This window comes from Microbacterium sp. (assembly GCF_044508325.1).
GTDB lineage: Bacteria > Actinomycetota > Actinomycetes > Actinomycetales > Microbacteriaceae > Microbacterium.
Map to the genome: position 1 here is coordinate 57,106 of NZ_JBIQHX010000003.1, position 203,998 is coordinate 261,103.

At 69.9% G+C, this 203,998-nt stretch carries 199 protein-coding genes, 1 tRNA gene and 2 pseudogenes (1 of these 202 cut by a window edge); 91 read left to right on the forward strand and 111 right to left on the reverse strand.

Going from position 1 to position 203,998, the window contains the following annotated elements:
• From ACIWQI_RS03225 to ACIWQI_RS03250, 6 genes are all read right to left on the reverse strand, one after another.
• Positions 1-1,500: the 5' portion of a xylulokinase gene (locus ACIWQI_RS03225; protein ID WP_396655658.1), read on the reverse strand. The gene continues 114 nt to the left of window position 1, outside the view; 1,500 of the gene's 1,614 nt are visible here — the first part of the coding sequence; its start codon is at positions 1,498-1,500; its stop codon lies beyond the left edge, outside the window.
• Positions 1,497-2,204, reverse strand: coding sequence for an L-ribulose-5-phosphate 4-epimerase (locus ACIWQI_RS03230; protein WP_396655659.1), 708 nt, complete (start codon positions 2,202-2,204; stop codon positions 1,497-1,499). Before ACIWQI_RS03230 ends, ACIWQI_RS03225 begins: the two co-directional genes overlap by 4 nt.
• A complete protein-coding gene (locus tag ACIWQI_RS03235) occupies positions 2,201-3,271 on the reverse strand; it encodes an ABC transporter permease (protein WP_396655660.1) in 1,071 nt (356 codons plus the stop codon). Before ACIWQI_RS03235 ends, ACIWQI_RS03230 begins: the two co-directional genes overlap by 4 nt.
• Complete coding sequence (locus ACIWQI_RS03240) at positions 3,268-4,350, reverse strand: ABC transporter permease (protein ID WP_396655661.1); 1,083 nt, start codon at positions 4,348-4,350, stop codon at positions 3,268-3,270. Before ACIWQI_RS03240 ends, ACIWQI_RS03235 begins: the two co-directional genes overlap by 4 nt.
• Positions 4,347-5,960 carry a sugar ABC transporter ATP-binding protein gene (locus ACIWQI_RS03245; protein ID WP_396655662.1) on the reverse strand — a complete coding sequence of 538 codons (1,614 nt, stop codon included), beginning with the start codon at positions 5,958-5,960 and terminating at the stop codon, positions 4,347-4,349. The genes ACIWQI_RS03240 and ACIWQI_RS03245 overlap by 4 nt, the downstream gene beginning before the upstream one ends.
• Before the next feature lie 99 nt (positions 5,961-6,059).
• Entirely contained in the window at positions 6,060-7,070 is a 1,011-nt protein-coding gene (locus ACIWQI_RS03250; RefSeq protein WP_396655663.1) for a substrate-binding domain-containing protein, read from the reverse strand.
• A gap of 227 nt (positions 7,071-7,297) precedes the next feature.
• Here ACIWQI_RS03250 and ACIWQI_RS03255 point away from each other — a divergent pair, with 227 nt between their 5' ends.
• From ACIWQI_RS03255 to ACIWQI_RS03265, 3 genes are read left to right on the forward strand one after another with little or no spacing between them, the layout of a single operon-like run.
• Positions 7,298-8,341 carry a LacI family DNA-binding transcriptional regulator gene (locus tag ACIWQI_RS03255; protein WP_396655664.1) on the forward strand — a complete coding sequence of 348 codons (1,044 nt, stop codon included), beginning with the start codon at positions 7,298-7,300 and terminating at the stop codon, positions 8,339-8,341.
• 46 nt (positions 8,342-8,387) lie between these two features.
• Entirely contained in the window at positions 8,388-9,368 is a 981-nt protein-coding gene (gene galE, locus ACIWQI_RS03260; RefSeq protein WP_396655665.1) for a UDP-glucose 4-epimerase GalE, read from the forward strand.
• A gap of 4 nt (positions 9,369-9,372) precedes the next feature.
• On the forward strand, positions 9,373-9,999 hold the full coding sequence (locus ACIWQI_RS03265; RefSeq protein WP_396655666.1) for a YdcF family protein: 627 nt from the start codon (positions 9,373-9,375) through the stop codon (positions 9,997-9,999).
• Here the strand turns inward: ACIWQI_RS03265 and ACIWQI_RS03270 are convergent.
• Complete coding sequence (locus ACIWQI_RS03270) at positions 9,971-12,229, reverse strand: glycoside hydrolase family 3 C-terminal domain-containing protein (protein WP_396655667.1); 2,259 nt, start codon at positions 12,227-12,229, stop codon at positions 9,971-9,973. The genes ACIWQI_RS03265 and ACIWQI_RS03270 overlap by 29 nt on opposite strands.
• Positions 12,230-12,286: 57 nt before the next feature.
• Between ACIWQI_RS03270 and ACIWQI_RS03275 the strand changes: the two genes are divergently transcribed.
• A complete protein-coding gene (locus ACIWQI_RS03275; protein ID WP_396655668.1) occupies positions 12,287-12,910 on the forward strand; it encodes a TetR/AcrR family transcriptional regulator in 624 nt (207 codons plus the stop codon).
• 17 nt (positions 12,911-12,927) lie between these two features.
• Positions 12,928-14,409: a carboxylesterase/lipase family protein gene (locus ACIWQI_RS03280; protein ID WP_396655669.1), complete on the forward strand. Its 1,482-nt coding sequence runs from the start codon at positions 12,928-12,930 to the stop codon at positions 14,407-14,409.
• Here the strand turns inward: ACIWQI_RS03280 and ACIWQI_RS03285 are convergent, their stop codons facing one another.
• Genes ACIWQI_RS03285 through ACIWQI_RS03295 form a run of 3 tightly spaced genes read right to left on the reverse strand, consistent with a single transcriptional unit; the run spans position 14,410 to position 17,472 of the window.
• Positions 14,410-15,396: an LLM class F420-dependent oxidoreductase gene (locus ACIWQI_RS03285; RefSeq protein ID WP_396655670.1), complete on the reverse strand. Its 987-nt coding sequence runs from the start codon at positions 15,394-15,396 to the stop codon at positions 14,410-14,412.
• Positions 15,397-15,445: 49 nt separating this feature from the next.
• The gene (locus ACIWQI_RS03290) at positions 15,446-16,417 is read right to left on the reverse strand and encodes a DNA-methyltransferase (protein WP_396655878.1); all 972 of its coding nucleotides are present in this window, start codon (positions 16,415-16,417) and stop codon (positions 15,446-15,448) included.
• On the reverse strand, positions 16,414-17,472 hold the full coding sequence (locus ACIWQI_RS03295; RefSeq protein ID WP_396655671.1) for a biotin/lipoate A/B protein ligase family protein: 1,059 nt from the start codon (positions 17,470-17,472) through the stop codon (positions 16,414-16,416). Before ACIWQI_RS03295 ends, ACIWQI_RS03290 begins: the two co-directional genes overlap by 4 nt.
• Positions 17,473-17,752: 280 nt before the next feature.
• Here ACIWQI_RS03295 and ACIWQI_RS03300 point away from each other — a divergent pair, with 280 nt between their 5' ends.
• On the forward strand, positions 17,753-19,189 hold the full coding sequence (locus ACIWQI_RS03300) for a DEAD/DEAH box helicase (protein WP_396655672.1): 1,437 nt from the start codon (positions 17,753-17,755) through the stop codon (positions 19,187-19,189).
• Between the two features lie 13 nt (positions 19,190-19,202).
• Here ACIWQI_RS03300 and ACIWQI_RS03305 read toward each other — a convergent pair whose 3' ends face one another.
• Positions 19,203-20,063, reverse strand: coding sequence for an alpha/beta hydrolase (locus ACIWQI_RS03305; RefSeq protein ID WP_396655673.1), 861 nt, complete (start codon positions 20,061-20,063; stop codon positions 19,203-19,205).
• Between the two features lie 80 nt (positions 20,064-20,143).
• The gene (locus tag ACIWQI_RS03310; RefSeq protein WP_396655674.1) at positions 20,144-20,881 is read right to left on the reverse strand and encodes an alpha/beta fold hydrolase; all 738 of its coding nucleotides are present in this window, start codon (positions 20,879-20,881) and stop codon (positions 20,144-20,146) included.
• A gap of 194 nt (positions 20,882-21,075) precedes the next feature.
• Between ACIWQI_RS03310 and ACIWQI_RS03315 the strand changes: the two genes are divergently transcribed.
• The 6 genes from ACIWQI_RS03315 (at position 21,076) to ACIWQI_RS03340 (ending at position 25,464) form a co-directional block, all read left to right on the forward strand.
• Positions 21,076-21,831: an SDR family oxidoreductase gene (locus tag ACIWQI_RS03315; protein WP_396655675.1), complete on the forward strand. Its 756-nt coding sequence runs from the start codon at positions 21,076-21,078 to the stop codon at positions 21,829-21,831.
• Between the two features lie 67 nt (positions 21,832-21,898).
• Complete coding sequence (sigJ, locus tag ACIWQI_RS03320; protein WP_396655676.1) at positions 21,899-22,822, forward strand: RNA polymerase sigma factor SigJ; 924 nt, start codon at positions 21,899-21,901, stop codon at positions 22,820-22,822.
• Between the two features lie 53 nt (positions 22,823-22,875).
• Entirely contained in the window at positions 22,876-23,325 is a 450-nt protein-coding gene (locus tag ACIWQI_RS03325; RefSeq protein ID WP_396655677.1) for a MarR family winged helix-turn-helix transcriptional regulator, read from the forward strand.
• 135 nt (positions 23,326-23,460) lie between these two features.
• Positions 23,461-23,844, forward strand: coding sequence for a hypothetical protein (locus ACIWQI_RS03330; RefSeq protein WP_396655678.1), 384 nt, complete (start codon positions 23,461-23,463; stop codon positions 23,842-23,844).
• A gap of 74 nt (positions 23,845-23,918) precedes the next feature.
• On the forward strand, positions 23,919-24,674 hold the full coding sequence (locus ACIWQI_RS03335; protein WP_396655679.1) for an SDR family oxidoreductase: 756 nt from the start codon (positions 23,919-23,921) through the stop codon (positions 24,672-24,674).
• A gap of 16 nt (positions 24,675-24,690) precedes the next feature.
• Complete coding sequence (locus tag ACIWQI_RS03340) at positions 24,691-25,464, forward strand: thioesterase family protein (protein WP_396655680.1); 774 nt, start codon at positions 24,691-24,693, stop codon at positions 25,462-25,464.
• Here the strand turns inward: ACIWQI_RS03340 and ACIWQI_RS03345 are convergent.
• Positions 25,445-25,633: a hypothetical protein gene (locus tag ACIWQI_RS03345; RefSeq protein WP_396655681.1), complete on the reverse strand. Its 189-nt coding sequence runs from the start codon at positions 25,631-25,633 to the stop codon at positions 25,445-25,447. The genes ACIWQI_RS03340 and ACIWQI_RS03345 overlap by 20 nt on opposite strands.
• A gap of 98 nt (positions 25,634-25,731) precedes the next feature.
• Here ACIWQI_RS03345 and ACIWQI_RS03350 point away from each other — a divergent pair, with 98 nt between their 5' ends.
• Positions 25,732-25,974: a hypothetical protein gene (locus tag ACIWQI_RS03350; protein WP_396655682.1), complete on the forward strand. Its 243-nt coding sequence runs from the start codon at positions 25,732-25,734 to the stop codon at positions 25,972-25,974.
• A pseudogene (locus tag ACIWQI_RS03355) lies at positions 25,971-26,396 on the forward strand (ATP-binding cassette domain-containing protein); the annotation flags it as partial. The gene ACIWQI_RS03350 and the pseudogene ACIWQI_RS03355, both read left to right, overlap by 4 nt.
• 29 nt (positions 26,397-26,425) lie before the next feature.
• Here ACIWQI_RS03355 and ACIWQI_RS03360 read toward each other — a convergent pair.
• The 7 genes from ACIWQI_RS03360 to ACIWQI_RS03390 all read right to left on the reverse strand — a co-directional run bounded on the left by ACIWQI_RS03360 (position 26,426) and on the right by ACIWQI_RS03390 (position 32,893).
• Positions 26,426-26,605: a hypothetical protein gene (locus ACIWQI_RS03360; RefSeq protein ID WP_396655881.1), complete on the reverse strand. Its 180-nt coding sequence runs from the start codon at positions 26,603-26,605 to the stop codon at positions 26,426-26,428.
• A gap of 82 nt (positions 26,606-26,687) precedes the next feature.
• On the reverse strand, positions 26,688-28,355 hold the full coding sequence (locus ACIWQI_RS03365) for an alpha-amylase family protein (RefSeq protein ID WP_396655683.1): 1,668 nt from the start codon (positions 28,353-28,355) through the stop codon (positions 26,688-26,690).
• A complete protein-coding gene (locus tag ACIWQI_RS03370; RefSeq protein WP_396655684.1) occupies positions 28,352-29,320 on the reverse strand; it encodes a TIGR03885 family FMN-dependent LLM class oxidoreductase in 969 nt (322 codons plus the stop codon). Before ACIWQI_RS03370 ends, ACIWQI_RS03365 begins: the two co-directional genes overlap by 4 nt.
• Positions 29,321-29,325: 5 nt before the next feature.
• Positions 29,326-29,559: a hypothetical protein gene (locus ACIWQI_RS03375; protein ID WP_396655685.1), complete on the reverse strand. Its 234-nt coding sequence runs from the start codon at positions 29,557-29,559 to the stop codon at positions 29,326-29,328.
• Between the two features lie 93 nt (positions 29,560-29,652).
• A complete protein-coding gene (locus ACIWQI_RS03380) occupies positions 29,653-31,110 on the reverse strand; it encodes an aminotransferase class I/II-fold pyridoxal phosphate-dependent enzyme (RefSeq protein ID WP_396655686.1) in 1,458 nt (485 codons plus the stop codon).
• Complete coding sequence (locus tag ACIWQI_RS03385) at positions 31,107-32,042, reverse strand: nucleoside hydrolase (protein ID WP_396655687.1); 936 nt, start codon at positions 32,040-32,042, stop codon at positions 31,107-31,109. The genes ACIWQI_RS03380 and ACIWQI_RS03385 overlap by 4 nt, the downstream gene beginning before the upstream one ends.
• Positions 32,039-32,893, reverse strand: coding sequence for a PfkB family carbohydrate kinase (locus tag ACIWQI_RS03390; protein ID WP_396655688.1), 855 nt, complete (start codon positions 32,891-32,893; stop codon positions 32,039-32,041). Before ACIWQI_RS03390 ends, ACIWQI_RS03385 begins: the two co-directional genes overlap by 4 nt.
• 65 nt (positions 32,894-32,958) lie before the next feature.
• On the opposite strand from ACIWQI_RS03390, the gene ACIWQI_RS03395 reads away from it, so the two are divergent.
• The gene (locus tag ACIWQI_RS03395; protein WP_396655689.1) at positions 32,959-33,471 is read left to right on the forward strand and encodes a CinA family protein; all 513 of its coding nucleotides are present in this window, start codon (positions 32,959-32,961) and stop codon (positions 33,469-33,471) included.
• Here the strand turns inward: ACIWQI_RS03395 and ACIWQI_RS03400 are convergent.
• The gene (locus tag ACIWQI_RS03400) at positions 33,416-34,393 is read right to left on the reverse strand and encodes a cation transporter (RefSeq protein ID WP_396655690.1); all 978 of its coding nucleotides are present in this window, start codon (positions 34,391-34,393) and stop codon (positions 33,416-33,418) included. The two genes, ACIWQI_RS03395 and ACIWQI_RS03400, sit on opposite strands and share 56 nt — an antisense overlap.
• Entirely contained in the window at positions 34,390-34,863 is a 474-nt protein-coding gene (locus ACIWQI_RS03405; protein WP_396655879.1) for a hypothetical protein, read from the reverse strand. Before ACIWQI_RS03405 ends, ACIWQI_RS03400 begins: the two co-directional genes overlap by 4 nt.
• Positions 34,864-35,148: 285 nt before the next feature.
• Here ACIWQI_RS03405 and ACIWQI_RS03410 point away from each other — a divergent pair, with 285 nt between their 5' ends.
• The 3 genes from ACIWQI_RS03410 to ACIWQI_RS03420 are packed head-to-tail and all read left to right on the forward strand — an operon-like array spanning position 35,149 to position 38,677.
• Positions 35,149-37,059, forward strand: a complete 1,911-nt coding sequence (locus ACIWQI_RS03410; protein ID WP_396655691.1) for an FAD-dependent monooxygenase — start codon at positions 35,149-35,151, stop codon at positions 37,057-37,059.
• On the forward strand, positions 37,056-37,487 hold the full coding sequence (locus tag ACIWQI_RS03415) for a MarR family winged helix-turn-helix transcriptional regulator (RefSeq protein ID WP_396655692.1): 432 nt from the start codon (positions 37,056-37,058) through the stop codon (positions 37,485-37,487). The genes ACIWQI_RS03410 and ACIWQI_RS03415 overlap by 4 nt, the downstream gene beginning before the upstream one ends.
• Complete coding sequence (locus tag ACIWQI_RS03420; protein WP_396655693.1) at positions 37,484-38,677, forward strand: acyl-CoA dehydrogenase family protein; 1,194 nt, start codon at positions 37,484-37,486, stop codon at positions 38,675-38,677. The genes ACIWQI_RS03415 and ACIWQI_RS03420 overlap by 4 nt, the downstream gene beginning before the upstream one ends.
• On the opposite strand, the gene ACIWQI_RS03425 is transcribed toward ACIWQI_RS03420, so the two are convergent.
• Complete coding sequence (locus ACIWQI_RS03425; protein ID WP_396655694.1) at positions 38,667-39,281, reverse strand: TetR/AcrR family transcriptional regulator; 615 nt, start codon at positions 39,279-39,281, stop codon at positions 38,667-38,669. The two genes, ACIWQI_RS03420 and ACIWQI_RS03425, sit on opposite strands and share 11 nt — an antisense overlap.
• Before the next feature lie 78 nt (positions 39,282-39,359).
• Between ACIWQI_RS03425 and ACIWQI_RS03430 the strand changes: the two genes are divergently transcribed.
• The 5 genes from ACIWQI_RS03430 to ACIWQI_RS03450 are packed head-to-tail and all read left to right on the forward strand — an operon-like array spanning position 39,360 to position 43,915.
• Complete coding sequence (locus tag ACIWQI_RS03430; protein ID WP_396655695.1) at positions 39,360-40,505, forward strand: acyl-CoA dehydrogenase family protein; 1,146 nt, start codon at positions 39,360-39,362, stop codon at positions 40,503-40,505.
• Positions 40,502-41,269, forward strand: coding sequence for an enoyl-CoA hydratase/isomerase family protein (locus tag ACIWQI_RS03435; RefSeq protein WP_396655696.1), 768 nt, complete (start codon positions 40,502-40,504; stop codon positions 41,267-41,269). The genes ACIWQI_RS03430 and ACIWQI_RS03435 overlap by 4 nt, the downstream gene beginning before the upstream one ends.
• 30 nt (positions 41,270-41,299) lie before the next feature.
• Positions 41,300-42,061 (forward strand): SDR family NAD(P)-dependent oxidoreductase, encoded by a 762-nt coding sequence (locus ACIWQI_RS03440; protein WP_396655697.1) that lies wholly within the window; start codon positions 41,300-41,302, stop codon positions 42,059-42,061.
• A complete protein-coding gene (locus ACIWQI_RS03445; RefSeq protein ID WP_396655698.1) occupies positions 42,058-42,858 on the forward strand; it encodes an enoyl-CoA hydratase-related protein in 801 nt (266 codons plus the stop codon). The genes ACIWQI_RS03440 and ACIWQI_RS03445 overlap by 4 nt, the downstream gene beginning before the upstream one ends.
• A gap of 52 nt (positions 42,859-42,910) precedes the next feature.
• Entirely contained in the window at positions 42,911-43,915 is a 1,005-nt protein-coding gene (locus ACIWQI_RS03450) for an NAD(P)H-dependent flavin oxidoreductase (protein WP_396655699.1), read from the forward strand.
• Between the two features lie 6 nt (positions 43,916-43,921).
• On the opposite strand, the gene ACIWQI_RS03455 is transcribed toward ACIWQI_RS03450, so the two are convergent.
• The 3 genes from ACIWQI_RS03455 to ACIWQI_RS03465 form a co-directional block, all read right to left on the reverse strand.
• On the reverse strand, positions 43,922-44,677 hold the full coding sequence (locus ACIWQI_RS03455; RefSeq protein ID WP_396655700.1) for a FadR/GntR family transcriptional regulator: 756 nt from the start codon (positions 44,675-44,677) through the stop codon (positions 43,922-43,924).
• Between the two features lie 140 nt (positions 44,678-44,817).
• Complete coding sequence (locus ACIWQI_RS03460; RefSeq protein WP_396655701.1) at positions 44,818-45,786, reverse strand: acyl-CoA dehydrogenase family protein; 969 nt, start codon at positions 45,784-45,786, stop codon at positions 44,818-44,820.
• Positions 45,783-46,940, reverse strand: a complete 1,158-nt coding sequence (locus ACIWQI_RS03465) for an acyl-CoA dehydrogenase family protein (protein ID WP_396655702.1) — start codon at positions 46,938-46,940, stop codon at positions 45,783-45,785. Before ACIWQI_RS03465 ends, ACIWQI_RS03460 begins: the two co-directional genes overlap by 4 nt.
• A gap of 105 nt (positions 46,941-47,045) precedes the next feature.
• On the opposite strand from ACIWQI_RS03465, the gene ACIWQI_RS03470 reads away from it, so the two are divergent.
• On the forward strand, positions 47,046-48,071 hold the full coding sequence (locus ACIWQI_RS03470; protein WP_396655703.1) for an acyl-CoA dehydrogenase family protein: 1,026 nt from the start codon (positions 47,046-47,048) through the stop codon (positions 48,069-48,071).
• Positions 48,068-49,171: an acyl-CoA dehydrogenase family protein gene (locus ACIWQI_RS03475; protein ID WP_396655704.1), complete on the forward strand. Its 1,104-nt coding sequence runs from the start codon at positions 48,068-48,070 to the stop codon at positions 49,169-49,171. The genes ACIWQI_RS03470 and ACIWQI_RS03475 overlap by 4 nt, the downstream gene beginning before the upstream one ends.
• A 20-nt stretch (positions 49,172-49,191) precedes the next feature.
• Here the strand turns inward: ACIWQI_RS03475 and ACIWQI_RS03480 are convergent, their stop codons facing one another.
• On the reverse strand, positions 49,192-50,166 hold the full coding sequence (locus ACIWQI_RS03480) for an NADPH:quinone oxidoreductase family protein (RefSeq protein WP_396655705.1): 975 nt from the start codon (positions 50,164-50,166) through the stop codon (positions 49,192-49,194).
• A 10-nt stretch (positions 50,167-50,176) separates the two neighbouring features.
• Positions 50,177-50,767 carry a TetR/AcrR family transcriptional regulator gene (locus ACIWQI_RS03485; protein WP_396655706.1) on the reverse strand — a complete coding sequence of 197 codons (591 nt, stop codon included), beginning with the start codon at positions 50,765-50,767 and terminating at the stop codon, positions 50,177-50,179.
• A 122-nt stretch (positions 50,768-50,889) separates the two neighbouring features.
• Between ACIWQI_RS03485 and ACIWQI_RS03490 the strand changes: the two genes are divergently transcribed.
• The gene (locus ACIWQI_RS03490; protein ID WP_396655707.1) at positions 50,890-51,666 is read left to right on the forward strand and encodes an SDR family NAD(P)-dependent oxidoreductase; all 777 of its coding nucleotides are present in this window, start codon (positions 50,890-50,892) and stop codon (positions 51,664-51,666) included.
• Here ACIWQI_RS03490 and ACIWQI_RS03495 read toward each other — a convergent pair.
• The 7 genes from ACIWQI_RS03495 to ACIWQI_RS03525 form a co-directional block, all read right to left on the reverse strand.
• Entirely contained in the window at positions 51,641-52,705 is a 1,065-nt protein-coding gene (locus tag ACIWQI_RS03495) for a phosphotransferase family protein (RefSeq protein ID WP_396655708.1), read from the reverse strand. The genes ACIWQI_RS03490 and ACIWQI_RS03495 overlap by 26 nt on opposite strands.
• Positions 52,702-53,730, reverse strand: a complete 1,029-nt coding sequence (locus tag ACIWQI_RS03500; RefSeq protein WP_396655709.1) for a hypothetical protein — start codon at positions 53,728-53,730, stop codon at positions 52,702-52,704. Before ACIWQI_RS03500 ends, ACIWQI_RS03495 begins: the two co-directional genes overlap by 4 nt.
• Positions 53,731-53,817: 87 nt before the next feature.
• Positions 53,818-54,576 (reverse strand): crotonase/enoyl-CoA hydratase family protein, encoded by a 759-nt coding sequence (locus ACIWQI_RS03505; RefSeq protein WP_396655710.1) that lies wholly within the window; start codon positions 54,574-54,576, stop codon positions 53,818-53,820.
• A complete protein-coding gene (locus tag ACIWQI_RS03510; protein ID WP_396655711.1) occupies positions 54,573-55,994 on the reverse strand; it encodes an MFS transporter in 1,422 nt (473 codons plus the stop codon). Before ACIWQI_RS03510 ends, ACIWQI_RS03505 begins: the two co-directional genes overlap by 4 nt.
• 28 nt (positions 55,995-56,022) lie before the next feature.
• Positions 56,023-56,808 carry an SDR family NAD(P)-dependent oxidoreductase gene (locus ACIWQI_RS03515; protein WP_396655712.1) on the reverse strand — a complete coding sequence of 262 codons (786 nt, stop codon included), beginning with the start codon at positions 56,806-56,808 and terminating at the stop codon, positions 56,023-56,025.
• Complete coding sequence (locus ACIWQI_RS03520; protein WP_396655713.1) at positions 56,805-57,911, reverse strand: acyl-CoA dehydrogenase family protein; 1,107 nt, start codon at positions 57,909-57,911, stop codon at positions 56,805-56,807. Before ACIWQI_RS03520 ends, ACIWQI_RS03515 begins: the two co-directional genes overlap by 4 nt.
• Positions 57,908-59,077, reverse strand: coding sequence for an acyl-CoA dehydrogenase family protein (locus ACIWQI_RS03525; RefSeq protein WP_396655714.1), 1,170 nt, complete (start codon positions 59,075-59,077; stop codon positions 57,908-57,910). Before ACIWQI_RS03525 ends, ACIWQI_RS03520 begins: the two co-directional genes overlap by 4 nt.
• A gap of 126 nt (positions 59,078-59,203) precedes the next feature.
• Here ACIWQI_RS03525 and ACIWQI_RS03530 point away from each other — a divergent pair, with 126 nt between their 5' ends.
• Both ACIWQI_RS03530 and ACIWQI_RS03535 read left to right on the forward strand, forming a co-directional pair.
• A complete protein-coding gene (locus ACIWQI_RS03530; protein WP_396655716.1) occupies positions 59,204-60,244 on the forward strand; it encodes a hypothetical protein in 1,041 nt (346 codons plus the stop codon).
• 34 nt (positions 60,245-60,278) lie between these two features.
• The gene (locus ACIWQI_RS03535) at positions 60,279-60,983 is read left to right on the forward strand and encodes a PaaI family thioesterase (protein ID WP_396655717.1); all 705 of its coding nucleotides are present in this window, start codon (positions 60,279-60,281) and stop codon (positions 60,981-60,983) included.
• Between the two features lie 4 nt (positions 60,984-60,987).
• Here ACIWQI_RS03535 and ACIWQI_RS03540 read toward each other — a convergent pair whose 3' ends face one another.
• Genes ACIWQI_RS03540 through ACIWQI_RS03555 form a run of 4 tightly spaced genes read right to left on the reverse strand, consistent with a single transcriptional unit; the run spans position 60,988 to position 66,186 of the window.
• Positions 60,988-61,833 carry an enoyl-CoA hydratase/isomerase family protein gene (locus tag ACIWQI_RS03540; protein ID WP_396655719.1) on the reverse strand — a complete coding sequence of 282 codons (846 nt, stop codon included), beginning with the start codon at positions 61,831-61,833 and terminating at the stop codon, positions 60,988-60,990.
• Positions 61,830-63,425, reverse strand: coding sequence for an AMP-binding protein (locus ACIWQI_RS03545; RefSeq protein WP_396655720.1), 1,596 nt, complete (start codon positions 63,423-63,425; stop codon positions 61,830-61,832). Before ACIWQI_RS03545 ends, ACIWQI_RS03540 begins: the two co-directional genes overlap by 4 nt.
• On the reverse strand, positions 63,422-64,597 hold the full coding sequence (locus ACIWQI_RS03550) for a CaiB/BaiF CoA transferase family protein (RefSeq protein WP_396655721.1): 1,176 nt from the start codon (positions 64,595-64,597) through the stop codon (positions 63,422-63,424). Before ACIWQI_RS03550 ends, ACIWQI_RS03545 begins: the two co-directional genes overlap by 4 nt.
• Positions 64,594-66,186 (reverse strand): AMP-binding protein, encoded by a 1,593-nt coding sequence (locus ACIWQI_RS03555; RefSeq protein WP_396655722.1) that lies wholly within the window; start codon positions 66,184-66,186, stop codon positions 64,594-64,596. Before ACIWQI_RS03555 ends, ACIWQI_RS03550 begins: the two co-directional genes overlap by 4 nt.
• A 101-nt stretch (positions 66,187-66,287) precedes the next feature.
• Here ACIWQI_RS03555 and ACIWQI_RS03560 point away from each other — a divergent pair, with 101 nt between their 5' ends.
• The 5 genes from ACIWQI_RS03560 (at position 66,288) to ACIWQI_RS03580 (ending at position 71,984) form a co-directional block, all read left to right on the forward strand.
• Positions 66,288-67,472, forward strand: a complete 1,185-nt coding sequence (locus tag ACIWQI_RS03560; protein WP_396655723.1) for a thiolase family protein — start codon at positions 66,288-66,290, stop codon at positions 67,470-67,472.
• Positions 67,469-68,227: an SDR family oxidoreductase gene (locus ACIWQI_RS03565; protein WP_396655724.1), complete on the forward strand. Its 759-nt coding sequence runs from the start codon at positions 67,469-67,471 to the stop codon at positions 68,225-68,227. The genes ACIWQI_RS03560 and ACIWQI_RS03565 overlap by 4 nt, the downstream gene beginning before the upstream one ends.
• Positions 68,224-69,150 (forward strand): LLM class F420-dependent oxidoreductase, encoded by a 927-nt coding sequence (locus ACIWQI_RS03570; protein ID WP_396655725.1) that lies wholly within the window; start codon positions 68,224-68,226, stop codon positions 69,148-69,150. Before ACIWQI_RS03565 ends, ACIWQI_RS03570 begins: the two co-directional genes overlap by 4 nt.
• Positions 69,151-69,158: 8 nt before the next feature.
• Positions 69,159-70,292 (forward strand): hypothetical protein, encoded by a 1,134-nt coding sequence (locus ACIWQI_RS03575; protein ID WP_396655726.1) that lies wholly within the window; start codon positions 69,159-69,161, stop codon positions 70,290-70,292.
• 126 nt (positions 70,293-70,418) lie between these two features.
• The gene (locus ACIWQI_RS03580; RefSeq protein ID WP_396655727.1) at positions 70,419-71,984 is read left to right on the forward strand and encodes a long-chain-fatty-acid--CoA ligase; all 1,566 of its coding nucleotides are present in this window, start codon (positions 70,419-70,421) and stop codon (positions 71,982-71,984) included.
• A gap of 11 nt (positions 71,985-71,995) precedes the next feature.
• Here the strand turns inward: ACIWQI_RS03580 and ACIWQI_RS03585 are convergent, their stop codons facing one another.
• Positions 71,996-73,150, reverse strand: a complete 1,155-nt coding sequence (locus tag ACIWQI_RS03585) for an acyl-CoA dehydrogenase family protein (RefSeq protein WP_396655728.1) — start codon at positions 73,148-73,150, stop codon at positions 71,996-71,998.
• A 96-nt stretch (positions 73,151-73,246) separates the two neighbouring features.
• Here ACIWQI_RS03585 and ACIWQI_RS03590 point away from each other — a divergent pair, with 96 nt between their 5' ends.
• Together ACIWQI_RS03590 and ACIWQI_RS03595 are read left to right on the forward strand one after the other, a co-directional pair.
• Complete coding sequence (locus ACIWQI_RS03590; protein WP_396655729.1) at positions 73,247-74,134, forward strand: CoA transferase subunit A; 888 nt, start codon at positions 73,247-73,249, stop codon at positions 74,132-74,134.
• Complete coding sequence (locus ACIWQI_RS03595) at positions 74,131-74,937, forward strand: CoA-transferase subunit beta (protein ID WP_396655730.1); 807 nt, start codon at positions 74,131-74,133, stop codon at positions 74,935-74,937. The genes ACIWQI_RS03590 and ACIWQI_RS03595 overlap by 4 nt, the downstream gene beginning before the upstream one ends.
• Here ACIWQI_RS03595 and ACIWQI_RS03600 read toward each other — a convergent pair.
• Genes ACIWQI_RS03600 through ACIWQI_RS03620 form a run of 5 tightly spaced genes read right to left on the reverse strand, consistent with a single transcriptional unit; the run spans position 74,927 to position 79,798 of the window.
• The gene (locus ACIWQI_RS03600; RefSeq protein WP_396655731.1) at positions 74,927-75,649 is read right to left on the reverse strand and encodes an AMP-binding protein; all 723 of its coding nucleotides are present in this window, start codon (positions 75,647-75,649) and stop codon (positions 74,927-74,929) included. The two genes, ACIWQI_RS03595 and ACIWQI_RS03600, sit on opposite strands and share 11 nt — an antisense overlap.
• Positions 75,650-75,662: 13 nt before the next feature.
• On the reverse strand, positions 75,663-76,421 hold the full coding sequence (locus tag ACIWQI_RS03605) for an enoyl-CoA hydratase/isomerase family protein (protein WP_396655732.1): 759 nt from the start codon (positions 76,419-76,421) through the stop codon (positions 75,663-75,665).
• The gene (locus ACIWQI_RS03610; protein ID WP_396655733.1) at positions 76,418-77,296 is read right to left on the reverse strand and encodes a MaoC/PaaZ C-terminal domain-containing protein; all 879 of its coding nucleotides are present in this window, start codon (positions 77,294-77,296) and stop codon (positions 76,418-76,420) included. The genes ACIWQI_RS03605 and ACIWQI_RS03610 overlap by 4 nt, the downstream gene beginning before the upstream one ends.
• Positions 77,297-77,300: 4 nt before the next feature.
• Positions 77,301-78,911: a class I adenylate-forming enzyme family protein gene (locus ACIWQI_RS03615; RefSeq protein ID WP_396655734.1), complete on the reverse strand. Its 1,611-nt coding sequence runs from the start codon at positions 78,909-78,911 to the stop codon at positions 77,301-77,303.
• 20 nt (positions 78,912-78,931) lie between these two features.
• Positions 78,932-79,798 carry an SDR family NAD(P)-dependent oxidoreductase gene (locus ACIWQI_RS03620; RefSeq protein ID WP_396655736.1) on the reverse strand — a complete coding sequence of 289 codons (867 nt, stop codon included), beginning with the start codon at positions 79,796-79,798 and terminating at the stop codon, positions 78,932-78,934.
• A gap of 90 nt (positions 79,799-79,888) precedes the next feature.
• On the opposite strand from ACIWQI_RS03620, the gene ACIWQI_RS03625 reads away from it, so the two are divergent.
• From ACIWQI_RS03625 to ACIWQI_RS03635, 3 genes are all read left to right on the forward strand, one after another.
• Positions 79,889-81,112: an acetyl-CoA C-acyltransferase gene (locus ACIWQI_RS03625; RefSeq protein WP_396655737.1), complete on the forward strand. Its 1,224-nt coding sequence runs from the start codon at positions 79,889-79,891 to the stop codon at positions 81,110-81,112.
• Between the two features lie 79 nt (positions 81,113-81,191).
• Entirely contained in the window at positions 81,192-82,100 is a 909-nt protein-coding gene (locus ACIWQI_RS03630) for a zinc-binding dehydrogenase (protein ID WP_396655738.1), read from the forward strand.
• Entirely contained in the window at positions 82,100-82,552 is a 453-nt protein-coding gene (locus ACIWQI_RS03635) for a nuclear transport factor 2 family protein (protein WP_396655739.1), read from the forward strand. Before ACIWQI_RS03630 ends, ACIWQI_RS03635 begins: the two co-directional genes overlap by 1 nt.
• Here the strand turns inward: ACIWQI_RS03635 and ACIWQI_RS03640 are convergent.
• On the reverse strand, positions 82,531-84,201 hold the full coding sequence (locus ACIWQI_RS03640; RefSeq protein ID WP_396655740.1) for a class I adenylate-forming enzyme family protein: 1,671 nt from the start codon (positions 84,199-84,201) through the stop codon (positions 82,531-82,533). The genes ACIWQI_RS03635 and ACIWQI_RS03640 overlap by 22 nt on opposite strands.
• Before the next feature lie 128 nt (positions 84,202-84,329).
• On the opposite strand from ACIWQI_RS03640, the gene ACIWQI_RS03645 reads away from it, so the two are divergent.
• Positions 84,330-84,893: a nuclear transport factor 2 family protein gene (locus ACIWQI_RS03645; RefSeq protein WP_396655741.1), complete on the forward strand. Its 564-nt coding sequence runs from the start codon at positions 84,330-84,332 to the stop codon at positions 84,891-84,893.
• Positions 84,890-85,414, forward strand: a complete 525-nt coding sequence (locus ACIWQI_RS03650) for a nuclear transport factor 2 family protein (protein ID WP_396655742.1) — start codon at positions 84,890-84,892, stop codon at positions 85,412-85,414. The genes ACIWQI_RS03645 and ACIWQI_RS03650 overlap by 4 nt, the downstream gene beginning before the upstream one ends.
• A gap of 26 nt (positions 85,415-85,440) precedes the next feature.
• On the opposite strand, the gene ACIWQI_RS03655 is transcribed toward ACIWQI_RS03650, so the two are convergent.
• From ACIWQI_RS03655 to ACIWQI_RS03720, 14 genes are all read right to left on the reverse strand, one after another.
• Complete coding sequence (locus tag ACIWQI_RS03655) at positions 85,441-86,454, reverse strand: MBL fold metallo-hydrolase (RefSeq protein WP_396655743.1); 1,014 nt, start codon at positions 86,452-86,454, stop codon at positions 85,441-85,443.
• A gap of 13 nt (positions 86,455-86,467) precedes the next feature.
• Entirely contained in the window at positions 86,468-88,072 is a 1,605-nt protein-coding gene (locus tag ACIWQI_RS03660; RefSeq protein ID WP_396655744.1) for a class I adenylate-forming enzyme family protein, read from the reverse strand.
• A gap of 76 nt (positions 88,073-88,148) precedes the next feature.
• A complete protein-coding gene (locus ACIWQI_RS03665) occupies positions 88,149-88,352 on the reverse strand; it encodes a ferredoxin (RefSeq protein WP_396655745.1) in 204 nt (67 codons plus the stop codon).
• A gap of 8 nt (positions 88,353-88,360) precedes the next feature.
• Complete coding sequence (locus tag ACIWQI_RS03670; protein ID WP_396655746.1) at positions 88,361-89,668, reverse strand: NADH-ubiquinone oxidoreductase-F iron-sulfur binding region domain-containing protein; 1,308 nt, start codon at positions 89,666-89,668, stop codon at positions 88,361-88,363.
• Between the two features lie 10 nt (positions 89,669-89,678).
• Entirely contained in the window at positions 89,679-90,080 is a 402-nt protein-coding gene (locus tag ACIWQI_RS03675; RefSeq protein ID WP_396655747.1) for a Rieske (2Fe-2S) protein, read from the reverse strand.
• Positions 90,080-91,231: an amidohydrolase family protein gene (locus tag ACIWQI_RS03680; protein ID WP_396655748.1), complete on the reverse strand. Its 1,152-nt coding sequence runs from the start codon at positions 91,229-91,231 to the stop codon at positions 90,080-90,082. Before ACIWQI_RS03680 ends, ACIWQI_RS03675 begins: the two co-directional genes overlap by 1 nt.
• Before the next feature lie 31 nt (positions 91,232-91,262).
• Complete coding sequence (locus ACIWQI_RS03685; RefSeq protein ID WP_396655749.1) at positions 91,263-92,342, reverse strand: amidohydrolase family protein; 1,080 nt, start codon at positions 92,340-92,342, stop codon at positions 91,263-91,265.
• A gap of 88 nt (positions 92,343-92,430) precedes the next feature.
• Positions 92,431-93,342 carry an alpha/beta fold hydrolase gene (locus ACIWQI_RS03690; protein WP_396655750.1) on the reverse strand — a complete coding sequence of 304 codons (912 nt, stop codon included), beginning with the start codon at positions 93,340-93,342 and terminating at the stop codon, positions 92,431-92,433.
• A gap of 2 nt (positions 93,343-93,344) precedes the next feature.
• Positions 93,345-94,388: an ABC transporter ATP-binding protein gene (locus ACIWQI_RS03695; protein ID WP_396655752.1), complete on the reverse strand. Its 1,044-nt coding sequence runs from the start codon at positions 94,386-94,388 to the stop codon at positions 93,345-93,347.
• A 1-nt stretch (position 94,389) separates the two neighbouring features.
• On the reverse strand, positions 94,390-95,526 hold the full coding sequence (locus ACIWQI_RS03700) for an ABC transporter ATP-binding protein (RefSeq protein ID WP_396655754.1): 1,137 nt from the start codon (positions 95,524-95,526) through the stop codon (positions 94,390-94,392).
• A complete protein-coding gene (locus ACIWQI_RS03705; RefSeq protein WP_396655755.1) occupies positions 95,523-96,401 on the reverse strand; it encodes an ABC transporter permease in 879 nt (292 codons plus the stop codon). Before ACIWQI_RS03705 ends, ACIWQI_RS03700 begins: the two co-directional genes overlap by 4 nt.
• Positions 96,398-97,363: an ABC transporter permease gene (locus tag ACIWQI_RS03710; protein ID WP_396655756.1), complete on the reverse strand. Its 966-nt coding sequence runs from the start codon at positions 97,361-97,363 to the stop codon at positions 96,398-96,400. Before ACIWQI_RS03710 ends, ACIWQI_RS03705 begins: the two co-directional genes overlap by 4 nt.
• A 40-nt stretch (positions 97,364-97,403) precedes the next feature.
• Positions 97,404-99,005: an ABC transporter substrate-binding protein gene (locus ACIWQI_RS03715; RefSeq protein ID WP_396655758.1), complete on the reverse strand. Its 1,602-nt coding sequence runs from the start codon at positions 99,003-99,005 to the stop codon at positions 97,404-97,406.
• A gap of 129 nt (positions 99,006-99,134) precedes the next feature.
• Positions 99,135-99,599: a hypothetical protein gene (locus ACIWQI_RS03720; RefSeq protein WP_396655759.1), complete on the reverse strand. Its 465-nt coding sequence runs from the start codon at positions 99,597-99,599 to the stop codon at positions 99,135-99,137.
• Positions 99,600-99,759: 160 nt separating this feature from the next.
• Here ACIWQI_RS03720 and ACIWQI_RS03725 point away from each other — a divergent pair, with 160 nt between their 5' ends.
• Complete coding sequence (locus ACIWQI_RS03725) at positions 99,760-100,116, forward strand: hypothetical protein (protein WP_396655760.1); 357 nt, start codon at positions 99,760-99,762, stop codon at positions 100,114-100,116.
• Here ACIWQI_RS03725 and ACIWQI_RS03730 read toward each other — a convergent pair.
• Entirely contained in the window at positions 100,083-101,354 is a 1,272-nt protein-coding gene (locus ACIWQI_RS03730; RefSeq protein ID WP_396655761.1) for a TetR/AcrR family transcriptional regulator, read from the reverse strand. The two genes, ACIWQI_RS03725 and ACIWQI_RS03730, sit on opposite strands and share 34 nt — an antisense overlap.
• A gap of 110 nt (positions 101,355-101,464) precedes the next feature.
• Here ACIWQI_RS03730 and ACIWQI_RS03735 point away from each other — a divergent pair, with 110 nt between their 5' ends.
• Positions 101,465-102,289, forward strand: coding sequence for an enoyl-CoA hydratase/isomerase family protein (locus ACIWQI_RS03735; RefSeq protein ID WP_396655762.1), 825 nt, complete (start codon positions 101,465-101,467; stop codon positions 102,287-102,289).
• On the opposite strand, the gene ACIWQI_RS03740 is transcribed toward ACIWQI_RS03735, so the two are convergent.
• The 9 genes from ACIWQI_RS03740 to ACIWQI_RS03780 are packed head-to-tail and all read right to left on the reverse strand — an operon-like array spanning position 102,274 to position 112,132.
• On the reverse strand, positions 102,274-103,149 hold the full coding sequence (locus tag ACIWQI_RS03740; RefSeq protein WP_396655763.1) for an enoyl-CoA hydratase-related protein: 876 nt from the start codon (positions 103,147-103,149) through the stop codon (positions 102,274-102,276). The genes ACIWQI_RS03735 and ACIWQI_RS03740 overlap by 16 nt on opposite strands.
• A 16-nt stretch (positions 103,150-103,165) precedes the next feature.
• The gene (locus ACIWQI_RS03745; RefSeq protein WP_396655764.1) at positions 103,166-104,788 is read right to left on the reverse strand and encodes an AMP-binding protein; all 1,623 of its coding nucleotides are present in this window, start codon (positions 104,786-104,788) and stop codon (positions 103,166-103,168) included.
• A 22-nt stretch (positions 104,789-104,810) separates the two neighbouring features.
• Positions 104,811-105,965, reverse strand: coding sequence for an acyl-CoA dehydrogenase family protein (locus ACIWQI_RS03750; RefSeq protein ID WP_396655765.1), 1,155 nt, complete (start codon positions 105,963-105,965; stop codon positions 104,811-104,813).
• Positions 105,965-106,978 (reverse strand): acyl-CoA dehydrogenase family protein, encoded by a 1,014-nt coding sequence (locus ACIWQI_RS03755; protein WP_396655766.1) that lies wholly within the window; start codon positions 106,976-106,978, stop codon positions 105,965-105,967. Before ACIWQI_RS03755 ends, ACIWQI_RS03750 begins: the two co-directional genes overlap by 1 nt.
• An 18-nt stretch (positions 106,979-106,996) precedes the next feature.
• A complete protein-coding gene (locus ACIWQI_RS03760; RefSeq protein ID WP_396655767.1) occupies positions 106,997-107,965 on the reverse strand; it encodes a TIGR03619 family F420-dependent LLM class oxidoreductase in 969 nt (322 codons plus the stop codon).
• 29 nt (positions 107,966-107,994) lie between these two features.
• Entirely contained in the window at positions 107,995-108,672 is a 678-nt protein-coding gene (locus ACIWQI_RS03765) for a PaaI family thioesterase (RefSeq protein ID WP_396655768.1), read from the reverse strand.
• A complete protein-coding gene (locus tag ACIWQI_RS03770; RefSeq protein WP_396655769.1) occupies positions 108,659-109,396 on the reverse strand; it encodes an ABC transporter ATP-binding protein in 738 nt (245 codons plus the stop codon). The genes ACIWQI_RS03765 and ACIWQI_RS03770 overlap by 14 nt, the downstream gene beginning before the upstream one ends.
• Positions 109,393-111,264 (reverse strand): ATP-binding cassette domain-containing protein, encoded by a 1,872-nt coding sequence (locus tag ACIWQI_RS03775; RefSeq protein ID WP_396655770.1) that lies wholly within the window; start codon positions 111,262-111,264, stop codon positions 109,393-109,395. Before ACIWQI_RS03775 ends, ACIWQI_RS03770 begins: the two co-directional genes overlap by 4 nt.
• A 1-nt stretch (position 111,265) precedes the next feature.
• Positions 111,266-112,132, reverse strand: a complete 867-nt coding sequence (locus ACIWQI_RS03780) for a branched-chain amino acid ABC transporter permease (RefSeq protein WP_396655771.1) — start codon at positions 112,130-112,132, stop codon at positions 111,266-111,268.
• 265 nt (positions 112,133-112,397) lie between these two features.
• Here ACIWQI_RS03780 and ACIWQI_RS03785 point away from each other — a divergent pair, with 265 nt between their 5' ends.
• The 3 genes from ACIWQI_RS03785 to ACIWQI_RS03795 all read left to right on the forward strand — a co-directional run bounded on the left by ACIWQI_RS03785 (position 112,398) and on the right by ACIWQI_RS03795 (position 115,395).
• Positions 112,398-113,594 carry an ABC transporter substrate-binding protein gene (locus tag ACIWQI_RS03785; RefSeq protein ID WP_396655772.1) on the forward strand — a complete coding sequence of 399 codons (1,197 nt, stop codon included), beginning with the start codon at positions 112,398-112,400 and terminating at the stop codon, positions 113,592-113,594.
• Positions 113,595-113,639: 45 nt separating this feature from the next.
• Complete coding sequence (locus ACIWQI_RS03790) at positions 113,640-114,842, forward strand: ABC transporter substrate-binding protein (RefSeq protein ID WP_396655773.1); 1,203 nt, start codon at positions 113,640-113,642, stop codon at positions 114,840-114,842.
• Positions 114,843-114,951: 109 nt separating this feature from the next.
• Positions 114,952-115,395, forward strand: coding sequence for a pyridoxamine 5'-phosphate oxidase family protein (locus tag ACIWQI_RS03795; protein WP_396655774.1), 444 nt, complete (start codon positions 114,952-114,954; stop codon positions 115,393-115,395).
• Between the two features lie 60 nt (positions 115,396-115,455).
• On the opposite strand, the gene ACIWQI_RS03800 is transcribed toward ACIWQI_RS03795, so the two are convergent.
• Positions 115,456-116,535: a Rieske 2Fe-2S domain-containing protein gene (locus ACIWQI_RS03800; RefSeq protein ID WP_396655775.1), complete on the reverse strand. Its 1,080-nt coding sequence runs from the start codon at positions 116,533-116,535 to the stop codon at positions 115,456-115,458.
• A gap of 156 nt (positions 116,536-116,691) precedes the next feature.
• Here ACIWQI_RS03800 and ACIWQI_RS03805 point away from each other — a divergent pair, with 156 nt between their 5' ends.
• Together ACIWQI_RS03805 and ACIWQI_RS03810 are read left to right on the forward strand one after the other, a co-directional pair.
• Positions 116,692-117,615, forward strand: a complete 924-nt coding sequence (locus ACIWQI_RS03805; RefSeq protein ID WP_396655776.1) for a hypothetical protein — start codon at positions 116,692-116,694, stop codon at positions 117,613-117,615.
• A gap of 9 nt (positions 117,616-117,624) precedes the next feature.
• Positions 117,625-118,416, forward strand: a complete 792-nt coding sequence (locus ACIWQI_RS03810; RefSeq protein WP_396655777.1) for an enoyl-CoA hydratase/isomerase family protein — start codon at positions 117,625-117,627, stop codon at positions 118,414-118,416.
• A gap of 54 nt (positions 118,417-118,470) precedes the next feature.
• On the opposite strand, the gene ACIWQI_RS03815 is transcribed toward ACIWQI_RS03810, so the two are convergent.
• The 8 genes from ACIWQI_RS03815 to mftR all read right to left on the reverse strand — a co-directional run bounded on the left by ACIWQI_RS03815 (position 118,471) and on the right by mftR (position 124,983).
• Entirely contained in the window at positions 118,471-119,934 is a 1,464-nt protein-coding gene (locus ACIWQI_RS03815) for a glutamate-cysteine ligase family protein (RefSeq protein ID WP_396655778.1), read from the reverse strand.
• Positions 119,935-120,035: 101 nt separating this feature from the next.
• Positions 120,036-120,590, reverse strand: a complete 555-nt coding sequence (locus ACIWQI_RS03820) for a hypothetical protein (RefSeq protein ID WP_396655779.1) — start codon at positions 120,588-120,590, stop codon at positions 120,036-120,038.
• A gap of 132 nt (positions 120,591-120,722) precedes the next feature.
• Complete coding sequence (locus ACIWQI_RS03825) at positions 120,723-120,962, reverse strand: multidrug transporter (RefSeq protein ID WP_396655780.1); 240 nt, start codon at positions 120,960-120,962, stop codon at positions 120,723-120,725.
• Positions 120,963-121,061: 99 nt separating this feature from the next.
• On the reverse strand, positions 121,062-121,520 hold the full coding sequence (locus tag ACIWQI_RS03830; RefSeq protein WP_396655781.1) for a PaaI family thioesterase: 459 nt from the start codon (positions 121,518-121,520) through the stop codon (positions 121,062-121,064).
• A gap of 72 nt (positions 121,521-121,592) precedes the next feature.
• Positions 121,593-122,273: an SDR family NAD(P)-dependent oxidoreductase gene (locus ACIWQI_RS03835; protein WP_396655782.1), complete on the reverse strand. Its 681-nt coding sequence runs from the start codon at positions 122,271-122,273 to the stop codon at positions 121,593-121,595.
• 12 nt (positions 122,274-122,285) lie between these two features.
• Positions 122,286-122,636, reverse strand: coding sequence for a carboxymuconolactone decarboxylase family protein (locus ACIWQI_RS03840; RefSeq protein ID WP_396655783.1), 351 nt, complete (start codon positions 122,634-122,636; stop codon positions 122,286-122,288).
• A gap of 104 nt (positions 122,637-122,740) precedes the next feature.
• Positions 122,741-124,342 carry a GMC family oxidoreductase N-terminal domain-containing protein gene (locus tag ACIWQI_RS03845; protein WP_396655784.1) on the reverse strand — a complete coding sequence of 534 codons (1,602 nt, stop codon included), beginning with the start codon at positions 124,340-124,342 and terminating at the stop codon, positions 122,741-122,743.
• A complete protein-coding gene (mftR, locus tag ACIWQI_RS03850) occupies positions 124,339-124,983 on the reverse strand; it encodes a mycofactocin system transcriptional regulator (protein ID WP_396655785.1) in 645 nt (214 codons plus the stop codon). The genes ACIWQI_RS03845 and mftR overlap by 4 nt, the downstream gene beginning before the upstream one ends.
• Before the next feature lie 98 nt (positions 124,984-125,081).
• Between mftR and mftA the strand changes: the two genes are divergently transcribed.
• The 19 genes from mftA to ACIWQI_RS03945 all read left to right on the forward strand — a co-directional run bounded on the left by mftA (position 125,082) and on the right by ACIWQI_RS03945 (position 142,639).
• Positions 125,082-125,183 carry a mycofactocin precursor MftA gene (gene mftA / locus ACIWQI_RS03855; RefSeq protein ID WP_396655786.1) on the forward strand — a complete coding sequence of 34 codons (102 nt, stop codon included), beginning with the start codon at positions 125,082-125,084 and terminating at the stop codon, positions 125,181-125,183.
• A gap of 23 nt (positions 125,184-125,206) precedes the next feature.
• Positions 125,207-125,473, forward strand: a complete 267-nt coding sequence (gene mftB / locus ACIWQI_RS03860) for a mycofactocin biosynthesis chaperone MftB (protein ID WP_396655787.1) — start codon at positions 125,207-125,209, stop codon at positions 125,471-125,473.
• Positions 125,470-126,774, forward strand: coding sequence for a mycofactocin radical SAM maturase (gene mftC / locus ACIWQI_RS03865; RefSeq protein ID WP_396655788.1), 1,305 nt, complete (start codon positions 125,470-125,472; stop codon positions 126,772-126,774). The genes mftB and mftC overlap by 4 nt, the downstream gene beginning before the upstream one ends.
• 103 nt (positions 126,775-126,877) lie before the next feature.
• Positions 126,878-127,687 (forward strand): mycofactocin-coupled SDR family oxidoreductase, encoded by an 810-nt coding sequence (locus ACIWQI_RS03870; protein WP_396655790.1) that lies wholly within the window; start codon positions 126,878-126,880, stop codon positions 127,685-127,687.
• Between the two features lie 33 nt (positions 127,688-127,720).
• Positions 127,721-128,557, forward strand: a complete 837-nt coding sequence (locus ACIWQI_RS03875) for a mycofactocin-coupled SDR family oxidoreductase (protein WP_396655792.1) — start codon at positions 127,721-127,723, stop codon at positions 128,555-128,557.
• A 32-nt stretch (positions 128,558-128,589) separates the two neighbouring features.
• Positions 128,590-129,420 carry a mycofactocin-coupled SDR family oxidoreductase gene (locus tag ACIWQI_RS03880; RefSeq protein ID WP_396655793.1) on the forward strand — a complete coding sequence of 277 codons (831 nt, stop codon included), beginning with the start codon at positions 128,590-128,592 and terminating at the stop codon, positions 129,418-129,420.
• A 34-nt stretch (positions 129,421-129,454) separates the two neighbouring features.
• Positions 129,455-130,294 (forward strand): mycofactocin-coupled SDR family oxidoreductase, encoded by an 840-nt coding sequence (locus ACIWQI_RS03885; RefSeq protein WP_396655794.1) that lies wholly within the window; start codon positions 129,455-129,457, stop codon positions 130,292-130,294.
• Positions 130,295-130,310: 16 nt separating this feature from the next.
• Positions 130,311-131,249 carry an AAA family ATPase gene (locus ACIWQI_RS03890; RefSeq protein WP_396655795.1) on the forward strand — a complete coding sequence of 313 codons (939 nt, stop codon included), beginning with the start codon at positions 130,311-130,313 and terminating at the stop codon, positions 131,247-131,249.
• A gap of 108 nt (positions 131,250-131,357) precedes the next feature.
• A complete protein-coding gene (locus ACIWQI_RS03895) occupies positions 131,358-132,236 on the forward strand; it encodes a VWA domain-containing protein (protein ID WP_396655796.1) in 879 nt (292 codons plus the stop codon).
• A gap of 41 nt (positions 132,237-132,277) precedes the next feature.
• Positions 132,278-133,639, forward strand: a complete 1,362-nt coding sequence (gene mftD, locus ACIWQI_RS03900) for a pre-mycofactocin synthase MftD (protein ID WP_396655797.1) — start codon at positions 132,278-132,280, stop codon at positions 133,637-133,639.
• A gap of 16 nt (positions 133,640-133,655) precedes the next feature.
• Positions 133,656-134,372, forward strand: a complete 717-nt coding sequence (mftE, locus tag ACIWQI_RS03905; protein WP_396655798.1) for a mycofactocin biosynthesis peptidyl-dipeptidase MftE — start codon at positions 133,656-133,658, stop codon at positions 134,370-134,372.
• Positions 134,369-135,808 (forward strand): mycofactocin biosynthesis glycosyltransferase MftF, encoded by a 1,440-nt coding sequence (gene mftF / locus ACIWQI_RS03910; RefSeq protein ID WP_396655799.1) that lies wholly within the window; start codon positions 134,369-134,371, stop codon positions 135,806-135,808. Before mftE ends, mftF begins: the two co-directional genes overlap by 4 nt.
• A 125-nt stretch (positions 135,809-135,933) precedes the next feature.
• Positions 135,934-136,752, forward strand: coding sequence for an ABC transporter ATP-binding protein (locus tag ACIWQI_RS03915; protein WP_396655800.1), 819 nt, complete (start codon positions 135,934-135,936; stop codon positions 136,750-136,752).
• Entirely contained in the window at positions 136,749-137,558 is an 810-nt protein-coding gene (locus tag ACIWQI_RS03920) for an ABC transporter permease (protein ID WP_396655801.1), read from the forward strand. The genes ACIWQI_RS03915 and ACIWQI_RS03920 overlap by 4 nt, the downstream gene beginning before the upstream one ends.
• Positions 137,555-138,880, forward strand: a complete 1,326-nt coding sequence (locus tag ACIWQI_RS03925; RefSeq protein ID WP_396655802.1) for an amidohydrolase family protein — start codon at positions 137,555-137,557, stop codon at positions 138,878-138,880. The genes ACIWQI_RS03920 and ACIWQI_RS03925 overlap by 4 nt, the downstream gene beginning before the upstream one ends.
• Positions 138,877-140,049: a hypothetical protein gene (locus tag ACIWQI_RS03930; RefSeq protein WP_396655803.1), complete on the forward strand. Its 1,173-nt coding sequence runs from the start codon at positions 138,877-138,879 to the stop codon at positions 140,047-140,049. Before ACIWQI_RS03925 ends, ACIWQI_RS03930 begins: the two co-directional genes overlap by 4 nt.
• A complete protein-coding gene (locus ACIWQI_RS03935) occupies positions 140,046-140,672 on the forward strand; it encodes a peroxidase-related enzyme (protein WP_396655805.1) in 627 nt (208 codons plus the stop codon). The genes ACIWQI_RS03930 and ACIWQI_RS03935 overlap by 4 nt, the downstream gene beginning before the upstream one ends.
• 2 nt (positions 140,673-140,674) lie before the next feature.
• Positions 140,675-141,637, forward strand: a complete 963-nt coding sequence (locus ACIWQI_RS03940) for an LLM class flavin-dependent oxidoreductase (RefSeq protein ID WP_396655806.1) — start codon at positions 140,675-140,677, stop codon at positions 141,635-141,637.
• Positions 141,638-141,664: 27 nt separating this feature from the next.
• Positions 141,665-142,639 carry an LLM class flavin-dependent oxidoreductase gene (locus tag ACIWQI_RS03945; protein WP_396655807.1) on the forward strand — a complete coding sequence of 325 codons (975 nt, stop codon included), beginning with the start codon at positions 141,665-141,667 and terminating at the stop codon, positions 142,637-142,639.
• Positions 142,640-142,668: 29 nt separating this feature from the next.
• Here ACIWQI_RS03945 and ACIWQI_RS03950 read toward each other — a convergent pair whose 3' ends face one another.
• Together ACIWQI_RS03950 and ACIWQI_RS03955 are read right to left on the reverse strand one after the other, a co-directional pair.
• Positions 142,669-143,466, reverse strand: a complete 798-nt coding sequence (locus ACIWQI_RS03950) for an LLM class flavin-dependent oxidoreductase (RefSeq protein WP_396655808.1) — start codon at positions 143,464-143,466, stop codon at positions 142,669-142,671.
• A gap of 222 nt (positions 143,467-143,688) precedes the next feature.
• Positions 143,689-144,228 (reverse strand): type 1 glutamine amidotransferase domain-containing protein, encoded by a 540-nt coding sequence (locus ACIWQI_RS03955; RefSeq protein ID WP_396655809.1) that lies wholly within the window; start codon positions 144,226-144,228, stop codon positions 143,689-143,691.
• A gap of 172 nt (positions 144,229-144,400) precedes the next feature.
• Between ACIWQI_RS03955 and ACIWQI_RS03960 the strand changes: the two genes are divergently transcribed.
• The 3 genes from ACIWQI_RS03960 to ACIWQI_RS03970 all read left to right on the forward strand — a co-directional run bounded on the left by ACIWQI_RS03960 (position 144,401) and on the right by ACIWQI_RS03970 (position 146,923).
• On the forward strand, positions 144,401-144,976 hold the full coding sequence (locus ACIWQI_RS03960; RefSeq protein ID WP_396655810.1) for a TetR/AcrR family transcriptional regulator: 576 nt from the start codon (positions 144,401-144,403) through the stop codon (positions 144,974-144,976).
• Between the two features lie 118 nt (positions 144,977-145,094).
• Positions 145,095-146,237 (forward strand): ABC transporter permease, encoded by a 1,143-nt coding sequence (locus ACIWQI_RS03965; protein ID WP_396655811.1) that lies wholly within the window; start codon positions 145,095-145,097, stop codon positions 146,235-146,237.
• Positions 146,234-146,923, forward strand: coding sequence for an ABC transporter ATP-binding protein (locus ACIWQI_RS03970; RefSeq protein WP_396655812.1), 690 nt, complete (start codon positions 146,234-146,236; stop codon positions 146,921-146,923). Before ACIWQI_RS03965 ends, ACIWQI_RS03970 begins: the two co-directional genes overlap by 4 nt.
• A gap of 93 nt (positions 146,924-147,016) precedes the next feature.
• Here the strand turns inward: ACIWQI_RS03970 and ACIWQI_RS03975 are convergent, their stop codons facing one another.
• Positions 147,017-147,193 (reverse strand): hypothetical protein, encoded by a 177-nt coding sequence (locus ACIWQI_RS03975; RefSeq protein WP_396655813.1) that lies wholly within the window; start codon positions 147,191-147,193, stop codon positions 147,017-147,019.
• Between the two features lie 99 nt (positions 147,194-147,292).
• A complete protein-coding gene (gene nhaA / locus ACIWQI_RS03980) occupies positions 147,293-148,642 on the reverse strand; it encodes a Na+/H+ antiporter NhaA (protein WP_396655814.1) in 1,350 nt (449 codons plus the stop codon).
• 212 nt (positions 148,643-148,854) lie between these two features.
• Between nhaA and ACIWQI_RS03985 the strand changes: the two genes are divergently transcribed.
• Positions 148,855-149,349 carry a hypothetical protein gene (locus tag ACIWQI_RS03985; RefSeq protein ID WP_396655815.1) on the forward strand — a complete coding sequence of 165 codons (495 nt, stop codon included), beginning with the start codon at positions 148,855-148,857 and terminating at the stop codon, positions 149,347-149,349.
• 17 nt (positions 149,350-149,366) lie between these two features.
• Here ACIWQI_RS03985 and ACIWQI_RS03990 read toward each other — a convergent pair whose 3' ends face one another.
• The 9 genes from ACIWQI_RS03990 to ACIWQI_RS04030 are packed head-to-tail and all read right to left on the reverse strand — an operon-like array spanning position 149,367 to position 159,389.
• A complete protein-coding gene (locus tag ACIWQI_RS03990; RefSeq protein WP_396655816.1) occupies positions 149,367-150,374 on the reverse strand; it encodes an alpha/beta hydrolase in 1,008 nt (335 codons plus the stop codon).
• Positions 150,371-151,588 (reverse strand): aminotransferase class I/II-fold pyridoxal phosphate-dependent enzyme, encoded by a 1,218-nt coding sequence (locus ACIWQI_RS03995; protein ID WP_396655817.1) that lies wholly within the window; start codon positions 151,586-151,588, stop codon positions 150,371-150,373. The genes ACIWQI_RS03990 and ACIWQI_RS03995 overlap by 4 nt, the downstream gene beginning before the upstream one ends.
• The gene (locus tag ACIWQI_RS04000) at positions 151,585-152,346 is read right to left on the reverse strand and encodes an SDR family NAD(P)-dependent oxidoreductase (RefSeq protein ID WP_396655818.1); all 762 of its coding nucleotides are present in this window, start codon (positions 152,344-152,346) and stop codon (positions 151,585-151,587) included. Before ACIWQI_RS04000 ends, ACIWQI_RS03995 begins: the two co-directional genes overlap by 4 nt.
• Positions 152,343-153,464 (reverse strand): DUF917 domain-containing protein, encoded by a 1,122-nt coding sequence (locus ACIWQI_RS04005; protein ID WP_396655819.1) that lies wholly within the window; start codon positions 153,462-153,464, stop codon positions 152,343-152,345. Before ACIWQI_RS04005 ends, ACIWQI_RS04000 begins: the two co-directional genes overlap by 4 nt.
• Entirely contained in the window at positions 153,448-155,013 is a 1,566-nt protein-coding gene (locus tag ACIWQI_RS04010; protein WP_396655821.1) for a hydantoinase/oxoprolinase N-terminal domain-containing protein, read from the reverse strand. The genes ACIWQI_RS04005 and ACIWQI_RS04010 overlap by 17 nt, the downstream gene beginning before the upstream one ends.
• Before the next feature lie 31 nt (positions 155,014-155,044).
• The gene (locus ACIWQI_RS04015; RefSeq protein ID WP_396655822.1) at positions 155,045-155,791 is read right to left on the reverse strand and encodes an aspartate/glutamate racemase family protein; all 747 of its coding nucleotides are present in this window, start codon (positions 155,789-155,791) and stop codon (positions 155,045-155,047) included.
• A gap of 44 nt (positions 155,792-155,835) precedes the next feature.
• Positions 155,836-156,843, reverse strand: a complete 1,008-nt coding sequence (locus ACIWQI_RS04020; RefSeq protein WP_396655823.1) for an ABC transporter permease — start codon at positions 156,841-156,843, stop codon at positions 155,836-155,838.
• Positions 156,840-158,351 (reverse strand): sugar ABC transporter ATP-binding protein, encoded by a 1,512-nt coding sequence (locus ACIWQI_RS04025; RefSeq protein ID WP_396655824.1) that lies wholly within the window; start codon positions 158,349-158,351, stop codon positions 156,840-156,842. Before ACIWQI_RS04025 ends, ACIWQI_RS04020 begins: the two co-directional genes overlap by 4 nt.
• A 3-nt stretch (positions 158,352-158,354) precedes the next feature.
• Positions 158,355-159,389, reverse strand: a complete 1,035-nt coding sequence (locus tag ACIWQI_RS04030) for a sugar ABC transporter substrate-binding protein (protein ID WP_396655825.1) — start codon at positions 159,387-159,389, stop codon at positions 158,355-158,357.
• A 201-nt stretch (positions 159,390-159,590) separates the two neighbouring features.
• Between ACIWQI_RS04030 and ACIWQI_RS04035 the strand changes: the two genes are divergently transcribed.
• Both ACIWQI_RS04035 and ACIWQI_RS04040 read left to right on the forward strand, forming a co-directional pair.
• Complete coding sequence (locus ACIWQI_RS04035) at positions 159,591-160,394, forward strand: FadR/GntR family transcriptional regulator (protein WP_396655826.1); 804 nt, start codon at positions 159,591-159,593, stop codon at positions 160,392-160,394.
• Positions 160,395-160,460: 66 nt separating this feature from the next.
• Positions 160,461-161,390, forward strand: coding sequence for a LysR substrate-binding domain-containing protein (locus ACIWQI_RS04040; RefSeq protein WP_396655827.1), 930 nt, complete (start codon positions 160,461-160,463; stop codon positions 161,388-161,390).
• A 27-nt stretch (positions 161,391-161,417) separates the two neighbouring features.
• On the opposite strand, the gene ACIWQI_RS04045 is transcribed toward ACIWQI_RS04040, so the two are convergent.
• Together ACIWQI_RS04045 and ACIWQI_RS04050 are read right to left on the reverse strand one after the other, a co-directional pair.
• A complete protein-coding gene (locus ACIWQI_RS04045; protein ID WP_396655828.1) occupies positions 161,418-162,050 on the reverse strand; it encodes a DUF1989 domain-containing protein in 633 nt (210 codons plus the stop codon).
• Positions 162,047-163,498: an APC family permease gene (locus ACIWQI_RS04050; RefSeq protein ID WP_396655829.1), complete on the reverse strand. Its 1,452-nt coding sequence runs from the start codon at positions 163,496-163,498 to the stop codon at positions 162,047-162,049. Before ACIWQI_RS04050 ends, ACIWQI_RS04045 begins: the two co-directional genes overlap by 4 nt.
• A 916-nt stretch (positions 163,499-164,414) precedes the next feature.
• Between ACIWQI_RS04050 and ACIWQI_RS04055 the strand changes: the two genes are divergently transcribed.
• Positions 164,415-165,629, forward strand: coding sequence for a Fic family protein (locus ACIWQI_RS04055; protein ID WP_396655830.1), 1,215 nt, complete (start codon positions 164,415-164,417; stop codon positions 165,627-165,629).
• A 422-nt stretch (positions 165,630-166,051) separates the two neighbouring features.
• On the opposite strand, the gene ACIWQI_RS04060 is transcribed toward ACIWQI_RS04055, so the two are convergent.
• Entirely contained in the window at positions 166,052-166,360 is a 309-nt protein-coding gene (locus tag ACIWQI_RS04060; protein ID WP_396655831.1) for a helix-turn-helix domain-containing protein, read from the reverse strand.
• Between the two features lie 20 nt (positions 166,361-166,380).
• On the opposite strand from ACIWQI_RS04060, the pseudogene ACIWQI_RS04065 reads away from it, so the two are divergent.
• Both ACIWQI_RS04065 and ACIWQI_RS04070 read left to right on the forward strand, forming a co-directional pair.
• Positions 166,381-166,866 (forward strand): annotated as a pseudogene (locus ACIWQI_RS04065) (transposase); the annotation flags it as partial.
• A 268-nt stretch (positions 166,867-167,134) separates the two neighbouring features.
• Positions 167,135-168,184, forward strand: coding sequence for an IS110 family transposase (locus tag ACIWQI_RS04070; protein ID WP_396655832.1), 1,050 nt, complete (start codon positions 167,135-167,137; stop codon positions 168,182-168,184).
• A gap of 418 nt (positions 168,185-168,602) precedes the next feature.
• Here the strand turns inward: ACIWQI_RS04070 and ACIWQI_RS04075 are convergent.
• A tRNA-Ser gene (locus ACIWQI_RS04075) sits at positions 168,603-168,693 on the reverse strand.
• A 138-nt stretch (positions 168,694-168,831) separates the two neighbouring features.
• On the opposite strand from ACIWQI_RS04075, the gene ACIWQI_RS04080 reads away from it, so the two are divergent.
• Both ACIWQI_RS04080 and radA read left to right on the forward strand, forming a co-directional pair.
• Positions 168,832-169,641, forward strand: coding sequence for a hypothetical protein (locus ACIWQI_RS04080; RefSeq protein ID WP_396655833.1), 810 nt, complete (start codon positions 168,832-168,834; stop codon positions 169,639-169,641).
• Positions 169,642-169,651: 10 nt separating this feature from the next.
• Entirely contained in the window at positions 169,652-171,022 is a 1,371-nt protein-coding gene (radA, locus tag ACIWQI_RS04085; RefSeq protein ID WP_396655834.1) for a DNA repair protein RadA, read from the forward strand.
• Between the two features lie 381 nt (positions 171,023-171,403).
• Here radA and ACIWQI_RS04090 read toward each other — a convergent pair whose 3' ends face one another.
• Positions 171,404-172,780 carry an NADP-dependent succinic semialdehyde dehydrogenase gene (locus ACIWQI_RS04090; RefSeq protein ID WP_396655835.1) on the reverse strand — a complete coding sequence of 459 codons (1,377 nt, stop codon included), beginning with the start codon at positions 172,778-172,780 and terminating at the stop codon, positions 171,404-171,406.
• A gap of 149 nt (positions 172,781-172,929) precedes the next feature.
• On the opposite strand from ACIWQI_RS04090, the gene ACIWQI_RS04095 reads away from it, so the two are divergent.
• Positions 172,930-173,694 carry a cyclase family protein gene (locus ACIWQI_RS04095; protein ID WP_396655836.1) on the forward strand — a complete coding sequence of 255 codons (765 nt, stop codon included), beginning with the start codon at positions 172,930-172,932 and terminating at the stop codon, positions 173,692-173,694.
• Between the two features lie 5 nt (positions 173,695-173,699).
• Here ACIWQI_RS04095 and ACIWQI_RS04100 read toward each other — a convergent pair whose 3' ends face one another.
• The 4 genes from ACIWQI_RS04100 to ACIWQI_RS04115 form a co-directional block, all read right to left on the reverse strand.
• Positions 173,700-175,103 carry a serine/threonine-protein kinase gene (locus ACIWQI_RS04100; protein ID WP_396655837.1) on the reverse strand — a complete coding sequence of 468 codons (1,404 nt, stop codon included), beginning with the start codon at positions 175,101-175,103 and terminating at the stop codon, positions 173,700-173,702.
• Positions 175,104-175,220: 117 nt separating this feature from the next.
• On the reverse strand, positions 175,221-175,928 hold the full coding sequence (locus ACIWQI_RS04105; protein WP_396655838.1) for a hypothetical protein: 708 nt from the start codon (positions 175,926-175,928) through the stop codon (positions 175,221-175,223).
• Between the two features lie 63 nt (positions 175,929-175,991).
• Entirely contained in the window at positions 175,992-176,498 is a 507-nt protein-coding gene (locus ACIWQI_RS04110) for an amino-acid N-acetyltransferase (protein WP_396655839.1), read from the reverse strand.
• 89 nt (positions 176,499-176,587) lie between these two features.
• Positions 176,588-177,526 (reverse strand): LysR family transcriptional regulator, encoded by a 939-nt coding sequence (locus ACIWQI_RS04115; RefSeq protein WP_396655840.1) that lies wholly within the window; start codon positions 177,524-177,526, stop codon positions 176,588-176,590.
• 109 nt (positions 177,527-177,635) lie between these two features.
• Here ACIWQI_RS04115 and ACIWQI_RS04120 point away from each other — a divergent pair, with 109 nt between their 5' ends.
• The 5 genes from ACIWQI_RS04120 to ACIWQI_RS04140 all read left to right on the forward strand — a co-directional run bounded on the left by ACIWQI_RS04120 (position 177,636) and on the right by ACIWQI_RS04140 (position 182,821).
• On the forward strand, positions 177,636-179,306 hold the full coding sequence (locus ACIWQI_RS04120) for a thiamine pyrophosphate-binding protein (protein ID WP_396655841.1): 1,671 nt from the start codon (positions 177,636-177,638) through the stop codon (positions 179,304-179,306).
• Positions 179,307-179,388: 82 nt separating this feature from the next.
• Complete coding sequence (locus ACIWQI_RS04125) at positions 179,389-180,450, forward strand: ABC transporter substrate-binding protein (protein ID WP_396655842.1); 1,062 nt, start codon at positions 179,389-179,391, stop codon at positions 180,448-180,450.
• Positions 180,451-180,456: 6 nt separating this feature from the next.
• A complete protein-coding gene (locus ACIWQI_RS04130) occupies positions 180,457-181,248 on the forward strand; it encodes an ABC transporter ATP-binding protein (RefSeq protein WP_396655843.1) in 792 nt (263 codons plus the stop codon).
• The gene (locus ACIWQI_RS04135; protein ID WP_396655844.1) at positions 181,245-182,027 is read left to right on the forward strand and encodes an ABC transporter permease; all 783 of its coding nucleotides are present in this window, start codon (positions 181,245-181,247) and stop codon (positions 182,025-182,027) included. The genes ACIWQI_RS04130 and ACIWQI_RS04135 overlap by 4 nt, the downstream gene beginning before the upstream one ends.
• Positions 182,024-182,821 carry an ABC transporter permease gene (locus ACIWQI_RS04140; RefSeq protein WP_396655845.1) on the forward strand — a complete coding sequence of 266 codons (798 nt, stop codon included), beginning with the start codon at positions 182,024-182,026 and terminating at the stop codon, positions 182,819-182,821. The genes ACIWQI_RS04135 and ACIWQI_RS04140 overlap by 4 nt, the downstream gene beginning before the upstream one ends.
• 3 nt (positions 182,822-182,824) lie before the next feature.
• On the opposite strand, the gene ACIWQI_RS04145 is transcribed toward ACIWQI_RS04140, so the two are convergent.
• Positions 182,825-185,347 (reverse strand): ATP-dependent Clp protease ATP-binding subunit, encoded by a 2,523-nt coding sequence (locus ACIWQI_RS04145; RefSeq protein ID WP_396655846.1) that lies wholly within the window; start codon positions 185,345-185,347, stop codon positions 182,825-182,827.
• 115 nt (positions 185,348-185,462) lie between these two features.
• Positions 185,463-186,188, reverse strand: a complete 726-nt coding sequence (locus ACIWQI_RS04150) for a hypothetical protein (protein ID WP_396655847.1) — start codon at positions 186,186-186,188, stop codon at positions 185,463-185,465.
• 160 nt (positions 186,189-186,348) lie between these two features.
• Between ACIWQI_RS04150 and ACIWQI_RS04155 the strand changes: the two genes are divergently transcribed.
• The gene (locus tag ACIWQI_RS04155; RefSeq protein ID WP_396655849.1) at positions 186,349-188,157 is read left to right on the forward strand and encodes an ABC transporter ATP-binding protein; all 1,809 of its coding nucleotides are present in this window, start codon (positions 186,349-186,351) and stop codon (positions 188,155-188,157) included.
• Here ACIWQI_RS04155 and ACIWQI_RS04160 read toward each other — a convergent pair whose 3' ends face one another.
• Positions 188,158-188,913: an ATP-grasp fold amidoligase family protein gene (locus tag ACIWQI_RS04160; protein WP_396655850.1), complete on the reverse strand. Its 756-nt coding sequence runs from the start codon at positions 188,911-188,913 to the stop codon at positions 188,158-188,160.
• Between the two features lie 810 nt (positions 188,914-189,723).
• Here ACIWQI_RS04160 and ACIWQI_RS04165 point away from each other — a divergent pair.
• Positions 189,724-190,431 carry a hypothetical protein gene (locus ACIWQI_RS04165; RefSeq protein WP_396655851.1) on the forward strand — a complete coding sequence of 236 codons (708 nt, stop codon included), beginning with the start codon at positions 189,724-189,726 and terminating at the stop codon, positions 190,429-190,431.
• Here the strand turns inward: ACIWQI_RS04165 and ACIWQI_RS04170 are convergent.
• The gene (locus tag ACIWQI_RS04170) at positions 190,376-191,233 is read right to left on the reverse strand and encodes a glycosyltransferase family 4 protein (RefSeq protein ID WP_396655852.1); all 858 of its coding nucleotides are present in this window, start codon (positions 191,231-191,233) and stop codon (positions 190,376-190,378) included. The genes ACIWQI_RS04165 and ACIWQI_RS04170 overlap by 56 nt on opposite strands.
• 270 nt (positions 191,234-191,503) lie before the next feature.
• On the opposite strand from ACIWQI_RS04170, the gene ACIWQI_RS04175 reads away from it, so the two are divergent.
• From ACIWQI_RS04175 to ACIWQI_RS04185, 3 genes are read left to right on the forward strand one after another with little or no spacing between them, the layout of a single operon-like run.
• Positions 191,504-192,496, forward strand: coding sequence for a glycosyltransferase family 2 protein (locus ACIWQI_RS04175; RefSeq protein ID WP_396655853.1), 993 nt, complete (start codon positions 191,504-191,506; stop codon positions 192,494-192,496).
• Positions 192,493-193,434: a glycosyltransferase family 2 protein gene (locus tag ACIWQI_RS04180; protein ID WP_396655854.1), complete on the forward strand. Its 942-nt coding sequence runs from the start codon at positions 192,493-192,495 to the stop codon at positions 193,432-193,434. The genes ACIWQI_RS04175 and ACIWQI_RS04180 overlap by 4 nt, the downstream gene beginning before the upstream one ends.
• A complete protein-coding gene (locus ACIWQI_RS04185; RefSeq protein ID WP_396655855.1) occupies positions 193,431-194,282 on the forward strand; it encodes a hypothetical protein in 852 nt (283 codons plus the stop codon). Before ACIWQI_RS04180 ends, ACIWQI_RS04185 begins: the two co-directional genes overlap by 4 nt.
• 11 nt (positions 194,283-194,293) lie before the next feature.
• On the opposite strand, the gene ACIWQI_RS04190 is transcribed toward ACIWQI_RS04185, so the two are convergent.
• Positions 194,294-195,214, reverse strand: a complete 921-nt coding sequence (locus ACIWQI_RS04190; RefSeq protein WP_396655856.1) for a polysaccharide pyruvyl transferase family protein — start codon at positions 195,212-195,214, stop codon at positions 194,294-194,296.
• Positions 195,215-195,353: 139 nt separating this feature from the next.
• On the opposite strand from ACIWQI_RS04190, the gene ACIWQI_RS04195 reads away from it, so the two are divergent.
• Together ACIWQI_RS04195 and ACIWQI_RS04200 are read left to right on the forward strand one after the other, a co-directional pair.
• Positions 195,354-196,367, forward strand: a complete 1,014-nt coding sequence (locus tag ACIWQI_RS04195; RefSeq protein ID WP_396655857.1) for a glycosyltransferase family 4 protein — start codon at positions 195,354-195,356, stop codon at positions 196,365-196,367.
• Positions 196,368-196,400: 33 nt separating this feature from the next.
• Complete coding sequence (locus tag ACIWQI_RS04200; protein ID WP_396655858.1) at positions 196,401-197,243, forward strand: hypothetical protein; 843 nt, start codon at positions 196,401-196,403, stop codon at positions 197,241-197,243.
• Between the two features lie 13 nt (positions 197,244-197,256).
• Here ACIWQI_RS04200 and ACIWQI_RS04205 read toward each other — a convergent pair whose 3' ends face one another.
• The 4 genes from ACIWQI_RS04205 to ACIWQI_RS04220 all read right to left on the reverse strand — a co-directional run bounded on the left by ACIWQI_RS04205 (position 197,257) and on the right by ACIWQI_RS04220 (position 200,918).
• Positions 197,257-197,970 (reverse strand): glycosyltransferase family 2 protein, encoded by a 714-nt coding sequence (locus tag ACIWQI_RS04205; protein WP_396655859.1) that lies wholly within the window; start codon positions 197,968-197,970, stop codon positions 197,257-197,259.
• A gap of 63 nt (positions 197,971-198,033) precedes the next feature.
• The gene (locus tag ACIWQI_RS04210) at positions 198,034-199,188 is read right to left on the reverse strand and encodes a glycosyltransferase family 4 protein (protein ID WP_396655860.1); all 1,155 of its coding nucleotides are present in this window, start codon (positions 199,186-199,188) and stop codon (positions 198,034-198,036) included.
• An 8-nt stretch (positions 199,189-199,196) separates the two neighbouring features.
• The gene (gene cls, locus ACIWQI_RS04215; RefSeq protein ID WP_396655861.1) at positions 199,197-200,663 is read right to left on the reverse strand and encodes a cardiolipin synthase; all 1,467 of its coding nucleotides are present in this window, start codon (positions 200,661-200,663) and stop codon (positions 199,197-199,199) included.
• A 63-nt stretch (positions 200,664-200,726) separates the two neighbouring features.
• Positions 200,727-200,918, reverse strand: a complete 192-nt coding sequence (locus ACIWQI_RS04220; protein WP_396655862.1) for a hypothetical protein — start codon at positions 200,916-200,918, stop codon at positions 200,727-200,729.
• 122 nt (positions 200,919-201,040) lie between these two features.
• On the opposite strand from ACIWQI_RS04220, the gene ACIWQI_RS04225 reads away from it, so the two are divergent.
• On the forward strand, positions 201,041-202,192 hold the full coding sequence (locus tag ACIWQI_RS04225; protein WP_396655863.1) for a DUF4192 family protein: 1,152 nt from the start codon (positions 201,041-201,043) through the stop codon (positions 202,190-202,192).
• Here ACIWQI_RS04225 and lysS read toward each other — a convergent pair.
• The gene (lysS, locus tag ACIWQI_RS04230) at positions 202,185-203,732 is read right to left on the reverse strand and encodes a lysine--tRNA ligase (protein WP_396655864.1); all 1,548 of its coding nucleotides are present in this window, start codon (positions 203,730-203,732) and stop codon (positions 202,185-202,187) included. The genes ACIWQI_RS04225 and lysS overlap by 8 nt on opposite strands.
• Positions 203,733-203,998 lie beyond the last annotated feature (266 nt).

The window sequence follows — 203,998 nt, forward strand, 5'->3', positions numbered from 1 at the left end:
GTCGGCGATCGTGAGCGGGATGCCGCGCAGCACGGTGCCGGACAGGTACTCGGCGAGCGGCTCGGCCCGTGACTGAAGGGCGACATGCCGATAGGCGGCGAGCACGGCCATGCCCCAGGCCCCGCCCTCGGAGGCGGAGCCGGCGACGGCGACCGGCGCCCCGAGCGCCGCCGCCAGGAAGCGCTGTGCGACGCCGGCGGTGCGGAACATGCCGCCATGGGCATACATCCGGTCCAGCCGCACACCTTCGGCGCGGAGGGTCTGCATCCCGATGCTCAGCGCCCCGAACGCGCCGTACAGCTGCGCCCGCACGAGGCCGGCGAGGGTGAGCCGGCTGTTCGGTGCCCGCACGATGAGCGGGCGCCCCTCGACGAGACCGATCACCGGCTCGCCCGCCAGCAGGTTGTACGCCAGAAGTCCCCCCGCGTCGGGTTCGCCGTCGAGCGCCGCGCGGAAGAGGATGTCGAAGACGGCGTCCTCGTCGAGGGGTGTTCCCGACGCGCGGGCGAACTCGGCGAACACACCGGCCCAGGCGGCGAGCTCGCTCGCGCCGTTGTTGCAGTGCACCATCGCGACCGGATCGCCGGCGGGCGTGGTCACGATGTCGAGTTCTTCGCGCATGCTGCGCAGCGGCCGCTCGAGCACGACCATGGCGAAGATGCTCGTGCCCGCGCTGACGTTCCCGGTGCGCGGGGCCACGGCCCCGGTGGCGACCATGCCGGTGCCCGCGTCGCCTTCCGGCGGGCAGAGCGGGATGCCGGCGCGGAGCGCGCCCGTCGGGTCGAGCAGCGCCGCCCCCTCGGCGGTCAGCGTTCCCGCCGGCGCACCCGCGACGAGCACCTCGGGGAGAAGGGAGCGCAGGCGGGCCGGCCCCGAGCCGGCGAGCGCGTCGTAGCGGGCGACGAGCACCTCGTCGTAGTCGCCGGTCGCGGAGTCGATCGGGAACATCCCCGAGGCATCCCCGATCCCGATCACCCTCCTGCCGGTGAGGCGCCAGTGCACGTAGCCGGCGAGCGTGGTGAGGAACTCCACCTCGGCGACGTGCGGCTCGCCGTCGAGCACGGCCTGGCGCAGGTGCGCGATCGACCAGCGCTGCGGGATGTTGACGTCGAACAGGCGCGAGAGCTCCGCGGCGGCGGCGCCGGTGCTCGTGTTCCGCCAGGTGCGGAAGGGCACGAGCAGCTCGCCCGCCCCATCGAAGGCGAGGTACCCGTGCATCATCGCCGACACGCCCATCGCGGCGAGGGTCGCGGGGCGCACGCCGTGGCGGTCATCGGCATCCCGCACGAGGCGGGCATAGGCGGCCCGCACGCCCTCCCACACCGCGTCGAGACCGTAGGTCCATCGCCCGTCCTGCAGAGCGCTCTCCCAGGCGTGGCTTCCGGTGGCCAGCACGGTCGCCGGGTCGTCCACATCGACCAGGCAGGCCTTGATCCGAGTGGAGCCCAGTTCGATTCCAAGCGCCGCGCGGCCGGCGCGGATCGCGTCTGCGCCGCTCATCGCCGGTCGTCCGTGCTCTGTCCGTAGACGTTCTGATATCGGTCGTAGAGTCGGTCGATCGCGTCCGGGGGGATCGGCGCGGGCTCGCCGCCCTCGCGTGCGATGTGCACGGTGCGGGCGACGTCCTCGAGCATGACGGCGGCCTTGACGGCGTCCCTGGCCGTCGCGCCGATCGTGAACGGGCCGTGGCTGCGCATGAGCACCGCCCGCGAGCGGTGGCCGCGCAGGGTGTCCACGATCCCGCGCCCGATCGAGTCGTCCCCGATGATCGCGAACGGACCCACCGGGACCGGTCCCCCGAACTCGTCGGCCATCGCCGTGATCACGCACGGGATCTCCTCGCCGCGCGCCGCCCACGCGACCGCGTACGTGGAGTGGGTGTGCACGACGCCGCCCACCTCCGGCATGTGGCGGTACACATAGGCGTGCGCCGATGTGTCGCTCGAGGGGGCGCGCTCGCTGCCGGGCGCGCCGGGGATCGCGTTCCCGTCGAGGTCGCACAGGATCATGCTCTCCGGCGTCAGGTCGTCGTACGACACGCCCGACGGCTTGATGACGAACAGGTCGGCGCCCGGCACCCGCGCCGAGACGTTCCCGGCCGTCCAGACCACGAGTCCGTACCGGACCAGCTCGCCGTGGAGCCGGGCGACCTCGCGACGGGTGGCATCGATCGCGGCGTCCCGTGCCGCGGGGGAATCGGTCATGACGCCCCCCGTCTGCGGGTGAGCACCCGCTGCAGCAGCACGAAGACCAGCAGCACGGCGCCCGTGATGATCGTGAGGTACTCGGGGTTGATCGAGCCGTCCTTGGTGATGATGAGCCGCAGCGCGGCGATCACGAACACCCCCACGACCGACCCGAGCACGTAGCCCGCGCCCCCGGTGAGCAGGGTTCCTCCGATCACGACGGCGGCGATGGCATCCAGCTCCCACCCGATGCCCGTCACGTTCTGCGCCTTGCCGCCGACCTCGGCCGTGTAGACGAGGGCGGCGAGGCCGGCGAGCGCGCCCGAGATGATGTAGATCCACACCCGCGTCCTGGCCACCGGGAGCCCCATGAGCTGCGCAGAGGACTCCGAGCCCCCGATCGCGTAGGCGGTGCGACCCATCCGCGTGCGGTGCAGGAAGAAGACGGCCGCGATCATCACGAGGACGGCGATGATCAGACCGGGCGTGATCACGAAGTCGTTGACCTTGGGCCCGTCGAAGATCTTCCAGTCGACGGCCAGCAGCATGATCGGGGAGTCCTCGGGGGCCGTCACCGGGGTCGTCGACAGGATCGAGGCGAGACCCCGCGCGAGGAACATCATGGCCAGCGTCGCGATGAACGGCTGCACGCCGAAGTACTGCACCATGACCCCCGCGATGAGGCCGAACATCGCGCCGGACACGATCATCATCGCCATGGACACCCAGCCGTTGACGCCGATGTTCATGAGCATCACCCCGGCGACCGAGCTGAAGGCCACGACCGCCCCGACCGAGAGGTCGATGCCGGCCGAGACGATCACGACGGTCATCCCGACGGCGAGGATGATCGTCGGGGCGAAGCTCACCAGCAGGCTGGACATCGTGCCGGCGTGGAACACCCTCCCGTAGGCGACCTCGGCGTAGATCAGCATCGCGGTCAGCAGCACGAGGGCTGCCAGCGTCGGCACCAGCGACTGATTCCGCTCCCACAGGCGGGAGAATCCGCGCGAGCGGGCGCTGCGCGCCTCCGGCAGGGCCGGGACGGGAGGCGTGTCCTCGGCGAGGGTGCGGGGACCGGTCATCGCGCCACCGCCTTGACCGCAGCGGAGCCGGAGGCCCGGTCGGGCGTCGGCGAGCCGGGTCCGCCGCGGACGCGCCGGCGGAAGGCAAGGGAGCGGATCCGCTCCGACTGCAGCAGGACCAGCACGATGATGACGATCGCCTTGAAGGCGGGCGTCGCGGCGGCGGGGACGCCGAGGAACAGGACGGTCTTGTTCAGGGTCGCGATCAGCAGCGCCCCGACCGTCGAGCCGAGGATCGAGAACTTCCCGCCGGCGAGGGACGTGCCGCCGATCACCACGGCGAGGATCGCGTCGAGCTCCATGAGGTTGCCGGTGCCCGACACGCTCACGGTCATGACCTCCGAGACCGTGAACAGGCCGCCGCACGAGGCGAGCACCGCCGCGAGGACGTACACGGCGATGAGGATGGGGCGCGGGCGGATGCCTGCCATCCGGCTCGCGCTCGGGTTGATGCCGATCGACTCGATCATGAGTCCCAGCGCCGTGCGTCGCATGACGAGGGCGATGAGCACCACGATCGCGATCGCGAGCACGAAGCTCGTCGGCAGACCGAGGATCTGGCCGTTCGCGAGCTGGCGGAAGGGCTCGTTGGTGGCATTGGTGTTCTGACCGCCCGTGATCACGCGGGCGATCCCGCGCGCGGCGAGCATCATGATGAGCGTCGCGATGAACGGCTGCAGACCGAAGACGGCCACGAGGACGCCGTTGACCGCACCGAGCACCGCCGCCAGCAGCAGCGCCAGACCGATGGCCGCGAACATCGCGCCGACGGAGTCGGGCTGGTTGAGATCGCTGAGGGTCTGCATGGCGACGGCCCCGCCGACGGCCATCATCGAGCCCACCGACAGATCGATGCCCTCGGTGGCGATGACGAACGTCATGCCGAGCGAGATCATGATGATCGGCGCGGACACCCGCAGGATGTCGAGGATGTTCCCGGTCAGCAGTCCGGTGGTCGGGTTGACGGAGACCGCGAGATACGCCGGGTCCTTGACCGTGTTGACGACCAGCAGCAGCAGGATCCCGACCAGCCCCCAGAACCATGGGGCGTGGAGCAGCCGTCCGAACAGGGAGGTCACCGCGGGTCCCCTTCCTCCGTGGAGGCGGCCGGCGGGAGCGCATCGGATGACTGCTCTGCGAGGCTCTCCGCGCGGGCTTCCGCCTTCTGTTCCGAGCCGGCGGCGATGACCGACACGATGCTCTCGGCGGTGACGCCCTCGCCGTTGACGACCTCGCCGACCTTGTGGTGGTCCTTGAGGATGACGATGCGCTCGGACAGGCGCACGACCTCCTCGAGCTCGGACGAGATGAACACCACTCCCATGCCTCCTTCGGCGAGTTCGGCGACCGTCTCCTGGATGTCCGCCTTGGCCCCCACGTCGATGCCGCGGGTCGGCTCGTCCAGCAGCAGCAGGTCGGGGCTCGTCGCCAGCCAGCGGCCCAGCAGCACCTTCTGCTGGTTTCCGCCGGAGAGCATCCGGATCGGCCGATCGGGATCGGCCGGGCGCACGCTGAACCGATCCATGTAGGTGCGGACGAGCCGGTCCACCTCGCGGGCGGGCACGCGGCGCAGCCAGCCGCGGCGCGCCTGGACGGCCAGCATGATGTTCTCCCGCACGCTCAGGTCGCCGATGATCCCGTCGTCGCGGCGGTTCTCGGTCGCGTAGGCGATCCCGTGTGCCAGCCCTGCTCCGGGCGATCCGAGCGAGGCATTCCGTCCGTGCACGCGCACCCGGCCGGAGTCCGGCCGGTCGGCGCCGAAGATCAGCCGCGCGAGCTCGGTCCGGCCGGCGCCGAGCAGGCCCGCGAACCCGACCACCTCCCCGGCGTGGATCTCGACGTCCGCAGGCTCGAGCGCGCCCCTGCGGCCCAGCCCCGACGCGGCGTAGATCGGGCTGGAGGTGCGCTCACGCTGGTCGACCTGGCGGTTCGAGCCGAGCGCGCGCAGCGAGGCGAGATCCTTGCCGATCATCGTGGAGATCAGCTGGGCCCGATCGAGCTGGGCGGTCAGATGCTCCCCGACGAAGCGCCCGTTGCGCAGCACCGTGACGCGATCGCTGATCGCGTAGACCTGGTCGAGGAAGTGCGAGACGAAGAGGATGGCGACGCCCTCGTCGCGCAGGCGCCGGATGACGGTGAAGAGCACCTCGACCTCGTTGGCGTCCAGGCTCGAGGTGGGCTCGTCCAGGATCAGCACCTTCGATTCGGTGACCATCGCGCGGCTGATGGCGACGAGCTGCTGCATCGCGATGGAGATCGACGACAGCGGCGCATGGGGGTCGAGATCGCCCAGGCCCATGCGGGCGAGCGCGTCCCGGGCGAGCGCGTGCGTCCGGCGCCAGTTGATCCCGGCCCATCCGCGCGCCTCGTGGCCGAGCATGACGTTCTCGCCGATCGTGAGATTGGTGCAGAGGTTGACCTCCTGGTACACCGTCGAGATGCCCGCGGCCTGCGCGGAGGCGGTCCCGACGAAATGGCGTGGCGTGCCCTCGACGAGGATCTCGCCCGCATCGAGCTGGTACACCCCGGTGAGGGCCTTGATCAGGGTGGACTTGCCGGCCCCGTTCTCGCCCATGAGGGAGTGCACCTCGCCGGGGAGGAGCCGGAAGCTCACATCGTCGAGCGCCTTGACGCCGGGGAAGGCGATGGAGGCGTGGCGCACCTCGACGATCGGGTCCGGTTCGGTCATCTGATGCAGTCCTTCGCGCAGTCGGTCCAGAGGGTGAGGCGGGTGCCGGGGCGGTCGGCGCTCAGCGTCGGCCGCCCCGGCCGCATGCGGGGGCTGGGCTCAGAAGCCCTTGCCCGCGTCGAGCGCCGCCTGGCCCGCCTCCGGCGAGTCGAACGTCTCGCTGTCGACGATGAGCGGGTTCTCGACGCTTTCGCCGGCGAGGGCCCTGTTCACCGCGTCGACGGCGATGTCTCCGAAGAACGGGTTGTACTGTGCGACGAAGCTCAGCTCGCCGGCCGCGAGGGCCTCGAGAGCTCCCGTGGTGCCGTCGATCGTGGCGATCTTCACGTCGGTGCCCGGGGTGAGCCCGGCGTCGATGACGGCCTGTGCGGCGCCGATGCCCATCTCGTCGTTCTGGGCGAAGATGAACTGGATGTCGTTGTTGTTGGCCTTGAGGACCGTCTCGATCACCGACTTGCCCTCATCCGCGCTCCAGTTGGCGGTCTGCGCGCCGACCTTCGTCCAGCCGGGCTTGCCGTCGACTTCGGAGTCGAAGCCGTCGTTGCGCTCGTTGACGACGGACAGGCCGGGCACGCCCTCGAGCACGAAGTACTTCGCCCCGTCGGGGAACGTCTCGACGGCCCAGGCGCCCACCGATGCGGCGACCTGGAAGTTGTCCGGCGCGATGCGGGTCACGTAGAGGTCCTCGGGGGCGTCGACGCCGCGGTCGAGCAGGACGACGGGGATCTCGGCCTCCTGCGCGAGCTTGAGCGAATCCTCCCAGCCGGCTGCCTCGGTGGCCGTGAGCAGGATCACGTCGACCTCGTCGTTGACGAAGGTGGCGAAGGCATCCAGCTGCGACTTCTGATCCGACGGGCTCGCCGCCGGCGCGTACTTCAGGTCGAAGCCCGCCTCGGTGCTGAACGCGTCCTTGATGGCCTGCTCGTTCGCGTCGCGCCAGCCGCCCTCCGGCCCGACCGCGACGAATCCGACGGTGGTGAGCTCGTCGCCGCCGTCATCGCCGCCGGTCGAGGCCCCGCCGCCGCCCCCGGCGCAGCCGGCCATGCCGATGGCGAGGGTGCCCGCGGCCACGAGGCCGAGCAGCCCGCGTGCGAGCTTGTTGTGCTTCATGTCATCTCCTCCTTGAGACCCCGCATCGGGTGAGCGGGGGCAGTGCCCCCGCGGGACACTCTGTTGTGTGCGTGTCGGCGATGTTAGCGGTCACAAACGGTGTTCGCAAGAAGCAATGTGAGCGGTAACCTAATTGAGTCCTCTTCGCGGAAGGGCCGCCCTGGGCCGGTTTCGCGCCGTGAGAGGCGACGGGGTAACGTTCGAGCAGCCGGGGAGAGGAGGGTCGCATGGCGAAGGATGCCGCGGTCACCCCCCGGCGCGCCGGGAAGCCGAGCATCTACGACGTGGCCGAGCTCGCCGGGGTCTCCCATCAGACCGTCTCGCGCGTGCTCAACGACCACCCCAACATCCGGGAGTCGACGAGGCAGCGGGTGATCGAGGCGATGGCGCAGGTGCGCTACACGCCCAACTCGATCGCCCGCGCACTGGCGACGAGCCGCACCAAGCGCATCGGCGTGATCGTGGACAGCCCCGAGAAGTACGGGCCGGGCAGCACGATGCGCGGCATCGAAGAGGCCGCGCGGGCCGCAGGGTACGCGGTCACCGCCTCGACCGTCGGCGACGACGCCGGCCTTGCCGTCGACGCGGCGGTCGCCCACCTGCGCATCCAGGGCGTGGAGGCGCTGTGCGTCATCGCCCCGCGGTACTCGACCCTCGACGAGCTGCGCCACACGACCGACGACGTGCCGGTGCTGCTGGTCAAGTCCGAGCCCGAGGAGGACGCCCTCACCGTGGCGGTCGACCAGTACGCCGGCGCGGTGCTGGCGGTGGATCACCTCATCTCACTCGGGCACCGCGACATCCTGCACGTGGCCGGCCCGCTGGACTGGGTCGACGCCCGTCAGCGGTCGCGCGCGTGCGCCGACCGGATCGCGATGGAGGGGTTCGAGGTGCATGCCCCGATCATCGGCGACTGGTCGAGCGACTTCGGGTACCGCGTCGGCCGTCATGCCCCCGAGGTCGACCACGTCACCGCGATCTTCGCCGCCAACGACCAGATGGCGCTGGGACTGCTGCACGGCCTGCACGAGCGCGGCCTGCGGGTGCCCGACGACATCAGCGTGATCGGCTTCGACGACCTTCCGGACGCGCGGCACTTCCTGCCGCCGCTGTCGACCGTGCGCCAGGACTTCCACGCGCTCGGCGCGCTCGCGATGACGTCGCTCATCGCCGCGGTGGAGGGCGACCCCGAGGTCGCGAGCCGCATGATCGAGCCCAGGCTCGTCGTGCGCCGCTCGACCGCCCCGCTCGGGCGCTCCGCACGGGCGTGAGATCATCGACCGTGCCCCCACCGCAGAGCACGGCACGAGGAGACGCATGACCTGGCTCGTCACCGGCGGCGCCGGCTACATCGGCGCCCACGTGGTGCGCGCGCTCGCCGCGGCGCAGCTGGAGCCCGTCGTCATCGACGACCTGTCCACCGGGCGCGAGTCCTTCGTGCCCGCCGCCGTCCCGTTCGTGCGGGCGTCCATCCTCGATCGCGAGGCGCTCGAGAGCGCCCTGCGCAGCCACCGGGTCGAGGGCGTGGTCCACGTGGCCGGATTCAAGTACGCCGGCGTCTCGGTGCAGCGCCCGCTCCACGCCTACGCGCAGAACGTCGAGGGGACGCGGGTCCTGCTGGAGGCCATGGAGTCGGCGGATGTCTCGAACATCGTCTTCTCGTCGTCGGCCGCGGTGTACGGCACCCCCGACGTCGCGGTCGTCACCGAGGAGGCGCCCACGCGTCCCGCCTCGCCGTACGGCGAGTCGAAGCTCATCGGCGAGTGGCTGCTGCGCGATCAGGGCATCGCGACGGCGGGCTCCCGGCATCCGCTCCGTCACACGTCGCTGCGGTATTTCAACGTCGTCGGATCGGGGGATCCCGCCGTCTGGGACACGAGCCCGCACAACCTGTTCCCCCTCGTGTTCGAGGCGCTGCTGTCCGGCCGAGCGCCGCGGATAAACGGCGACGACTACGACACCCCCGACGGGACGAACGTGCGCGACTACGTCCACGTCGCCGACATCGCCGCCGCCCACGTCGTGGCCGCGCGGCGGCTGGCCGCCGGCGATCCGATCGAGCCCGCCTACAACCTCGGCTCGGGCGACGGGCTCTCGGTCCGGCAGGTCATGGACGCCATGGCCCGGGTGACCGGCATCGCCTTCGCACCCGAGATCGCGCCGCGCCGCCCCGGCGACCCCGACCGCATCGTCGCGAGCGGGCAGCGGGCGGCCCGCGACCTCGAGTGGCGCATGCGGCACACCGTCGACGAGATGGTGCGCTCGGGCTGGGAGGCGCGACGGAGTGCGTCACCCTGAGTGCATGCGAGGGATGCTGCGCTGGTCGCTCGCCGTCGCCGCAGCCGGCTGCGCACTCCTGCTGTTCGCGGAGTGGCAGACCTGGCGCGGCTCCGGCCAGGACCTCCCCCGCCGCCCCGAGACGGGTTCCGGCGCCGATGTCGTGCTCGTGCTGGGGTTCCCGCCGCGACGAGACGGGATGCCGGGTGCGCTGCAGCGGTGGCGCACGCGCATCGCGATGCGGTCCGCCCCTCCCGGCGCGCTGTTCGTGTTCAGCGGCGCGGCGGTGCACGGCGACGTGCCCGAGGCCGAGGTGATGGCGGCGTACGGCATCGCGCGCGGCATCCCGCCCTCCCGCATCGTGCGCGAGACACGGGCGACGACCACCCGCGAGAACGTCGCGTACTCGCTGCCGTGGCTGCGGGAGGCGGGGACGATCCGCATCGCCTCGAACACGTTCCATGCGCGACGGGCACGGCGCTGTCTGCGCGCCACCGCCCCCGAGCTGTTCGACCGGCTGCGCCCCACGCGCGACTTCGTGCCGTTCGAGCTCGGACCGCTGCGGCTCGCGCTGACGTTCTACGACTGGGTCGCGGCGCGCGTCGCGGAGCGCCGCGACGCGGCTACGACGGTGCGTTCGCCATCGCGATGAGGCCGTCGATCATCTCGGGCGTGACGCCGTCGGCCATCATGGTCACCCGCCCGATCGGCATCGATCCCATCATCTTCTCGACCGGCACGCCCTCGGGCAGGATCGCCTGCAGGTGGTCCTCCATGCCGCCCATCATCTGCGCCATGGCAGCCTTCACGACAGGCCCTGCGACCGGGTGCGCCATGACCTCCGCCAGGGACGAGTCGCGCGTGAGCGGCATGGTGACGTCGTCGCCCTCGATGTCGACCGAGGCGGACGAACGGATGTCTCGGCTCGACGCGGCGACGTCGATCCGGTAGAGCCCGCCCTCGACGATCCAGCGGTCCACGCGCCGATCCCAGTACGCCAGATCCGAGCGACGCACCGTGAGCACGACCTCCCGCGTCTCGCCCGCCGCCAGCGGCACAGCTGCGAACGCCTTCAGCTCGCGCGCCGGGCGCTGCACACCGGAGCCGGGCAGCGCCGTGTACACCTGAACGACCTCGCGCCCGTCGCGCGGGCCGGTGTTGGTCACCGTCACCCGCACCTCGACATCGCCGCCGGGACCGACCATCGCGGTGGCGCCGCCGTACCGGAAGGTCGTGTACGAGAGGCCGTGCCCGAACGGGTAGGCGACCTCGAGGTCGCGGGCGTCGTACCAGCGATACCCGACGAACAGCCCCTCGGCGTAGCGCACATGGCCGAACTCGCCGGGGTAGTCGAGGTGGGCGGGCGTGTCGGCCAGGCGCAGCGGGATCGTCTCGGTGAGCCGGCCCGACGGATCGACGTCGCCGAACAGCACGTCGGCGGTCGCCCCACCCCCGGCCTGCCCCAGCAGCCATCCCTCGACGATCGCGGGCACCCGGTCGGCGAACGGCAGCGCCACCACCGACCCGTTGGACAGGACGACGACCACGTTCGGATTCGCCTCGAGCACCGCGTCGAGCACCGCGAGCTGCTCCTGCGGCAGATCGATGCCCTCGCGGTCGTAGCCCTCCGACTCCAGGCGGGCGGGAAGACCCAGGAACACCACGGCGACATCGGCGGCGGACGCGGCATCCACCGCCTCCTGCCGCAGCCGCGCCGTCTCGTCGGCGGGGACGTCCGCCCCCAGGCCGAATCCGGCCGCGTAGGCGACCTCGCCCGTCGCGAGCGCGCGGATCCCATCGAGCGCGGCGTCCAGGCGGGTGGGGCTGATCATCGACGAGCCGGCGCCCTGGTAGCGCGCCTGTTCGGCGAAGGCGCCGATGACGGCGAGCTTCCCATCCTTCGCGAGGGGCAGGATGCCGCCTTCGTTCTTCAGCAGCACGATCGAGCGACCCGCCGCCTCGCGGGCGAGGGCGTGATGCGCGTCGACGTCGAGCGGGCCGGCGGCCCGCCCCGCACCGGCCTGCACCTTGCGCACGAGATCGATCACCCGGCCGGCGGCGATGTCGAGGCGCTCCTCGTCCAGCTCCCCCGCCCGCACGGCGGCGACCAGCTGTGCGTCGGTGCGCCCCTGCGACGACGGCATCTCGAGGTCGAGCCCGGCGGGCAGTCCCGTGACGCGGTCGTCGACCGCCCCCCAATCCGAGACGACGAGCCCCGCGAACCCCCACTCGCCGCGCAGCACGTCGGTGAGCAGCCACGGATCCTCCGACGCGTAGACGCCGTTGATCCGGTTGTACGCGCACATGACCGTCCAGGGCTGCGCCTCCTCGACGACCCGCTGGAACCCGCGCAGGTAGATCTCGCGCAGGGGGCGCGGGTCGACGTCGGCGCTCACCCGCATCCGATCGTGCTCCTGGTTGTTCGCGGCGAAGTGCTTGAGCGACGCGCCCACGCCCTGCGACTGGATGCCGCGCACGAGCGCGGCGCCCAGCACCCCCGAGACGACGGGGTCTTCGGACCAGTACTCGAAATTGCGGCCGCACAGCGGGGAGCGCTTGATGTTGACGCCGGGTCCGAGCAGCACGCCGACCTGCTCGATCGAGGCCTCGACGCCGAGGGCGCGGCCGACCCGCTCGACCAGCTCGGCATCCCACGACGAGCTGAGCCCCGCCGCCGGCGGGAAGCAGGTCGCCGGGACGCTCTCGCCGATGCCGAGGTGATCGCCTCCGCCACGCTGCTTGCGCAGGCCGTGCGGTCCGTCCGCCACCCTGATCGACGGGATGCCGGCGCGCTCCACCGGGGTGGTGTTCCAGAAGTCCCCGCCGCTGGTCAGCGACGCCTTCTCTTCGAGGGTGAGCCCGCTCACATCGCCGCCCGTCATGAGGGAACCATATGTCGCTGGGTTTTCGGTTCTCAAGGCGCTTGGTTTACTTCTCCTATGGGGCAGAGCGGTTCCGGCAGCCGGGGGTCGTACGCCAAGGGCGTCGCCAAACGCGAGGAGATCCTCACCCGCGCCCTCGAGGTGATCGCCCGCGAGGGGTACCGCCGCGCGTCCGTCAAGGAGCTGGCGGAGTCCGTCGGGCTGAGCCAGGCGGGGCTGCTGCACTACTTCGGGACGAAGGACGAGCTGTTCGTCGACATCCTCCGCAAGCGCGACGAGGTGGATGCCGCGCGCCTGGGGCCGCTCGATGACATCGACGTCGACCGGCTGCGGGACGGGTACGTCGGGATCGTCCGCCACAACGGCCAGGTGCCGGGCCTCGTGGAGCTGTTCACGCGGGCCGCCGGCGAGGCCGCCGACCCGCGGCATCCCGCCCACCGCTACTTCCTGGAGCGCGGCGCGCGCCTGCGTGCGGTCGCGCAGCCCGCGATCGAGCGCGCACAGGCCGAGGGGCGGCTCACCGCCGAGATCGAGCCGGAGTGCCTGGCCCGCATCCTGCAGGCGGTCGCCGACGGCCTGCAGGTGCAGTTCCTCCTCGACCCCTCGGTCGACATGGCGGGCATCATCGACGGACTGTTCGACGCTCTTGCCGCGCGGAACCGCGGGGAGACGGCGCCCTGAGCGGCGGACGGGGGATCATGGCCGACGAACTCATCGAGGTGGACACCCGCGGGGGTCGGGTGCGCGGCCGCCGGCGCGGCATCCCCCGGTCCGACGTGCGCAGCGCGGCGTTCCTGGGGATCCCCTTCGCCCAGCCGCCCGTGGGCGCGCTGCGCTTCGCGGCTCCGGAGCCGGTGCAGCCGTGGGAAGGCGTGCGCGACGCCACCGCCTACGGCCCGACGCCCCAGCGCTGGGTCGATCCGGCGGGGACGCTGATCCCGGAGCCCGCGATCCCGGGCGCGGCGACGCTGAACGTCAGCGTGTTCACGCCGCGGCCCGATGCGGCGGCGAAGCTCCCCGTGATGGTGTGGATCCACGGCGGCGGCTATGTGTCGGGATCGCCGGCGAGCCCCTGGTACGACGGGAGGGCGTTCAATCGCGACGGCGTGGTGACCGTCTCGGTCTCGTATCGGCTCGGCTTCGACGGCTTCGGCTGGATCGACGGCGCGCCGCAGAACCGCGGCGTGCTCGATTGGATCGCCGCGCTGGAATGGGTGCGCGACAACATCGCCGCGTTCGGCGGCGATCCCGGCGACGTCACGATCGCCGGGCAGTCCGCCGGCGGCGGCGCGGTGCTCACCCTGCTGGCGCTGCCCGCGGCACAGGGGCTGTTCCACCGCGCACTGGCGATCTCGGGGGCGCTCGGCGACATCCCGCCGCAGCGCGCGCAGGCCACCTCCCGCCGGCTCGCGGATCTGCTCGGCGTCCCGCCCACCCGCGACGGCTTCGCTTCCGCGCCCGAGAAGGCGATCGGGAAGCACCAGGTCCCCGCCGCACAGCCCCCGGGGCTGACCGGGCTCGAGGCCCTGCGCCAGGCGCTGGCCGACGCCGTGCCGTACGGCCCGGTGATCGACGGCGAGCTGCTGACCCAGGGCACCGTCGCGGCGCTGGCGGCCGGCACGGGCGCCGGCACGCCGCTGCTGCTGGGCTCGACCGACGACGAGTTCGCGATGATCCTCAACGGATCGCGCAAGACGCTGCGGTTCGTGCCGCCGGGGCTCGCGCTGCGGCTGCTGGCACCGGAGCTGCCGGCGCGCCGGGCGTACCGGCGCGCCAACCCCGAGCTGCGCGGGTCCGCCGCGCTGCTGGGCCGCTACGTGAGCGACCAGGTCTTCCGAAGCCTCGTGGTGCGGGTGGCCGAAGCGCGCCGCGACGCGCCGACCTGGGCCTACCGCTTCGCCTGGGTCTCACCCACGCACGACCTGGCGCTGCACTGCCTGGACGTGCCGTTCTGGTTCGACTGCCTCGACGCGCCCGGCGTCCCGGCGATCGCCGGCGGGTCCCCGCCGCAGGCGCTGGCCGACGCCCTGCACGGATCCGCGGCGGCCTGGGTGCGCGAGGGCGACCCCGGCTGGCCGGCGTGGTCGTCACGCCCCGGCACCACCCGGATCTTCGGGGCCGAGGCATCCACCCCCGACGTCTCGCCGGACGGCTACGCGAGCGTGCGCGCCCTGGTGTGATCAGGCCAGCGCGGGGATCACCCGGGACTCGAAGAGCTCGATCCCCGAAAGGTCGTAGGCCATCTCCGGGAAGTAGTGGATCGCGTAGTCGAGGCCGCGCTCGCGCATGTCGGCGAGGCGCTCGACGACCTGCTCGGGCGTTCCGACCAGCGCCGCGCCGCTGCGATACGGTCGCATGACGCCCTCGAGCCGCTCCCCGAGGTGCGGGGCGAGGCGGGCCTCGATCCGGTCGAGGCGGGCCGCGACATCCGCCTCGCTCTCGCCGACGACCGTGTTGAAGTTCGCCGACAGCACGATCTCGTCGAGGTCGCGCCCGACCGCGTCGCAGTGCTCGGCGAGGATGGACCGCTTGCGCGAGAAGTCCTCGGGGGTGGAGATCCAGTTCGCGTAGTCGGCGTACTTCGCGACGAGCCGCAGGGTCTTCTTCTCGCCGCCGCCGGCGATCCACACCGGAATGCCGCCGGACTGCAGCGGCTGCGGCCGGACGATGGCACCGTCGACCTGGAAGTGCCTGCCGTCCAGCGTCGCGCGGCCGGTGCGCCACGCCTGCATCATGATCTGGACCCCCTCGTCGAGCGCGCCCAGCCGGTCGCCGATCGACGGGAACCCGTAGCCGTAGGCGCGCCACTCGTGCTCGTACCAGCCGCCGCCGATGCCCATCTCGACCCGGCCGCCGGAGATGGCGTCCACGGTGGCGGCGACCTTCGCGAGGTAGGCGGGATTGCGATAGCCCATGCACGTGCACATCTGCCCCAGGCGGATGCGGTCGGTCGCCGCGGCGAAGGCCGCCATGAGGGTCCACGCCTCGTGCGTCGCCTCGTCGCTGGGCACCGGCGTCGTGTGGAAATGGTCGTACACCCACAGCGATTCCCACGGCCCGGAGTCGGCGCGCTGGGCCAGCGCGCACATGACGCGCCACTGATCGGCCGGCTGGATGCCGACGAGGTCGAAGCGCCAGCCCTGGGGGATGAAGGTTCCGAATCGCATGATCTTCAGCCTAGGCGGGGCCAGCATGCGCGACCGTCGCCGGGGCCGCCTAGCCTGACGGCGCGACCGCGGCGTGCGGCATCCGCCGGCGCATCACGGAGATCGCCTCCGGATTCACGTCGACGAGCACCGCCTCGCGGCCCAGCGCCGAGGCGACCGCGCCGGTCGTGCCGCTGCCGGCGAAGAAGTCGAGCACCCGGTCGCCCGGGCGCGAGGAGGCCTGCACGATGCGCCGCAGGATGCCCTCGGGCTTCTGCGTCGGATAGCCCGTCTTCTCGCGCCCGGTCGTGGGCACGATCGTGTGCCACCAGACGTCGGTGGGCAGCTTGCCGCGCGCCGCCTTCTCGGGCGGGACCAGCCCGGGCGCCATGTAGGGCTCGCGGTCGACGGTGGCCGAGTCGAAGAAGTATCGCGCCGGGTCTTTCACGTACACGAGGATCGTGTCGTGCTTGGTCGGCCAGCGCTTCTGCGTCTTGCCGCCGTAGTCGTAGGCCCAGATGAGCTCGTTGAGGAACCGGTCGCGCCCGAACAGGGCGTCCAGCATCACCTTGGCGTAGTGCGCCTCGCGGTAGTCCAGGTGCAGGTACAGCGTGCCGTCGTCAGCGAGCAGCCGCCAGGCCTCGGCCAGCCGCGGCTCGAGGAAGCCCCAGTAGTTGTCGAACCGGTCGTCGTATGCGCGCAGGTCGCCGCGCAGGCGCTCGTACTCGCGCCCGTGGAAGCCACGCCGCACGATGAGCTCGCCGCCGCCCGGCGAGGTCGGCTCGCGTTCGGAACTCAGTCCGCGCCGGGCGGGCGGGCTCGCCGGTGCGCGGGATGGCGCGGCCGGGCGCGCACCCGGTCGGTGGGCAGACTGAATTGTGCGCGCGGTCTCGACCGTCCGCGTCTGCGTGCGCCCGGTGTTGAACGGCGGGTCGAGGTAGATGAGGGTGAACGACGCGTCGGCGAACCCGGCGATCACGTCGAGGTTGTCGCCCTCGTGGATCGTGACCGACCCGGGCGACGGGGCGTCCGCGCCCGTCATGGGATGCGGTGCAGCCACGCGTGGGTGGCGAACTTGTCGCGCACGAGCGCCTCTGCCTCGGCATATTCCTCTGGCGTGATATGCCCTTCGGTCGCCCCGTAGAGTCGCGTGAACGTCTCCTTCATGCGGGCGATGATCTCCTCCCGCGAGAGGCCGGTCTGGCTGCGCAGCGGGTCGACGCGCTTGGCAGCCGAGGTCGTGCCCTTGTCGCTGAGCTTCTCGCGGCCGATCCGCAGCACCTCGGTGAGCACCTGGCCGTCCATGTCGTAGCTGAGCGTGGCGTGATGCAGCACGCCGCCTCCCGCGAGCCGCTTCTGTGCGGCGCCGCCGATCTTGCCGTGCGGGGATGCGATGTCGTTGAGCGGCTGATAGGTGGCCTCGATGCCGAGCGAGCGCAGCGCCTGGAGCACCCAGTCATCGAGGAAGGCGTACGAGTCGGCGAACGTCATCCCGGCGACGAGGGATGCCGGCACATACAGCGAATACGTGATGATCTGCCCCGCGGCCATCATCATGGCGCCGCCGCCCGAGATGCGACGGACGATGTCGAACCCGTGCAGGGCGGCGCTCTGCGGATCGACCTCGTTGCGGAGGGACTGGAACGACCCGATCACAACCGCGGACTGATCCCATTCCCACAGCCGCAGCGTCGGGTTGCGCAGCCCTGCACCCACCCGCGTGGTGAGCACCTCGTCGAGGGCGAGGTTCAGGTGCGGCGAGACGGCGGGCTCGTGCACGATCTCCCAGTCGAAGTCGGTGAACCCGGGCGCCGTGACCAGGGCTCGCCGCACGGCCGTGCCGACGGACTCCGGTGTGAAGCCGAGCAGCTGGGCGTCCGGGAAGGCGGAGTCCAGCGCCGTGCGGATCGCGGCGGCGATGCCGGCGGCGTCCGTCTCCACGGGCAGGCCGTTCACCGCGGCGTCGATCGCCTCCAGCGCCTCGTCCGGTTCGAGGAAGAAGTCCCCGGCCAGGTGGAAGTCGGCGATGCGGCCGTCGCGCTCCTCGAGATCGACGACCACGAGCTTGCCGCCGGGGACCTTGTACTCGCCGTGCATGCCCTCAGCCTAGGACGCCCTTCACAGCCGACGGCCCGGATCGCCTGCTATGGTTGCGAGGCGGCATTCGCCGCTGCGTCGTCGATACGCTTCACCGAAAGGCCGGCTCCTGAGCCCGCCGAAGGGCGGTCCCGCCGAAGGCGGTCCCTGAGCCCGTCTCGGTGCGGTCCCTGAGCCCGTCGAAGGGTCGAGCGGCGAACCGATGCGCGATCCCGCGCCGTCGCCACCTTCTCGCACCGCCGCACTCACCTGCGCGCATGCGCTACCCGAAAGCATCCCCATGTCCTCCTTCCTCTCTCTCGGCGTGCCCGAGAAGCTCGCCGCGGTGCTCGCCGCCGACGGCAAGACCGATCCGTTCCCCATCCAGCGCGACACGCTGCCCGACTCGCTCGCCGGTCGAGACGTGCTCGGCCGCGGCCGCACCGGCAGCGGCAAGACGATCGCGTTCGCGCTGCCGATGGTGGCGCGCCTTTCCGGATCCGGCGCGGCGCGCCGCACGCCAGGCCGCCCCCGCGGGCTGGTCCTGGCACCGACGCGCGAACTGGCGACGCAGATCGCGGCAACACTCGCTCCGCTGGCGGATGCCGCGGGCCTGCGCGTCACCACCGTGTTCGGCGGGGTCAGCCAGCGGCCGCAGGAGCAGGCGCTGCGCGCCGGCGTCGACATCGTCGTGGCATGCCCCGGCCGCCTCGAAGACCTCATGAAGCAGAAGATCGTCGATCTCGGCGCGGTCGAGATCAGCGTGCTCGACGAAGCCGACCACATGGCCGACCTCGGCTTCCTGCCCGGAGTGACCCGCATCCTCGCGGCCACCCCGCAGGGCGGCCAGCGCCTGCTGTTCAGCGCGACCCTCGACCGCGGCGTCGACGCACTGGTGCGCAGGTTCCTGCGCGACGAGGTGCGCCACTCCGTCGACGAGTCCAGCGTGCCCCAGGGCGTCATGACGCACCGGGTCTTCGTCGTCCCCGGAGCCGAGGACAAGACCGCGCTCGTGCGCCACCTCGCGTCGGGACGCGGCCGTCGCATCCTCTTCACCCGCACCAAGCACCAGGCCAAGAAGCTCGCGAAGCAGCTGACGGCCGCCGGCATCCCGGCCGTCGACCTGCACGGCAACCTGTCGCAGAACGCCCGCGAGCGCAACCTCGCGGCCTTCGGCGCGGCCCCCGACGCCGGCGGCGTCCGCGTGCTCGTCGCGACGGATGTCGCCGCGCGCGGCGTGCACGTCGACGACGTCGAGCTCGTCGTCCACGTCGACCCGCCCGTCGAGCACAAGGCGTACCTGCATCGCTCGGGGCGCACCGCCCGAGCCGGTGCCGAAGGCGTGGTGGTCACCGTCGCCCTCGACGCGCAGCGCAACGAGGTCAAGGACCTCCTGCGCAAGGCCCGGGTCACCGCGGCGCTCGAGCCCGTGCGCGCGCACGACACCCAGGTCGCGACGCTCGTCGGTGAGCCCGCGCCGCACGTCGCGCCCGCCCCGGCCCCAGCGCCCCAGCAGCGGACGAAGAAGCCGGGCGGCAGCCGGTCAGGCGGACGACGGGATGCCGCGGGCCGACCCAAGGCCCGCAGCGCCCAGCACCAGCCCCAGACGAGCCGGCACCAGCCGGCGCAGCCGCAGGGGGGGGCGACCGCGTCCGGCCGCCCCACCATCGGCGCCACCGTCGCCGACCTCCGCGGCCGCGGCGGGCGACCGCGGGGGCCGCGTCGCGCGCGCGGCTGAGCCACGGGCGGGGTCAGTCGCGCGCCGGAAAGCGCGCGGCGAGCCACGCCAGCAGATCCGCACGCACCTCGGCCTGCGACACGTCGTTGAAGATCTCGTGGCGCACATCCGGGTACACGAGGGTCGTGACATCGGTCAGTCCTGACCGGCTGCGGTAAGCGTCGGCCAGCCGGTGCACGCTGCGCGGCCCGCCCACGGTGTCGTCGCGTCCCACCATGAGCAGGACCGGGATGTCGCGTCCCAGATTGCGACGCGGCCTGCCGTAGAGCTGCGCCGCGTTGAGGGGGCCGAACAGCTTCAGCAGGGGCGTCTCGGTCGTCAGCGGGTCGTCGAGGAACGCACGTCCGACGGACAGGTCGGACGCGAGCCATTCGGTGCCCATGGCATCGGGGCCCTTCCAGGGCGCGTTGAGGTCGCCGGCGTTGAGCGACCCCGGCCACCGCAGCGCCGAGCCGCTGAGCACCAGCGCGTCGTAGGCCTCGGGGTGATCGTTGAGCACGATCTGCGCCAGGAACGAGCCCCACGAGTGGCCCAGCAGGACCAGCGGCAGACCCGGATTCTCGTCGCGGATGAGGGTCGTCAGCTGCCACACCGCATCGACGGCGGCGCGGTGCCCGCCGACCCCGAGCGTCCCGAGCCGGTCGGCTGAGCCGTGGTGGCGCATCCCGGTCCGGCCGTGGCCGCGGTGATCGGCCGCATACACCGTGAACCCGGCGCCGGTCAGAGCGTCGACGACGGTGCCGTACCGGCCCGCGTGCTCGCCGACGCCATGGAGCAGCTGGACCACTGCGCGCGCGGTTCCCGCCCCAGGATGCACGTCGTAGACGATCGTGATGCCGTGCTTGTCGGTGTACTCGCGCTCCGTCGCCGCCATGGCGTGAAGTCTAGGGGTCCGGCGCCCCCGCGCCGGCCGGAGGGCGACGCTCCGGGACCCGGAGCGTCGCCCGGGTCCGTTCAGGCGGCCGTTCGGGTGAGCGACTCGACGTACGCCCTGCCGGCCGCCGCGATCGTGGCGACAACCTCGTCCGGGTGCGAGACGCTGATGGCGTGCGATGCGCCGGCGATCTCACGCACCGTCTGAGCGCCCGCGCGCTCGGCCCCCGCGCGCAGCACCGCGGCCGGGATGTTGAGGTCGAGCTCGCCGAACACGTGCCAGGACGGGGTGTCCTTCCAGGCCGGCCGGGCGGTGGGCAGTCCCTCGGACAGCGCAGCCTCGGTGACCGGACGCTGCGTCGCGCCCATGACGCGGGCCTGCGCCTCGGGAACGTCGGCGGCGAACTGGTGTGCGAACACGTCCTGGCGGATCGCGAACTCATTGCCCCCGGTGCTGACCGGGTACGCGACCAGGGCCTCGCCGAGAGTGCTTCCGGGGGCGCTGGTGGAGAGCTGGAACGCACTCTCGCCGGTGTCGGGTGCGAATGCGGACACGTACACGAGCCCGACCACGGCCGGGTTCTCGGCGGCGGCCTCGGTGATGACCATCCCGCCGTAGGAATGGCCGACGAGCACGACGGGCCCCTCGATGCCGGAGAGCACGTCGCGCACGTACGCGGCGTCGCCGGCGAGGCTGCGCAGCGGGTTCGCAACGGCGACCGCGGTCACACCCTTCTCCTGCAGCCGGGCGATGACGCCGTTCCATGATGCCGACTCGGCGAACGCGCCATGGACGAGGGCGATGGTGGGCTTGGGCATGATCCTTCTCCTGTCGATCGTTCGGGCGGATGCCGCCCTGCCGGCAGGGGCGCCGGCTCTGCAGGGATGACCGCGGCCGGTGCGGCCGTGTGACGCCGCACCCGATTTCGGCCGGGATCGTCACAGCGACGCGGCCTGCGCGGTCTGCACATGTGACGCCCGCATTCCGCGGGCGCAGGACGGAGGAGGCCGACATGCGTATCACAGTCGTCGGCGGCACAGGATTGATCGGCTCGAAGGTGGTCGACCGGCTGCAGCGGAACGGACATGAGGCGGTGGTCGCCGCGCGCTCGACAGGTGTCGATGCCTACACCGGCGAGGGTCTGGCAGCGGCCCTCGCCGGCGCGGACGCGGTCATCGACGTGTCGAATTCGTCGTATGTCGATGAGGCGGCGGCGCGCGAGTACTTCTACGCCGCGACGCTGAATCTCATCACGTACGGTGCGGCGCTGGGCGTCGCCCACCACATCGCCCTGTCTGTGGTCGGCACCGATCGGCTCGCCCGCGCACAGGGCGGCTACTTCATCGCGAAGGCCGAGCAGGAGCGGCTCATCACGACATCCGGCCGGCCATTCTCGCTCGTCCACGCGACGCAGTTCTTCGAGTTCGTGCGGCACATCACCGATGCCGCCATGCACAGCGGCACCACACGCGTCGCCGATGTGCTGATCCGCCCGATCGCGGGCGACGATGTCGCCGCGGCTCTGGTGCGCACCGCCCTCGGGCCACCGACCGGGCGCATGCGCGAGATCGCCGGACCCGAGATCTTCGAGTTGGGCGATCTCGCCCGGATCGAGCTGCACGCGCGGCACGACGACCGCGACGTCGTGCCCGACCCGCTCGGCACCTATTTCGGCGCCCGCCTCTCTCGCACAGACCTGCTGCCCGGTCCCGGCGCGGCCGTTGCTCCGACCCGCTTCCGCGACTGGATCGGAATCCCGCAGAAATAGTGCTTCCTATTTGATCGTATACAAGGTAATGTCACGCCCAGGGGGACGCGAACCAGCGGGAGCTGACATGGAACCGGAACCGGACACCGCTCGATCCGACGAGGCCCTCGCGGCCTTCACGCACGCCAGACCGGTGCTCTTCGGCATCGCGTACCGCATCCTCGGGAGCGCCGCGGAGGCCGAGGACGTCCTGCAGGAGGCGTGGGTCCGGTGGCAGCTGTGCGACCGCACCGCAGTGCGCGAGCCGGCGGCCTTCCTCGCCACCACGACCACTCACCTCGCGATCAACGTGCTGCACAGCGCGCGCGTCCGACGCGAGACGTACATCGGACCATGGCTGCCCAGCCCCGTCGACACCGGTGCGGACCCTGCGCTGGGCGCCGAGCGGGACGAGGCGCTGCACCTGGCGACGCTCATGCTCATGGAGCGGCTGACGCCCCTCGAGCGCGCCGCGTTCGTGTTGCGCGCGGCCTTCGACTACCCGTACTCGCGCATCGCCGAGGTCATCGAGACGACCGAGCAGGCCGCCCGGCAGCTGGTCAGCCGGGCCAGACGCCACCTGTCCGGTGAGCGGATGCGAACACCCGACCGCGAGGCGCACCGCGGCTTCTTCCGCGTGTTCCTGCGGGCGGCGCGCTCGGGTGACACCGCAGCGCTCGAATCGCTGCTCGCCGCGGACGCCGTCAGCGTCACCGACGGCGGCGGCGTGGTGCGACGCACGGCGCGGCGGCCCATCCGCGGGCGCGAGAAGCTGGTGCGGTTCCTGCACGGGGTCTCGCGATGGTTCTGGAGCGACGTCGAGGTGCGTCCCGTCGAGGCCAACGGCCGTGCCGGTGCGCTCCTGGCCCGCGAGGGCCGCGTCTTCGCGCTGATCACGATCGAGGTGCACGCCGGTGCGGTCTCGCACGTCATGTGGGTGATGAGCCCGGACAAGCTGAGTGCGATCGCACCCGATCCGTCCCCGGTGCCGGAGTCCGCCGTCATGGCATGACGCAATCGCGTACGAGGAGATCGCCTACGAGCTTTCCGTGTTACGGTCGGAGCGTGGCCGAGTCATCCGCCCCTCCCGTCGTCGCACTCGACGACATGGTGTGCTTCAACCTGCACGCGGCCTTCCGCGCCGTCACGGCTGTGTACCGGCCGCTGCTCGAACCGCTGGGCCTGTCGTACCCCCAGTACCTCGTGCTGGCGATGCTGTGGCAGCACGGCGACCAGCCCGTGGGCGACCTCGTCACCGGCCTGCAGTCCGACTACGGCACGATCACGCCGCTGGTCAAGCGCATGGAGAAGCAGGGCCTGGTGGTCCGCACCCGCAACCCCGACGACGAGCGCAGCGTCATCGTCTCGCTGACCCCCGCCGGCGACGCCCTCCGCGCGCACGCGCCCGGCGTCTACCAGGTCATCACCGAGACCTTCGGGTTCACTCCGGAGCGAGCGGATGCCGCGCTGGAAGTGCTGCGGGCCATCTCCGCGCGGGCGGGGTCGGCTTCCTGACGTCACAGACCCGCACGCTGTCCGGTCATCCCTTCAGGGCGCGCGCGGGCGCGCGGAAGGGCGGGTCGGCATGCGCATCGGCTGCGCGTTGACGGCGACGGATGGAGCATGATCCCGTGGCGACGATCCATCCCGTTGCGAACACCCTCCTCGGAAGAGGCGTCCGCAGCGGCGCGCCGCGCGGTCGCGGAGCTGATCGCGGCGCTGCGCGGTGCAGCCGGCATCGATGACGTCCTGGATCGGCGCGTCCGGCTGACGGTGGATTCGGGCGGGGCGGCATCCTTGCCGTCGGGGATCGTGACAGGACGCGTGCCCGTCCGCAACGCGCTGCGCGACCTGCTCGCCCGCTTCGCCGAGCCGCAGTCGTCCGCCGCCGAGGTCAACGGCGCCCCCGGCGTCGTCATCCGCTCCCGCGGGCGCGTCGTCGCCGTGCTCGGCGCGAGGCCGCGGCGCGGGCGCATCGGGGAGCTCTGGGCCGTCGTCAACCCGGACAAGCTCGGGCACTGGGATTCCCGCTGACGTCACAGGGCGGCAGGCGGCGCGGTCAAAGCTGTGAGGGCGCCGAACGGGTGCCTCGAGAGGAAGGCAGGATCATGGCGAAGATCGTGGTCGTCGGGGGAACAGGACTCATCGGCTCGAAAGTGGTGCGCAAGCTCACCGAGCACGGGCACACGGCGATCGCCGCATCGCCGGCGACGGGGGTGAACACGGTGACCGGCGAGGGTCTGGCAGAGGTGCTCGCGCAGGTCGACACGGTCGTGGATGTCTCGAACTCGCCGTCCTTCGCCCCGGACGATGTGCGGGAATTCTTCCGGACCTCGACGACCAATCTGCTCGCCGCCGAGAAGGATGCCGGGGTGACGCACCACGTCGCCCTCACCATCGTCGGCACGAACCGGCCGCAGGAGATCCCGTACTTCGCCGCGAAGGCCGCGCAGGAGCAGCTCATCCGCTCGTCGGGCACGCCCTTCACCCTGGTGCACGCGACCCAGTTCTTCGAGTTCCTGGGCAGCATCGCCGACAGCTCGACCGATGGCCAGACCGTCCGCCTTCCGGGCGGGCTGGTGCAGCCGATCGCAGCGGAGGATGTCGCGACCGCCGTGGCGCGCGCGGCCGCCGGTGCGCCCGCCGGCGACATCGAGATCGCCGGGCCGGAGGCGTTCGGGCTCGACGAGTTCGTGCGCAGGGGGCTCGCCTTCCGTGGCGATCCGCGCACAGTGGTGCGCGACGACGACGCACCGTACTACGGCGCCCGCATCGCCGAGCGCACCCTGGTGCCGCTCGAGGGCGCGCAGCTCTTCCCGACCCGGCTCGAGGAGTGGCTGCCGGCGAACCCGCCGCGGGCGTAGCGGCTAGGGTGCCGGTGTGCCCGCCTTCTTCGAACGCCTGAGCCCGACGTCCTTCCGCGCGACCTCGATGACGGAGGGAGCGTGGGACCCCGGACAGATGCATGTCGCTCCCGGCATGAGCCTGCTGGTGCACGCGATCGAGACCGACCGCGACCAGCGCCGCGACGACCGCCCCAGGATCACCCGGGTATCCGTCGACATCCTGGGTCCCGCTCCGGTGGGCGAGGTCGAAGTGGACGTGCGGGTGCGGCGTCCTGGTCGGACCATCGAGCTGGTCGAGGCCGCCATGCGCCACGGCGGACGCGACGTGCTGCTCGCCCGGGCCTGGCTGCAGCAGGAGTACGACACGGCATCCATCGCCGGAACCCCGCTGACGCCCATCCCTTCGCCGGACCAGCTTCCCGAGCACGATGCGGCGGCCGGATGGTCGGGTGCGTTTGCGCACAGCCTGCACGCGCGCCTGCGCGAACTCGCGCCCGGCCACGGACACTTCTGGCTGCGCTCGGACACCCCGCTGGTCGAGGGGGAACCGGTGAGCCCGACCGCAGCGGCGTTCCGTGTCATCGACGTCGCCAACGGCATGGTGCCGCTCGTGCCGCCCTCCGCGGCGAACTTCCCGAATCTCGATCTCACCGTGCATCTGTTCCGCGCGCCCGGCGAGGGCTGGGTCGGGTTCGACAAGACGGCGACGATCGGCGCCGGCGGCATCGGCCTCACCCGCTGCACCCTGCACGATGCCGACGGACCGTTCGGCAGCGCGGCGCAGGTGCTCACGGTCCGGATGCGGTGAGATCCTCCGCCGGAGCCTTCCGGCGCTGCGCGATGACGAGCTCGAGCGCGTCGAGGTACATCTCGAGCTGCTTCGCGAAGACCTCCTCGTAGTCCACGATGCGCAGCTCGGTCTTGACGGCTTCGGCGTACGGGTACTGCGTCGGGTCGGCCGGGGTGTAGACCTGCACCCCAGCCCTCTGAGGCGTAGCCGCGCTCGGCGGACGAGAGCCGCACCGCCTGGCCCTGGGAGGCGCCGAGGATGAGGTTCGCGTACACCTGGTAGTAGATGACCGCCTCACGTCCGCGCAGCCCGGCGTGGTGCAGGGCCTGCAGCCAGCTCAAGCGCATCAACGAGGCGGAGGGCACCGCGATGCTGTTGCGGCAGGGCGAGGTGGTGGAGCACCTCACCGGGGCGCAGCTCGCCGCGCGCGAGGTGTCGCACCCGTACACCAAGGAGCTGCTGGCGGCGACGCCCACGCTGCGGACCACGCCCGCCGGGCCCGCTGAGACCGAGGAGGTCGTGTCATGACCGCTCTGCTGGAGGTGTCGTCGCTCGTGGTGAGTCTCGGCCACGGCCTGCGCTCGACGCAGGTGCTGGGCGGCGTCGACCTGGCGGCGCCGCGGGGCGCGACGGTCGGGCTGGTCGGCGAGTCGGGGTCGGGCAAGTCCACGATCGCTCGGACGATCCTCGGCATCCACCGCGCCCAGAGCGGCTCGATCCGCTTCGACGGCGTGGAGCTGGTCGGAGCGGGGCGCCGGGCCCGCGCCCGGGTGCGGCGCCGCATCCAGCTCATCCCGCAGGATCCGTACTCGTCGCTGGACCCGCGGCGCACGATCGGCCAGACCCTCGCCGAGGCGATCGATCCCGTCGGCGCCCGGGTGCGGCAGCACCGTGATCGCATCGCCGAAGCGCTGCGGTCGGTTGCCCTCGACGAATCGGCGATGCCGCTGTACCCGCACGAGTTCTCAGGCGGGCAGCGTCAGCGCATCGCGATCGCCCGGGCGCTGTCGGCGGTCCGTGCGCAGGCCGCGTCCGCCGCGCGCAGCAGCCGCACGTCGTCGTCGGCGTCGGCCAGGGCCGAGAGCACGGCCGCGCTGAGGGGACCGCGGGGGGAGACCGAGACCCCCAGGGACGGAACGACAGGTGGTGCGATGCTCACAGGGAGAGCCTCTCAACGAGGGCTCTCACGCGCAGGGGGCTTGACTCCCGTGGTGATCGCCACTAGCTCTGCGTCGCGCGGATCAGATGCCCGACGGCAGCGGCCCGTCGTCCTGAACGGCGCGCAGCCAGCGGAAGCCGAAGGGCGGCAGCTCGAGCGTCAGGCGAAGGTCGTCGCCGAGCGTGAACTGCTCGGGGCCGAGCAGGTCGATCAGGGTCAGCTCGCGCAGCCGCCGGGGAAGCTCGACGGTGACCGTCGCCGGCTCGTCCGCGAGGTTGTGCTCGGCCAGGAACGCGCCGTAGGGGGTCGACAGCAGGTGGACGAGCACTCCGCGCGCGTCCGTGTCGAGCACCTCGAGCTCGCCCCACCCGATCTCCGGAGTGGAGCGGTAGCGGTATGCGAGGGTGCGGACGAAGTGGAACAGGGAGTCCGGATCCTGCGCTGCGGCCCGGGCGTTGACGTGCTGCGGCCCGTATCCGCCGGCGGTCATCGGCGACCGCAGCTGTGAGGGCCGCGCGGAGGAGAAGCCGCCGTTGCGGCCGGGCGTCCACTGCATGGGCGAGCGCACCGCGCCGCGCCCGGGGATGTCGGGATTCTCGCCCATGCCGATCTCTTCGCCGTAGAACAGCATCGGCGCCCCCGGCAGTGAGAAGAGCAGACTGTACGCGAGCCGGAGGCGACGCGGATCGCCGTCCAGGATCGGGGCCAGGCGACGCAGGATGCCACGGCCGTACGCCCGCTGGTCGGGATCAGGTGCGTACGCGGCGAACACCTCCTCCCGCTCCGCCTCCGACAGCTGATCCAGCGTCAGCTCATCGTGGTTGCGCAGGAAGTTCACCCAGCCCACCGGCTCCTCCATGGCCGGCCGCGAGAGCAGGGCCTTGCGCAGCGGCCGCGCATCCTGGCGGACGAACGACAGGAAGGTGGCCTGCATGGTCGTGAAGTCGAACTGGGCGTCCAGCTCGTCGGTGTCGGCGCCGAAGAACGCGATCTGCTGCCGATGCGGGAGGTTGACCTCCCCCATGAGCAGGGCTTCGCTGGATCGCCGCCGCGTGAACCGCTTGGCGTCCCGCACGAACTCGTGCGGATCGGGTGAGGCGTCGGGTGCGCCGGGATGCGAGAGCAGGAAGGGGACGGCGTCGATGCGGAACCCCGCGACCCCGAGCGTCAGCCAGAACGCCATGATCTTGGCGATCTCGTCGCGCACGGCGGGGTTGCCGAGGTTGAGGTCGGGCTGATGCCGGTAGAAGGTGTGCTGGAAGTACTGCTGGGTGCGAGGCTCCCACTCCCACACGCTTTCCTCCTCGCCCGGGAACACCTTGTTCTTGGAATTCGGCGGGCGCTTGTCGCGCCAGATGTAGTAGTCGCGATACCGGGACGTGCGCGACCGCTTCGCCTGCTGGAACCACGGGTGCCGGTCGGAGGTGTGGTTGACGACGAGATCGACGATGACGCGGATGCCTCGGCTGCGCGCCGTGCGGACGAACTCCGCGGCGTCGCCGTGATCGCCGAGGCGCCGATCGACCCCGTAGAAGTCGATGATGTCGTAGCCGTCGTCACGATCGGGACTCGGGTAGAACGGCATCAGCCACACGCAGTTCACGCCCAGGTCGGCGAGGTAGTCGATGCTGTCGGTGAGGCCCGCGAAATCGCCGCACCCGTTTCCGTCGGTGTCGCGGAACATCTCGACGTCCAGGCAGTAGAAGACCGCGGACTTCCACCACAGATCGCCGGTGTCGGCCGTCTTCACGTCGCCTCCTTCAGAGCCGGGAGGAGCTCGTCGGCCGCACGGCGCAGGAACGTCTCCTGATCGGTGTCCACCTCGTGCAGGTAGAGCTCGTCGGCGCCCGCGGCCTCCGCCAGCTCGGCGAGCCGGGCCGCCATGCGGACGGCATCGGATTCGATGATCACCGCCTGCTCCAGGGTCGCCAGATCGCCGGGATCGGCCAGTCGATCGAACTCCTCGGGCTGGGCGACGTCCCACATCCGCTCGGGCGGGGTCGTGGCGTGGCGCCACTGGTCGGCTGCGATGGCGAGCCCCTCGGCGCGCGAGGCGGCGAGGCAGAGGTGCACCTGCAGCGCGACCACTCCGTCACCACCTCCGTCGCGGTAGGCGCCGACGACGCGGGCCACCTGTTCCGGATCCGACCCCACCGTGATGAGACCGTCCGCCCAGCCCGCGACCCAGCGCGCCGTCTCGGCGCTGACGGCGGCACCCAGCAGCGGCGGGGCGACGGCCGGGCGCGACCAGACGCGCGCGGCGTGGACCACCACCGCATCGTCGTGATCGACGGTCTCGCCGGCGATCAGGCGCCGCATGACGTCGGCGGACTCGCGCAGGCGCTGCTCGCGGTAGGCCTTGCCGGGCCAGCCCGTGCCCGTGATGTGCTCGTTGATCGCCTCACCGCTGCCCAGGGCCGCCCAGAACCTGCCGGGGAACATCTCCGCGAGGGTCGCCGCCGCCTGCGCCAGGATGGCCGGGTGGTACCGCTGGCCCGGAGCGGTCACGACCCCCAAGCGCAGCGAGGTCGTCGCCAGCGCCGCGCCGAGCCAGCTCCAGGCGAAGCCCGACTCCCCCTGCGCCAGCCCCCACGGGGCGAAGTGATCGGAGCACATCGCCACGTCGAAGCCGGCTCGCTCGGCGCCCTGCACGGCCTCCAGCAGCGTCGACGGAGCCAGCTGCTCGTGCGAGGCGTGGAATCCGATGAGCACCATGCTCGTCACTCGTCCTCGGGCGCGAGGTCTCCCTGCCCCTCTTCGCCGAGCGCCGCGGTGACGGGGTCGTCGCCCTGCGTCTCGGGCTGCATGGCCTCGGTCGGAAGGTCCTCGCGCGGGATCTCCTCGTCCCATGCCTCCCGCGCCCCGGCGGCCGTGGTCGGGTCGGACGGATCGGCGGCCGACTCGGTCGACTCCCACTCCCGCTGCGCCGCATCCTGGTCGTTCACATCGCTCATCACGGGTCTCCTCACGTCTTCTCCCGGCACCCTACGAACCGCGACGACGAAGCGGCGCGGGGGTTGTCGCCGCGCCGGTGAGGTGCTAGCGGTTCAGTCGACGACCTGCAGGGTCGCGAGGGTCGGGTCGGCGGCGTACGCGATGCGGCCGCCGTCGGCCCGCACGGCCCGCAGCGCCTCGAGCGCGTCGACGGTGACCACCTCCCCGGGCGCCAGCACGGGCACCCCGGGCGGATACGGCGCGATCAGCTCGGCGCACACGCGCCCGACAGCGGCGTCGGCTGCCACGGTCTCGTGCGCGGCGAAGAACGCCGTACGCGGGTCGACGGCGGTCTCGGCCTCGACGGTCCACGCCGGCGACGGCTCCACACGGCGGGGCTCGCCGCGATGCCGCTCGACGGCGGCGGCGAGCGCGTCGACGAGCCGGCCCACCGAATCCTCGTCGTCGCCCATCGTCACCATGGGCACCAGCACATCGCGGTCCGCCATCTCGAGCGGCATGCCAGCGGCCAGCAGGTCACGCTCCACGGCATGGCCGTGGGCGCCGGTGCCGGCCAGGAGCACCACGAGCTTGGCCGGGTCGACGGCGAGCGTCGCCGAGTCGGTGAGCACCGACATCCCCTCGACCTCGCGCAGCCGGCTCCGCGCCCCGTCGACGAGTCGCACCAGGCGGCCCACGACCTCTTCGCCGTCGCGCTGCAGCAGGGCGCGCGCAGCATCCGTGCTCGCCAGGATCGCCCCCGCCGGGCTCGTGGTGTGGGTCGCCTCGAAGGCCCGCTCGAGCCGGTCGGGGTCGAGCAGCCCGCCGTCGCGGGTGCTGCGCGCCAGCAGCAGGGCCGCCTGCGTCCACGACGGCAGCGCCTTGTGCGCGCTGGTCACCAGTGCGTCGGCGCCGCGCTGCAGCGCATGCCCGGGAACGCGCAACGAGAACCCGAGGTACGCCGACCAGGCGGCATCCACCACCAGCGGGACCCCCGCCGCGTGCGCCGCCTCGGCCAGCCCCGTGATGTCCGACATCGTGCCCACGTAGGACGGGTCGCCGACGAGGACGCCGCAGGCATCCGGGTGGGCGGCGAGCGCCGCCTCGACCGCGGCGACCGGCACACCGCCGGGCAGACCGGTGGCCGCATCGATCTCCGGCCGGACCCACACCGGTCGCAGTCCCGCCAGGACGATGCCCAGCAGCACCGAGCGGTGCAGCGTCCGTGACACGACGACCGGCCGGCCGGGGCCGCCCAGAGCGAGGATCGAGGCCTGGTTCGCGTGAGTCGAGCCGCCCACCGACATACGCGCCCAGTCCACACCCCACGCCGCGGCCGCCCGTGCTTCGCCGTCGGCGAGCAGCGCGTGGGTCTCCTTCACGGGAGCGAGCCCCGCGTACAGCGGAACATCGCCGCGGATCACGTCGCCGACCAGATCGGTGCGGTGCTTGTGCCCGGGCACGCTGAACGGGGTGACCTCGCCGCGCGCCTGTGCGGCGGTGAAGCGGAGCCAGGCGTCCAGGAGCGGGGCGTCGGGCGCGAGGTGGCGCGGGTCGCGGGGGTCGGTCACCGCAGGCGGCCGATCGCGTCGCCCATGGCCGACCAGAAGCGCTCGACGTCGAGGGTCATCGCCGCCCACGCGTTGGGCTCGCGTCCGAGCACGCCGTCGAGGTCGGTGCTGGTCGCCCCGGCGGTCTCGGTGCCGGTCAGCTCGACGTCGATGCGCGTGCGGCGGCGCGTCACCAGGGACGGGTCGGCGACCGCGGCGACGGCGACGGGATCGTGCAGCGGACCGTCCGGCAGCCCGAACACCTCGTCGTTGGTGCGGCAGAAGAACTCGAGCAGCTCGTCGCCGAACCCGGCGGTCGCGGTGCCGATCGCGGCGAGTCGCTCGCGCACGGCGGCGGTGACGAGGGCCGTGTGGGTGACGTTGAGCCCCACCATCGTGAACGGGACCCCGCTGTCCAGCACCAGCCGCAGCGCCTCGGGGTCGACCCAGGCGTTGAACTCCGCGTACGGAGTCACGTTGCCGCGCTCGGTGGACCCGCCCATCCAGACGATCTCGCGGATGCGGCGCGCCTGCTCCGGACGGTCGCGCAGCAGGATCGCGACGTTGGTGATCGGCCCGGTGGCGATGATGGTGACCGGATCGGAGGATGCCTGCAGCACATCGACCATCAGCTCGGTCGCCGTGCGCGGGTCGAGGGGCACCGTGGGCTCGGGCAGCGACGGACCGCCCAGCCCGTTCTCGCCGTGGATCCACTCCGCCGTCTGCAGCTCGCGCACGAGGGGGCGATCGGCGCCGGCGGCCACGGGCACATCCTGGATGCCGGCGACGGTGAGCGCGATGCGGGCGTTGCGCGCCGTGTGGCGCAGCGGCACATTGCCGCCGACGGTGGTGACGGCCTGCAGCTCGACGCCGGGGTGGCCCGCGGCCAGCCACAGGGCGAAGACATCGTCGTGGCCCGGGTCGCAGTCGATGATGACGGGGATGCCGCTCACGGCCCCTCCTTCTCCAGATAGGCGTCGAGCACCTCGAACGGCGGCTGGCTCGCCTCGTGCTCCACCGCCGCAGCGCCCACGGCGCAGGCGACCTCCAGCGCGCTGCGGTCGTCGAACCCGCGGCGCAGCGCGAGCACGAGGGCGGCGCAGAAGGCGTCCCCCGCGCCGACGGTGCTCACGACATCGGCCTTCCTTCCGGCCGCCCGCGCCGTCTCGACTCCATCCGTGAACAGCGCCGCGCCGGCGGCGCCATAGGTGACGACGACCCGGCGGCCGTGATGCAGCTGCGGCATCAGCGCGTACTCCGACTCGTTGACGATGAACAGGTCAGTGCGTTCGACCAGTTCGGGTGGAAGCAGCTGTGCCGGCGAGGCGTTCACGGCGAGGTAGCCGGGATGGGCCGCTGCGAGCGCGGTGACCGTCTCGAGCGGCAGCTCGAGCTGGGTGATCACCGCCTCGTCGGCGGACAGCGCGGCCCCGCTCAGATCGATGTGCCAGTTCGCTCCGGGGCAGACGATGATCTGGTTCTCGCCGCGCGCATCGACGCCGATGAGCGCGACGCCGGTCGGGGCCTCGGCGTCGAGGACCCCGCTGATATCGACGCCTGCCGCCTGCAGCTGCTGCCGCGACCATGGTCCGTCGGCGTCGTCGCCGACCGCGCCGATCATCCGCACCGCCGCACCCAGCCGCGCGGCGGCGGCGGCCTGGTTGGCCCCCTTGCCGCCGGCGATGCGCACGAGCGTGCCCCCGCCGACCGTCTCCCCCGCGGCGGGAAGCCGCTCCACGTGGGCCGTGTAGTCGACGTTGATGCTGCCGACGACGACGATCCTCGGTGCTGCATCCGGCGTCATGGCTCCATCATGCCTGTCCTGCCGCCGGCGATGCACGACTGCGGTCGCGCCCCTAGTCTGGACGGGTGGAGGACGCAGCAGCCCCCCGGCTCGACGAGCTGGCCCGGCTCTCGTCGCAGCGCGATATCCGCCTCGCCGTCGCCGAGTCGCTCACGAGCGGGCTGCTCGCCTCGCGCATCGGCGCGGCCGAGGATGCCGCCACCTGGTTCGCCGGCGGCGTCGTCGCGTATCAGCGCAGTTCGAAGGAGGACGTGCTCGGCATCCCGAACGGGATCGACCTGTGCTCCGACCTGTGCGCACAGACGATGGCGGAGGGCGTGCGGCGGCTGTTCGGCGTCGACATCGCCGTCTCGACGACCGGCGTCGGCGGACCCGAGGCACAGGGTGTGCACGCGCCGGGCAGCGTCTACCTCGGCTGGGCCGTGCGCGGCGAGGCGGGGCACGAGTTCCATCGCTTCGACGGCGACCCGACCGAGGTGCTCGAGAAGACGACCGCGGCGGCGATCGCACTGCTGTGCCGTCTCATCGATCGTCGAGACCCCGGTCCGCCTCCGCCGGAAGCCGCGGAACCGGGATGATCACGACGTTCTGCAGCTTCCAGTCCAGCGCGGTCACCGCCTCGGTGACCTCCTGCAGCGTCTCGACCTTCGGCGGCCGCGACTTCACCGGCACGACGAAGACCTCGGCGTGGAACACCTGCCCGAGATCGCGCATGCGCACGGCGACGTCGGCCACCCAGGGCTGACGGCGCAGGTGGTCGGTCACCTCGCGGATGAGGGGGTGCGGCATCTTGTCCTCGTAGGTGCGGGCGCGCTGGTCGAGCAGGTCGAGCACCGCCGAGCGCGTGTTCTTGAAGCCGTCCCAGACGATGCCGCAGGAGATGAACAGCGCGGCCGCGCCGTCCAGCCACCACAGCCCCACGCCGATCCCGAGCACGCCCACGACCGAGGCCGCGTTGGTGTGCCAGTCGGCCTTGGCCATGTCGGCATCGGCGTAGAGGACCTTGTTGTGCAGCAGCGGGGCGAGCTTCAGCTTCGCCCGCCCGTAGATGAACGGGCCGACGGCGATGACGGCCATCACCGCGACCATCAGCCAGCCGAGCCAGATGGTGCGGCCGAACAGCTGCACCGTTCCGATGGTCGGGTGCTCGACCGCGACCAGACCCGTGATCGACTCGACGGCGAGGTTGAGGCCGACCACCAGCAGCGCCACTCCCGCGACGAGGTGGCCGACATCCATTCCGCGCTGCAGTCCGTACGGGAAGCGCCGGGTGGGCGAGCGGCGCATGAAGATCAGGGCGACGAGGAATGAGATCTGGGGGAGCAGCGACAGCATGTCCTCGATCCAGGCCGTCCGCATCGCCTGCGAGTTCCCGACGACGAACGCGACCAGGACGATGGTGATCGAGGTATAGACGATCGTCGCCCACTCCCACGCGACGGCTTTGCGCAGCGCCTGGGCCTGCGCCTCCGGGATCCCGTACTGCGTGCGCCTGCTCACCCGCCGACCCTTCCGTCGAGGAAGGTCTCGAGCGCCGACAGCAGGCGGTTCTCGCCCAGCGGCACCAGGAGCACCAGCTCACGCCCGTCCGCCCCCGTGATACCCCGGTACCCGCGCGACACCCCGACGCGGTCGGCCCACGGTGTGTCCGACGTCATCCCGCCGACCACGACGTCCAGCCGCCCCTCTTCGAGGGCCACCACCAGCGACTCCTCGCTGCCCACCGTCCAATCGACCTCGGCATCCTGTGTGCGTGCGAAGTCGGCCACGAGTGCAGCCAGCGGACCCGAGACATCCCTCCCGTCGATCTCGACCAGACCCGGTTCGAGCGAGGCTCCGGCGCGCAGGACCGTGCCCTGGACGCGATCGAGGGAGCCGCCGGGGTCGGTCGGCACCCGGATGCCGCACCCGGTCAGGAGCAGGACCGCCGCCAGCATCGCCACGAGGGCGCCGGCGACGGCGCGTCGCATGGTCACACGGCGATTGTCGGCTCTGCGGCGCCCGCGTGTCGCCGTGCTGGCGCGCACACGCACATCGTGCTACACAGTCCGCGCCGCACGCGTGGCGGCGGACCGAAAGTCGGGCCGGTGACGGGACACGCCGGGACGGGATGCCGCGGCCCGGCGTGTCGCTGCGCGGACCCGACTTTTGGCCCGCGCCCCCGGCGCGGCAAGGTCGGAAAGACGGTGTTGTAATCGTTGGGGTACTGACGATATGCTGGTGCGCATCCAGAACTCGACCGAAGGAGATCTGCCGTGCAGTTCTACCGTGACGGCTACCGGCCCGGGAGCCCGGACACCAAGCCCGCCTCCCCGCAGGCGCTCGCCCGCCCGGCCGACCTCCCCGCCGAGGTGGACGTCCTGATCGTCGGGACCGGCCCTGCCGGCACCGTCCTGGCCGCGCAGCTCGCCGAGTTCCCCGACATCGACACGCGCATCGTCGAGCGACGCGGAGGACCCCTCGAGAAGGGCCAGGCCGACGGCGTCGCGTGCCGCACCGTCGAGATGTTCCAGGCGTTCGGTCTCGCCGAGGCGCTCGTGCGCGAGGCCTACTGGGTCAACGAGGTGCGGTTCTGGGGCCCGTCCGCGCACGATCGCTCGCGCATCGAGCGCACCGGCTGGGTCGAGGACACCCCCGAAGGCCTCAGCGAGTTCCCGCACGTCATCGTGAATCAGGCGCGCATGCAGCAGTATCTGCTCGACCACGCCGCCCAGTCCTCGGCCCGGCTCGAGCCCGACTACGGCATCGAGTTCGTGACGCTCACCGTCGACCCCGACGGCGGCGATCACCCGGTCAGCGTCACGCTGCGCCGCGTCGAGGGCGAGCGGGCGGGTGAGGAGATCTCGCTCCGCGCGAAGTACGTCATCGGCTGCGACGGTGCCCGCAGCAACGTCCGGCGCGCGATCGGACGCGAGCTGAAGGGGGATGCCGCGAACCATGCGTGGGGAGTGATCGATGTCCTCGCGAACACGGACTTCCCCGACTGGCGCACGAAGAACGTCATCCAGTCCGCGGGCAAGGGCAGCCTCCTGATGATCCCCCGCGAGGGCGGCAACATGGTCCGCCTCTACGTCGATCTCGGCGAGGTGCCCGCCGGCGACACGTCCATCCGCCAGACCACCGCCGAGCAGCTCGCCGAGGTCGCGAACCGCATCCTGCATCCGTACTCGATCGACGTGAAGTCGGTGGCCTGGTCGTCGGTGTACGAGGTCGGCCAGCGGCTCACCGACAAGTTCGACGACGTGCCCGCCGGCGCGGAGGCGGTTCGCCTTCCGCGCGTGTTCATCGCCGGCGACGCCTGCCACACGCACTCCGCGAAGGCCGGGCAGGGCATGAACGTCTCGATGCAGGACGCGTTCAACCTCGGCTGGAAGATCGCGGCGGTGCTGCAGGGCCGTTCGGACGCCGCGCTGCTGCACTCGTACTCGGCGGAGCGTCAGTCGGTCGCGAAGGACCTCATCGAGTTCGACCGATTCTGGTCGGCGTTCATCGCCCAGCCCACCGTCGACCCCGAGCACCCCGAGCTCGGAGGCGTCACGAGCGACCAGATGCAGGCGGAGTTCGCGCGCCAGGGCCGCTACACGGCGGGGCTTGCGACCAGGTACACGCCCTCGACGCTCACGGGCACCGACGAGCACCAGGACCTCGCGACCGGATTCGAGATCGGCACCCGCTTCCACTCGGCGCCGGTCGCCCGCGTCGCCGACGCCAAGCGCTGCGAGCTCGGCCACGCGCATGTCGCGGACGGCCGCTGGCGCATCTACGCCTTCGGCGACGCCGACGGCACGGGGCTCATCGACTTCGCTGCGTGGCTGAGCAGCGATCCGGCCTCGCCGGTGCGCCGCTTCACGCCGGACGGCGCCGACATCGACAGCGTCATCGACGTGCACGGCATCTTCCGCACCGGACACCACGACGTCGACATCACGTCCCTGCCCGAGATCCTGCTGCCGCACTCCGGTCCGCTCGGCCTCCAGGACTGGGAGAAGGTGTGGGCCCTCGACCCGGGGCACAACATCTTCCGCGACCGCGGCATCGGCCGCGACGGAGCGGTGGTGGTGGTCCGTCCCGACCAGTACGTCGCGCAGGTGCTGCCGCTGTCGGCGCGCGAAGAGCTGACCGAGTTCTTCGCCGGGTTCCTGGTGGAGCGGGTGACGGTGCGATGACGGATGCCGCGGCATCCACCGATCCGGAGCCCCAGCGCCACATCGGATACCTCATCCGGCGTGCGCAGCAGCACCACGTCGCAGCGTGGGCACGCACCGTGTCGACCGAGATCTCCAGCGTGCAGTACGCGATCCTCGTGGTGCTCGACCGCCTCGACAGCGCGAGTCAGCGCGAACTGTGCGACGAGGTCGACCTCGACCGCTCGACCGTCGCCGACCTCGTCTCCCGCATGGAGAAGCGCGGCCTCGTGCGCCGCTGGCGCGACCCCGCCGATGCGCGCCGCAACAGCGTCGCGCTCACCGACCGCGGCCGCGACGAGCGCCGCCGCCTGGCGCCCCTCGTGCACGAGGTGCAGCGCGAACTGACCGCCCCGCTGGACGAAGCCGACCGCCTGCAGCTGCAGGCGCTGCTGAGGAGGATCCTGTGAACGACCGTCCCCGTTACGATGCCGGAATGAACGCCGTCGCCGTCCCCCGCACGATCTTCGACGAGTCGCACGACGACTTCCGCGACACCGTGCGCCGCTTCGTCGAGCGCGAGGTGGTGCCGAACCTGGAGCGCTGGAGCGAGGCGGGGCGCGTCGACCGCGACCTGTTCCGCAAGGCCGCCGAGACGGGGCTGCTGGGCATCACCGCGCCGGAGGAGTTCGGCGGCGGCGGCGTCGAGGACTTCCGCTACAACGCCATCATCATCGAGGAGTTCGCCGGCGCCGGGGCGACGGATGTGTCGATGTCGATCGACGGCGAGAACGACCTGGTCGCCCCGTACTTCATCGCGTTCGGCACCGACGAGCAGAACGAGCGCTGGCTGGCGCCGATGCTGGCCGGGGAGAAGATCGGGGCCATCGCGATGACCGAGCCGGGCGCCGGGTCGGATCTCGCGAGCCTCACCACCACTGCCCGCCCTGACGGCGACGAATTCGTGCTGAACGGCGCGAAGACCTTCATCTCGAACGGCCTGCTCGCCGATTTCGTCATCGTCGCCGCCCGCACCGACCCCGAGGCCGGCCGCAAGGGCATCAGTCTGCTGGTCGTCGACACGGACACGCCGGGTTTCACCCGCTCGGGCCCGCTCAAGAAGATCGGCCTTTTCGCACAGGACACCGCGGAGCTGTCGTTCGCCGACGTGCGGGTGCCGCGCGCGAACGTGCTCGGCGGCGAGGGCGAGGGCTGGAAGAACATGCGCCGGAACCTCCCCATCGAGCGGCTCAGCATCGCCGTGACGTCGATGGCGCGCATGCGCGCGACGTTCGAGCAGGCGCTCGCCTACGCGACCGAGCGGCACGCGTTCGGCCAGCGCATCGCCGACTTCCAGGCCAATCGCTTCTACCTGGCCGAGCTCGCCACCGAGATCGAGGTCACCCAGGCCTTCATCGACCGGTGCATCGTGGATGCCTCGGGGCACCAGCTCGACGAGGTCACCGCCGCGATGGCCAAGTGGTGGACGACGGAGCTCCACCAGCGGGTCATCCAGCGCGCCCTGCAGCTGCACGGCGGCTATGGCTTTATGCGCGAGTACGCCGTCGCCCGCGACTACATGGACTCGCGGGTGGCCACGATCTTCGGCGGCACCACCGAGATCATGAAGGAGATCATCGGGCGCCGGCTCACGAAGTAGCCGGACGGCTGCCGCGCACGCCGGCGACGATCAGCCGGGCAAGCGCCCGATACGCGTCGGCGTCGTCCATCCCGGTCGCCTCCGCCACCTCCTTGCGGTGGATCGCGTTCATGACGATGCCCGCGACCGTGCCGATGAACTCGGCGTCCTTGCGGGACATCGGCTCGGCCGCGCCCCGGACCAGCTGCTGCACCTGCGCGGCGGCCGCGCGCGTGTTCTGGTCGTAGATCTCCCGCGCGGGAGCGAACTCGTCCAGGTCCGCGAAGAACTGGGGGGAGGCCGGCGCCAGGGCCTGAGAGATGAGGAGGAGATAGGAGCCGATCTGGCGGGTGGGGTCCGCGCCCCGATCGAGGTTGCGCTCGATCCACTCGGTGGCACGCCGGAAGAACGCGCGCACGACGGTCAGCACGACCTGCTCCTTACTCTCCCCCAGGGTGTAGATCGTCCGCTTGGAGCAGTGCGCCCACGCGGCCATGTCGTCGACGCTCAGGCCGCGGAACCCGTCCTCGAGGAACAGCGCGATGAGGCTGTCCAGCAGTGACTCACGTCGCGCCGCCTGCTGAGCGGGCCGCTGGCGGGCGCCCAGGCGCGGCGACTCGGACATGGTGCAATGGTAGTCGATGGTACTCGAAGAGATTCTGTAGTACCGTTTCTCGTACCAACTCAGAGATGGGGTCCGAGAATGCCGGTCGATCGTCTGCTCCCCACGCCGGAGGCCGAGCAGTTCGTCGCCCTGGTCGGCGAGTGGTCCGCTTCGCAGCTCGCCCCCCGAGCCGGGGACTCGGATCGCGCCGGGACGTTCCCCCGCGAGGTCTTCCGCGAGATCGGAGAGCTCGGGATGCTCGGGCTCCCCTACCCGGAGCAGCACGGCGGGGGCGGCCAGCCGTACGACGTGTACCTGCAGGCGCTGGAGATCATCGGGGCCGCCTGGGCGAGCGTCGCGGTCGGCGTCAGTGTGCACATCCTCTCCTGCTATCCGCTGGCGACCTTCGGGACGGAGGAGCAGCGCCGACGGCTGCTGCCCGCGCTGCTGGCCGGCGACCAGCTCGGCGCCTACTGCCTGTCGGAGTCGCACGCGGGTTCGGACCCCGCCGCGATGCGCACGACCGCGGTGCGCGACGGGGATGCGTACGTCCTCAGCGGAGCCAAGGCCTGGACCACCCACGGCGGGGAGGCGGACTTCTACACGGTGATGGCGCGGACCGCCGACGACCCCAAGGGCATCTCGTGCTTCCATGTGCCGGCAGGCCTCGACGGCATCAGCGCCGATCCCGCGGAGCGGAAGATGGGGCTCTCCAGCTCGCGCACCAGCACCGTGCGCTTCGAGGGGACCCGGGTGCCCGCGGAGAACATGATCGGCGAGGAGGGCCAGGGCCTTTCCATCGCCCTCGCCTCGCTCGACTCGGGCCGGCTCGGAATCGCAGCGGTGGCCACGGGCCTGTCGCAGGCCGCGCTGGATCTCGCCGTGGACTACGCCAAGCAGCGCGAGACGTTCGGCATGCCGATCATCCATCACGAGGGGCTCGGGTTCCTGCTCGCCGACATGGCTGCGGCGGTGGCGACATCCCGTGCGGTCTATCTCGCGGCGGCGCGTCGACGCGACGCGGGGCTGCCGTTCGGCGTCGACGCGTCGATCGCGAAGCTCACCGCGACCGACAACGCGATGAAGGTGACGACCGATGCCGTGCAGGTGCTCGGGGGCGCGGGATACACGCAGGACTTCCCGGCCGAGCGGTACATGCGCGATGCGAAGGTCATGCAGATCTTCGAGGGCACCAATCAGGTTCAGCGCCTCGTCATCTCCCGCGCACTCGAGCGGGCATCATGACCGCGGCAGGCGAAGACACGGTCCTCTCCGTCACCCGGACGGGCGATGTCTGGCGGCTGACGCTGCGACGACCGCACGCCGGAAACGCCGTCGACCAGCGGCTCGCCGACGCGTTCGCCGCGACGGTCGCCGAGCTGGTGGCGGAGGACGAGCCGCAGCTCGTGGTGCTCGCCTCCGAAGGCTCGCAGTTCTGCACGGGTGGTGACGTGACCGCCGTGGCCACGGCGGCGGATCCGGGCGCCTACCTCGTACGGCTCGCAGCCACGATGCACGACGCCCTCGAGGCGCTGCGCGCGTCCGCGCACATCGTCGTGGCCGCCGTGCAGGGCGCGGCAGCGGGCGCCGGGCTCGCGCTGGTGCTGAACGCCGACCTGGTCGTGGCATCCGAACAGGCGGTCTTCCTCAGCGCGTACGCGGGCGTGGGCCTGACCCCGGATTGCGGTGTCACCCATCTGCTCCCGGCGACCGTAGGCCCGCGGCGTGCCGCCGAGCTCACGCTGACCGGGCGCGTGCTCACCGCACCCGAAGCCCGCGACTGGGGAATCGTCAACACCGTCGTCGATGACCTCTCCGGGCACCTCGACGCTCTGCTGGAACAGCTGACGGCGGGGCCCAGGTGGGCGCAGTCGCGGACTCTGCGGCTCCTCGGCCGCGACGATCTCGACTTCCACGACCACCTTGCCGCCGAGCTCGAGGGCCTGGCCGCACAGATCGCGCTTCCGGACACCGTCCAGCGCCTCCACCGTTTCATCGACCGCCGCTGAGCGGCCCGTTCGCACGCCAGAGAGGAACCCATGCGCATCGAAGGATCACACGCACTCGTCACCGGGGGCGCGTCAGGATTGGGACGCACGACCGCCGAGCGGCTCGCCGCGAACGGCGCGCGGGTGTTCCTGGTCGACCTTCCCGGCTCGCCCGGGGCCGAGACCGCCGCCGAGATCGGCCCAGACGCGACGTTCGTCGCGGCGGACGTCACCCGTGTCGAGGACGTGCGCGCGGCGGTGGCCGCCGCCTCCGCGGACGGACCGCTGCGCATCGTCGTGAACTGCGCCGGTGTGGCCACCCCGGGGAAGCTCATCGGCCGGGACGGACCCCTGGAACCGGACGCCCTGATGCGCGTGGTGGGCATCAACCTCGGTGGCACGATCACCGTCGCCGCGCAGGCGGCGGCCGCCATCGCCGCGACCGAGCCGATCGACGGCGAGCGCGGCGTCATCGTGAACACCGCATCGATCGCCGCGTTCGAGGGTCAGATCGGCCAGATCGCCTACAGCGCCTCGAAGGCGGGCGTGGTCGGCTTCACCCTTCCCGCGGCGCGCGAGCTCGCGGCGAGCCTCATCCGCGTCGTCACCGTCGCCCCCGGCCTCTTCCGGACCCCCATGATGGCGGGTCTCCCGCAGAACGTGCAGGACTCGCTGGGCAGCAAGACACCGCACCCCGCGCGGCTCGGCGACGGAGCGGAGTACGCCGCGCTGGTCGAGCACATCGTGGAGAACCCCATGCTCAACGGCGAGACCATCCGGCTCGACGGCGCCGTGCGGATGGAACCGCGATGAGCGGTGCGGAACTGATCCGCGACGGAGTCGTCCGACTCGAACGCGTCGGAGCGGTCGCGAGGATCACGCTGAACCGCCCGGAGGCCCGCAACGCGATCAATCACGAGCTCAGCGTCGCCCTCGGCACGGCGCTTGCGGAGGTCGACGCCGATCCGACGCTGCGCGCCATCGTCCTGCAGGGAGCGGGCGCGGCATTCTGCGCCGGGCAGGACCTCAAGGCGCTGGATGCCGGTGAGCCGCTGGGGCTGCCGGATCACCCGGACTGGGGGTACGCCGGAGCAGTGCGGCATCGCATCGACACCCCGATCGTCGCCGCCGTGCACGGCTTCGCCTTCGGCGGCGGGCTCGAGCTCGCGCTGAGCTGCGACCTCATCGTCCTCGGCGAGTCGGCACGGCTCGGCCTCCCCGAGGTGACGCTGGGCCTTTTCGCTGCGGCCGGCGGCGTGCCCCGCATCGCGCAGCACATCCCCCCGAAGATCGCGGCGCGGATGGTCCTCACCGGCGAACCGCTGGACAGTGCCGAAGCCGGCCGCTGGGGGCTGGTCAGCGAGATCGTCGGTGACGACAGAGTGGCCGGCCGCGCCCTCGAGCTGGCCGAGAAGATCGCCGCGAACGGGCCCCTGGCCGTCCAGGCGAGCAAGCGCATCCTGCGCGATCTGACCACAGACAGCACCTGGCAGCCGGGGACATGGGCAGCGATCGACGAGGAGATCACGACGGTGTTCGCGTCGGCGGACGCGGCCGAAGGGGTGAGCGCGTTCATCGAGAAGCGCCGGCCCGAATGGCGGGGGCGCTGACGACCGGGCGCACGCCGTCGCCGATCAGACACGAAGCAGACGAGGAGATCACGTGATCCGCACGAAATTCACCGAGACATTCGGCATCGAACACCCCATCCTCTGCGGGGGGATGACCGGGCTGGGCACGGCGCCGCTGATCGCCGCGGTCGCCAATGCGGGGGCGCTCGGCTTCCTCACGGCGCTGACGCAGCCCACTCCCGAGGCTCTCGCGGCCGAGATCCGGCGCACGCGCGACCTCACGGACAGGCCGTTCGGCGTGAACCTCACCATCCTGCCGACGATCAACCCGGTGCCGTACGACGAGTATCGGGCAGCCATCATCGAGTCGGGGGTGACGGTGGTCGAGACGGCCGGATCCAGCCCGGAGCCGCACCTGCCCGACTTCCACGGTGCCGGGGTGCGGGTGATCCACAAGGCGACGAGCGTGCGCCACGCCGTCTCGGCGGCGACCAAGGGCGTGGACGCGATCAGCATCGACGGCTTCGAATGCGCCGGGCACCCCGGCGAAGACGATGTGCCCGGCCTGGTCCTCATCCCGGCGGCAGCGCGTGCGCTCGCGGGATTCGACATCCCGCTCATCGCCTCCGGAGGCATCGCGACCGGCGAGGGTCTCGTGGCGGCCCTGGCTCTGGGAGCGGATGCCGCGAACATGGGCACCCGGTTCGTCGCGAGCGCCGAAGCGCCCGTGCACGAGAACGTGAAGCAGCAGATCGTGCGCAATACCGAGCTGGACACCCTGATCGTCTTCCGCGAGTTCCACAACTCGGCCCGCGTCGCCCGGAACTCGATCTCGGAGGAGATCGCGCAGATCAGCAGGCGCGCGGGTGCGACGTTCGCCGATGTCGCGCACCTCGCCTCCGGTGCTCGGGGGCGGGAGAACGTCCTCCGCGACGGCGACATGGAGGGGGGCCTGTGGTGGGCGAGTCAGGCGCAGGGTGTCATCCATGACGTCGACACGGTGCAGAACATCGTGGACCGGATCGTTGACGACGCCGGCCGCACCATCGCCGCGCGGCTCAGCGGGATGCTGGTGCGTGACCCGGTGGGTGCGTGAGCCCGGTCACAGGCTCTTGAACGCCTGGACCGCCGCCAGCGATGAGGCATCGACGACCTCTCCGCCGAAGCGCTCCAGCACGATCCGCTGCGTGGCGCGTAGGTGGGCGGCGGCGAGCTTCGTCACCGCGTCGACGTCTCCGGCCTCCACGAGCTTCAGCATGGTCGCATGGGTATTCAGCGACTCGCGCTGGTGTTCGACGCCAGGGTACTGGGCGGCCGAGCTGACGGTGTCGGCCCAGAGCTCTTCCTGCACCGACCAGATGGCCACCATGCTGCGGACCAGCAGGCGCGTGGTGAGATTCTCCACGCCGGTCACCAGCAGGTCGTGAAAGGCGCGCGCCGCTCGCGAGTATCGCGCTCCGTCGCCGATGCACGCCTCCGTCTCCTCGAGGTTCTCCCGCAGAGCGGGCAGGAGATCCTTGTCGCGGTCGATCCGCTCGGCGCAGGCGCCCGCGCACATGGGCTCCATCACCAGGAGGGATTCGCCGAGGTCGGAGATCGTGATGCCCTGACCCTGCATCGACAGCGCGAGCGAGTACGCGGACTGCGACCAGCTCGGCTTGTGGACGAACGCCCCGCCGAACTTCCCGCGACGCACCGTGATGAGACCTTCGGCTTCCAGGATCCGCAGGGCCTCCCGCAGCGAAGGACCGCTGACACCGTACTGGCGCAGCAGGTCGTCCTGTCGGGGCAGGGGGACGTTCGTCTCCTCGCTGCGGAGAATCCGCTTGCGCAGGTCCGCGGCGACGGATTCGGCCACGCGTGGAGACATGCCCAGGCGAAGGCTCGGAGTTCTATCGGTGTCGGCCACGTCTCGTCCGCTCCTGGAGGGGGATGGGTATCATCGCAAACCTTATATGAGAGCCGACCGACGCATCGGGACCGGGCTGCCGTGATAACTCATGTCACCCGATCCGCGACGGGGGCGACGCTGCGCACGCGCCCGTACGGCTCCCAGCCGTGCCGCTCGATCAGCTCGGTCAGCAGTCCGCGGGTGCGGTGCTCGCCTTCGGGAAGGCGGCGCACCGCGTGGCTCGCCCGCGACAGCCACGATACGCCCACCTCATCGGTGAAGCCCATGGCGCCGTGGAACTGATGGGCGCCGCGAAGGACGACATCCGCCGCGGACAACGCTGCCGCGCGCAGACCGAGCGCATCGGTGAGCGCGCTCTCCGCCCCGTCGCGCTGCCCGACGGACCAGAGGGTGTACTTGGCGAGCTCCGCGAGCGAGGTGGTCGCCACGGACATATCGGCCAGGCCGAATCCGACGGCCTGGAAGCGGATCAGCGGGCTTCCGAACTGCTCGCGCTCCCTGGTGTACTGCACGGTGTCCGTCATGGCGTGCTCGAGAAGTCCGAGCAGCCACCACGACTGGAGCGTGACGAGCAGCGCGGCACCGAGCGGATCGGCGGAGCCCTCGGACGCGACATCCACTCGTGCGCCGAAGGGAGCGAGATGGCTTCCGATGAGTTCCGGGGCGACTGCGACGACGCGGTAGGTCTGTCCGCACAGGTCGATCGCACTCCACTCCAGATCGAGGTCGGCGTGCATCGCGACGCGCGGCGCGGTCTGAGCGACGAGCATCGACGCCCCCGCGTCGCCGCGGCGGCCCAGTCGCTCCGCCACGGGATAGGGCACAGCGAAGTGCCCGGCTGCCCGGCAGACCGAGGCGGCGACCTCCAGCTCGACCCGGTCGGCCAGCGGATCGAGCTCCCACACGCCGATCCCGGCCAGCAGACCGCCGGCCTCCTCCCGGACGGAAGGTTCCGCCACCGCGCGACGGAGCAGGTCGAGACCGCCCGCGGCGGCGATGCTCTCGCTCACGACTTTGCCGACCTCGATCGCCTCGTCGGAGAGTCGGGTGTTCATGACGCCTCCAGCGACTTCGCGATCGTCTGCTTGTTCACCTCGAGGGTCCCGGACGCCACTGTGGCGGACTGCGAGTAGCGCCAGTTGTCCTCGACCTCGCGCTCGAAGACGCGCCGGCCATCGGTCACGCCGACCGAGTCGTTGCCCAGGATCTCGCTGAGCACATCGGCCGCCTCCTGGTCCAGCGTGGTGACGGTGATGCGATAGGCGGCCGCGTCCAGGGCGGACGGCGCACGCTCGTCCTCAATGAGCCGGTAGGCGAGAAGCCGGGCCTGTCGTGCCCGCACCAGAGCGGTCGCCCAGCGCTCACGAAGGGACGCGGGGAGCTCGGCCCACGCTGGGCCGAGCCGCTTCGGGGCATCGCGCAGCAGCTTCTCGGAGCGCGCGTACCGGGCGATCCCGATGCGCTCGAAGCCCAGGACGTCGGAGACGATCGGCCACCCCCCGCCGATCGCTCCGAGGACCTCGGAGTCCGGCACGAAGACGTCGTCGAAGTACACTTCGTTGAGATGATGCGGACCGAGCATCGTCCCGATCGGGCGGACCTCGATGCCAGGCTGATCCATCGGCGTCAGGAACACCGTGATGCCCGACCGTCGTTCGCCCGCCGGTCCGGTGCGTGCGAGCAGGAAGCACCAATGCGCCATCAGTGCGTAGGAGGTCCAGACCTTCTGGCCGGTCACCGACCACCCGCCGTCGACCCGCGTCGCGCGCGTGCGCAGGGCCGGAAGATCCGAGCCGGCGTTGGGCTCGCTGAACCCCTGGCACCAGATCACCTCCCCCGCTGCGATCGGCGGAAGGTGACGCGCCTTCTGGTCCTCGGTCCCGTGCCGCATGATGACCGGACCGACCCAGTTGACCCCCATGTACTGGGCGCCACGCGGCTCGTGCGCCGCCCACATCTCCTCCCGGAACGCGGCCTGCTCCAGCAGATCCGCGCCGGCGCCGCCGTATTCCGGCGGCCATGCCATCGTGAGCAGCTGCCGCTCGCCGAGCATCCGACTGAAGCGCTCGGTGAGCGCGAGGTCGGCGGGGTCGTCGGTGAACGCGCCGAGGAAGTCCTCCGGCACGTGTTCGGCCACCAGCGCACGCAGCTCCGCGCGCAGCCGGGCCACCGATTCGCCCTCACTGTAGTCGAGCAATCGACACTCCATCGTTTGAGGTTTTCATCTATATAAACATTACAGCCCAAAGACCGAAAAAGCTTCGCAAATCTTATAAAGGATTGATAGTCTAGAGCAAGGAGGATGCCTGTGGAGATGACCGACACCCGTCCGGACTGGGACGCGTTCACACCCACCGAGGACGCACGGGAGCTGGCGTCCTCGGCGCGCGCGCACTTCGCGGCGATCGTGTCGGCCGATCAGCTGCACGACGTCGTCGCCGGTGAGACGGTGCCGTGGCTCTGGTCCGCGATCGTCGAGCACGGCTACACGGCGGTCGGGCTCCCCCCGGAAGCAGACGGGCTGGGCACCATCGTCGACCTGGTCGCCGTGCTCGAAGAGAGCGGGCGGGCGCTCGTCCCGGCACCGCTGACCACGAGCGCCGCGGCGATGCAGACGCTCGTCGCGGTGGGACTGCCGCCGACCCCGAGCGAGGCGACCGCCATCGCCCAGGACGTCGGAGGGAGTCTGTTCGCGTTCGACGGGACCGCGGCATCCGTCTTCGTGACGGTCGACGAGCGTCCCGACGGTTCGCTCGTCCGCGCGGTGGCCGTCGCGCCGGCGGCACTGCGCCGCGAGCAGGCCCCGATCGACCCCTCGCGGGCCGGAGCGTTCGCGGATGTGTGGGAGGTCGCGGGCGAGCGGATGCTGGCCGCGACGCCCGACCAGGTGCTCGCCGCCGCGCGCACCTGCGTCGCGGCCGACCTCGTCGGGACGGCCGCACGCGCCCTGGACGCGGCGGTCGCGCACGCGCGCACCCGCGAGCAGTTCGGTCGGCCGATCGGAGCCTTCCAGGCGATCAAGCATCGCCTGGCGGACGTGTACGTCGCCGTCGAGCGGGCACGGAGCCTGTCGGCCGGTGCCGCCGTGGCGGTGGCGGCGGACCCGTTCTCCCCCGTGGCGCGGGAGCTGTCGATGCTCGCCAAGGCCGCCGCCTCCGACGCCGCGTGCTTCGCGAGCGCGAGCCACACCCAGGTGCTCGGGGCGATGGGGCTGACCTGGGAGGCCGACAGCCCGCTCACCGTCCGCCGCGCCCGGCACACGGCGCCCTTCCTCGGCACGTCGAGTTCGCTGTACGCCGCGGTCGCCGCGGCGCGCGTGGCACAGGGGGTGTCGCGATGACCGATTCGCTCGCCGACTACCGCGACTTCCTGGCGCGGGTGCTGCCCGACGACTACGCGCACAACCACCGCGCCTACCGCGACGACGAGCAGCTGCGCACACGTTTCCAGGCGGAGAGCTTCGATGAGGGATGGCTCGTGCCCGAGTGGCCCCAGGGGCTGGGCGGCCGCGATCTGCCGCTGACGGAGGCACTGACGATTCGGATCGAGGGCGCGCGCCGCCAGGTGCCACGCCAGATGTGCATCCAGGCCACGGGTGTCGTCGCCCCGGCACTGCGCACGTTCGGCACGCCCGAGCAGCAGGACCACTACCTGCGACCGACCCTGCGCGGGGAGGCGTGGTGGGCGCTGGGCATGTCGGAGCCGGAAGCCGGGTCCGACCTCGCCAGTCTGCGCACCACCGCGGTGCGTCGTGGTGACGTGTTCGTCGTCAACGGACAGAAGGTGTGGACCACGACCGCAGACACGGCGCGCTGGTGCACTCTGTACGTGCGCACCGACACCGCCGCCCCCAAGCACAAGGGCATCACCTGCCTGCTGCTGGACATGGACACCCCGGGAGTGGAGGTGCGGCCCATCGCGATGGCGTCCCCCTCCCTGGAGACGTTCTGCGAAGTCTTCCTCGACAACGTCGAGGTGCCGGTCGAGAACGTCCTCGGCACCGTCGACCAGGGCTGGCAGGTCGCCATGGCGGCGCTCGAGCACGAGCGCGACATGATCTGGATCAACAACTGGCTGGAGACCCAGCGTGCGCTCGAACCCGTCCTCGCGGCGGGCGACCTGCCCCCGCATCGATGGGAACGACTCGGGCGGCTGCTGGCGGACAGCGAAGCCATCCGACTCACGGGCATCCGCTCGGTCGGGCACCGCTCCGCGGGGCTCGACGCCCCGATGAGCGGCATCCTCAAGCTGTTCGGATCGGAGTCGGTGCAGGCCGCCGCGGCCTTCACGCTGGACGCGGCCAGCGAGGTGGGCATCGACTCGGCGGGCCCGTTCGAGGAGTATCTCGAATCCATGGCGGCCACCATCTACGGCGGAACCTCCGAGGTGCAGCGCAACATCATCGCGGAGCGCATCCTGGGGCTTCCGCGGGGAGCGTGACGTCCCCCGAGCCTGCGCTGTCAGTCCCCCTCGCGCACCCGGAGGACCACCTTGCCCTGCGCCCGGCGGGAGTCCAGAAGCGTCAGCGCCTCGGCCGCCTTCTCCAGGGGCAGCTCCGCGCCGATGACAGGGCGGATCGCTCCGCTTCGCACCATCCCGTCGAGGGCGCGGGCGATGGACGACGTCACCGCCGGATCGGCGAGCGCAGCGGTTCCGTAGCCCACCCCGATCACCTCGAGGTTGCGCAGCAGGAGGCGGTTGACCTTCACCTCGGGAATGCGGCCGCCGGCGAATCCCACGATGAGCAGCCGGCCGGTGTCGCGCAGCGCCCTCAGGCTGTCGACCACCTCGTCGCCGACGACGTCGACGACGAGGTCCACGCCGCCGGGCACGAGCTCGAGCACCCGGTCCTTCCACCCGGCCGTTCCGAGCACGACGTCCGTGGCTCCGGCGCGTCGAGCGATCTCGGCCTTCTCCGGCGTGGAGACCAGCGCGATGGGGCGCAGCCCGAGCGCCGACGCGACCTGGATGGTCGCCGTGCCGACCCCTCCGGCCGCACCATGGATGAGCACGGTCTCGCCGGAGAGGGCGCGGCCGCGGTCGACCAGGGCGAAGTAGGCCGTGTGGTAGTTGAGGAACAGCCCGGCGCCCTCGGTGAAGCCGAACCCGTCGGGGAGGGGGAACGTCGCCTCGGTTGCTGCCACGGCGGTCTCCGCGAACCCCCCGAGACGGCACCACGCGTAGACGCGGTCGCCCGGGGCGAAGCCCGAACCGTCCGGCGCGGCCTCGATCACCCCGGCGATCTCGGTTCCGGGCACGAACGGGAGGTCCGGCTGAAGCTGGTAGCGGCCGGAGGACTGGAGCACCTCGGGGAAGGCGACGCCCGCGGCATGCACGGTGATGCGCACCGAGCTCCCGTCGTCTCGGGGCGGAGGGATGTCGCGAAGTCGGACCGCGGCGGGCCCGTCGTAGGACTCGATCTGGATCGCACGCATGCCCGTGGACTCAGCTCGCCGGAGCGCTCAGGCCGCTCAGGATGAACTCGGAGAGCTCCCCTGCGAGGGTCTCCCGGCTGCGGCCCGGTCGCGGGCGGAACCAGTTCGGCACGTACGCCAGGATGCCGATGATCGAATAGTGGGCGGTCGTGACATCCAGCTGCCGGAACTCTCCGGAAGCGATGCCGTCGGAGAGCAGGCCCTGAGTGATCTCCCGGTACTTGCCGACCCGGGTGAGGATGTCCTCCGCCTGCTCCGCGGTGAGGTTCTGCTGGATCCAGGGCAGCTCCTGGAAGAAGACGACCAGCTCATCGGAGGCATTGGCCGCTTGGTTCGCCTCCAGCCGCAGCAGCTCCGCGAGCCGCTCACGGGGCGACCCGTCGGGGTCGACGCGCTCGATCAGTCCCAGCGTGACGTCGAGCTGATCGGACATCAGCTCGTAGAGGACGGCGCTCTTCGACGGGTAGTAGTGGTAGAGCGTTCCTTTGTTCAGCCCCACCGCATCGGCGATCAGATCCATCGTGGCGGCCCGGAAGCCGTGCTCACGGAACAGACGGGCGGCGGTGGCGCGGACGTCCGCGCGGCGTGAGGCTCTCGGCATGATCCCTCTCTTCGGCCCATCGCCTGCCTGCTTGGTGGACAGGCGATCGGGTCATACTACTACTCTGATACTAGCCAAACGGAGGGTTGGGAACGGCGGGACCGCGCCGGAGAGGAGCGCACATGCAGATTCGCACCGTGGAGGAGTCGTCCGTCGTCATCGCCGGCGGCACGGCGGGCGTCGGGCTCGCGACCGCCCTCGCGTTCACCCGCGCCGGCGCACCGCGCATCGCTTTGATCGGCCGCTCCCGGGAGCGCGGCGAACGGGCTCTGGACCAGCTGCGGGCCGCCGGCCCCGTCCGCGCCGAGTTCCACGCGGCCGACGCGACGAAGGTCGACGAGGTGGCATCCGCCGTCGCGCGCACCCGGGATTCCTTCGGCTCGATCGATGTCGCCGTCTCCTCGGTCGCCGGGCAGGCCGAGGTGGAGCTGCTCGTGCGCTCCGACCCGCACGCGATGGCACAGACCCTGCTCTCTCTCGCTCTTCCCCCGATGCACCTGACCCGCGCCGTCCTGCCGATCATGCGGGAGCAGGGCGGGGGAAGCATCATCAACGTCGCCTCCGACGCGGCCAAGGTGCCGACGCCCGGCGAGTCCCTCGTCGGCGCCGCCATGGCGGCGATCACGATGTTCTCCAAGACCGCGGCGGTCGAGGCCAAGCGCGACGGCGTGCGGATCAACGTCCTCACGCCCTCGCTCATCGACGGAACGGAGACGACCGCCCGGATCCTCGCCGACGGCTTCAGCCGGAAGATCTTCGAGAAGGCAGCATCGCTCGCGCACCTCGGGGTCGTGGAGCCGTCCGACATGGCGGAGCTGATCGTCTTCCTGGGCAGCCCGGCCGCCGCGCGGATGACAGGTCAGGCGATCAGCCTCAACGGAGGGATCTCGGTCTCGTAGCGCGCAGCTCCTGATCGGTGAGCTGCATCCACACATCGCAGGTGTCGAGGAACACGCCCGGCGACGTGTCGTAGACGGTCGCGCCAGCCGCGAACCGGACCGCCGTGCGCAGGGTGAGGCAGGCGAGCCGCCAGCTCGCCAAGGCCTGGTAGAGACCCACGTCCGAGACGTCCCGGCCGGTGCGCGCGGCGTACCGCTCGACCACCTCACCGGATCCGAGGGATCCGCGGGCACCGGTGGGTGCCCGCACGCCGAGCAGAGCCTCTTCGGGGGGATCCCAGTACACGAGGAGGGTGCCGAGGTCGGCCAGGGGCTCGCCGCGGGTGACGAGCTCCCAGTCCAGGACGGCACGGATCTCGCCCTCGTCCGAGACGATGGTGTTCCCGAGTCGGAAGTCGGCGTGCACGATCCGCCCGGCGCGATCCGCCGGCAGTCGCGCTGCCAGCGCATCTCCGAGGCGGTCGAGCCGGTCGGCCCGTTCGGCCACGCCCTCCAGCGCGGACTCCGCCAGGCCTGCCACGACACGGCGCCACCGACGCAGCTGCCGGCCGTTGTAGTCCTCACTCGGGCCGAGGTCGCCGAGGCCGACCGCGTCGGGGTCCACATCGTGCATCGTCGCGAGCACGTCGACGAGGTTCGCCGTCGCATTCCGCATGGCATCCGGAGAGAGGGATGCCTCGGCCTGCTCCTTCGCGGACAGCACATGGCCTTCCACGAAGTCCGTGACGTGGCAGACGCCGAGCGGGTCGTCGGGAGCGCCGACGATCCGGACCCGGGGGACGGGCACCCCGGAGCGGTCGCCGAGTGCACGCATCGCACGTGCCTCGCGGAGCGGGTCGTGCGCACCGCCCGCGGACTGTCCGGCGGGAGGCAGTCGCAGCACCCAGCCACGACCCGCGCTGTCGGAGAGCCGGAAGGTGAGCATGCTGTAGCCGCCCGTGATCGCCTCCGCCGCGAACGGGGGCACCGCCTCCGGCAGTCCGTCGCCGAGCCACCGCGCGACCTCGGGGGTCACCAGGCCCTCTGCGGACGTCGTCACGGGAGAGCCCCGGTCCGGCGCGCGCGCATCGAGACCGGCCGTCCCTCCACGAGCTGGTCGAGGATCTCCACGATGCCCGCGCCGCTGCGCCCGTCGCTGGTGGTGAACCGATACGGCGCGTAGCCGATCCGCGTCTCGAGCGTTCCGCCTTCGCCGTCCGGTCGGCTGTGCTTGAGGGGGGTGAACTGCTTCCGGTCGCGCACCTCCGCGCGCAGGTGCAGGTCGTCCCCGCCGACATCCAGGGCACAGGACGCGACGGCGCCGAATCCGTCGTCGGTCCATTCCACCTCGATCTCGTCGAAGGCTGCGGATTCGAGGCGCCCGTCCCGCCGGACGACCGCTTCGCGCGTCATGGTGCCGTCCCGCTTGGCGACCTGGAGCACCATGATCGATGTCCCGTCGTCCAGGGTGGCGGTGATCCACCGATACCAGGACGGCCCGGCCCAGTCCCGGGGACCCCACGAGTGGTCGCGCATCCCTGCGCCCTGCACCGGGGTGCGGCGGCCGTCCACGACGATCTCGCCGTCGACATCGATGAACTGCTCGAAGTGGCCGAGTGCCATCGTGCGCTCCAGGTGTCGCGCGGGGTCCTCGCCGTTCGTTCCGAACGGCTCCCCTCGGGCCTGGACGGAAAGGCGCACGTCGACATCCCGCTGCGGCGCGGAGCGGAAGGCGACGGAGGGGTCCACCAGCCGCCGGGCGTCGGCGAAGGATCGCAGCCGACCGGCGAATCGCAGCTGCTGGGCGACGTGGGGAATCTCGATCTCGAAGCGCACGCCGCCGACCGCGAGCTCGTCGTCGGACGCATCGGTCACGCGCATGTAGTCGAAGAGCGTCTCGCCGGGGAGGAAAAGCAGCACGGATGCCTGGGCCGCAGCGCGATTCGGCTGGAAGGCGATCCGCATCCAGCCGGTGACCGCGCCATCAGGGGTGGCGAAGTTGTAATACGTGCTCTCGTTGTAGGCGGGGTCCGCGTCCGGCCGGTGACGGAACTCGTGCACGGGATCGATCGTCTCTGCCAGCATGCGAGTCCTCTCAAACCACCAGTTGGTTGGTAACCTATGATCCCGCCGCGGCGGTGTCAAGCGAGCGCAGCCCGGGCCGAGGCATCCTCACCGTCCGGTGAATCGCGGCGCCCGCTTCTCCGCGAAGGCGCGCGCACCCTCCACCGCGTCCGCGCTCTCCAGCACCCGCCGCCCCTCGTCCTGCTGCCTCCCCCAGCTCGCGCCATCGCCGTCCGCCCAGCGCGCGATCGCCTTGGTGGCCGCCACGGCGAGCGGGCCGTTCGCGGCGATCGCCTCCGCCACCTCGATGGCGCCCGCGAGCGCCTGCCCGGGCGCGGCGAGCCGGCTCACGAGGCCGAGCTCGTGCGCTCGCGTCGCGTCGATGGGCTCGCCGGTGAGGAGCATGTCCATCGCGACGGCCGCCGGGATGCGACGCGGCAGAAGGAGCGTGCCGCCGGCCATCGCCACGAGCGATCGCTTCACCTCGGGGAGGCCGAACCGCGCCGTCTCGGACGCCACGACCACGTCGCACGCCAGCATCACTTCGAACCCGCCGGCGAGCGCCCACCCTTCGACGGCGGCGATGAGGGGCTTCCGCGGCGGCGACTCGGTGATGCCGAGCAGGCCTCGGCCGTCGATCATGGGCGTGTCGCCGCGCAGGTACGCCTTCAGATCCATCCCGGCCGAGAACGTCCCGTCCGCGCCGTGCAGCACGGCGACGCGCAGCGCGTCGTCCCGATCGAGTTCGTCGGTCGCGTCGGCGACGCCCCGCGCGACGGCGCCGTTGAGCGCGTTCCTCACCGCCGGACGGTTGATGGTGATCACCTGCACTGCGCCTCGGCGCTCCACCAGGACGTCGGTCGTCATCGCAGGGACACCTCCGGCTGCGGCAGGTGCGATCCGCGCGGGATCGTCAGGGCGAGCGCTGCCGCGGCGACCATGGCGGCGGCGAACACGAGGAAGCCGACCAGGTATCCGCCCTCCGCGGGCAGCCCCCCGTCCAGGAGGTCGGCGGTGACGATGGTCGCCATCGCGGCGGCACCGACCGCGCCGCCGATGTTGCGCAGGTTGAAGTTGATCGCGCTGGCGACGGCGGTCGCGGCCCGGGGCGCGGCGAAGACCACGATCGTGGAGAGTGAGGCGAGGTTGACCCCCAGCGCCAGGCCGTAGACGGCGAGGATCGCCGTGACCGCCCAGATGTCCGACCGCCCCACGGTCAGCGCCGCAAGGCCCAGCGCCATGACGACGCTGGCTGCGACGACCACGGTGCGCGCGCCGAAGGCGCGCTCGAGCCGCGACGCGAGCAGTCCGCCGGCGAAGACCGCGAGCACCATCGGCGTGAGCACCAGGCCGGACTGGAGCACCGTCGCGTCGAAGCCGTAGCCCGCACTGCGCGGGGTCTGGAGGAACTGCGGCACGTACGCGTACACGCCGAACATCGCGAACCCGAGCAGGAATCCGACGAGGTTCGCGGATCTCAGGTGAGGCGCGACCAGAAGCTGCGGATCGATGAGCGGGTGCCGCACGCGCCGCTCGGCCGCGAGCCAGATCGCACCGAACAGCACACAACCGGCGTACGCGCCGATCGTCCGCAGATCGAGCCAGCCCCAGGACGTGGCCTGGGTCGTCGCGAGCAGGAACGCGACGAGCATCGCACCCAGGAACGGAGCGGGAAGCCACGAGACCGCTCCGCCCCGACCCGGTGACCGCGGGAGCACCACGATGGCGGCGATCACCGTCAGCACGGTGAGCAGCATGGGTGCGAGGAACAGCCACCGGTAGCCGAGGACGTCGACGATGGGGCCGGCGAGGACCAGACCGATGCCGGCGCCGATCCCGCCCAGCGCGGAGAGGGCTCCCACGGCCCGCGGGGTATGCCGGTCGGGGAAGACATCCCGCACGATGCCCAGCGAGAGCGGCACGATCGCACCGCCGACGCCCTGGATGATCCGGGCGATGATCATCACGATGATGTCCGGGGCGAAGGCCGCGATCAGCGAGCCGATCGCGGTGAGCGCGAGCACCGCCACGAGGATCCGCTTCTTGCCGTGGACGTCGCCGAGGCGCCCGACGACGGGCATCGCCACCGCCGCTGCCATGAGGTAGGCGCTGAGCACCCAGGAGACCTCGCGTGCGCTGGTTCCCAGCTCGTGCTGGATGGTGGGCAGCACGGGGATGATCATGGCCTGGAGGACGGCGAAGATGGTGACGGCCACCATCAGGACCACGAAGGTGCCGACGAGGCGGCCTCCCCCCTCGTGCGGGTGCTCGCCCGGCTGCGTCACCGTGCCGTCGCTTCGCGCGCACGACGGCTCACAGCGTCTCACCGCCGTCGACGGCGATGACCTCGCCGGTCACGAAGCCCGCCTCCGCACTGGTCAGATACGCGACCAGGCCCGCGAACTCCTCGACCGTGCCGGCGCGGCGCATGGGGACACGGCGGATCATGTTCGCGTACGACTTCTCGTCGTCGAACTGGGCGCTGGTCATCCGGGTCCGGAAATGGCCGGCGGCCACGGCGTTCACCGTCACCCCGTACCGCGCCCATTCCCGCGCCAGCGAGCGCGTGAGCTGGGCGAGGGCGCCCTTCGCGGTGTCATAGCCCACCGTGAACGGCACCGACCGACGGAGCACGTTGCTGACGACGTTGACGACGCGACCGCTGCCCCGCTCGAGCATCCCGGGCCCCAGCGCACGCAGGAAGCGGATGGCACCCCCGAGGTGCACATCGAACACGTGCGCCCACTCGGCGTCCGCGATCGCCGAGTCGAAACCGGGCCGGTCGGCGGCGATGCCCGGGAGGGGGACGAACGGCTTGTACAGGAGGCTGCCCGCGTTGTTGACGAGGATGTCCACCCGCCCGAAGTCGTCGAGGATGCGGGCAGCGGCTCGCTCCACCTGCTCGGTGGCGGTGACATCCACCGACACGCCGTCCGCGCGCACGCCCAGCGCGCGCAGCTCCTCGGCGACGCCGGCGACCTCATCGGCCGACCGGGCGGCGACCACGACGTCGACACCGTCCTGGGCGAGTCGGAGCGCGACGGCGCGCCCGAGCCCCCGTCCGCCACCCGTGACGACCGCGACCCGCCGTTCGCTCACCACAGGCTTCCCTTCGCGGCCGACCGGTCCACGACGAGCGACCTGCTAAGCTCGCGCAGCAGCTGCCCGCGGTTCCCCGAGCGCAGCTGCATCGCCTTCGCCCGGCGGAAGTGGTGGTGCAGGATGTGGTCGACGGTCGTGCCGACTCCGCCGTGCAGCTGGGCGGCGGTGAGGATGATGTCGACATACGACCGGCCCGCAGCGAAGAGGGCGGCCCGGGCGATCGCCGTGTCGTCGGGGTCGGCCTCGATGCGGGTGAGGGCGTCGTCGCACAGCAGCTGCGCGCCGTCCGCGGCGATCACCATCCGCCCGGCGTGCTGCTTCACAGCCTGGAACGCGGCCAGCGGCTTGCCGAACTGCTGGCGCTCGCGCACGTAGGACGCCGTGAACTCCACGACCTCCTGCGCGCCGCCGACCATGAGCGAAGCTCGCAGCAGGTCCGCGCGCGCCAGCGCCCTTCGTGCATCCTCGGCCGTCATCACGGCGACCTGCGCGTCGGGGCCGAGGTCGAGGCCGTCCACATCGACGAGGGCGATGCGCTCGTTGTCGATGCTGGGCACGTCGGTCACGCGGTCCGCGACGCTGTCGACGGGAACCGCGGCGACCAGGTGGCCGCCGTCCGGGCCGGGCACCACCAGGACGATGCTCGCCGCCGGCCGGATCCACTCGGCGATGACCGCGGCACCGCGCAGCGTATGCCCGGCGGCGGTGCGCTCGGCACGGACCGCATCACCTTCCGGGGCGATCAGTGTCGCGATCTCCCCCTCGGCGATGGCGCCCCGCACATCCGCGCCGATCCCAGCCGCCTGCAGGATGACGGCGGCGCGCAGGGTCTGCAGCAGCGGACTCGCGAAGGCCGCACGCCCGAACTCCCGGAGGACGATGGCCGCGTCGATCAGGGTGCCCCCGGCGCCACCGGACTCCGCGTCGATCGCGATGCCGGTCAGGCCCAGTTCCACGATCTGCTGCCAGCGTTCTGATTCGAAGCCCGACTCGGACTCCTCCTGTGCGTTGAGATACGCGTTGTCGACGAACCCGCGCAGGAAGCTGCGCGTCATCGACTGCAGCTGGGACTCCTCCGAAGACAGCTCGAACAGGCTCATCGCGGCATCCCCAGCCGCTGCTCGGCGATGATGTCGAGCTGGATCTCATTCGTCCCGCCGCCGAACCGCCAGACCGGCGAGGATTGCAGTCCGTGCTCCAGATGACCGTGCGCGGGGGCGTGCGGTGAGCCGTGCGCGATCGTGCCGGTCACTCCGATGTGATCGAGCCCGGTGTCGCAGATCCGCTGACGCAGCTCGCCCCACCAGATCTTGTTCGCGGATGCCTCGGCCATCGGCACGACTCCTTCGGTCAGCATGCTGGCTCCGCGAAGGGCGAACAGCCGGCAGATCTCCACATCGACGGCGTGCTCGCCGATCGTCTCCTGCAGCGAGTGGGCCGCCGCGGTGTCGCCCTCCAGAAGGTCGGCTGCCGCGGCCCAGTCCGCCAGCTGGCGCAGTTCCCAGCGGGGCTCGTTGTGGAAGAACATGCGCTCAAAGTTCAGGGCGCAGACCACCGCGGCCCAGCCTTCGTTCTCCCCGCCGATGCGCTGCGACACCGGAATCCGGACGTCATCGAGGAACACCGCGGTGGTCCGCTCCCCGCCCTGGGTGATGATCGGCGTCACCGTGATCCCGGGGGCGTCCATCGGCACGATGAAGACGCTGATCCCCCGATGACGGTCCTCCGGCGCACCCGTGCGGGCCGCGAGCCAGTAGTGAGTGGCGACCGAGCCCCCCGTCGTCCACATCTTCTGGCCGTTGACGATGTACTCGTCTCCGCTGCGCACCGCACGGGTGCGCAGTGCGGCAAGGTCGCTGCCGGCGTCCGGCTCGCTGTAGCCGATCGCGAAGACGATGTCGCCGGCGAGGATCTGCGGCAGGTACTCCGCGCGCTGCGCCTCGTCTCCCATGAGCGCGAGCGTGGGGCCGACGACGTTGAGCGTGAGGAGGCCGTTGGGCAGCCGGCGACTGTACAGCTCCTCGGCGAACAGCCAGTGCTCCAGCTCCGAGCGGCCCTGCCCGCCGTGCTCGGTGGGCCAGGAGACGCCGAGCCGCCCGTCGGCGGCGAGGCGGCGCAGGAACCGTCGTCCGTGCTCCCGCGGCTGCATCGGGTCTTCGATGTTCTCGCGGCGCGTCGCCTCGACGAGGTCCGGGTCCAGGTCGTCGAGATAGGACCGCAGGTCCTCGAGGAACTCGAGTTGGGCGTCGCCGATGACTGTCTGCACGTCTCACTCCCCGCTGGCAGGCCGACTGCCGATCAGATTAGAGCCTGGGCCCACTCTAGTCAACCGACTAGTCGGTTATATACTGACAGCGATCGCGCTGCAGCGGCGCGTCGGAGCGGAGGAGCAATGGCTGCGCAGCGCGCGTTCCGGAACGTCACCCGCGAAGAGGTTGCGTGGCGGCTCGAACTGGGGAAGGACGACCCCGACTACGTCGAGCTGATGTGGCTGGACGCCGAACTCGAGGGCGGGTGGCAGGTCGGCATCGGCTGGTACCGCAGCCGCCCCCACGACGGCGGCAGACCGGCGATCACCGTGAACCTGCTGCGACCGGGACACGGCTTCGTCGAGGTGCACGAGACGTTCGAGCCCGCCGACTTCGAGCCCGGCGAGTTCGGCGGCCGCTGGGGTCAGAACGAGCTCGTCGGCCGTCTCGACGACGCGGGGCGGCCGCTCTCGTTCCGGCTCTCGGTGGCGATCGGCGATATCGCCATCTCCCTGGACGCCGAGGTCGTCGCGCCCGGGGTGAAGTTCACCACGGCCGTCCCCGGCTTCAGCCACTTCCGCCCCGATTCGGGCACAGCCATCGGGTGGTGGCCGCTCGCCCCGCGCGCCGATGCCACCGGTGAGATCACCGTCGACGGGCAGACGGTCGCCGTTCGCGGCCGGATCCACCTCGAGAAGCAGCTCTCCTCACTGCCCCTCGCCGGGGCAGCGGGCGCCGCGTCGGCGCAGTCGATCTGGACGTGGGGGCACTTCTCAGCGGGCGACTACACCGGGATCTGGACGGACTCCGCAGCATCGGCGCAGCTGGGCTACCGGCACTTCACCCCGTTCGTCCTCTACAAGGGCGGCGATCCGGTGATGAGCACCTTCGCCTTCGCGAGCGCCGTCGAGCGCTTCACCGTCGATGCCGACAGCGGACTGCCGCGACCGGTCGTGGTCACGATCCGCGCCGTGGACGGCGAGCGGGAGTTCTTCGCCCGCCTCCTCGACGGCCGGGTCAGCGACCAGTTCGAGCTCAACGGTCAGCGCGGTGCCTTCTACTGTCGCCAGGTCAGCCGCTGCGAGGGCGAGCTGCGGCACTGGGGCGCGACCACCCGGATGGAGGGTTCGGCCGTGCACGAGTGGGGGACGCAGGCGGGCAACTTCCCCTTCGCGCCCGCGTGAGCCCCGGCATCCCGCCCCTCCCCGAGAGAGCCCCATGGAAAGACTCTTCAGCTTCCCCGTGACCGAAGTGGATGCCGCCGAGCTGGCGCATCAGGACCGCATCCATGCCTCACTCACCGACGCCGTCCGCCGGCTGTGCGACGCGCAGCTGCGCACGACCATCCCCGTCGAGGAGATCGCCGACATCATCCCGCAGGTCGATGCGATCGCGCAGCGCCTTCTGCGCAGCGCCCGCGACGGCTCGTTCGGCATGGAGCTGGACCACACCGGCGGTGGGCGAGAGCACGGCAACGCCGTCCTCGGCATCCGGAACCCGTTCGCGGCCGCCGTGGGCGAGCACGCGATGTTCTGGCACGACGACAGCGCGTCCGCGACCCTCGAGCTGGGCGCCCTCTACGAAGGGCCCCCGGGCTGCGTCCACGGCGGTGTCATCGCGCTCCTGATGGACCAGCTGTTCACCGAGGCGGCGGCCGCCGCCGGGCAGCTGGGCATGACAGCATCGATCACCGTGTCGTACCGGCGGCCGGTGCCACTGGGTCAGGTCACGGTGGCGGCACGGCTGGAGCGGATCGACGGAGCGAAGCGGATGCTGCGGGGCACGCTGTGCGACGCCGCCGGCAACGTCGCGGCCGAGGCCGAGGCCCTGCTCATCCTGCCGCGGTCGGCGCGTGACGGCGAGGTGCCGGTCTGGCCGAAGCGACCGCCGGTCGCGATCGCGCCGGAGACCGCGGCGACCTGAACGGCTATCGGCGGCCGGTCAGCTTGGCTACCATCCGGTCGAGCGCCGCGTGCGTCTCGGGATGGTCGAACAGGACGAGGTGCGTCGCGTGCTCGGCGCGCAGCTGCTCCGGCATCCGACGGGTCATCGAGGCCCGCAGCAGGCGCTTGGTCGCGCGCAGCGCCACCGGAGGCATCGAACCGATACGGTCGGCCAGGGCGAGCGCGCTGTCGAGCAGCTCGTCGTCGGGGACGACCTGCGAGACCAGGCCGAGCGAGCGGGCTTCCTCGGCCTCGATGAGACGGGCCGTGTAGAGCAGTTCGGTGGCATTCGACAGGCCCACGATGCGCGGGAGAAGCAGGCTGATGCCGAACTCCGGCGCCAGGCCCAGCTTGGAGAACCCCGCACCGAGGCGTGCGGACGACGAGGCGACGATGAGGTCGTGCAGCAAGGCGATCCCGAATCCGCCGCCGACCGCCGCGCCGCCGACCGCGGCGATCGTGGGCTTCTCCAGGCGCCACATCCGTTCGAGCCACCGTCCGGCGTTCCCGAGGTCATCGAGAGCTCGTTCGTCGGCAGTGAGCTCTCGCAGACCCTTCTGCCCGCCGAGTTCGCTGCCGGACAGGATCTCCCGTGCGGTGAGCGACTTCATGCTGTCGAAGTCGTCGATGTCGGCCCCCACGCAGAAGGACGGACCCGCCGCCGCGGTGACGACGACGTGCACGCTGTCATCCTGCGCCGCTTCGTCGAAGGCCTCGACGAGCTCCTGCAGCATCGTTCCGCTGATCGCGTTGTTGCGGGCCGGCCGGTTGAGCGTGAGGAGCATCGTCGAGTCGTGCCGCTCGACCAGCACGTCCGGCTGAGCGGTCACCTGCTCGACCCCTTCGCCGACGCGCCCTGCCGCGTCGCGATCAGCCCCTGTGCGTGGAGGTCCCACATGCGGCCGGTCACCCCCTCGTCACGCAGCACGTGCTTCATCACGCGGCTGAGGGCATTGACCGGCAGCTGATCGCGGATGTCCACGTAGCGCGGCACGGCGAAGTACGGCAGCCGCTGTTCCGCGAACTCGAAGAACTCCTGCGGAGTGATCACAGCACCCTCGGTCAGCACGACGCTCGCCTTGATCTCGTCGTCCCCCACGTCCGCCGGCACCGCCGACACCGCCACGTCCGCGATCGCCTCATGGGTGCGGAACACGTTCTCCAGAGCGAGGGCCGACACGTTCTCGCCCCGTCGGCGCAGGATGTCCTTCTTGCGGTCGACGAAGACGAGGCAGCCGTCATCCGCGATGCGGCCGAAGTCACCGGTGTGATGCCACAGGTTGCGCCACGTCTCCACGGTCGCATCCGCCTTGTTCCAGTAGCCGCTGTACATGACGTTCGGCATGAGCGGCCGGACCACGATCTCACCCGCCTCCCCCTGCGGCACCTCGTTGTCGTGGTCGTCGACGATCCGCACGTCCAGCAGCGGCGAGATCCTCCCGGACGACGCCCGGTTCCGAGGACCGGTCGGGTCGGTGTTGGTGATCGGCACGCACTCGGTCTGCCCGTAGCCCTCGGAGATCACCGGCGTGGAGAAGCGGCGCTCGAACTCGAGCTGCTCCGCCTCGCCGAGCGGAACCCATACCGCAAGCCGGAACGCGCAGTCACGGTCTTCAGGACGCTCCGGCTGCGCGAGGAGCATGTGCGCCATCGGTCCGACGCCGACGACCATCGTCGCCCCGTCCGCGGCCGCATCGGCCATGAAGGTCGACGCGTGGAACTCCGGCATGATGCTGATCGACGCGTCGTTGACCAGCGCAGACATGAACGCCACCATCTGACCGCTGGTGTGGAACATGGGAAAGCCGGTGAACACGCGGTCGCCGGGGATCACCCACTGGCGGATTCCGTACGCCCGGCCGACCGCGACGTAATACCCCGCGCTGAGGATGCATCCCTTCGCCGCCGCCGTCGTGCCGGAGGTGTACATGATCGCCTGGATGTCGTCGGGGGCCTGCTCGCGCCGCGGCGGCTCGCCGTCACGGAACAGATCGCGATACGAGATCTGCGCGCCCTGCGGCTCGTCGACGTGGACGAAGTGGCGGACGGGGGCATCCGTGAGCAGCGGCGCCGCGGCATCCGCTCCGGCCGTGTCTGCGATCAGGATCTCGGCACCGCAGTCGTCGAGCTGATAGCCGAGGAAGTCCCCCTTGAGGTGGTAGTTCAGCGGAACCTGGATGGCGCCGAGCTTCGCGGAGGCGAGCAGGATCTCGACGGCCTCGATCCGGTTGGGCAGTATCGTCGCGATCCGTGTTCCCTCCCCCGCTCCGAGCGCGGCCAGTCCCGTCGCAAGCCGGTCGGTGCGCTCGTCGAGGTCGGCGAAGGTGAGCCAGTCACCGCCGCAGCGGACGAAGTCCGCGTCGGGCTCGGCCGCGAGCCGACGGCGGAATGCTCCCAGCACGGTGGTGTCGTCGGATGTCATCCGGTCTCCTCCCTTGCGGCGCGGGCGGCGACCCTCCCGCCGGCGAGCAGTGCCTCGACCTCCCCGCGGGAGAAGCCCCATCCGGTCAGCACGTCCGCCGTGTGCTCCCCGGGCAGCGGGGGAGGACCGGCGATGGTCGCCGTTGTGCGGCTGAAGCGCGGCGCCGGCGCCGGCTGGACCACGCCATGACTCTCCGTGAACGTGGACCGCGCGACGTTGTGCGCATGGTCGGGTGCCTCCCACGGGGACAGCACCGGAGCGAAGCACGCTTCCGCCGCCGCGAGCGCTTCGACCCACTCATCCCGCGTGCGCGTCCGGAACGCGGTGGAGAGCTGTTCGCGCAGACGCGGGTGGGCGGAGCGATCGAACTGATCGGCCGGATCGAAGTCGATGCCCATGGCCGCGACCATGTTCGCGAAGAACTTCGGCTCCATCGCGCCGACCGACACCCACTTGCCGTCCGCCGTCTCGTAGACCTCGTAGTACGGCGTCCCCGTGTCGAGGAGGTTGTCGGCGCGCGATTCCCGCCAGCTTCCGGCCGCGCGCATCCCGTGCAGAAAGCTGGTCAGCAGCGCGGAGCCGTCGACCATCGCCGCATCGATGACCTGGCCGCGCCCCGACTCCGCGCGATCGACGAGCGCGGCGCACACCCCGATCACCAGCAGCATCCCGCCGCCTGCGAAGTCGCCGAGATAGGCCAGCGGCGGCACCGGAGCCTCGCCCTCCCTGCCGATCGGCCACAGCGCGCCCGACAGCGAGATGTAGTTCACGTCGTGCCCCGCGTACCCCGACCACGGTCCGGTCTGCCCGAACCCGGTGACCCGCCCGTAGATCAGACGCGGGTTGCGCGCCGTGCACACGTCCGGTCCCAGCCCGAGCCGCTCCGTCACCCCGGGCCGGAACCCCTCGATCAGCACATCGGCCTCTTCGACGAGCCGGAGGACGGTCTCCACGCCCTCCGCGCTCTTGAGGTCGACGCCGATGGACCGGCGCCCACGACTGAGCACATCGGCCCGTGCCTGGTCGGCGCGGGCGGCGGCGACGTTCTCGAGGCGGTCGACCCGAACGACCTCGGCCCCGAGGTCACTGAGGATCATTGCACCGAACGGCCCGGGACCCAGTCCCTGCAGTTCGAGCACCTTGACGCCGGCGAGCGGCCCACTCCGGCTCATCGCCGCTCCGCCTTGCTGACGGTGTGACCGAGCGTCTGCAGATCGACCGTGCCGGGCGTGTCCCACTGCTCACGGAGCTTGTGCTTGAGGATGCGCCCCATGGCGTTGACCGGCAGTTCGTCGATGAACTCGACATACCGCGGGATGGCGTAGTACGGAAGGTTGCTGCGGAAGAACTCGAACAGGTCCGCCATCGACGGAGTTTCTCCGGCGAGCACGATGCACGCCTTGATGTCATCCTCGGACAGCTCCGAGGGCGTCGCATGGACGGCCACCGCCGCGACGGCAGGATGCTTCAGGATCGCCTGCTCCAGTTCGACCGACGACACGTTCTCGCCGCGACGGCGGAGCGCGTCCTTCTTGCGGTCGACGTAGTACAGCATCCCGTCCTCGTCGAACCGTCCCATGTCACCGGTGTGATGCCAGAGGTTCTGCCACGCCTCGAGGGTCTGCTCCGGCTTGCGCCAGTAGCCGCTGAAGATCGAGTAGGGCTCACGCGGGCGCACCACGATCTCTCCGGACTGTCCGACAGGGAGGATGTTGTCGTGCTGGTCGACCACCTGGACGTCGAGCCATGGCAGAGCCTTCCCGCAGCTGGGCTGGTCGCGCCCCGGGCGCACACCGCCCATCGTGGCGGGCAGGACTTCGGTCTGACCGTACCCTTCGGCCAGCACGTCGACGCCGAATCGATCCTGGAACGCCTGCTGCGCAGCCGGCGCCATCGGGATGAACACCGCCCGCTCGATGCTGTGGTCCCGATCGCGCTCGTCCGGCGGCGTGGCCAGCAGCGCCGCACCGATCGCACCGACCGCCCACAGCTGCGTCGCTCCGACGGCGCGAGCCCGGGACACGAGGCTCGACGCGCTGAACTCGCGCTCGTAGTTCACGCGGCACCCGGCCACCAGGGCGTCCATGAGCGCGCTGAGGCCGAAGCCGTGGTAGAGCGGCAAGGTCGTGATCGAGGTGTCGTCCGGCGTGAACCAGTCGAACATCATGTGCGCCAGCGGCATGTGCAGGAAGTAGCCCTGATTGATCATGCAGCCCTTGGGCAGTCCCGTGGTTCCCGACGTGTACAGGATGCTCATCAGCGAGTCCGGCGTCGGAGGCCCCCAGTCGCGCTTCCCGTCGACGTAGAGCTCAGCGACCCCGGCAACCGGCTCATCGGTGGGGTCGAGCGCGATGACCGACACCGACAGACCCGCGTCCGCGACCAGTCGGCGCACCATGGTCAGCGCTGCGGCATCGACGAGAAGGACCACGGGATCGGCGTCGGCGATCTGGTACCGCAGGAACTCCCCCTTGAGGAAGACGTTCAGCGGAACGTGCACCGCCCCGAGCTCGGCGCAGGCGAAGAACAGCTCGACGGCCTCCGGCCGGTTGGACATGATCGACGCGACGCGGTCGCCCGGCCGGATCCCGTGGTCGAAGAGACCCACCGCCAGCTGCCGCGCCCGACGCTGCACCTGGGACACGGTGATCCATTCGCCGCCGTCGAAGGACACCATGTGTGCCTCCGGATCGGCCTCGACGCGCTTCGCGAGCTGTTCGGGGATAGTTCCCGCTCTTCCCGCAGCGGCTGCATCGGACATAGCTTCAGCGCCTCCCTTGGCCACCAACCAGTCGGTTGGGGTACGCTACCGCATAATCGGGCGATCCGGCTACCTGGAGCCGACGCCGGCAAGGAGTCACCATGTCCTCACCTCGCACCACCAGCGCCCGGGACGCGGTCATCGTCGACGCGGTGCGCACCCCGATCGGCCGTCGGAACGGCGGTCTTTCCGGCGTGAACGCCATCGACCTGGCGGCGCACGTTCTCACCGCGCTGCAGGATCGGACCGGGATCGATCCCGCGATCGTCGACGACGTCATCTTCGGCTGCGTGCACCAGGTCGGCGAGCAGGGGATCAACATCGCGCGCAATGCCGTGCTCTCGGCGGGGTGGCCGGAGTCGGTGCCCGCGACGACGGTCGATCGGCAATGCGGCTCGTCGCAGCAGTCCGTGCACTTCGCCGCGGCCGGCGTCGTCGCGGGACACTACGACGTGGTCGTCGCCGGCGGTGTCGAGTCGATGTCGCGCGTTCCGATGGGTTCCACGCTCGGTGCGGGAGTGGGCGAGCCCACGACGGACGCGATCCGCGAACGGTACGGAATCGCGTTCTTCAACCAGGGGCTCGGCGCGGAGCAGATGGCGCAGCGATGGGGGCTGACCCGCACCGAACTCGACGAGTTCGCCGTCCTGTCTCACCAGCGGGCCGCTGCGGCAGCCGCCGACGGCCGTTTCCGGGAGGAGATCGCCGCGGTCGACACGCCGGACGGAGTCGTCGACGCCGATGAGGGCATCCGCCCGACGAGCACCGTCGAGATCCTCGCCGGACTCGCACCCGCCTTCCGCGAGGACGGCGTCATCCATGCCGGCAACGCTTCGCAGATCAGCGACGGCGCCTCCGCCCTTCTCATCATGACCTCCGCGAAGGCCGATGAGCTCGGGCTGGCTCCGCTCGCCCGCATCCACACCGCCGCTGTGGCCGGCGACGATCCCGTCATGATGCTGGGTGCTCCGATCCCGGCCACCCGCAAGGTGCTCGACAAGGCGGGCCTGCGCATCGACGACATCGACACCTACGAGGTGAACGAGGCGTTCGCGCCCGTGCCGCTCGCGTGGCTGGAGGAAATCGGAGCGGACCCGGAGCGGCTGAACCCCGATGGCGGCGCGATCGCCCTCGGTCACCCGCTCGGGGCGTCGGGCGCGCGCATCATGACGACCCTCGTGCACCGCATGCGACGGACGGGCGCTCGCTTCGGGCTCCAGGCGATCTGCGAGGGCGGAGGGATGGCCAACGCGACCATCCTGGAGGCCGTCGCCGAGACGTCATGAAGGCGCTCCACGCCGGCAAGGTGGCGCTGGTGACCGGCGGGTCGCGCGGGATCGGACGGGCGATCGCACGGGAACTGGCGGCGGAAGGAGCCCACGTCGTCGTGACCGCCCGCAAGCCCGACGGGCTGCGCGCGATCGCGGAGGAGCTCGGAGAGCGCGGAGCGGCTGTGGTGTGCCATGCCGCGGACGAGTCGGCCGCCGTCGAGTGCCTCGACTCGGTCATCCGCACCCACGGGCGGATCGACCTGCTGGTGAACAACGCAGCCGTGAGTGCGCAGTGGGGACCCGCCGCGGAGGTCGAGGCCGGGCTCGCGGCCAAGATGGCCGAGGTCAACCTCTGGGCGCCGCTGCTGTGGTCGCGGCTCGCTCGGGACGCGGGGATGGCTGAGACCGGCGGCGCGATCGTGAACATCTCCTCCCTGGGCGGCCTCGTCGCCAGCCCCAACACCGGCTATTACAACGCCACCAAGGCCGCGCTCACACACCTCTCCCGAGCCTTGGCCGCCGAGCTCGCTCCGGCGATCCGTGTCAATGTGGTCGCGCCCGGCCTGATCGACACGGCGATGGCCGACGCGATCCCCGAGGCCGAACGCGCGGAGCTGGCCGCACAGATTCCGCTCGGTCGCCTCGGCCGACCGGAGGACGTCGCCGAGGCGGTGTCGTTCCTGCTCTCGGACCGGGCCTCGTGGATCACGGGCGCCGTTCTCGTCGTCGACGGCGGCACGCAGCATCGCGCCGCGAAGGTCTCGTCGTGAGGTTCGGGCTGGCACCGCCGAACTACGCCCAGTGGTTCCAGCGCGACGACATCACCGCGATCTGCCGGCACGCCGAGGAGGTCGGATTCGACAGCCTGTGGTTCGGCGACCACATCGCCCTGCCGCGATCCATCGCCGACATCTTCGGCAACGCCTACCTCGATGTCTTCCCGCTGCTCGGCTTCGTCGCGGCCGTGACCGAACGGGTCACGCTCGGCACGAACGTGCTCGTCGTCCCATACCGGAATCCGCTCGTAACCGCCAAGGAGGCGGCGACCGTCGACCGCCTGTCCGGCGGCCGGCTGGTGCTCGGTGTGGGCATCGGCCATGCCCGCGGTGAATTCGAGGCTCTGGGCGTTCCCTTCCACGAGCGAGGCCGCCGCACCGATGAGCACCTCCGGGCGATGCGGTCGCTGTGGGAGAACGACACCGCCACCTTCTCCGGCGAATGGACGTCGTTCACCGACCTGTGCCCGCTCACCCGGCCGATCCAGGATCCGCTGCCGATCCTCATCGGCGGGGACGGGCCGCGCTCGATGCGCCGGGCCGTCGAACACGGGGCCGGCTGGGCACCGGGCCAGGGCACCATGGAGGAGCTCGCCGCGAAGATCGCGCAGCTGAGCGAGATCGCCGATCAAGCCGGCGCGGCAAGACCCCGCATCGTCGCGCGCTGGCTCATCCATCCCGTCCGTTCCGGCGAGGTCGGTCCGCCGATCCGGCATCGCGGCGAGCTCCGCCGCCCCCGGCTGGACCCCTCCGCGGCGGCGGATCAGCTCGCCCGGATGGCCGAGCTCGGCGTCGACGAGGTGATCGTGGACATCCCCGCCCATCAGGGCAGCTACCGCCGCAACATCGATCTGATCGCCGACCTGATCGGGTCGACGCGGCACGCTGTGCGCAGCGACGATCCGTCCGAGGAATGAGACCCACCGTGAATCGATACCGCCCCTACCGTGTGATCCTCTGGGGACCCGGCTACACCGGGTCGCAGGCGCTGCGCGAGATCGCGCGGCGCCCGGAGCTCGAGCTCGTGGGCTGCTTCGCGTACTCGCCGGGCAAGATCGGACGCGATGCCATGTCCCTCATCGGCGAGCCGCCGTGCGGCGTGACGGTGACCGGGGACAAGGAGGCGATCTATCGGCTGGAAGCGGATGTCGTGCTGTACGCCGGCGCGTCGATGCCCGACGAGTCCTCCCGCCATGACGAGATCACCCGCATCCTGCGGTCCGGCAAGAACGTCGTCACCACGACCGCATACTTCTTTCCGTGGCAGCACGGCGAGGAGTACGTGCGGCCTCTGGAGGACGCCTGCGCCGCGGGCGGCACGACCCTGCACGGCACCGGAGTCCACCCCGGCTGGTTCGTCGAGCGCTTCGCCCTCACCAGCGCGAGCCTGTGCACCTCCGTCAGCCGGATCGCGGTGCGAGAGATCTGCGATCTCAGTCACCACGCCGGCGACGCGATCGCCGCCATCGGTTTCGGCAGGGCTCCGCACACCCTGGGCTCGACGACCCGGAAGACGATCCTGAGCCGGTACTACGTCGAGTGCATCGCCGGCCTGGCTCACCTGCTGGGCTTCGCGCTGGACGAGATCGTCGCCGAGGTGGACTACCTTCCCAGCGTCCGGGACATCTCCGCCGCCGGAACCCCCGTTCCCGCCGGAACCGTGGGCGCCGTCGACGGGACGTGGACCGGCATGATGGACGGAGAGCCGGCGATCTCGATCCGCGAGCTCTGGTACGTCGACCCGGCGCTCGTCGATCCCGGGATCACGCTCACCTCGCCCGACATGTACGAGGTCGAGATCACGGGACTCCCCGTCGATGTCCGCACCCGGGCCGATCTCACCACGTCGGTCGCCGCCGACGTGTTCGGCGTCGACGATGTGCAGTCGGCCGCCAACCTCGCCACCGCGGTCCAGCTCGTGCAGGCGGTGGCCTCGGTGGTCGAAGCGAGTCCCGGCATCCTGCTCGCCCCCGGCTTCGCCTATCCGACGGCGGATCTGCGCACGATCGTCGCGCCCCTCGCGAAGCGGCCGCGGCAGGTGCCGGTGCGGATCCTCTGATCCCGCGCCGATCGATCCGCGCGCATTGAACTTCAACCAACTGGTTGGATACATTTGATCCACACCCTGGCGTCACCGCAGCCGCCGGTCGCGAGACGCTGACAGCAGCCACCCCGGAGCAGCCCGATGATGGACCTGACCTACCCGCGACTCCTCGTCGGCGTCGTCGATCGCACACCCGAGCACACCGCCGTCATCGACGACGATCAGGATCACCGAGCGACTTTCGCGCAGCACCTCGACCGGGTGCTGCGCGCCAAGTCCGCGCTGCGTCAGGGGCTGGGACTCGACCCGGCCGCCCGCTTCGCGGTGCTGGCCGGCAACAGCCACCGGTTCCTCGAGCTGTGGCACACGGCAGCCTTCGGCGGTGCGGTGATCAACCCGCTCAACACCCGGCTCGCCCCGGCCGAACTGGAATTCATCCTCGGCGATTCCGACACCAGGGTGGTCTTCACCGACGGCGCCTTCGCCGAGACCGTCGACGCCGTCCGGGCGAAGGTGGGAATCGACACGGTGGTGCTGCTGGACGACAGCGACGCGCCGCACGACCTGCGCTACGAAGAGCTGCTGGCCGCTCACGATGCCGCGTCACCGGACGAGCCGGACGAGAACGCCGACGCCATCCTGATGTACACCGGCGGCACGACGGGCCTGCCCAAGGGCGTGCTCCACAGCCAGGGCAGCATCGCACGGAACGTCTACCACCTCGACTATGCGTATCGGTGCCTGACCCACGACGACGTCTACCTGCTGAACACGCCGATCTTCCACGCCGCGGGCTGCTTCGGCGTCTTCGGGATCCCCGCCTCCGGCAGCACCAACCTCATCCATCCGACCTTCGATCCGGGGCGCGCGATCGCGGACGCGGAGCGGCACGGAGTGTCCATCGTCGGCGTCGTCGCCGCGATGCTGTCGATGATCATGGAGCACCCCGACTTCGCGGCGGAGAAGTTCCGCCGGCTGCGCATCGTGGGCTACGGCGGCTCGCCCATCCCCAGCAGCGTGCAGGCCCGTTTCATGGAGCACTTCCCCGAGGTGGACATGATGCAGCTGTACGGCATGACGGAAGGCTCGGCCACGGTGACCAGCCTGACGCCGGCCGACCACCGCCGCGGCGGTGCTCGGATCGGCTCGGTCGGCCGCGCCATCCCGGGCGTCCGCGTGCGCATCCAGGATCCGGTCACCGATGAGATCCTCCCCAAGGGAAGCGCGGGCGAGATCGTCGTCAAGTCGCCCGTGGTGATGAAGGAGTACTGGAACCGTCCGGAGGAGAACGCCAAAGCGCTGCGCGGCGGCTGGTACCACACGGGCGACGCCGGATATCTGGACGACGAGGGCTACCTGTTCATCACCGACCGGGTGAAGGACATGATCATCTCCGGCGGCGAGAACGTGTACTCCGTGGAGGTCGAGAACGCGCTCGCGTCGCACCCGGCCGTCGCGCAGGTCGCTGTCATCGGCATCCCGTCAGAGCAGTGGGGCGAAGCCGTGCACGCGATCGTCTGCGTCCGGCCGGGCCAGAATGTCACCGAGGACGAGCTGAAGAACCACGCCCGTCAGACACTGGCCGGCTACAAGGTCCCCAAGAGCGTCGAGCTGCGCAGCGAGCCCCTCCCGCTCTCCGCGGCGATGAAGATCCTCAAGCGCGAGCTGCGTGCACCGTTCTGGGAAGGACGCGAGCGCCAGATCTGAGGCCGGCCGCCTCAGTACGACCGGGGCAGACCCAACGTGTGCTGGGTCACGTAGTTCAGCACCATCTCGCGGCTGACCGGCGCCGATCGCATGAGGCGCGTCAGCCCCCAGAGATCGGCGATGCCGTAGGCGCTCGCGAACGCGTTCCCACCGTGCACCTGGATGGCCTGGTCGAACGCGAGCAGCGCAGCATCCGCTGCGGCGAGCTTGGCGACCGACGCCGATTCACCCACAGCCGGATCGCCGGTGTCGAACTGCCAGGCCGCCTTGTAGGCCATCAACCGGGCGAGCTCGATCTGGATCTTCGCCTCGGCGAGCGGATGCGCCACACCCTGATAGGCGCCGATCGGCTGGCCCCACACGTCCCGGGTCTTCGCGTAGTCGACCGCCTTGTCGATGAAGTAGCGGCCGAGCCCGACGGCCTGAGCCGACACGTTCACCCGCTCGGGGTTCAGTCCCGAGAAGATCTGGAGCATGCCCTTGCCGGGAACGCCGCCGACGAGGTTCTCCGCGGGTACGCGGATGTCGTCGAGGAAGACGGAGAACTGGTTGTCCGGCTCCTTGATCTCCATCGGGATCTTCGCGAACTCCAGACCGGGCCGGCTCGTCTCCACGATGAACATCCCCAGTTCGGGGCGTCCTCGGTCGTCGGCGCCGGTGCGGGCGACCACCAGGATGGCATCCGCGACATCGACGTTCGTGATGTACTGCTTGGCCCCGGAGAGCACCCAGGTGCCGTCCTCGAGACGGGCGGATGTCCGGATGTTCGGGGCGTTCGAGCCCGCTGCGGACTCAGTGAGCGCGAACGCCATCTTGGTCGTCCCGGCCGCGATGCCGGGAAGCCACTGCTGCCGCTGGGCGTCCGTCCCGAACTCGTTGATGATCGGCCCGCACATCCCGGCGACGATGAGGAAGATGAGCGGGCAGCCCTGGGCAGACAGCTCCTCGATGACGATGGCCATCTCGTAGAGACCGCCACCGCCGCCGCCGAACTCCGGGGGCAGGTTCACGCCGCCGAACCCCTGGCTGAAGATCGCCCGCCACAGTTCGTCGACGAAGACGCCGTCCTCCCGGCACTTCACGAAGTACTCGTGACCGAAGTGGCGTCCGATCTCGGCCACCGCCTCGCGCAAGGCGGTGTGCTCATCCGTCTCTCTGAAGTCCATTTGCGTCTCCGTTGACCTTCCTTCGACCACCGCGGTACGTTGTACCCAGTATGTCAGCCGAACGGTCGGTTGAGAATCAATGCGTTTGGGATGCCGATGTCGAGCAAGGTCATGACGGAGGACGAGGCCGTCGCCCTGATCCGCGACGGCGATGTCCTCGGCCTTCAGGCCGGCCCCACGCAGTGCGCGCCGATGTCGATCGTGCGCGGCATCCTTCGCTCCGGGGTGCGCGACCTCACACTGGTGTCGCTCAGCGGGTCGCTCGCGCTCGACTGGTTCGCCGCCTCCGACGCCGTCAGCCGCGTCCTGTTCGCCACGGCGACGATGGAGAGCTTCGGAACGTGCCGACACTTCCGCCGCGGAGTGGAATCCGGCGCGATCGCTGCCGAGGAGTACTCCGAGACGGCGCTGTTCGCCCGGCTTTCCGCCGGCGCGCGGCGGCTCCCGTTCCTGCCGACGCGGGGCATGCTCGGCTCCGACCTCCTCGAGGTGGGGAACGAGAACCTCGCGGTCATCCCCGACCCGTTCGGCGGTCCTCCCGTGGTCGCGTGCCGTGCTCTGCGACCCGACGTCGCGATCCTGCACGCGGACCGCGCGGATGTGCATGGCAACATCGCGATGGATCCGGGACCTCGCAGCCCGATGACGACGCTCCTGCCCCGGGCGGCCGATCGCGTGATCGTGAGCGTCGAGGAGATCGTCGACACCGAGGTCCTCCGTGCCGCGCCCGAGCAGACCGTCATCCCCGCCTTCGCCGTCGATGCCGTCGTCGTCGCCCCGTTCGGGGCGCATCCCACCTCCTTCTTCCCCTCGTACGATTACGACGACCGCTTCTTCGATGCGTGGACGGCTGTCTCCGGGAGCCGCGAAGACAGCCACGCGTTCCTCGACGCCTATGTCCATCGGCCGACGACGCACGAGTCGTACCTCGATCTCGTCGGCCGATCTCGGCTCGACGAACTGAGGGCGATGGTGCGGCGATGAGCGCGGCATCGACTGACGGCGGCGGCTACACCCTCGATGAACTCGTCGTCTGTCGCCTGGCCGCCGAACTCCGCGGCGACGACCAGGTCCTCAACGGCATCTCCTCCTTCGTCCCGGTGTGCGCCATCGAACTCGCCCGACGGACCCATGCGCCGACGATCACCTGGGTGGCGGGCGGCATGGGCGTGTCGCCGGCGCGTCCTCGCCTCACGGCCTCGACCTTCGAGTGGCCCCTGTGGGACAGCTCGCTGATGTATGTGGACGCCACGACGGAGCTGTGGGACTGGGTGGCGGACGAGAGGCGCTTCCGCACGTTCTTCGTCGGCGCCGCCCAACTCGACGCCTTCGGGAATCCGAATCTCTCGGTCATCGGCGACTATCACAAGCCCCGCGTGCGCCTGCCCGGCACGGCGGGACTGGCCGACATGGGCTCCCTGGACAAGCGCCTGATCTACTGGATGCCCGATCACAATCCGCGAACCCTCGTCGAGCGCGTCGACTTCCGGTCGGCGGCCGGGTATCTCGGGGGCAGCGGGGAGCGGGAGCGGCTCGGACTCGGCGGCGGACCAGCCCTGGTGATCACGAACCTCGCAGTTTTCGACTTCGTGTCGTCCACGCAGCGGATGCGGCTGCAGACCCTGCACCCCGGTGTCGAGCTGGAACAGGTCCTGGCGGCGACCGGGTTCGAGCCGGCGATCGCCGACGAACTCGGCGTCACCCCCGCGCCTCGACCGGAGGACGTCGAGCTGCTGCGCACGGTGATCGATCCGCAGGGATTCCGCCGCCGCGGCTTCACGCGCTGAGGACGAACGCTCCGCCGGTCACGAGCGAGCCCAGCACGATCGCGCAGTTGACGTGCACGTCGTGGAAGGGGCCGACCTCCACGGCCGCCCCTGCCTCGCTCGACTCCCTCGGATGCGTCCGGTAAGCCCGTTCGAGCGCCGAGGCGTGGTCCATGGTCACGACGTCCGCGCTCCCGTCTCCGCCGAACGCGACGCGGCCGAGGAACGGATCGGCGACGGAGACGTCGGGAAGCGGCGCAGGACGCTGTTCACTCACCCAGCCGGGCAGAGTGCGGATGTCGATGACCTGAGTTCCGCCACCGAGCAGCTGAGCTCGGGCGTCGAGGCGCTCACCCGAGGCGTCGCGCCCGCAGAAGAGGAGCGTGGGAGCCGTGAGCCGCACCGCGCGAGCGACCTCGTCGTCCGTCCATCCGATGTCGAACGGGGCCAGCACCATGCCCGAGAGTGCGCAGGCGTACTCGATCACGACCCACTCGAGCGTGTTGCGCGCCCACACCGCCACCCGGTCGCCCGCCGACAGCGTTCCCGCGAAGGCCTGCGCCGTCCGCGTGGATGCCGCGGCGAGAGATCCGTAGCTGAGGGCATGGTCGTCCCCGTGTGCGCGCCAGTGGATCGAGGACTGCCTTCCACTTTCTCGAGCGCGGCGCACCAGGATGTCGCCGATCGGCACCGAAGCGGCAGAACCCGCGGGCGACGGTGCCGGCGTGTCCATCTCCACGACGCGATCAGCGTCCGGTGAACACGGGGTCGCGCTTCTGTGCGAAGGCGACGAACGCCTCCGCTACGTCGCTCGAGCCGGTGACGGTCGCGGCGCTGGTGGCCTCCGCATCCAGCTGCTCATCGAACCCCCGACCGAAAGCGGCGTTGAGCAGCTGCTTCGTGAGACGCTGCGCGAGCGGTGCACCCGTGGCCAGCCGTGCCGCGACCTCACCGGCTCGCGTCACCACGTCGTCGGCGACCTCCGCCACGATCCCGAGCTCCTGCGCCTGCCCCGCGTCGATGGCATCGCCGAGAAGCGCCAGCCGCTTGGCGGTATGCAGCCCGACGATCCGCGGCAGAAGCCACGAACTCCCCGTGTCCGGGATCAGCCCTCGCTTCACGAAGACCTGGCAGAAGGTCGCGGTCGGCGAGGCGAGGACGATGTCGGCGACGAGAGCGAGGCTCATGCCCGCACCGTACGCGGGGCCGTCCACGGCGGCGACCACCGGCTGCGGCAGCCGGTGCAGCCGGCTGAACGTCTCGTTGATCCGGCTCAGCAGGACGATGGCCGGCTCGTCCGGCACGGTCTCGGCGAGGTAGGCGCCCGCGCAGAACGCGCCGCCCGCCCCGGTGATGAGAACGGAACGATCCTCGGTCGAAGCGGCGATCGCGTCGAACTGCCTCCCGAGCTCGGCGAAGTCGTCCGGAGTGAGCGCGTTGCGCCGGTCCGGGCTGTTCAGCGTGATCTGGACGACCCCGTCCGACCGAGTCACATCGATGCTCATGACGCCTCCTCCGCTGCGCGCAGCACGACTTCGCCGCCCGTCAGCGCGGGCGCATCCTCACGATCCACGACATCCACCGTGAACGCCAGCCGACCCGCTTCGCGCCAGACCTGCGTGCGCAGCGTCTCCCCCGGGAAGACGACTCCCGCGAATCGCGTCTCGATGGCCTGGATCGCCGCGGTGTCACCACCCAGCATGTCGTCGACGATCGCTCGGGTCACGATGCCGAAGGTCGCGAGCCCGTGCAGGATGGGCCGCGGGAATCCCATCGCCGCCGCGACCGCCGGGTCGGAGTGCAGCGGATTGCGATCTCCCAGGAGGCGGTAGACGAGCGCCTGCTGCGGAAGCGTCGGCGTCTCGATCACGAGGTCGGGCTCACGCTCCGGCGGCGGCGGTGGGCCGTCCGGGCCGCGCTCTCCGCCGAACCCGCCTTCGCCCCGGGCGAAGATCCGCATGCTCGACGTCCACAGTCGCCGCCCGTCCTCGCCGACGCCCTCACTGTCGAGCACGACCACCGCGGCCGAGCCCTTGTCATGGAGAGCGGACACGCCCGTCGTGACCTCGGCGCGGCCCGCACGCGGAAGGGGGGCATGGATCTCGACGCGCTGGCTGGCGTGGAGGATCTTCCGCAGGTCGATGTCGACTCCGGGCAGACTCAGGCCCGGCGTCGACGTCGCCCGCAGGGTGGGGATCACCACGGCGAACGTCGGCACGACGGTGTCGCCGCTTTCTGTCGCTTGGGTGAGCTGGGCGGCGTCCAGAGGGTCCGCGCCCGCGCCCACAGCGAGATGGTAGAGCAGGACGTCGGATTCGTTCCATGCCACCGCCTCCGTGGAGTGCGGGGCGCTCAGCGCGGCGTTCGGGTCGATGGGCATCGTGTCAGCTCCTCAGCGTGTCAGGGTTGGCCGCCAGCTCGCGTTCCGTCTCCTCACGGACGATGAAACGGCGCACCTTGGCCGACGCGGTCATCGGCAGTTCGTCGACGAACCGCCAGGCGACCGGGATCTTGAAGCGGGCGACCTTGCCCGTGAGGTACTCGGCGAGCTCGTCACCGGACACGGTCGCTCCGGGCGCGCGCACGACGACGCCCGCCACTTTCTCGCCGAGTCGCTCATCCTCCACTCCGACCAGGACCGCTGCGGCGATGTCGGGCCGCTCGGTGAGGAGCTCTTCGACCTCGGCCGGGTAGACGTTCTCCCCACCGCGGATGATGACGTCGCGCACGCGCCCGCGGAACTCGATGTAGCCGTTCTCGTCCATCACCCCCAGGTCGCCGGTGCGGAGATATCCGTCCTCCGTGAAGACCTCGGCGGTCTTCTGCGGGTCCTCCCAGTACCCCCGCATGACGTTGGGGGCGATGACCTGGATCTCCCCGGGCTCCCCCAGGGGAACGGGTTCGGAAGTGGCCGGATCCGCGATGCGCACCGCCGTTCCGGCGATCGGGCGACCGACCGTTCGCGCGACCGTCTCGGGGTCGTCGGAGACATCGGTCGAGGTGATGAGGGAGCACTCGGACTGGCCGTATCCGATCAGCGTCTGGGCGCCCAGCTCCGCGCGGATGCGGCGGACCAGAGCGGCACTGACCGTCGCTCCGCCCAACGGCACGGACTGAAGGCGCACGCCCTTCCCGGCGTCGCCGATGCGGGCCAGCAGGTCGACAAGCATCGTCGGCACTCCACCGACACGGGTGATCTGGCCGGACAGCAGCATCTCGACCGCCTTGTCCGGATCCCAGCGATCGACGAGGACGAACGCGTTTCCGCTGAGCAGCGCGCCGAACATCACGAAGCACGACCCGCCGATGTGGTGGTACGGGACCGGGTTGAGCCAGACATCGCCGTCGATGATCGAGTCCGGCCGGTTGCGCTCCGATGCGCCGTTGAGGGCCGCCCGGTGGGTGACGACGGCACCCTTCGCCTTCCCGGTGGTGCCCGAGGTGAATTGGATCAGGAAGGCGTCGTCGGGGCGCACCTCGGGAAGGTCGGCCGCGGGCTGCTCCTGCGCCCACTGCAGCAGGTCCCCGAGCGGAGTCACCGGCACGGTGCCGGCGAGTTCGACGGCACGAGGCAGCAGCGCGGCTCCCCGGATGTCGTCGCCCGCGAAGAACAGCGCTGGGCGGACCAGCTGCACCGCGTGGCGGACCTCATCATCGCTCCACAGCGTGTTGAGCGGGGTGAGCACGACGTTCGCCATGGCGGCCGCGTAATGCATGACCACATACGGGAGGGAGTTGCGACCCCACACCAGCACGCGGTCGCCCGGCTCCGCCGCCGCCGCGAGCGCTCGCGCCACGAGCGTGGCCTGCTCGGCGAGTGCACCGTACGTCAGGTGGTCCCAGGTGCCGTCCTCCCACCACGTGACCACGGGTCGATCCGCGATCTGCGGAAGTCGGCGTTCCAGGACCGCCGGGATCGATTCATCGATCAGGTGCTCGTGGCCCCGGGCCGGATAGATCGACAGCGGTCCGATGCTCGACGGCGTCGCGTCCATGCGTCTGCCTTCCCTCGGGTTCATTCCGGGAGTTCGATCGCCTGTCCGGGAATCTCCCAGTCGGACAGGTCGGTGATCTGCCCGAGGTGATCGGCGATGTCCTCGATCGAGGCGTCCGGATTCCGGTAGCCGGATGTGACCGCGATGAAGTTCCGCGCGTAGTGCCCGCCGACGGCGTGGAAGATCTCGCCGGTCACGGCGCACGTTTCGTGTGCGAGGTACGCGACCATCGGGGCGACTCGCTCGGGCGACATCGCCGCGTGCAGGTGCTCGGGGACCACCGCCGCCGTCATCGCTGTCGCGGCGCCGGGGGAGACGAGGTTCACCCGGATTCCGCTGCGCGCGCCCTCGATCGCGAGCGTGCGCCCGAGGCCGATGACCGCGGCCTTGCCGGAGGAGTAGTTCGCCTGGCCGAAGTTGCCGTAGAGGCCGGCGACGGACGTCGTGAAGACGACACGGCCGTACTGCTGCTCGCGCAGGTGCGGCCAGGCCGCCTTCGTGAGGTGATAGGGGCCGTAGTAGTGGACGTCGAGGATCGCGTCGAGGTCCTCCTGCGTCATCTTGGCGAAGCTGCGGTCCTGGACGAAGCCGGCGTTGTTGATCACGACGTCGACCCGCCCGAAGGCGTCCAGCGCGGCCTGCACGATCGCCTCGCCCGCACCCGGTTCGGCGACGGAGGAGTCGACCGCCACCGCCTCGCCGCCATCACCGGCGATCTGGGCCACAAGTCGGGCCGCGGGGGTCCGCCCGTCGTCGTCGGTGACGGCCAGATCGTTCGCCACCACCTTCGCACCCCGGCTGGCGAGCAGGCGTGCATACGCTCCCCCGAGGCCGCCGCCGGCGCCTGTCACGATCACGACCCGATCATCGAACCGAAGCTCTGTCATCGAGCTCCTCCTCCTGTGAGTGCCATGCGGCGGCTCCGCCGCGCTCCGCCAGTATAGTCAACCAACTGGTCGGCTAGTAATGTGAGGTGCATGAGGAATCCGGTCATCGTCGACATCGTCCGAACTCCGCGTGGCAAGGGCAAGCCGAACGGCGCACTCAACCCCGTTCACCCGCAGAACCTTCTCGCCGGCGTGCTGCAGGAGCTGCAGCGGCGGAACGAGATGGATCTGGACGCGGTCGCCGATGTGATCATCGGCTGCGCCAACGCGGTCGGCGACCACGGCGACAACATCGCCCGACTGTCCTCGCTCGCGGCCGGCTGGCCCGTGGAGATCCCCGGAGTCACGTTCAACCGCGCCTGCGGCTCCGGTCAGCAGGCGATCAACGCGGCGGCGATGATGATCGAGTCGCACCAGGCGGATGTCGTGGTCGCGGGGGGCGTCGAGATGATGTCGCATTACCCCCGGGCGGAACGTCCCACCCTCGACGGAGGCAACAGCGCGCTGCGTGCACGCTACCCCCTGATCCCGCAGGGTGTCTCCGCTGACCTCATCGCGACGATCGAGGGCCTGTCACGCAGCGACGTCGACGCCTTCGCCGCCGAGTCTCAGCAGCGCGCAGCGACCGCGATCCGAGAGGACCGGTTCGCCCGCTCCATGGTGCCGGTGCATGCCGCCGATGGAAGCGTCATCCTGGATCGCGAGGAGCTCCCTCGCGAGACGTCGGCGGAGACGCTCGCAGCCCTGCCCGCGTCGTTCGAGCAGCTCGGGAGCCAGGTCTTCGACGGATACGACGAACCGTTCGACGCGATGGCGGCGCGGGCCTACCCCGACGCACCAGCCGTCCGGCATGTGCACCACGCGGGCAACTCGTCCGGGCTCGCCGATGGAGCCGGTGCGGTGCTGCTCGCGAGCGAGGAGTACGCCAGGGCGCACGGATGGACGCCGCGCGCCCGCGTGATCGCGACCGCGGCCGCCGGCGCCGAGCCGGTCATCATGCTGACCGCACCCGGACCCGCGGCGGAGAAGGTCGCGCGGCTCGCCGGAATGTCACTCGCGGACATCGATCTCTTCGAGGTCAACGAGGCCTTTGCCGCCGTCGTCCTCCGCTTCGCTCGCGAGACGGGGGTCGACCTCGGGCGGATCAACGTCAACGGCGGCGCGATCGCGCTCGGACATCCGATCGGCGCCAGCGGCCCGATCCTCATGGCCACCCTCCTCGACGAACTGGAGCGCAGCGACCGGTCCACGGGCCTGGTCACCATGTGCACCGGCGGCGGGATGGGGACGGCGACGGTCATCGAGCGCATCTGAGTCGGGTCCCACCGCCATGAAGGCCGCCCAGGTCGTGAATCGCATCGGTCCTGCCGGTGTCGCGGTCCAGAGTGTGCCCGTGCCGCAGCTCGCGCCGGGCCACGTGCTGGTGGAGGTGCGGGCCGCGGGGGTCACCTTCCCCGACCTGCTCCTCACGTATGGGCGCTATCAAGAGACCCCCGTCATTCCGTTCACACTGGGCGGCGAGTTCGCCGGCGTCGTCGTCAGCGCGGCGCCCGACTCCGAATGGAGCGCCGGTGACCGGGTCGTCGGATCGAGCGCGAACTGCGCTTTCGCGGAGTACGCGGCCGTGCCTTCGGAAAGGCTGCTCCCGCTGCCCGAGACCGTCTCGTTCGACCACGGGGCCTGCCTCCCGGCGAACTACCTCACCATGCTGTTCGCGCTGACGGAGCGGGGCCGGATGCGCCCCGGCGAGCGCGTTCTCGTGCACGGCGCCTCGGGAGGAGTCGGCGGAGCGGCGATCCGCCTGGCGCTCGCTCTCGGCGCGGGCGAGGTCTTCGCGGTCACGTCCTCGTCCGTTCCCGGCATCGACGAACGCGTCACCGTCGTGGACGTGGCCGACTTCGCAGCGGAGATCCGCCGTTGCACCGCCGGAGCGGGCGTCGATGTCGTCGTCGATCCGGTCGGCGGGGAGCGTCCGCTCCACTCGGCATCCTGCCTCGCTCCGGGAGGGCGCCTCCTCATCGTCGGATTCGCGGGCGGGGAGATACCGATCGTCGACCTGCGAACTCTCCCGAAGTCGAATGTGGAACTGGTCGGCGTCGGGTGGGGCGCGCACCTCGCGCGCCACCCCGAAGCGCTCCAGCCCATGTGGGCCCAGCTCGTCCGGCTTCTGGAGGGACGCCCCGACCTGCTGCCGGTCATCGATCGCGTCGCCCCCCTGGACGAGACCGCGTCCGCCCTGCGCGCACTCGAGGCACGCGAGGCGCGAGGACGGATCGTGCTGCGTCCACAGGGGTCGGCGTGATGACCGGGGCGAGGCCGCTCGCTCTCGCCGACGCCACCGAGGTCCTCCTGGAATACGCCGCCGCGATCGACGAGCGGGACTGGGGCCGGCTCCACCACTGCTTCACGCCGGACTGCACCGTGCGCTACGACGATCGTCGCCTCACCGGATCGACCGCGGTCGCGGAGTTCATGGGCCGCGTGCACCGCCGCATCCAGTCCACGCTTCACCGCATCACCAATGTCAGACTCGACCCGTCCGCTCCGACGGCGACGACGGCCTACGTCGATGCGATCCTCATCCGCCGCCACCCTGCCGCTGACTCGGTTCTCCGGGTCGCCGGCGTGTACCACGACACCTGGGCGCCCTTCGGGGACGAGTGGAGAATCGCGCAGCGTCACTACCGGACGATCTGGCGCGAAGGCAGCCTCGACCCGGCGGCAAGCCGCGGTCAGGACGGCCGCGGTTTCTGAGCGGCTGCGTACTCGGTGGCGGCGCGACGGCGTAGCGCGTGCTTGTCGATCTTCGCATTCGGGAGCAGTGGCCACTCCGATACATCCACCGGTATGAACAGCTTGGGAATCTTGAAACCGGCAAGCTGGCCGCGGCAGGCCTCCCGCAGTTCGGCGTTCGTGGGCACCTGGTCGCCGCGGTCCACCTGGACGAAGGCCACGATCGCCTCACCCCAGACTGGATCGGGGGCACCGACGACATAGGCAGTCCGCACACCTTCGATGTGCTCCTCGAGGAAGGATTCGACCTCAAGCTCGGAGACATTCTCTCCACCCGACTTGACCATCATCTTCATGCGACCGACGTACTCCAGGTGGCCATCGGAGTTGATGAAGCCGAGGTCACCGCCATGGAAGAAGCCGTCGGAGTCGACCGGCCTGTCCAGGCTGCCGTCCGGACGCAGGTAGCCGAGGAAGACCGACCAGCCGCGGAACGCGATCTCACCTGTGCTGCCTGTCGCCAGCGGTTCGCCGGTCTCCGGATCGCAGATCCTCAATTCCATGCCTGGAAGAGGTCTGCCATGATCCGTCGGGATCCGAGCAGGTGCACTCAGGGTCCCCCATGACGACAGCTCTGTGCATCCCCAGCTGGTGACGATGACCGAAGGATCGAATGTCTTCTGGATCTGGCGGAAGATGCCCTCGCTTCCGCCCGCGCCGACGCGGTCGAGGCTGCTCACGTTCGTCCGGCCGATGGCAGGATCGGCCATCAGCTTCGCGAAGTGGGTGTTGAGGCCGAAGGTCACCGTGCATTTCTCGTTCTGGATCGTGTCGAGCGCGAGCCCAGGCGCGAATCTGCCGAGCAGATGCGTGGACGCACCCTTCGCGGCTGTCATCGCCAGGAAGACGGCGCCCAGCACGTGGAAGTTCGGGAACATGAGAAGAAATCTGTCGTCTCGCCGCACGGAGAGAGCGACGCCTGATGCGGCCGCAGTCCCCACGATGCCTCGATGGCTGACGACGGCGCTCTTCGGCGCTGAAGTGGATCCCGAGGTCGAGATGATCAGCGCCGCATCCTCGGGTGACACGCGCGGCGGCTCATCCCCGGTCGTACTGGGCTCCGTGATGCCGGGAAGGCGACCTGGCCCTCGCGCGAGCGCGCCATCGGGTACGACCAGGACCTGGCGGAGCGACGGGAAGGTGGGAATACCCGATCCGCGCTCGAGGAACGCCCCGTCGATTTCAGCCAGGAGGTGCAGCGGTCGAGTCACCGCGTCGTCCGAGACGACCAGGACGCTCGGCTGACTCCCCTTCAACGCGACAGCGATCTCCCGTGCTGAGTAGTCGAGGTTCACGGGGGCTGAGACAGCCCCCAGTCGCGCGATGGCATAGTGCAGCACCGCCCAGTCGGGTGACGAGGGCATCATGTAGGCGACCCGGTCGCCCGGCTGGACGCCGAGGGAGGAGAGATCGCGCGAACAGTCCACGGCCCGGTCATGAAGCTCTGCATACGTAAGACGGGTCTCTCCCATGACCACGGCGTCCTGGTCGGCGTGAATCATGGCGGCGTTCGCCAGGAGGCTCCAGATCGATCGCTCGCGCACGACTGCGAGCTCGCGCTCCAGGGAGGACGACCACTCACCGTCTGATACAGGAATCGACATCCGCATGATCAACCACCTTCGGCTTGCCGACCTCCTCGTCGGGTTCGATCCATTCTCAAGTGAACACCGCCCTCTAGTCAACCAACCAGTCGGGTTGTATGGTGAAGCTCGAGACCGAACGAGAGGCCCTGGTGATGACGGATATCGATGACGATGCCGACCTGCGCCGCGAGCTGCGCCGGCTGCGCGACCACGAAGAGATACGTCAGCTGATGTACCGCTACGCCCGCGGCGTGGACCGGTCGGTGGAGCCGCTCCTCGCCTCCGTGTACGCGGAGGACGGCACCGACCACCACGGGCCGTTCGACGGCCCGGGGTCAGAGTTCGCGGCGAACCTGGCAAAGAGCGGGATGACGCTTCCGGACAACGTCGGCAACCACCACATCACGAACATCCTGATCGAGGTCGACGGCGACACCGCGCGGGCCGAGACCTACTTCCTCGCTCTGCACCCCCACACCCACGACGGGCCCGTCCGGATGGCGCTGATGTCCGGCCGCTACCTCGACACGCTGATCCGCGAGAACGGCCGGTGGGGCATCCAGCGGCGACGCGTCGTCTCCGACTTCTCGCTCAACGACGTCGCCGGTGAGCCGTGGACGTACGTCGTCCCGAGGCCCGACGGCTTCCTCGGCGGCCGTCGGGCGGATGCCGATCCGTCGGCGGAGCTGTTCGCGCCCCGAGGCGAGGAGACGTGACCACCCGAGAAGCGCCCGAAGACGGCTTCACTCGCGACGAGATCGCAGACCTGCGCAAGCTGCTCGACATCGAGAGGATCCGCAAGAAGAAGGTGCTCTACTCGCACCTGATCGACAGTCGCGACTTCGCAGGTTTCGCCGACCTGTACACCGAGGATGCCGTCGGCGAGTGGGGGCCGTTCGGCAACTGGAGCGGGCGCGAGCAGATCCACGATGCGGTTGCCGGGTACCTCGCCTCGCGGCCTGCCTACTCCGGGCTCCACATCACGTCGAACATGTGGATCGAGAAGACCGGACAGGACACGGCGACAAGTCGCTGCTACCTCCACGACGTCAACACCGAGCAGCCTCCGAATGTGAGCCACGTCGCATGGTTCGCCGTGTACGAGGAGGACTGGGTGCGAATCGGCGGCGACTGGAAGATCAGCCATCACCGGATCTACTTCCTGTGGCCCTCCCGCGAAGTCGACCGGGTCAGCGGCGAGTTCCCCCATCCGATCGAGATCTCTGCCATCGGCTGACATCTCGGCGACGGCAAGTCGCCTCGTCAGTCGATCGAATAGAGGTCGACAGGTCCCGACGAGTCGACGGTCAAGCGCCCCTCCGCCTGCAGCAGGTCGAGGTGGTAGCGCGTCTCCTGCACGGCCATGAGCTGATCCATGCCGGACAGCTCGGAGAGGCGACGCCCGCGACGGGTCCAGGGGAGGGCCTTGGCCACGTCGAAGGTGTCCCGCGCGCCGTCCGCGACGGCATTCACGCATTGGTCTAGCCGACGGGCGTGGTGCTCCTGCAGCTCCCCCACCCGGGCGTGCACGCTCGGCGTGACCACGCCGTGTGCGGGCAGGAGTCGAGCGTCCGGCCGGTCCGCCATCAGCCGCAGCGAGGCCAGGTAATCGACCAGCGGCATGCGTTCCGAAGGGCTCTCGCTGCCGATCGAGGGGGTGATGGTCGGCAGGATGTGGTCCCCGGTGAAGGCCAGCCCGTCCTGCTCGTCGATGAAGCAGAAGTGACCGGTCGTGTGTCCGGGTGTGGACACCGCGAGGATGTCGCGCCCGATGTCAAGGCGCTCCCCGTCACGCAGCCAGAGATCGGGATGCGCGTAGTCGCCCGCGCCCTCGCCGCGGAAACGGTGCTCGGCAATGTGCGCCGCAGGCAGCCCGCATCGCAGCATCAGCGACTCGAAGGAGTCGAGCCCGGCCCGCCGACCGACATCGAGGATCTGGTCGATCGTGCGCCGCTCGCCCTCGCCCAGCGCGATCCGACAACCGGTCAACCGCTTCAGCTCGACAGCCAGCGTGTAGTGATCGAAATGGAAGTGGGTCGTCAGGACGGTGTGGATGTCGGAGAGGCCCTTGCCCAGCTTCCCCAGTGCCCACTCGAGGCGCTCGAGAGCGCCCGGTCGCGCCCAGCCGCCGTCGATCATCCCGACGCCGTCGGCGCTGACGATCGCGTAGACATTCACCGCCTCCAAGGGGTTCCCGGGCATGGGCAGCGGGATGCGGAACACCGCGTCGGCCACTTCGTCCACGGTCGGGCGCGCCCACTCGCGGGAGACGCTCATTCAGAACCCCATCTCAGACGGACGCCGCGCTCTCAGCGTTCAGCTGCGTCTTCACTTCGACGCGGCGTACCTTTCCGGAGGCGGTCATCGGCAGCTCGGAGACGAAGCGCCAGGTCCGCGGGACCTTGAAGTGCGCCAGTCGCTCCCGCAGGTACTCCTCGAGCACGTCTCCGGTCAGTGCCGGGTCGGTCGCGATCACGCTCGCCGCGACGGTCTCTCCCCACAGCGGGTCAGCGAGCCCGACGACCGCGCTGCCCGCGACCGCCGGATGCGTCGCCAGCGCCGCCTCGACCTCGGCGGGGTAGATGTTCTCTCCGCCGCGGATGATGACTTCGCGCATGCGCCCCTTGATCGTGACGTAGCCGTTCTCATCGATCATGCCCAGATCCCCCGTGCGGAGGAAACCGTCGTCGGTGAACACCTCGGCCGTACGCTCCGGATCGCCGTAGTACCCGAGCATGACCATCGGCGACGACACCTGAACCTCTCCGGTCTGGCCGCAGCCCAACACCGTCCCCGTCTGCGGATCCCCGATCCGGACCACCGTGCTGGCACCGGCCTTGCCCGCGGTCGTCGCGATGAGGTGCGGGTCGTCGCCTTCCAGGCTGTTGGTGACGAACGGGCACTCGGACTGGGCATAGGTCGTCATGACGTCGGCGCCGAGCTCCTCGTTCACCCGCTGCACGAGGAACGGGCTGATGTCGGCTCCGCCGAGACCCACCACCTCCACCTTGCTCCCCCGCTCCACGATGTCCGGACGGTCCAAGAGCCGCTCCACCATGGTGGGAACGCCGCCGAAATGCGTGACATCGGCCGCACCCAGAAGCCACACGAACTCCTCGACGTCGAACTTCGGCAGGACGACGAAGGCGCCGCCCGTCGTGAGCGCGCCGAACACGATCGACACCGCACCGCCGACGTGATGGAAGGGAACGGCGTTCATCGACACCGTCTCGGGGGTGGCGCTGTCCTTCAGTCGCAGCCACGCCGCGTTGATCGTCGCCCGCTGGCTGATCATCGCACCCTTGGGGAAACCGGTGGTTCCGGACGTGAACTGCAGAATGAAGGCGGTCTGCGGATCGACGTCCAGCATCGCGTCGGGTTGCGGGGGAAGCCCGCTCAATGCGTCCAGCTGCTCGACGGGGATGCGGTCCCCACCGAGTCGGGCCGCCCGTTCGGCCAGCGGCCGACCCAGGCTGTCCAGACCGGTGAAGATGATCGCCGGGGACACCATCTCGATCGCGTAGGCGGCCTCGGCATCCGTCCACGCCGTGTTCAGCGCGCACATCATCAGCCCACGAGCGCCGAGCGCGAGCTCGAGGAGGACGAACTCGACGCTGTTGCGTGACCATACGCCCACCCGGGAGCCGGGTTCGAGGTCGCGAAGGCGATGCGCGATCGCGTTCACCTGCCGCAGCAGCTCGGCGTACGTCATGGCATGGACGGTGCCGTCCTCGTGCCAGAGAAGCGCGTTGCGGTCGCCATGTACCGCCGCCCGCCTCTGCAGGAGACCTGTCACGGATTCGTTCAGCAGCGCATCCCCATCGGCGCCCCGAGAGTACGCCAGACCACTCGTATCACGATCTGCCACCGGGCATCCTCTCTCGAATCCCATCATCGGGTCGCCTGCGAATCCACGTCCGCACCATCCTACCCAACCGTACGGTGGGTCAGTATTCGAAGGGATGCCGCGGCTATCCGCGCTCGCTGAGCTCGATGATGGCGTGCACCGGACAGTCCAGGAGCGCGCGCCGCACGCCTGCCTCCTGCTCCGGCGCAATGTTTCCGTCGCCGGTCAGCGAGGCATAACCCCAGTCATCGAGGGAGAACACCTCGGGAGCATGCAGCGCGCACGTCCCGAAGCCGTCGCAGAGCGTCCGGTCCAGCTTGATCCGCACGGGTCTCCTCACATCCCCTGGGGCGAGGCGACCGCCTCGTCGATCGTGACGGCGAAGGGGGCGCCGTGCAGACGCTCCCGCTCCGCGCACACCTCACAATGTCCGTGCAGGTGGGTCCGAACCTCGTCCGGGAAGTCTCGCAGGAGGCTGGCAGCGACATTCGTCGCACCGTCCAGGGTGCCGCATGCCCCGCGCCCGCGGAGATTGACCGACCACGCGCGCAGCCGCTCCACATCGGATTCCTCGGCCTGCCCGTCGCGGAGAGCGGCGAGCACCGCGCCCATCGCCGCCGTACCGTTGAAGCACGACCCGCACTGGCCGGCGTTCTCGCGGTCGAAGTAGCCCATGACCGCGGCCGTCACGTCGACCGGGCAGCGCGTGTCGCCGAGGGCGACCACCGCGCCGCAGCCGAGCCCGCTGCCCCACGCGGCGATCTCGTCGTAGTCCAGGGGCACGTCGAGCGCCTGCGGCCCGATCACCCCGGCGAAGTATCCCCCCATGAGGAATCCGCGTACGGCGGCGGGGTCGTCTCCCGTCCAGGCGAGGACCTCGCGCAGACTCGTGCCGAACGGGACCTCGTACAGGCCTGCGCGTGTCAACCCCGTCAGGGTGAGCAGGAAGGTTCCTGGTGAGCGCTCGGTTCCGACCGCGCGATACGCCGCCGCTCCGAGTCGCTGCACCGCCGGCAGGTTCGCGAGTGTCTCGACGTTGCTCACCAGTGTCGGTCGCAGGTCGACGCCTTCCTCGAACGGTCGCGGCGGTTTGTCGGTGGGCAGGGCAGGGCCGCCGTTGAGCGCCCGGACGACCGCCGTCTCCTCGCCGGCGACGTAGGCGGGAGCCACCCGATGTACACGGACGTGGAATGCGATCAGACCCGCGTCGGTCGCGGCGGCGAGCGCCCTCGAGATGCTCGCTTCCGCGCGCTCATCCGAGATGTACACCGCCGCATCCGAGGTCCCGACGACGGCAGCGGCGAGCCTGAGCCCGTCGAGCACGAGGTGCGGGCGGTTCCGCAGGAGCCACCGGTCCTTCGCCGAGGTCGGCTCACCCTCCTCACCGTTGGCGACGATGTACGCGGAGGCTCCGGCCTCACGCAGCGTCTGCAGCTTGCGCGCGGTCGGGAACGCCGCACCGCCGCGGCCGCGCAGACCGGCCTTCCCGATCTCATCCAGCAGGGTCGCCGCATCGGCGAGCGGGCGGTAGCCGCCACGCTCGAGGTAGCTCTCCAGGCCCTCGGAGGCGACGCCGACCAGCCGGGGCTCGATCCCGGGATACGACGTGCCCACCTCGTCGAGCAGAGCCAGCTCCGATGTCATCTCATACCTCTCATGCCGTCACGATCACGTCGGAGCCCTCGACGCGGACCGGATAGGTGCGGATGCTCCACTCGGGCTTCACCGCGGTCGTTCCGGTCGCCAGCTCGAACCCCCACTGGTGCCAGGGACAGTAGATGAACTCGCCATCGCGGACTTCCACGGCGCCACCGACGGCATCCTCGTCCACGACCGTCTGCCCGTGTGTGCGCCCCAGACACAGCGGGCCGCCCTCGTGGGGACAGTAGTTCGCGATCGCGTAGAACTTGCCGCCGACGTTGTACACGCCGACGCCGTGGCGTCCGATCGGCACGATCTTCCGCTCCCCCGGCGGGATCTCGTCGACGGTGGCGACCACGTGTTCGCGCCCTCGAGCCAGGCGCGGCTGTCCCTCGGGAAGGTGAGCGTCCGCCATCAGTACACTCGCTTCTGCCCGGGCAGCGCCGGGACCTCGGTCGGGAGGTGGAACAGCTCGATCCCGTTCTGGAACATCACCGCATCGCGCATCCGCTCGGGGATGTGCTTCGCGACCCAGCTCGGGTCATCGAAGGTCCAGTGCGGGTAGTCCGAGGAGAACAGCAGCAGCTTGTCCGCCTCCATCCATTCCAGGGCGTTCGTGAACTCCAGCTTGTCCTCCGGGTAGTCCATCGGCTGCGTCGTGAACCAGATGTTGTCCTTCACGTACTCGGAGGGCTTGCGCTTGAGACCGTTCTCCGGTCCGCGCGCCTTGTGCACGGCATCCATCCGCCACATCAACGGCAGGATCCAGTTGAACGCGTGCTCGATGAGCACGATGCGCAACGTCGGGAACCGGTCGAAGACCCCGTCGAAGATGAGGCTCATGACCTGATTCGCAGCGAGCATCGAGTAGCTCACCATCAGGTCGTGGTTGTAGGTCATGAATCCGTACGGCGACATCGGCAGTTCGTTGTGCTGGCCCCTGCCGAGGTGACAGGCCACGGTGAGGTCGTGCCGGGTGGCCGCCTCCCAGATGGGGTCGTACTTCGGGTGACCCCAGGACGGCCGCATCTCAGCCCCGATGTAGATCTGCGCCATGAAGGGATGCTGCGCCCACTTCTCGATCTCGCGAGCGGACTCCTCGGGCGTCTCCATGGCCACGGAGATGGAACCGTAGATCCGCTCGTGCCAGTTGTGCTCACGGTCGAGCCAGCATTCGTCCTGCCAGCGGTTGGTCGCGGCGTGGGCGGCGACGAGCTCCTCCTCAGTCTGGGCGATGGACGTGTTCAGCGGTCCGAGGATGATGATGTCCGATCCGGCATCCATGATCAGCTGCCGGAACAGGAGGTCCGGATCGGAGCCGGCGAAGTTCCCGTCGTCCGGGAAGCTGTCGGTCCGCATGGCAAAGGCGTTCGCGTAGTCCGGCGCGTCGTAGTAAACGGCGTTTCCGGCGCCGCGCTGCCGATTGCGGAACACGGTCTGGAACTTCGGGTCGACGAAGGGGAGGAATTCCCCCCGCTTCGGGGTGGGGTGGACATCCGTGTCCACGACGCGCACGGCGGTCTTCTCCGCCTGACCGGCACGGCGGTCTTCTACGCTGATGGTCATCTCGAGTCCTCTCTGTGAATCGCCGGGGCGCTCATGCCGGCACCGGGGCCTGCAGGCCGAACAGCGCCGCCGCCGTCCCCCCGAGCACCTTGCGCCGCTGATCGTCCGTCCAGGCGGACGGGAGGTCACCCGGCGTGACGGTCTGCCAGTCCGGATAGCTGGATCCGAACATGACCATCTCCTCCTTGCCGGTCATGCGCAGCCACTCGGCGGCGAACTCCGCGTCGCCGGGACCGTCGAGGAGACCGTGGATGAAGTAGTTTCGGCCCACGAGGTAGTCGCTGGGGATTCGGGGCGCCCAGGGCGTCTGCTCCAGATGCGGCCGGCCGAAGGTGTCCATGCGCCAGATGAACGGCGTCACCATGTCGGCGGCGCCGTCCGCCCAGATCACCCGGAGATCCGGGAGCGACTCGAAGACGCCGTCGGCGATCATGTTCAGCAGGTGCCAGATGAACGTCGGCGCCTGATACGCCACATGGTGCGAGTAGGTCCGCGTGATGCCGGAGGGTGTCGGCGGGTGCGTGATCCCGACACCCTTCTCCACGTGGACGGCGACGGGCAGGCCCGCCTCGGCGGCGGCCCGGAAGATCGGCCGGAAGTGTGGCCGGCCGTACGGCTCGAGCGTCTGCAGCGGGAGTCCGACCTGGACCATTCCGGGATGGTCCTTCCACTGTGCGATCTCCCGCACCGCGCCCTCGACGTCGTGGGGATTGACCCGGATCGTGCCGCGGTACCGGTCCGCATACGCACCGGACTCGAGCCAGCGCTCGACCAGCATCCGGTTGGCGCCCGCGAGGATGGCGGAGCCGAGGTGATAGTCGGGGAGGATCGCAGCTCCGGTCATGGGATGGAGGACCGCGTAGTCGAACCCGCGCTCGTCGAAGATGACGCGACCGACCGCGTCGGGGTCGGACCCCGGATGCGATCGATCCGGGTTCTCGCTTCCCGGCACGTAGCGCACCCCGTCCGGAGGTGCGAACCAGGGGACGTCGGGGTCCGGGAATCCGCGACTCTTGAAGGGTTCGCGCAGGTACGTGCGCAGGTCACGATCATTCCGGAAGTAGACATCCACGCTCGCGTCGACCAGCGGGGAGCCGGCGGGGTCGGCCATCATCGACACCTCTCGTCGGTGAGCAGGTAAACCAAACAGTTGTTCCACAGCCTATGCCACTCCTCCCGGAACGGCAAGGCCGCTCCGATCAGCTCGCGCGGACCGCGAGCTCGCGCTCGGCCACGGGGCGCCCGTCGATGAAGTCGAGCAGCACCGGTGCCGCCTGCTGCCACGGGTCGAAGAGACTGCCCTGCCCCCTCGCCACGGCGCGTGTCGCCTGCTCCCAGGCGTCCTCCGGCCACGGGGGATCGATGAGCACCGAGCCCGGGATCAGCGCGTGCACCTCGTACGACGTCCGCTTCGGGTGGTCATAGTCCTTCTCCCCGCCGCGGATGATCAGGGTCGGCACCTTGATCTGCGCGAAGCGGGTTTCGGAGACACCGGGGATCGGCTCATTCGGCTTCGGCACGTACGCCTCGAACCAGCGCTCGAAGACCCGCTCGAACTCCTCGGCCCCGATGGCCCGCAGGCGATCAGCGTTCCGCGGATTCGCCGCGACGAGGTCCGCCCAGCTGCCGGCGCGGCCGGAGAGCTTGAGGATCCCTTCGATACCGGCGGCGCGCACGGTGCGCAGCTCGTTGATGGCATAGACGCTGGCCAGGCTCATCGAGCTGAAGGTTCCGCCGACGATGGACCACACGCCGAGCTTGGTGACCAGATGCGGATACTCGATGGCGAACAGGATCATGTCCCGTGCACCGCCGGAGCCGCCGAGCGCAACCACCGGGCCCTCGCCCAGCGCCTCGAGCATGGCCGCCAGGGTCGCCGCCCGCATGTGCGACTCGGTCTGCCCGAACAGCTGCACGTCCGAGGAGCCGCAGTTCGGTCGATCCCACAGCAGCACGCGCTTGCCCCCCGCGGCGAGCCCCTCCGCGAGTTCGTGAACCCCGCCGTGATCCTTGCTGAATCTGCCGCCCGGCGTGAGCACGACCCGTTCGCCGTCCTCCGGACCGACCCACTCGTACACGACGACGCCGCCGTTGACTTCGACCTCAGCCATCCTCATCTTCCTCTCTCGAGCTCGACTGTTCGCCCGCCGCGATCGAGGGGCGCATCCTCCAGCGGGAAGTGGCACGCCACGAACCGGCCCGGTCGGACCTCGCGGATCTCGGGCTCGACCTCCGCGCAGATCTCCTGCGCCAGCGGGCACCGCGTGCGGAACCGGCATCCCGTGGGCGGATTCAACGGTGAGGGCAGGTCCCCGGAGAGCGCGGCCTCGCTGACCGGGACGTCGGGGTCCGGTTCCGGGATCGACATCGCGAGCGCACGGGTGTAGGGGTGCGCGGGTGCCGCGAAGAGGTCGTCGGAGGTGCCCACCTCGCAGATCTTGCCCAGATACATGACCACGATCCGGTCGCTGAGGTTCTTCACGACGGCCAGGTCGTGGGCGATGAACAAGAGCGTGATCCCGAACTGCTCCTTCATGTCCTCGAGAAGGTTGAGGATCTGCGCCTGGACGGAGACATCCAGAGCCGACACCGGCTCATCGCAGATCAGCAGCTCGGGGCCGACCGCCAGTGCCCGCGCGATCGAGATCCGCTGACACTGGCCGCCGGAGAACTCGTACGGGCGCCGGTCCGCAGCGGCCTCCGGATCGAGGCCGACCTGTTCGAGCACCTCAAGAGCACGCTCGACGATGGCGTCGCCGTGCACCCCGCGATCGTGGATCCGCAGGCCCTCGGCCACGATGTCCTTGACCTTGTGGAGCGGATTGAGCGAGGAGATCGGATCCTGGAAGATCATCTGGATCCTGCTGCGTGCGCGCCGCAGCTCGGCGCCCTTCAGGCCGTTGAACTCGACGCCCCCGACACGGATGGACCCGGACGTCGGCGGCGGCAGCTGCATGATCGCCTTCGCGACGCTCGACTTGCCGCATCCGGACTCCCCCACCAGCCCCACCGTCTCGCCCTTGCGGACGTCGAAGCTCACGTCGGACACGGCGAAGACCCGGTCCCCTCGGCCGCTGCGGTACTCCACGACGAGGTTCTCGACGCTCAGCAGGACATCGTCCTCCTGCCGCAGATGCGCCCCACCGCTGCCCGCCATCTCAGGCCACCTTCTGTTCGTCGACCGGCGTTCCCGCCGCGTTGCGTCCGGCCGCCGCGTTCGCGGCGCGTGCGCTCTCGCCCTCGGCCGTGCCGAGCGGGAAGAAGCACGCCACTTCGTGCTCCGCGGAGTCCGGGGCCGTCTCGAGCACCGGGGTCTCCTCGAGGCAGCGAGGCTGCGCGGACGGGCAGCGTGGCGCGAATCGGCAGCCGGGCGGAGGGTCGATCACCACCGGCGGTCGCCCCGGGATCGCCGCCAGTCGCGTGTGCGCCGGGTCCTCCAGCTTCGGGATCGCGTCGATGAGGGCGCGCGTGTACGGGTGGCGCATCGCGGTGAACAACTGCCGTGTCGGCGCCCGCTCGACGACCCGCCCCGCATACATGACGGCGATGTGGTCCGCGCGTCCCGCGACCACGCCCAGGTCGTGGGTGATGAGGATCATGCCCATGCCGGACTGCTCCTGCAGCTCGTCGAGGAGGTTCAGGATCTGCTGCTGCACGGTGACGTCGAGCGCGGTCGTCGGCTCGTCGGCGATCAGCAGCTTCGGTGAACAGCAGATCGCCAGGGCGATCGTGACCCGCTGGCGCATTCCGCCTGAGAGATTGTGCGGGTACTGATCGAAGCGGCGCTCCGGCTCGGGGATGCCGACCAGCCGGAGCAGACGGATCGCCTCCGCGCGGGCCGCACGTGCGTCCAGCCCGCGGTGGAATCGAAGCGTCTCGGTGAGCTGCTTGCCCACCGTCATCACCGGGGTGAGCGAGGTCATCGGGTCCTGGAACACCATCGCCAGCTCGACGCCCCACAGGTGCCGCTGCTTCTTCGGCGAGGTCTCGGCCAGGTCCACGCCCTCCAGGGAGATGCGACTGCCCTCCAGCACAGTCGCGTTGGGAGCGAGGATCTTCATGACCGCCCGGGACATCACCGACTTCCCGGAGCCCGACTCACCCACGACGCCGAGTGTCTGACCGGCGTGCAGCACGAGATCGACACCGTCGAGCGCGCGGACCTGTCCGCGCGGGGTCTCGAACCAGACCCGCAGATCCTCGATCTGCAGCAGCGGCACCTCCGACCCGCCTCGCGCGGTCCGCCCTCGGGGAGCGGCTCCGCGGTCGACCTGGGTGTCGATCTCGACACTCATATCGATGACTCCCTCCCGACGCGCGCGCGCATCCAGTCGCCCAGTGTGTTGAAGGCCAGCACGGTGATGAAGAAGAACAGCGAGGGGATCAGCACGAGGTGCGGATGGTGGCTCATCGACTCACGGCCCGACGCCAGCATCCCGCCCCAGCTGGGCGTGGGCGGGGGGACGCCCAGCCCGAGGAAGCTGAGGCTTCCTTCCGCGACGACGAGCGTCGCCATCACCACGAGGCCGAGCGACATGACGGGGAGCATGACGTTGGCGAGCAGCTCCTTCCTGAGGATGCGCCACGGCGGCGCTCCCAGGGCTTTCGCCGCGGTCACGAACTCCCGTCCGGAGAAGGCGATGGTGTTCGCTCTGGCCACGCGGGCGAAGTTCGGGATGCCCAGCAGGGCGAGTCCGATGACGAGCGTCGCGAGGCTGGGCTGGAGCGCGGCGACGAGCGCGATCAGGAAGACGAGCGGCGGGAAGGCGAGGAGGAAGTTCACGCCCATCGATGCGACGGCGTCGGAGGGGCCGCGGAAGTAGCCGGCGATCATCCCGATCGTGACGCCGATCACCATCGCCGCGGTCGTGCTGCCGAGGGCCACTGCGATCGAGACGCGCGCCCCGTAGATGCAGCGGGAGAGGATGTCGCGGCCCAGCATGTCGGTGCCCAGCAGGTGACCGGGCGTGCCCGGGGGCGCGTTGAACTGGTCGCTGATGGCGTTCGGGTCGTCCAGCGGAAGAACATCCGCGAAGACCGCGGCCAGGACGATCAGCACGATCCAGGAGAGCGCGAACACCGCTCCCAGATTCCGCGCACGACGCGCGCGCCGCGACGCGGTCGCGCCGAGCTTCACGGTCCCGGTCTTGCGGGGAAGGATCGCCGTCATGACGTGCGCACCCCCTTGACTCGCGGGTCGAGCAGCGGATACACGAGGTCGACCATCGCGTTCAGCACGAGGAAGAGCACGGCGCTGAGCAGCACGACGGCCTGGACCACCAGGAAGTCACGCGTCAGGATCGCGTTGACCACCAGCGTGCCCATCCCCGGAAGGCCGAAGATGGTCTCGACGATGACTGTGCCGCCGATGAGCCTGCCGATGACGACAGCCGAGACGGTCACCAGAGAGAAGGACGACTGCCGCAGCGAGTGGCCCGTCAGGATGTGGGATGTCGGCAGCCCCCGCGCCCGAGCGGAAAGCACATGGTCTTGCTGGAGCGTCGCGAGCATGTCCCCCTTGAGCAACCGGGTGAACAGCACCATCTCGCCCGCGGCGAGGGTGATCACGGGGAGAACCATATATCGGATGTGGGCGATCGGATCCTCCGCGAACGGGGTGTAGCCCAGGACCGGCAGCCATCCCAGCGTCACCGCGAACACGTACACGAGCAGGATGCCGAGGACGAACGCGGGGATCGCCAGCGTAGCCGAGGTGAGCGCCGTCGCGATCCGGTCGAACAGCCGGCCCGGCCGGTACGCCGACCAGACGGCGACCGGGATCGCGACGGCGAGGGCCAGCAGGATGGCGAGCACGGTCAGCTCGAGCGAGACGGGGGCCCGCGCGGCGATCGACTCGGCGACGGGCACGTGCGTGATCGGGGAGCGCCCGAAGTCCCCCACCAGGACGCCCCCGATCCACGCCACGTACCGCTCGAACAGGGGCCGGTCGAGGCCGAACGCCTGCTCCGCCGCCCTCCTCTGCTCCTCCGTGGCCCCGGGTGGCACCAACATGTCGATGGGGTTGCCCGGGATCAGTTCCAGCAGGAGGAAGACCGCGATGGTCACCAGCAGCAGCAGCGTGAGGAACCTCGTGATGGGAGGAATCACATACCGGATGACGCTGTAGACCACGGCTTCTCCGCCTCGTTCCGTCAGGACTCTCCGATCCGCATCACTGCTCCGTCATCCAGACGTCCTGCACCCACATCGAGGAGCCGCCGGTGTGGATGAACATCGCCTCCTCCGGGACGTGCACGTTGTCGCCGAAGATCAGGAATCCGATCTGGTAGCGCCACATCCTGACCGGGGCGTCCTTCGAGACCTGCCCTGCCGCGGTCTTGAACGCGTCGGCGACCTCGTCAGGATCGTTCGAGGTGCGGGCGAGCGTGAGCGCTTCGTCCACGATGGGGTTCGAGTACTTCGAGTAGTTGCGCGTCGACGACGAGTGGAAGTAGTCGTACATCGAGTCCATCTGGTACCCGAGCGTCGCGCCCATCAGCAGCTGGAAGTCACCCGTGGCCTGCGCGGTCGACAGCGCCGCGCCGTCCACGCCGTTGATCTCGAAGTTCAGGCCCTCGATCTGATTCATCTGCGCCTGGATCATCTCCGCGACGGCCTCCAGCTGCGGGATGCCGGCATACGCCGTGTACGTGACGGTGACCTCCGTCTGCCCGGTCTTGTCGAGGTATTCGTCGAAGACCTCCTGCGCGTGGTCGAGATCCTTCGGAGGGAACATCCCTCGGGAGTCGTCGCGGTAGGGGCTCTCGGGGAACAGGTACTGATCGACCGGCACAGACCCCGGGTAGAGGGCGGCGTTGATCTGCGCGCTGTCGAACGCACTGAGCATCGCCTCCCGCAGGAGGGGATCGCTCACGACCGGGTCCTCGAGGTTGAACATGACACCGGTCCCGCCGATCATCGGCTCCGACAGGACGTTGTAGCCCTCGGCCGCCATCGTCTCGGCATCGTTGACGAGGAGCGACCAGTCGATGTCGATCTCGCCGGAGCGCAGCGCGTTCAGACGCTGGTCGTCCTGCCCGATCGTCTTGATGGTGTAGGTGTCCACGTAGGGCTTGCCCTCTTCGAAGTAGAGGTCGTTCTTCTCGTAGACCAGCTGCGTGCCGCGGGTCCACTCCTTCAACGTGAACGGCCCGGCCCCGACGGGGTTGTTGCTCACATCGTCTCCGGCCGCCTCGATCGCCGTCGGCGAGCCGATCATTCCCATGCCTCCGTAGACGAACTGCCACGGCAGCTGGAAGTTCGGCGAGATCAGCTCGAACTCGATCGTCACGTCATCGACGACCGTCCACTCCTTCACGGTCGACGCCGTCGCGAGCGAGGGCGACTGCGTCGCGGGATCGAGGATGCGCTCCCAGTTGAAGACGACCGCATCCGCGTCGAAGGCGGTGCCATCGGAGAACTGCAGCCCCGGCCGGAGCTTGAGGGTCCAGTGGACGCCGTCCTCCGACTCGAGCGATTCCGCAAGTCCCGGTTCGAACTCCGTGGTGATGATGTTGTAGCGCATCAGCGTCCCGAAGATCGGCTGGCACTGGGACCAGCCGCCACCCTGGGGGCAGATGGCCGGGTCGAGGCTTCGCGTGTCGACGTTCAGCGCCAGGACGAGATCCCCGCCCTCGACCGGTTCCCCGACCTCGCCCGAACCGTTCGTGGGGTCGCCGCCACCGCCGCCGGCACACGCGGTCAGAACGAGCGCGGCCGCGGCCGCACCGGCGAGGGCGAGCTTCCTCAGAGTGGATTTGCGGCGGGATTGCATCATTGGATCCTCCGGTCCGAGAGCGGACGGCTACGTCCGCCTGCGGTAGTTGGTTTAAAACATTGTGAGCATTATACAGTTCGCAGGAGAGAGCGCCAGCCCCGGCGACCGGCGGTGGCCCGCGGCGTGTCAGCCTTCGGCGGCGCGGATCCGCACCTCGACGTTGAGCGCGGCTTCCATCGCGGTGTGCAGCCGGCTCTCGGAGACCTTCGCCAGCTCGGACGCAGGAAGCACCACCGTGACGACCTCCTCGCCGTCCTCGAAGGAGCGCTCGACCTCGCCCGTGAGGTCGAACCGGCGCAGCACGCCGCGCGCGTCGCCATCGGTGCCGCGACTGATGTAGGTGACGACGCCGGTGGCGGCGGGGATGCCGAAGACCGCCGTGCACGTCGCTGCGAACCGTTCCGCGGAGAGCGGGACATCCTCTTCGGGAACGATGAATTCGATCTCGCGAGCGTGCTCGGGGAGGTGCTCGGGCGGCGTGGCGATCACCTCATGCCCGTCCTCCCGCAGGCGCTGGACGCCGCGTGCATACTCGGCCGGTGAGAGGCGCCCGGCGGCGTCCACGACGATCCTGACCACAGCGGTCCCCATCCCCGTACCCTAGCGCTGCGCCCGCCCAGCGCCGGGAACCTCCGCGCTCCCGGGACACGACAGTCTGTCCTGATGCGGCTCGCCCCGACGACACTCCGACCGTTGCATCGCGGAGTGCGAGACCACCACCATCGGGGGAAGTCCGAGTTTGGAGATGTAAATGACGAACGAATCCCCGCGAGGCCTGATGCTGGTCTTCGCGTCGCCGTCCGACGACAGTCGCGAACAGGAGTTCAACGCCTGGTACGACGATGTGCACATTCCGGAGATTCTCGCCGCAGTACAGGGCGTCACCGCCGCGCGTCGCTACCGGATCAGCCCGGCCCAGCCGGCGGTCCCCGGGGCGCCTGCGGCTCCCTACCTCACGGTCTATGACCTCGACCGACCCTCGGCGGAGGTGCTCGCTTCCTTTGCCGCCGCGCGTGCGGAGCTGACGATGTCGGATGCGCTCGGCTCCGGGGAGCGCGCGCCCACCGTGATGATCTACGACGCCTCGGACGCCGCCCCGGGCGCGTAGCCGCGGAGCAGTATCCCGCGGGCGAACCGGTGGGCGTCGTCGACGGATGCGGTGCGCGGGTACGGCTGCCAGCAGAGCTGCCGGACGATCCCGGCGACCAGGTGTGGATCGGCCACCCGGCGCAGCGACCCGGCGGCGACACCGCGTGCGACCGTGTCGGCCAGCAGCCCGAACCGGGTGTCCGTCTGCAGGAAGTACTCGTGCAGCGGGCTGTCGCCGCGCTCACGCTCACCCCAGCCCAGGGAGAGGATCTCCGACTCCTCGGGGAAGCACCGTCGCCCCTTCACGAGGACGAAGGCCAGCGCGCTCAGCGCGGCGATCTCCGATGACCCTGTCATGAGCGCCGCCCGCACACCGCCGTCCAGCCGGATCGCGAAAGCGTCGATGATCTCGCGCAGAATCGCCTCCTTGCCGGAGAACCGCCGATAGACGGTTCCCAGCGGGATGCCGGCGGCTTCACCGATGTCACGCATGGTCGTCGCGTCGAATCCCCGCCGCGCGAATTCGCGCCGAGCCGCCGCGAGGATCGCTCCGTGCGAGTCCGGAACCGCCGAGGGATCCTCCCACTTCGCGGTGGTCTCGCGCACGGCGCGAGCTGCCTCGGAGCCGTCGATCTCGCTCTCGTCGATGCCGCCGACGGAGACGCCGCGCAACAGGATCTCCGCCAGGCTCCCCGCGAGGACGACGGGATCGGCGTGGAGGTGGTAGAGGGGTGCCGCCATGGCCATTCTGCGGACGGCGAAGGTGAACAGGCGAGCTTCCTGCGTGCCGGCCTGTTCCGGTGCTGCGGCCGCCACCGCGGCATCCCACGCGGCGTCAAGAAGGCGTGAATCATGCTGAAGTGCGTCGCGCAGGCGCGCCGTCGCCGCGGACGGGGCCTCCCTCGCACGCAGGCGGACGGCAGCCGCGTGCGCGCAGCTGGCCATGACGACGCCGGTGATCAGGCTTCGCAGGGGTTCGTCCGCCGGCGCGTCCACACCGGGAGCCGGTGACCGGGCGGCATCCTCCAGCGCGATGTCGTAGCGTTCCAGCAGACGGATCGCGATGGCCTCCTTCGAGTCGAAGTGGTGATAGAGGCTCCCGGGGAGCACGCCCACCGCCTGCCCGATCTGCGCCATCGTCGTCGCGGAGTACCCGCTTCGTTCGAACAGTTCGGCCGCCGCCGCCAGCACGTCGTCGGCCCGCGCGCCACGCGGAGCCCGTCGCGATGGATCCACGGCGGGCCTGGGGCGACTCATGGAACCAGTATCGCGGTATGGTGCCGCCGGTGCCGATTCTGCCGGGAGGCGCCGGATCGGCAGAATGAGACGAGGGCGGCGAACCGCCGCGCACGCGAGGAGGACGCAGGGTGGCGACCGAGGACCTGTACGTCACGATCGACGGGCACCTGGCCGAGATCGTTCTCAACCGCCCCGACAAGCTCAATGCGATCACCGAGGAGATGCTCCTCGCACTGGAGCAAGCGGTCGACCGCCTCGAGTCGATGCCCGCGATCCGCGTGCTGATCGTTCGCGGGGAAGGCGACGCGTTCTCGGCCGGCGCCGACCTCGCGGCCGCAGCCGGGCGGATCCGCGACACCTCCCTCGTCAGACCTCACGCCGAGATCTGGCGACGCTCGCTTCGCCGGCTCGCCGAATCGCCCATTCCCTCGATCGCCGCCGTGCACGGTGTCGCAGTCGCCGGCGGTCTCGAGGTCGTCCTGGCGTGCGACCTCGCCGTGCTCGCCCGCGGAGCGCGGTTCGGCGACGGTCACTCGGTGTGGGGCCTGTCGCCATCAGGAGGCGCCACCCAGCGGCTTCCGCGTCTCGTGGGCGAACGGCGCGCCGCCTGGATGCTCTTCAGCGGCGAGCCGCTCACTGCGGAGGAAGCGCTGGCCGCGGGCCTGGTCAATGTCGTCGCCGAGCCCGACGAGCTGCTCGCCACAGCCCGGCGGATGGCCGCGGTGCTCGCATCGCGCAGCCCCGCATCCATCGCGTCCATGAAGCGCGCCATGCGGCGAGGAATGGATGCGCCGACGCTGGACGAGGGGCTCGCGATCGAGCTCGACGTGCTGGACGAGCACCTCGCCAGCGACGACTTCCGCATCGGCGCGGCCGCCTTCGGCGCGCGTACGACGCCGCAGTTCGTCGGTCGGGCGGTTCCGGCCTCCCCCTCGGATCACGCCGGCGGCTGACCCTCCTCGTCGATCGCGGTGAACGCCGGTTCCTGGAACGGGAACCACGCGGGAAGATCGCGGCTGGGCGCCATCGACCACGTCGCGGGCCGTTTCTCGAGGAACGCCCGGACCCCCTCGACAGCGTCCGGCGCCGAGCCGGTGTGCCGGATGGCAGCCGAGTCGACGATGTGCGCCTCCATGGGGTGTGCCGCCCCCGCCATCCGCCACATCATCTGCCTGGTGAGAGCGGCCGAGACGGGAGCGACGTTGGTCGAGATCTCCCGGGCGATGGCTCTCGCCGCCGCCAGAAGCTCCGCCGGCGGATGGACGCCGGACACGAGCCCGCCGGCCAGCGCCTGCTCCGCCGTGAGGAGGCGGGCCGTCAGCGACCACTCGAGGGCCCGGGGAAGTCCCACGATCCGGGGCAGGAACCAGCTCGCAGCGCCGTCCGGGACGACCCCGCGGGCACCGAACACGAATCCCACCTTGGCGGAGTCGGCGAGCAGGCGGATGTCCATCGGCAGCACGAACGATGCGCCGAAGCCGACTGCCGGACCGTTGATCGCCGCGATGACGGGCTTCAGCGAGCGGAAGACCCGCAGCGTGACCTCTCCGCCCAGATCACGCCCGCTGCTCTCATAGTCGGCACCGGAGGCGTCGAAGGGGGATCCCGCGCTGTCGAGATCGGCTCCTGCACAGAAGGCGCGGCCGCTTCCGGTGACGATCACGGCGCGGACGTCGTCGTCGGCATCCGTCCGGTCGAACAGGTCGATGATGCGGGTGAGCATCCCCACGTTCGCCGCGTTCAGCTTCTCCGGCCGATTCAGGGTGATCGTCGCGATGCCGTCTTCGATCTCGAACAGGACATCGTCGCTCACCCCGATCGTGCCCGCCTCATGCCCGGGCCGCACTCGGTTCCAGAAGCTCTCTCGCCGCCGCATAGTCCGGCTTGCCGTTCGGTCCGCGCGGCACGGTCTCCACGAACGAGACCCGCCGCGGTGCCTTGTAGCCCGCGATCCGGCCCTTGACGTGCGCGACGACCTCGTCCGCGCTGATCCGCGCCCCGGGTTCCCGGCTGACGATGGCCGCCACCGACTGTCCCCACTCGGGATCGGGGATGCCGAACACCAGCACGTCCGAGATCTCGGGGTGGTCGAGGATGACGCCCTCGACCTCCTCGGTGAAGATCTTCTCGCCACCGGAGTTGATGCAGAGCGAATCGCGCCCCATGAGCTGGATCGAGCCGTCTTCGAGGACGATCGCGTTGTCGCCGGGGATCGACGTGCGTTCTCCGTCGACGAGGGGGAAGGTCCGCGCGCTCTTGTCGGGATCCTTGTAGTAGCCCTGCGGCAGCCGGCCGGTGATGACGAGCTTTCCGACGGCGGCCGAACCCGGCGCGACCGGCGCTCCGTCCTCGCCCAGGACCCGGACGGATGCGCCGGGCATGAACCGCCCGGTGGGCGGGATGTTCCCCTTCGTGGCGACCGACCACCCCATGCCGAAGCCCTCGGACGAGGAGAAGCCGTCGAGGATCGATGCCTCGGGCCACATCTCGAGCAGTGCGGCCTTGCTGGCCTCGCTGAGCATTCCGCCCGACGAGAGCACGTTGCGCACGGAGGTGCTGTCCCACCGGGTCAGATCGCGCTCGCGGGCCGTGATGACGCGCCGCGCGAAGATCTCCCCCGCGATGGTGACGCTGCCGACCCGGTACTCGTCGATCGCGTCCAGCAGCTCCTCGGGATCGAGGCTCGACGCGACCATCGAGATCACCGAACCGCCCTTGTGCATCGCCATCGTGGCGCCGAACCAGCCACTGCCGTGCATCATCGGACTGCAGGAGATGTGCGAGGGACCCGGGCCGGTGACGGAGCGCCGGATGCTCGCCTCCAGGTCGTCGAGATCGTAGAGGTTCCCCGTGACCTCGTTGATCTGCCGGACCATGTCGATGACACGCCACATCACGCCCTTCGGCATGCCGGTGGTCCCCCCGGTGTACAGCAGGAAGAGGTCGTCGCCGGATCTGCCCCATGGCGAGCGCACGGAATCGTCGGACGCGCGTGCGGCCTCCTCATAGGGGATCGCCCACTCCGGACAGGGCTGGCTCCCGTCGTCCACGTGGATGTACTGCCGCACCCGCCCGAGCTCAGCCCGCAGTTCGCCCATGACGTCGGTGAACTCGCCTCCGAACACCACCGATGTGACGTCGGCGTTCTCGAAGAGGTACTTCAGCTCTTCGCTGCGGTACCGATAGTTCGTGTTGATGGCGGGGATGCCGAGCTTCAGCGCGGCATGCTGGACCTCCATGTACTCGGGCGAGTTCCGCAGGTACAGCGCGACGCGGTCGTCGCGGCTGGCCTGCGGATCGAGCAGCGTCCGCGCGATGCCGTTGGCGCGGCGCTCGAAGTCGGCCCAGGTGAACCGCCGGTCGCCCTGCGCATGCGCCAGCGCATCGGGTATGACCTCCGCGATGGTCTCCCAGACGGTAGCCAGGCTTCCGTCGAACTTCTTCGTTGTCATCAGCCGTCCTTTCTCGTGCATGTCATCGATTGCGGGGGCGCGGCAGGGCCAGGCGCTGCTGCGCGATGACGGTCTTGAGCACCTCCGATGTGCCGCCGTAGATCGTCGCGATCTGGGACTCGCGGTAGAGGTGCTGCATCTCCGCGGCGGCCGTCGCGCCGACCGTTCCTATGTCGACGAGGCCGTCGGCGCCGGTCGCCTCGAGCAGAGACCTCGAGGCATCCTGCAGCGCCTCGGTGCCGAACACCTTCGCGATCGTTCCCTCGACGGCTCCCGCGCCGGGCGCCGCGCGCGACCATGATGCGTACGCGCCGAGCAGCCGAGCGACACGCGTCTGAGCCTGCGCACGTCCCAGCCGGGCGAGGAATCGCGGGTCGGCATCTCGCCCCGCGGCGCGGCCCCATCCGATCGCCGCGTTCACCAGGCGACGCAGCTGCGCGGCGAACTCTCCGCCGCGCTCGAACGCGAGTGCCACGTTGACGATCTCCCAGCCCCGGCCCCGCTCTCCGATCCGGGCGGAGTCGTCGATCCGGATGTCGGCGTAGTGGGTGACATTGGTGCGCTGACCGCTCAGGGTGAACAGGCCCGACGCCTCGAAGCCGGGCGCGTCGGTCGGCACGAGGAACAGCGTGAGCCCCGCATGCTTGGGCAGATCGGGCTCGGTGCGGGCGAGCAGGAAGATGTGGTCGGCCTCGCTGCCCATCGTCGTGAAGATCTTCTGGCCGTTGATGATCCACCCGTCGCCGTCCGGCACGGCTTTGGTCTGCACCGATGCCAGATCCGACCCGGAGCCGGGCTCGGAGTAGCCGAGCGCGAAGAGCACTTCGCCTCGGGTCACCGCCGGAAGCATGCGCTCCTTCATCTCGGGGCTGCCCTCGCGGCGGATCGCCTCGCCGATGATCTGCGTGATGATCCAGCCTTCCACGGGCGCTCCGGCCGCGGCGAGCTCTTCGTACACGACATCACTGTGCGAGCGCGGCCAGCCCCGGCCGCCCTCTTCCACGGGCCAGTGGGCGCCGATCCATCCTTTCCCCGCGAGTGCACGATGGAACTCCGCGTCGTGGTAGTTCCCGCTCTCCCGCACCCGGGCGACGACATCCGCGGTGAGGTGCTGCCCGACGAAGGCGCGCGCCTCTGCGCGGAGGTCCTCCACCTGCGGGTCCGTGCCGAAATCCATCAGATCTCTCCTGCCATCGTCGCGGCGCCGACCGCTGTCCAGATGTCGTCGTGCTCGCCGCCCTGCAGCTGGATCGCCTTCGCGCGGCGCAGATAGAGCTGCGCATCGTAGTCGAGGGTGTAGCCGTATCCGCCGTGCACGTGCAGGCACCTCTCCGCCGCCCGCGTCGCGGCTTCCGCCGCGAACGCGTACGCCGCCGCGGCGAGCGGCTCCCAGCCGCTCGACCCCTGGTCGGCGCGCCACGCGGTCTCACGGACGAAGTGACGCGCGCCCTCCGCCTCCAGCAGGACTTCGGCGAGAGAGTGCTGCAGCGCCTGGAACGAGCCGATGGGCACACCGAACTGCTCGCGGACCTTCGCGTACTCCACCGCGATCTCGAGCGCCCGCTGTGCGATGCCGACGCTCTGCGCACCGGCTCCGATCCGCCACCACGCGAGGCCCCGCTCCCACGCCTGACGCGCCGACTCTCCGGTGGCCAGCACGGTGCGCTCGACGCCGTCGCCCTGCACCCGCCAGGTGGCCGCGCCCTGGAAGCCGATGTCCTGCACCGGAGCGGGCTGCGCATCCCGCACGAGGAGGAGCTCGTCACCGTCGAGCACGATGAGCGCCGCCGCGACGGCGCCCCCTGCGACAACCGGTGCCACGCCGCGGTCCGCCGGCCGCGGCGTGAACACGGCGATCCGATCCGGCGCGGATCCGTCCACGTCCGACGCGGCGGGACCGGTCTCCCGCAGCACCTCCCGTGCCGCAGCGAAGCCGACGAAGGGCACGCACGCGAGATGTCTTCCGAGCAGTTCGGCCGTCAGCGCGAGCTCGACAGCGCGGCCCTGCTCGGCGTCCGGGTCCGCGCCGACGAAGTCGGGCGCGCCGACCTGCACGAGAGACTCCCACACCGCAGCATCCCACCCGCTCGATTCGACGGCCCGCACCCGCTCGATCGAGGACACTTTCGACAGCACCTGATCGAACGCAGCGACCACGTCCTGCTGCTCCTCCGCGAGTGCAAAGTCCACACCGACTCCTCTGTTTTTTCAACCAACCAGTTGGTTACTGGTGCAATCTATCGCACGATCACGCCCCGTCGCACGGTCGAAGGCGGTGACGAGGTCCTGCAGCATCGCCCGCGCGCCTTCGTAGTCGTGCGGGACCCGCAGCAGCGTCCGGAAGTCCGTGATCCCCGCCTCCAGCAGCCGGGGAACGTCTGCGAACAGCGCCGCGCCGTCGACCCGGCCGTCGTCGGTGAACCGGTTGGGGAGCGCATATGCGATCTGGATGCCTGCCGGATCGCCGCCTTCGGCAGCGACGAGTTCGCGCATCTGGGCGACGGCGTCCAGGAAGCGGTCCGGCTCGGTCCCCCACGGGATCCAGCCGCTGCCGTATCGCGCGATCCGGCGGGCGACGACCGGGCGCGCACTGCCGCCGATCCAGAGCGGAACGCCCTCCGCGCGGACGGGTTTGGGCATCATGTGCACGTCCTCGAACTGGACGAACCGGCCCTCGAAGCGGGCGACCGGCGCGGTCCACAGCTCCCGACACGCCGCGAGCTGTTCGTCGAAGAGTGCCCCACGGCGACGGAAGTCGAGTCCGAGCGCCTCGTACTCCGCTCGCTGCCAGCCGATGCCGACACCCAGCTCGAAGCGCCCGTGCGACATCACATCGAGGGTGGCGGCCATCTTCGCAAGCAGCACCGGGGGGCGAAGCGGGGCCACGAGCACATTCGTGCCGACGAGCACGCGATCGGTCACCGCAAGCATCGCCGAGACGACCGTGAGCGCCTCGAGCCACTCGCCGTCCGGCCCGGTCGGCTGAACCCCGCCGACCCGGCCGCCGCGCTCCGGATCGCCGTAGTCGTCCAAGGAGCTGCCGAACACCAGGTGATCGCTCACGAAGACGCGATCCACACCGGCATCCTCCGCGGCCCGCGCCTGATCGAGCAGGTGACGCCAGTCGTCGGACCCGGTCCGTGAGTAGTTGCGCAGACCGATGGTGAGCTGTGCCACGCGGTCGACCCCCCTTGCTGCGTGCGCCCTCACCGCTGATCGGGTCGCAGTTCGATGAACAGTGCCGTGGCCTCCGCACAGAGGCGGTCGCCGTCCCGCAGCCAGCCGCGGATCGTGCGCTTGCGGCCCTCGTGCGCGACGAGTCTCGCCCGCACCTCGAGGTCGGTCTCCAGCGGCGTCAGGCTGCGGAAGTCGACCGTCAGCGACACGGTGCGCGAGCGCTCCGGAACGGCGAGATCGGACGTGCGTCCCATCGCATCGTCGAACATCAGCGCGATCGCACCGCCGTGCGTCACGCCGCCGTTTCCGCTGTGGAACCGGCCGAAGCGAGTCCGGCCGATCAGCTCGCCGTCCGTGTAGTCCTCCACCCACAGGGGCGGGCTGAACGTCTGTCCCCGCGTGGGCTCGGCCAGGTGTCGTCCGAACAGCTGGCGCTCGGCGGCCACCTCGCTCCCCGCCAGGATCTGCTGTGCCCTGGTCATCAGCTCCGCCGCCTCGGCCACCGCCTCCGCCGACGGAATCGTCCCGGCGACGGTGTCCTGCAGCTGCGCCAGCGCCTCGACCATCCGTTTCCAGCCGGCCGGCGTCTCGCGTTCGGCCGATTGCGACCATTCCCGCCAGTGGGGAGCGAGGATCTGCACATCGAGGTTGGCTGCCGCTTGCGACTGGGCGCCGCCGGGATGCGGCCGGGACTCAGAGACCGGCATAGATGCCCTTCGCCACCTGGTCGACGGTGAGGTTCTTCGCGGCGTCGCGAAGGGTGAAGCGGCCGCGCTCCATGACGATGACTTCGTCGGCGATCCCCCCGAGGACCTGCTCCACCAGCTGCTCGACCAGCAGGATCGCGATCCCGTCGTCGCGGAGCGATTCGAGGGTCTCGAAGACGAGGTCGACGAACACCGGCGCCAGGCCTGAGGACGGCTCGTCCACCAGCAGGACCACGGGTTTCGAGGCGAGCGCGCTGGCGATGGCGAGCAGCTGCTGCTGGCCGCCGGACAGCGCCGCCGCCGGTTGACCGCGCTTCTCGCCGAGGATGGGGAAGCGCTCGTAGAGCGCGTTCAGCTCGCCCTCGAAAGCGGATCGGCGCGCACCCCCCGCGCGCAGTCCGAGCACGAGGTTCTCACGGACGGTCAGCTCGCGGAACACGCGCTTCCCCTCCTGGACGACACCCAGCCCCCGCGCCGCGCGATGGTAGGCGGGGACGGTGGTGATGTCGTCGCCCTTCAGGCGCACGGTGCCGGCACGCAGCGGCAGCAGACCGCAGACACCGGAGATGAGCGTGGTCTTCCCGGCGCCGTTGCGCCCGACGAGGGCCGTCACGCTCCCGGGCCGCAACTCGAGGGATGCGTCCCACACGGCCACCAGGTCGCCGTACGCGACACTGACCTGATCGATCGAGAAGATGGGTTCGTCGCGGTTGTCGTCCGTCATGGCCTCGCTCCGATCTCGCCCGCCTCCGCCGCGTCCACCGCGTCGTCGGCATCCTGATGGTCACGCCCGCTTCGACCCAGGTAGCTGTCGATCACGCGCTGATTCCGGCTGACCGCGTCGGGAGGGCCGGCAGCGATGACACGACCGAGCTCCATCGCGTACACCTGGTCGGCCGTGGACATCACGAACGGCACATTGTGCTCCACGAGCACGACGGTCCCGCCGGCATCCCGCGTCCGCCGCATCAGCAGCTCGAGCTCGCGCAGTCCGTCGTCGTCGAGACCGGCGGCCGGCTCGTCGAGCAGGAGGACGGAGGGCTCGCCGGCCACGGCGCGCACGACCTCCAGGAGCCGGCGTGTGCCGAGCGGGAGCGACTGGGCGTCCTCGTTGGCCAGATGAGTGAGCCCGCCGAACGACAGGGCGGCCAGGGCGGCCTCGCGGTCGTTCCGCTCGGTCCGGAAGAACCGTGGCAGCCGCAGCATCGCCGACACGAGTCCGAGGCCCCCGTACCGCAGGCGTCCGGTCTGCGCCACCTCGAGGACGGTCATCGACTTGGGGATGAGGGGCGTCTGGAAGGTCCGCCCCACCCCCATCCGCGCCACCGTGCTCGCGCTGAGTCCGACGAGCTCCCGCCCGTTGAGCTGAATGCTGCCGGCGTCCGGCCGCAGCACGCCGGAGATCGCGTTGAGCAGCGTGGTCTTGCCCGCGCCGTTCGCTCCGATGATGGCGGTGATGGTGCCGGGCTCGACGGCCAGGTCCACGCCGGCGAGCGCCTTGACTCCGGCGAACGACTTGGTCACGCCCGTCATCTCGAGACGCTGACCCGGGATCTTCAGCTCCGCCTGCTCGGCTTCGCGGCGCAGCTCGTCGAGCGCCTCCACCTTCTCGGCGCTGCTGGCGCCGCCCATGATGCGGCGATCGAGGCGGCGGATGATCCTGCGTGCGATGCCTGCCAGGCCCGAGGAGAACAGCACGCCCACGAGGACCAGGAAGACACCGTACACGGCGACGGAGTAGCGCTCGAAGGCGGCCGCCTGCAGCGGGCCGAGGACGATGATGGCCGCACCGATCGGCGCACCCCAGACGCTGTTGGCGCCGCCGAGCACGGTCGCCGCGAGGATCGCGATCGTGAGCATCATCGTGAACGACTCGGGGCTGATAAAGCCGGCCATGTACGTGTAGAACACACCCGCGACCCCGGCCGGAAGCGCGCCGATCACGTAGGCGCGGATGCGGACGCCGTATGCGGGCGCGCCCATGGACTCGGTGAGCGTGGGACTGGTCGACAGGACCTTCAGGGTCGCGCCGAAGCGGGACACGATCATGTTCCGCATCAGGATGAGCCATATGAACGTGACGATGATCACGAGCACGTAGAAGGAGACACCCATCAGCGGATTGCCGAACAGCGTCGGGCCGATGATGCCGGGCAGTCCCGCGCTGCCACCCGTCACGGGCGCGAAGATCGCCACGACGCTCGGAATCAGCAGGACCAGGAAGAACGACACGAGCGCGAGCGACCAGTGGCTCAGGCGCAGGCCGGGTATGCCGGTGATCAGACCGAGCACGGCGGCCACGAGCACGGACGCGACGATCGCGATCAGGATGTCGCGCACCCCGGCGTTGTACAGGATCGCGGTGACATAGGCGCCGCCGGCGAAGACCGCGACCTGCCCGAGCGCGAGTTCCCCGCCGTACCCGAAGCTCAGGTTCAGGCCGCTCGCGGCGAGCGCGTAGACGGCGATGAGCATCACCTGGCGCTGCCAGTAGAAGTCCAGGCCGAACATCGGCAGCAGCAGGATCAGGATGAATGCGATGACGGCGACGATCGGGAGGGTCGTCGAGCGACGCCAGATGGTCCGGAACATGTCACACCTCCCTGACCGCACGGCGCCCGAGCAGGCCGCTCGGAATGAACAGCAGAACAAGAAGCAGGACGACGAACAGCAGCAGCGGCGGGAACTCGACGCCGAGGTAGCGCGCGCCGAAGGACTGGATCAAACCGATCGCGAAGCCGCCGATGAGGGCGCCGATGAAGCTGCCGAACCCACCGAGCGCGAGCGCGACGAAGCCGAAGACGGTGAGCGTGATCAGCACGGCCACGCTGGCTCCGGTCTTCGGCACCACGATCGGTCCGAGCAGCCCCGCGATCCCGCCGGCCAGCGCGAACGAAGCCGTGCGCAGCGCCGAGATGTTGATTCCGCGCACCCGGGCGTTGTCGGGGTCCCCGGTCGCCGCACGCGCCGAGACGCCCCACAGGCTGCGCCGGGCGAAGAAGTGGAACCCGACGCCGACGACGATCGCGACGACGATGAGCCAGAGGTCCACGGGGCTGACCCGGCCGCCGAGGAAGTCGAATGCCTCCTGCCCGCCGAAGAACGGGACCGCATGCGGTTCGTGCCCCCACGTCGCCAGGAGCACGCCCTCGATGATCACGAGGGCGCCGACCGTCGTGACGAGCAGGGCGTGCGAGTCCAGGTGGCGCATCACGGGCCGGATGGCGATGCGCTCCTCGAGGACCGCCACGACCGCGCACAGCACGGCGCCGAGAAGCGCCGCCAGCCACCAGGGCCAGCCGAGCTCGATCATGAAGAACCACGAGAAGAATCCCGCGAGGACCACGAGCGCGCCGTGCGCGAAGTTGAACGTCCCCCCGAAGGTCAGGGTGATGTTGTAGCCGATGGCGATGAGGGCGTAGACGGCCCCTACCGCCAGACCGGCCCATACGACGGTCATCTGCTGTTCCTCTCGTCGTTGAGGTTCGCCGGTCGGGCTGTGCCGGCTCCATGGAGACGGTATGCCAACCGAACTCGCAAATCAATTAAAACATTAGAAGTCTTCGGATCGGAGGTCCAGTCCGCGCGGCGTGATGGATACCGGCTAACGGTTCGGACACGTTTTCCCGTGAAGCTGCGCGGCATGCCTTGACAGCGCGGGCGCAATCCGGATACTTGAGCTAATCACGTAAATCTATATGAAGTTTAAAAGAGGAGCTCCGACGATGAGGTTGGCCCGTTCTGCGTTCGTCGCCGCACTCGGCGCCGCAGCCCTCCTGCTCGCCTCGTGCGCGGGACAGTCGGCTCCGACCCCCGCGGACTCTCCTGCGGACGAGGGCCCGCTCGTCATCGACAGCTTTCTGGCCTTGAGCGGACCGGCCGCGCCCGCCGGCGAGGCGATGGAGATCGGCAACCGCGCTGCGATCGCCGTCCTGAACGACGAAGGCGGCGTTCTCGGCCACCCCGTCGAACTCCATGTCCACGACAGCGCGGGGAGCCCCGACCAGCTGGCGGCGAAGCTGCAGGAGCTGCTGTCCTCCGGCACGCCGAGCGCGGTGCTGCCCGGCACGGCGGCAGAGATCCCCGCGGGCATCCCGATCCTCGCGAACGCCGGAGTGTTCACGTCCCACCACTGGTCGGATGCTGCGCACAACGATCCGGAAAAGTATCCCTACCTGTTCGGCAACTTCATCACCGTGCCCGATTACGTCGACGCCTTCGTCCAGGAGTTGCGCGACGAGGGACACGCGAGCGTCGGCGTCGTCAACTCGGATGATTCGTCGGGCCAGGTGTTCCAGGAGGTGGCTCGCGACGCGCTTGAGCGGGCGGGCATCGACGCGACATTCGCCGCGGTTCCACCGACCGCCGTCGATGCAACGGCGCAGCTGCAGCAGGTCCTGGCCGACGACCCTGATGCGCTGGTCTTCGCGGGCTACTATCCGGCGGCCGGCGCCGTCATCGCGGCGCGCGCGAAGCTCGGCGTCGACATCCCCACCATCGGCGCGCAGACGTTCGGAGCGAACAACTTCAGCGCTCTCCCGGAAGCGGACCTGGACGGCATCGTCTTCCAGCATCTCGCCGTGAACGTCGCGAACACTCCACAGACCGAGTCCGCCGCATTCAAGAAGTTCTACGACGCGGTCGTGGCGGAGGCCGGGGGATCACTCCCCTTCCCCGTGAACACGTACCTGGTCGCGTACAACGACGTCATGCTCGCCGCATACGCCGCCGAACTGGCGGGAAGCCTCGACCCCGCCGAGATGGCGGCGGCGATCGAGGGGGCGTCCGCCGCGGACATGCCGAACTACGTGATGCCGGTCGGCTTCTCCGAGACGAATCACTTCCCCGGCGTCACCCCCGACGACTTCGTCACGGTGCCCTATGCGCCCGTCGAGAACGGCATGGTCGTCCCGCAATCGTGATCACCCCATGAACCCTCACCCGAAAACACAGCGAAGGAGCTCGAAATGAAGTTCAAACTCAGCGTCGGAGTCGCGGCGCTCGCCGTCGGCGCTCTCCTCATGAGCGGATGCGCCGGTGGTTCGACGCCGTCCGGACCGACGGATGGCCCGGAGGATTCCGACCTCGGTCCTCTCGTCATCGACAGCTTCCAGGCGCTCAGCGGTCCGGTCGCCCCCGTGGGCGAGGCGATGTCGATCGGCAACCGCGCCGCCGTGAACGTCATCAACGAGCAGGGCGGCGTGTTCGGCAAGCCGATCGAGCTCGTCATCGAGGACAGCGCAGGCAGCGCCGACCAGCTGGCCGCGAAGCTGCAGGAGCTGCTCGCCTCGAAGGTGCCGCACGCGGTGCTTCCGGGAAGCGCGTCGGAGATCCCTGCAGGCATCCCGATCCTCGCGAACGCCGGAGTGTTCACCTCGCACCACTTCACCGCCGACACGTTCAACGACCCGGCGCAGTTCCCCCTCGTCTTCGGGAACGCCCACACGATCCCCGACTACGTGGCGAGCTTCACCGCGAAGCTGGTGGCGGACGGGCACAAGACCGTGGGCGTGGTGAACTCGGACGACGCGTCCGGGCAGGCGTTCCAGGCCGTCGCCAAGCCGGCTCTCGAGGACGCGGGCATCGAGGCGACGTTCTCCGCAGTCGCTCCGACCGCCGTCGATGCGACCCCGCAGATCCAGCAGGTTCTCGCGAACGATCCCGATGCGCTCGTCTTCGCCGGTTACTTCCCGGGCGCCATCGCGATGCTCAACGCTCGCGCCAAGCTCGGAGTGGACGTCCCGACGATCGCGGCGCAGACGTTCGGGGCGAACGACTTCAGCTCGGTCGCGCCCGCGGAGCTCGAAGGAATCGAGTTCCAGTACCTGGCGGCCAACGTCAAGGGCACCGAGGCGACATCGACAGAGGGCTTCGATATCTTCTACGACGCCGTGCTCGAGGAGGCCGGGGGCTCGCTGCCCTTCCCGATCAACACCTACATGGTCTCGTACAACGACGTGATCCTCGTCGCCTACGCGGCGTCCCTGGCCAACTCCCTCGATCCCGAGAAGATGGTCGAGGCCTTGGAGAACGCGAAGCCCGAGGACATGCCGCTGTACGTCATGCCGGTCGGATTCTCCGCGGAGAACCACTACCCGCTGGTCACCGAGGAGGACTTCGTGTTCATCCCGTACTCGCCGACCGAGAACGGGCTCGTGATCGCGCCCTGACCAGGCTCGGCCCCGCGGACCGGCCGGGCAGCACCGCACGTGCTGTCCGGTCGGTCCGCACTGACGTGAGACCGGCGCCGAGGACGCCTGAACGAGAAGGAGATCGCACGTGGGAATCAGCCTCGATGCCCGGGAGCGCGCCGCAATGCTCGGCACGCACGGAGAGGCCGTGCTGGCGACGACCGACCGCACCGGGACCGCTGTCCCGCTGCCCGTGTGGTACGTCATGGCAGACGGTGCCCCGCACGTGCGCACGCCCCGGTCGTCCAAGCGCGTCGGGCACATCTCGCGGAATCCGCGGGTGTCGCTGCTCGTGCACGGCGGGAAGGCGTGGCGGGAGCTGCGCGGGATCCTGCTCCGCGCTCGGGCCACGATCATCGACGAAGAGCCCGAGGTCGCACGGATCTCGGACATCCTCGATGAGCGCTTCGCGGACCTTCTTCCCCCGCCGCTGCCGGGGGCCGTCGCACGCAGGTACGCCGAGACCGTCATCCTTCGTCTGGATGCGATCGGAGAGCCCATGAGCTGGGACAACCGCAAGCTCCGACTCTGACCCGCAGGACGAAGGATGCCGGCGCCCCGATCGGGCCGCCGGCATCCTTCTCTCGTCGGATCAGACCGGGTTGTGGTCGTAGACCGGGACGGTCCACTCGCCCGGCTTGCGCAGATCGCCCTCGAGGCGTTCTCCGGCCCGGTACGGCTTGTCGAAGTAGAACTGCTTCGACCAGCGGCGGAAGCGCGAGTAGTAGATCTCCTCGCCGCCTGCGTACGGGGGGTGCTCGACGTACTTCTGGTTCTCCCAGATGGCGAAATCCCGGCGGATCTGGGCGTCCTGGAAGCGCAGCATCTGCTCCGCCCGGCCGGACGGCGGATCGTCGATGGCGCTGCCGGGCTCGCGGGAGACGGCCATCGTGCAGAAGATCTGCGAGTGCTCCTTGTCGACGGGGGTCGTGGCCGTCATCTGAGCGGTGATGAAGTCATCGATGTGGAAGCGGGCCAGGGACAGTCCCAGCCCCCAGGCCTCGGTCTCCGTCTCGCCGTCGACGGGCCCGTCCGGCGTGAGCCACGTCTCCGCCTTGCCGTAGCCGAACCAGTAGCCCATCCGGGTGTGCAGGTAGTGCTCCTGCTCCTCCCACAGTCGTGGGCGACCGGGCTGCCCTGCGCCGTGCACGAGCGGGAAGTGGAAGTAGTCCGGCGTGTTCTCGATCGGCATCTGGGTGATGATCTTGCGCACGCCGACGTGGTCGGCGCCATACGGGTAGATCGGATAGAAGTTCTCCTGGTCGCCGAACTCGGGGATCCCGGGATACTCCCAGAAGGGCTCGCGCCCGTAACCGTCGTACCACACCAGGAGCAGGCCCTGGACCTCGGCGGTGTGCCAACGGTCCAGCGAGACGCGACGCTTCGCCTGCGGCGCGTAGGGGATCTCCTCCAACGCCCCGTCCGCGCGCCACAGCCAGCCGTGGAACGGGCACTCGATGCAGTCGTTCTTCACCCGGCCGCCATGGCCAAGATGCGCGCCCAGGTGGGGGCAGTAGGCATCGAGAAGCGAGACCTCACCGCTCTCGGTGCGGAACAGGACGAGATCCTGATCGAAGAACTTGACCGGGCGCACGTCGCCGGGCGCCAGTTCTGCGGAGAATCCGATCTGATACCACCCGGTCGGGAAAACGTCGTACGGCCAATCCTTCATGGCGTGTCTCCGAAACGTGATTGTAATCAACTGGTTAGTTGGTATCATGAAGCACGATCGGCGCATAAGTCAAACCCTGACGCTCGTCGTTCGCCCACAACGTTCGTCGCCGCCGGCGCACGAGCCGCGATCGTGATTCCCTGAAGAGGAGCTGCCGTGGACACCACCGCCGATGCGCAGAACCAGAGCGAGTGGGCAGACCTGGCTGTCATGGACGAGGACTCCGGGGCCGTGCTGGTGCTCGCCGCGCGTCGCCGCCGCGGACGGCTCGCGCTGCAGCGCCTCATGGTCTTCCTCGCCGATGGCGTCACGCTCTGGTACAACGCCGACCTCGGCGCCGCGGACCACACGCCGGAGCTCAGCTGGGCAGCGACCGGGCGGACCCACCGCGTGCGCCTGTTCGCGCACACAGCTGAGGACCTGGAGCCGGCCGAACACCTCGTGAGCGATCCCGGTCCTGTCTCCTTCAGAGTCCCGGTGACGCTGGATCTGACGCTGTCGCCGCTCTCCCTGCCGGTCCCCCGTCAGCGTCGCTTCCCGGACGGCGGCCTGACCGGTTCCCAGACCTACCGGGCGCGGGCATCCCTCGCCGCCGGCAGCGTGATCTACGACGTGCGTGGCCATGCATGGGTGAGCCACACCCGGTTCTCCGACCGGAGCACGGAGAAGGGTGCCCGGCTGCAGGCGGCGTTCCAAGACGGGTCCTCGATGCTGGCGGCCGCCCCGAATGCGCCGGGAGAGCCCGGACCGGGAGCGCTGCAGCAGGCGACCGACACGGCGCCGGTGCACGTCAACACCTTCCGCATCAGCGGTCCGGCACGACGGATCCCGATGCGTGTGATCTGCCAGCTCGACGCGGAGCGCGGCGGCACGATTCTCGGGGGCTATCGGAGCTTGGACCAGCACATCGCGTTCGTCGAGCCCCGACCCGAATCCGACGGCTGGCTGCGACGCGCCTACACGCCGTACGACTTCGCACGATCAGGCGTGACCGGCTTCGGCATCCTCGAACAGGTGACACCGGTATCGACGCCCGACTCCCCCGCAGTCGTGGGCACCGGCATCCCCGAGACGTTCTGAGGCTGACCCATGACGACGGATTCGACGGAGCCGGTGCGCACCCGCACGGAAGGCAGCACCCTGGTCGTCACGCTCGATCGACCGCATCGCGCGAACGCCCTGACCGAGCCGATGATGCGCGAGCTGCGCGAGCTGTGGGCGCGAGTCGCCGCCGACCGCATGCTGCGGTCCGTCGTGATCACCGGCGCCGGCAAGGCGTTCTGCGCCGGCGCGGATGTCGCCATGCTCGCTGAGCCGCGCAGCGACGTCGGTGCGACGGCCGCCGAGGAGCTGAGCTTCCTCCCGGGGCCGCATCTCGGCATTCCCGTGATCGCCGCGGTGAACGGGGTCTGCGCCGGCGGCGGCCTGCACTTCGTGGCGGACGCCGACATCTGCATCGCCGCCGAAGCGGCCAGGTTCGTCGACCCTCACGTGACCGTCGGCCAGGTGAGCGGGCTCGAGCCGATCGAACTGATGCTGCGGATGCGCCGCGATCGTGCGGTGCGCATGGCATTGCTGGGCAGCAGCGAGGTCCTCGACGCGCAGACCGCGCTGGCCGCGGGCCTGGTGTCCGAGGTCGTGGCAGACGAAGACCTCCTCCCGGCTGCGCTCGAGCTCGGCGCGCGGATCGCGGCCGGGTCGCCGGAGGCGATCCGCGCGACGAGGGAGGTCATCAGGACGTTCGAGGCAGATCTGCTGCGCCGCCACCTCGACGCGGGCTGGCGCCGAGTCCAGGAGCACTGGTCGCATCCCGATGCCGCGGAGGGTCCTCAAGCCTTCGCGGAACGGCGCCCACCGTCGTGGACCCCACTCGGACAGTGACCCGACGAGGCCTCGCCCCACCGGCTCACGACGCGGCCGGGCTGCCGGCGCCGGTCACTCCCACGTGTGGACGGGCTCGTTGGTGTGCATCGCCGCGCGGTACTCGAGCAGAGTCGCCCGCAGCGCGTCGTAGCGGTCGAGGTCGGCGCGCCGGTGCATCCGCTGCACGAACCAGCTCGCCCCGGTCACGCCGGTCAGGCACCTGCCCTCGATGACGCCGAGCAGCCGATCCCGCTCGGCGGCGCCGACGCCCCACGCCTCGAGCCCCTGATGGGCCAGCGGCAGCAGCCGCCGCAGCACCAGCTCGGTCGCCGGCACCTGCCCGACGCCCGGCCAGAACAGCTGCGCGTCCACGCCGTCCCGGGCAGCGGTGTGGAAGTTCTCCTCGGCGGCGCTGAACGAAAGCTGCGACCACAGCGGTCGCTGGCTCTCGGCGATCGCGCGCACGAGCCCGAAATAGAACGCCGCGTTCGCCATGATGTCCACGACGGTCGGCCCCGCCGCCAGCAGACGGTTCTCGACCCGCAGATGCGGCACGCCGCCTGCGATGTCGTAGATCGGACGATTCCAGCGGTAGATCGTGCCGTTGTGCAGCCGCAGTTCGGCAAGCGACGGGATGTCGCCGGCATCGAGCTCCGCCATCGGGTCGTCGTCGTGGACGATCGGCAGGAGCGCGGGGAAGTACCGCACGTTCTCTTCGAACAGATCGAAGACCGAGGTGATCCAGCGCTCCCCGAACCACACCCGGGGCCGTACGCCCTGCGCCTTCAGCTCCTCGCTGCGCGTGTCGGTCGCCTGCTCGAACAGCGGGATCCGCGTCTCCCGCCACAGTTCCCGCCCCAGCAGATACGGCGAGTTCGCCGACACCGCCAACTGCACTCCCGCGATCGCCTGCGACGCGTTCCAGTAGGCGGCGAACATGTCGGGCGACGTCTGAACGTGCAGCTGCGTGCTCGTGCAGGCCGCCTCCGGAAGGATCGAGTCCGCGGTGGTGGTAAGGCGCTCGGGTCCGTCGATGGCGATGGAGATGTCCTCGCCGCGCGCGTCGAGGATCTGCTCGCTCAGCAGCCGATAGCGCGGGTTGGCGCTGATGCTGTCGGGCCGCAGGTGCCCGTCGGCGAGCGTCGGCAGGATGCCGATCATCACGAGGTGCGCGCCCACGGTCGACGACCGCTCCTCGGCGTTGTTGAGGCTGCGTCGCAGGCCTTGCTCGAACGTCGTCAGCCCACCCTCGCGCAGACGCGTGGGCGGGACGTTGATCTCGATGTTGAACTGCCCCAACTCGGTCTGGAATGCCGCGTCCGCGATCGCCTCGAGCGCCTCGGCGTTGCGCAGCGCCGGATCGCCCGCCTCGTCGACGAGGTTCAGCTCGACCTCCAGACCCGTGAGCGGGTCATCCGTGTCGAAGTGCGCCTCGCGCAGCATCCGAGCGAACACGTCGAGGTTGCGCCGGATCTTCTCGCGATGACGTGTCCGATCGGCGCGCGCGAACTCCTGGGCCGGGACGTCCTCCCCCATGACGGCACTGTAACGGCACGCCCGCCCGCAGGGGAACGGGTCCCGGTCGGTTTCTTCCGTCCGGACCCCGTTCCCAGCCTCTGCCGGCCGTCCTCCGGTCGTCAGACCCTGTCGTCGCGGACCGGGGTGCGGCGGATCTCGGGGTCGGCGTCGGCGCGCGTCGCCGGGGCCGGCTCGCGGCGGGTCGGCGGCGCGTCGGCGTGCACCGCGTCGGCGTGGCCCGGGGCGGTACGGACATCGTCGGTGCGGGCGTCGTCGGTGACGTAGGGATCGACGTCGTCCGCCTTGCGGAGGGCCTCCTCCTGCTGGGCGCGGTGCTCCTGCGCCTCCGCCTGGTGATCGCCGATGTTCTCGGCGGCACGGCGAGCCTCGACATCCGCCTGCGCGGCCCTGGCCTGCGCCTGCTCCGCGGCAGCGGCTGCACTCGCCGCGTTCGCACGCTCCTGCGCGATCCGGGCCTCCTGCTCGCGTGCGGCGATCTCGGCCTCGCGCGCTTCGGCGCGCAGCTTCTCCGCCTTCTCGTGCCGCTCGCGGTCGCGGCGCTCAGCGCGTCCGCGAGAGTTCATGACCAGCGCCAGCACGACGACGATCGCCACGATGACGACGGCGACGATGCCGATGATGATCCACATGACGGTCGTGTCCATCGGTTCCATTTGGATGCTCCTCGCATTCGGGCCGCCGATGCAGCCGGGGCGCTCACGCGGCCCCAGTGCTCAGCGAACACGGACCGGGGCTCTTCGGCCAATGCCTTGCATCCGGCGGCCGGACACGCTACAGGTCGCGGATCAGTCCGCCTCGTCTGCGTCGTTCTCGCCGCTGGATTCCGCCATGCCGGGGCCCGGCCCCGGACGGACCGCCGCGGTGGCGGCGATGTCGACGCGCGTGGTGCCGTCATGGTCCGAGACCTCGATGCGGGGCGCCGCGTCGGCCTCGGTCGCGTCCGGTGCCGCGGTGAGCTGATCATGACGCTTCTCCTCGCGGCTCATCTCGTCCGCGCCGCCCGGCGTCGCCTTGTCGTCATTCATCGCTTCCCCCTCGTCTCCGGTGCGATGACGGTACCGCCCGGCGCCCGTGCCCGGCGAGGGCTTGACGCCGGCGGCGGCTTCACCGCCCGCGCGACGCGGTCACGAGCGCTGCTCGGGCGTCTGGTAGGCGCTCGGCTGCTCGAGGACCGCGAGCGTGCAGCGGGAGATGCAGATCAGCACATCATCCTCGGTGCTGATGCGGACCTCCCACACGTGTGCGCGACGCCCCAGGTGCAGCGGCCTGGCGACGCCGTGCACCCACGTGCCGGGCCTTCCCGGGCGGACGTGGTTGGCGTTGATCTCCTGTCCGACGACGTGGAATCGTTCGCGATCCACGGCGAGGTGACCCGCCCAGGACGCGAGCGTTTCCGCGAAGGCCACAGACGCGCCGCCGTGCAGCACGCCCGCCGGCTGCACGGTGCGGTGGTCGACCGGCATCCGTCCGTGCAGAGCGTCCGGATCGATTCGCGTCACCTCGATCCCGAGGCTCTCGTTCAACGTCCGCCGAGACCGGTCGCCGAACTCCGCGATCGAGATCTCGCCCCACCAGATGCTCACCGTGTCATCAAATCAGAGTCCGGGCCGACGGCGATCCGGCAGAGCTGCGCGCGGCGTCGGCACCGCTGCGGGTCAGAGGCCGGTCACGCCCCGCACGCGGTGCCCCATGGCGATCGACTCGCCGCTGATCGCGCCGGCGAGCGGGGAGAGGAGGAACGCGATCAGCGCCGCCGAGTCCTCCGGGCGGGACTGGCCGCCCTCGCCGAGGGCGACTTCGTCTCCGGGCGCCTCGGAGACGCGACCGGGACTGACCGTGTTCACGGTCACCCCCGTGCCCGCCAGGGAATCGGCGAGGTTCTTCGCGGCGATGATGAGCGCCGCATTCCGGACCGAGCCGGCGATGCTGCCGGTGAGGAAGGCGTTCTGCCCGCTCACCCCCACGATCCGCCCGAATCCCGTCTCGACCATGGTCGGCGCGGCGGCGTTCGCGACGCGCAGGAACGTCATCGCCTTGCCGTCCACCGCCTCGAGCACCTGGGCAGGATCGGAGCTGCGCGCGGGATCGAGAGTCCGCGCGCTCGGCGCGGCGGTCACGACGAGTCCGTCCAGCCGGCCGTGCTCGCGCAGCAGCGCCGCGATCCCCTCGGCGACCGAGTCATCCCTCCCTCCGTCCATGACGAGGCCGTCGGGAGCATGGCGGGATGCCGGAATGGCCACCGCCCCCTCCTCCCGAAGCCGCGCGACGACGGCCCGGCCGACGAGTCCGTGCCCGCCCAGCACGAGGATGACGCGATCCTGCAGTCCGAGATCCATGTCAGGCTCCGCTCAGTGGGCGTGGACGGCGCTGTGCGCGGCATCCATCGCGTGGAGGGCGATGACCGAGTGCGCATAGGCGCCGCCGGCACGCATCTCGGCGGCGACCCAGATCGCCTCCATGACCTCCTGCTCGGTCGCGCCCTTGCGCACCGCCTGCTTGGTGTGCCCATCGATGCAGTACGGGCACTGGGTGACATGCGCCACGGCGACGGCGATCAGCTGCTTCGTCTTCTCGTCGAGGGCACCGGCCGCGAACACCTCGGCGCTGAACTTCGCGAACGCCGCAGCCGTGTCGGGGACCAGGTCCCGTCGCCTGCGCAGCAGGTCGGGGGTGCGCTCCGGGTACGGCGAGTCGGTCATGTCCATCCCTCCTGGATGCCGATGCCTACGGCATCCGTCTCTTTCACCCTGGCACAGTCCCGGGGCTGCGAAGGCCGCGCCGCCGCATCCGGATCACCGCCCCCTCATCCCCCATCGCGCATGCGGCGGCCGAGCATCTCGCCGAGCAGCACCGCGGTCGCGAAGGGACCGCGTGAGGGCACGACCGGGAGGATCGACGTGTCGACGACCCGCAGCCCCGTGACCCCGTGGACGCGGGCCGCGCCGTCGACGACCGGTCCAACCGGCGCCGTCCCGCTCATGTGGATGGCGCTGCCCAGGTGCGACAGGGCCCAGGCATCCAGCGCCTCGTCGTCCTCGAGCGCACGCTCGTCGAGCTCGGTGAGCCCGCCGAACAGGTCGTCGAAGGCGGCGGTCTGCAGCAGGCTGACGGCCCTGCGGATGCCGGTGCGCATCCGCGCCCGGTCGTCGGCCTCCGCGAGGTAGCGGTAGTCGATGCGCGGGGGGTGCCGCGGGTCGCCGGACTGCAGCGACAGCACGCCGCGTCCCGTCGGTGCGTGGAGACCGACCAGAAGCTGCAGATCGTTGCGGGTCGCCAGCTGCGCCGCCGCCCGCCGCGCGGAGATGCCGGTGACCGCGCGGGTCACGCGGATCGGATGCCGCACCGCGGCCGCCACTGCGCGCGCCGCCGCCCGTCCCGACCCGGTGAGGAGGTGACCCAGCGTCTTGACCGAGAGCAGGATCTCGAGGTCACCGTCGGGATGGCGTCGCGCGTCGCCGGACGAGTCGAAGTTGAGCGCAGCCGGGAACGCCATCCCCTCGGCCGGATCCATGATCTGCCGGGTCGCGCGCCAGCCGACGGCGATGTCGGGATGGTCCGAGAACGACTCGCCTACAGGCAGGTCGGACACCACCCGGATGCCGAGTGCTTCGAGAGGGGCGCGCGGACCGATCCCGGACACGAGCAGCAGCTGGGCGGAGCCGATGGCGCCCGCGCACAGCACGATCTCGTCGGCGCCGATGAAGCCGTGATCGCTCTCCACCCCCCGCGCACGGGTCCCTTCGAACTGCACTCGGTGCGCTCGGGTGCGGCCGATCACCGTCAGGTTCGGCCGCGATCGCGCCGGCTCGATGTAGGCGATGCCCGTGTTGACCCGCACCCCGTCGATCACGTTCGCCGGGACCGGCCCCACGCCCGGTCGCCCGTCGCCGTTCTTGTCGGCTTCGTATCCGAACCCGAGCTCCTGGGCCGCAGCGAGGAACGCCTCGGTCGCCGGGTTCGACGCGGGCGGCCGCCGCACCGGCATCGGGCCGGAGCCGCCGTGCTCCGCAGTGTCGCCGTAGTCGTGATCCCGCTCCAGTTCGCGCCAGATCGGCAGCGTGCCGTCGTACGACCACTCCGGCCCGGCGGTGCGAGCCCAGGCATCCAGGTCGCCTCGCCGGGCGCGCACGAAGTACCCCCCGTTGATCGTGCTCGAGCCGCCGAGGATGCGCCCCCTGGCGACCGTGTAGGCGAGCTCGGGGGTGAGGTGGCCGAGGTACGACCAGTTGGCGGGATGCCCGGGCATCGCACCGCGCACGCTGGATCCGTCGAGCAGGTCGGCGGGGTAGTCCCCATCGGCGGAGCCGGCCTCGACGAGGGTGACGTCGCGGTCGGGATCGGAGCTGAGCCGCGCTGCCAGCGCGGCACCGGCGGCGCCGCCTCCGACGACGACCGTTCGGGTCATGCCCGCGCGCCGGAGAAGGTGTCGGACATGAGGTCGAACGCGTTCTCGATGAGCGCCTGCAGGTCGGCGTCGGGGTGAGCGAGCCACTGCTCGTAGGAGGCCAGGCACAGCCCGAGGCACGCCCAGGCGATCGCCTGCGGCTCGGGTGCGTCGACGGCGACGCCCATGCGTCCGGCCACGAACTCGGCGATCACCTGGCGCCAGTCCGCGTACCGCAGCGAGGAGTGGGCGAACAGGGCGGGGACGTTCAGCAGCAGCCACATGCGCTCGCGGTGCAGCGCGAGCTCGGACTCCGGGTAGTCGTTGAACGCGACGATCGCCACGCGCAGTGCTTCCAGCAGCGGCAGCTCGGCGGGAAGCGCGGCGAGGTGCCGTCGCATCTCCTCGAGCAGGAGGTCGAACTCGCCCCAGGGCAGATCGCTCTTGGACCTGAAGTACCGGAAGAAGGTGCGCCGGCCGATGCCCGCGGCCTCCACGATGTCGTCGATGGTCGTCTTCTCGAAGCCGCGGTCGAGGAACAGCCGCAGGGCGACGTGGCTGATCTCGCCGTGGGTCGTCGCCGGTGCGCGTCCGATGCGGCGGGTCAGAGCGTCCGTGTTGGCGACCGCGGAGCGTACCAGGTCGTCGTCTCTCCCGGCCATCGGTTCAGAAGCCTTCCATTCGGCACTAAGTGTCATTAGTATCGGCCGCATCGGAGGATTTCGCCAGAGACGACGAGATCCGCGTGGAGGAGAATCACATGGATCCCAACGAGAACACCGAAGGCACGGCGCAGGCGCTCATCGCCGAGGACTCGCTCGTCGAGGAGGTCTCGATCGACGGCATGTGCGGCGTCTACTGACCTCGCTCCCTGCTGACAGAGCCATGAACGCCGAAGCCGCCTGGCGGCTGCATCCGCAGGTCTCGATCAGGCCCGAGCCGTTCGGGGCCCTGCTGTATCACTTCGGCACCCGCAAGCTGTCGTTCCTGAAGGACCGGCTGCTGCTGGCCGTGGTGGAGCAGCTGGGCACCGCCCCGTCGGCGACGGCCGCCTGCGATGCGGCGGGAGTGCCCGAGCCGGACCGGCCGCGGTACCTGGCCGCACTCGCCACGCTGGCCGATTCGCACATGATCGAGAGGGATTCCCGATGACGCTTCTCACCGAGGCCCCCGCCGCCCGGTCGATGCGCTTGGTCGACCACTTCGAGCGCGGACTCGATGCGCCGATCTGCCTCACGTGGGAGCTCACGTACGCCTGCAACCTCTCGTGCGTGCACTGCCTGTCCAGCTCGGGCCGGCGCGACCCGCGGGAGCTGACCACCGAGGAGTGCAAGGCGGTCATCGACGAACTCGAGCGCATGCAGGTGTTCTACGTGAACATCGGCGGCGGCGAGCCCACCGTCCGGTCGGACTTCTGGGAGCTGCTCGACTACGCCACCGCCCACCATGTGGGGGTCAAGTTCTCCACCAACGGCGTGAAGATCGACGCGGATGCCGCAGCGCGGCTCGCCGCGAACGACTACGTCGACGTGCAGATCTCGCTCGACGGGGCGACGCCCGAGGTCAACGACGCGATCCGGGGTCCCCGGTCGTACGAGACCGCGATGCGGGCGATGCAGAACCTCTCGGAAGCCGGCATGAAGAACTTCAAGCTGTCGGTCGTGTGCACCCGCACCAACATCGGGCAGCTGGACGAGTTCAAGGCGATCGCCGACCGCTACGGCGCGCAGCTGCGACTGACCAGGCTGCGGCCCTCCGGCCGCGGTGCGGATGTGTGGGACGAGCTGCACCCCACCCAGGAGCAGCAGCGCGAGCTCTACGAGTGGCTGGTCGCGCACGGCGACCAGGTGCTCACCGGCGACTCCTTCTTCCATCTCTCCGCGTACGGCCAGGCGCTGCCGGGCCTGAACCTGTGCGGCGCAGGGCGGGTGGTGTGCCTCATCGACCCCATCGGGGACGTGTACGCCTGCCCGTTCGCCATCCACGACGAGTTCCTGGCCGGCAGCGTCCGCGACCCCGGCGGGTTCGCCGGCGTGTGGCGCGAATCCGCGCTGTTCACGCGGCTGCGGCAGCCCCAGTCGGGCGGAGCGTGCTCGTCGTGCCAGTTCTTCGACACCTGCAAGGGCGGATGCATGGCCGCGAAGTTCTTCACCGGCCTGCCTCTGGACGGCCCCGACCCCGAGTGCGTGCAGGGCTACGGCGAGGAGGCCCTGGCCAAGCGGAAGGACGACGGCGGAGGCATCCCCCGCCCCAGCGTCGACCGCTCGCACCGCACGTCGCCGCCCCGCCCCCGCACCGGGATGGGACCCGTGCGCCTGACGCTCTCCCGGCGCGAGGACATCACCGCCGCCCCCACTTCGGCGTGCGACGAAAGCCCGCTCGCCGGCTTTGCACCAGAGTCGATCGGCGCCGACCGGCGCCACCAGGAGGGCAGCCTGACCGATCCCGTCTGAGACTCCGCCATCCGGCAGACCCGTGAAAAGCACGGGGCGACGGCTGACGTGTGCCCTCATCGGGGCGGTGTTCGGCGTGCCCGCGGAACGAAGGAGAAGGAATATGGCTGGAAGAGTCGAAGGCAAGGTCGCCCTCGTCACGGGCGCCGCACGAGGGCAGGGGCGCAGCCACGCCCTCCGCCTGGCGGAGGAGGGCGCGGACATCATCGCGGTCGACCTGTGCGGACCGATCCCCGATCTGCAGTACTCGCACGCGACACCCGAAGACCTGCAGGAGACCGTGCGGCAGGTGGAGGCGCTCGACCGGCGCATCGTCGCCTCGGAGGTCGATGTGCGCGATCGGGATGCCTTCAAGGCGGCCGTCGACGACGGTGTCGCCGCGCTCGGCAAGCTCGACATCGTCGTGGGCAACGCCGGCATCTGCATCATCGCGCCGTGGGACGAGGTGACCCCGCAGATCTGGGACACCACGATCTCGACCAACCTCACCGGCGTGTTCAACACCGTGCAGCTGACCGCCCCGCACCTCATCGCCGCCGGCGGCGGATCGATCATCCTGACCAGTTCGGCCGCGGGGCTGAAGGGGCTTCCGTTCCTCACGCCGTACGTCGCGTCGAAGTGGGGCGTCACGGGGCTCGGCAAGGCCTTCGCCGCCGAGCTCGCCGAGCACAACATCCGCGTGAACACGCTGCACCCGACCGGTGTCGAGACCCCGATGGGGGAGATGGGCGACGCGTATCCGCCGCTGCTGGAGAAGCATCCGCGCCTGGGCGGCATGCTCACCAACATGCTGCCGATCGACGTCACCCAGCCGCGCGACCAGTCGAACGCCGTGCTGTTCCTGGCCAGCGACGAAGCCCGGTACGTGACGGCTCTCGCCATGACCGTCGACGCCGGCAACACCGAGTACTGAACGAAGCGATCACGGAACGAAGGAGAAGAGATCATGGCAGGAAGGGTCGAGGGCAAAGTCGCCTTCATCACCGGCGCCGCACGCGGGCAGGGACGCAGTCACGCGCTCCGGCTCGCTGAGGAGGGCGCCGACATCATCGCCATCGACGTGTGCGAGCCCGTCGGCGACATGCCGTACGAGTTCCCGACCGAAGCGGACCTCGCCGAGACGGCGCGACAGGTCGAGGCGCTCGACCGGCGCATCGTCACCCACAAGGCGGACATCCGCGACTTCGATGCGCTCAAGGCGGCCGTCGACGACGGCGTCGCCCAGCTGGGGCGGCTCGACATCGTCAGCGCCAACGCCGGCATCGGCAGCAGCCCCTACAAGACGTGGGAGCTGCCGAACGACGTGTGGCGCGACATGATCGACGTCAACCTCACCGGCCAGTGGCACACCGTGAAAGCCGCCGTGCCGCACATGATCGACGCCGGCAACGGCGGGGCGATCGTGCTGACGAGCTCGATGGCCGCGTTGCGCACCTACGCGAACGTCGCCCACTACACGGCCGCCAAGCACGGCATGGTCGGTCTGATGCGGGTGCTCGCGGTGGAGCTGGGCGAGTACGGCATCCGCGTGAACTCGCTGCATCCCACGCAGGTGGAGACGCCGATGATCATGAACGACGCGGCGATGAGACTGTTCCGACCCGACCTGGAGAATCCGACGGTCGACGACTTCGCGGCGGCGTCGCAGACGATGCACACGCTGCCGGTCCCGTGGGTGCAGCCGGTCGACATCAGCAATGCGCTCCTCTTCCTCGCCTCGGACGAGGGGCGCTACGTGACCGGCATGGAGTTCCCCATCAGCGCCGGATCCACAGTCACCTGACGACCACGACAGCACGAGACAAGGAGGAGAACATGGCAGGCAGACTGGAAGGACAGGTCGCGTTCATCACCGGTGCGGCGCGCGGCCAGGGCCGCAGCCACGCGCTCACGCTGGCGCGGGAAGGCTGCGACATCATCGCGGTCGACGTCTCGAAGCAGGTCGAAACGGTCCCCTACGACACGGCGACCGCCGAAGATCTCGCAGAGACCGTGCGGCAGGTCGAGGCGCTCGACCGCCGCATCGTCGCGGGCGATGTCGATGTGCGCGACCTGCAGGGACTCACCGAGTTCGTCGACCGGGGCGTCGCAGAGCTGGGCCGTCTCGACATCGTGCTCGCGAACGCGGGCATCTCGACGCCGGCACCCACCCTCGAGATGGACGAGGAGACATGGGACACCATGATCGAGATCAACCTCACCGGGGTCTGGAAGACGATCAAGGCGTCGGTGCCGCACATCATCGAGGGCGGCCGCGGCGGATCGGTGGTCATCACCAGCTCGCTGGCGGCGCTCTACGCGAATCCGAACACGGCCCACTACTCGGCCGCCAAGGCCGGGCTCGTGATGCTGTCGAAGATCCTCGCCAAGGAGCTGGCACCGCAGTCGATCCGGGTGAACACCGTGCATCCGACCACGGTCGCCACCGACATGATCCTCAACGAGCCGACGTACAAGCTGTTCCGCCCCGACCTGGAGCACCCGACGCGCGAGGACTTCGAAGAGGCCGCGAAGACGCTGAACGCACTGCCGATCGCCGCGATGGAGCCGTCCGACATCTCGAACGCGATCCTCTACCTCGTGACGGACGCAGGTCGCTACGTCACCGGAACCACCCACGTGGTCGACGCGGGCGGGTCGCTGTAGCGACGCCGTCGACACAACCGAAAGGAGAGAAGCTGTGGCTGGACGACTCGAAGGCAAGGTCGCCTTCATCACCGGAGTGGCTCGCGGGCAGGGCCGCTCGCACGCACTGCGCATGGCCCAGGAGGGCGCCGACATCATCGGTATCGACATCTGCGAGCCCGTGCCCTCGAACAAGATCCCGCCGGCGACCGAGGAGGACATGGCCGAGACGGTGCGACAGGTCGAGGCCCTCGACCGCCGCATCATCGCGACTAAGGCCGATGTGCGCGACTACGACGCGGTGAAGTCCGCCGTCGATGCCGGCGTGGCCGAACTGGGCCGGCTCGACATCGTGGCTGCGAACGCCGGCATCTCGGGCACGCCGGCGCCCGCCGAGGACATCCCCGACGAGGAGTGGGAGATCATGATCGGCGTCAACCTGTCCGGGGTGTGGCGCACCTGCAAGGCCGCGATCCCGCACCTGCGGGCGGCGGGGGGCGGCTCGATCGTCCTCACGAGCTCGACGGCGGGACTCAACGCGTACCAGAACCTGGCGCACTACGTGTCGGCCAAGCACGGCGTGGTGGGTCTGATGCGCACGCTCGCACTGGAGCTGGCTCCGGACATGATCCGCGTCAACTCGGTGCATCCGACGTCCGTCGACACCGACATGATCCAGAACGAGACGATCTACGCGCTGTTCGCACCGGATCTGTCGCCGCAGGAGCGCACCCGGGAGGCGCTGGCCGAGCGGTTCGCGACCCTCAACGCGCTGCCGATCCCCTGGGTGGAGGCCGTCGACATCTCCAACGCCGTGCTGTGGCTCGCCTCCGACGAGGCCCGGTACGTCACCGGGGTGGCGCTTCCGGTCGATGCGGGTCAGACCACCAAGTAGAAGGAGAGCAGATCGGATGAGCCCGGCATCGCCGACGCGGGAACGCGACACCGCCCTCCTGCGGGAGAACCACGATCGGATCGCCGAGCAGATCGTCGGCCGCGAGCGCGAGCTCGAGCTCACGCTCGCGGCCGTCGCGGCCGGGCGCGACATCCTGCTCGAGGGTCCTCCCGGAACGAGCAAGACGACGATGCTCACTGCGATCACGCGGGAGTGGGGCATCCCGCTCTTCTTCGTCGAGGGAAACGCCGACCTCACCCCCGCGAAGATCGTCGGCCATCACAACCCGGCCCGGGTGCTGCGCGAGGACTACTCCGCCGAGAACTTCGTGCCCGGTCCCCTGGTCGACGCGATGCAGCAGGGCGGATTCCTCTACATCGAGGAGTTCAACCGCGCCCCCGAGGACACCCTCAACACCCTCCTGACGGCGATGGCCGACCGGGCGATCACGGTGCCGCGCGTGGGGCGCATCGAGGCGAAGCCGACCTTCCGGGTCATCGCCTCGATGAATCCGTACGACAACATCGGCACGACCCGGCTGTCCACGAGCGTCCACGACCGGCTCAACCGCCTGGCGGTGGACTACCAGGACGCGGCGGCCGAGGAGGAGATCGTGCTGCTGCGGTCGGGCGCCGACGACCCGCTCGGCGCCCGCCTCATCCCGGACGCCGTCGCCGTCACGAGGGCGACCCGCGAGCACCCCGACGTGCGTCAGGGCTCGAGCGTGCGCGGCGCGATCGACACGACCCTCGTGGCCGAGCAGCTCGCCGCGCTGCGCGGGATCGACGATCCGGACGACGAGCGTTACCCCGACCTCGTCTACGACGCCATGATCGTCGCCCTGTCCGGGCGGATCCACCTCGACGAGGCCGCCGAGACGACGCCGGAGCGCGTGCTGCGGGAGATCTGGGAGGATCGCTTCATCCTGGAGCCGCATCGCGCGGACCCCGGCTGAAGAGAAGTCGCCGCCGACTCCCCGCTGCGCAGCGGCCGGCGTCGCAGATCGCAGACCGCGGGTGCCCCGCTGCGACGGACCCCGAAGAAGCTCGAGGAGCCTCCCACGATGTTCGACGCCACCGGCTCCGGCGCGGGCACGGTCATGCGCGCCGGCGACGCCCGGCGGGGCCCCGCGGCCCAGGTGCCCGGCTCGGCCGCGCCCGGCGAGACCGACGAGGCGGCGACTCTGGTCGCGATCCCGGATGCCGAGGCGGAGCTGGATCCGCAGGTGCGCGCCCGTGCGCGGCAGATCGCCGCGCGGCTGTCGGTGCGCCGCGCACGGCAGGACGTGACGGCCACTCGCGGCGTGGGAGCGCTCCAGAGCGTGCCGTACCGCGGGGCCTCCGACGAGATCGACCTCGACAAGACGATCGAGGTGCTCGCCGAGCGGCCGGTCCCGGACGACGAGGACATCTTCGTGCGCGAGCGCCTGCGGACCCGCCGATCCGTCATGCTGCTCGTGGATGTCTCCGGCTCGATGCGCGGCGAGCGGATCAAGACCGCGGCGGCGACAGTCGGCGCCGTGTCGGCGGAGCTCTCGGACGATGCGCTCGGGGTGGTCGCCTTCTGGTCGGACGCTGCGCTGCTGCTCAAGCTCGGCGATCCGGTGCGCCCGATGGAGCTGCTCGACACGATCCTGCGGATCCCCGCACGCGGGCTGACGAACGTCGCCTTCCCGCTGGAGATCGCGGCGAAGCAGCTGGCCGAGGTGCCCGCGCGGGACGCGCGCGCGGTGCTGCTGTCGGACTGCGTGCACAACGCCGGGCCCGACCCGAGGCCGCTGGCGGCGCGCCTGCCCCGGCTCGATGTCCTGCTGGACGCGACCGGAGAGAAGGATGTCGATCTCGGCCGGGAGTTGGCCGCACGAGGCCGTGGCACGTGCCGCATCATCCACGGCTACCGCGACGTCGCACCGGCGGTGACGGAGATCTTCGGCCTGCGCTGAGCGCACGCCGCAACCTGACGATACGAGAGAAGGGACCGAACATGTACTGGCCGTGGAAGCAGAACCCGTGGTTCGAGACGGTGAAGGAGGCGCAGCGCCGCGCCAAGCGGCGGCTACCCCCGTCGGTGTACGCGGCGCTGGTCGCGGGGTCGGAGCGCGGGAGCACGCCCGAGGACAACAAGGACGCCTTCGCCGAACTGGAGTTCTCCCCTCGCGTGGCCGGGCACCAGGCGCAGCGCGAGCTGTCGACCAGCGTGCTCGGCATCCCGATCTCCCTCCCTGTGCTGATCTCGCCCACCGGCGTGCAGGCGGTCCACCCCGAGGGCGAGGTCGCCGTCGCACGGGCGGCCGCCGCACGGGGCACGATCATGGGACTCAGCTCGTTCGCCAGCAAGCCCGTCGAAGAGGTCGTGAAGGCGAACGAGAACACCTTCTTCCAGATGTACTGGACCGGCACCCGCGAGCAGATGGTGCAGCGGATGGACCGCGCCCGCGCGGCCGGTGCGAAGGCGCTCATCGCCACGACCGACTGGTCCTTCTCGATCGGCCGCGACTGGGGCAGCCCGGAGATCCCCGAGCGGATGGATCTGAAGGCGATGATCAAGTTCGCGCCGGAGGGGATCATCCGCCCCGCGTGGCTGCTCGAGTGGGCCAAGGCCGGCATCCCGGATCTCACCGCCCCCAACCTGCAGCCGCCGGACGGGCCCGCACCGACGTTCTTCGGCGCGTACGGCGAGTGGATGCAGACCCCGCCGCCCAGCTGGGAGGACCTCGCGTGGATGCGCGAGGAGTGGGGCGGCCCGTTCATGCTGAAGGGCATCACCCGCGTCGACGACGCCAAGCGCGCGGTCGACATCGGAGCGGACGCGATCAGCGTCTCCAACCACGGCGGCAACAACCTCGACACGACGCCGGCGACGATCCGCTGCCTGCCGCCGATCGCCGAGGCCGTGGGCGACCAGGTCGAGGTGCTCCTGGATGGCGGCATCCGCCGCGGCGGAGACGTCGCCAAGGCACTGGCCCTGGGCGCACGCGCGGTGATGATCGGCCGGGCGTACCTGTGGGGGCTCGCCGCGAACGGCCAGACCGGCGTGGAGAACGTGCTCGACCTGCTCCGGATGGGCCTGGACTCGGCCGTCCTGGGGCTCGGCCACGCCTCGATCGGCGAGCTGAGCCGCGAAGATCTCTACATCCCGGACGATTTCGTCCGCGTGCTCGGGTCGGACGCCGAGCCCCGCGGGCACGTGCAGAAGTCCGGCGGTCCCCGACGGGGCGCGCAGGAACCGGCCTCGAAGAAGTCCGTCGAAGAGATGTCGGCCGAAAAGAGCGACGCCGAGAAGGAGGCCATCGCGAAGGAGGAGCCCGCCGGCGCGAAGCGGCCGGACTCGGCCAAGAGCAGATGATGGCAGGATGCCTCCCATGCATCCTGACAGCTCGCCGCGCCTCGGCTCGCGCACCTGGGAGACGGCCGGGAAGGGGGTCCTGCTCATCCCGCTCGGCTCCACGGAGCAGCACGGGCCGCATCTGCCGCTGGACACCGACACCCGGATCGCCGCGGCCGTCGCCGCGGATCTTGCCGACCGGTTCGGCGCCGCCGGCATGCCGGCACTCGTGGCACCCCCGGTCGCGTACGGGGCCAGCGGAGAGCACGAGGGCTTCGCCGGCACCGTCTCGATCGGGACGGCCGCGCTGACCGGTGTGCTGGTGGAGGCCACGCGCTCGGCGTCGCGGTGGGCCGGGGCCGTCGTGTTCGTGAACGGTCACGGGGGCAACGTCGACGCGGTGCGGGAGGCGACCGCGCAGCTGCGTTCCGAGGGCCGCGATGCCGAGTGGGTCCCGTGTGCCGCCGCGGTGGAGGAATCCCGCGCCGACGCGCATGCGGGGTGGGTGGAGACATCGCTGATGCTCCATCTCGCGCCCGACGAGGTGCGCATCGGCCGCGCGGTGGCCGGGGAGCGCAAGCCTCTCGACGAGATCCTCCCCGCGCTGCGGCGAGACGGCGTCCGCGGCGTCGCACCGAACGGCGTCCTCGGCGACCCCGCCGGCGCCTCAGCTGCCGAGGGGCGCCGGCTGTTGGATGCGATGTGCGCGGGAGCGTGGGCGCGGCTTCAGCCCGCGATCGGCGTGCCCGCATGAGTCGGCAGGCGTGGCGGGGGCTGCCCGACGGATTCACCGTGCGTCTCGACCGGCACACGCGCGTCGCCGAAGACGGCGCCGTCCTCGTCGGCGGAACGCCCACCCGCGTGGCCCGGCTCAAGCCGCCGGCGGCGGCGCACCTGCGTGACGGGGCGGTGGTGGTGAGGGATGCCGCCTCCGCCGCGCTGGCCGAGCACCTGATGACGACCGGGATGGCCGACCCTGTGGCATCCACCCTCCCGCCGGTCGGGCTCGACCGGCTGACCGTCGTCGTCCCGGTCCGGGACCGGCCCGATCAGCTGCGCCGCCTGCTGGCGAGCCTGCCGGCGGGCCTGGCGGGCACGATCGTCGTCGACGACGGCTCCCGCTCCCCCGAAGCGGTGGCACGGGTCGCCCGCGACCACCGCGCGACGCTGATCACGCGGCCGGTCAGCGGCGGGCCGGCCGCCGCCCGCAACGACGGGCTGCGGCGCGTGGAGACCGCGTTCGTCGCCTTCGTGGACTCGGATGCAGTCGTCGATGAGGGATGCTTCGAGACCCTCCTGCGGCACTTCGCCGATCTCCGGCTCGCGCTCGTGGCTCCGCGCGTGCTCGGCCTGGAGACGGCCGCGCCGAACTGGATCACGCGCTACGAGAACGCCCGCTCGTCGCTCGACCTCGGCCGCGACGCCGGAAGCGTGCGCCCGCGCAGCCGCATCACGTGGCTGTCGAGCACCTGCGTTCTCGCGCGCGTCGATGTGCTGCGCGGACTGCAGCCGGCAGGCTTCGACGGCACCATGCACGTCGCCGAGGACGTGGATCTGGTCTGGCGTCTCGTCGACGCCGGGCACCGCGTGCGCTTCGACCCGACCGCCAGCGTGCGCCACGAGCACCGCACCCGGCTGCGCCGGTGGCTCGCGCGCAAGTTCTTCTACGGCACCGGCGCCGAAGCGCTCGCCCGCCGCCACCCCGGCGAGGTCGCACCCGTGGTGCTGCCGCCGTGGGGTGCGGTCGTGCTGATCGCGGCGGTCGCGCAGCGGCAGTGGTCGGCGCCGCTGATCGCGGTGACGGCCGGCGTGGTGACTGTGCGCATCGCGCGGCGCCTCCCGCACGTGCGGCAGCCGTGGCGCCTGGCGGCCCGCCTCACCGGGTACGGCCTGTCGGCCGTCGCCGCCCAGGGGGTCGCGCTGCTGGTGCGCCACTGGTGGCCGCTGACCGCCGTGGGGGTCGTGCTCTCACGCCGCATGCGGCGCGCCGCGGTGATCGCCGCCGTCGCCGACGCGGTCTGGGAGTACCTTCGGCTGCGACCGGACATGGATCCGGTGCGGTTCGCGGCGGCTCGGCGCCTCGACGACCTCGCATATGGCGCCGGCGTCTGGTGGGGCGCGCTGCGCGGCCGCTCGGTACGCGCACTGCTTCCCGCGATCACCGGCTCCGCTCGCCGATCACCTCGGTGAGCGCGGCGTCGGTCGCCGCGAGAATGTCATAGAACGCCACATCCGGTCACGGAACGAAACGTGATTGCGGATCCCACCGGCTCCTTCCCTACCGTTGCTCTCGACCAGCAGAGGGAGGCGAGAGCATGTCGGTCACCGAGACCCGCACAGCGTCAGCCGCGAGCCCGTCCCGCCCGGTCGAGGGCGAGTCGCTGCGCGAAGCCCCGGATGCGCACGATCGGGCCGGGCTCCGCTTCACCGCTGTCACGAAGACATTCCCGGGCGGCACGGAGGCGCTGGCGACGACGAGCTTCGCCGTGGGCAGCGGTGAGTTCGTCGCTCTGGTCGGCCCGTCGGGGTGCGGCAAGTCGACGCTGCTGCGATTGGCGTCCGGCCTGGATGCCTGCACCACCGGCGACGTACGCGTCGACGGGGAAGTGGGGTACATCTTCCAGGACGCGAGCCTGCTGCCTTGGCGCACGGTGCAGCGCAATGTCGAGCTCCTGGCGGAACTGGACGGAATCGACCGGGTCACACGCACCCGTCTCGCGGCGGAGGCGATCGCGCTCACCGGCCTGAAGGGCTTCGAGCGGCATCGGCCGCACGCCCTTTCCGGCGGTATGCGGATGCGGGTGTCGATCGCCCGGGCGCTGACGATGCGCCCGGGGGTGTTCCTCTTCGATGAGCCGTTCGGCGCGCTCGACGAGATCAGTCGCGAACGGCTGAACGACGAGCTGCTGGCGCTTTTCACGCGCGAGCGGTTCGCCGGGCTGTTCGTCACCCACTCCATCGCCGAGGCGGTGTATCTGAGCACACGGGTGCTGGTCATGTCAGCCCGGCCCGGCCGCATCGTCGCCGAGATTGCGGTGCCGTTCGGCGACGACCGCAAGCCGCAGCTGCGATTCGACGCCGAGTTCTCCCGGGTGTCTGCCGAAGTCTCCGAAGCGCTGCGAGCGCACTCGTGAGCGCCCGCCCCCGGTCGGGCCCCCGTGCTCGCCGCATCCTCGCGCCGTTCCTCGTGTTCGCCGGGGTGGTGGCGCTGTGGTGGCTGTTCAGCAGCTACGTGCTCGAGGAACGCCGCAGGTTCCTGCTTCCGCCTCCCCTCCAGGTGGTCGAGGTGGGTCTTCTCGATGCCCGCAACCGCGCGGAGATCCTCGACGGGCTGATCGCCACCGCGCAGGTGGCGCTGGTGGGCCTGGCGGTGTCGATCGTGATCGGCACGGTTCTGGCGCTGCTGATGAGCCAGGCGGTCTGGGTGGAGCAGTCGATCTACCCGTGGGCGGTGGTGCTGCAGACGATTCCTGTGCTGGCACTGGTGCCGCTGATCGGATTCTGGTTCGGGTACGGTTTCGGCAGTCGGGTGCTGGTCTGCGTCCTCATCGCCGTGTTCCCGATCATCACCAGCACGCTGTTCGGTCTGCAATCCGCCGACCGCAACCTGCGCGACCTCTTCCGGTTGCGCACGGCGAGCCGTTGGGCAACCATCACCAAGCTGCTGCTGCCCGGGGCCCTCCCCGCGATGACGACCGGATGGCGCACCTCGGCGGGCATGTCGGTGACCGGCGCGATCGTCGGTGACTTCTTCTTCCGGCAGGGGCAGGCCGGAATCGGCCGCCTGCTGGACGGCTACACGCAACGTCTCATGCCGGAGCAGCTGTTCGCCGGGGTGTTCCTGACCTCCGCCTTCGGGCTGCTCGTGTTCTGGGCATTCGGGCTCCTCACGAAGCTCCTCATCGGTGCGTGGCACGAGTCTGCGAGGGCTGCGCGATGAGCCGCGTCCTGCTGCGCAACGCCCGAACCCTCAGCGGAGAGCAGGTCGACGTCCGGATCATCGACGGTGTCATCGACGAGGTGGCCGCCGCCGGCTCCCTGTCCGCTCAGGACGCGCCGGAGTCTTCGGGACAGACCCACGACCTCAGCGGCTTCCTGGTGCTGCCCTCCCTCGTCGAACCGCACACGCACCTCGACAAGACGCTGACGATCGATCGCGCGCCCAATCCGGCCGGCGACCTCGACGGTGCGATCGAAGCCTGGCTGCGGGAACGAGCCCTCCTCACCGAGGAGGATGTCTACCGTCGCGCTCAGACCACGCTGGTGCGTGCTCTGGGAAACGGCGTGACGGTGCTGCGGACGCATGTCGACACCGCAGCGGACACCGATCTGGCCGCGGTGCGCGCGCTGCTGCAGCTGCGCCGCGAGTACCACGGCGTCATGGACGTTCAGGTGATCGCGGGTCACGGTCTCCCGGCAAGCGGCCCCGACGCGCTCCCCCACACGAAGATGCTGCTCGACGCGCTGGAGCTGGGAGTCGACGGCATCGGCGGTGCGCCGAGTCTCGACGAGAACCCGTCCGCCGCCCTCGACCGCCTCGCGGCCATCGCGTCCGATGCGCGACTGCCGCTCGACCTCCATGTCGACGAGACCACCGATCCCGAGGTGTTCGTGCTGCCACAGCTCATCGACCTCGCGGACCGGTTCGACCATCGGGTCACCGTCGGCCACATCGTCAGTCTCGCCGCCCAGCGCGAGCAGGTGCAGCGGGATGTCTCCCGTCGCCTGGCGGCCGCCGGCATCACCGTGGTGACCCTGCCACAGTCCAACCTCTACCTGCAGGGCCGCCCGGGCGCGGGCGCCGCTGCGCGGGGGGCCGGCGCCGGGCCGGCGCGAGGCCTCACAGCGCTCGACGCCCTGGCGGAAGCGGGCGTGACCGTGGCGGCCGGAGCGGACAACATCGCCGACCCGTTCAATCCGATGGGACGAGCCGATCCTCTGGAGACCGCGTCGCTGCTCGTGACCGCCGGGCACCGCCCGGTCGAGTCGGCCCTGGGCGCGGTCACCGATGCCGCCAGACGCGCCGTCGACTCTCCCATCGTCGCGCTGGCACCCGGTTCGGACGCCGACCTGCTCGCGGTTCGCGCGGACGACCTCACCGATCTGGTCGGCCGCGCCCCTCAGGAGCGGATCGTCTACCGGCGGGGACGCGTGGTCTCGCGCACGCAGGTCAGCCGGTGGGTCACACCGAACCCCGGGGACGCCCCGACCAACGCAGCACCGACGAGCAGGACTCTCTCCACGATTGGAAACGAACGATGACGAAAAAGCGCACCCGTGCAGCCGTGCTGCTGACCGCCGGCACCCTCGCCGTCGGGCTGGCCGCGTGCACGACGCCCGCAGACGATGCCGCCGACGCCCTGGGCGCGGTCGACCAGGGCGACGGCACAGCCGCAGCCCGGTACAGCACGCCGCTCGCCGACGTCTGCCCGTCGACGGTCTCCGTGCAATGGAATTGGTGGCCGCAGGCCGACCATGGCTGGACATACCAGCTGATCGGGGATGCCGGAGTGGTCGATGCGGAGAAGTACACCTACCGTGGCCCGCTGGGCAGCACCGGAATCGACCTCGAGATCCGTGCGGGCGGCCCCGCCACCGGCGGTCAGCTCCCGCTGGCACAGATGTACTCGGACGACTCGATCACATTCGGCATCACCACCACCGAGGATTCCATCGGCGGGTCCGAAGAGTTCCCGACGGTCTCGGTGTTCACGTACGCCGTGAAGACGCCGCTGGTGTTCTTCTGGGGGAACGAGGACTGGGACTTTCAGAACCTCACCGAGGTGAAGCAGTCCGGTGAGACGGTGCTGGCGTGGGAGGGTGCGCCATACCTTGACGTGCTCACCAGCCTCGACCTGCTGAACCCCGAGCAGATCGACGCGTCCTACCGGGGCGACCCGGCACGCTTCGTGCTCGAAGAAGGAAGCGTGCTGCAGCAGGGCCTGCTCACCAGCGAGGTGTACAAGTACGAGCACGACATCCCGGCGTGGGGCAAGCCCGTTGAGTTCGTGAGCATCGGCGACGAGTATGACGCCTACACGAGCCAGGTCAGCATCCGCGCCGACCAGCTCGAACCGCTGCGGCCCTGCCTGGAGAAGCTCGTTCCGCTGTTCCAGCAGGCCGCCGTCGACTACGCGCACGATCCGGCGCCGACCAACGCGGTGCTTCTGGACGTGGTCGATCAGCTGACCGGCTCCGGGTGGGAGCTCACCCCGGGCATCGTGGAGTGGGCTTCGACCATCGCCGTGGAGGAGGGAATCGTCGCCAACGGCACCGATGGCGTGTTCGGCAGCTTCGACATCGACCGGGTCCAGGAGTACATCGAGATCGTCGCCCCGCTGTTGAGCCAGCGCGGACAGAAGGTCGCACCCGGCCTGACCGCCGACGACTTCGTCACCAATGAGTTCCTCGACCCGGAGATCACCCTATGAACACGCACACCGACGCCGTCCTCGCCGCTGCGCCCGCGCGCGGCCGTCACATCGAAGCCTGGGTCGACGTGGTGCCACCGGCATCGGCCACCGGCACCCTCAAGGAGGCCTACGACTGGCAGGCGGCCAAGCTGGGCGAGCCCACCGAGTACACCCAGCTCGGCAGCCTGCTTCCCGACCTCGTGCGCGAGCGGCTTCAGCTGTACAAGGTTGTCGACTCGGCTCGCGCCGGTCTGTCGGAACTCGAATGGCGGCTGATCGCGTACGTCACCTCGCGACTGAACAAGACGCCACACTGCTCCTCCGGTCTCGAGGTGAAGCTGGAAGAGCTGGGAATCGATGCGCGGCAGCGGGAGCAGATCATCGCCGACCATGCGAACCCCGACACCGGATCCGCTCGGCTCGACGCGCTGATCAGCTATACGTCCAGGCTCACCCTCGCCCCCGGAGAAATTCAGGAGCGGGACATCGAGCGGTTGAGGGAAGCCGGACTGGATGATGCCGACATCGTGGCGGCGAACAACCTGTCGGCGTACTTCTCCTACACCAACAGGGTCGCGACAGGGTTGGGTCTGCGCACCGTGATCCCGGTCCAGCACGCCCGCGATGCCGTTCCGGAATGAGGATGACATCGACTGCGGACACACTCCGCCGGGGTGTCTGGATCTTTCCCAGCGCCCCGGCGACCGCTCTCGTCGACGCGATCGTCGCGGCCGAAGAGACCGGAATCGACGAATTCTGGCTGGGCGACGAGGGCCCGGCACGGGATCCGTTCGTCACCCTCGCCGCTGCCGCGCAGGCCACGTCCCGCATCACACTCGGCATCGCGGTCACGAACCCGTACCTGCGCCATCCGATGACCACGGCGGTGGAAGCGATGACCATCGACGAGATCTCGGGCGGGCGGGCGATCCTGGGGCTCGGTCCGGGCGGGCACATCGCCCTCGGCCCGGCACAGGTCGATCGAGTCCGCCCCCTCGCCGCGGTGCGCGACGCCCTGCGCATCATCCGCGCCGTCACGCGCGGGGAGGCCACGCAAGGGTACGCGCCACCACCGGGAGCGTTCACCCGCCCGAACCTGGAGGTGCACATCGGCTCCCGCAGCCGACGCTTCCAGGAGCTCGCCTCCCGCGAGGCCGACGGCGTGTTCCTCGGCGGCATCCCGCTGTCGGTGCTCGACCGCACCATCGGCTGGGCGCATTCCGTGCGACGGGTGCGTCTGGGCGTCTACAGCACGGGTGTGTTCGGGGCGGGCAACGTGGAGGATCTCAGACCTCGCATGATCATGCCGCTCGCCGACTCGCCGGACCACACTCTGGAAGCACTGCGGCTCGACCGTGCATCCGTGCGCGCGGCCGCTGATCGGTTCGCCGCCGGCGATCCCACCGCCGCCACCCGGATCATCGGCGACGAGGTGCTGAACGACCTGGTCATCGCTGGAACACCCGAGACGATCGGGGTGGAACTCGCCCGCCGCGCGCGTCGCTTCACCCCGGACACGATCGGCCTCACCTTCACCACCGGCGACCCCATCAGCGTTGTGGAGCGCAGCGCCGCTGCCTTCGCCGCCATGGATCGCCGGCTGTGATGTGAGCCGACGGAGGAGGATCCCCAGATGAGCATCGGCGTCATCCTGCACGTGGACAACCCGACCCTCGAGGACGCGGCCCGGATCGCGGCCGCGGCCGAGGAAGCCGGCGCGTCATGGGTCGGCCTGCCGGACGCGTTCTGGTGGCGTGACACCTGGATGCTGGCACTCGACGCGGCTCGCGCAACCCGGCACATCCGCGTGGGACCTGTCGTCACCAATCCCTTCATGCGCCATCCGTTCCACACGATCGCGGCCACGGCCACGTTGCACGAAAGCAGCCACGGCCGGGCACTGCTGGGCATCGGCGCCGGGGGAAGCGAGATCACCGACGCCGCCGATGTCAGCCGCCGCCGCGCAGGAGCCGCGATCCGCGCTCTCGTCACGGACCTGCGCTCAGCCGGGCGAGGCGCCCCGCTGCACGGACCCAGCGGACGACACCTGTCCGTTCCGCTGGCCCCACCGGCGAGCACATCGGGCACTGCGCCGACGGTCATCGTCGCCGGTCGCGGTCCTGGCGTGCTGGGAGCGGCGGGTGCGGTCGCGGACGCGGCACTGCTGTGGGCGCTGCCGGCTCGGGAGCTGCCCGGGGCGGTCAGCACCGTGCGGGCGGCGGCGAACGGACGGCCCGCGCCGCCGGAGATCATCTGGGCGCCGCTGGTGGATCACACCGGTGACGCGCGGGATCAGACCGCCTACGCGGTGGTCAACAGCAGCCCCGAATCCCACCGGGCGTGGGGGCTGGATGCGCACGATGTGGCGCAGATCCGACGGGTCGCCGTCGGCGAGGGGAACCGTGCCGCAAGCCGTCTCGTCCCCGAGCATGTCGCCGACGAGTTCGTCCTGGCAGGGAGCGACCCCGTCACGGCCGGTGCGATCATCGCGAGGATCGGCGCAGCCGGGGTCGCCGTCCGCGCGGACTCGGCCCACGCAGTCACCGCCCGTGTCGCGTGGGCCCGCCGTGCCCTTGAGGCGGCCGCATCCTCCGAGCCGGCGCACTGACGGCCCCGCAAGACCGGATGGCGGACCGCTCAGCGCCGCAGCGCCGGGAGCACCTCGTCGACGAGTGCCCGAGTCGTCCGCAGCGATGCCTCGTCGTCACTGCCCGGAATGAGGGAGATGTCGTCGACTCCGATACGGGCGTACTCCGCCAACTGTGCGGCGATGTGGTCAGCCGGGCCGACGATCTTCGCACCGGACAGGTGCGCGGCGGTCTCCGGTTCCTCGGCGAGCTCGACGGCGATCCTCACCCCGAACACCCCGCCGCCGCGATCCTTCCACTTCGTGACCACCGGGAGCAGCTCATCCGGTGTCGCCGCGCGCGCCTGGAACGGAAGCCCGCGGGTGAGCGCCTTGCGCTGCGTGGCATCCGCTCCTGCGAGCCACAGCTGCGGTCCCTCGTCGTTCACGGGCCGCGGAGAGAGCCGGTGACCCGCCGGCAGGTCCAGGCTGGGGGATCGGTAGGGGTCGCCGGCGAAGGCGGCGATCAGACCGTCGAGCAGTTCGCTGAACACGGCGCCCCGCCGGTCGAAGTCGATGCCCCGATATTCGAACTCGTGCCGCCAGAAGCCGGGAGCGACCGCGAGAACGTGATTGCCGTTCGTCAGGTTGTCGAGCGTGGCGGACTGCTTGGCGAGCCACTGCACATCCCGCAGCGGAAGCACGCTCGCGCCCAGGCCGACCCGCACGCCGGGATACCGTCCCGCGAGATACGCCAACCAGGTCAGCGGCTCCATGCCCCCGGACCAGCGGGGGAACTCCGCCATCTCGAGCAGCCCCTCGCCCAGCCAGAACGTGTCGATGCCCCCGGCGAACGCCGTGTCTGCCACGGCGAAGGATCCCTCACGAGTGGCCCCGAAAGGCGAGATTCCGACGCGCATGATGGGTGTCCTGCTCCTGTCGACGTACGCGGGCGGCACGGTTCGCGCCCGCTCGGTGCGCTGCAAGCCTAGGCGGGCGGAGCCGAGGCGCACCCGAATGCGTCGCCGTATTGCGATACGCCGCGCGGGCGAACGGACGCACGCCCGTCGCGACGTGACCGGAACCTGCCGTCAGGCGGCGTGCCGTCCCTCGCCGACCTCCTCGACCAGCTTCGCGTTGAACGCCGGCAGGTCGTCGGGGCGACGGCTGGTCACCAGGCCGTTGTCGACGACCACCTCGCGGTCGACCCATTCGGCGCCGGCGTTGCGCAGGTCCGTCTGCAGGCTCGGGTAGCTGGTCATGGTGCGACCGCGCACGACATCCGCCTCGATCAGCAGCCAGGCCCCGTGGCAGATCACCGCGACCGGCTTGCCCGCCTCGAAGAACGCGCGCGCGAAGCGCACGGCGGGCTCGTCCATCCGCAGATGATCGGCGTTGATGACGCCGCCCGGGAGCACCAGCGCGTCGAACTCGGCGGCATCCACTTCGCCGGACACCCGATCGACGGGCTGGCGGTGCCCCTTCTTCCCCTCGATCTCGCCCGCTTCGGGGGCGATCATCACCGGCTGTGCCCCGGCATCGGCCACCGCCCGCCATGGTTCGGTGAGCTCGCTGTCTTCGTAACCGTCGGTCGCGACGAAGGCGACGGTCCTGCCCGTGAGATCTGTCATCTGCGCAGCCTCTCCTCGTGGGTCGGTCGACCCGTCCGTGATCGCCACTGTAGGTCGCCGCGCACCAGTGGTCTCAGGGGGTTGATCGAACCGAGCCGCGCTGTTAGCGCAGACCCTGCTCGCAGCGGGCAGCGGCGACGTCGGCCCGGCGAGAAGAAGGCATGATGGAGGGATGCCCAGGATCACAGCGCCGACCGTCGCGGAGCATCGCGCCCTGCAGCGTGCCGCGCTGCTGCGCGCCGGCGAGGAGGTGCTCGCGGCGGGCGGCCTCACCGCGTTCTCTCCGACGAGCGTGAGCGAGCGCGCCGGCATGGCGCGTTCCAGCTTCTACGACTACTTCCCCTCGAAGGATGACCTCCTCGTCGCGATCGCGATCGACGCCATGGAGCGCTGGGATGCCGAGATCGAGGAGGCCCTGGCGGGGGTGGAGCCCGGCTACGCGGAGCTGCGGGCGCTCGTCGACGCGACCATGCGCATGACCGCTGAAGGCAAGCACGCGATCGCCGGCATCGTGCGGGAGGCCGACCTCAGCCCGACCCGCGTCGACGATCTGATGGTCCTGCACGACGCCCTGCTGCGCCCGGTCACGCGGGTGCTCGGCGACCTCGGCGCGGCCACCTCCCACACCTCGGTCATGCTCGTCCACGGCGCGCTCGGAGCCGGCGTGCAGCTGGTCACCCACGGGGTCGACCCCCAGCACGTCGCCGACGACGTCTTCCGGCTGCTCACCCGCGGCGTGGTCGCCTGATCCGCGCCCGGGTCGTGCCGCACGCCACCCCCTCGATTTGGCTGATCGGCATCGGGGTGGAAGACTTGTCCTGACGTTCCGACAGTGTGTCGGCAAAACCTCCGGACCGAAAGCTCCCATGTTCCTAGCTCTGCGTGAGCTGCGCTTCGCGCGCGGCCGCTTCGCGCTGATGGGCACCGTGATCGCACTGATCTCGGTGCTCGTCGTGCTCCTCTCCGGCCTATCCTCAGGCCTTGTCAACGACGGCGTCTCCGGCCTGAAGGCCATGCCCGCCACGGCCTTCGCGTTCGACGAGGGGACGATGAAGGACAACGCCTTCAGCCGCTCCGTCGTCGACGACGACCAGCTCCACGCCTGGCAGGACGCCGACGCCGTCGGCGCGGCCGAGCCGATGGGCGTCAACATCGTCAACGGCGTGACGGACGACGGCACGCAGATCGATCTGACCCTCTTCGGCGTCGAGCCCGCCGGATTCCTCGCCCCTGAGGTCTCCTCCGGTGATCGGCTGGGCCGGGTGGACGGGATCATCGTGTCCGAGCCGCTGCGCGACGCCGGAGTCGAGATCGGGACGGTCGTGACCCTGGACCGGCTGGATGTCGAACTGACCGTGATCGGATTCACCCAGGGCCAGTCCACCTTCGGCCACGTCGACGTCGCCTACCTGCCCGTGGACACCTGGCGGCTCATGGCTGCCGGCATGTCCGAGCCCGGCGCTCCGACGGCCGACCAGCTCGACGCGATGGACTTCCCGTTCGCGAGCGTCGTCGCGATCCTCGCGGAGGACGGGGCTGACCCGGATGTCGCGGCCATCGACGCAGCGGCCGGCACCACCACCATGACCCTCACCGAGGCCTTCAACGCATCGCCGGGCTATGAGGCCGAGACGCTCACGCTCAGCATGATCCAGGTCTTCCTCTACGCGATCTGCGCCCTCGTGGTCGGAGCCTTCTTCATGGTCTGGACCATTCAGCGCAGCCACGACCTCGCCGTGCTGCGGGCGACAGGTGCCTCCAGTCGCTACCTGGTGCGCGACAGTCTCACCCAGGCAGGCATCCTGCTCGTCGGCTTCACCGCGCTGGGCGTCGCCGCCGGGGTCGGCATGGGGGCCGCGATGCCCGCCGCCATGCCCTTCGACCTCGAGTGGGGCCCCGTCGCCGTGGCATCCGGCCTGACCATCCTGCTCGGCATGCTGGGCGCGGCGATCGCCGTGCTGCGCATCACCCGCATCGACCCCCTGCGCGCCCTGGGAGGCCAGCGATGAACGACCACACGGTCCCCAGCCTGGAAGTGACGGATGCCGTCCTCGAACTCGGTGACGGCGAGTCCCGGGTGCGGGCGCTCGACGAGGTGTCGCTGACGGTGATGCCCGGAGAGTTCGTCGCCATCGTCGGGCCTTCGGGGTCGGGGAAGTCGTCGCTCCTGGCGATCGCCGGGGCCCTGTCGCGTCCCGACAGCGGCACCGTCCGCGTGCACGGCACAGACCTCGGACGGCTCTCGCGGGGTGCCGCCAGCCGGTTCCGGCTGCGCAACATCGGCTTCGTGTTCCAGTCCGGCAACCTCCTTCCCGCGCTCACCGCAGCCGACCAGCTGCGCCTCGCCGGCCGTCTCGCCGGCAACCGGCACGTCGACACCGTGAACCTCCTGGACTCGGTGGGGATGGCCCACCGCGCCAAGCACCGTCCCGGACAGCTGTCCGGCGGCGAGCGCCAGCGCGTCGGCATCGCCCGTGCCCTCGTCAATTCGCCGAGCCTGCTCCTGGTCGATGAGCCGACCGCGGCGCTCGACCGGCGGCGCAGTCACGAGGTGGTTCAGCTCCTCGCCGACCGCGCCCACGAATCCGACGTCGCGGTGGTCATGGTCACGCACGATCGCGACGTGCTCGAGCACTGCGACCGCGTGCTCGAGATGGTGGACGGGCGCCTGAGCGAGCAGGTCCTCGCGGTCTGACCGCGGCTCGGATCACTCGGCGTCGACGGCGTGTGGCCGGGTTCCGTCGCCATCCCCTCGGCAGCAACCAGTACGCATCCCCGCGCCGCCACGTCAGCGCCGACGACCATCCATGCGGAGCCACACCAGAATCGCCGCCGCCACCACTGCCACCGCGCCTGCCATCGCCAGGGCAGCAACAAGCGCGAGCTTGCCCGCCGACGTGTCCAGCGCAGGAGGACCCGCAGTGGTGTCGAGCATGCCCAGGGCGGTGATGAGCGCTGTGGTCACGTCTGACACGGTGCCTCCCGGGGTCTTGTCGCGCTGCGCTGTGCCCGCGTGCCGACCAGACTTCCCGGCTCACCGCTTCCACTGTACTGCGACAGCTGATCACGACTCGTAGACATCCGGGACACCGTCGCCGTCGGCATCCACATTTTCTGCGACGGTGATCCTGCGGTATCGGCGGTTGCGGGTGACGAGCAGGATCGCGGCGAATGCAGCGGCGATGACGGAGGCGAGAAGGATCGCCACCTTCGCATGGTCCTGGTGAGGATCGGCCGCAGCGAAGCTGAGCTCGGTGACCAGCAGCGAGACGGTGAAGCCGATCCCGGCGAGGAGTCCGACTCCGGCGATATCCACCCATCTCAGACTCGGGGCGAGGCGGATGCCGCGGATGCGGGTGGTGATCCAGGTGGCGGCGAGGATGCCCACCGGTTTGCCCACGACCAGTCCGACGAGGATGCCGACGGTCACCGGGTCGGTCAGCGCCGCTATGAATCCCTCCGGCCCGCCGACGGCGACCCCGGCGGAGAAGAAGGCGAACACCGGGACCGCGAACCCCGCCGACAGCGGCCGGAACCGATGCTCGAAGACTTCCGCCAGACCCGCGTCATCGGGGTCGACCTCGTCGCGTCGGCGGTGCCGGACCGGGATGGTGAATCCGAGGAGCACCCCGGCGATGGTGGCGTGGATCCCGGAGGCGTGCACGAACGCCCAGGCGACCATGCCGATGGGAAGGAGGATCAGCCAGGCGGCAGCGGGCCGGAGGTGGAAGAAGCGCCGATACAGCTGGGCAAGGGTTCCATAGAGCGCGATCACGGCGAGACCGATCAGCAGCGGCGGGATGACGATGGTCTCCGTGTAGAAGACCGCGATGATCACGATCGCAATGAGGTCGTCGACGACGGCGAGGGTGAGCAGGAAGATTCGGAGCGACCCGGGCAGGTGTGATCCGATGAGCGCGAGCACGGCCACCGCGAAGGCGATGTCCGTGGCTGTCGGGATCGCCCACCCGCGCAGCAGCTCTGGCGCCTGCGCCGCGATGGCCGTATAGAACAGCGCGGGGACGACGACGCCTCCGGCCGCCGCGGTGATCGGCACGATCGCGGTGCGGAAGCGACGGAGGTCGCCCGCGACGAACTCGCGCTTCAGTTCCAGGCCGACCAGGAAGAAGAAGATCGCCAGGAGGCCGTCGGCCGCCCAGGCGCCGAGGCTCAACTGCAGGTGCCACGGCGCGTACCCGACCTCCAGGTCCCGCAGCCAGAAGTATCCGGCCGCCCAGGGCGAGTTCGCCCATACGATCGCCGAGACCGCCATCAGCACGAGCAGAGCCCCGCCGACGGTCTCCTTGCGCAGCAACGAGCCGATGCGCAGCGCCTCGGCGTAGCTGCCGCGGCTGGGGAAGATCCCCCCGTCGCGAACGGCGTCGGCGGCGGGACTGCGGTCGATGGGTGCCATGCGGTCTCCGGGGTCGATCGGTCACGATGTCGACCAGACTTCCCGACGCACCGCACCCAAGCTTACGGGGACGTCCGCACCGGAAGTCGGCGATGCGGCCCCGCAACGGACTGCAGCCGCGTATGATCGACACCTGTTCGCGATGCGGACGAGGTGTGCCGGGAAGACTGGTCGGCGGCAAGAACGCGATGACCCGACCGAAAGGCGACCTGATGAACGCCACCTACCTCGTGCGCGGCGATGACCTCACCGTCCTGCATCCGCTCGCCGTCCGCCAAGCACCCGCATCCACATCGCCTCGCGCACTGATCTGGGGCGTCGACTTGCGTGAGTCCCCATCGCGAATGGCTGCCAAGCGCGAACTGCGGCAGGCGTGCCGTGATGCGTACACCTACGCCAAGTCGTGGCCCTCCGTCGTACACGTCGTCGTCGCCTACGCACAGAGCGCGGGACTGCCCTCGGGCGCGTGCTTGGCCACCGCGGCGCACTCCGCCAGCCGGGCGCACGCCGAGATCGAGCGGTCGCGTGGCCGGTATGTCGACGTCGTCGTGCTCGATGTCACGGGCTGCGAGAGCGGTGAACTGCTGCGCGACCGCGTCATGGAGGCGATCAGCACCCGCCCCGGTGCGGCCGGGGACGCCGCCCTGCCCTGGGAGGACCTCACCGCGCACACCATCCACGAAGCCGCGATGCAACAGACGTACTGACTGCGGGGTACCGCCCCTCACCGGGCGAGCAGTCTCGCCAGCCAGTCCACGCGCGCGGCACGGGCCCGCTGCGACACGGGCGCCTCCGGCGCGTAGGCCGTGAAGCCATGGAATGCGCCGGGCCACACGTGCAGCTCCGCGTCGCCGCCGTCGGCCCAGATGCGCCGCGCGAACGACACCGCCTCGTCGCGGAAGGTCTCCGCCGCGCCGACGTCGACGAACGTCGGCGGCAGGTTCCCCAGATTCCCGGCCCGCGCCGGAGCCGCGTACGCGGGCACATCATCGCCACCCTGAGCGTCGCCGAGCAGCGCGCGCCATCCCGTCTCGTTCGACGACCGATCCCACACCCCGAGACGCTCCATCTGGCGGGCGGACGCCGTGTCGTTCCGGTCATCGAGCATCGGCGCCATGAGCATGAGGCCCGCTGCGGACGGCATGCCACGGTCCCGAGCCATGAGCGCCGCCCCGGCCGCCAAGCCGCCCCCCGCACTGGCGCCTGCGACGATCACCCGGCCCGACGGGCACCCGAGCAGGGCGGTGCGGGCGATCGTCCACTGGATCGCGGTGTGGCAGTCCTCGACCGGCGCGGGATGCGGCGCCTCCGGCGCGAGTCGGTAGTCCGGCGACACGACCGCGAGCGCCAGCCCGTCTGCCCAATCGAGGATCTCGTCGATCCCGTTGCGGCTGTCGCCGGCGACCATTCCGCCGCCGTGCAGGTAGCAGATCACGGCGCGGGCGCTGCGGCCGCGCGGGCGGCAGATGAGCAGGGGAACCTGCGGTGCACCGTCCGCACCCGGCGCGGCGGAGCGGTCGAGCTCGAAGCGGCCTCCGCGCGTCAGCTCGCCGTCGTCGGGCGCCGAGATGGCGGGGTTGGCCCGGCGCAGTTCCGGGATGTACTCCGCGGTCACCGCATCCGGGGGCAGCACCCGTCCGATCTCCGTGAGGGCCGGGAGGAGGTCCGGATCGAACGGTGGAGGAGGGCCGATCCGGTCCTTGCCGGATGCGCGACCGGGGGCCGCGGTCACCGCGCCCGCCCCAGGTCGGCGACCCGACCGACCGCCGCGCGACGCACCGCGTCGCCGATCACGCGAGCGGCCCAGCGCAGGTCGTCCGGATCGTGCGCGGCCGACACCTGCAGTCGCAGGCGTGCCTGTCCTCGCGCGACCACCGGGTGGGTCAGCGGCACCACCAGCATCCCCTCGTCCCGCAGGCGGGACGCGGTCGCGCGCGCGACTTCCTCGTCGCCGAGGATGATCGGGATGATGGGATGCTGTCCGTCGGCGACCTCCGCCCCGCACCGGCGCAGCTCCTCCCGCAGGAGGGCGACGTTCTCCCGCAGGCGCGTGAGGGGCGCCTCATCGCGCTGCAGCATCCTCAGGACGTGGCGCGCGCCCTCCGCGTATGCCGGCGGAAGCGCGTTCGAGAAGAGGTAGGGCCGGGACGTCTGGCGCAGCGCTGCGATCAGCTCGCTGCGTCCGCTGATGAATCCGCCCAGACCGCCGAGTGCCTTCCCGAATGTCCCGGTGATCAGGTCCACCCGCCCCTCGACCCCGCACCCGGAGATCGCCCCCTGTCCCAGCGGGCCGAGCACGCCGACGCCGTGCGAATCGTCGACGATCAGCAGCGCATCGAATCGGTCGGCGAGGTCGCACAGTCGAGGCAGGTCCGCGACCTCGCCGTCCATCGAGAAGACGCCGTCGGTCACGATGAGGATGCGCCGCGCATCCCCGGCGTCCTCGAGCAGCCGACGCAGTTCACGCAGGTCGCGGCTGGGGTAGGTCGCCCGCCGCGCGCGACTGAGCCGGATGCCGTCGATGATGGACGCATGATTGTGCGCGTCGGAGAGGATGAGGTCCTCCGGGCCGGCCAAAGCGTCGAACAGCCCGGCGTTGGCGTCGAAGCAGGAGGTGAAGAGCATGCTCGCCGGCGTTCCGAGGAATGCGCTGAGCTCCGCCTCGAGCGCGACGTGGGGTGCGAAGGTTCCGGAGATGATCCGCCCCGCCGCCGCGCCCAGTCCCCAGCGCTCCTGAGCCGCGACGACGGTCGCGTGCAGGAGCGGGTCGCCGGCGAGCCCGAGGTAGTCGTTGGAGCAGAGATTCAGCACGTCGCGCCCGTCGGGGAGGACGACGCGCGGCCCCTGCCTGCTGCCCAGCGGCACCTCCTCGATGGTCCGGCGGCGGGCGGCGCGGCCGGCCGATTCCTCGTCCAGCTGCCGGGCGATGTGCGGTGCCAGCGTCATGTCATCAGCTCCCCGCCGTTGATGTCCAGTGCGGCTCCGGTGACGTAGCCCGCGCGGTCGCTGACCAGGTACGAGACCAGTGCCGCCACCTCCCACGGCTGTCCGAGGCGGGGCACCGGCAGCGACCCGGCGTACGCGTCGAGATCGAGGTCTCCTGCCAGGGACCGTGCCATCTCGGTCTCGAACAGACCCGGGCACACGGCGTTGACGGTGATCCCGGACGGACCCAGCTCCTTGGCGAGAGCACGGGTCAGACCGAGCACCCCGGCCTTGGCCGTGGTGTAGTGCACTCCGGCCAGAGTCGAGACGTTCTTGCCGGCGGTGGAGGAGAAGTTGATGACGCGGCCGAATCCCGCCGCGCGCATGTCGGGCAGGAACGCCTGGGTCATCAGGAACGACCCGGTCAGGCTGACATCCAGGACGTGACGCCACTCGTCCAGACTGATCTGCGCGAACCGCGAAGCGCGCGCGACCCCGGCGGCGTTGACGAGGATCGCCACCGGCCCCCATCTCTCCGCGACCTGCTCGCGTGATCGCGTCACGTCCGCGGGCACCGTCACGTCGGCGCGGAACCACGCAAGCTGGGGTGGGTGGTCGCCCGGCGCCGGTGGGAACAGATCCACCGCGGCGACCCGGTATCCGTCCTCCAGGAGGGCACGGGCGCACGCCGCCCCGAGGTTCCCCCGCGCTCCGGTGACGACCGCCACTCGCGGGGCGCCGGCGACGGGCGGGTCGACGACCTCCGGCGCGGGCATCATGACCGCACCCCGACGGTCGTGCCGGTGAGGTCCTCGACCGGGACGTAGCCGAAGTCGTAGCCGAACGCGTCCGGGCCGACCACCGCCAGCGCGTCCGCGCTGCGATAGCGCGGGTCGCAGGGGGCGGCTGCCACCGTCACCCGCGCTCCGAAGCGCAGCTGCTCGGTGGTCACCGGCTCGCCCGAGCGGGTGTCGAACACCATGATGAGATCCGGCGTCACCGCGGCTAGGCGCGGGGGTGCCGCAGTCGTGGTGTCGCGCATCAGCGCGACGAGATGCTCGTTCTGGCTTCGCAGGACGCACTCCTGATCGGCGTCGGCGCCGAGTCCGCGCATCGTCGCGGTGAGGTGGGTGAAGCCTCCGGTGGTGCGGGTTTCGACATCCACCACCTTGCCGTCGAACAGCCGCGTCCCGTCGATGAGCGCGAGGGCGGCGTCGATCGGGTCGGCGTGCTCGCGGCGCGCGGCGCGGACCGCCTGGCCGAGCCGCTCGGCCAGGCTGACGCTGTGCTCGACGATTGCCGATCGCAGGCGCGAGCCCCCGACCCCGGACAGCGCCATCAGCGCGGACGCGCCCATCTCCACGCACATCGTGCGCGCGAGCCGTTCCGTGTGCTGATCGTCGCGCCCGCGGAAGACCACTGTGCTGCCCCACTCGTCGCCCATCACCAGAGGGCTGGTCGGCACGCCGGCGATGGAGGAGAGCAGCATCGGCAGCTGCGGGAAGGCGCGGCCCATCATGTCCGCATCCACCATCGGCAGCCGCAGCACCGCGGCCGCGGCGATCGGGATGAGCGCGGCGATGCCCCCGATCTCCGCCGGCATGACGTGACTGACGGGCCGGCCGTGCGCGGCGGCGAAGCCCTCGACGATCGCCGGCAGGGGATGCAGCGAGGGAAGCTTCTCCTTGGCGACCGCGGGGGCGCCCATCATCGCGATCGGGGCAACGAAGCCCTCGGGATCCACCTCGGCGGGATCCAGCAGCGGCACCGGGCCGTGCTCGCGGATGGCGCTGCGTGCCATGAGCATCCCCAGCTGCGGGTCTCCCCCGCCCCCGGTCCCGAGTATCGCCGCTCCCACGGCGATGTCGGCCACCGCCGTCTCATCGATGCAGCGCATGAGCCACCTCCGGCGCGATCGTGCCCACTGCGCGGGCCTTGAATCTGGTCTGGGCGTCGGGCAGATAGGCCATCGCCACTTCCTCGACATCGACGATCTGCACCGTGTCGGGGTCCGCTCCCGCAGCGACCGCCTGTTCCGTCGCGGCGGCGGTGACCTGCGCGATCGCCTCGTCCCGGGAGATGCGTGCGAGCGACAGGATGCGCTCGCACGTGCCGCCGACCTGCGCGATCGCGGCGCCGACGGCGTTGGCGACCTCGAAGTGCGGCGGCCGGTGCACCTCGGCCACGCCGGGCAGACTGTCGCCGAGCAGGATGCTCCCGCCGCCGACGATCACGACCGGCAGGGGTGCGGCGCTGGTGCGCATCCGATCGGCGGCGTCGGCGATCGCGTGGTCGATGTGATCCAGGATGGCGCGGGCCTCGGCCGCACCGAGGTCCCCGACGAGGGCACGCTCACCGACGTCGGCGCGGCCGCCCGCGACGGCGACGTCGGTGGCCGTCAGCGTGTCTCCGCCGAAGACGAGGGCGCGATCACGGAGGCGGTATCCGACACTGCCGGGGCCGACCGCCGGGGCGGCTCCCGGGCGGACGAGGCTGCCGCCGCCGATGCCGAGCGAGAGGACGTCGGGGAGCCGGAAGTTCGTGCGCACCCCGCCGACGAGGGCCTCACTGCCGCTCTCCTGGGGGAAGCCGCCGCGGATGACGCCGATGTCGGTCGTCGTGCCGCCGATGTCGACGATGATCGCGTCGGTGAGCGCAGACAGGAAGGCCGCTCCCCGCATGGAGTTCGTGGGGCCCGAGGTGAACGTGGCCACCGGATGGCTCTCGATGTACTCCATGGTCGCGAGAGTGCCGTCGTTCTGGCTCACGTACACCGGGCACTCCAGCTCGGAGTCCGCCACCGCCGCCGCGAACCCGCGTGCGACCTTCTGGGCGAGCGGCCGCAGCGCGGCATTGACGATCGTGGCGTTCTCGCGTTCCAGCAGGCCCACCCGCCCCACCTCGTGCGACAGGCTGACCATCGCCTCGGGCATCGCCTCCGCGAGGATCTCCGCCACGCGTCGCTCGTGGCGAGGATCGATCGGAGAGTGCACGGCACTGACCGCGATCGAGCGGATGCCGTCGGCCATCAGCTGCGCCGCGGCATCCCTGATCTCCTCCTCGACGACCCCGGCGATCGGCCTGCCGTCGAACTCGACGCCCCCGTGACACAGGAACACGCGGGTGCGGAGTCTGTCCCGCACCTCGTCCGGCCAGTCCGCCATGGGCGGAACGGCCTGGGTGGCCGGCAGCCCGAGGCGGATCACACCCACCGGGCACAGTCCGTCGCCGTGCACGAAGGCGTTGGTGAAATGCGTCGTGCCGATCATGACGGCGGTGACGTCCTCGGGGAGAGCCCCCCGAGCGCGGAGCAGCTCCGCGAGCACCGCCCTGATGCCGGAGGTGATGTCCTCGGTGGTCGGACTCTTGGTCTTCGCGAGGACGACGCCGTCGTCCAGGAGAACACCGTCCGTGTTCGTGCCCCCGACATCGATGCCGATCCTCATGGCTGCGTCCTCGTCATCCCCGTCCGTGTCGTCACCGGCCCATCACCGCCATCAGCTCTTCGAAGCCGGCCACGGGCTTGCGCGGGGGCGACGGGTAGCTGCGCACCGAGGGCGCGAGCCCGATGCCCGCCAGCGCCTGTGCGACCGAGAAGGTCGCGGCGATCGGGTCGATGACCGGGATGGGGGTGCGACCGGTGGCGGCGAGGTGGTCCTGCAGCATGCGCGCCCAGCCGCGCATCCCCGTGCAGCCGAGGATGATCGCGTGGGCGCCGTCCTCGTCGTGTGCGAGTTCCGCCTGCCGCTGCAGTCGCTCCCGCAGCAGCTCTTCGGCACCCAGCTCCAGGACGGGGACGTCGACCGTGCGGATGGAGTTGACCTGGTCGGTCATCCCGTATCGGCGCACCAGATCGTGGAAGATGCCCTCGACGGATGCGCCCGTGGTCAGGATCGAGAAGTTCAGCGCCATCAGCGCGGCGACATGCATCGAGGTCTGACCGGGTCCGAATACCGGAATGCGCGCGATCTCGCGGGCGGCGCCGAGCCCGGGGTCGCCCATGCAGTCGATGATGACGGCGTCCGCTCCGGACTCCTGCGCGTCGAGCACGCCGCGCAGCACCTCCGGGACCGCGATCGCCTCGTCGAACTGCGACTCGATCGAGGCCGGTCCGTCCTGCAGGATCGAGACGCTCACCTCGGTTCCCGGCGCGGCGTAGTCGGTGAAGTCCTCGACCCGGGACAGGCCCGGTGTCGTGATCGGGGCCACGATGTGGATGCGCATGGATGTCTCCTGACTCGACGGTGGATGGGGTCGGATGCCGCGGCTCACGTGCGCCGTCGCGTCCAGGCATCCACGGCGACGGCGCCGAGGATTATCAGCCCCTTGAGGATGTCCTGGTAGGTGGGTGGCACCTGCAGCAGGTTGAACCCGTTGCCGATGAGCGCGAGGAGCAGCACGCCCAGGACGGTCCGCCACACCGCGCCCTCGCCGCCCCAGATCGACGTTCCCCCGACGACGATCGCGGCGATCGCGCTCAGAGCGAGCGTGGCACCGGTGTCGGCCTGCCCGGTCGACACCTGCGACGCGGCCAGCACGCCGGCGAGCCCCGCCGCGAAGCCGGAGAGCGTGTACGTGACGGTGCGCACGAGGCCGACCTTGATCCCGGAGAGCCTCGCGGCGTCCGGATTGCCGCCCGAGGCGTAGATGTGGCGCCCGAAGGTCGTGAACGCGAGCACGAGCCCGCAGATCAGGGCGAACGAGAGCCAGATGATGGTCTGGAACCGGATGCCGCCGACCTCGCCGCGACCGAGCGCCTGGAAGGCGGGGTCGGCGACGGAGACGAGGTATCCGCCAGTCAGCGCGAAGGCGACGCCGCCGATGACGATGGATGACGCGAGAGTCGCCACCAGCGGGTTGATCCGCCCGAAGGTCGTCACGAGCCCGTTGAGCAGTCCGACGAAAGCGCCGACGAGGACGCCCGCACCCAGTGCGAGCGGAATGGGCAGCGTCGCGGCGCATTGGGCGGCGACGACCCCGGCGAGGGCGAAGGTCGCCCCGACCGACAGGTCGAATCCGCCGGAGATCAGCAGCAGCGTTCCGGCGACGGCGATGAGGCCGATCGCCGTCGACTGGAACAGCAGGTTCCCGATGTTCTGGGCGCTGAAGAAGACCGGGCTGGCGATGCTGAGGAAGATGATGAGCGCGACGAACCCGTAGACGATCCCGAAGTTGCGCAGCGAGAGCGAGGTGACCAGGCGCTGCATCCCGGTCCTGGTGGTCACGGGCGCCGCCGGCTCGCCGGTCTCGCGCACGAGGGTGTCGGTTGCTGTCATGCTGCCACTCCTTCTGCTCCGAACGCCGTGTGCAGGAGCACGCTCTCATCCATCGCGTCGGCCGCGAACTCACCCGCGATCCGGCCGCTGCGCATCACATAGACCCGGTTCGACAGGCCCTGGATCTCCTCGATCTCGGAGGAGACCATGAGAACGCCCATCCCCTCGGCGGCCAGTGAGCGGATCAGTTCGTAGATGGTGCGCTTCGCGCCGACGTCGACTCCTCGGGTCGGCTCGTCGACCATCAGGACGGCGGGCCGCCGCACCAGCCACTTCGCGAACATCGTCTTCTGCTGGTTGCCCCCCGACAGCGCCGATACGGGCTGGTCGAGCGACGCGCCGCGGATGTCGACCCGGGATGCCGCGCCGCGCGAGGCCCGCGACTCGCCGCGCGCCGTCATCCAGCCGGCGCGGCTGAGGAACGAGAGGTTGGGCAGCACGATGTTGCGCCGGATGGAAGCCCCGACCAGAAGGCCGTCGTCCTTGCGCGACTCGGGCAGCATCGCGATCCCGGCGCGCATGGCATCGCCCGGCCGCGCCACCCGAACCTCCTTGCCGGCGACCTCGATGATCCCGGAATCGGCCGGTTCCGCCCCGAAGATCGTGCGGAGCAATTCGGTGCGACCGGATCCCACCAGACCTGCCACGCCGACGATCTCGCCGGCGCGCACCTCGAGCGAGACGTCCCGCACCGCGTCCCCGCGGCTGAGCCCCCGCACCGAGAGGACAGGGGGTGCGGTCTCATCGACGGTGAGACGCTCGGGGAACACGTCGTCCAGCGTCCGATCGAGCATGCTCGTCACCAGCGAGGGCACCGTCTCTTCCTGCGCGGGCGAGGTGCGCACGAGGCGCCCGTCGCGCAGGACCGTGACGGTGTCGGCGATCGAGAGCACCTGGTCGAGGAAGTGGGAGACGAACACGACGGTGGTCCCGTTGCGGCGGAGCCCACGGACGACCTCGAGCAGACGGTCCGCCTGCTCGGTGCTCAGCGCGGCGGTCGGCTCGTCCATCACGATCAGGTTCGCGCCGCGGGCCAGGGCTCGCAGGATCTCGAGCTTCTGCTGCTCGGCGACCCGCAGCGACCCGGCACGTGCGTGCGGGTCGAGCGAGAATCCAGCGGATTCGCACAGCGCATCGAACTTCTCCCGCTGCGCCCGGCGGTCCACGATTCCCGCGCGCGCGATCGAGTTGCCGAGGAAGACGTTCTCCACGACGGACAGCTGCGGCACGAGCGAGAGCTCCTGGGCGATGATCGTGATGCCGTCGGCGAGGGCCCCGCCGGGCGAGCGGTACGAGACCGCCCGCCCGTCGACCGTCATGGTGCCCGCGTCCGGAGCGTGGACGCCCGCGATCAGCCGCCCCAGCGTGGACTTGCCGGCGCCGTTCTCGCCGACCAGCGCGTGGATCCGGCCACGCTCGATCGTCAGGTCGATCCCGCTGAGGGCCTCGATGGCTCCGAAGCGCTTCCCGATGCCTCGCAGCTCGACATGCACATCCGTCGGAACCATCGGCTATCCGCTGTACTCGCCGACGAAGTCCGCGCCCTCGGGAGAGGACAGGGTCTCCAGGGTTGCGACGGGACCGAACGGCGACAGCGACGAGGAGTCGACGCTCGCCGGTACCGTCTCACCGCGCACGGCCTTGATGGCGTAGCTCGCGGCGTGGTATCCCTCCGACCAGGGCAGCAGCACGATGTTGGCCTGGATGACGCCGTCGCGGACGAGCTGGATGCCCTCCTTGGTGGCACCGGCCGAGATGATCGCGATGTCGTCGGACTTGCCCGCGGCGTCGATGGCCTGGACGATCCCGATGGTCATCTGGTCTCCCGGGCTCACCACGACGTCCACCTCGGGAAGCGCGAGCAGCACATCGGTCATCGCAGCCTCCGCGGGACCGGCCGAGTACTCGCCATCGGCGGAGGTCTGCACGGTGATGTTCGGATGCTTCTCGGTGACCGCGAGCGCGGCGTCCAGGCGGAGCTGCTCGGATCCCTGCGAGAAGCTGCCTGGCATGTAGACCACCAGGCAGGGGTCGATATCCTCACATGCGGCGACCGTGGCCTCGCCGAGCAGGGTGCCCTGGCTGGCCATGCTCTGAGCCACGACCGTGACCACACCGTCGACCTGGGGTTCGATGCTTCCCAGATCGGGCCCGATGTTGTTCCAGTCCGCGACGACGGTGATCCCGGCATCGACCGCGTCCTCGGTCACGCCCACGAGCGCCGCCCCGTTGACCGGCATCACGACGAACGCGTCGTACCGGCCCGTCGCGATGGCATCCTCCATCTGACTGATCTGCTTCGCCTGGTCGAACCCGGCGTCGAACACCGTCACCTCGGCGCCGAGCTCTTCGGCCGCCGCCTCGACTCCGGCCTGATTCGCCTGCGTGGCCGCATTCGCGGCGACGGGGTTGAAGAAGGCGATCTGGACGACCTCGGTGTCACCCCCCGGTTCCGTCGTCGGTGCAGTGCCCCCGCCTGCCGCGCAGCCGGCGAGCACAGCACCTGCGAATGCTGCGACACCGACGGCGACGCCTCGTCTGATCATCGTCACGGCTATGCCTCCACTTCGTCGTGGGGCCGGGAACTCCCGATCCCATACTGGGCAAATATGGACGGAGCAGACCCGATCTGTCAATCTTTTTTCCGAAAGTGGTATGTTTTTCTTACCAGTGGGCCCTTTCGCTTCCGGTGAGGCGAGGAGGATCATGGCTTTCGAGCCGCTCGACCGCGAAGAGAAGGAACCGGGATGACGCACCAGATCAGTCGCATCCCTCCCATCCGCACATTCGAGCGGGTGATCGACGAGATCGTCAGCGGCATCCGCCTCGGCGAACTCGACGTCGGCGACCACATCCCCAGCGAGCGCGAGCTCGCCACGGCGATGGGCATCAGCCGTCCGACTCTCCGAGAGGCGATCAAGGTCCTCGTCGATCTCGAGGTGCTCGAGATCCGCAAGAGCAGCCAGCCCGGGATCTACGTGCGCTCGACCCACCTCCCCCGCGAGCTGCTGCGCTCGAAGGTGGACGTGCGCGTGGACGAGGTGCGCAGCGTGCTCGAGGCGCGGCGGCTCTTCGAACCCCGCGTCGCGCACCTGGCCGCCGCCAACGCCGAGCAGCGCGACTTCGAGCGGATGCAGGCGACGATCGACACGCAGCGCCGGATGCTGGAAGACGGCACCTACGAGCGGGAGCCCGACCGGTTCACGGTGCAGGACGTCCACTTCCACACGCGCATGGCGGGTGCCACGCACAACTCCACGGTCATCGCCCTGATGAACACGCTGCAGGGTCGCCTCGAGTTCGCGCGCGACCTGGTCCAGCACCAGCACGACGTCCCCTCGTGGGTGATCGACATCCATGAGCGGACGCTGCTGGCGATCATGAAGGCCGATCACGACCTCATCGAGGAGGTGATGGAGGAGCACATCCGAGAGCTCGAGGTGGCGTGGGAACGCAGCTTCAGAAGCACCTACGTCCGCCGGCTGCCCGAGTTCCTCATCCCCCGCGATGAGCGCGAGGGCGAGGTGTCGGCGTCGGCGACGCGGGAGTGATCGCTGCGGACGGTGCGCCGGCGGCCGGTCGAGTCCACCGGCGCGCGGCGACGGTAGGCTCTGGCCATGGAGATCCGTCAGCTCCGCTACGCGGTGCTGCTCGACGAACACCGTCACTTCGGCAAGGCAGCCCGCGCAGCGTACATCACACAGCCTGCCTTCAGCCAGCAGATCGCCGCCCTGGAACGTGCTCTGGGCGTGGCCCTCTTCGAACGCAGTCCGTCCGGAACCACCCCCACCGCCGCCGGTGAGACGTTCCTGGAGCACGCGCGAGGACTGCTCAGCGGACTGCGCGTGCTCGAAGAGGACATGCGGTCGATCGCGGAAGGCAACGAGGGCGTGCTCCGGGTCGGCATGTTCGGTGCGGGGGCGGGCGAGATCACGCCGCTGCTCATCGACGCGTACCGGTCGATGTTCCCTCGGGTCGAGATGGCCTTCCACGAGCTTTCGATGACCCGGCAGTTCGACGAGCTGCGCAACGGGATCGTGGACGTCGCGATCGTCCACCCGCTGTGCGAGAGCGACGACATCGACTTCGATGTGCTGTTCACCGAGCCGCGCTTCGCCGCCGTCTCGGTGCGGAACGAGCTCGCCGACGCACCGAGCGTCGCCGTGAAGGACCTGGTGGGCCTGCCGTTCGTGCTCGCCGGGACCGGAACGCCGGGACCGTGGCGGAGCTTCTGGGCCTACGGCGAGAGCTCGGCCGCGACGCGGCGGGCGAAAGCAGAGATGCAGTCGATTGCGGAAGGCCTGTCGGCGGTCGCCTACCTCGATGTGGTCGACACGGTCCCGGCCACCGTCACCCGGTACCACCGGCATCCCGGCGTCGCGTTCGTGCCGGTCGAGGACGCGACGTACTCGTCGGTCGCCGTCGCCCGCCGCGCGAACGAGACCCGGCCGCTCGTGCAGGCGTTCTGCCAGGTCGCCGACCGCGTCGCGCACGAGCATCACGCGGTCGTCCCCGGCGCGGTCCGCCCCGGCATGCCCGGACCCTGACCACGGCGCCCACGCCGTGGCCCGGCCTCAGGGTTTCGTGCCGTCCCGGAAGATCTCGAGTCGGATGCCGGTGAGCACGCCTGCGTTGCAGTCGTTCACGTCCGCAGCACAGGCCGACACCGCGACGATCACGTCCCGATCCGCGCGCAGATCGACGTGATCGCCGGCGCGGCTGGTGGGAGGGAGGATCGTCATCCGGTTGTCGTCTCCGATCCGGGTGTTCATGAACGCGTTGAACGGATCGGTCACCCGTTCATGACCGATGCCGTACGGTTCGAGTGCCTCCGCCAGATGCTCCCGGCATCCGGTCTTGCCGCTCACGCCGAACACCCGCTCGTACAGCATCTGATTGCACGGGCCGAAGAGGATGTCGTGGACCCCCACGGTGTCGTCCACCACCGTGAGCAGCGGTTCGCCGGCGGCGGTGAGCAGGCTGTCTCCGACCCGGACGTCCACCCTGTCGAGCAGGATGCGCGTGAAGCTCTGCGAGAACGCCTCGCGCTCGCCGTCGGCGGCGAAGGCGACGACGTCCGCGACCTGGCTGCCTTCGACATCGACCACGCGCAGGCGGTCGCCCTTCGCGAGCGTCACGGCTCGTCCGGATGCCGGGGGGATCTCGATCGTCTCGGTCGGTGTCGCTTCGACGCCCTCCCTCGTCATTTCGTCAGCTCACTCTCGTCGATGGGCTCATGCGCCGGCGGCTCGTCAGCCGCCCAGTCGGGGCGACGCGCCTTCTTCCAGACGAAGCCGATCAGTGCGGCGATGAGCAGCAGCCATGGCAGATACGGCACGAGCCCGCCGGCATCCATCGTCTGCAGCCCCCAGTTCGCGACCAGCAGCACCGCCTCGGCGGCGAGCGCGAGCGCCGCCAGCGCCGGAGCGACGATCGTCACCCAAGGGTTGGTCTCACGCCGGGTGCGCAGGAAGTAGGCGATGACCGCGGCGGACGTGATCGCCATCAGGCTGATGAGCCCGAGGCCACCCAGCGAGATCAGCCACGTGAACATGTCGTAGTAGGGGTGCGCGCCGGCGAAGAAGAAGATCAGGACGACGACGGCTGCGATCGCGGTCTGCACCATCGACGCGATGTACGGCGACCGGTGCCGCGGGTGCACCCGTTCCAGTGCGCTCGGCGCCCAGCCGTCGCGAGCGAGCGAGAACTGGTAGCGGGCGATCGCGTTGTGGAACCCCAGGTTGGTGGCGAAGGTGCTCACGATGAAGAGGATGAGCATCACCGCGACGCTCCACTCGCCGAGGTATGCCGCGGCGGCGCCGAAGACGAAGTTCCCGGGATCCTCGAGGGCGACTGCGGCCGCGTCGTCGACTCCCCAGGCCATCGCCAGCGACCACGACGTGAACATGTAGAAGGCCGCGATGATGAGGACCGCGACGATGGCAGCGCGCGGGATCGTCTTGCGCGGCTCACGCGCCTCCTCCGCGTAGATCGCGGTCGCCTCGAACCCGATGAACAGCAGGAACGCGAACATCAGGCCGATGGCGGGCGCGCCCTCCAGGAACGCGCCCACCGAGAAGGGTTCGAGGCTGAGCCCCTTCGCGCCCCCCTGGAACGCGATGGCGAAGTTCATCGCGAGGATGATCGCGACCTCGAGGACCACGGCGACACCGAGCACCTTGGCGCTCACGTCGATGTCGAAGTAGCCGAGGATCCCCATGACCGCGATGCCCGCCAGCACCCAGATGATCCAGGGCAGCTCGAACCCGAAGTACTCCGCCGTGAAGATGTTGCAGAAGAAGCCGAACGTACCCCAGATGGCGATCTGGAAGACGTTGTAGGAGAAGAACGCCACGTACCCGGCGGCGCGGCCCATCCGCAGACCGAGGCCCTTTCCGATGTACACGTAGAAGCCGCCGGCACTCTGGATGTGGCGACTCATCGCCATGTACCCGACCGTGAACAGGATCAGCACGACGGCGACGATGGCGAACGCGGTCGCAGTTCCGGATCCTGTGCCGAGCCCGAACGCGAGCGGCAGTGCGCCGATCGTTCCGGACATGGGGGCGACTGTGGCGATGATGAGGAAGACGATCGCTGCGAGACCGATCGAGTTCGGTCGCAACGTCTTCGTCGCAGGGGGAAGTTGAGCCATGGCCGACATCATCGCCCACGGTGCGGCCGCCGACGAGATCGGATGCCCTATCGGGTGATAGGAGCGGCCTATCGCTGTCGCCCCTCCGCGGCATCCTCTCCGACGAAGCAGGACCCGCGCCGCAACGCTGAGCACAAAACAAGAGAATCCCTGACAAGCAGGGATTCTCGTGGCGGTGACGGTGGAATTCAAACCCTTGCGTCGGACTGCCGTTGGCGACGACCCACCGAGTTTCGCCTTGATGTGGCGCGTTCACGAGTGCTTGGGAAGCCGGTCGGCGATGCTGGCTGTCGTTCGGATCTTCTCAAGTTCCCCTGACAAACTCGGCGATCGGCGTGCGCGAACGCTCGGACGCAAGATCTCGAGCGCGGCGCGCTCGTCTGTCCAGCCGCGCGGCGTCAGCCGCGCAGGACTTCGATCCCGCGGTCGAAGACTGCGTGAACAAGGACATCTCACTGTCCGGGCACTCTCGTGCAGCAGACCGCAGCCCGTCACGACCGCATCTGGGTCGCCCCGCGGACGGAGGTCACCGCGCGGTTCCTTGCCTGCCGCCGACTTTAGCGAGCCGCAGGTACAAGGACAGCAGCATGGACGGGTAGGAGGAGACACCATAGATGAAGCAGTCGAAGCCGAACTTGCAGACACGAAGAACGGGCACCCAGGCTCGAGGCGCTCCCGCGACGCACGCCAAACTCGGCGGGCCGAAGTCACAAGAGGAAGTCACCGAGGCTGTGCGCCACATGCAGCGGCGAGGGCAGATACCTTGTCCAGAAGTGGCACGCGTGCGAGGCACAGGTGCCTTCGGTTTTTTGAAGCTCGGACGGGTGCCCTCATTCCGACGCGAAACCGGGGAAATCTCTCTCAAATTCCCACTTAGATAATCCAAGTGGGAATCAGGGTGAGTAAACTTGCAGTTATGATCGACGATCGCGTCTCCTCCTGGCCGCCCCACGGCGTCGAAACCCTGCCATGGCAGCAGCAGGTCCGCGGCGGCATCCGCGAGGACCGGATGATGCGCTCCGTCGATGCGACCGTCCCGCCGTTCATCCGCGAGCTCGACTACATGCCGCCGCTTCCGGTGATGCTCGATACGGAGAATGCGTTGCTCGCGGTCGCCCAGGCCGACACGGACGCCGAGGGTCACTCTGCCGCCCTGAGCCGCTTCATGGTCCGCTCCGAGTCCGCCGCGTCGTCCAAGATCGAACGGATCAACGCGTCCGCCCGCGACTACGCCAAGGCCCTCGCGGGCAACAAGAGCAACGCGTCCGCCACCAGCATGGTCGCCGCCTCCGCGGCCCTCCACGAGCTGATCACCACCGTCGGCGAGACCGGACACTTCGACCTCGACTCGCTCAAGAGCGCCCACCGTGCGCTCATGGCCGACGATCCCACGGAAGCCGACTACGCCGGACGACTGCGCGACATGCAGAACTGGATCGGCGGCAGCGACCACTCCCCGCGCAACGCCCTCCACGTCCCCCCTGCGCCCGAGCGAGTCGAAGAACTCATGGACGACCTGATCGCCTACCTTGACCGGGACGACGTTCCCGTGATGACGCAGGCCGCGATCGGTCACGCCCAGTTCGAGTCCATCCATGCCTTCACCGACGGCAATGGCCGCATCGGCCGCGCCCTCGTCGCCGCCGTACTGCGTCGCCGGCGCGTTACACGTAACGCCGTCATTCCCCTCGCCAGCGGCCTGCTCGCAAGGCGCGACGACTACTTCGCCGCGCTCGGCCTCTACCGCCAAGGCGACCCGGCCCCGCTCATCCGCCTGTTCGCCCAGTCCGCCCGCGCGGCCGCCGAATGCTCCCGCGACACCATCGCCCGCTTGAAGGCGATGCCCGAGGAGTGGGCAGCCGAGCTGAAGCCGCGTGCGGGATCCGCTGCGGCCGCCCTCATCCAGGCGTTCTACGACCACCCCGTCATGCGGACCGACGACATCGAAGCCGTCGCCGCCTCCACCACGGCCGCCTACCGTGCGATCGACCAACTCGTCGACGCCGGTTTCATCGAGGAGATCACCGGCCGCAAGAAAAACCGCGTCTGGGCGGCATCCGAGGTGATGGCGGAGCTCGACGATCTCGACCGCCGAATCCAGGCGGCCATGCACGAAGGGAACGACAGTTGATGGTCGTCGAATGGATCTGGGAGAAGACACCGGACGGAACCAGCAGGTTCGTGCTGTCATACGGTGAAGTGGCCTGACGTTACGGGGTCTCCAAGACCCTGGTCCACAAGTTGCACCACCGGTGGCTCGACGAGGGAGACGAGGCTTTCGAACCCCGATCGCGCAGGCCCGCATCGAGCCCGACGCGCGACAACAGCTCCCAACGCAAAACGGTTGAACCCCCTAAACCGGGGGTTCAACCGTTCACGATGTCCCGAGACATCACATGGCGGTGACGGTGGGATTTGAACCCATGAGCCCGGTGTACTGCCTGGGTGTCGAACCCGCGTTTCGCCCGGATTCACTCAGCTCGATGAGCTGTCTCGATCAGAAGGATCGGGTTCGATTTGGTTCAGTTGTTGCCACGGCGTTGCCACGTATTCTCAGTGTTGGGGTGTCAGCGTGAGCTTGAGATCGAGTGCGTCAGCGAGCTTGCTCAGCGTCGCGACGGTGGGGTTGCCCGCACCGGACTCGATCCGGCTGATCTCGGACTGCTGCACACCGGTGACAGCCGACAGCGCCGGTTGACTCAACGCCTTCGCCTTGCGGGCGGCATGCAACTGCTCACCAAGCTCGGCACGAGCCGCCATCTCCAACTCGAACACGCGCGCGGTGGCATCGTGAACCCGCCGCTCGTCTTCGGTCCACTTCTCCTTGGCTCCCGCGACGAGGTGCTCGAAGCTCTTCGCCATCCCGACTCCTTCCTTGGCCTCAATTATGTAATAGAACGCATAGCTCGTCAACGCCTTCGCGCCTCGGCTCGGCACGCTCCAAGCCCGTCAACGCGCTGATCTCCACGATCTTCGCGCAGACCACCCCCGAAGCAGTGCTCGCGCAATACAAGGCCGTGATCGACAGCCTGCGCTCATCGTTCCCCGAGATCAGCGCGATGCTCGAGGCCGCCGAGCCCGACCTCACCGGCTTCGCGGCCCTGCCGCGTGAGCACTGGCAAAAAGTCTGGTCCAACAACCCGATCGAGCGCCTCAACCGAGAGATCAAACGCCGCGCCGACGTCGTGCAGATCTTCCCTGACCGCGACAGCGTGACCCGTCTCATCGGCGCCGTGCTGCAAGAGCAGCACGAGGAATGGACCTACGGCGAACGCCGCTACTTCTCCGACATCTCCATGCGCAAGCTCGTCCACACCCTCCGCGACCACACCGAAGCGCCACGCCCCGAGCTCTACCTCACCGCCTGACCATCACCCATCACAGGAAGCAACCGGAGTGACACCACACCACTCAGTGTGAGTCTGGTGCTCGTCGGCAATGCTGATGGTCGTGCTCCTGGCTCGCTCAACCACGCCATGCCCCGTCCGCGGTGGCCGGGTCCCGTCTTGCGGTCGGGAGCATGGTCGGGACCGACCGGCGTGGCTTGATAGGAGCGTGGCGACGCCCCAACTGAGGTTTGCCCTCCGGGCCGGCCCCCTTCACCGTTCCCACTCTCGGATGGAAGGCGGCATATCCATGATCATGCTTGGAATCGATGCTCACAAACGCACTCACACCGTCGTCGCGGTCGATGATCTCGGCAGGCAGCTGGGCGTCAAGACGACGACTGCGACCACCAGCGCAGATCACCTTGATCTGATGCGATGGGCAGACCAATTCGGTGCCGAACGGTCTTGGGCGGTGGAGGACTGCCGACACCTGTCCCGTCGTCTGGAGCGCGACATGCTCGCGGCCGGCGAGAAGCTCGTGCGCGTGCCACCGAAGCTCATGGCGCACGCCCGTGACGCGGCCCGCACCTACGGCAAGTCCGACCCGATCGATGCGTTGGCGGTGGCTCGCGCCGCGCTACGGGAACCAAGCCTGCCCACCGCGCAGCTTGACCCTGCGGCTCGTGAGATCCGCCTGCTGGTGGATCATCGCGAGGATCTGACGGCCGAACGGACCCGGCAAATCAACCGACTCCGCTGGCACCTCCACGAAATCGACCCTGCCTGGGACCCCAAGAAGGGTGCCTTCAGCACGATGAAGCACCTCCGTCAGATCGAGGAGAGGTTGCACGCGATCGACGCGGTCGTCGCACGGATATCGGTGAGCATCGTTGAGCGGATCCGCGCTCTCACTGTCGAGATCAACGCGCTGGAATCTGAGCTGGACGACCGCACCGCCGACGTCGCGCCGACCCTGCGCCAGACCTATGGTGTCGCCGCGATCAACGCGGCCAAGATCATCGGCGAGGTCGCGGGCATTAGCCGGTTCCGCAGTCGACACGCGTTCGCGAAGCACAACGGCACCGCGCCCACGCCGGTCTGGTCCGGAAACCGCGACCGACACCGACTCAGCCGCGCTGGCAACCGGCAACTCAACGCGGCGATCCACCGGATCGCCGTCACCCAAGCCCGCTCGTTCGGCCCCGCCCGCGACTACATCGCCCACCGCCTGGAGAGCGAAGCAACCCGGAAGGAGGCCATCCGCTCACTCAAACGGAGACTCTCCGACGTCATCTATCGGGCACTCCTCGCCGACGCGACAACGCTTGAACCGACCGTCATGCCCCTCGCCGCTTGACATAGGAGAGAGGGGACTTGACCACGGCCAGTGCCAGCCCGGGTAGGAATCACTTCGGGGCAGGACTGTGATGAGTCACAGCCTCGCCAAGGCGGGGCTGGACAAGCTTCTGATCAGGTCACCGAGGTGGGCCGGGATGGCGCTGGCCGACCTGCTTCCGCCGGACAATTCAGTTCGAGGACACCGCTCACGCAGGTCAGTCACCTATTGGGTCACAGCAGTCGCAGCCGGCCAACGCCATCCTTCAGCAGCCGGTCCCGGACCAGCCACCTCAAGACTCACAGTCACCGATGTCCTGAGACATCACACGCCCTCGTTCCATTTCAAATGTGGGCAAAATGTGGGCACGAGCCCCTTCCGAGGCAAAGCAGAAGCCCCGCGATCCCAGTGTTTCCAAGGGCTCTCGGGGCTTCGACGCTGGCGGTGACGGTGGGATTTGAACCCACGGTAGGGGGTCACCCTACACGACTTTTCGAGAGTCGCACCTTCGGCCGCTCGGACACGTCACCGCGAAAAAGTGTACGGCACCCGACGGGGGTGTCGCCAATCCCCACCACGCCCGGCAGCCGCCTCCACCGGTGATCGAGAGCGGCCGCGACCTCCGGCATCCCGCCGATTAGGCTGAGCCGGAGCGAGAGGAGGCGTGCGTGTCGAACCACATCACCGCCCCGATCCTCGACGAGACCGGGTACGCCGTGCTCCGCCCCTCCGAGCAGAGGGTGGATGCCGCGGAGTGGCTCGACCTCGAATACACGCCGTGGCGCTCCTCCGGCATCACGCGCTTCGCGCCGCTGGCCAGCTATGCCGGCGAGATCGAGTGCAACGCGTTCTGGAACCACACGCCGCCGCGACCGGACAAGGACGGCGTGTGGGTGCCCGAGCAGGTCGCCAAGGCGCCGACCCTGACGGCCGCCGCCGCAGAGCCCGGGGCGAACATCGGGCGCTGCCGGGTCATCGAGCTTCGGCCCAACACCTACGCCGACGCGATCTACAACCTGCACCGCGACGACAACAACCGTCTCAATCCGCCCGGCACGGGGTGGATCGTGCGCGGGATGCTGAACCTCACCGACGACACCGACTCGGTGTTCATCCTGCGCGAAGACCGGTTCGACCCGGCAACGGAGGTGCGGATCCCGCTCCCGGCCGGCACGCGGCTCATCGTCGACACCGAGCGCCTCTGGCACGCTGTCTGGCACCGCGGCGAGAAGCCGCGCTACTGCCTCATCACATCGTGGGAGTCCGGCGCCGAGCTCCAGGCGTACGCCGAGGCCAACGGCGCGTCCCCGCGGTCGCCCTCCGCGCCGATCGATCCCGAGACGGCGACAGCCGCCGAAGAGGAGGTGCGCCGGCGCCTCGAAGAGCGGCGACGCGTGTTCTCGGCGCAGGGAATCGTCGAGCCGTTCTCAGGCCTCGACGGCCCCGCCGATGCGATGGATGTCGGCGCGCGACCGTAACCTGAGGGGCATGGCCGCTCGCAGACCCACCGCCCCCTTCCGGTGCACCGAGTGCGGCTGGACGGCCCTGCGCTGGGTGGGCCGATGCGGCGAGTGCCAGCAGTGGGGCACCGTGGTCGAGGCATCCGAGCAGACCGGCATCGTCCGCCGTGTCGAGCCCGTCACCCCCGGCGGCTCGCGGGCCGCGCGGCCGATCACCACCTTCGACACGAACGAGACGACGCGGCGGACGACCGGCGTCGGCGAGTTCGACCGTGTGCTCGGGGGCGGGCTCGTTCCCGGCGCCGCCATCCTGCTCAGCGGCGAGCCGGGTGTCGGCAAGTCGACGCTCCTGCTCGAGGTCGCCGCGCACAGTGCGCTCGCCGGCCGCCGCGTGCTCTACGCGAGCGCCGAGGAGTCCACGGCGCAGGTGCGGCTGCGCGCCGAGCGCACCGGCGCCCTGCACGACGAGCTGTTCCTGGCCAGCGAGACGGACCTGGCCACGATCCTCGGGCACGTCGACCAGGTCGAGCCGGACCTGCTCATCGTCGACTCGGTGCAGACCGTCTCGTCCGCGCAGTCCGAGGGGATCGCCGGACACCCCAGCCAGGTGCGCGAGGTGGCGTCGGTGCTCATCCGGCTCGCGAAGGAGCGCGAGCTGCCGGTGATCATCGTCGGTCACGTCACGAAGGACGGCTCGATCGCCGGCCCCCGCATCCTCGAGCATCTGGTCGACGTCGTCTGCCACTTCGAGGGCGACCGGCAGACGTCGCTGCGATTCGTGCGCGCGCTGAAGAACCGGTTCGGCCCCACCGACGAGGTGGGATGCTTCGACATGACCGGCACCGGAATCGACGAGGTGCCCGATCCCAGCGCGCTCTTCCTCGGCGGCGGGGCCGCGGTCGCGGGCACCTGCGTGACGATCGCCCTCGAAGGTCGGCGTGCACTGCCCGTCGAGGTGCAGGCGCTCACGATCAAGAACGGCGGACCCAACCCGCGGCGGGTGGTCAGCGGCGTCGACCCGGCCCGCGTGGCCATGGTGCTCGCGGTGCTCGAGCGACGGGCCGGCATCCGCGTCTCCGATCATGACGTGTACGTGTCGACGGTGGGCGGCGTGCGCCTGGTCGAGCCGGCCGCCGACCTCGCGATCGCCATCGCGGTCGCCGGTGCCGTACGCGATCTGGCTCCCGCTCCCGGTACCGCCGCCGTGGGCGAGCTGACTCTCGCCGGCGAGATCCGCCCCGTCACCCAGGCGCTGCAGCGCCGCAGCGAGGCGGAGCGGCTGGGTTACCGTTCTCTGATCGACTCGTTCTCCGAAACGCTGCGCGACGCCCTGCTCGCGGTCGCCGGAGGGGTCGGCGCCGCGGCCCCGCGCCCCGGCGACGGTGCGCCCGACTTCTGACCCGACCCGGTTCTGAACCGGGTCCAAGATCACAGCCAGCTAAAGGAAGAATCAGGTTTCCCTCAAGACACTCGTGCCGAAACGGATGTGCGCGTAGCGTGTCAGCATTCCGGAGTTGATGTGGCCTCAGCGCCACACACGGTATCTGGGGGCAGAAGGGGCCCTCTCGAATCCTCCATTGGGGACTGGACGACTCGAGAGGGCCCTCGTACTCTCCGCTCGGCTCGGTGCCGGTCGCTGGGGACGACTCCGGCTCTGACTGCTGGGGACAGCGACGAGCCGTAACCGCGGGAGTTGACTCCAGCCTATGGTCGCGCCACCCCTTCGTCTGTAGGCACTTCGGGGGACAAAACCCGCCTTTCCAGCCTTTCCAGACGGTTTTCAGCCCTTCCAGACGGTCTTGAGGTTGCAGAACTCGCGGATGCCGGCAGCCGCCAGCTCGCGACCGACGCCCGAGTCCTTGATCCCACCGAACGGCAGCTCGGGGTAGGACGCCGTCATGCCGTTGATGAAGACCGCTCCGGCATCCAGGTTCTCGGCGAACCACTCCTCCTCGTCGGCGTCGTTCGTCCACACCGCCGAGCTCAGACCGAAGGTGGTGGAGTTGGCGAGGGCGAGCGCCTCGTCGCGGTCGGCGACGCGGTAGACGGATGCCACGGGCCCGAACGCCTCCTCGAGGTACAGGCGCATCTCGGGCGTCACGTTCTCGAGCACGGTCGGCTCGTAGAACCAGCCCGGGCGGTCGGGGACCGTGCCGCCGGTGCGCACATGCGCGCCCTTGGCCACCGCATCGGCGACCTGCTGCTCGAGCTCGTCGCGGCCCGACTCGGTGGCCAGCGGCCCGATGTCGGTCGTCTCCTCCAGCGGGTCGCCCACCTTCAGGGCGGCCACCTGCTCGGTGAACTTCTCCACGAACGCGTCGTAGACGTCGCTGTGCACGATGAACCGCTTGGCGGCGATGCACGACTGCCCGTTGTTCTGGTTGCGTGCGGTGACCGCCACCGAGACGGCCTTGTCGAGGTCGGCGCTGGGCATCACGATGAACGGGTCCGAGCCGCCGAGCTCGAGGACGACGTGCTTCACCTCGGAGCCGGCGATGGATGCCAGCGACCGCCCGGCCGGCTCGGAGCCGGTGAGCGTGGTCGCCTTGACCCGCGGGTCGCGCAGGACCTTCTCGACCCGGGACGCGGGGATGAGCAGGGTGCGCAGCGCCCCGGCCGGGAAGCCGGCGCGCTCGAACAGGGTGTCGAGGTAGATCGCTGCCTGCGGCACGTTCGAGGCGTGCTTGAGCAGACCGGTGTTGCCCGCCATCAGCGCAGGGCCCGCGAAGCGCAGCACCTGCCACAGCGGGTAGTTCCACGGCATGACCGCCAGCACGACCCCGAGCGGGGCGTAGCGGGTGCCGGCCTTGCTCGCGTTGACCTTGGCCGGGTCATCGAGGGGCTCGGGTGCGAGGAACTCCTCGGCGTTGTCGGCGTAGAAGCGCAGGCCCTTGGCGCACTTGAGCACCTCGGCGCGAGCGCCGGCGATCGGTCGGCCCATCTCGATGGTGATGATGCGGGCGAGCTGCTCCACGTCCTCTTCGAGGATGTCGGCGGCCCGCCGCATCCACTCCGCCCGCTGGGCGAACGTCGTCGACCGCAGCTGTCGGAAGGCGGCGTCCGCCTGGGCGATGCGCTCCTCGACCTCGGCGTCGGTGTGCGGCTCGAACTCCTGCTCGGTCTGTCCGGTGAACGGGTTGACGGTCGCGATGGCCATGGCGGGCTCCCTGTGTGACGGGCTCGTGTGAGGGGGTCTGTGAAGAGATGGATCGCATCGAGTTTATCGATGCCATGCATGGCCCGGGGCCGGGCGCGGATGAGCGTCTCAGCGCACATGATGGAGGTGCCGCGATCAGAGGAGCCCGCATGCGATTCGTCGACCTGTCCATGCCGCTGGATGACGTCGTCCCCGTCGATCCGCCGTTCCTGCGGCCGAAGATCGACTACAAGGATCACACCGCCGGGATCCGGGACATGGAGGCCATGTACGGCATCCGTCCCGACCAGCTGCCCGACGGCCAGGGGCTCGCCGCCGAGACGCTCAACGTCACCACCCACGCGGGCACCCACGTCGACGCGCCGTGGCACTACCACCCCACGATGAACGGGGGCGAGAAGGCCTGGACGATCGACGAGGTGCCGCTGGACTGGTTCTTCCGGCCCGGCGTCAAGCTCGACCTGCGCCATCTGGAGAGCGGCCATCTGGTCAGCCCCGCCGACCTCGACGCCGCCCTCGACCGCATCGGGTACACGCTGCAGCCGTTCGACATCGTGCTCATGCACACCGTCGCCTCGGCCGCCTACGGCCGCGACGACTACATCGACACGGGGATCGGCTTCGGCCGCGAGGCCACCCTGCACCTGACCGGACAGGGCGTCCGCGTGGTCGGCACCGACGCATGGGGCTGGGACCTGCCGATCGCCGACAACCGGCGCCTCTTCGAGGAGACCGGCGATCCCTCGGTGGTGTGGGAGGGGCACAAGGCGGGCGCCGACGTCGCCTACTGCCAGATCGAGAAGCTGCAGAACCTCGAGGAGCTGCCGGCGACCGGCTTCACGGTCGCGTGCTTCCCCACCAAGGTGCGCGGGGCATCGGCCGGGTGGACGCGGGCTGTCGCGATCTTCGACTGAACGGGTCAGCCGCCGCCCTTTCCGCTGTTCCCGCTGCCCTTCCCGCTGTTCCCGTTTCCACCGCCCTTGCCGCTGTTGCTGTCGCTGTCGCTGCCGCTGTTGTTCCCGGGGCCGCGGTTCTCGTTCCCCGCGCTCGCACCGGACGCATCCTCGGCGACGCCCTCGTCGACGCTCGGGCGATCGACGACCGCCACCTCGACCGCGGTGTCGGCGGCCGGTGCCGGCTCCCCGGCGGGCGCCACCTGGTCGAAGCGCTGCCCCAGCTGCGCGCCCAGCGACAGCCCGACCTCCGACGGCGCCGCCACGGGAGCGGCGGCCGAGACCGCCAGGCCCACCCCGACGGCACTGGCCAGCACCAGGCCCGCCGCGGCCGCCAGCGCACCGGCGCGGCGACCCCGGTGCGGCGCCGCGTGCGCGACGGGGACGGGGAGGGGCTCGGTGCGCGGTTCCGTGGCAGGCGAAGGGATGCCGCGGCCCGGCGTGTCCACGCGGGGCCCGGTCTCCTCCGGCTGGGACGGATCCTCCCAGGGCATCAGGAGAGCCCGGAGCTGCTCGCCCGTGGAGCCGGTCGGCGCGCGCAGCTGACTGCACGCGACCGCCACCTGCAGCGCCGTCGGCCGACGTGTGGGGTTCGCGGCCGTCATGGCGATGAGAAGCTCGCGCCACTCGTCGGGCAGGTTGTCCGGGATCGCCGGGGAGGTGGTGAGCCGTGCGACCACCGCCTCCGGCCCCACCGCCGCACCGAACGCGGGGCGGGCAGTGAGCGCTTCGAGCAGAACCAGCCCGAGGCTGTAGACGTCGGCGGCGGGAGCAGGCGACTCGCCGCGGACCTGCTCCGGGGCGAGGTACGCGGCCGTGCCGACGATCATTCCCGGGGATGTCACCCGCGTCGCATCCAGCAGACACGCGATGCCGAAGTCGGTGAGCTTGGCGCGGAAGGCCCGGTCGGGCAGCGGCGAGGGCCACAGCAGCACGTTGGAAGGCTTGAGGTCGCGGTGCACGACCCCGTGGTCGTGAACGGCATGCAGCGCCTCGGCGAGATCCATGCCCAGCGCCGCGACCAGGTCGAGCGGCAGCGGGCCGTGATCGAGCCGATCGCGCAACGTGCGCCCTCGGACGTACTCCATCACGATGTAGCTGGGGCCGTCGTCGGCGATGTGCGCGTCGTACACCGTCACCACAGAGGGGTGGGTGAGCGCGGCGAGCAGCGACGTCTCCATCCGCGCCCGCCGGCGGGCTGCCGCCTCCATCTCGGTGCGCATGATCTTGACGGCGACGGTGCGCTGCAGCGCGAGGTCCTCCGCGCGGTACACACGCGCCATCCCGCCCTCGCCGATCTGCTCGTCGATGCGATACCGGTCGCCGAGGATCTCCCCCGACACCGCGGACGGCGCATCCACCGTCGTCATCGCACATCACCGCTCATGCCCGGGATGCTATTGTGCCGACCCTGGACCATCCCGCGGGTTGACATTCGCGCCGAGGCGTGCCACGAGCAGGCGATGCGCCCGCTCCGACCGCCCCGCTCAGTACAGCAGGAACTGCGCCGAGCCGTCCGATTCGACGCCCGCGATCTCGACGGTGAGATGGTACGAGGCTCCGCCGCCGGGTGCGGAGGGCCGGTCGCCCTCGCAGGTCTTCACCGATGAGCGGGTCCGGTCCCACTCCAGCGGCGCGGCGCTGGAGACACGCTGTCCGGCGGCCAGCAGCACGATCTGATCGCTGGGCTTGGACTGGCAGTCGGTGGAGCGCCACCAGACATCCGACCCGCTCGAGATCGTGAACTTCTGCGTGCTCGTGCCGACGTTCAGCGTGCAGTCGACGTCGCCGGTGTTGGTGAGGGCGATGGACAGCTTCGGCTTCTCGCCCGACCGGTAGGCCTCCTTGTCGATGATCGGCTCGACGAGCAGGTCATCGTTGGCGCACGCGGGCGTCGTCGTCGCAGTCCCGCTCGGCGTCGGAGCCGGGGTGGTCACGGGAGGCGAGGCGGTCGCGGACGGCGTGGGCTCGGGGCTCTGGCCGACGGGCACCGGCAGCGACAGCGCGGTCTGATCCGGGGAGGGGGATGCCTCCGGCTCAGCCTTCGGCGACTGGCTCGCCGCGCCGCTCCAGGGTTGGGTGATCAGCAGCCACACCACGGCGATGATCGCCACCAGCACGACCAGCACCATGAGCCGGCGCCTGCGGTACACGGCCGGCGAGTGCCGGCGGCGGGGCGGGGTCGAGCTGGTCATGCGCCCAGGTTAAGCCGAGGCATCCCCCGTTCCCGGTCGGCGCGCCCTGGTGGGCGGGTGTGCTCAGAGCAGCTTCAGCATCCGGGTGTTGCCGAGCGTGTTCGGCTTGACGTGCGCGAGGTCGAGGAACTCCGCGACGCCCTCGTCGGGGGAGCGCACGAGCTGCGAGTACACATCCGGATCGACCACCTGCTCGCCGATGGGGGCGAACCCGCGGCGGGTGAAGAACTCCACCTCGAACGTGAGGCAGAACAGGCGTCGCAGCCCCAGGCGGACGGCGCGCTCCTCCAGCTCGGCGACGAGGGCGCGACCGACGCCGCGGCGCAGCCAGTCGTCGGCGACGATCAGCGTGCGGATCTCACCGAGGTCCTCCCACATGACGAACAGCGCACCGCAGCCGATGAGCCGGCCGTCGGCGTCTTCGGCCACGACGAACTGCTGCACCGACTCGTAGAGGACCACCAGCTCCTTGCCGAGCAGGATGCGCCGCTGCACGTACGGGTCGAGCAGCTCGGCGATCCCGCGCACATCGCGCGTCACCGCGGGGCGGACGATGAATTCGCTGGGCACTCTTCAACCCTATGCCCGCGTCCGGAGAGCACGGATCAGCGGGCGATGCGCGATCGGCGGGGTGCGCCATCTGCCTCGCGTTGGTCCGGCTACTGGGTGGCGGCAACCCCTTCATTCGGCCCGACTTGGAGGGCGTCGCGAATGGCCGCGAGGAACCAGCGCTGCGCGTAGGTCTCGCGCCCCTTCGACTCGCGCTGCGACATGAGCCAGACCGCCGTCGACGGCGACGTGAAGGGCAGCCTCAGCAGCTTCACATCGTCTGCTCGGGCGAGTTCACGGAATGCATTGATCGGCACGATCGCGGCGTAGCCGCACTCGCCGACGATCTTCGGCAGCGATGTGAAGCCCTGCACCTCGACGTGCGGGGAGTCCGCGAACACGCCGGGCCCGATGCGTGCCAGGACGTCGGTGATCGCCTTGTGCCCGGCGGACTCGCCGACCCGCACCTCCGGAAGCCGGCGCAGATCCTCCAGGCGCACCTTCCCGTCGTCTTCGGTGAGACTGCCCGGCACCATGCATCCGTACTGGTCGTGGAACAGGATCTCCTCACGGATCCCACCCTGCACACGAGAGCTGGCGATCGCGGCGTCGACGTCACCCGAGGCGACCCGCGCGCCGATGGTGGTGATGTCCAGGCGCTCCGCCACCACGCGGATGCCTGGTCCCGATCGCGCCATCACCCGGAGGATCCGCGGCAGCAGCGCGGCTTCTCCGAGATCGGTGAGGGCGATCCGGAACCGCCGAGTCGAGCTCTGCGGGTCGAACCTCGTCTTCTCCTCCGCCACCGTGGCCAGCTGGGTGATCGGTCCTCCCACCTCCTCGTAGATGGTCGCCGCCAGATGAGTCGGCCGGACTCCGCTGCGCGACCGCACGAACAGCGGGTCGTCGAAGTGCTGTCTGAGCCGCTTCAACGCGTGGCTGACCGCCGGCTGCGACAGATTGAGCGCCTCCGCCGCCGCCGTGATGCTGCCCAGGCGATAGACGACGGTGAACGTGTGCAGGAGATTCAGGTCCAAGCTCTGCGGCATCCATCATATATATCGCACGAATAATGATGATGCTGAGTATTCATTTGACGGAGGTTTATACCTGACGTATGGTCATGGCTCCGGTACTCGATGGAGAAGGCGGGAAGCAATGGCGCAGGAGGTTGCGGTCTCCGAGATCGTCGGCCAAGTGCTGGCGGAGCTCGGCGCGCGCACGGTGTTCGGGGTCGTCGGGAGCGGGAATTTCCGCATGACCAACGCGATGATCGAGCACGGCGCGACGTACTACGCGGCCCGCCACGAGATGGGCGCCGCGTGCATGGCGGATGCCTTCTCGCGGATCACCGACGAAGTCAGCGTCGTCAGCCTGCACCAGGGGTGCGGCCTGACCAACGCGCTCACCGGCATCACTGAAGCCGCCAAATGTCACACGCCGCTGATCGTCCTGGCCGCCGACACCGCCGTGGGCGATGTCACCTCCAACTTCTTCATCGACCAGGACGCGGTCGCGGCGGGGGCCGGCGCCATCCCGATGCGGATCCACTCCGCGCGCACAGCCGCGGCGGACGCAGCCCGCGCTTACAACGTGGCCAGACGGGAGCGCGCGACGGTCGTGCTTTCGGTCCCGGTCGACCTGCAGGAGCAGCGCGTCGCGCGTCCGTCCGGACGCACACCCACCGCGCTTCCGCCGACCGCGGTGAGGCCCGACGCAGCCGACATCGAGCAACTCGTGACCCTGCTCGGCCGCGCGGAGCGACCCGTCGTCGTCGGTGGGCGCGGGGCGCGGGGCGCGAAGGCGGAGCTGCGAGAACTGGCCGACCTCACCGGGGCTCTCCTCATCGCCTCCGGCGGCGGCAGGGGGATCTTCGAGGGCCACGAGTGGGCACTGGACATCATGGGCGGATTCGCGACCGAGGAGTCGGCCGCACTGGTGCGCGAAGCCGACCTGATCGTGGGCTTCGGCGTCGCCCTCAACGACTGGACCACGCGCGGCGGAACCCTCACCGAGAATGCCGCTCTCGTGCAGGTCGACGACCGGGCAGCTGCCATCGGCAAGCACCGCCTCGTCGATCTCGGGATCCTCGGCGATGCGGCTGCGGTCGCCCGGGCCGCGTGCGACGCCTTGCGCGACGGCGGTCCTCGCGTCGGATACCGCACCCCGGACGTCGCCGAACGCGTCCGACGTGGACGCTACTGGCGCGACCAGCCTGTCGAGCACGTCGACGAGCCGGGCCATGTCGACCCGGCTGCTCTGACCAACCGGCTGGATGCGATGCTCCCCCTCGAGCGCGTCGTCTCGGTCGACGGGGGCAATGTCAACGCGTACCCCGGCGCGCACTTCCGGGTGCCCGACGAGCAGGGCTACTGCCTGCCCCTCTCGTTCCAGTCGATCGGTCTGGGGCTTGCCAGCAGCATCGGGGCGGCGATCGCGCGTCCCGACCGGCTGTCCGTCCTCGGGGTCGGTGACGGCGCGTTCCTCATGGCCGCCGCCGAGCTGGACACGGCCGTCCGCCTCGGACTCGGGATGATCATCCTCGTCTACAACGACGACGCCTATGGCGCCGAGGTCCACCTCTTCCCCGACGCCAGCCCGAAGGAGGAGGAGATCGTCCGCTTCCCGGACACCGACATCGCGGCGATCGCCCGCGGCTACGGCTGCGATGCGATCACGGTGCGCTCCCTCGACGACCTCGGGGGCGTCTCCGAATGGCTCGAGTCGCCCCGCGAGCGCCCGCTGGTGATCGATGCGAAGATCACCGGCCGCCCGTCCTTCCTGATGAAGATGGGCCACGACTTCACGGGCACGGGTGGCGGCCACTGAGCCGCCGCCGCGCCCCAAACAGCACAACTGAACACGACATTCCACGCACCGAGAACAGATCCATGAGATGAGGGAGTTCGCCATGGCCTTCAACCGAGTACGACACGCCACACGATTCGGAGTCCTCGCCGCGATCGCGAGCGCAGCGCTGATCCTCACGGCGTGCGGAGGCGGCCAGGCCGATGCCGGCCCCACCGAGGGCAATGGGGATGCCGCCGACCTGAGCGGAGTCATCCGGGTCGGCTACCTCGCGACCGGCTCTTCGCTGCCGCTGTTCGCAACAGCAGAGAAGTACGCCGACGAGATCGGCATCAACCTGGAGATGATCCAGGTCAACAGCGGCAACGAGTCTCTGACCGGCGTCGCCACCGGGCAGTTCGACGTGGGATTCGCCGGAATCGGATCCGGCGCCTACAACGCGGTCGACGAGGGGCTCCCGGTGCGCTACGTGGCCCCCATGCACGCCGGGTACCTCGAGGACTACTTCATCATCTCCTCGCAGCACGCCGACAGCCCAGAGGCGGCGGCCGACCTGGCAGAAGACATGTCCGACTTCGCCGGCCAGTCGTTCGCTGCGAACGCGCCAGGTGTCGTGACCGAAGCACTCCTGGGCTTCGCCTTGGAGCGGGTGGGCCTGTCGATGTCCGAGATCAACCTGGAGCACATCCCGTTCCCCGACCAGGTCGTCGCCCTGGCCAACGGCGGCATCGCCGCAGGCATCCTCTCCGAGCCCTTCCCGACGCAGGCGGAAGGCAACGGCGCCGGCTACCGCCCGTGGGAGACCCCGGACACCGAGCCGATGCCGTTCACCGGAATCATCTACAACACCGACTGGGCGGAGGCGAACCCGCAGCTGGCCGAGGCCTTCATGGAGGCGTATGCGCTTGCGGCCGCCGACCTCGCCGAGAACGGCTGGGACACGCCCGAGATGCTCGACCTCATCGAGCAGTACACCGGCGCCGATCCCGCCGTGGTCGCCGCGTCCCGGCAGCACCACATTCCTGCGGACCTGAGCGTGGACCTCGATCTGGTCCTGCGCTACCAGGAGTTCTTCATGGAGCAGAACTCGCTCAACTACGACGAGATCATTCCGGAAGAGCAGATCTGGGACTTCCGCTGGCGGGATGCCGTCCTGGGGAACTGACCGGTGATGCCCGACGCGAACATCAAGGTCCGCCTGGAGCACGTCACGAAGCAGTTCGAGGGCGCCGCGACCGTGACGGCCCTGGATGATGTCTCACTGGACATCGCCGAAGGGGAGTTCGTCTCGATCGTCGGGCCCTCCGGATGCGGGAAGTCCACGCTGCTGCGCCTCGTCGCAGGTCTGCACGAGGCCAGCAGCGGGACCGTGCGGATCGCTTCGAGCGAGCCCGATCGACCCAAGACCGCGATGGTCTTCCAGGAGCACGCTCTGTTCCCCTGGCTCTCCGTGCGGGAGAACGTGATGTTCGGCCCGCGCAACCGCAGAGTGCCCAAGGCCGAAGCGGCGCGCATCGCCGACGAGCAGCTCGCCCGGCTCGGGCTCGCCACGTTCGGCGACTTCTATCCGCATCAGCTGTCCGGGGGGATGAAGCAGCGGGTGGGCATCGCGCGGGCGCTGGCGCAGGACGCCGAGATCCTGCTCATGGACGAACCGCTGGGGGCGCTGGACGCGCAGACGCGGACTCTCCTGCAGGAGCAGATCCTCGAACTGCGACAGGAGTCGCAGCCGACGGTCCTCTACATCACGCACGCGATCGACGAGGCCGTGTTCCTCTCCGACCGGGTCGCGCTGATGACGGCACGGCCCGGCCGCATCAAGGACATCATCGACATCGACTTCCCCGCGGCGTCGCGGCGACCAGAGCTTCGCGGGACGGAGGAGTTCGCGGCGCTGGCGCAGGACATCTGGGAGCACCTGCGCGACGAGGTGCAGGCGGCGATGGCGATGGAGCGACCGTGACCTGGGCGGCGCTGCGCGGGAAGTGGGTGTTCCTGGTCGGCCCAGTCGTGATCCTCGGCGTCTGGGAGCTGCTCAGCCGCACCGAGATCCTGCGGCCGACCTTCTTCCCCCCGCCCACCGCGATCATCGCGCGCTCGTCGATCGTGTTCGAGGCCGGCCGCGACGGGATCCTGGACGACATCGGGATCACCGTCCTGCGGGTCCTCATCACGATCGTGCTCGCGGTCGTCCTCGGAGTCGGCATCGGCATCGCCGTGACCGCGTCGCGGTGGACCGAGCGCGGCATGGGCACGATGATGGCGTTCATCTACCCCATCCCCGGGGTGCTCTTCTTTCCGTTCCTCGCGTTCATCCTCGGGCGCAGCGAGTTCGCGGTCCTCATGACGGCGCTGGTCACTCCCCTGGTGGTGATGGTGATCTACACGATCGCCGGCGTGCGCGACATCCAGCCCGTCTATCTCGAGGTGGCCCGCAACTACGGCAGTCGCGGCATCCGCTTCTTCCTGCGTGTCATCCTCCCGGGCGCCCTCCCCTCGATCGTGACCGGCATCCGGATCTCCCTCGGGTTCTCTCTCATCGCGGTCATCGCGATCGAGATGGTGGGTGCGCAGGACGGCCTCGGGCGGTTCCTGTGGTCGAACTGGCAGATTCTGCGGGTGACCGACATGTACGTCGCCCTCCTGTGCATCGCGGTCCTCGGGCTGCTCACGTCGGTCGGCTTCGACGCGGTCGCCGACAGGCTGATGCCCTGGCGGACCGAGTTTCGGAGCGGATCGTGAACAGAATCGTGCGCAACGGGGCAGAGCTCTGGGCGATCCCGGTGCTCCTGCTCATCGTCTGGGAGATCGCGACCCGCACCGGGCTCCTCGACCCGCGCTTCTTCATCCCCATGGGCGACGTCGTCCTGACGACGATCGACCAGCTGTTCAACGGCAGGCTCGGCAGCGACCTGCTGATCACTCTGGGCCGTCTGGGCCTCGCCTTCGCGCTCGCGGCAGCGACCGGGATCGCCTTGGGCATCGCCTCCGGCAATTGGCGCGTCGTGGAGTGGCTGACCCGCCCCATCACCGACACGATCTATCCGCTCCCGAAGATCGCGATCCTGCCGCTGTTCATCATCATCGTGGGGCGCGGCGAGTTCGCCTTCGTCCTCACCGCCTTCGCGACGGCGTTCTTCCAGATCACCATCAGCACGCGCTCGAGCGTGCGCAACGTCGACCCGGAGCTGCTGGAGGCGGGGCGGAACTTCGGCGCCCACGGCATCCGCTACTTCACCCGGCTGCTCTTCCCCGCGATCGCTCCCGCGGTCTTCAACGGTCTGCGACTCGGGATGGCCACGTGCCTCATCACCCTCGTCGCGGCCGAGTTCGTGGGCGCGGACTCCGGGCTGGGGTCGATGATCTATCGGGCCGGCCAGCAGTTCGCGATGGATCAGGTCTATGCGGGCCTGGTCATCGTCGGCGTCATCGGGCTGCTCGTGAACCTGCTGTTCCGCGCGGCCGAGCCGCTCCTGCTGCCCTGGCAGAAGCGGCATTCGGCCGGCGGGACGAGCATCATCGCCGGCGGCGCCTGAGCGTCAGGCGTTCGCCGCGAGGTCGGGCGTCGCCGTGATCTCACCGGCTGACGCCACGCCCACCGCGACCTTCTCGCCGCGGGGACCGTGCTCGAAGGTGAACTTGCCGTTCTCCACGTCGACCTTCACATGGTCGCCGGAGTCGAGCTCGCCGTGCAGGATCTTCTCGCTGAGCAGGTCCTCCACCTCACGCTGCATGGCACGTCGCAGCGGCCGCGCACCGAGCGACGGGTCGAAGCCGATCTCGATGAGACGCTCCTTGGCGGCCTGCGACAGTTCGATGGTCATGTCGCGGTCGAGCAGGCGGTCGCTGAGGCGCTTGGTGAACAGATCCACGATCTGCACGAGCTCGTCCTTCGACAGCTGCGGGAACACGATCACGTCGTCGAGGCGGTTCAGGAACTCCGGCTTGAAGTTGCGCTTGAGCTCCTCGTCGACCTTGCCCTTCATGCGCTCGTACGAGGTCGTCGAGTCGCCCTCGACCTGGAACCCGACCGGGCCGCCGGCGATGGCCGACGAGCCCAGGTTGGTCGTCATGATGATGACGGTGTTCTTGAAGTCGACGACGCGGCCCTGACCGTCGGTCAGCCGGCCCTCCTCGAGGATCTGCAGCAGCGAGTTGAAGATGTCGGGGTGGGCCTTCTCGATCTCATCGAACAGCACGACCGAGAACGGCTTGCGACGCACCTTCTCGGTGAGCTGACCGCCCTCCTCGAAGCCGACGAACCCCGGAGGGGCACCGAACAGCCGCGAGACGGTGTGCTTCTCACCGAACTCCGACATGTCGAGCGAGATCAGCGCGGTCTCGTCGTCGAAGAGGAACTCCGCAAGGGCCTTGGCGAGCTCGGTCTTTCCGACGCCGGTGGGCCCGGCGAAGATGAACGAGCCCGACGGGCGCTTGGGGTCCTTGAGGCCGGCACGCTGGCGGCGGATCGTGCGCGACAGCGCGTTGATCGCCTCGTCCTGCCCGATGACGCGCTCGTGCAGCGCCTTCTCCATGAAGACGAGCCGGCTGGACTCCTCCTCGGTGAGCTTGAAGACGGGGATGCCGGTGGCCTGTGCGAGCACCTCGGCGATGAGTCCCTCGTCCACTGTGGCGTGCGTGGCGACGTCACCAGACCGCCACTGCTTCTCGAGACGCAGCCGCTCGGCGAGCAGGCTCTTCTCCTCGTCGCGCAGGGCGGCGGCCTTCTCGAAGTCCTGGTCCTCGCTGGCCTGCTCCTTGTCCTGGCGGACCTTGGCGATCTTCTCGTCGAACTCGCGCAGCTCGGGCGGGCTCGACAGGATCGACAGGCGCAGCCGGGCACCGGCCTCGTCGATCAGGTCGATGGCCTTGTCCGGCAGGAAGCGGTCGCTCACGTACCGGTCGGCGAGATTGGCCGCGGCGACGATGGCGCCGTCGGTGATCTGCACCTTGTGGTGCGCCTCGTAGCGGTCGCGCAGCCCCTTGAGGATGTTGATCGCGTGCGGGAGCGAAGGCTCGGCCACCTGGATGGGCTGGAAGCGGCGCTCCAGCGCGGCATCCTTCTCGAAGTGCTTGCGGTACTCGTCGAGCGTGGTCGCGCCGATCGTCTGCAGCTCGCCGCGGGCAAGCAGCGGCTTCAGGATCGAGGCGGCGTCGATCGCGCCCTCGGCGGCGCCCGCACCGACCAGCGTGTGGATCTCGTCGATGAAGACGATGATGTCGCCGCGGGTGCGGATCTCCTTGGTGACCTTCTTGAGTCGCTCCTCGAAGTCGCCGCGGTAGCGCGAGCCGGCGATGAGCGAGCCGAGGTCGAGCGAGTAGACCTGCTTGTCCTTCAGCGTCTCGGGCACCTCGTTCTTCACGATCGCCTGCGCGAGGCCCTCGACGACGGCGGTCTTGCCGACGCCGGGCTCGCCGATGAGGACCGGGTTGTTCTTCGAGCGGCGCGACAGGATCTGCATGACGCGCTCGATCTCCTTCTCGCGCCCGATCACCGGGTCGAGCTTGTTCTCGCGCGCGGCCTGCGTGAGATTGCGGCCGAACTGGTCGAGGACCGCCGAGCCGCCCTGGGCGGCCTGCGGGTTCTCGTGGGCGGCGCCGGAGACGGCGGCCGGCTCCTTGCCCTGGTAGCCCGAGAGCAGCTGGATGACCTGCTGGCGCACCTTGTTGAGGTCGGCGCCGAGCTTGACGAGCACCTGGGCGGCGACTCCCTCACCCTCGCGGATGAGGCCGAGCAGGATGTGCTCGGTGCCGATGTAGTTGTGGCCGAGCTGCAGCGCCTCGCGCAGCGACAGCTCGAGCACCTTCTTGGCGCGGGGCGTGAACGGGATGTGGCCGGTCGGCTGCTGCTGCCCCTGGCCGATGATGTCCTGCACCTGCTCGCGCACGGCGTCCAGCGAGATGCCGAGGGACTCGAGCGCCTTGGCGGCGACTCCCTCTCCCTCGTGGATCAGTCCCAGCAGGATGTGCTCGGTGCCGATGTAGTTGTGGTTGAGCATCTTCGCCTCTTCCTGGGCGAGCACAACCACGCGACGGGCACGATCCGTGAATCTCTCGAACATCGTCGACTCCTTCAGGCGCACTTCTGGCGCCTACCTCGAGGGTAACGAGCGGGGGGACGCCGATTGCCGCTGTTCGCCATCGGCATAGCGCCGCGCGACCTGGGCGCGGTGGTGTTCAGCGGTCGCCGAGGATCGTCGTCGAGCCGCTGATCTGGGCGCCGGCGAACGTGAGGGTGACGTCGTCCTCGTCGCGGAATCCCTCCGGTGCGGCGGCGACTGCGACGCGCGGAGCCATGTCCATGGTGCAGACCTGGTCCTCGGGGAGGTCGGCGAACGTCAGGGCGAGGGCATCGTCTCCGGCCGCCTCCACCGCGGCAACAGTCGGAGCACACGACGAGGAGCCCCAGGTGAGCACGACGAAGCCCGTCGCGTCGAACCACCCCGCGCTGGGGGTGTAGTCGGTGCTCTCCCCCGGTATTCCGGTGAGATCGTCCTCATCGTCGAGCATCGTGGCGCCCTCGAGGGCGCCCGTGACCACGATGGTGAGCTCGCCCGTGATGTCGACACCCGCCGGGAGGGCGACGTACGTCGCCTGGGGCACGTAGTCCATCGTGCAGGGGCCGTCCTCCCGCTCGGAGATCACCACGGTGACCGACGACCCCTCGCCCTGCACGTCATCGACCGTGGGAACGCACGTGGAACTGCCGTATGTGACCAGAGCGATCGCGCGCCCGGCATCGAGCCACGCGGCATCCAGCTCCGACGCCTCGGTGGTCTCCTGCGCGGGCGCAGGCGGTGGCGGCGACGACTCGGGTACCGCGCCGGTCGGGGTCGCGCAGGCGCTCAGCATCAGGCCGGCGGTGATCGCGGCCGCGACGGCCACCACACGCAGAGTCTTCATGCCCCCGATCCTGCCGGATGGCGAATGGAGAAATGCGGGGAAGTCCATCACGAATCGGTGACGACAGGCATCCCACCCCGGCGAGGCCACCGCCGGGACGGCGCGGATAGACTGCCCGGGACGCGCAGGCGCGCGTGACGATCGCGATCGGCTGGGAGACATGGGTACGGGGACGACGCGAGCCAGTCTGCGCAAGCAGCTGGGCGTGATGCTTCGGATGGCGGGGGCCCATCCGCGGCGCTGGGTCGCGACCGCCGTGGCGGCGTCTGTCGCACTCGCCGCGCTCGACACGCTCGGCGTCGCGGCGATGGTGCCGCTCATGCAGCTGACGACGGGATCGACCTCGGGCCCGGTGCTCGAATGGCTCTCGGATGCCCTGGGGACGTCATCGGTTCAGGTGCTGCTGCCGGTCGTTGCGGCATTCGTGGCGGGTGCCTTCATCTTGAAGAGCGTCGGCGCGCTCGGGTTCCGCTGGTGGCTGCTGGGACGCACCACGCGGGTCTCGGCACGATCGTCGATCGAGCTCATGCGACGCTACGTCCTCGCTCCGTACAAGGCCCACCGCACCCGACGCATCAGCGAGATCTACCGCAACATCAACGACGCGACAGCCCAGGCCGCCAGTGTGCTGCTCGCGACAGTGAGTCTGTTCTCGGACATCCTCGTGCTGATCGCGATCACCGGGGTTCTGGCGCTCACCTCCCCCATCGTCACCTTGTTCACGGTCGCGCTGTTCAGTGTGCTCGTGCTCGGCGTGCAGCGGATGCTGCGTCGTCGGCAGGTCCGGATCGGGGAGGAGTCCGCCCAGGCCCGGCTGGAGGCCTGGCAATACCTCATGCCCGGCCTCGACGGGTTCCGTGATGCGCGGGTGACCTCATCGGCGGGCGTCTTCGTCGACGGTTTCCGACGTGCACGGATGCGGGTGGCCGGCCTCAATCGTCAGGTGTCGATCCTCGCCGACATGCCTCGGTACATCCTCGAGATCGGGTTCGTGTTCGCGATCCTCGGCATCTCCGTCATCCTGTTCGCCACAGGAACACCGGCAGAGGCGCTCACCGTGCTCGGAGTCTTCGCCGCCGCCTCCGTCCGTGCGCTGCCCACGCTCACGCGCCTCAACTCCGGTTTCGCCACGGTGCGCACGGGTCAAGCGGGACTGCGGATCATCTCGGAGGCCGTCGCCCAGCTCGATGCCGAGGGCATGCACGACGAGACCCCCCGCAGCGACGACGAATACGCCGGCGACATCGTGCTCCGAGACGTCAGATTCCGGTATCCGGATGGCGACCAGTCGGTGCTCGACGGGATCTCGCTCGTGATCCGCCAGAATCGCACGACGGCGTTCGTGGGATCCAGCGGCGCCGGGAAGAGCACCCTCCTCGACCTGGTCCTCGGGCTGCTCGAGCCGACCGAAGGCGCCATCGAGTGCGGGGGCCGATCACTGTCCGATGATCTGGCCGCGTGGTATCGGGGGATCGGGCTCGTCCCTCAGGATGTCTTCCTCGTCAATGACACGATCATCGCCAACATCGCCTTCGGGGTCAGGCCCGGCGACGTCGATCACCAGCGGGTGCGTGAAGTCGTGCAGATGGCCCAGCTGAATGACACGATCGCCTCTCTGCCGGACGGGCTCGACACCGTCGTCGGCGAACGGGGGGTGCGCCTGTCCGGGGGGCAGCGACAGCGCCTCGGCCTCGCCCGCGCGCTGTACCGACGACCGCGTGTCCTGGTGCTGGACGAGGCGACCTCCGCGCTCGACAACCTCACCGAGCACGAGATCGCCAGCACCCTGACCGAGCTGCGGGGGAGCATGACCATCCTCATCGTCGCGCATCGACTGTCGACGGTGCGCCACGCAGACACGCTCGTCTATCTCGCTGACGGACGCGTGGAGGCGGAGGGGACGTTCGAGGCCGTGCGCGCGCAGAGCGCCGACTTCGCGCGGCTGGTGGAGCTCGGCGAGCTGACCTGACTACCGGCCTGACATGGTCCATGCCGCGCCCAGGATCGCGTCCCACGACGAGGGTGTGAACCGGAATCTTCCCGCCCGCGGCGTGAAGGTCATCTCACCGAAGACGATGCGACCGTGCACGTTGTAAAGATCGACTCGCACGAAATCAATACCCCTGGCCAACGCAGCCGCGACCTCGCGCATCTCGGCCAGGTTCTCCGGCCTCTCGATCGCGGCAGACCGCCCGAAGTCCTCGAAGTCCAAGTCGAGCGGATTCCAGTCCGGGTCGACGAAGTACATCAGATCGTGACGACGATCAGCGACCTGGATCACGACGGGCGTTCCGTCGAAGCACCAAAGCCGGTAGTCCAGCGGCCCGTTGTCCCGTCCATCGTCGAGCAGCTCCTCGACGAGGATCCTGGGGTGGACATCGAAGTACTGATATTCGCGACTGACCCAGTAGTAGTTCTGCTTCAGCCAGGACCTGAGCTGCTGAACCACTGCGGCCTCATCGATCGGGCCGCTCACGGTGATCGTCTGCCCCGACGCATGATTGGTCTTGATCACGTACCGGTCGGGAAGCTCCCGGAAGGGGATCTTCGCTGGATCGACACCATGCCAGTGCAGGGTGGTCAGGTACTTGTCCCCGACGACTCGTGCCACGTGTTCGCGCACCTGGAACTTGTCGACGAGCGCAGTGAATTCGGTGCTTCGCGATCGGTTCATCAGCACCATCCGGCGGAACAGCTTCTCCGAGAAGCCCTGCGGATGCCGCACGTCCAGGTCGCGGCCGGAGATGTCGCGGTACGTGTTCCTGAGGATCCGCTCGCCCTCCCAGCGGCGCAGGGCCCTTCGCCTGAGGTCCCGCAGACGCCGCACGGCTCTGGTCAATCCCGGTACTCGCGCCAGTCGGCTTCTCAGCTGACCTCGGGCGGGATCCGGTGCCGCTCGATCAGCCATCTGCTGTCCCGGGCATACAGACGCACTCCTCTGTCGTCCGCTGCGACGACCGTCGACGACGCGGCCGGTTCGCGGGTGTGCACGACATAATAGGTGCCCACCCGACAGTGAGGACGGAATTGAGGCTGTGAGCGGGATCACCACGAGTCCTCCGGAACGCACATCGGTGCTCGGGCGCACACGCGTGTCCAGCGACGTCGAGGGTGGCCCGACGCTGTGGTTCGAAATTCCCGAGGAGCACGCGCATCTGCTGAGCGATCGCGCAGACTTCGTCGCGATCGGGCTCTTGCTGCCGGCGATGCCCTATCGGCGCGATCTGCACGTGGGAGGCTCGGTCACAGACACCCTGCTGCAACGCCTCAACGGCGACGTTCAGGACCTCATGCATGCCGCAGCGCGCGACTTCCACAGAGTGCGCGTGACGGCCGATGCTTCGATTCCGGCATCGAGCACCGCCGAAGGAGTCGGGACAGGATTCTCGGGCGGCATCGACTCCCTGACCGTCCTGCTGACGTATGCCCTCTCGGACGACGTTCCCCCTGCGCTGCACCTGACGCATCTCTTGTACAACAACGTCGGGTCGCATGCAGAGGGGGGGCGTGAACTCTGGCGTCGGCGCTACACGCGTTGGCGGAGGCGGCGGCCGAGATCGGGCTGCCGTTCGTGCCCGTCGACAGCAACATCGAGGAGCATTTCCCTCGGATGGGCTTCCTGGAGACGGTGTCGTTCCGCAACTGCGCGGTGGCCCATCTTCTCGGCGGCGGAATCGGGCGCCTGGTGTACGCCTCCGGGTTCACCTACGCAGACGTGCGGATGCCGGACCACGGTGAGATCTCACGCATCGACACGGTCCTTCTCCCACTGCTGTCGACGGGATCCGTCACGCTGGAGCCGGCGAATGCCGCCTTGACCCGCGTGCAGAAGACACTCGCCATCGCCGACCGGCCCGAGCGGCGATGGCTCGACGTGTGCGTCGCGCCTGACGAGGACGTCACGAACTGCTCGCGGTGCTGGAAGTGCATGCGCACCATGCTGACCCTCGACATCGCGGGGCGGCTCGACGAGTTCTGCCCGACGCCGTTCCGACGTGAGCCGTACAGTGCTCGACTGCCGTCCTATCGCGCCGAGGTCCTCGCATCCACTGACCCGCAGTGTCGCGAGATCGTCCGGCTCGCCGCAGACCGGGGATGGCGTTGGGGGACTGCGGCGCACCTCAGGGCGATCGTGCTGCGACTCCGAGCGCGCATCCACGCGGCCGCACGAAAGCTCGTCAGGAAGGTCAGGCGACGGCTGCCCAGACTCTGGCGTGCCCCGCGGCCGACCGCTCCCAGGTGAACTCTGCTGCACGCGCGCGGCCCGCCGTCACCAGCTCAAGAACCGCCGACCCGCCGCCCACCGCATCGAGCAGTCCCTCGGCAAGTCCACCAGGGGTGGGGCTGACGAGGATCGCCGCCCCGCCGGCGACCTCCGGCAGGCTGCTCGTTTCGGCAGCCACCACCGGCGTGTTAGCGGCCATCGCCTCCAAGACCGGGAGGCCGAAGCCCTCGTACAGGGACGGCACCACGACCGCCGTCGCGGCGGCGACCAGACCGGGCATCCGCTCGTCGGCCACGCGGCCGAGCAGCACCGTGCCCGGCATGCCGTCGAAAAGCGCCGTGCGACGGTCGTGAGGCGGGCCGGCAAGCGCCAGCATCAGCTCCGGCTGCTCCCGATGCACTCTCGGCCATGCCTCGGCGAGGGCTGCAAGGTTCTTCCGCTGGGCCGCGCCTCCCGCGTGCAGCACATATGGGCCCATGAGCCCCAGTTCGGCGCGAGCGGCCGCATCAAGCGGCGCGGCGTCGAAGAAGCGAGGATCGACGCCGTTCGGCACCACTTGCGGATCCTGAACGCCGAGGAACTCGACCGCCTCGCTCGCGGTGAACTCCGACACGCAGATCACCGCCACCGCGCGGCGCAGCTCGTCGGTGGCAGCAGGAACCGGTGCCGACTCGTCGGGGAACCGCCACGCCACGATGTCATGCAGTGTGGCGACGTCGGCATGGGGTGAGGGAGGGATCTCCAGCGACATCCGATGTGAGACCGCGTCGCCTGCGAACAGACCGCGGCCGATCTCGCGGCGCACAGCGACGCTTGCCATCGCGACTCTCCTGATCGGGAGGCGTCGATTGCCCTCCAGCGACGATCGAAGCGACCGGACCACCAGCTCGCGGAACCTCCACGTCGGCCCGATCGCGTCGGGCCCACGCGAGATCACCTGCGCCTCGTAGCCCTGGGCGCCCATCGGGATCTCGGAAGCGATCCTCGCGACGGTGAGACGGGGAGGGCGCATCGTCCTGTACGTCTCCCCTCCTGCAGGCGGCTGACCGATTCTCCCAGATTGCGGCGTGGCATGGCATAGCCTGATGCGGTGAGTGACGGCCCCTCGGTTGTAGTCGTGATCGCGACCTATCGTCGACCGCACTATGTCCGCGAGTGCCTCGAGCACCTCGCAGTGCAGACCCTGCGAGCGGACCGGATCGTCGTCGTGGACGCCTCCCCGGATGACGAGACCGCAGCGGTGGTGTGTGACTTCCCCCACGTCGAGTATCTGAGGAACGACCACGGCATCGGGACATTGGCCACCTCGCGGGCGATCGGAATCGCCGGCGCCGGCGAGGATGTCGTCGCGTTCATCGACGACGATGCGTTCGCCCGTCCGGACTGGCTAGAACGGCTCGTCGCGCCCTATTCAGAGCCGGATGTGGCCGCGGTGGGCGGACGGACCGACAACGGGCGCCCCGAAGAGCTGGACCAGGGCGTCGGACAGATCGGACTCATCCTGCCCGACGGGCGCCTCACCGGATACTTCGCCGCAGACCCGGGACGACGAGTCGACGTGGATCACATGATGGGGGCGAACATGTCCGCCAGGCTGAGCGTCGTGAGCGAACTCGGCGGCATCCGCGACTACTACCCCGGAACCTGCCTGCGGGAGGATTCGGATCTGCCGCTGCGCATGCGGCGGCGTGGGTGGCGGGTCGTGTATGAGCCTGCGGCGGTCGTGCGTCACATGGCAGGCGACTATGCCAAGGGCCGCCGCTTCGACTCGCGCTATCGGTTCTACGGCGCTCGCAACCACATCGTGCTCCTCGCGACCGTCTACGGCTGGCGACGAGCCCTGCCGTGGCGCTACCTGCGCACGGCGTTCACCGCGATGTTCAACGAGATCGTCGATGGACTGCGCGCTGTGAAGGACCCTGCCCGTGAGGGGCTGCACGCCAAGATCCGCGGCGTCGGGGGAGGTTTCCGCAGAGCCGCGATCGACTTCGCAGGACTGACGGTCGGCTGCGCTGCGAGCCTCCGACGGCACGACCGCGCGCACACCGTCACGCTTCCCGGACCGGGGGTGACGCGATCATGACCGTGCCGCAGGTGAGCATCGTGCTCGCGACCAACCGCAACAGCCCGTTCCTCGCGGAGGCCTTGCGCAGTGTCCAGGCGCAGACGATGGCGGACTGGGAGCTGATCCTCGTCGACAACGGCATCCCCGAGCCCGAGCCGATCGCAAAGCTCCTCGCCGCCGACTCGCGCATGCGGATGATCACGATCGATTCCTCTGCCACGGCCGGACTCTCCAGGAACGTCGGGGCATCGCAGACCAGCGGGCCTCTGGTGACCTTCCTCGATGACGACGACGTGTGGCGCGAGGACCGGCTCGAACTCCATGCGCGGGCGCACACTGCACAGCAGCACGCGCCCGCGAGCTACTCGGGCTATTGGCATATGGATGCTGAGGGACGCCGGTTCGGGACGGACTGGCGGTCTCGGCAGGCGCCGGCGGACGAGATGCTCCGAGGGACGGTGCACACTCCGCTCGGACCCACGGTCGTCGTCCGGCGGGAGGAGTTCGCGGCGATCGGCGGCTTCAGCCCCGAGATCCCGATCCTCGTCGATTTCGAGTTCGCCCTGCGGCTCGCGCTGCGAGGCTCCTTCGCGTATATCGATGAACTGCTCGTCGGCTATCGTCGGCACGACCGGAACATGACCTCGACCGCATCGGCGAACGTGCGACTTCGCCGCGCCGCGATGGAGGGGATGGTCGAACGGCAGCGATGGGCGGCGGCGGGTCGGGGCCTGGATCACACCGCCCGGATGCTCGACGAACGACTTGGCCGATTCCGTGCGGAACAGGCCCATGAGATCGGAGCGAGCCTGCCGCGCCTGCTCCGAGGCGGTGACCTGGGCGGGGCCGCGGGTGATGCGGTGTGGGCCGTGCGACGGTCGCCATTCCGCTTCCTGAGGGGGCTGGGCTCGACACTCGCCCGTTCGCTCAGAGGTTCGGGAGGCCGCGCACGGTGAAGATCAACGCATATGTGCTTGCAGGCGATCCCGCCTGGGCCGCCCAGAGCATCCACTCCTACTACCATCTCGTGAACGAGATCGTCGTCTCCTTCGACCGCTCGCGGCGATCGTGGGCGGGCCACCCGCTGTCTGTCGACGAGTCGCTCGCGCGAATCGCAACCGCTGACCCGGAGGGCAAGGTGCGTCACCTCCCGGGTGACCATGTCGACCCGAACCGGTACGCTCTGCGAGTCGAGACGGAGCAACGTCAGATCGCGCTGGATGCCGCATCCGCCGGCGCAGACTGGGTGATCCAACTCGACACCGATGAAATCGTCCGGTCACCGGGCACATTCCGCGAACACATCCGCCTCGCCGATTCGCGGGCCGCCGATGCCGTCGAGTTCCCCTCCCGCCTGCTCCACGTGCGCACCAAGTCGGGACAATTCCTGGAGAGGTGCGGGCGCTGGTGGCAGACGCAGTCCGCATACCCTGGGCCTCTCGCGGTGCGTGCGGGAACCAAGCTCACCCTTGCACGTCAGTCGAAGGGCATCGCCACCCATCGTGTGGACGTCAGGCCATGGAACACCGACCCAGTTCAGCCGCGCGGTGTCCCGGTCCACGGTGTCATCCGCCCGGCAGATGCAGTGGTGCACCTCAGCTGGGTGCGCACCGAAGCGCAAATGGCTGAGAAGCGCGTCGTGTCTGGCCACGCGCGCGACCGCGATTGGGAGCGAGACATACGCCGATGGCGTGCGGCAACACGCCATCCGTGGCTGACTACCATGCGGACCCCCTTGATGTTCGACCGATGGAGGCGATTCCGTCTCACGCGCATCCCGGAGTTGGCTGACGTCGAAACCTGACCACCGTCTGGTCATGGGCTTCGGCGGACGTCTCTGTCAGCGCGCATGTGCAGCAGTCCGAGTGGGTAGCGTCCCAGCTCGCCCGCGGTGGCCCGCAGCCGGTCGATCGCTTCTGCCAGCCCATCACCGAGCGACGCGATGATATCCGCGTCGGCACGACGGCCTAGCCGCACGACATCGTCGGCGGTCAGCCTGTCGTCGAATTCCAGGTATCGGCTGCGTCCCGGCGTTGCCGCCGACTCGTAGTCCCGGAACTTGAAGTCTCCGCCCCCTAGCGGCGGATCGAGCAGTGTCCATGTCGCGGGGATACCGTACGAGTCCGCCGTGACGAGTCCGTGCAGAGAGGACGAGAAGATGACCGAGCAGGAGGCGATTTCGCGTACTGCCGCGGCTGCACCCTGGTGAACGTTGATGACACGCACGCGTGCTCCGCCGCGCGCAACCAACCTGGCAAGCTCCGCGTTCCCGCGGTGGTGCCCATGCGGAACGACACCGACCTCCCACCGCAGCCGCGGCCGTGGGAGGTGCCGTGCGACGAGGATGCCCGGGTCACCGAGTGGCGTGTCTGCCGGCGCTCCGACAAGGTCGCGTGTGTGATGCCCGCGCACCGCGAGGAAGCGGGCGGCCGTGAGGGGGTGCGTCCGCTCCTCCATGAGGCCGGATCCCCAGACTGCGCCTGAGTAGTCGTGCGGCACGAACTCGAGGATGCTCCCGACTCCGATGAGCCGGGCCTCGGCCACGCGTCGATGGAGTGGCACGACCCCGTAGCGAGGAAGAAGCCACGGCGTCATCGCGTCGCCGAAGTTCGGGTGACCGTCCCACCAGAACGCGGGAATCAGCACGCCCGAGCGCCACATCGGTGGCACCACGGCCGCCGCAAGAACCTCGCGAATCCGACGGGCTCGGCGGCGCACGGGATGCGTGAACTCCACGTTGCTCCTTCACGGCTCGGAAGCAGAGCGGCCGTCAGATGTATAGGCTCAACCCATCTTCCCCTATACATCCACCACCTAGCCCATGCCAGATCATGAGCCTCGCCTCACCCTTGCGACGATCGCCACGTCCAATCCGATGGGTGCAGAGATCTACCAGGAGCGCATCGCGCAGTACGCTCCGGCTGCGCTGAGCATGACAACGCCCGGCCGGTGGTCGATTGACCGTGCGATCTTCCGTTCCCTTCGGTCGCACCTGCCCGGCACCAACCGGCTGCCCATGGGGTACGTCATCAGGGCTTCTGCACCAATGCGAATGCGGATCGGACGACTTCTCTACCGACGGTCAACTGTCACTCATCGCATGAATCTCGAATTGCCCCCTGCGGCTCACGGCGACGTGATCACCCTGCACGACGTCGTCGCCTGGCGCTTCCCGGACGAGTCTTCCCCGGTGCCGGCAGCAAAAGAGGAGGCTCGCCGTGCGGATGCTGTCATCTGTGTCTCCGAGTTCACGGCTCAGGAAGCGGTCGATCTGCTCGGCGTCCAGAATCCGATCGTCATTCACAACGGTGTCGACGGACGTTTTTTCGACGCAACGCCCCTTGATCAAGGAACACGCAGCGCTCTGCGCGTACCAGACCGCTACGTCGTGCATGTCGGCGGCGCAGCGCAACGGAAGAACCTCGGTGCACTCGCTGAAGCCTGGCCGCACGTACGCCGCGAACGTCCCGATCTGCACCTGGTCCTCGCAGGACCGGAGCATCCTCGGCGGACGGAACTGTTCCGGGACCTGCCCGGGGTCGTTCTGGTGGGGCGCCTCTCGGACGAGTCCATGCCCAGCCTGATCGCCGGGGCACAAGCAGCCGTCGTCCCATCGCTCTACGAGGGTTTCGGCCTACCGGTGCTCGAGGCCATGGCGGCCGGTGTCCCCGTCGTGGCTGCCAATACGAGCAGTCTTCCCGAGGTTGCCGGGAAGGCTGCGATCCTGGTCGAACCCACTGCTCGCGGGCTAGCCGAAGGGCTGCTGGATGCGACGTCGGGGGATGCGGGCGTGCTCGAACTCGTCCGTGCCGGGCGGACTCGTGCCGCAGAGTTCAGCTGGGAACGCGCGGCCGTCAAACATGCACAGCTGTGGACTTCGCTGGGCTGATATAGGACCGTTGCACCTTGTATCCTCATCGCAGTGCTCGCCTTCGTCACCTCTCTACGCCACCCGCTGAACAGCCGCGATTACTCGCGCGTCGAGAGTCTGCTGATGGACTCGATTCACTCGATCCTGAGACAGGACGACCCGCATTTCGGCGTTTGGGTCGTCGGAAACAAGCGTCCGGCAGGATTGCCGAGTTCCGTGACCTGGGTGGAGGTAGGTTACCCTCCTCCCAGTCGGGAGCGGTCACCGATGACAGGCGTCCCGGCGGTGCTCATCGACAAGGGCACGAAGCTCGTCATCGGCCTGATCGCGGCGATGCAGAGCAGGCCAGACCACGTGATGTGCTTCGATGCAGACGATCTGGTGTCGCGGCGATTGGCATCCCTGTCCACCGCAGCTCCCGGTGCCCCTGGATGGCGGGTCACATCGGGTTGGCGCTGGGCGAGCGAGCGGAAAGCAGTGCGGAGGCAGCCTGACTTCCATCGTCACTGCGGTACGGGTCTGATCGTCCGTTCTGATCTTTATGCCGTCCCGGCATCGCTTGCAGCGAATGCGAGTCAGGCAGAAATCGCAGCCACGCTCGGAGCGCGGCTGCACCGACACTTCGGGTCCCATCTCCACCTCAGCGATGACCTCGCCGCGCGAGGAATCGAACTCGCAGAGGTTCCGTTCTCCGGTGCCTTGTACCGCGTGGGGACGGGTGAGAACCACTCGGGAATCTCATTGGGTGGGCTGGGGCGTCCCATCAGCCGTCGCGTGGCAGACGAGTTCGGAGTACCAGCGACTGAACGAACTCCGGTGGGTTTGGCTCGCGCCGTCCTGCCCAGCCGTCGCGGCATCATCGAGCGGCTTCCGCTACGTGCGAGGGGTGAGTGAGTCAGCGGCCGGATCATCCACCGCGAAGCTTCGTCCGCGCCCGCCTCAACGTGTGCAATGCGCGCGAGGGTCCGTGCCACCAGCGCGAACCGCGCAGGGGATCGATGATCGTGCGCGCCGCTCTCGCCTCAACCTCACGCAGTTCCCGGAACTCAGGTGAGCCGCTGGTCGTACCCATCTCCGTATCGAAAGCCGTGCCCATCAGTGCAACGTTCGGGCGTCGCTGCTGGAGGAAGAGCCAGTCGTCCCCGTACCAGATCCTCAGCTGCTCGGGAATCGGCACGTAGTCGCTGCGCCGAAGGCACATGAACACGCCGAAGCGGTTGGGGATGTTCTCGTGGGTGGCCAGACGCCATGCGATAGGGCCCTCGGGCGAACGGAAGCATGAAGCGCTCGGGCCGACCAACCCCACCCATCCTCGACGAAGCAGCTTCGCCGAGTAGTCCAACGCCTGCACATCGAACAGGATGTCGTCGTTCAGGATCGCGAGCAGTTCTCCTCGGGCCTCACGTGCCCCGAGGTTCCAGGCAGGATTGACGTAGATGTTCTCGGCCTGGTCGAGGACGCGCACCTTGGAGGACTCGAACTTGAGCGGCACTGGAGCATTGTTGATGATCAGCACCTCGAGCACGAGCGGATGATCGGCGCAGATCCTGACGAGGTGCTTCAGGCGCGGTGAGCGCTGCAATGTGGGGATGATCACTGAGAACAGCGAGGCTGCGGCCACGCGGCAAAGCATATCGTCGCCACCGCGCATCCTGATCGATGCACACCTCTGGACGGCTCGCGCTCACGCCGATGCATACAGCTGAACGTAAGTCTCGGCGGTGCGCGACCAACTGAACTCCGCGATCCGGCGCCTCCCCGCGGCTGCGATGCGGTCGCGCAGTGCGTCGTCCGACACGACACGATGCAACGTGGCGGCGAATGCAGCACGGTTCTCGGGATCGACGAGCAGAGCATCCTCACCGTCGCGCAGAAACTCGGCCGCACCGCCGCGTTCCGTCATGATCAAAGCTGTGCCGCTCCGCCACGCTTCGAGCGCGACGATGCCGAACGCCTCCGACCGGCTCGGCACGACCACGACCTTCGCGCCAGCCATGGCGTCGGCGACCTGCTGTTCGCCCAGACGACCCACCAGGCGAACACGAGCGGCGACCTCACGGTCCGCAGCGTGTTGCAGCAGCGCGTTGCGCTCTGGTCCTTCGCCCGCAATCAGCAGCAAGTGGTCGCGCGCGATGCCCGACTCCGCGAACGCGTCGATGAGCAGGTCGAATCCCTTCATCCGCCCGAGCCGGCCAACCCCGAGGACATGGGGCTCGCTTTCCATCGGAGAGCCCGATGGCCCGATCGCGAGGTCCACACCGTTGGGCACTACATCGCCGCCTGACAAACCGAACTCGGCGCGCAGATCACGCAAGACGTACTCGGAAGGGGCCGTGACGAATGCGGCCACGCCGAGCGCGTCGGTCAGGTTGCGCCGCAGCAGCTTCGATCGTCGAAAGGCCCCATGATCGTCGCCGATCGTCTCGCCGTGCGAGGTCACCCCGAGCGGCACACCGAACGTCCGATGCAGCCCGAGGGCGTAGACGCCGTTCGGCCCGAAGCAGTGCACGTGCAGCACGTCGGGCGCGAACTCGCGGTACGCCCTCTTCCACGTCAGCCACGCTCGCGGCCATGCGAGCGCGAACCGCGCCATCGCCGAGACCGTCCTCGCGGGCAATGGTGCGGGCAGGTATCGCACGGTGATGCCCTCGACCTCCGCGACCCGATGGCCTCCGGAGCGATCGACCGTCCACACCTCGACCTCCACGCCCTGCGCCGCAAGATGACGGGCCACCTGTCGCACGTGCTCCTCGACACCACCGATATACGGCGCGTAAGACGAGGTCACCAGGGCGACGCGCAACGGCGCCGCGCCCTCAGCTCCCCCGGCCCCAGGCATCCATTCTCCTACTGCAGTGCGCTCGTCAGCCGCGCCAGATTGTCGAGCACCATCGAGCGCAGTGGCTGCTTCATCCACTCCTCGAGGGTGAGCTCGCGCGACAGCTCACGGTACATCTGCTCGATCTCGCGCATCTCGCGCACGAACTCCTCGCCCCGTATGAACAGCGAGATCTCCATGTTCAGACCGAACGAGCGCATGTCCATGTTGCTCGACCCGATGATGGCCAGCTCGTCGTCGATCGTCATCGACTTCGAGTGCAGGATGTACGGCTTCCGGTACATCCAGATCTTCACGCCCGCCTTCAGCAGCATCTCGTAGTAGCTGCGCTGCGCGTGGTAGACGATGGCCTGGTCGCCTTCCTCCGACACGAACAGTTCCACCTGCAGGCCGCGCTGGCAGGCCGTCGTCACCGCGAGCAGCAGAGCCTCGTCGGGCACGAAATAGGGGCTCACGATGATGACCTTGCGCTGCGCGTAGTACAGCAGCGCGAGGAACAGCCGCAGGTTGTTCTCGGCCTCGAATCCCGGACCGGACGGCACGACCTGGCAGTCCAGGTCGCCCGGGCCGCTCTTCACGTCGAACAGGTCGATCTCGTCAGTGAGGATCTCGTCCGTCTCGGCGTACCAGTCCGAGAGGAACACGGCGTTGACGGACGCGACGACCGGCCCTTCCAGCCGGCACATGAGGTCGACCCAGTGCAGCCCGCGCTTGATGTTCTTCTTCAGGTTGTAGGTGGAGTCGGTGACGTTCTGCGAGCCCATGAACGCGACGGTGCCGTCCACGACCACGAGCTTGCGGTGGTTGCGCAGGTCGGGGCGCTGGTACTTGCCCTTGAACGGCTGCACGGGCAGCATCAGGCGCCACTGGGCGCCCATGGCGTCGAGGCGTCGCAGCGTCCTCTTGTAGAACGGCTTGCCGCGGTTGGCCCAGTGGTCCAGCAGGACGCGCACCGTGATGCCGCGCGCGCAGACCTCTTCGAGCGCGCGGAAGAAGTTGTCGGTGGAGGCATCCGACTGCAGGATGTAGAACTCGACGTGGACGTACCGCCGTGCCGTGCGGATCGCGTCGGCCATGGCATCCAGGCTCGCCTGGTAGTCGGAGATCAGGTGCGCGTCGTTGTCACCCGACAGGGGCATCGCGCCGAGGTGCCGGTTCATCGTGACCAGCGAGGTGTACCCGGGGGGTGCGTTCGGCCGCAGCGTCCCGAAGTCGAGGTGCGCACTCGTGTCCTGGATGTACTCGTTGATCTGAGCCTGCATCTTGCGGCGCTTGCGAGGCAGCCGCGGGTTGCCGATGAGCAGGAACAGCAGCACGCCGACGAGAGGGATGAAGTAGATCGCGAGCAGCCACGCCATGGCGGCAGTGGGGCGTCGGTTGCGCGGGATGATGATGATCGCGGCGATGCGCACCGTGATGTCGAAGATCGCGACGAGAATGAGCCACCACGTTGCCTCGAACGTGATGTTGATCATGTGCAGTTGACCTCCGGGCCGGCCTGCGACAAGCGTAGTGGTCGGCGGCGGCGCGGTGCGTGATCAGCGATCGGCGGCGTGGGCGGATGCCGGAGGCATCCCTCGCCGGGCGCGCTCCTCCTGCTCGATCTCGGCGTAGACGCGCCGCTCGGTGCGGTCCATCCGGAGGATGCTGCGCAGGATGAAGAAGAACATTCCGGCGACGACGACCGTGGGCAGCAGCGCCCAGATCACCGCGAGCCAGATGTTGTCCATGCCTCAAGGATACGCGGAATGTCGCGGGTGATCCTCCTCCCCAGCCCCCTCGGACCAGGCCGCGTCCTCGGTTCAGGCATTCCCGCCGCCCCATCGTCGCACCGCGCACTCAGGCTCGGTGCATGACCACGATCATCAAAGCGGCAGATGCCGCGCAGTTCCTCGCCCTCGTGCCGCGCCTGGCCGGCTGCCGCCCCGTGCGCAGCCTGGCGCTCGTGCCGTTCGGGGGCTCGCGCACGCTCGGCGTCATGCGGGCCGATCTTCCCGCCGCCGATGCCGACGTCGACAGCGTCGCCGCGACTCTGGTCGGCATGGTCTGCCGCGTCCGGGAGGCCGACGGCCTGGCTCTGGTCGTCTACACCGACGAGGCCTACGGCGCAGACGCGGGGATCGCGCGCGGTCCGCTGGTGGAGGCACTCATCCGGAAGACGGATGCCTGCGGCCTCCGCCTCATCGAGGCCCTCTGCGTCGCGCGCGACGGGTGGGGCTCATATCTCGAGGACGGGAGCCCGAGGCACGCCCTCGACGACCTCGCCGACGACGACCTCGTCAAGAGCCTGCCCGGCGACCTGCGCGCCCCGCTGCCCGACCACATCGCCGGCGCCGCGCTGCCCGACGTCGATCTGGCGCAGCGGGAGCGCGCCGCGCAGGCGCTGCGGGCACTGGGCGAGGCCGTCGAGGCCGTGTGCGCGGCGACCGGCCGGGAGCCGGCGGCGCACACCGACCTGGCCCGGCTCGACCCGCAGGCGCTGGCCGCCGCCTGCGCGCTCGACGACCTTCCCGCACTGTTCGAGGACGCGCTGCGGTGGGACCCGGCCGATCTGCGGCCGGCCGATGCCGCGGCGATCATCTGGTGCCTGGCCCGCCCCGCGCTGCGCGACGTCGCGCTGGTGCAGTGGTGCACCGGCATCGATATCGGCGATGCCGCCCTCGACGCACAGCTGCGCTGGCAGGGCGGCGAGGACTACCCGGCGGCGCTCGCGCAGCACCTGTGGGGCGAAGGCGAGCGGCCCGACGCCGACCGGCTGCGCACGGCGCTCGCGCTGGCGCGCCACACGGCGGCGCTGGCCCCGCGCGACGTGCGCCCCGGTCCGCTCGCGACGGCGGGTTGGCTGTCGTGGGCGCTGGGTCGCAGCAGCCACGCCGTCTGGTACGTCGAGCGCGCGACGGAGATCGATCCGCAGCACGGACTCACCGGCATCCTTGCGGCCATGCTGAACGCCGGCCATCTGCCGGAGTGGGTCTTCGAGCGACCGCTTCCCAGCGCTACTTGACGAGCGGGAACAGGATCGTCTCGCGGATGCCCAGGCCGGTGAGCGCCATGAGCAGGCGATCGATGCCCATCCCCATCCCGCCCATGGGCGGCATCCCGTGCTCCATCGCGCGCAGGAACTCCTCGTCGATCGTCATCGCCTCCAGGTCGCCGCGCGCGGCGAGCTTGGCCTGCTCGACGAAGCGCTCACGCTGGATGACGGGGTCGACGAGCTCGGAGTACCCGGTGGCCAGCTCGAACCCTCGGATGTACAGGTCCCACTTCTCCACGACGCCCGGAATCGACCGGTGCTCGCGCACCAGCGGGCTGGTGTCGACGGGGAAGTCCATGACGAAGGTGGGGCGGGTGAGCGATCCCTTCACGAAGTGCTCCCAGAGCTCTTCGACCCACTTGCCGTGGGTGGGATGCGGCGGCGCGTCGACGCCGGCCTTCGCGGCGAGCGCCTCGAGGTCGGCCGGCGAGGTGCGGGGGGTGATCGAGACGCCGGATGCCTCGCTCAGCGAGTCGTACATCGACAGCCGGTCCCATCGGCCGCCCAGGTCGTACTCGGTGCCGTCCGCCCAGGTCACGGTCGTGGATCCGGCCACGGCGACGGCCGCGTTCTGGATCAGCTCCTGGGTGAGGTCGGCGATGCCGTGGTAGTCGGTGTACGCCTGGTACGCCTCGAGCATTGCGAACTCCGGGCTGTGCGTGGAGTCCGCGCCCTCGTTGCGGAAGTCGCGGTTGATCTCGTACACGCGCTCGATGCCGCCCACGACGGCACGCTTGAGGAACAGCTCGGTCGCGATGCGCAGGTACAGCTGCGTGTCGAACGCGTTCGAGTGCGTCACGAACGGGCGGGCCGAGGCGCCGCCCGGCTGCACCTGCAGGATCGGGGTCTCGACCTCGATGAAGCCGTGCCCGTCCAGGGTCCGGCGGATGCTGGTGTTCACCTTCGCCCGGGCGCGCACGGTCTCGCGGGCCCGCTCGCGGACGATGAGGTCGAGGAACCGCGAGCGCACCCGGCTCTCCTCGCTGAGCTCGGTGTACATGTTCGGCAGCGGCAGGATCGCCTTCGACGCGATCTGCCACTCGCTCACCATGATCGACAGCTCGCCCCGGCGGCTGGAGATCACCTCGCCCTTCACGAAGACGTGGTCGCCGAGGTCGACGAGCTCCTTCCAGCGCTGCAGCGACTCCTCGCCGACGGCCGCGAGAGACACCATCGCCTGGATGCGGCTGCCGTCGCCCGACTGCAGGCTCGCGAAGCACAGCTTCCCGGTGTTGCGGCTGAACACCACCCGGCCGGCGACCGCCGCGGTGACTCCGGTCTCCTCCCCTGCCTCGAGGTGCCCGTAGCGCTCCCGCAGCTCGGGGATGGTGTCGGTGATCGGCACCGTGACCGGGTACGCGCCGCCGCCGGCGTCCTCGCGCTCCGCGATCAGCCGCTCGCGCTTGGCGAGGCGCACCGCCTTCTGCTCGAACACCTCGTCGAGCTCGGCGCGCTGGGCGTCCTCCTCGACAGGCGCGGGCGCAGGGGCAGGGGCGGACTGGTCGGTCACTGGGGGCTCCTCCAAACGCGGACGCCCAAGTCTATCGGCGGGCGCCTCGGCGTTCCCCGCACGGGCTGTTGACATCCCCACCGCTGCGGGACAGCCTGGACGAAGGAGCGAGAGCCATGTCAGCATCCCGACACGAGCCCGCTCGAGGGCTGAGCCCGCCCTGACAGATCAGAACCCGGACGGCGGTCCGATCAGCGGTGTCTTGATCGGGGCCGCGGCGCCGACGGCGACCACGATCGAGTTCCCGAACGGGTTCACGACCGGGT

Coding starts and splice junctions, on each gene's coding strand:
- ACIWQI_RS03230 (WP_396655659.1), bottom strand. CDS start 2,204: ATGACCGATTCCCCCGCGGCACGGGACGCCGCGATCGATGCCACCCGT.
- ACIWQI_RS03235 (WP_396655660.1), bottom strand. CDS start 3,271: ATGACCGGTCCCCGCACCCTCGCCGAGGACACGCCTCCCGTCCCGGCC.
- ACIWQI_RS03245 (WP_396655662.1), bottom strand. CDS start 5,960: ATGACCGAACCGGACCCGATCGTCGAGGTGCGCCACGCCTCCATCGCC.
- ACIWQI_RS03250 (WP_396655663.1), bottom strand. CDS start 7,070: ATGAAGCACAACAAGCTCGCACGCGGGCTGCTCGGCCTCGTGGCCGCG.
- ACIWQI_RS03255 (WP_396655664.1), top strand. CDS start 7,298: ATGGCGAAGGATGCCGCGGTCACCCCCCGGCGCGCCGGGAAGCCGAGC.
- galE (WP_396655665.1), top strand. CDS start 8,388: ATGACCTGGCTCGTCACCGGCGGCGCCGGCTACATCGGCGCCCACGTG.
- ACIWQI_RS03265 (WP_396655666.1), top strand. CDS start 9,373: ATGCGAGGGATGCTGCGCTGGTCGCTCGCCGTCGCCGCAGCCGGCTGC.
- ACIWQI_RS03270 (WP_396655667.1), bottom strand. CDS start 12,229: ATGACGGGCGGCGATGTGAGCGGGCTCACCCTCGAAGAGAAGGCGTCG.
- ACIWQI_RS03275 (WP_396655668.1), top strand. CDS start 12,287: ATGGGGCAGAGCGGTTCCGGCAGCCGGGGGTCGTACGCCAAGGGCGTC.
- ACIWQI_RS03280 (WP_396655669.1), top strand. CDS start 12,928: ATGGCCGACGAACTCATCGAGGTGGACACCCGCGGGGGTCGGGTGCGC.
- ACIWQI_RS03285 (WP_396655670.1), bottom strand. CDS start 15,396: ATGCGATTCGGAACCTTCATCCCCCAGGGCTGGCGCTTCGACCTCGTC.
- ACIWQI_RS03290 (WP_396655878.1), bottom strand. CDS start 16,417: ATGACGGGCGCGGACGCCCCGTCGCCCGGGTCGGTCACGATCCACGAG.
- ACIWQI_RS03295 (WP_396655671.1), bottom strand. CDS start 17,472: ATGCACGGCGAGTACAAGGTCCCCGGCGGCAAGCTCGTGGTCGTCGAT.
- ACIWQI_RS03300 (WP_396655672.1), top strand. CDS start 17,753: ATGTCCTCCTTCCTCTCTCTCGGCGTGCCCGAGAAGCTCGCCGCGGTG.
- ACIWQI_RS03305 (WP_396655673.1), bottom strand. CDS start 20,063: ATGGCGGCGACGGAGCGCGAGTACACCGACAAGCACGGCATCACGATC.
- ACIWQI_RS03310 (WP_396655674.1), bottom strand. CDS start 20,881: ATGCCCAAGCCCACCATCGCCCTCGTCCATGGCGCGTTCGCCGAGTCG.
- ACIWQI_RS03315 (WP_396655675.1), top strand. CDS start 21,076: ATGCGTATCACAGTCGTCGGCGGCACAGGATTGATCGGCTCGAAGGTG.
- sigJ (WP_396655676.1), top strand. CDS start 21,899: ATGGAACCGGAACCGGACACCGCTCGATCCGACGAGGCCCTCGCGGCC.
- ACIWQI_RS03335 (WP_396655679.1), top strand. CDS start 23,919: ATGGCGAAGATCGTGGTCGTCGGGGGAACAGGACTCATCGGCTCGAAA.
- ACIWQI_RS03350 (WP_396655682.1), top strand. CDS start 25,732: ATGACCGCCTCACGTCCGCGCAGCCCGGCGTGGTGCAGGGCCTGCAGC.
- ACIWQI_RS03370 (WP_396655684.1), bottom strand. CDS start 29,320: ATGGTGCTCATCGGATTCCACGCCTCGCACGAGCAGCTGGCTCCGTCG.
- ACIWQI_RS03375 (WP_396655685.1), bottom strand. CDS start 29,559: ATGAGCGATGTGAACGACCAGGATGCGGCGCAGCGGGAGTGGGAGTCG.
- ACIWQI_RS03390 (WP_396655688.1), bottom strand. CDS start 32,893: ATGACGCCGGATGCAGCACCGAGGATCGTCGTCGTCGGCAGCATCAAC.
- ACIWQI_RS03405 (WP_396655879.1), bottom strand. CDS start 34,863: ATGCGACGCGCCGTCGCCGGCGCCCTCGTGGCGATGCTGGCGGCGGTC.
- ACIWQI_RS03415 (WP_396655692.1), top strand. CDS start 37,056: ATGACGGATGCCGCGGCATCCACCGATCCGGAGCCCCAGCGCCACATC.
- ACIWQI_RS03425 (WP_396655694.1), bottom strand. CDS start 39,281: ATGTCCGAGTCGCCGCGCCTGGGCGCCCGCCAGCGGCCCGCTCAGCAG.
- ACIWQI_RS03430 (WP_396655695.1), top strand. CDS start 39,360: ATGCCGGTCGATCGTCTGCTCCCCACGCCGGAGGCCGAGCAGTTCGTC.
- ACIWQI_RS03435 (WP_396655696.1), top strand. CDS start 40,502: ATGACCGCGGCAGGCGAAGACACGGTCCTCTCCGTCACCCGGACGGGC.
- ACIWQI_RS03440 (WP_396655697.1), top strand. CDS start 41,300: ATGCGCATCGAAGGATCACACGCACTCGTCACCGGGGGCGCGTCAGGA.
- ACIWQI_RS03445 (WP_396655698.1), top strand. CDS start 42,058: ATGAGCGGTGCGGAACTGATCCGCGACGGAGTCGTCCGACTCGAACGC.
- ACIWQI_RS03460 (WP_396655701.1), bottom strand. CDS start 45,786: ATGAACACCCGACTCTCCGACGAGGCGATCGAGGTCGGCAAAGTCGTG.
- ACIWQI_RS03465 (WP_396655702.1), bottom strand. CDS start 46,940: ATGGAGTGTCGATTGCTCGACTACAGTGAGGGCGAATCGGTGGCCCGG.
- ACIWQI_RS03470 (WP_396655703.1), top strand. CDS start 47,046: ATGACCGACACCCGTCCGGACTGGGACGCGTTCACACCCACCGAGGAC.
- ACIWQI_RS03475 (WP_396655704.1), top strand. CDS start 48,068: ATGACCGATTCGCTCGCCGACTACCGCGACTTCCTGGCGCGGGTGCTG.
- ACIWQI_RS03480 (WP_396655705.1), bottom strand. CDS start 50,166: ATGCGTGCGATCCAGATCGAGTCCTACGACGGGCCCGCCGCGGTCCGA.
- ACIWQI_RS03485 (WP_396655706.1), bottom strand. CDS start 50,767: ATGCCGAGAGCCTCACGCCGCGCGGACGTCCGCGCCACCGCCGCCCGT.
- ACIWQI_RS03490 (WP_396655707.1), top strand. CDS start 50,890: ATGCAGATTCGCACCGTGGAGGAGTCGTCCGTCGTCATCGCCGGCGGC.
- ACIWQI_RS03500 (WP_396655709.1), bottom strand. CDS start 53,730: ATGCTGGCAGAGACGATCGATCCCGTGCACGAGTTCCGTCACCGGCCG.
- ACIWQI_RS03505 (WP_396655710.1), bottom strand. CDS start 54,576: ATGACGACCGACGTCCTGGTGGAGCGCCGAGGCGCAGTGCAGGTGATC.
- ACIWQI_RS03520 (WP_396655713.1), bottom strand. CDS start 57,911: ATGAGCCTGTTCGAGCTGTCTTCGGAGGAGTCCCAGCTGCAGTCGATG.
- ACIWQI_RS03530 (WP_396655716.1), top strand. CDS start 59,204: ATGGCTGCGCAGCGCGCGTTCCGGAACGTCACCCGCGAAGAGGTTGCG.
- ACIWQI_RS03535 (WP_396655717.1), top strand. CDS start 60,279: ATGGAAAGACTCTTCAGCTTCCCCGTGACCGAAGTGGATGCCGCCGAG.
- ACIWQI_RS03545 (WP_396655720.1), bottom strand. CDS start 63,425: ATGACATCCGACGACACCACCGTGCTGGGAGCATTCCGCCGTCGGCTC.
- ACIWQI_RS03550 (WP_396655721.1), bottom strand. CDS start 64,597: ATGAGCCGGAGTGGGCCGCTCGCCGGCGTCAAGGTGCTCGAACTGCAG.
- ACIWQI_RS03555 (WP_396655722.1), bottom strand. CDS start 66,186: ATGTCCGATGCAGCCGCTGCGGGAAGAGCGGGAACTATCCCCGAACAG.
- ACIWQI_RS03560 (WP_396655723.1), top strand. CDS start 66,288: ATGTCCTCACCTCGCACCACCAGCGCCCGGGACGCGGTCATCGTCGAC.
- ACIWQI_RS03565 (WP_396655724.1), top strand. CDS start 67,469: ATGAAGGCGCTCCACGCCGGCAAGGTGGCGCTGGTGACCGGCGGGTCG.
- ACIWQI_RS03580 (WP_396655727.1), top strand. CDS start 70,419: ATGATGGACCTGACCTACCCGCGACTCCTCGTCGGCGTCGTCGATCGC.
- ACIWQI_RS03585 (WP_396655728.1), bottom strand. CDS start 73,150: ATGGACTTCAGAGAGACGGATGAGCACACCGCCTTGCGCGAGGCGGTG.
- ACIWQI_RS03590 (WP_396655729.1), top strand. CDS start 73,247: ATGTCGAGCAAGGTCATGACGGAGGACGAGGCCGTCGCCCTGATCCGC.
- ACIWQI_RS03595 (WP_396655730.1), top strand. CDS start 74,131: ATGAGCGCGGCATCGACTGACGGCGGCGGCTACACCCTCGATGAACTC.
- ACIWQI_RS03600 (WP_396655731.1), bottom strand. CDS start 75,649: ATGGACACGCCGGCACCGTCGCCCGCGGGTTCTGCCGCTTCGGTGCCG.
- ACIWQI_RS03605 (WP_396655732.1), bottom strand. CDS start 76,421: ATGAGCATCGATGTGACTCGGTCGGACGGGGTCGTCCAGATCACGCTG.
- ACIWQI_RS03610 (WP_396655733.1), bottom strand. CDS start 77,296: ATGCCCATCGACCCGAACGCCGCGCTGAGCGCCCCGCACTCCACGGAG.
- ACIWQI_RS03615 (WP_396655734.1), bottom strand. CDS start 78,911: ATGGACGCGACGCCGTCGAGCATCGGACCGCTGTCGATCTATCCGGCC.
- ACIWQI_RS03620 (WP_396655736.1), bottom strand. CDS start 79,798: ATGACAGAGCTTCGGTTCGATGATCGGGTCGTGATCGTGACAGGCGCC.
- ACIWQI_RS03625 (WP_396655737.1), top strand. CDS start 79,889: ATGAGGAATCCGGTCATCGTCGACATCGTCCGAACTCCGCGTGGCAAG.
- ACIWQI_RS03635 (WP_396655739.1), top strand. CDS start 82,100: ATGACCGGGGCGAGGCCGCTCGCTCTCGCCGACGCCACCGAGGTCCTC.
- ACIWQI_RS03640 (WP_396655740.1), bottom strand. CDS start 84,201: ATGCGGATGTCGATTCCTGTATCAGACGGTGAGTGGTCGTCCTCCCTG.
- ACIWQI_RS03645 (WP_396655741.1), top strand. CDS start 84,330: ATGACGGATATCGATGACGATGCCGACCTGCGCCGCGAGCTGCGCCGG.
- ACIWQI_RS03655 (WP_396655743.1), bottom strand. CDS start 86,454: ATGAGCGTCTCCCGCGAGTGGGCGCGCCCGACCGTGGACGAAGTGGCC.
- ACIWQI_RS03660 (WP_396655744.1), bottom strand. CDS start 88,072: ATGATGGGATTCGAGAGAGGATGCCCGGTGGCAGATCGTGATACGAGT.
- ACIWQI_RS03670 (WP_396655746.1), bottom strand. CDS start 89,668: ATGACATCGGAGCTGGCTCTGCTCGACGAGGTGGGCACGTCGTATCCC.
- ACIWQI_RS03675 (WP_396655747.1), bottom strand. CDS start 90,080: ATGGCGGACGCTCACCTTCCCGAGGGACAGCCGCGCCTGGCTCGAGGG.
- ACIWQI_RS03680 (WP_396655748.1), bottom strand. CDS start 91,231: ATGACCATCAGCGTAGAAGACCGCCGTGCCGGTCAGGCGGAGAAGACC.
- ACIWQI_RS03685 (WP_396655749.1), bottom strand. CDS start 92,342: ATGGCCGACCCCGCCGGCTCCCCGCTGGTCGACGCGAGCGTGGATGTC.
- ACIWQI_RS03690 (WP_396655750.1), bottom strand. CDS start 93,342: ATGGCTGAGGTCGAAGTCAACGGCGGCGTCGTCGTGTACGAGTGGGTC.
- ACIWQI_RS03695 (WP_396655752.1), bottom strand. CDS start 94,388: ATGGCGGGCAGCGGTGGGGCGCATCTGCGGCAGGAGGACGATGTCCTG.
- ACIWQI_RS03700 (WP_396655754.1), bottom strand. CDS start 95,526: ATGAGTGTCGAGATCGACACCCAGGTCGACCGCGGAGCCGCTCCCCGA.
- ACIWQI_RS03705 (WP_396655755.1), bottom strand. CDS start 96,401: ATGACGGCGATCCTTCCCCGCAAGACCGGGACCGTGAAGCTCGGCGCG.
- ACIWQI_RS03715 (WP_396655758.1), bottom strand. CDS start 99,005: ATGCAATCCCGCCGCAAATCCACTCTGAGGAAGCTCGCCCTCGCCGGT.
- ACIWQI_RS03720 (WP_396655759.1), bottom strand. CDS start 99,599: ATGGGGACCGCTGTGGTCAGGATCGTCGTGGACGCCGCCGGGCGCCTC.
- ACIWQI_RS03725 (WP_396655760.1), top strand. CDS start 99,760: ATGACGAACGAATCCCCGCGAGGCCTGATGCTGGTCTTCGCGTCGCCG.
- ACIWQI_RS03730 (WP_396655761.1), bottom strand. CDS start 101,354: ATGAGTCGCCCCAGGCCCGCCGTGGATCCATCGCGACGGGCTCCGCGT.
- ACIWQI_RS03745 (WP_396655764.1), bottom strand. CDS start 104,788: ATGACAACGAAGAAGTTCGACGGAAGCCTGGCTACCGTCTGGGAGACC.
- ACIWQI_RS03750 (WP_396655765.1), bottom strand. CDS start 105,965: ATGGATTTCGGCACGGACCCGCAGGTGGAGGACCTCCGCGCAGAGGCG.
- ACIWQI_RS03765 (WP_396655768.1), bottom strand. CDS start 108,672: ATGCCGGTCTCTGAGTCCCGGCCGCATCCCGGCGGCGCCCAGTCGCAA.
- ACIWQI_RS03770 (WP_396655769.1), bottom strand. CDS start 109,396: ATGACGGACGACAACCGCGACGAACCCATCTTCTCGATCGATCAGGTC.
- ACIWQI_RS03775 (WP_396655770.1), bottom strand. CDS start 111,264: ATGTTCCGGACCATCTGGCGTCGCTCGACGACCCTCCCGATCGTCGCC.
- ACIWQI_RS03780 (WP_396655771.1), bottom strand. CDS start 112,132: ATGACCGTCGTATGGGCCGGTCTGGCGGTAGGGGCCGTCTACGCCCTC.
- ACIWQI_RS03785 (WP_396655772.1), top strand. CDS start 112,398: ATGAGGTTGGCCCGTTCTGCGTTCGTCGCCGCACTCGGCGCCGCAGCC.
- ACIWQI_RS03790 (WP_396655773.1), top strand. CDS start 113,640: ATGAAGTTCAAACTCAGCGTCGGAGTCGCGGCGCTCGCCGTCGGCGCT.
- ACIWQI_RS03800 (WP_396655775.1), bottom strand. CDS start 116,535: ATGAAGGATTGGCCGTACGACGTTTTCCCGACCGGGTGGTATCAGATC.
- ACIWQI_RS03810 (WP_396655777.1), top strand. CDS start 117,625: ATGACGACGGATTCGACGGAGCCGGTGCGCACCCGCACGGAAGGCAGC.
- ACIWQI_RS03815 (WP_396655778.1), bottom strand. CDS start 119,934: ATGGGGGAGGACGTCCCGGCCCAGGAGTTCGCGCGCGCCGATCGGACA.
- ACIWQI_RS03820 (WP_396655779.1), bottom strand. CDS start 120,590: ATGGAACCGATGGACACGACCGTCATGTGGATCATCATCGGCATCGTC.
- ACIWQI_RS03825 (WP_396655780.1), bottom strand. CDS start 120,962: ATGAATGACGACAAGGCGACGCCGGGCGGCGCGGACGAGATGAGCCGC.
- ACIWQI_RS03835 (WP_396655782.1), bottom strand. CDS start 122,273: ATGGATCTCGGACTGCAGGATCGCGTCATCCTCGTGCTGGGCGGGCAC.
- ACIWQI_RS03840 (WP_396655783.1), bottom strand. CDS start 122,636: ATGACCGACTCGCCGTACCCGGAGCGCACCCCCGACCTGCTGCGCAGG.
- ACIWQI_RS03845 (WP_396655784.1), bottom strand. CDS start 124,342: ATGACCCGAACGGTCGTCGTCGGAGGCGGCGCCGCCGGTGCCGCGCTG.
- mftR (WP_396655785.1), bottom strand. CDS start 124,983: ATGGCCGGGAGAGACGACGACCTGGTACGCTCCGCGGTCGCCAACACG.
- mftA (WP_396655786.1), top strand. CDS start 125,082: ATGGATCCCAACGAGAACACCGAAGGCACGGCGCAGGCGCTCATCGCC.
- mftB (WP_396655787.1), top strand. CDS start 125,207: ATGAACGCCGAAGCCGCCTGGCGGCTGCATCCGCAGGTCTCGATCAGG.
- mftC (WP_396655788.1), top strand. CDS start 125,470: ATGACGCTTCTCACCGAGGCCCCCGCCGCCCGGTCGATGCGCTTGGTC.
- ACIWQI_RS03870 (WP_396655790.1), top strand. CDS start 126,878: ATGGCTGGAAGAGTCGAAGGCAAGGTCGCCCTCGTCACGGGCGCCGCA.
- ACIWQI_RS03875 (WP_396655792.1), top strand. CDS start 127,721: ATGGCAGGAAGGGTCGAGGGCAAAGTCGCCTTCATCACCGGCGCCGCA.
- ACIWQI_RS03880 (WP_396655793.1), top strand. CDS start 128,590: ATGGCAGGCAGACTGGAAGGACAGGTCGCGTTCATCACCGGTGCGGCG.
- ACIWQI_RS03890 (WP_396655795.1), top strand. CDS start 130,311: ATGAGCCCGGCATCGCCGACGCGGGAACGCGACACCGCCCTCCTGCGG.
- ACIWQI_RS03895 (WP_396655796.1), top strand. CDS start 131,358: ATGTTCGACGCCACCGGCTCCGGCGCGGGCACGGTCATGCGCGCCGGC.
- mftD (WP_396655797.1), top strand. CDS start 132,278: ATGTACTGGCCGTGGAAGCAGAACCCGTGGTTCGAGACGGTGAAGGAG.
- mftE (WP_396655798.1), top strand. CDS start 133,656: ATGCATCCTGACAGCTCGCCGCGCCTCGGCTCGCGCACCTGGGAGACG.
- mftF (WP_396655799.1), top strand. CDS start 134,369: ATGAGTCGGCAGGCGTGGCGGGGGCTGCCCGACGGATTCACCGTGCGT.
- ACIWQI_RS03915 (WP_396655800.1), top strand. CDS start 135,934: ATGTCGGTCACCGAGACCCGCACAGCGTCAGCCGCGAGCCCGTCCCGC.
- ACIWQI_RS03925 (WP_396655802.1), top strand. CDS start 137,555: ATGAGCCGCGTCCTGCTGCGCAACGCCCGAACCCTCAGCGGAGAGCAG.
- ACIWQI_RS03930 (WP_396655803.1), top strand. CDS start 138,877: ATGACGAAAAAGCGCACCCGTGCAGCCGTGCTGCTGACCGCCGGCACC.
- ACIWQI_RS03935 (WP_396655805.1), top strand. CDS start 140,046: ATGAACACGCACACCGACGCCGTCCTCGCCGCTGCGCCCGCGCGCGGC.
- ACIWQI_RS03940 (WP_396655806.1), top strand. CDS start 140,675: ATGACATCGACTGCGGACACACTCCGCCGGGGTGTCTGGATCTTTCCC.
- ACIWQI_RS03945 (WP_396655807.1), top strand. CDS start 141,665: ATGAGCATCGGCGTCATCCTGCACGTGGACAACCCGACCCTCGAGGAC.
- ACIWQI_RS03955 (WP_396655809.1), bottom strand. CDS start 144,228: ATGACAGATCTCACGGGCAGGACCGTCGCCTTCGTCGCGACCGACGGT.
- ACIWQI_RS03960 (WP_396655810.1), top strand. CDS start 144,401: ATGCCCAGGATCACAGCGCCGACCGTCGCGGAGCATCGCGCCCTGCAG.
- ACIWQI_RS03965 (WP_396655811.1), top strand. CDS start 145,095: ATGTTCCTAGCTCTGCGTGAGCTGCGCTTCGCGCGCGGCCGCTTCGCG.
- ACIWQI_RS03970 (WP_396655812.1), top strand. CDS start 146,234: ATGAACGACCACACGGTCCCCAGCCTGGAAGTGACGGATGCCGTCCTC.
- nhaA (WP_396655814.1), bottom strand. CDS start 148,642: ATGGCACCCATCGACCGCAGTCCCGCCGCCGACGCCGTTCGCGACGGG.
- ACIWQI_RS03985 (WP_396655815.1), top strand. CDS start 148,855: ATGAACGCCACCTACCTCGTGCGCGGCGATGACCTCACCGTCCTGCAT.
- ACIWQI_RS03995 (WP_396655817.1), bottom strand. CDS start 151,588: ATGACGCTGGCACCGCACATCGCCCGGCAGCTGGACGAGGAATCGGCC.
- ACIWQI_RS04000 (WP_396655818.1), bottom strand. CDS start 152,346: ATGATGCCCGCGCCGGAGGTCGTCGACCCGCCCGTCGCCGGCGCCCCG.
- ACIWQI_RS04005 (WP_396655819.1), bottom strand. CDS start 153,464: ATGCGCTGCATCGATGAGACGGCGGTGGCCGACATCGCCGTGGGAGCG.
- ACIWQI_RS04010 (WP_396655821.1), bottom strand. CDS start 155,013: ATGAGGATCGGCATCGATGTCGGGGGCACGAACACGGACGGTGTTCTC.
- ACIWQI_RS04015 (WP_396655822.1), bottom strand. CDS start 155,791: ATGCGCATCCACATCGTGGCCCCGATCACGACACCGGGCCTGTCCCGG.
- ACIWQI_RS04020 (WP_396655823.1), bottom strand. CDS start 156,843: ATGACAGCAACCGACACCCTCGTGCGCGAGACCGGCGAGCCGGCGGCG.
- ACIWQI_RS04025 (WP_396655824.1), bottom strand. CDS start 158,351: ATGGTTCCGACGGATGTGCATGTCGAGCTGCGAGGCATCGGGAAGCGC.
- ACIWQI_RS04030 (WP_396655825.1), bottom strand. CDS start 159,389: ATGATCAGACGAGGCGTCGCCGTCGGTGTCGCAGCATTCGCAGGTGCT.
- ACIWQI_RS04035 (WP_396655826.1), top strand. CDS start 159,591: ATGACGCACCAGATCAGTCGCATCCCTCCCATCCGCACATTCGAGCGG.
- ACIWQI_RS04040 (WP_396655827.1), top strand. CDS start 160,461: ATGGAGATCCGTCAGCTCCGCTACGCGGTGCTGCTCGACGAACACCGT.
- ACIWQI_RS04045 (WP_396655828.1), bottom strand. CDS start 162,050: ATGACGAGGGAGGGCGTCGAAGCGACACCGACCGAGACGATCGAGATC.
- ACIWQI_RS04050 (WP_396655829.1), bottom strand. CDS start 163,498: ATGGCTCAACTTCCCCCTGCGACGAAGACGTTGCGACCGAACTCGATC.
- ACIWQI_RS04055 (WP_396655830.1), top strand. CDS start 164,415: ATGATCGACGATCGCGTCTCCTCCTGGCCGCCCCACGGCGTCGAAACC.
- ACIWQI_RS04060 (WP_396655831.1), bottom strand. CDS start 166,360: ATGGCGAAGAGCTTCGAGCACCTCGTCGCGGGAGCCAAGGAGAAGTGG.
- ACIWQI_RS04070 (WP_396655832.1), top strand. CDS start 167,135: ATGATCATGCTTGGAATCGATGCTCACAAACGCACTCACACCGTCGTC.
- radA (WP_396655834.1), top strand. CDS start 169,652: ATGGCCGCTCGCAGACCCACCGCCCCCTTCCGGTGCACCGAGTGCGGC.
- ACIWQI_RS04090 (WP_396655835.1), bottom strand. CDS start 172,780: ATGGCCATCGCGACCGTCAACCCGTTCACCGGACAGACCGAGCAGGAG.
- ACIWQI_RS04095 (WP_396655836.1), top strand. CDS start 172,930: ATGCGATTCGTCGACCTGTCCATGCCGCTGGATGACGTCGTCCCCGTC.
- ACIWQI_RS04100 (WP_396655837.1), bottom strand. CDS start 175,103: ATGACGACGGTGGATGCGCCGTCCGCGGTGTCGGGGGAGATCCTCGGC.
- ACIWQI_RS04105 (WP_396655838.1), bottom strand. CDS start 175,928: ATGACCAGCTCGACCCCGCCCCGCCGCCGGCACTCGCCGGCCGTGTAC.
- ACIWQI_RS04115 (WP_396655840.1), bottom strand. CDS start 177,526: ATGCCGCAGAGCTTGGACCTGAATCTCCTGCACACGTTCACCGTCGTC.
- ACIWQI_RS04120 (WP_396655841.1), top strand. CDS start 177,636: ATGGCGCAGGAGGTTGCGGTCTCCGAGATCGTCGGCCAAGTGCTGGCG.
- ACIWQI_RS04125 (WP_396655842.1), top strand. CDS start 179,389: ATGGCCTTCAACCGAGTACGACACGCCACACGATTCGGAGTCCTCGCC.
- ACIWQI_RS04130 (WP_396655843.1), top strand. CDS start 180,457: ATGCCCGACGCGAACATCAAGGTCCGCCTGGAGCACGTCACGAAGCAG.
- ACIWQI_RS04145 (WP_396655846.1), bottom strand. CDS start 185,347: ATGTTCGAGAGATTCACGGATCGTGCCCGTCGCGTGGTTGTGCTCGCC.
- ACIWQI_RS04150 (WP_396655847.1), bottom strand. CDS start 186,188: ATGAAGACTCTGCGTGTGGTGGCCGTCGCGGCCGCGATCACCGCCGGC.
- ACIWQI_RS04155 (WP_396655849.1), top strand. CDS start 186,349: ATGGGTACGGGGACGACGCGAGCCAGTCTGCGCAAGCAGCTGGGCGTG.
- ACIWQI_RS04170 (WP_396655852.1), bottom strand. CDS start 191,233: ATGGCAAGCGTCGCTGTGCGCCGCGAGATCGGCCGCGGTCTGTTCGCA.
- ACIWQI_RS04180 (WP_396655854.1), top strand. CDS start 192,493: ATGACCGTGCCGCAGGTGAGCATCGTGCTCGCGACCAACCGCAACAGC.
- ACIWQI_RS04195 (WP_396655857.1), top strand. CDS start 195,354: ATGGGTGCAGAGATCTACCAGGAGCGCATCGCGCAGTACGCTCCGGCT.
- ACIWQI_RS04210 (WP_396655860.1), bottom strand. CDS start 199,188: ATGCCTGGGGCCGGGGGAGCTGAGGGCGCGGCGCCGTTGCGCGTCGCC.
- cls (WP_396655861.1), bottom strand. CDS start 200,663: ATGATCAACATCACGTTCGAGGCAACGTGGTGGCTCATTCTCGTCGCG.
- ACIWQI_RS04220 (WP_396655862.1), bottom strand. CDS start 200,918: ATGGACAACATCTGGCTCGCGGTGATCTGGGCGCTGCTGCCCACGGTC.
- ACIWQI_RS04225 (WP_396655863.1), top strand. CDS start 201,041: ATGACCACGATCATCAAAGCGGCAGATGCCGCGCAGTTCCTCGCCCTC.